The following is a 218980-nucleotide window of genomic DNA, read 5'->3' as shown; positions in this document are numbered from 1 at the left end:
CGCCGGACTCGGCCACGCCGCCGGACGCGGACGCACCGGCGCGACCCGCCACAGCGTCCGCCGCACGGTCCTCCGCCACGACGCCCGTACCCTCGGGCGCCGGCTCCTCCGCACCACCCGGCTCCAGGCCCGTCCCACGAGCCGCGCCGGACTCGGCCACGCCGCCGGACGCGGACGCACCGGCGCGACCCGCCACAGCGTCCGCCGCACGGTCCTCCGCCACGACGCCCGTACCCTCGGACGCCGGCTCCTCCGCACCACCCGGCTCCAGGCCCGTCCCACGAGCCGCGCCGGACTCAGCCACGCCGCCGGACGCGGACGCCCCGGCGCAACCCGCCACAGCGTCCGCCGCACGGTCCTCCGCCACGACGCCCGTACCCTCGGACGCAAACGCGTCCGTGCGAGCGGGTTCCGGCCCGTCGACGGGAGCCGGTGCGGGGTCGTCCTCGCTGCTGGGGCGGCTTACCGGGGCGTCGCCGCCCGCGCGGGCCTCCGCGGGCCCGGAGCCGTTCGTACGGCCCGGTGTGGGCTGCTCGGAGGAAACCGTCTCCGGCTCCTTCCCGGCGTTCGGCGCGGGCGGCTGCGGGCGGCCCGCCGGCGCCTCGCCCGTGAGGGCGTCCGCCTCTCCGGCCACCTGGCCCGCGTGCCCCGGCCCGGGCCACGCCGGAGCCGGCTCCTCGCCGCCCTCCGGGCGGCCGGGCGTGGGCCGCGCGTCGGCCGATTCGCTGCCGCGTACCGCCTTCTCCGCCAGGGTGACCAGCGGGTCGCCCGGCTCCGTGCGACCGTGCAGGACGTTGGAGTTGGCCTCGGCGTCCGCGCCCGGGAGGGAGACGGTGGAGGACGCGCCGGAGACCGACGTGGGGACCGCGGTGGGAGCTGCGGGGGCCAGCATGGGCTCGGGGAGGACGACGACCGCCGCGACACCGCCCTGCTTCTGCTCGCGCAGCCGGACCCGGACACCGTGCCGGTGGGCGAGCCTGGCCACCACGTACAGGCCGAGGCCCAGACCGTCCTCGGCCTCCGCGTCGTACGTGGCCTCCGGGTCGAAGTCGGACAGCCGGGCGTTGAGCCGCTCCAGCCGGTCGCCGGCCATGCCGATGCCCTCGTCCTGGACGGAGAGCATCACCTCGCCGTTCTCCAGCAGCCAGCCGGAGACCTCGACGGGCAGGTCGGGCGGGGAGAACGCCGTGGCGTTCTCCATGAGTTCGGCCAGCAGGTGGGACAGGTCGTCCGCCGCGAATCCGGCGATGTGCGCGTGCGGCGGCAGCGCGGCGATCCTGACCCGGTCGTACCGCTCGATCTCGCTGACCGCGGCCCGTACGACATCGACCAGCGGGACCGGACCCGCCGTGTGCCGGCCGTTCTCGCTGCCGGCGAGGACGAGCAGGTTCTCGCTGTGCCGGCGCATGACGGTGGCGAAGTGGTCGAGCTTGAAGAGGGTGGCGAGCCGGTCGGGGTCGTCCTCGCGTTCCTCCAGGCCCTCGATGACGCCGAGTTGCCGCTCCACCAGGCCGAGCGTGCGCAGCGCCAGGTTGACGAAGGTACCGCCGATGCCGGCCCGCAGCTTCTCCAGCTGGGCCGCGGACTCGGACAGTTCGGTGCGCAACTCCTCGCGGGCGTCCGCCATCTTCTGCCGCTGGGCGACGAGATGCTTGCGGTCGGCCTCCAGGGTGGCGATCCGCTCGGCGAGCTGGGCGGCATGCGCGTGCAGGGCGTTGACGGACCGGACGACCTGCGCGAACTCGTCGTTGCGGCCGGTGAAGGCGACCGGCTCCTGAGCCGCGAGGTCCTCCGCCCCGGCGAGACGGGCGGAGCCCCGGCGCAGCACGGACAGCGGCCGGGTGAGCGTGCGGGCCATCGCCGTGGCGATGCCGACCGCGAGCAGCATCAGGGCGCCGAGGACGGCGACCCGGATCTCCAGCTCGGTGACGTCGTCGTCACGCAGCTGGGCGAGGTCCTTGGCACGCTTCTCGAAGAGCGCCGACTCCACTCCGCGCATCGTCTCGACCCGCGCGGTGAGCGCGGCCCGCAGCTTCTTGGTGCTGGTGTCGAGCTCGGAGTCGGAGAGGGACGGCTTGTCGGTGAGACGTGCGAGGTACTTCTCGGCGGAGTCGACCTCGGGGCCGTTGACCGTGGAGTCGTAGGAGGCGCGGGCGGTCTGGGGCGCGCCGTCGCGGAAGTCGGCGAGGGCCGCGTCGGAACGCAGCCGGGCCTGGAGCGCGGCGGCGGTCAGCGCGTCGCGCTGCTCGGCGTCGGCGTCCGAGGAGGTGGTGGACGTGGTCGGCAGGCCGGTGATCGGGTCGATCACGGTCTCCGTGGTGCTCGGCACGTTCAGCGCGGCGAGCAGCAGTCCACGGGTGGCGGCGGCCTGGTGGACGGCGGAGTCCAGCTCGGCGAGCGCATGCGTGCCGGAGCCGGCCCGGGGCGGGGTCAGCTCCGCCAGCTGCTGCGCGAGCCGGTGCAGCTGGGTGATGGCGGAGGAGTACGCCTGATGCGCTTCGAGAGCACTGATCTTCCCCGTGAGCGCCGCTCTCCGTACGGCCGCGACGGCGTCGAGCTCCTCGCGCAGCATGTCCGAGGTGTCGGTGTCGGCGCGCAGTTCCTCGACCTGCCGGTCGACCCGGGCGCTGTGCTCCTCGGAGGGCGCCTTGGACTTGGGGCGGCCGGCCGCGATGTAGGGGACGACGTCGTCGCGCTCGTCCGCGAGGGAGTGCGCGAGGGCGAGGGAGTCCTGGGTCCGCTCGGCGAGCGTCACCAGGTCCTGCGAGTCGCTGAGCTGCCCGGAGGCGGCGATCACGGACGGTGCCCCGGCGCCCGCTATCGCGGCGGCCACCACGGCCACGGCGACGATGAGCCGGTTGCGCACATGGGTGGGACGGCCCCTGCCGACGGTGGGCGTCCGCTCCGTGTCCCCCGTGGGCGCCGTCTGCTTGCCTTTGCGACGAGGCCGCATCTTCTGCACCGGTGCTCGCATTCCTGACTCGTGTACCCGTGGGCCCGGGTGACGCTCCGTCAACGGGTGCGGGCGTTCACACCGGGCTTCTGACCGCGTTCGGGCAGCAAGGCGCCTCCATCGCTCCCCGACCCTCCCAGTGCCCGTGGACAGTGGATGCGCATCACCTGGCCCGCCACTCGAAGGAGTGAACCCCGGACGTGAGTTGAGGGGCAAGTTCCGCCCCGCCGTGCGACGGCCCCGCCCGGCACGCCGGTTGGACGTCTGCGGCGGGCGGTGGCAGGATTCGCCGCCACGCCTTCCCGGAGCGCCGCAATACATCGCAAACCAGGCGGCTGACCTGGGCTGCAGCGAGGATCCGGCGGTGGTTGCCCGCCTTTTGCGGTCCTTGTGGAGAGCTCGTGCAGACTGGCCGGATGCGTACTGAGCTTGTTTCGGAGCCCGGTGATCCCGCGCGCCCCAATGAGGACTTCGCGAGCGTCGGACTCCCGGCCTCCGGGCGGGGCGGCGCACTCGTGGTACTGGACGGGGTCACCCCGCCGGGTGACGGAGGCGGCTGTCTCCATTCCGTGCCCTGGTTCACCGCCCGGCTGGGCGGCGCACTGACCGAACTGACCGTTTCCCTCCCGGATGTTCCCCTCACCGAACTGCTGTCCCGCGCCCTTGCGCGTACCGCGGCGAGCCATGCGGCAACCTGTGACCTTTCTCACCCCCGTACACCTCAGGCAACGGTCGCGGTGGCCCGCTGGTCCCCGGTCTCGGTGGACTACCTGGTGCTGTCCGACGCGGTCCTGCTCGCCGAGTCCCCCGACGGCACGGTCACCCCGTTCCTGGACGACCGGCTGGACCGGCTGCCCCGCTCGGCTCTGGCCCACCACGCCCGGGTGGACGCCACGCTGCGCAACAAGGAGGGCGGCTTCTTCACCGCGGCGGCGGATCCCTCGGTGGCCTCCCGCGCGGTCACCGGTTCACTCCCGCGCGGCGAGGTGCGCGCCCTGGCCGCACTGACGGACGGTGCGGCCCGCTGGGTGGAGAGGTTCCACGAGGGTGACTGGACGGACTGTGTCACCCTGATCCGCGAGGAGGGCCCACGCTCCCTGGTGGACCGCGTACGGAGCCTGGAGCGCGCGGAGGCGAACCGGGTCCCGCCACTCCGGGGCAAGACGCACGACGACGCAACGGTGATCTACGCGGACCTCTCGACCCGTTAGCGGCACCACGCGACGGCCCGGGAGCGGCCCCCCTGCGGCGCGCCCCGGAAGCGGCATCGCACGACGCACGACGCCTGCGGCCCACCGGCCGTGGCTCGTGGCCCGGTGCCCGGTGCCTGCGGCCCGCCGACCGTGGCCCGTGGCCCGTGACCCCCGGCTCGGGACCCGTAGCCCGTGGCCCAGTGTCCGCCGGCCGGACGCGGGGCTCGGCACCCGGGACTTGGGCCCCGCGGCCCGGTGCCCGCCGGCCCGGCACGGAGCTCGGGGCTCGGCGCCCGCCAACCGGTGCCTGCGGCCCGTGGCCCGTGTCCGCCGGCCGGGCACGGAGCTCGGGGCTCGGCGCCCGGGACTTGGGACCCGCGGCCCGCGGCCCGGTGCCCGCCAGCCGGACGCGGGGCTCGGCGCCCGTGGCTCGGGACCCGCCGCCCGATGCCCGCCGGCCGGGCACAGAGCTCCGGACCCGCCGCCCGAGACTTGGGACCTGCGGCCCGGTGCCCGCCGGCCCGGCACGGAGCTCGGCGCCTGGGATCCGGGACCCGCGGCCCGGTGCCCGCCAGCCGGTGCCCGGGGCCCGGGGCCTGCGGCCGGCCGCCCGAGGCCAGGTGCGCTAGTTCTCCATCCCCCGGTTCAGCTGGCCCAGCAGCCGGGCGAGTTCGGTGACCTCCGTCGGGTCCCAGTCGGCGAGCCGGCCGGCGTACCGCTCGCGGCGGGCCTCGCGGACCCTGCTCACCCGATGCTTCCCCTCCTCGGTGAGGGCGACCAGCCAGGCGCGGCCGTCGGCGGGATCCGGCTCGCGGCCGACGAGCCCGAGCTCCTCCAGCGCGCGCAGCTGACGGGACATCGTCGCCTTGCCGACGCCGATGTAGCCGGCCAGCTCGGTGGCCCGCTGACGGCCGCACTCATCCAGACGGACCAGCAGCCCGTACGCGGACGGCTCCAGGTCGGGGTGGACCGCGCGGGCCATCTCCCCCTGACTGGCCCGGGCACGCCGCAGCAGCACGGTCAACTCCCGTTCCAGCGCGAGGAATCCGGGGTGTTCCCGGTCGGACTCGGGCCCCGGCGCGGCGGGGCGTTCCCCGCCGCCCGTTCCGTCTTCGTGCACGTCTGCCCCTGCCTCGTTCTTCCCGTTCCGAAGGCCTCCCGCCAAGTGGCGGCGCCCCCGCGGCTCCACCAGTATTTCGCAGGCATGGACCAATGACAGCTGGGGGCACCTCCCACGCCCTCCGGGCGGTGGGGGAGGCCGGTCCGCCCGCCGTCGCGGTCCACGCGGGCCATTTCTCTCTCAGGCGATTACGTGACATGCCCACTACGTGCGCTGTGGGCCCCTTCCCGTTTCGCCCCCGCCGACCTTCGGAGATGCGTCATGCCCGTACACAGATCCGCACGATCCGGACTCGCCCGTATACCTGCGCTCACGACCGCCGCGGCGGTCCTGCTCGCGGTCCTCGCCCTCCCCCGCGCGGCCGTCGCGGACGGAGCCGCTCCCACCGTTCCGCCGCGCGGCTCGGCCCACATGGGCATGGGCGTCGTCGCCCACGACGGCCAGGGCGGCCTCCCCACCGCGCGCTCCACCCAGACGGAGGGCGTGGACGTCTCCAGCCACCAGGGCAACGTGGCCTGGCCGACCCTGTGGAACAGCGGGGTCCGGTGGGCCTACGCCAAGGCCACGGAGGGCACCTACTACACCAACCCGTACCACTCCCAGCAGTACAACGGCTCCTACGACGTCGGCATGATCCGCGGCGCTTACCACTTCGCCACCCCCGACACGGCGAGCGGTGCCGCCCAGGCGGACTACTTCGTGGACCGCGGCGGCGCCTGGTCCGCCGACGGGCGCACCCTGCCGGGTGTGCTGGACATCGAGTGGAACCCGTACGGGGACGCCTGCTACGGCAAGTCCCCCACCGCGATGGTGAGCTGGATCCGCGACTTCCTGGACCGGTACCGGGCCCGCACCGGGCGGGACGCCGTCCTCTACACGGCCACCAGCTGGTGGACGCAGTGCACCGGCAACTACGCGGGCTTCGCCCCCACCACGCCGCTGTGGATCGCCCGCTACGCCTCCACCGCGGGTGAACTGCCCGCGGGCTGGAGCGCCTACACGATGTGGCAGTACACCTCGACCGGTCCCACCGTCGGCGACCACGACCGCTTCAACGGCACCCCCGACCTGCTGCGGACCTTCGCGGCCGGCTGACCCGCTCCCGGGCAGGAGGATGCCCGGGTCTGCCCGACCCCGACCCCGACCCTGATCAGGTCCGGTCCGGTCCGGTCCCGGGCAGGAGAAAGCCCGGGTCTCCCTCACGGAACCCGGGCTCCTCTTTCCGGCCGCCTCCGTCACGCGGCGACCGGAACCTCCGGCGCCGCGCCGTTCACGGCCGGCGACAGCGCCAGCTCCAGCACCTGGCGGACGTCGGTGACGGCGTGGACGTCGAGCTTGTCCAGCACCTCCGCCGGGACGTCGTCCAGGTCCGGCTCGTTGCGCTTGGGGATGATCACCGTGGTGATGCCCGCGCGGTGCGCGGCGAGCAACTTCTGCTTCACCCCACCGATCGGCAGCACCCGCCCGGTCAGCGAGACCTCACCGGTCATCGCCACATCGGTGCGGACCAGCCGGCCGGAGAGCAGCGAGGCCAGGGCGGTGGTCATGGTGACGCCCGCGCTCGGACCGTCCTTGGGCACCGCGCCCGCCGGGAAGTGGATGTGCGCGCCCCGGTCCTTCAGGTCGCCCACCGGGAGCTCCAGTTCGGCGCCGTGACTGCGCAGGAAGCTCAGCGCGATCTGCGCGGACTCCTTCATCACGTCACCCAGCTGGCCGGTCAGGGTGAGCCCCGACGCGCCCGTCTCCGGGTCGGCGAGGGACGCCTCCACATAGAGGACGTCTCCGCCCGCGCCGGTGACCGCGAGCCCGGTCGCGACACCGGGGACGGCGGTACGGCGCTCGGCCGGGTCCTGGGCGGACTCGGGCACGTGGTGCGGCCGGCCGATCAGGTCCCGCAGATCTCCCTCGGTGACGGTGAGGGGCAGCTCCCGCTCGCCCAGCTCGTGCCGGGCCGCGATCTTGCGCAGCAGCCGCGCGATGGACCGCTCCAGGGTCCGCACGCCCGCCTCGCGCGTGTACTCGCCGGCCAGCTTGCGCAGCGCGCCCTCGTCGATCGTCACCTCGTCCCGGTCCAGCCCCGCGCGCTCCAGCTGGCGCGGGAGCAGGTGGTCGCGGGCGATGACGACCTTCTCGTCCTCGGTGTAGCCGTCGAGGCGGACCAGCTCCATACGGTCGAGCAGGGCCTCCGGGATGGCTTCGAGGACGTTGGCCGTCGCGAGGAACACGACGTCGGACAGGTCGAGTTCGACCTCCAGGTAGTGGTCCCGGAAGGTGTGGTTCTGCGCCGGGTCGAGGACTTCGAGCAGGGCCGCGGCCGGGTCGCCGCGGAAGTCGGAGCCGACCTTGTCGATCTCGTCGAGCAGGACGACCGGGTTCATCGAACCGGCTTCCTTGACCGCCCGCACGATCCGGCCGGGCAGCGCGCCGACGTAGGTACGGCGGTGGCCGCGGATCTCGGCCTCGTCGCGGACCCCGCCGAGGGCGACGCGGACGAACTTGCGGCCCATCGCGTGGGCGACGGACTCACCGAGGCTGGTCTTGCCGACGCCGGGCGGGCCGACCAGGGCGAGCACGGCGCCTCCGCGCCGGCCGCCGACGACCCCGAGTCCCCGGTCGCTGCGCCGCTTGCGCACCGCCAGGTATTCGGTGATCCGCTCCTTCACGTCCTCCAGGCCCGCGTGCTCGGCGTCCAGGACCGCCTGGGCGCCCCGGATGTCGTACGCGTCCTCGGTGCGCTCGTTCCACGGCATCTCCAGGACCGTGTCGAGCCAGGTGCGGATCCAGGAACCCTCGGGCGACTGGTCGGAGGACCGCTCCAGCTTGTCGACCTCCTTGAGCGCGGCCGCGCGGACGTTCTCCGGCAGGTCGGCGGCCTCCACGCGGGCGCGGTAGTCGTCGGACTCCTCGCCCTCCTGCTCTCCGTTGAGCTCGCGAAGCTCCTTGCGGACGGCCTCCAGCTGGCGGCGCAGCAGGAACTCGCGCTGCTGCTTGTCGACGCCCTCCTGGACGTCCTTGGCGATGGTCTCGGCGACATCCTGCTCGGCGAGGTGATCGCGCAGCTGCTGGGTGGCGAGCTTCAGCCGGGCCACCGGGTCGGTGGTCTCCAGCAGGGCGACCTTCTGCTCGGTGGTCAGGAAAGGCGAGTAGCCCGAGTTGTCGGCGAGCGCGGAGACGTCGTCGATGGCCTGGACCCGGTCGACGACCTGCCAGGCGCCGCGCTTGCGCAGCCAGGCGGTGGCGAGGGCCTTGTACTCCGTGACGAGTTCGGTCACATGTCCCGGAAGCGGCTCGGGCACGCTCTCGTCGGTCCGCGTGCCCTCCACCCACAGCGCCGCGCCCGGCCCGGTGGTCCCGGCGCCGATGCGCACGCGGCCCCGGCCGCGGATCAGGGCGCCCGGGTCACCGTCGGCCAGCCGGCCCACCTGCTCGACCGTGCCGAGCACGCCCGTACCGGCGTAGGTCCCGTCGACGCGCGGCACCAGCAGCACCTTGGGCTTGCCGGGGTCCGTGCGGGCGGCGGCCTGGGCGGCCTCCACCGCGGCGCGCACCTCGGAATCGCTCAGGTCCAGCGGAACCACCATCCCGGGCAGCACGACCTCGTCGTCGAGCGGCAGCACAGGCAGGGCGAGCGGTGTGGACTCAGTAGCCATGATCTCCCCTTCGGCAGTCAAGTTGAGCTATGCCGACTCAATGCAGGGGAAGCGCCGAATGTTCCCGAGGGCGCGTTCGCTCTGAGCGATCGTCACATCGGGGTGCGGAAGCAGTGGCCGCCCCCGGAAACGGAGCTGCCAGGATGAACGCATGTCCACCCCGTACGACATTCCCGAAGTCCCCGAAGTCCTTGAAGTCCCGGAAGTCCTGGACCGCCGCGAGGGTCCGTACGGCGAGGTCGCGCTGCGCAGGCACGGCGGCCTGCTGCAGATCATCGCCAACGGCTGCTTCCTGATGGACACCTCCGACGGCCGTTCGGAACGGCGGCTGGTCGATGCCGCGCTGGCCGCTCTCGACGCGCGCGTCACGGACCCGCGGGTCCTGATCGGCGGTCTCGGGGTGGGCTTCTCGCTCGCACACGCGGCGGGACAGCCCCGGTGGGGGCGGATCACCGTGGTGGAGCGGGAAGCGGCCATCATCGAGTGGCACCGCGCGGGACCGCTGTCCGAGCTCTCCGCGCGGGCTCTCGCCGACCCCCGCACGGAGATCGTCGAGACGGACCTCGTCGCGTACGTCCATGAGACGTCCGACACATTTGACGCGCTGTGCCTCGATATCGACAACGGGCCCGACTGGACCGTCACCGAGGACAACGAGGGGCTGTATTCACCGGCCGGACTGGCGGCCTGCGCAAGGGTGCTGAATCCGCACGGGGTGCTCGCGGTCTGGTCGGCCAAACCGTCCCCGGAATTCGAGGGAACCTTGCGGAATGCCGGATTCCGGCAGGTGCGTACCGAAGAGATCCCCGTTGCCCGGGGCGTTCCGGACGTCGTGCACATCGGCGTCCGCCCTGGATAGCAAAGCCGCGGTGAATCCCCGTACGCTGCTGCCCTGACACGGATCATTCAAGCGTCAATCGCAGTGATGCGCAGACGACGGATCACCCCACGGATTCCGGAAAAAGCACACCTCAGGGGCGGGCGATGGAGCAGACACAGACCTCCCACAACGGCACGGCGGCGACCACACCCGGCGCACAGCGCCGGATCCTGGTGGTCGAGGACGACGCGACGATCGTGGACGCCATCGCGACCCGCCTTCGCGCCGAAGGATTTCTGGTGCAAACGGCGGGCGACGGCCCGTCCGCGGTGGACACGGCAGAGGCATGGCAGCCCGACCTGCTGATCCTCGACATCATGCTGCCCGGCTTCGACGGCCTGGAGGTCTGCCGGCGCGTGCAGGCCCAGCGGCCGGTGCCGGTCATGATGCTCACCGCGCGGGACGACGAGACCGACATGCTGGTCGGACTGGGCGTCGGCGCCGACGACTACATGACGAAGCCGTTCTCCATGCGGGAGCTGGCGGCACGCGTGCATGTGCTGCTGCGCCGCATGGAGCGCGCGGCCCTCGCGGCCACCACGCCGCGCAGCGGCATACTCCGCCTCGGCGAGCTGGAGGTCGACCACGCACAGCGCAGGGTGCGCGTGCGCAGCGAGGACGTCCATCTGACGCCCACCGAGTTCGACCTCCTGGTGTGCCTGGCGAACACACCCCGCGCGGTCCTCTCGCGCGAGCAGCTGCTGGCCGAGGTCTGGGACTGGGCGGACGCCTCCGGCACCCGCACCGTCGACAGCCACATCAAGGCGCTGCGCCGGAAGATCGGCGCCGAGCGGATCCGTACCGTGCACGGTGTGGGCTACGCCCTGGAGACGCCGAACCCATGACCGGCGGGCCGCCCGGCCGCGGGGGCCCCGGGGACTCCCAGCCCTGGGGCGGCCTACGGCCGTTCTCGATCAAGACCAAACTGGGTGCGCTGGTCGTCGCCTCCGTCCTGATCACCACGGGACTGTCGGTGGTCGCCGTGAACACCAAGACGGAGCTGCGCTTCATCACGGTCTTCTCGATGATCGCCACTCTCCTCATCACCCAGTTCGTGGCCCACTCGCTCACCGCGCCGCTCGACGACATGAACGCCGTGGCCCGGTCCATCTCGCACGGTGACTACACCCGCCGGGTGCGCGAGAACCGCCGGGACGAGCTGGGCGACCTGGCCCAGACGATCAACGTCATGGCGGACGAGCTGGAGGCCCAGGACCTCCGGCGCAAGGAGCTGGTGGCCAACGTCTCGCACGAGCTGCGCACCCCCATCGCGGGGCTGCGCGCGGTGCTGGAGAACATCGTCGACGGCGTCACCCGGGCCGACCCCGAGACGATGCGCACGGCCCTGAAGCAGACCGAGCGGCTGGGACGCCTCGTGGAGACGCTCCTGGACCTGTCCCGCCTGGACAACGGGGTCGTCCCGCTGAAGAAGCGCCGCTTCGAGGTCTGGCCGTATCTGTCCGGCGTGCTCAAGGAGGCCAACATGGTCGCCTCCGCCCGCGCGGGCATGGCCTCCGGGTCCGGCAGTCACACCCGTACGGACGTCCATCTGCACCTCGACGTCTCGCCGCCGGAGCTCACCGCGCTCGCCGACCCGGAGCGCATCCATCAGGTCGTCTCCAACCTGATCGACAACGCGGTCAAGCACAGTCCGCCGCACGGCCGGGTGACCGTCCGGGCGCGGCGCGGCGACCGGCCGGACTCCCTGGAGCTCGAGGTGCTGGACGAGGGGCCGGGCATTCCGCGGGCCGAGTGGCACCGGGTCTTCGAGCGGTTCAACCGCGGCAACGTCAACCGGCCGCACGGCCCGGGCAGCGACGGCGGCACCGGTCTCGGCCTCGCGATCGCCCGCTGGGCCGTGGATCTGCACGGAGGCCGGATCGGAGTGGCCGAATCCGAGCGGGGATGCCGGATTCTCATCACTCTTCCGGGAGCGTCATCCGTACCAAGTTGACGTAAAGTTCGAAGCGGAGTCGCACGATCCGTCCGTGTTACCGCTGACGGGCACGTGTGATCAGGCACAGGCCCGCGTGAGCTGCGCGTCGGGTCGTGGCCGGGCGATCCCCGAAGCCGCCGGAAGAACCGGAACCTCGCTTGTTTCCCGCCATTTCCTGCGCCGAAACACCAGCGGGGATGTGACTTACGCGACGATGAACGGGCCCGGCCTGACCTTCCCGCTCTCGGGGGCGTAGCCTTTATTTCCGCTGTCCATCATCTTGCGAAGCGGAAGAGGGCGGTTGACGCCGTGTCGCCACAGTCCCCCAGTAACTCGAGCATCTCGACCGACACCGACCAAGCGGGCAAGAACCCCGCTGCGGCCTTCGGTGCCAACGAATGGCTCGTCGACGAGATCTACCAGCAGTACCTCCAGGACCCGAACTCGGTGGACCGAGCCTGGTGGGACTTCTTCGCCGACTACAAGCCGGGCGCGCCTGCGACCTCGGCTCCGGTAGGTAACGCGGCCGCGGGGGCCGCGGGGACCTCCACCGCTCCGGCCCGCCCGGCCGCTCCGGTCCAGCCCGCCGCGCCCGTCCCGGCGGCCGCGCGGCCCGCCGCCGCCGCCCCGGCACCCGCCGCCGCCCCGGCACCCGCCAGGACCCCGGCCCAGGCCGCCGCTCCGGCGAAGGCCGCCCCCGCCGCGAAGCCGGCGGCGGCCACACCGAAGGCGGCGCCCAAGGCCGAGCCCTCCGGCGAGGCGAAGACCGGCCCCGAGCAGGTGACCCTGCGCGGCCCGTCCGCCGCCGTGGCGAAGAACATGGACGCCTCCCTGGAACTCCCCACGGCCACATCCGTGCGCGCGGTCCCGGTGAAGCTGCTGTTCGACAACCGCATCGTCATCAACAACCACCTCAAGCGGGCCCGGGGCGGGAAGATCTCCTTCACCCACCTCATCGGCTACGCGATGGTGCAGGCCATCAAGGCCATGCCGGCGATGAACCACTCGTTCGCCCGGGTGGACGGCAAGCCGACCCTGGTGAAGCCGGAGCACGTCAACCTCGGTCTGGCCATCGACCTGGTGAAGCCCAACGGCGACCGCCAGCTGGTCGTCGCGGCCATCAAGAAGGCCGAGACGCTGAACTTCTTCGAGTTCTGGCAGGCCTACGAGGACATCGTCCGTCGCGCCCGCGACAACAAGCTGACGATGGACGACTTCACCGGTGTGACGGTCTCCCTGACCAACCCCGGCGGCCTCGGCACCGTCCACTCCGTGCCGCGCCTGATGCCCGGCCAGTCGGTCATCCTGGGCGTCGGCTCCATGGACTACCCGGCGGAGTTCCAGGGCACCAGCCAGGACACGCTGAACAAGCTCGGCATCTCCAAGGTCATGACGCTCACGTCGACCTACGACCACCGGGTGATCCAGGGCGCCGCCTCCGGCGAGTTCCTCCGCTCGGTGGCGAACCTCCTGCTCGGCGAGAACGGCTTCTACGACGAGATCTTCGAGGCGCTGCGCATCCCCTACGAGCCGGTCCGCTGGCTCAGGGACATCGACGCCTCCCACGACGACGACGTCACCAAGGCCGCCCGGGTCTTCGAGCTGATCCACTCCTACCGGGTCCGCGGCCACGTCATGGCCGACACCGACCCGTTGGAGTACCGCCAGCGCAAGCACCCCGACCTGGACATCGTCGAGCACGGCCTCACTCTGTGGGACCTGGAGCGCGAGTTCGCCGTCGGCGGCTTCGCGGGCAAGTCCCTGATGAAGCTGCGCGACATCCTCGGCGTGCTGCGCGACTCGTACTGCCGCACCACCGGTGTCGAGTTCATGCACATCCAGGACCCCAAGCAGCGCAAGTGGATCCAGGACCGCATCGAGCGCTCGCACACCAAGCCCGAGCGCGAGGAGCAGCTGCGCATCCTGCGCCGGCTGAACGCGGCGGAGGCGTTCGAGACCTTCCTGCAGACCAAGTACGTCGGCCAGAAGCGCTTCTCCCTGGAGGGCGGCGAGTCCGTCATCCCGCTGCTCGACGCGGTGCTGGACTCGGCGGCCGAGTCCCGCCTGGACGAGGTCGTCATCGGCATGGCCCACCGCGGCCGGCTGAACGTGCTGGCCAACGTCGTGGGCAAGTCGTACGCGCAGATCTTCCGCGAGTTCGAGGGCAACCTCGACCCGAAGTCGATGCACGGCTCCGGTGACGTGAAGTACCACCTGGGCGCCGAGGGCACCTTCACCGGCCTGGACGGCGAGCAGATCAAGGTCTCCCTGGTCGCCAACCCCTCGCACCTGGAGGCGGTGGACCCGGTCCTGGAGGGCGTCGCCCGCGCCAAGCAGGACATCATCGGCAAGGGCGGCACGGACTTCACCGTCCTGCCGGTGGCGATCCACGGCGACGCGGCCTTCGCGGGCCAGGGCGTGGTGGCCGAGACCCTGAACATGTCGCAGCTGCGCGGCTACCGCACCGGCGGCACGGTCCACGTCGTCATCAACAACCAGGTCGGCTTCACGGCGGCGCCGGAGTCCTCGCGCTCCTCGATGTACGCCACCGACGTGGCCCGCATGATCGAGGCCCCGATCTTCCACGTGAACGGCGACGACCCGGAGGCCGTCGTGCGCGTCGCGCGCCTGGCCTTCGAGTTCCGCCAGGCGTTCAACAAGGACGTGGTGATCGACCTCATCTGCTACCGCCGTCGCGGTCACAACGAGTCGGACAACCCGGCCTTCACCCAGCCGCTGATGTACGACCTGATCGACAAGAAGCGCTCGGTGCGCAAGCTCTACACCGAGTCCCTCATCGGTCGCGGCGACATCACCCTGGAAGAGGCCGAGCAGGCGCTGCAGGACTACCAGGGCCAGCTGGAGAAGGTCTTCACGGAGGTCCGTGAGGCCACGTCGCAGCCGGCCACGGTCGAGACCTCGGAGCCGCAGGCCGAGTTCCCGGTCGCCGTGAACACCGCGGTGACCACGGAGACCGTCAAGCGGATCGCCGAGTCCCAGGTGAACATCCCCGACCACATCACCGTCCACCCGCGTCTGCTGCCCCAGCTGCAGCGCCGGGCGACGATGGTCGAGGACGGCACCATCGACTGGGGCATGGGCGAGACCCTCGCCTTTGGCTCGCTGCTCCTGGAGGGCGTCCCGGTGCGCCTCGCCGGCCAGGACTCCCAGCGCGGCACCTTCGGCCAGCGCCACGCGGTCATCATCGACCGCAGCACGGGCGAGGAGTACACGCCGCTGCAGTACCTCTCCGAGGACCAGGCGCGGCTGAACGTCTACAACTCCCTGCTGTCCGAGTACGCGGCGATGGGCTTCGAGTACGGCTACTCGCTGGCCCGCCCCGACGCGCTCGTGCTGTGGGAGGCGCAGTTCGGTGACTTCGTCAACGGCGCGCAGACGGTCGTGGACGAGTTCATCTCCTCGGCGGAGCAGAAGTGGGCCCAGACCTCCGGTGTGGTCCTGCTCCTCCCGCACGGCTACGAGGGCCAGGGCCCGGACCACTCCTCCGCCCGTCCGGAGCGCTTCCTGCAGCTCTGCGCCCAGAACAACATGACGGTCGCGATGCCGACGTCGCCGTCGAACTACTTCCACCTCCTGCGCTGGCAGGCGCACAACCCGCACCACAAGCCGCTGGTCGTCTTCACACCGAAGTCGATGCTGCGTCTGAAGGCCGCGGCGGCGAAGGCGGAGGAGTTCACCTCGGGCCAGTTCCGCCCGGTCATCGGCGACGCCTCGGTCGATCCGGCCGCGGTCAGGAAGGTCGTCTTCACCGCCGGCAAGGTCTACTACGACCTGGAGGCCGAGCGGCGGAAGCGCGGCGCGACGGACACGGCGATCATCCGTATCGAGCGCCTGTACCCGCTGCCGGGTGCCGAGCTCCAGGCGGAGATCAAGAAGTACCCGAACGCCGAGAAGTACCTGTGGGCCCAGGAGGAGCCGGCGAACCAGGGTGCCTGGCCGTTCATCGCGCTCAACCTGATCGACCACCTCGACCTGGCGGTCGGCGCCGACCTCCCGCACGACGAGCGTCTGCGCCGCATCTCGCGGCCGCACGGCTCGTCGCCCGCGGTCGGCTCCGCCAAGCGCCACCAGGCCGAGCAGGAGCAGCTGGTGCGCGAGGTCTTCGAGGCGTAGCCCTCCGGGACGTCACCGGCAGTCGTAACAGGTGGGCCGCACCCCTCTTCCCGGGGGGTGCGGCCCACCCGTTTTCGCCGCGCATATCCTTGTCCCCATGTACTTCACGGACCGTGGCATCGAGGAACTGGAGAAGCGGCGCGGCGAGGAGGAGGTCACCTTCGAGTGGCTGGCCGAGCATCTGAGGACGTTCGTCGACCTCAACCCCGACTTCGAGGTCCCGGTGGAACGCCTGGCCACCTGGCTGGCCCGCCTGGACGACGAGGACGACGAGTAGCCCTCCGGTGAGGACGTTCGTCGACCTCAACCCCGACTTCGAGGTCGCGGTGGAACGCCTGGACGACGAGTAACCCTCCGGTCCCGGCGCCCGGGGACCCTGGGCACCCCCAACGGCCGGGCCGCCCGGACATGACCACGTCCAAGCCCCCACGTGACGCACCGGGCACCGCCCTCAACGCCCGCACCCGCGCCCCCCACCGCACCCGCGGGCAGTCGGCACCCCGCACCCGCGGGCAGTCGTGCCGCTGGGGCGGCACGGGTGGGCGCGACGGCACCCCGCAAGCGCCGGGCTGCGCAAACACCCCCCGCCCAGCCCCGACCCCGCACCCCGGTCAACCCCGCACAGCCCCGCGCACAGCCGCGCGCAGCCGCGGGCAGTCGTGCCGCTGGGGCGGCACGGGTGGGCGCGACGGCACCCCGCAAACGCCGGGCTGCGCAAACACCCCCCGCCCAGCACCAACACGCACCACCACCGCGCGCACCCCAGCCACCCAGCCCCACCCCGCGCTCCCGACAAGCCCCGGCTCACCCCATCGAGTGCCTTGACTTTCCCCCACCGCGATATATCGTGAATCACGTAAGACGCGATATGCCGCGTCACGCCACCGGGCTTCCCAGGAGGTCGTCACCATGCCCGAGTCGTCCGTAGCGGAGCCCACCAAGCTCACCTTCGACGCCCCCGTGACCGAACTCCACGTACGCATCGTCAACGGCACGGTGAACGTGGTGGGTACCGACGAAGGTTCCGCCCACCTGGAGGTCTCCGAGATCGACGGCCCTCCCCTGATGGTCACCCAGAAGGACGGCACCCTCACGGTGGCCTACGACGACCTGCCCTGGAAGGGCTTCCTCAAGTGGCTCGACCGCAAGGGCTGGCGCCGCAGCGCGGTGGTCTCCCTCGCCGTCCCCGCCCAGACCCGCGTCGAGGTCGGCGTGGTCGGCGCCACCGCCGTCGTCTCCGGCATCCGCGGCCCCGCCGCGGTGAAGGGCGTCGCCGGCGACACCACCCTGGTCGCGCTCTCCGGCCCGGTCCGCGCGGACACGGTGTCGGGCAACGTGGAGGCCCAGTCCGTCACCGGCGACCTCCGCTTCGCCTCCGTCTCCGGCGACCTCACCGTCGTCGAGGGCTCCGGCCCCTCCGTACGGGCGGACACCGTCAGCGGCTCCATGATCGTGGACCTCGATCCCGACGGCCGCCCCACGGACGTGAAACTGACCAGCGTCTCGGGCGAGATCGCCATCCGGCTGCCCGATCCGGCGGACGCCGAGGTCGAGGCCAACACCGCCAGCGGCGCGATCTCCAACGCCTTCGACAGTCTCCGGGTGCAGGGCCAGTGGGGCGCCCACAAGCTCACCGGCCGGCTGGGCGCGGGCAGCGGCAGACTGCGCGCCACCACCGTCTCCGGCTCCATAGCCCTGCTGCGCCGCCCACCCGGGGAGGACGAGCCGGACCGCCCGGGCCGCCCTGGCCAGCCGGACGAGCCGGACCCGCGGGCCGACGCGGGAGACAACGCCGGCCCGACCGACAAGAAGGTGCTCTGACATGCCCCCCGTCTTCGCCCACGGACGCCTCCGCCTCTACCTGCTGAAGCTGCTGGACGAGGCCCCGCGTCACGGCTACGAGGTGATCCGCCTCCTCGAAGAGCGCTTCCAGGGTCTGTACGCACCCTCGGCGGGCACGGTCTACCCGCGCCTGGCCAAGCTGGAGGCGGAAGGCCTGGTCACCCACACCACCGAGGGCGGCCGCAAGGTGTACGCCATCACGGACGCCGGCCGCGCCGAACTGGCCGACCGCAGCGGTGAGCTGGCCGACCTGGAGCTGGAGATCCGGGACTCGGTCGCCGAACTGGCCGCCGAGATCCGGGCCGACGTCAGCGGCGCCGCCGGTGATCTGCGCCGTGAGATGCGGGCGGCGGCCGGCAAGGCCCGCCAGTCCCGCCACTCCCGCGCCCACGACGCATCCGCCGAGGACGAGAGCCTCCTGGGTGACTTCACGGTCTTCGGTGACAAGGACGCTTGGCGCGCCGCCAAGGAGGAGATGCGCCGCGCCAAGCAGGAGTGGAAGGAACAGGCCCGGCGCGCCAAGGACGAGAGCCGCCGCTCCCGCGAGGAGGCCCAGCGTGCCCGCCGCCAGGCCAAGGAGGCCCAGGACAAGGCGCAGGAGGAGGTGCAGCGCATCATGCGGCAGGTTCAGGAGCAGGTCCAGGACCACTTCACCCGGGGCGACTGGCCGACGGGACTGCGTGAGGGTCTCGGCGAACTCGCCAAGGAGATGAGCGAGTTCGGCAAGGACTTCGCGTTCGGCCGCAGCGGCACGGGACCCTCCGGCAAGCCCTCCGAGGCGGAGTACTCCGAGACCCCCGGCGACTTCCCCGCCGACTGCGCTCCGGCCTGGGCCCACGGGGACCCCGCGGACTCCACCGGGGACCCGGCCCGCGACCTGGACCGGCTGCTGGACCGCTTCCGGGACGACATCCGGGACACCGCCCGCGACCATGGAGTCACCGCGGACCAGCTCCGCGACGCCCGCGGCCATCTGTCCACGGCCGCGGCCCGGATCGGGGCGATCCTGCGCACCCCGAAGACCTGAGCCGCCGTCAGCCCCACCGTCATCCCGTCCTCAATCCGCCCTCAATCCGCGTCAGCTCGCCTCGGCCTCGCCACCGCTCCCGTACAGCACCCGGGTCAGGGACTCGTAGGTGACTCCGTGGTCGGCGAGGACCTCGGCGGGAACGCCAGGGCGGGTGGTGAGGGCGAGCAGGATGTGCTGGTCGCCGATGTGCCGGTCCCGCAGGGCGGTGGCGGCGCGCAGGGCCCCGGTCAGGATGTCCTTGGCCCCCTGTTCGAAGGGACGGTGCCCCGACCACCGGCTGCCGCCCCCTCCCTTCCGGCCGCCGGACAGCGCCCCGGCTCCGTGCGCCTCCTCCACCCGGGCCACGATCTCCGGCACATCGATTCCCAGCCCGGCAAGGGCGTCGGTCTCGGCCTGGGTCAGCCCGCCCCGCCGCCACGCGCTCTCCAGCGCCTCCCGTACGGACTCCCGCCGTCCGTCGAGCCCGAGGGCCGCCAGCGCGAAGGAGACCCGGCTGCCCTCCCGGTCGAGCAGGGCCAGCAGCAGATGCTCGGCGCCGACGCTTCGCACGCCCGCCCGCTCCGCGTGGGCGACCGCCCCCTTCACCACATCCCGGGCGTCCTTCGTGAACCGTTCGAACATCAGTGCCTCCCGTACTTCTTGTGCACGGCCTGCCTGCTCACCCCGAGTTCGGCGGCGATCTCCTGCCACGACCAGCCCTGATGGCGCGCGTTGCGCACCTGCACGGCCTCCAGTTGCTCCAGCAGCTTGCGCAGCGCGGCGACGGCCCGCAGGCCGACCCGCGGGTCGCGGTCACCCGCCCGCTCGGCGAGGTCGGTTGCCTCAGTCATGATGTCAACTTACATTGACACCCGCTCACCGTCAACCCCAATTGACAGTTGGCATGCCGACGGCCGGCCCGGAACCCCGGACCGGCCGTCGGCGAAAGCCCCGCTTCTCAGGGAGCGGTGAGGACGATCTTCCCGAACTGCCCCCCGGACTCCATCCGCTCGAATCCCTCCCGCGCCCGGTCCATCGGCAGCACCTCGTCGATGACGGGACGTACACCCGTGACGGCGCAGAAGGAGAGCAGGTCCTCCAACTCGTCCTTGGTCCCCATGGTCGACCCGACGATCTTCAACTCCAGGAAGAAGACCCGGGTCAGCTCGGCGTGCGAGGGCCGGTCGCCACTGGTGGCTCCGGAGATCACCAGCGTGCCGCCGGGGCGCAGCGACTTCACCGAGTGGGACCAGGTGGCGGCCCCCACGGTCTCGATGACGGCGTCGACCCGCTGCGGCAGCCGCGCACCGGGCTCCACCACCTCCACGGCGCCGAGCTCCAGCGCCCGCTTGCGCTTGGCCTCGTCCCGGCTGGTGGCGAAGACCCGCAGCCCGGCGGCCTTGCCCAGCACGATGGCGGCCGTCGCGACACCGCCGCCGGCCCCCTGCACCAGTACGGAGTCACCGGGCCGGACCCCGGCGTTGGTGAACAGCATCCGGTACGCCGTCAGCCAGGCGGTCGGCAGACAGGCGGCCTCCTCGAAGGAGAGCTCCTTCGGCTTGGGCAGGACGTTCCAGGTGGGCACGGCGACCTGCTCGGCGAAGGTGCCCGGGTAGCGCTCGGTCAGGATGGACCGGGGTTCCCTGGGCCCCACTCCGTGACCAGTCTGTCCGATCACCGAGTGCAGGACGACCTCGTTGCCGTCCGCGTCGACGCCCGCGGCGTCGCAGCCGAGGATCATCGGCAGCTTGTCCTCCGCGAGGCCGACGCCGCGCAGGGACCAGAGGTCATGGTGGTTGAGGGAGGCGGCCTTGACGGTGACGGTGCTCCAGCCGGGCCGGGACTCGGGAGCGGGACGCTCCCCGAGCTCCAGACCGTTGAGCGGCTGGTCGCGGTCGATTCGGGCGGCGTAGACAGCGAACATGACCTTGACGATAGGTTCCCCGCCCCGCCGGGGGAACCACGGCCCTCTGTGACACACACCCTCTTGCCACATCGCCCGCGGCCGGACAGCCGCGGCGGTTGCCCCCGCGCGGACCGTCCCGGCGGCAGTGGAACCGGTCCCGGCGCCCATGGATCGGCCCCGTCCGCACCTGGACGGGGCCAACAGGACGGCGTGCGCCTCAGCGGCGGGCGACACCCTCCGCCCGGGCGGCCGCGGCCACGGCGGCCGTCACCGCGGGGGCGACCCGCTCGTCGAAGGGGGACGGGATGACGTAGTCGGCGGCGAGATCGTCACCGACCACCGAGGCCAGCGCCTCGGCCGCCGCCAGCTTCATCCCCTCGGTGATCCGGGAGGCCCGCACCTGGAGCGCGCCCGCGAAGATCCCGGGGAACGCCAGCACGTTGTTGATCTGGTTCGGGAAGTCCGACCGCCCGGTGGCCACGACCGCCGCGTACTTGCGCGCGACCTCCGGGTGCACCTCCGGCTCGGGGTTGGCCATGGCGAAGACGAAGGCGCCCTCGGCCATCGACGCCACCGCCGACTCCGGCACCGTGCCGCCGGAGACCCCGATGAACACGTCCGCTCCGGCCAGCGCCGACTCCAGCGTCCCGGAGAGGCAGGCCTTGTTGGTGAACGACGCCAGCTCCGCCTTGATCGGCGTGAGGTCGTCGCGGTCGCGCGAGACGACACCCTTGCGGTCGGCCACGGCGACATCGCCGATACCGGCCTCGACCAGCATCTTGGCGATCGCGACACCCGCGGCGCCGGCGCCCGAGATCACGGCCCGCAGCTCACCCAGCGTGCGTCCGCTCAGCCGCGCCGCGTTCCGCAGCGCCGCCAGCGACACAATCGCGGTGCCGTGCTGGTCGTCGTGGAAGACCGGGATGTCCAGCCGCTCCTGCAGCCGCCGCTCGATCTCGAAGCACCGGGGTGCCGAGATGTCCTCCAGGTTGATACCGCCGAAGGACGGGGCGAGCCGGACGACGGTCTCGATGATCTCGTCGACGTCGGTGCAGTTCAGGGCGAGCGGGACCGCGTCCACGCCGCCGAACTGCTTGAAGAGGATGGCCTTGCCCTCCATCACCGGGAGGGAGGCCTCAGGTCCGATGTCCCCGAGCCCGAGCACGGCCGTACCGTCGGTCACGACGGCGACGACCTGCGACTTCCATGTGTAGTCGTGGACGAGGTCCGGCTGCTCGGCGATCGCGCTGCACACCTTCGCGACGCCGGGCGTGTACGCCAGGGACAGATCGTCCCGGTCACGGATCGGCACGGTGGCCTGCACAGCCATCTTGCCGCCGCGGTGCAGCGCGAACGCCGGGTCGAAGGAATCGAGGGGCTCTGCCCCGCTCTCCGGGTCCTTATGACCGTTCCGGCTTTCGCTGCGAGGATCTGCAATCTCCGCTGCCACTTTCTTTTACCCCTTAAGTATTTACGGTTGAGGGTTACCACTCCTGGTGAGGAGCGGGCGGGACCGCATAAGGCCCGGGGGGTTGTTGCGTACGGGCCGAACACGACGGGCGCGCCGCACACGCGCCCTTGGGCCCCGGATGAGGGGTGTGGAGAACCTTCTTACCGGACGGACGCCTTCGGCGACGAGTCCATAACGTGAAGGTCACATGCCGACACCCGGAATAATCACCTGATATCAGGACAAGATGCGGACGAACCCTCCAGCAAGCCCACAACTCGGCCATGGGCCACTGGCGTGACTTCCATAACACGAGCCCTACCGGAGATCTTCCCGCCGGAATGGCGAATTCCCACAGACTGTCCCGCCGTGATGTACCGGCCTACCCCGGTTCGAGCGTCACCCGTTATCTGATTTTGACATCGCGAGCCCCCTGATCGGCGTAGTCCGAATGGCAAGATGCGGTAATCAGACGAGGTCGCGGCGCTCGAAGACGTGTGCTCCCGACGACCCATGGCGACGCCACTCAGGCAGTCGCCGGCCCCATCGGCAACTCCACCCATCCGCCGGAGGAACCCACCATGACCGCACGCACCACCCGTCGTACCACCGCCGCGCGCTCCCGTCTTGCGGCGGTCGGCACGATCGCGGTCGCAGGCGCACTGCTTCTCACCGGCTGCGGTGACCAGACCGACGACAGCGGCAGCAAGGACACCAAGGAGAAGGGCAAGGCCAACTCCGCCCCCCTGTTCGACAAGCTGCCCAAGAAGATCCAGGACGCGGGCGTCCTGAAGGCCGGCACCAACGCCGAGTACGCCCCGATGGAGTTCCAGGAGGGCGGCAAGATCGTCGGTGTCGACCCCGACCTCGCCGCCGCGCTGGGCGAGAAGCTGGGCGTCGAGGTCCAGTTCACCTCGGGTTCCTTCGACGGTCTGATCACCTCGCTGAACTCGGGCCGCTACGACATCGCGATGTCGTCCATCACGGACAACAAGCAGCGCCAGGAGGGCCTGGACGACAAGGGCAAGAAGCTCGGCCCGGGTGTCGACTTCGTCGACTACTTCGTCGCCGGCACCGCCGTGTACGTCCAGAAGGGCAACCCGGAGGGGATCAACTCCATCGAGGACCTCTGCGGCCAGAAGGCCGCCGTGCAGCGTGGCACCACCTACGAGAAGGCGCTGCAGGACCAGTCCGCGAAGTGCGCGGACGCGGGCAAGCAGAAGATCACGATCCAGTCGTTCGAGAACGACACCGAGGCCCAGACCCGCGTGAAGTCGGGCGGCGCGGTCGCCGGCGTCAACGACTACCCGGTCGCGGTCGACCTGGTCCGCAAGGCGGACGACGGCAACGCCTTCGAGATCGTCGGTGAGCAGGTGGACGCCGGTCCGTTCGGCATCGCGGTGAACAAGGACAACAAGCAGCTCACCGAGGCCCTGGAAGCGGCCGTCAACGCGATCATCGAGGACGGCACGTACAAGAAGATCCTGGAGAAGTGGGGCGCCGAGACCGGCGCCATCGAGAAGGCCACGATCAACGGCGGCAAGTGACATTCCCGGGCACGTACTGAAGGGCAGTCACAGTGACTGACAAATTCGACAAGGAGACGGCCGACGCCCGACCGGCGGCAGCCGTCTCCAAGGAGGGCGGGGCCGCCGTGCCGCCCTCGGCGATCAAGGCCATCCCGGTCCGCCACTACGGCCGGTGGATCAGCGGAGCCGTCGTGCTGGCGCTGGTGGCTCTGCTCGTCAACGCCTTTGTCACCGCGGAGAAGATCCAGTGGCACGCCGTCGGCGACTACGTCTTCGACGGCACCGTCCTGGCCGGCGCCGGACGCACCCTGATGATCAGCGTCCTGGCGATGATCATGGGCGTTGTCCTCGGTGTGATCCTCGCCGTGATGCGGCTGTCCAAGAACCCGGTGACGAGCTGGGTGGCGTGGATCTACATCTGGTTCTTCCGCGGTACGCCGGTCTACGTGCAGCTTCTGCTGTGGTTCAACCTGGCGCTGATCTTCCAGACGCTGAACCTCGGTCCGCTCTACAAGGACGAGATGGTCGACGTCATGACGCCGTTCATGGCGGCCCTGCTGGGTCTGGGCCTGAACGAGGCGGCGTACATGGCGGAGATCTGCCGCGCCGGTCTGATGGCCGTCGACGAGGGCCAGACCGAGGCCTCGCACGCGCTGGGCATGAGCCACGCCAAGACGCTGCGGCGCATCGTGATCCCGCAGGCGATGCGGGTGATCGTGCCGCCGACCGGCAACGAGTTCATCAACATGCTGAAGACCTCGTCACTGGTGTACGCGGTGACGTACAACGAACTGCTGCGCGCCACCTCGACGATCGGCTCCACGTCGTACGCCGTGATGGAGATGCTGTTCGTGGCGTGCATCTGGTACCTGGTCATCACCAGCGTCTTCAGCGTCGGCCAGTACTACCTGGAGCGCCGCTTCGCTCGCGGCTCCTCCCGGAGCCTGCCGGCGACGCCGTGGCAGAAGATCAAGGTCAATCTGACGGCCCTCAGCCGTGAGAGGAGCAGCACGGTATGACGGCCATGGTGAAGGCCGAGGGCGTCCACAAGTCCTTCGGCGCCGTCCAGGTCCTCAAGGGCATCGACCTGGAGGTGAAGACCGGCGAGGTGTTCTGCCTCATCGGTCCCTCCGGCTCCGGCAAGTCGACCTTCCTCAGGTGCATCAACCATCTGGAGAAGATCAACGCCGGCCGTCTGTACGTCGACGGCGAGCTGGTCGGCTACCGCCAGAAGGGCGACAAGCTGTACGAGCTGAAGGACAGCGAGGTCGCCCTGCAGCGCCGCGACATCGGCATGGTCTTCCAGCGCTTCAACCTGTTCCCGCACATGACGGCCGTCGAGAACGTCATGGAGGCACCGGTCCAGGTCAGGGGCGTGAGCAGGGCGCAGGCCAGGGAGCGCGCGATGCAGCTCCTGGAGCGGGTGGGCCTCGGCGACAAGGCCGGGAACTACCCCTCGCAGCTCTCCGGCGGCCAGCAGCAGCGGGTGGCGATCGCCAGGGCGCTCGCCATGGACCCGAAGCTGATGCTCTTCGACGAGCCGACCTCGGCACTCGACCCGGAGCTGGTCGGCGACGTCCTCGACGTCATGCGTGACCTCGCCGAGTCGGGCATGACGATGGTCGTCGTCACCCACGAGATGGGCTTCGCCCGCGAGGTGGGCGACAGCCTGGTGTTCATGGACGACGGCGTGGTGGTCGAGGCCGGCAACCCGCGCGACGTGCTGACCGACCCGCAGCACGAGCGCACCAAGTCGTTCCTGTCCAAGGTGCTCTGACCGCGGTCCCGCACAGGGTGAAGGGGCGGTACGGATCTTCCGTACCGCCCCTTCACCGTGCGCTACTTCAACGCCAGCAGCAGGGTGTCCGAGGGTGAGCACCACACCGGCCGGGCCTCGGCGAACCCCTTCTCGCGCAGCACGCGCGCGTGCCATGCCGCCGACGGCATGTCGCCGTCGGCGTGTTCGCCGTAGATCTCGAACCGGCGGGCCGTCGGTTCCGCGAGCACCGGGTCCTTCGCGGCGAGCCGCCACCACTCGGCCCAGTCCAGGGCGCCGTCCGACTTCGCCCGGTCCATGCGGGCGTGCCGCCGCGCCCGCTCCGCGGCGTTGATCCGGGGTGTGGTCTCGTCGATCATGTGGTCCGCGTTCATGAAGACCCCGCCGTCGCGGACCAGCCCCGCGATGTGCCCGTAGAGGTCCGCGAGAGGTTCCCGGTGCAGCCAGTGAAGTGCGGTCGCGGTGAGTACGGCGTCGTAGGAGTCGTGCGGCAGCGCCTCCGCCCAGCCGGGGTCCTTGAGGTCGGCGGTGACGAAGCTGACCCGCCGGTCCCCCGCGAAGGTGCCCTCGGCGATGGCGAGCAGCGCCGGGTCCAGGTCGACGCCGGTGCTGGTGGCGTCGGGGAAGCGGGCGAGCAGCCGGGCGGTGATGGTGCCGGTGCCGCAGGCCAGGTCCAGCATGCGGGGGGCGGTGCCGACGAGGGCCTCGACCATGTCGAGCATGATCCGGAACCGCTCCTCGCGGTCGGGCATGTACCACTCCTGCTGCCGGTCCCAGCTCTCCTGCCAGGCCTGCCAGTCGGCGCCGGCCGTGGTGGTGTGCGCGTCCGTCATCGAGCCCCTCCTCGCCTCCGTCACGTAATACCCTTGCAGCACGACCGTCTATTACCCGACCGCACTCATGACCCTAGAGCCCCTGTGTAAGGACTACAAGTGGAACTGGCCTATTACTCAGATTACGCCGTCCGCCTCGTCAACACCGAGGAACCGGCCCGGGGGAAGGACACGCTGACCTCGGTCGAGGCCGTCCGTGACCTGTTCGGCGGGAACCAGTCGGCCGCCCGGCGCGCCACCGACGCCGATGTGACACGGTTCCGCTCGGTCCGGGCCAGGCTCCGCTCGGTCTTCGAGGCGGCGGACGGCGGGGACGAGACCCTCGCCGTCGACCTGCTGAACTCGCTCCTGCTGGAGTTCCCGGTCAGCCCGCAGATCTCCGGGCACGACTTCCGCGACGACGACGGCCGCCCGCTGTGGCACATGCACCTGGCCGACCACCCGTCCAACGCGACCGCCGGCTACGCCGCCATCGCCGCGATGGGCCTCGCCTTCCATCTCACCGAGTACGGCGTGGACCGGCTCGGCCTGTGCGAGGCGGCACCCTGCCGCAACGCCTACCTGGACACCTCGACCAACCGCTCCCGCCGCTACTGCTCCGACCGCTGCGCCACCCGCGCCAACGTGGCCGCCTACCGTGCCCGCAAACGCCTGGAGGCCGACCGGGCGGAGAACACCGGCCGCGCCGACGACAGCACCCAGCCCACCACGGCCAGCGGCGAACGCCGCTCCGGACCGCGCGGCCGGTAACGGAACCGGACCCGGCCCAGCACCAGCTCGTCGGGGACGACGCCGTAGTCGGTGCTGTCACCACCGGCGTACGCGTTGTCCCCGAGCACCCACCAGCCGCCGTCCCGCCGCTCGGTGGCCCGCTTCACGACCAGCAGGTCCTGCTGGAACGGATGCCGCAGCACGATCACGTCACCACGCCTGACCCGGGCCCCGTAGTGCACCAGCAGCCGGTCCCCGTGATGCAGCGTCGGCACCATGGACGGCCCGGTCACCTCGGCCACCCCGAAGGGCAGCGGCGCCCTCGCCCGTTCGGCGTCCTGCGACAGCTCCGGCATCTCCCGGCACCTCCCGGTCATCGCTCCACCAGTCCCAGTGTGACCCCGGACTTTTGCCCTAAGCCCGCGGGGGCACCCGCGAAATGCCGACGGCCACGGAGTAATGTCCACGGTGAGAAGACGATCACGAGGAAGGAAACGCTCCATGCTTTCCCGCCTGTTTGCCCCCAAGGTCAAGGTCAGCGCCCACTGCGACCTGCCCTGCGGCGTGTACGACCCGGCCCAGGCCCGCATCGAGGCGGAGTCGGTGAAGGCCGTCCAGGAGAAGATGGCCGGCAACGACGACCCGCACTTCCAGGCCCGCGCCACGGTGATCAAGGAGCAGCGCGCCGAGCTGGCGAAGCACCACGTCTCCGTGCTGTGGAGCGACTACTTCAAGCCCCCGCACTTCGAGAAGTACCCGGAGCTGCACCAGCTGGTCAACGACGCCCTGAAGGCCCTGTCGGCCGCCAAGGCCTCCACGGACCCGGCCACCGGTCAGAAGGCCCTCGACTACATCGCCCAGATCGACAAGATCTTCTGGGAGACCAAGAAGGCCTGATCCTCGATCATGCTTTCCGACCCGCGATGAGCTGGTCGCAGCGTCTCCCTGCCCGCACCCGGTCCGCGGTCCGCCGTACCAACCACGGCGTCCCTGACGGCCCGGGTGCGGTCTCTTTTTCGCCCGGAGGCCCCGGCCCACCCGCGGATCCCTGCCGGAGAGCCGGGTGCCCGACGTGGGCCGGAGCCGATGTCCTAGGGTGTCCGTATCTCTGAGCACACGCAGTCTCTGAGCACACGCGGGAGCGACGTTGAGGCGAGCGACAGTCCACGGGCCGGCACACGCCGGCCTTCGTGGTGCGCTGGCTCTGCTCATCGCCGTGGTCGCGCTGCTGTGCGTGTTCGGGCATGCGGAGCGTGGCGGGTCGGGCCCGGGCCCGTCGGCCGCGCGGCAGGTGCATGCCCCTGCCGCCGCTGAGGATGCGGACGGGGCGGCGGCGCCGTGCGCCAAGAAGGTGATCGCCGAGCACAGCGCCCATCGGGCAGCGGCTCCGCCGCCGGCTGCCTCGCACCCAGGACCCGCGGCCTGTGACACCGCGCCCGCGTCGCCCCTGTCACAGCACCGCGGAACACCGTCGGGTGGCCCCGCTCCGCCGCCGTCCACCCCGCTTCACTCCGTTCTGCGGATTTAGGCCCGGCCTGTCGGTCGTGTGTCCCTGAATCCTCGGAGAACGGAGCTGTTCAGCATGTCCTCTTCCCCGCGCTCATGGAGTCGGGCGGGCGCAGCACTGCGTGGTTGGCAAACCCGGCAGTGGGCTGTGGCCGGCGCAGGTGCCCTGGCCACGGCGATCCTGGTCGGCGCACCCACCGACGTGGTGCCCAATCCTCTGTTCGGCCGGTCGGTCCCCGTGCAGTGGTGGAACTACCCGGCCCTCGCCGTCACAGCCGTCCTGGCCGGCATCGTCCTGAGCACCTACGTCCGTCCGCCCTCCGCCCCTTCGGAGCCGGACCCCCGCAAGGGCGGCCGTCTGGGAGCGGTCGGCGGCGCGCTGTCCTTCTTCGCCGTCGGCTGCCCGGTCTGCAACAAGCTCGTCCTCGTGCTCCTCGGTGCGTCCGGAGCCATGAGCTACTGGGCTCCCCTGCAGCCGCTGCTGGCTGTCGTATCGGCGGGGCTGCTGGCGGAAGCCGCGCTTCGCCGCCTGTCCTCGCAGACCGTGTGCCCGGTCACGGCGTCCGCCTGACCCGCGCCCCGGTTCTGCTTCCTGTTTCTTCCTCATCGTCTGAGGTGTCCCATGACTCCGTCCCTCCTTTCCTCGTCCCGCCGTACCCGCAGGCGCAACGCGGCCGTCGGGGTCCTCGCCGCCGCCGCGGTGACCGCGACCTTCGCCCTCACCCTGGACGACTCCGCGAACCGCGACGACGCCCCGGACCGGTCCGCGGCGGTCACCGAGTCCGTCGCTCCGGCACCCGCGGACGAGAGCCTGCTCGCCCTTGCCCGCCGCGATCCCTCCGACGCCCTGGCCGTCGGGCGGGCGGACGCCCCGGTGGTGTTGATCGAGTACTCCGACTTCCAGTGCCCGTTCTGCGGCCAGTTCGCCCGGAACACCGAACCCGAGCTGCTGCGCTCGTACGTGGACAAGGGGGTCCTGCGTATCGAATGGCGCAACTTCCCCGTCTTCGGCGAGGAGTCGGAGCAGGCCGCCCTGGCCGGCTGGGCGGCCGGACAGCAGGACAAGTTCTGGGAGTTCCACGACACCGCCTACAGCGAGCCGCGTGAACGCAACGCCGGTAAGTTCAGCGCGGAGAAGCTCACCGCCATGGCCCGTGCGGCCGGAATCCCCGACATCGAGCGGTTCCGGGCGGACATGGCATCCGACGAAGCCCGAAGCGCCGTGGGCCGGGACCAGGAGGAGGGCTTCAACCTCGGCGTGACCAGCACTCCGGCGTTCCTGATCAACGGCCGTCCCATCCTGGGGGCGCAGCCCACGGCCGTCTTCAAGGAAGCCGTCGAGGCGGCGGCGAAGGCGGCCGGACGATGAGCGAGGCCGGTCTGACGGTGGCCTTCCTCGGCGGTCTGCTGGCCCTGCTCAGTCCGTGCAGCGCGTTGTTGCTGCCCGCCTTCTTCGCCTACTCCTTCACCAGCCGCACCCGGCTGGTGGCGCGCACCGGCCTGTTCTACGTCGGATTGTGCACGACGCTCGTGCCGCTCGGGGTGGCCGGCTCGTTCGCCAGCCGGCTCTTCTACGGCCATCGGGACGTCCTGGTGACGGTGGGAGGATGGACGGTCATCATCCTGGGTGTGGCCCAGATCGCCGGGGTGGGCTTCGGTTCGCGGCGGATGGCGCGGGCCGCGGGCGGGCGCCGCTCGGGTTCGGCGCTGTCGGTGTTCGCGCTGGGCGCGGTGTACGGGCTGGCGGGGTTCTGTGCCGGGCCGATCCTCGGCGGCATCCTGACCGTGGCCGCCTTGGACGGCGACCCCTTGCACGGCGGGGTACTGCTTGCCGTCTACGCCCTGGGGATGGCGGTTCCGATGTTCGTGCTGGCGTTGTTGTGGGACCGGTTCGATCTGGGACGCAAGCGCTGGCTGCGGGGCCGGGTCTTCCGGGTGGGTCCGGTGGCCCTGCACAGCACCTCGGCCTTCGGCGGCGTGCTGTTCATCGCGCTCGGGGTGGCCTTCCTCGCCTTCGACGGCACGTCCGCGCTGCCGTCGTTGCTGAGCACCGACGCCGAGTTCGCTCTGGAGGAGCGGTTGTCCGGACTCGGCGCGGCGGTGTCCGACCGGCTGGTGGTGCTGGTCCTGGCCGCTGTGGCGGCGCTGGCCGCACTGCTGGTCCTGTGGAGGCCGGTGAGGAGACGGGATCGGCGGTCGTCGCCGGAAGGCGAGCCGTCCGCGCGATAGCGGGTCCCGGCGGCCGCACGCCGCGTGCGGCCGCCGACGGGGGGAGGGATCCGGCCCGGGTCTCTCCCCTTCTCCCGTGGCTCAGCGGTCGCGGAGGGCGGAAGCCGGATCGGGGGCGGTCCCGGCACGGGCCGCGCCGGGGACCTCGGCGGACCTTCGGGGTGATCCGGATGAGCGGGTAGGGCCGGGACCGGCGGACGAACGCCCCGGCGTCACGAGCCCGGACAGGGCGGGCTCGTTCAGACGATCACGTCGACGAGCATGAGGGCGGCGACCGCCAGCAGGACGCCGGCGAAGATCCTCTGGAGGGTGGTGCCGGAGACCTTCGCGGCGAGCCGTTTGCCGTCCCAGGCGCCGAGGATCGCGGCTCCGGTGAAGGGGCCGATGATCTCCCAGGGGAGCCCGCCACCGGTACCGGCGCGCGCGGCGAGCGCGGCCAGCGAATTGATCGTGATGACGAGCAGGCTGGTGCCCACCGCCCGCCGCATGGCCAGTCCGAGGACGTTCACCAGGGCCGGGACGGCGAGGAATCCCCCGCCGACCCCCAGAAGGCCGGTGACCGCGCCCAGTCCGGCACCTGCGCCCGCCACCTTGCCGGGACGGATCCGGTCCGGAGGTTCGGACACGGACGGCCGCAGCATGCGCAGGGCCGCCACCGCGGCGATGACCGCGAACGCCGCCGTCAGCACCGCTTCGGGCAGGCTCCCGGCGGCGGCGCCGACGAGGAAGGCGGGGACGATGCCCGCCGCGGCGAACAGCATCCCCGTCTTCCATGCCACGTTCCCGTCGCGGGCGTGGACGTACAGGGCGGTGACGGAGGTGGCGGTGACGATGATCAGACTGGCCGTGGTGGCGGTGGCCGGCGTGAGGCCGAGCAGGTAGATCAGCGCCGGTACGGCGATGACGCTGCCACCGCCGCCGAGGGCTCCGAGAGCGAGGCCGACGACGGCCCCGGCGAGGAGGGCGAGAACGAGGACGGTCACGCTGTCCGGCCGCTGTTCCCGCGTCCGTCGACGACCGGGTGCCCGGCGGCGGCCCACGCGTTCATGCCGCCCTTGACGTCCACCGCCTGCGCTCCGCGCTCGAGGAGGAGCTTCGTCGCCTGCTGGGAGCGGTGTCCGCTGCGGCAGATCACCACCAGCGGCCGGCCCTGCGCCTCGGGCGGCAGGGTGCCGCCGGCGACCAGTTTGGTCAGCGGCATGTGGACGGCGCCCGGGGCGTGGCCCGCGGCCCATTCGGGCTTCTCACGGACGTCCAGCAGGACGGCGTCGGGCTGGTCGCCACGGGTACGGCTGCGGGCCTCGTCGGCGGTGACCCGGGGCCCGTTTCGGCGGAAGAGGAACATCGGTGCTTCCTTGCTTGCGAGAGGAACGGCCGGAATTCAGCCGGAGGTCAGGGACAGCCCGGCATCCGCCGCGGCGTCGAAGCCGTCGTCGACGGCGACCACGTCACGGCCGGCGGCGTCGAGCAGGGAGGCGGCGATCGCCGCGCGCATCCCGCCGGCGCAGTGCACCCACACGGTCCCCGGCGGCACGTCGTCGAGGCGGCCGTGCAGATGGTGGATCGGGATGTGGACCGAGCCGTCGATGAAGCCGCCCGCACGCTCCGAGTCCCGGCGCACATCCAGGACGACGACGTCGTCGCCCCGCCGAAGGACATCGGCGAGGTCGGCGAAGCGGGCGCGGGGGAAGGAGGCGAGCCGTTCGCCCGCACGGACCCAGGCGGCCGGTTCGCCGGTGGCGGCGGCGGCCGGGCGGTCGATACCCACCCGGGCCAGCTCCCGCTGCGCGGCGGCGACCTGCTCCGGGGTGTCGGCCAGCAGGGTGACGGGCTTGCCCCACGGGATCAGCCAGGCCAGGTAGGTGGCGAGCTTGCCCTCGCCCTCGAAGTTGAACGAGCCCGCCACATGCCCGTCGGCGAAGGCCGTGCGGCTGCGCAGGTCCACCACCCACTCACCCGCGGCCAGCCGGGAGGCGATCTCCGCGGCGTCCGCGCGCCTCGGCGGGGTGAGGTCGACCGGCGCGGGGCCCGCGGCGTTGGCCGGGCCCATGTGCGCGTAGTAGGCGGGCACGTCGTCCAGCCCGGCGAGTGTCCGGGCGACGAAGCTGTCGACGTCCAGGGTCAGCGCGTCGTTGGTCTCCCGCTCCTTGCCGATCGTGGTCGCGTCCCCCTCGGCCTGGGACGAGGAGCAGAAGCTGCCGAACCCGTGGGTGGGCAGCACCGGCACCTCGTCGGCCAGTTCGTCGGCCAGCCGGCGGGCGGAGGCGTGCTGGGCGCGAGCCAGCTGTTCGGTCAGCCTCGGTTCGACCAGATCGGGGCGGCCCACGGTGCCGATGAGCAGCGACCCGCCGGTGAACGCCGCCACACCGCGCCCGTCCTCGGTCAGGGCGTAGGACGTGTGATGCGGGGTGTGGCCGGGAGTGGCGATCGCGCGCAGCACCAGGCCCTCGTCGACGGTCACGGTGTCGCCGTCGGACACGGGGGTGCGGGCGAACGACACGTTCGCCGCGGCCGGCACCAGGTACCGGGCGCCGGTGACGCGGGCCAGCTCCAGGCCGCCGGTGACGTAGTCGTTGTGCACATGGGTCTCGGCCACGAAGGCGATGCGCACCCCGCGGCGGGCCGCTGCGGCGATGATCCGGTCGATGTCCCGCGGCGGGTCGACGACCACCGCGGCCGTGGATCCGCCGGCCAGGTAACTGCGGTTGCCCAGGCCCTCGAACTCCAGGGTGTCGACGAAGAACACGACCACGACTCCTTTCGGACGGCTTACCCTAGGGGGTATGCAGCACTTATGCTAATGGGTATACCCATGGGGGTATTCCTCGGGCGCGAGCCACTCGTTCGGGGAATCGCCCGGCGTCGTACGGGTAACCCGTCGGGGTATGGAGGAATCAGTTGTTCCGCACCATTCAGGAGTGTCCGTGTCCTACGACCGCACCGTCCGCCTCGCCATCGACTTCGACACCGCCGTCACCGCCGTCCGCAAGGCCCTGGCCGACCAGGGGTTCGGCATCCTCACCGAGATCGACATCAAGGCCACCCTCAAGGCCAAGCTCGACCACGACATGGAGGACTACGTCATCCTCGGCGCGTGCAACCCGCCCCTCGCCCGCCGGGCCCTGGAAACGGACCGCAGCATCGGCCTGCTCCTGCCCTGCAACGTCGTCGTCCGCGGTGACGGTGACACCACGGTCGTCCAGGCCCTCGACCCGGGAACCATGGTCACGCTTACCGGCCTCGACGCCCTCGGGCCCGTCGCGGACGACGCCACCGCCCGTCTGGACGCCGCACTCAGCGCCCTGTCCGCCGGCTGACCCGCCGGCTTCCGGGCCTCCCCGCGACCTGCGGCCGCACGCCGCCGACCGCATCGACGACGGGGCGGAGGGGGTCTTTTCCCGGCGCGCCGGGTGGAGGCGGCGGTGAACGGCTCCGGCATGTCGCGCCGGGCGCGGCTGGCCGCTCATGGCACCGTCTCCGCGGCCCTGGCCCGGTGCGGTGACGGCGCCCTGCGGGCGCTGGTGGACCGGGCCGTGCCGGCCGGATCCGGCATCGGCGGGACATCGGCGCTGATCGAGGTGGCCGGGACCACGGTCTTCGTGAAGCGCGTCCCCCTCACCGGCCTGGAACTGCGGCCGGAGCACGTCCGGTCCACCGCGAACCTGTTCGAGCTTCCGATGTTCTGTCATTACGGCGTCGGCGCCCTCGGCGGGCCGGGCTTCGGGGCCTGGCGGGAGCTCGCCGTGCACACCATGACGACGGACTGGGTGCTCACGGCGGAGCACGAGGGCTTCCCCCTGATGCACCACTGGCGGGTACTGCCCGGCTCGGCACCCCTGCCGGAGGAACTGGCCGATGTCGAACGGGCCGTCGCCTACTGGGGCGGCGGATCGCGGGTGTGCCGCCGGATCCGGGCCCTCGAGGAGTCCCCGGCCTGTGTCGCGCTGTTCCTGGAGTACATCCCGCAAAACCTGCACCAGTGGCTGGGCAGCCGGATCGGGGCAGGCGGTGAGGCCGCCGGCCGGGCCTGCGCCATGGTGGAGCGGGAGCTGCTGGACGGCATCTCCTTCATGAACAGCCGCGGGCTGCTGCACTTCGACGCGCACTTCGAGAACATCCTGACCGACGGCCGACGCCTCTACTTCGCGGACTACGGCCTCGCCGTCTCCTCCGGGTTCGAGCTGTCCGCCGAGGAGTCCGGCTTCTTCGACCGGCATCGGACGTACGACCGCGGCTACACCGCCACGTATCTGGTGAACTGGCTCGTCACCGCGCTGTACGGGCTCCGCAGGGAGGACCGGGAGGGCCGCCGTGCGCTGGTGCGCGCCCTTGCCGGCGGCGAGCGTCCCACGGGCGTTCCGGACGAGGTCGCGGCCATCCTCACCCGGTACGCGCCGGTCGCCGCGGTGGTGTCCGACTTCAACCGCGCGTTCCAGGACCGGAGCAGGCTGACCCCGTACCCGGTGGAGGAGATCCGCCGGCTCGGCGTCACAGCGGGCGGGCCGTGAGGATCCGATGTGCGGGGCGGACTCGCACGGGCGGCCGTACGGGCTGTCACGCACCTGTGGTGATCACGCGGGCCGTGGAATGCTGGGCGGATGGAGCTGGACGATCTGGTGCGACTGCGGCGGGCCCGGGACCGGATGGACCGGGAGTACTCCGAACCGCTCGACATGACGGAGCTGGCGCGGACCGCGCTGATGTCTCCCGGCCACTTCCAGCGCAGTTTCCGCGCGGCGTACGGACAGACTCCGTACGCCTATCTCATGACCCGGCGCATCGAGCGTGCCAAGGCGCTGCTGCGGCGGGGCGATCTCACGGTGACGGAGGTGTGCCTCGCGGTCGGCTGCAGCTCGCTCGGCTCGTTCAGCTCGCGCTTCACCGAACTGGTCGGGGAGACGCCGAGCGCGTACCGGGCCCGGTCCCACGAGGAGGGCGCGGTGATTCCGCCGTGTGTGGCGCGCGTGTACACACGTCCGGTTCGCGGCAGACCCCGGGCCGATCCGGGCCGGACCTTCTAGCGTGGGCGTATGGACACAGGAACGGACGCGAAACTCGCGCAGTGCTTCATCGCCGTCGACGATCACGACAAGGCCCTGGCCTTCTACTGCGACGTGCTGGGCCTCGAGGTCCGCAACGACGTGGGGTTCGAGGGGATGCGGTGGGTGACGGTCGCGTCGCCGGAGCAGGACGTGGAGATCGTGCTGGAGCCGCCCGCCGCGAGCCCGGACGCCTCCCCCGGCGACCGACAGGCCATGGCGGAGCTGCTGGCCAAGGGCATGCTGCGCGGAGTCAACTTCACCACCACCGACTGCGACGCCCTCTTCGAGCGCGTCCAGGCCGCCGGTGCGGATGTGATCCAGGAGCCGGTCGACCAGCCGTACGGGGTGCGTGACTGCGCGTTCCGCGACCCGGCGGGGAACATGCTGCGCTTCATGGAACGCCCCGGACGGTGAGCGTCCGCTGGACGTACGCCTTCCTCGACCGGCCCGCCGCGGTGGCCGACCGGGCCGGCGCGTTCTGGGCGGCCGTCACGGGGGCCCGGCTGTCCGAACCGAGCGGGGACAACGGGGAGTTCATCACCTTGACGGTGGAGGGCGCCGATGCCTGTGCGGGGGTGCAGCGGATCGTCTCGGGAGAGGGCGGTGTGCATCTGGACTTCTCCGTCGAGGACATCGCGGGGTTCGCCGCGGCGGCCCGGCGGCTGGGTGCGGGGACGGTCGCCGAGCACGAGGGGTGGTCCGTACTGCGGTCGCCCGCGGGGCAGTTGTTCTGCGCGATTCCCTGGCACGGGGAGTCGGTGCGGCCGCCGGTGGTGCGCGGCAGCCGGCTGGACCAGGTGTGCCTCGACCTCGCACCCTCCCTCTACGATGCCGAAGTCGCCTTTTGGGGCGGGCTGTTGGCCGACTGGGAGTCCGCTCCCGGTTCGCTGCCGGAGTTTCACGTGGTCAGGCCGCCGGCCGGGCTTCCGGTGCGCGTCCTGCTCCAGCGCCTGGAGCAGGAACGGCCCGTCTCCGCGCATCCCGACCTGGCCTGCGCCGACATCGGGGCGACCAGGGCGCGGCACGAGGAGCTGGGGGCCTCGTTCGTCACCGCGTTCGACCACTGGACGGTGATGCGGGACCCGGCCGGGGGTCTCTACTGCCTCACCGGCCGTGATCCCTGGACGGGCGGGCTTGCCGCCCCGCCGGACGGGTCGCGGGCATAGCGGCGGACGGCGCACCCGCGCCGCCCTGCTGTGCCTTTGGTTCAGCGCTTTCTGCTGTACGTCCGTACCAGTGCGCCGTTGCCGAACGTGCGCACCGACTCCAGCGTGAACTCCGTTACCGAGAAGCGGGAGTTGAACATCGGCATGCCGGAGCCCAGCACGATGGGATAGGTCTTGATGACCAGTTCGTCGATCTCGTCGACCAGCTGACCGGCGAGTTCGGCCCCTCCGCACAGATAGATGTCGTACGCGCCGTCCTCCGCCTTCAGTGCCCGCACCCGGCCGACCAGATCGTCCGCGATGATCTCGACGTTCGGGTCGGGCGACTCCCCCAGCGTGCGGGAGGCGACGTATTCGCGCAGGTGGGCGTAAGGGCTGGTGATGCCCTCCTTCAGGGCCAGGTCGTAGCTGCCGCGGCCCTGGACGACCGTGTCGAACCGCTTGTTCGGCAGGTGGTCCAGGCCGAGCGGCCGACGGCCGTGGGTGGGCAGGGTTTCCGGGTACTCCGTCTTGAGGAACTCGAAGAACTCCTCGTCGACCAGGGCGATCATGGCCGACCCGTCGCCCTCCGGGTCGCCGATGTAGCCGTCGATGGAGCAGGCGATGAAGTACGTGAGCTTTCGCAACGCGGTCTCTTCCCGTGGACGGCACTCGTCGTGAACAACTCCAGTTGTAGTACTCCACTCGTAGTGGTCGCAAGGGATTATCGGGAGCGGGGCAGGAGTGGCGGAAAGGGTTCGTACGGTGCCGCCGGCCGGGCTTGGTGCGGGCCGGTCTCCGCCGGTCGCTACCCCGGGGGCAGTCCGCGGGTGGCGAGCGCGAGGAAGAAGACCCCGGCCATGACCGGGACGACGGCCGCGGTGACCGCCACTCCGCGGGGGCGACGGGTGCCGACGGGCAGGGGTCCGTACGGCAGCTCGGCCCATTGCCGGGCCGTCTCACGCCGCTCGGCGGCACGCCGCACGGCGGCATCGACGCGCAGGGCGGCGGCGGCCGTACCGCCCACGACCGCCACGGCGCAGGGCGCCCACCACGCCGTGGCGACGATCAGCAGCAGGGCGACGACTCCGAGCGTGCCCCAGCCGGTCACGCAGGCGACCGCCGCGGTACGGCGGGAGAGCGGCCGGTCGGCCGCTCCGGCCCGCAGATCGGCCAGGGCCGGCAGGTACCAGACACTGCCGGCGGCCGTCACCGCCGCACATCCGAGGGCGAGAACGGGCTGCGGCACGGCTCACCGCTCCAGTTCAAGCGCGGCGATCTCCGGGTGGTGCAGGTCGAACGCGGGAGACTCGCTGCGGATCCTCGGCAGGCTGAGGAAGTTGTGCCGCGGGGGCGGGCAGGAGGTCGCCCACTCCAGGGAGCGGCTGTAGCCCCAGGGGTCGTCGACGCCGACCGGCTTGCCGTACTTGGCCGTCTTCCAGACGTTGTAGAAGAACGGCAGGATCGACAGGCCGAGCAGGAACGACCCGATCGAGGAGAGGGTGTTGAGGGCGGTGAAGCCGTCGGCCGCGAGGTAGTCGGCGTAGCGGCGCGGCATGCCCTCGACGCCCAGCCAGTGCTGGATGAGGAAGGTCAGGTGGAAACCGGCCGTGAGGGTCCAGAAAGTGATCTTGCCGAGGCGTTCGTCGAGCATCTTGCCGGTGAACTTCGGCCACCAGAAGTGGAATCCGGCGAACATCGCGTACACGACCGTGCCGAAGACGGTGTAGTGGAAGTGGGCGACGACGAAGTACGTGTCGGAGACGTGGAAGTCCAGCGGGGGCGAGGCCAGCAGGACGCCGGTCAGGCCGCCGAACAGGAAGGTGACCAGAAAGCCCACCGTCCACAGCATCGGTGTCTCGAAGGAGAGACTTCCCTTCCACATGGTGCCGATCCAGTTGAAGAACTTCACGCCCGTCGGCACCGCGATCAGCATCGTCATGAAGGAGAAGAACGGCAGCAGCACACCACCGGTGACATACATGTGGTGCGCCCACACCGTCACCGAGAGGCCGGCGATGGCGATCGTCGCGCCGATCAGCCCCATGTAGCCGAACATCGGCTTGCGCGAGAAGACCGGGATCACCTCGGAGACGATGCCGAAGAACGGCAGCGCCAGGATGTACACCTCGGGATGGCCGAAGAACCAGAACAGGTGCTGCCACAGCAGCGCCCCGCCGTTGGCCGAGTCGAAGATGTGGCTGCCGAACTTCCGGTCGCACTCCAGCGCGAACAGCGCCGCCGCCAGCACCGGGAACACGATCAGCACGAGCAGCGCCGTCAGCAGTACGTTCCAGGTGAAGATCGGCATGCGGAACATCGTCATACCGGGTGCCCGCATGCAGATGATCGTGGTGATGAAGTTGACCGCGCCCAGGATCGAACCGAAGCCGGACAGGGCCACGCCCATGATCCACAGGTCGGCGCCGATGCCGGGTGAGTAGACCTCGTTGGACAGCGGGGCGTACAGGAACCAGCCGAAGTCGGCGGCACCTCCCGGGGTGAGGAAACCGGCGGCGGCGATCGTGGAGCCGAACAGGAACAGCCAGAAGGCCAGCATGTTCAGGCGCGGGAAGGCCACGTCGGGCGCGCCGATCTGCAGCGGCATGATCCAGTTCGCGAAGCCGGTGAACAGCGGCATCGCGAACATCAGCAGCATGATCGAGCCGTGCATGGTGAACGCCTGGTTGAACTGCTCGTTCGACATGATCTGCATGCCGGGCCGGGCCAGCTCGGCGCGCATCATCAGCGCCATGACCCCGCCGACGACGAAGAACACGAACGCGCTGACCAGGTACAGCGTGCCGATCTTCTTGTGGTCGGTGGTCGTCAGCCAGTCCACCCACGCCGTCCGGCGGACCGCGGGTGCGCTCACGGCGTTCACCTCGCGGCCCGTCGGGTGCGGCGCCGGACGGGTCCGGTCGTCCTGCGCCACTCTCACATGTTCCGTGCGTATCTCATCCACCGGATGTTCTTCCTCCCCAGCTGTTTCGCGCGCCCATGATCGGCGGCCGAGAGGAAGGCGCGCATGGGGCGAAAGGTCCCTGTGTGGCCCCCGGGCAGGGACCAATGGTCCCTGAGGACGGGTCAGCTCCGGACGCCGGTGGCGGGCACCGCCTCCCGGGCGGCGCCCGCGGGCCATACGATCTCCACGGCGACGCCCCGCGCCCGGGCGTAGGTCACCAGGTGGGCCGTCGCGTCGCGGCCGTTGGACGGGGAGCCGTCCCAGACGGCCAGCAGGAGACCGGCGGCGGCGACGAGGCGCTCGTCCGCGCCGATACAGGAGTCGCGGTCCGTCGGGTCGTAGCTCAGCAGGCGCACCTGGTCGGCGAGGGTGAGCAGTTCACCGGTCGCCATCCGGTCGCGCGGCGGCGGCATGGCCGGCACCCCGGCCTGGGTGGGGATCACCACGGCCAGCGGGTGGCCCGAGGCCCGCGCGGCCCGGCCGGACGCCAGGGGTGCCCCGGCGCCCGTGCGCACCATGGCCGTGCCGCGGGCCGGGTGCCGGGCCAGCCTGGTCCGCAGCGCCGCCTCCACCAGCAGCAGGGTGCCCGGAGTCAGATCGGCGTGCCCCACCACCGTGATGTCCCCACCGGCCGTGATGTCCCCACCCGCCGTGCCGTCGTCGCTCATCGCCGTGCCGTCGTCGTCCCGCGCCGCGCTCATCGTGCCCCCGCCGCTCGTCGTCCGACGCCCGCCGGATCGCTCGGGGTGGCCGACGGACGCTACCCGCGAGCCAGTGAAGTCCGCGCGGGCCCCGGCGGCCAGGGCCGAACGTCCCTCTCCGGGCCGCCGACCCGCCCACATCCCCCGCGCCGCCGTCCTCCCGGACCCAGGAGGACGGCGGGGAGGTCATCCCTCCCCGCCGAACCGCACACCCGTCCGGGGCTCGCGCCACATGGGCCACATGTGCGGACCGTCCGGGAGGGCCAGCGGCGCACCCCCCGCCTCGAAGCCGAGACGTTCGTACAGCAGACGGCTGCGCTCGCTGCTCGCCTCCAGATACGCCGCCCGGCCCTCCCGGTCGCAGCGGTCGAGGACGGAACCGATCAGCGCGGTGCCGAGTCCCTCGCCCTGACGGGCGGGAACCACGCCGATCATCCACAGGTACTCATGGGCCCGCCCCGAGGGGTGGACGTCCGCGGTGAGCCGGCCGATCAGTTCCACCCGCTCGTTGCCGGGGTCGACGGCACGGCGCATCCGCGCGAAACCGTCGTCGTCCTCGTGGCCGGGGTCGTCGGCGGGTACGGACATCCACAGGGCGCAGGCCGAGCCGTCCTCGGTGACGTCGATACGCCCGTCGGCGAGGACGATGTCGGTGAAGGCCGCCATGAGCCTGTGGTGTGTCGCACGGCGGTACTCCCGGCCGGGGAAGACCCAGCCGCTGACCGGGTCGTCCTGGAACGCCTCGTCCAGGAGGCGGACCACCAGCTCCCGGTCGCCCTCCGCAGCCGTCCGGATCCCCACACCCATGTCCCGTCCCTTCGCCCAACCATCTTTGTCCGTACGGACGTTGACCCTATCGGGGGGAGGTCACCGAGAGGGCGGGCCCCGCACATCGTGGGGAAGTGCGGGACCCGCCGGACCGGAGCCGCGGTGCCGTGCGGAGTCAGGAGCCGCAGGGCACCGAGTGGTTCCGGGGCCACGGGAACGGCCGACGGGCCGTCAGGTGCTGCGCCGGGTCACGAACTCGGCCAGGGCCAGCAGCCCGCCGGCGGCCTCCGGGTCCGGCACCGCGCGGGCCACTTCCTGCATCGCCCGGGCCATCCGGTCGGCCGCCTGGCTCTGCGCCCAGTCCCGGCCGCCTGCCCGTTCCACGCTCAGGGCGATGTGTTCCAGGTCCTCCTTCCGGTGCGGGGTCGCGTACAGCGCGGCGAGTTCCGCGGCCGCCGGGGTACCGGAGGTGAGGGCGGCCACCACCGGCAGGGACTTCTTCCGGGCGGCCAGATCCGCACCGGCCGGCTTGCCGGTACGGCGTGGATCGCCCCATATGCCGATCACGTCGTCGATGAGCTGGAAGGCCAGCCCCGCCTCCCGGCCGAACGCGTCCAGTGCCGCCACGTCCGCGTCCCCGGCGCCCGCGTACAGCGCCCCGATCGCGCAGGCACAGCCGAGCAGCGCACCGGTCTTGGCCTCGGCCATGGCGAGTGTCTCGGCGAGGGTGACCTCGCCGGGGGCGCGCCGCTCCAGGTCCGTGTCCGCGTGCTGTCCCGCGCACAGCTCGACCACGCAGTCGGCGAGCCGGACCGACGCGGCACGGGCCACCGGGCGGGGGTCCTCGGCGAGCAGCCGCAGGGCGAGCGCCTGGAGGGCGTCCCCCGCGAGGATCGCGTCGGCGTCCCCGAACAGCGTCCACGCGGTCGGACGGTGACGGCGGGTGGTGTCCCGGTCCATCACGTCGTCGTGCAACAACGTGAAGTTGTGGACCAGTTCCACGGCCGCCGCCGCCCGCACGGCCGCCGCCCGCGCCGTGGGACCGCCCACCGCGGTGGCCGCGGCGAGCACCAGCGCGGGACGGATCGCCTTGCCCGACCCTCCCTGGGCCGGGGTGCCGTCCGCGTTCTCCCAGCCGAAGTGGTAGAGCGCGACCCGGCGCATGGGGGCGGGCAGCGTGCCGAGGGCGGCCCGCAGCACCGGGTCGACCGCGGCCCGCGCCCGCTCCAGCAGCATCGTCGCCTCGTGTCCGTCCGAGGGGCGCTGCGCCGGCACCGTGGCGCTCTCCGTGCTGCGCTCCGTGCTGCGCTCCGCCGTACGCCCCGTCTGCGGCTCCGTGATGGACTCCGTCATCGACTTCCCCCTGGGACCGGCTGGGTGGAGGAGCTGAGGGATGGCGCTTCCGCCCCCGTCGAGCACGTACCCCCGAGGTGTACCCGCCCTGACGGGCGGGGACACGGCATCACGCGCGAGAGCTTGCGGAACGTCACCGCCAGCGGCCGATCTCGACGTTCTCCAGGACGCCCAGCGCGTCCGGTACCAGGACCGCGGCCGAGTAGTAGGCCGTGACCAGGTACTTGATGATGGCCTGTTCGTTGATGCCCATGAACCGCACGGAGAGGCTCGGCTCGATCTCGTCGGGGATGCCGGACGCCCGCAGGCCGATGACGCCCTGGTCCTCCTCGCCGGTGCGCAGGGCGATGATGGATGTGGTGCGGGCCTCGGTCACCGGGATCTTGTTGCACGGGTAGATGGGCACCCCCCGCCAGGTGGGGATGCGGTTGCCGCCCATGTCGATGGTCTCCGGGACGAGCCCCCGCTTGTTGAGTTCACGGCCGAACGCGGCGATCGCGCGCGGATGGGCGAGCAGCAGCCTGGTCCCGCGCCGCCTGCTGAGCAGCTCGTCCAGGTCGTCGGGGGACGGCACCCCGTCGTGCGGCTGGATCCGCTGGTCGTACTCGCAGTTGTGGAGCAGTCCGAAGTCCCGGTTGTTGACCAGTTCGTGCTCCTGGCGCTCCTTCAGCGCCTCGACGGTCAGCCGGATCTGCTGTTCCGTCTGGTTCATGGGCTGGTTGTAGAGGTCGGCCACCCGGGTGTGGATCCGCAGCACGGTCTGGGCGACGCTGAGTTCGTACTCGCGCGGCCTGGCCTCGTAGTCGACGAAGGTGTGCGGGATGTCCGGCTCCCCGCTGTGCCCGGCCGCGAGGTCGATCTCCTTCTCGCCGTACTTGTTGGTGCGCTGCCCGGGGACGGAGAGCCGCCGGCGGAGGTGCTCACGCAGGGTGTCCGACCGCTCGGCGACCTGCTCGACGGCCTCGCGCGGCAGCACCAGCACGGTGCAGGCGGTGAGCGTGCGCGCTGTGTACTCCCAGATGGCGTCCTCGCCCAGCAGGGCCTGATCGCCGAAGTAGGCACCGTCGGCGAGGACCCCGAGGGACTCGTCCTGGCCGTAGGGCCCGGTGCCGACCCGCTCCACCCGGCCGTGCGCCAGCAGATACACCTCGTCGGCCGGACTGCCGAAGGAGGCGATCACCTGACCGGCCTCGATCTCCCGCTGCCGGCAGCGGGAGGCCAGCTCGGTCAGCACCTCCTGGTCGTCGAACGACCGCAGCACCGGCAGTTCGCCCAGCTCCGCCGGGATGATCTCGACACGGTCGCCGGTCTTCACGAACGTCATCCGGCCATCCCCCACGGCGTACGTCAGCCGCCGGTTCACCCGGTACGTCCCGCCCCGCACGTCGACCCAGGGCAGCATGCGCAACAGCCAGCGCGAGCTGATCTCCTGCATCTGCGGCACGGACTTGGTCGTGGTGGCCAGGTTCCGCGCGGCGGCCGTACCGAGACTCTGCTGCCGACCGGCCTGCTCCGTGCGGACCTCTTCGCCTACCGACATAGGAAATTGCCCTCCCCAAATGGTGGTTGACGCCCGGTCGGGCCGGACGTCGCCCTGCGTGATCAAGCCTTCCTCACGCACCGTGTCCGCGCCATTACCCGATCGAGCGGGATTGGATCATGGGAGGGCTGGGCACACATGGGCCGCCCGTTCAACGGCGCGGTAGCGGAACGAGATTGTCCGGATCGGCTCGCACAGGGCCCGAACGAGTAGTTGAACGCACTCCTTTCAGGGAAGAGGCCTTGTCAGGCGGTCGCGACAGGCGGCCGCCGTCCGGCACGAAGGAGGCGGTCATGGCCCCACCCATGTCCGCGAGCGCGTTCCTGCGCGCTCTGAAGGCGGAAGGACTCAGCGTCGTCCAGGTCGGCGACTGGCGCGACCACAACCGCAATCACAAGGGCCCCTGGGGCCCGGTGCACGGCGTGATGATCCACCACACGGTCACCAAGGGCAGCGCCAGGACCGTGGAGCTGTGCCGCAAGGGTTACCCGGGTCTGCCGGGGCCGCTGTGCCACGGCGTCATCACCAAGGACGGCCGGGTCCACCTGGTCGGCTACGGCAGAGCCAACCACGCGGGGCTCGGCGACGACGACGTCCTGCGCGCGGTGATCGCCGAGAAGCGCCTCCCGGCGGACAACGAGGCGAACACCGACGGCAACCGGCACTTCTACGGCTTCGAGTGCGAGAACCTGGGCGACGGCGACGACCCCTGGCCCGCGGCCCAGCTGGAGGCGATCGAGAGGGCCGCGGCCGCGGTGTGCCGCCATCACGGCTGGAACGAGCGGTCCGTCATCGGTCACCTGGAGTGGCAGCCGGGGAAGGTGGACCCGCGCGGATTCACGATGAACGCGATGAGGAAGCGGATCGGCGACCGGCTGAAGTAGGGGCGCACCCGCCACCCCGGCCATCACCATGGTCTCCGCGCTCCGCGACGGTCTCCCCTCCATGCACCACGCGGGCGGCGACGCGGGCGCCACCGGCACCGCTGTGGCGGTGACGGCGCGGGGGCCACCGTCCGGGCTCACCCGCGCGAGCGCACCTGCCGGGTCCGGCCCGCCGCCCCGGTCGAGCCCGCGCACGGCCGCGGCCGTGCGGAGTCCTCCGGGCGACAATGGACCGGTGACCAGCTCCGACGACCCCGCCTCCGGCACCCTCGCCCACCTGCGTCCGCTGCTGCCCTCGCCGCTGCGGGAGGCCGTGGACGGACGGTTCGAGCGGCGCGGGATCCGGCTTCTGCTGAAGCGGGACGATCTGATCCATCCCGAACTCGTCGGCAACAAGTGGCGCAAACTCGCACCGAACCTCGGCGAGGCGGCCGGGCGGACCGTGCTCACCTTCGGCGGCGCGTACTCCAACCATCTGCGGGCCACGGCCGCCGCCGGGCGGCTGCTCGGTCTGCGCACGGTCGGCGTGGTGCGCGGCCAGGAACTCGCGGGCCGCCCGCTCAATCCGTCACTGGCCCGGTGCGCGGCCGACGGGATGCGGCTGCACTTCGTCGACCGCGCGACGTACCGCCGCAAGACCGAGCCGGAGACGCTGGCGGCCGTCCTGCGCGCGGCGGGCGCCGAGGACGCGTACGTCGTACCCGAGGGCGGAAGCAATTCCCCCGCCGTGCGCGGCTGCCGGGCGCTCGGTGAGGAGCTGGCCGGCCGCGCGGACGTGGTCGCGGTGGCCTGTGGCACCGGGGGCACCCTTGCGGGACTGGCCGCCGGGGCCGGGACCGGCGTGCGCGTGCTGGGCGTACCGGTGCTCAAGGGCGGGTTCCTGACCGAGCAGGTACGCGCCCTGCAGACCGGGGCCTTCGGCGGTCCGCGCGGTGACTGGAGTCTCGATGAGCGTTTCCACTTCGGCGGCTACGCGCGTACCACTGCGGAACTCGACGCGTTCGCCGCGGACTTCGAACAACGCCACGAAGTTCCCGTGGAGCGTGTCTATGTCGCCAAGATGCTGTACGCCCTTGTCGCCCTGGCGGAGGAGAGCGCCTTCCCCCGCGGCAGTACGGTCGCCGCGGTGATCACCGGGCATCCCTTCCCCGGGCAGCACGCCTGAACCGGTCCGGCGGATCGGGTCGCCGACGCGTGGTCCGGCACGCTCACCCGCTCACCCGCTCGGGCAGGAGCCGTCGGCGTCCTCCGAGGGGGCGGGCAGTAGCCCCAGCGGCGATGGCTCGGCCTCCTCTGCCCCGCGGAGCGGCCGGTGGCCTCCGGATCGCTTCGCCGGACGGCACGCACCGCTCGCCAGGACGCCTCAGGCCGTCTCCCGGTGGGCCGCCGCCTCCTCCAGGTCCAGCCGGCGCAGCAGGGTCCGCAGCATCTCGTCGTCGATGAAGCGGCCGTCGCGCAGCTTGACGAACACCTCGCGCTCCGTGCTGATCATTTCCCGGGACAGCCGTCGGTAGGTGTCGTCCACCGACTCCCCGGTGACGGGGTTGACCTGCCCGAGCCGTTCCCAGACGGCGTTGCGGCGGCGTTCCAGGACACTGCGCAGCCGCTCGGCGAGCGGTGCCGGCAGGGCGTTGCGCTCGTCGGAGAGAAGTTCGTCGAGGCGCTGCTCGGCGGCCCTGGAGGCCTGTGCCTGGGCGTTGGCCTCCGCCAGGGTCTCGGCCTGCTCGTCGCGCCCGGGGAGCTTCAGCAGGCGGATCAGCGGCGGCAGCGTCAGCCCCTGGACGACCAGGGTGCCGATGACGGTGGTGAAGGTCAGGAAGAGCAGCAGATTGCGGTGCGGGAAGTCCTCGTCCCCGGCGGTGACCGGGATCGAGAAGGCGATGGCCAGGGAGACCACGCCTCTCATTCCCGCCCACGCGACGACGAACGGGCCCTTCCATCCGGGGCTGCCCTCGCGTTCCCGGATCCTCGCCGACAGCTGCGGCAGCCAGGTCGCCGGGTACACCCAGAGGAACCGTACGGCGACCACCACCACGAAGACGACCAGCGCGTACCAGGCGGCGTCGAAGCCCTCGTGCTCGCCGAGCCCTCTGAGGACGACGGGCAGCTGCAGTCCGATGAGGGCGAAGACGGCGGACTCCAGGATGAACGCGACCATCTTCCACACCGCCTCCTCCTGGAGCCGGGTGGCGAAATCGACCTCCCCCGCGCGGTGCCCGAGGTAGAGGGCGACGACCACGACGGCGATGACACCGGAGGCGTGCACCTGCTCGGCGGCGGCATACGCGACGAAGGGGATGAGGAGGGAGAGCGTGTTCTGCAGCAGCGCCTCCTTCACATGGGTGCGCAGCCAGTGCAGCGGAACCATGAGCACCAGGCCGAACGCCACTCCGCCGAAGGCGGCGAGCAGGAACTCGCCGATCCCCCCGGCCCAGGTCGCGCCCTCGCCCACGGCCGCCGCCAGGGCCACCCGGAACGCGGTGATCGCGGTGGCGTCGTTCAGCAGGGACTCGCCCTGGAGGATCGTGGTGATGCGCGAGGGCAGGCCGACCCGGCGGGCCACCGCCGTCGCCGCGACCGCATCCGGCGGAGCCACCACGGCGCCGAACACCAGGGCCGCGGTCAGTGGCAGGGCCGGTACGAGCAGGTACAGGACCCAGCCGACGGCGAAGGTCGCGAACAGCACGTAACCCACCGAGAGCAGCGCCACCGGCCGTAACTGCGCCCGCAGATCGAGGTAGGAGCTTTCGGTGGCCGCCGTGTACAGCAGTGGGGGCAGGATGAGCGGCAGCACGATGTGCGGGTCGAGCGTGTAGGAGGGCACCCCGGGGAGGTAGCTGACCGCCAGACCGGCCGCGACCAGCAGCAGCGGCGCCGGTATCGGGGTCCGCCGGGCGGCCGCGGCGATCGCGGCGCTGCCCGCCACCAGCAACAGCAGGGGCATCACATCCATGTCCGGCCCACCCTCGTTTTTCGGCGCGGTCACCCGCGCGCGCGTCGTAATGTGGCCATCATGAAACAGTGCACGCACGCCGACGCGCTGCCGAATCCGGAACCCGCTCCGCTGGGTGAGACATGTCCGGAGTGCCTGCGGGACGGTACCGATCCGGTTCAGCTGCGTCTCTGCCTCACCTGCGGTCACGTCGGATGCTGCGACTCCTCGCCGCACCGGCACGCCACGGAGCACCACACCAGAACCGGCCACCCGGTGATGCGGAGCCATGAACCCGGTGAGGACTGGCGCTGGTGTTTCGTCGACCATGTACTGCTGTGACCGGATGTGACCACGGCGGCGGACGGTTCGACCGTCTGACGTCTGGGTACGTCAATCCGGCGCGCGCTCTTCCCATTTGGGAGCCGCAGACCCCTAGCCACGGAGCGTATCCGTAGTTTTACTATGAGTGACGGCAACGGGCCGGGGTCCCGGGACAGGAACCCTGAGAGCGCGATAGCGTCACCGCTGAACCACGTAGCGCGTTACCCGGGGGCGATCCGGCCCTTAACGCTTGTACCACCTTGGAGGTGAGGGTGTCCCAGATCGCAGGCGAGCCCGCGACCCAGGACTTCGTGGAAGTCCGGCTGCCGGCCGCGGGTGCCTACCTGTCGGTGCTGCGTACGGCCACGGCCGGCCTCGCGGCCCGTTTGGACTTCACCCTCGACGAGATCGAGGACCTGCGCATCGCGGTCGACGAGGCCTGCGCGATCCTGCTCCAGCAGGCCGTGCCGGGTTCGGTGCTCAGCTGTGTCTTCCGGCTCGTCGACGACTCGCTGGAGGTGACCGTGTCGGCGCCGACCACGGACGGTCACGCCCCTTCGCGGGACACCTTCGCCTGGACCGTGCTGTCCGCGCTCGCGGGCAAGGTGTCCTCGGCCGTGGACGAGGACAAGACCGTGTCGATCAGCCTCTACAAACAGCGCGGCGCGGGACCCGGGCCGGCGTGAGGAGCGAGGACGGGCCGGTGCGGGACGAAGAACGCGGCACACGGGAGCTGCCGGCCGAGCGCGTGCCGGACGGCATCGACGGCATCCCCGAGCAGGCCCGGCCGCATCCGGAGGACGACTCCACGGAGACCGTCTCCCCGGGCGGCGGGCAGGCCGGCGGTGCCGTGCGCGGCACCACCGCGGCCGGGCAGGCCGGGGACGGTGCCGACCGCGCGGACGCCTCCGCGCACGTGAAGCCGGCGACGGGGGACGAGGCGAGCGCTCGGGGAAGGGCGACGGGCCAGGCGATGAGCGAGCACGAGCGACACGCCGAGGGCGAGGCGCCGCGGGCGTCCGGTCCGCAGGGCGCGGGGAACACCCCGGGCACCCACGGCACGCACGCGCACCACGACCCGAGGGACCGCAGCGGGGCGCGCGCCCTGTTCCTGGAGCTGCGCACGCTGCAGGACGGCACTCCCGAGTACGCGGAGCTGCGCAACCGGCTGGTGCGGATGCATCTGCCGCTCGTCGAGCACCTGGCGCGCCGCTTCCGCAACCGCGGGGAGCCGCTGGACGACCTCACCCAGGTCGCCACCATCGGGCTGATCAAGTCCGTCGACCGGTTCGACCCGGACCGGGGCGTGGAGTTCTCGACCTACGCCACCCCGACGGTCGTCGGCGAGATCAAGCGGCACTTCCGCGACAAGGGCTGGGCGGTCCGGGTGCCGCGCCGGCTCCAGGAGCTGCGGCTGGCGCTCACCACCGCCACGGCCGAGCTGTCCCAGCTGCACGGCCGCTCCCCCACGGTGCACGAGCTGGCCGAGAAGCTGGCCATCTCCGAGGAGGAGGTCCTGGAGGGCCTGGAGTCCGCCAACGCGTACTCGACGCTGTCCCTGGACGTCCCCGACACCGACGACGAGTCCCCGGCGGTGGCCGACACCCTCGGCGCCGAGGACGAGGCGCTGGAGGGCGTGGAGTACCGGGAGTCGCTCAAACCGCTGCTGGAGGATCTGCCGCCGCGTGAGAAGCGGATCCTGCTGCTGCGCTTCTTCGGCAACATGACCCAGTCGCAGATCGCGCAGGAGGTCGGCATCTCGCAGATGCACGTCTCCCGGCTGCTGGCCCGCACCCTGGCCCAGCTTCGGGAGAAACTGCTCGTGGAGGAGTGAACCGGCGCGGTCCGCGAGTCCGTCCCTCCGGGATCCGGCCGGTTCCGGGTGACGGTTCCCGGCAGCCGGGCCGACCGGGATCCGGGGCCCCGGGCTCTAGTTCCCGGCGTTCCCGGGCCCCCGGATGCCGAGGGCCCGGGTCGTCGCGGGGTTGATCAGCAGGACGAGCGCGGTGACGGCCACGACGGCGAGCACGATCCCGGCGGGGATGGCCACGCCGTCGGACACCAGCAGGTTGTAGGCCACCGGCAGCGCGATGATCTGCGTGATGACGGCGGGGCCCCGGCTCCAGCTCCGCCGGGCGAGCAGTCCCCGCGCGGCGATCAGCGGGAGCAGTGCGAGCACGATCAGGGTCACCCCGCCGGTGACGGCCTGGGTGCGGTCGTCCGGTTCACCGGTGAGGGCCAGGACCGACATCCACCCGCCGACGGCCACCAGCGCCAGCCCCTCCAGGGCGGCCAGCGCCGCGGCGTACGCGGGACGGCGGGCACCGCTGCCGTCCGGCATGGTGGTCTCGTCCGGGGTGGTGGTGGGGGTCCGCTCGCTGCTCACCCCTGAAGGGTAGCCCTCGCCGTGGTCCCTCCCATGGCGAGGTTCACGCCCGTTCCGCCGCTGTGACCCGGCCTCGGTCTGGGCCCGGTACCACCGAGTAGGTACCCTGCACGTCATGCGTGCACTTCTCGTGGTCAATCCGGCGGCAACCACCACAAGTGCGCGCACGCGCGATGTGCTGATCCATGCCCTCGCCAGCGAGATGAAGCTGGACGCCGTCACCACCGGGTACCGCGGGCACGCACGCGACCTGGGCCGGCAGGCCGCGGAGAGCGACGACATCGACCTGGTGGTCGCGCTCGGCGGGGACGGGACGGTCAACGAGGTCGTCAACGGTCTGCTGCACGCGGGCCCCGACCCGGAGCATCTGCCCGGCCTCGCCGTGGTCCCCGGCGGCTCCACCAATGTCTTCGCCCGCGCCCTGGGGCTGCCCAACCATCCCGTGGAGGCCACCGGCGTCCTGCTGGACGCGCTGCGCGAGGGCCGTGAGCGGACCGTGGGCCTGGGCCTGACCTCGGGCACGCCGGGTTCGGAGGACGAGGCCGTGCCGGCCCGCTGGTTCACCTTCAACGCGGGCCTGGGCTTCGACGCGGGCGTGGTCGGCCGGGTGGAGCAGCAGCGGGAGCGCGGCAGGAAGTCCACTCACGCGCTGTACATGCGCCAGGTCGTCCGTCAGATGTTCGGCGAGCCGCACCGCCGGCGCGGGGTGATCACCCTGGAGCATCCGGGCGACGAGCCGGTCACCGATCTGGCGCTGTCCATAGTCTCGAACACCTCGCCGTGGACGTTTCTCGGCAATCGCCCGATCTACGCGTCGCCTAAGGCCTCGTTCGATACCGGTCTCGATCTCTTCGGTCTGAGCCGCATGTCCACGACCGCGGTTGCCCGGTATGGCACGCAGTTGCTCACTTCGTCCCCGGAGCGCGGGCCCCGTGGCAAGCATGTGGTCTCCCGGCACGATCTGACACGCTTCACCTTGCATTCGAAGGTGCCACTGCCCCTCCAGATGGACGGTGACCATCTGGGGCTGCGAACCAGCGTGACGTTCACAGGCGTACGCCGTGCACTGCGTGTGATTGTGTGAGCGGAAAGGGCGAAAGTCCTTTCACTCGAACGTTTAGGCCAGGGTCCACCCCATGGAAGTACGGCTGTGACCTAGTCGACACCGAAGAATCAAAAAAAACTTTTCGGAAGGGGTTGTATCCGCCGCCGAGGTTTGCGAGTCTCTACGTGGCGATCGGGACGGCCCGCAATACCGGCCTCCACAGATCACCGGAACCCCTCTTCAAACCCAAGGACCACGCCAGGGAACCTGGCGGTCGGCCCTTCACTTGTTGGGGGATTCGTGAAAGCGTTCACATTCACAAGCACATGCAGTTATACCAAGGAGAGGTAGCAGCCATGGACTGGCGTCACAACGCCGTTTGCCGCGAGGAAGACCCCGAGCTCTTCTTCCCCATCGGCAACACCGGTCCCGCGCTGCTGCAGATCGAGGAAGCCAAGGCCGTCTGCCGTCGCTGCCCGGTGATCGAGAGCTGCCTCCAGTGGGCGCTCGAGTCCGGTCAGGACTCCGGCGTCTGGGGTGGTCTCAGCGAGGACGAGCGTCGCGCGATGAAGCGCCGCGCCGCCCGCAACCGGGCCCGTCAGGCATCCGCCTGACACCCCCTGCCGACAGCCTGAGCTTGGCGGCGCGTACACCGCGTACGCATCTCCCGCCCCCGAGCCGCAGCGCGTAGTTCCCCGACCGCCTCGAGCCCGCTCGAGCAGGGGGAACACCGAAGCAACGAGCATCAGCCCCGGACCAGTTACCCGGTCCGGGGCTTTGTGCTGTGCCCGGACACGCCCCGGGCACGGGTGTGTTCGCCTGTTACTTGTCCGACCGCACCGGGATGTCCAGGATCACCCTGGCCCCCCGCCCCGGGGCCGGCACCATGTCGAAGGTGCCGCCCAACTCGCCCTCCACCAGGGTCCGTACGATCTGCAGGCCGAGGTTGCCCGCCGTGTGCGGGTCGAAGCCCTCGGGCAGACCCACTCCGTCGTCCTGGACGGTGACCAGCAGGCGGGTCTCCTTGGAGGTGCCGCCGCGGACCGCGGAGACCTCGACGGTGCCGGTCTCGCCCTCGCCGAAGCCGTGTTCCAGGGCGTTCTGCAGGACCTCGGTCAGCACCATCGACAACGGCGTGGCGACCTCGGCGTCGAGTATCCCGAAGCGGCCCGAGCGCCGGGCGGTGACCTTGCCCGGGGAGATCTCGGCGACCATGGCCAGGACGCGGTCGGCGATCTCGTCGAACTCCACCCGCTCGTCCAGGTTCTGGGACAGCGTCTCGTGGACGATCGCGATGGACCCCACCCGGCGCACGGCCTCCTCCAGCGCCGCGCGGCCGCGCTCGGAACCGATCCGCCGGGCCTGGAGCCGCAACAGCGCCGCCACCGTCTGGAGGTTGTTCTTCACCCGGTGGTGGATCTCCCGGATGGTCGCGTCCTTGGTGATCAATTCGCGTTCGCGGCGGCGAAGCTCGGTGACGTCACGGAGCAGGACCAGCGACCCGATGCGGGTGCCCTTCGGCTTGAGCGGGATCGCCCGGAACTGGATCACCCCGTCGTGCGCCTCGATCTCGAACTCGCGCGGCGCCCAGCCACTGGCGACCTTGGCCAGCGCCTCGTCCACCGGCCCCGTCGTGGGCGCCAGTTCGGCCGTGGTACGGCCGAGGTGATGACCCACCAGGTCGGCGGCGAGACCCATCCGGTGGTAGGCGGACAGCGCGTTCGGGGAGGCGTACTGGACGATGCCGTCGGCGTCCAGCCGGATCAGCCCGTCTCCCACGCGCGGCGAGGCGTCCATCTCCAGCTGCTGGTTCGCGAACGGGAAGGCACCGGCCGCGATCATCTGCGCGAGGTCGGAGGCACTCTGGAGGTAGGTGAGCTCCAGCCGGCTGGGGGTGCGCACGGTGAGCAGGTTGGTGTTGCGGGCGATGACGCCGAGGACGCGCCCCTCCCGCCGCACGGGGATGGACTCGACCCGTACGGGGACCTCCTCACGCCATTCCGGGTCCCCCTCGCGCACGATCCGGCCCTCGTCCAGGGCCGCGTCCAGCATGGGCCGGCGGCCGCGCGGGACGAGGTGCCCCACCATGTCGTCCTGGTACGAGGTCGGCCCGGTGTTGGGCCGCATCTGGGCGACCGAGACATAGCGGGTGCCGTCGCGGGTGGGGACCCACAGCACCAGGTCGGCGAAGGAGAGGTCGGAGAGCAGCTGCCACTCCGAGACCAGCAGATGGAGCCACTCGAGGTCGGTGTCGTCGAGGGCGGTGTGCTGGCGTACGAGTTCGTTCATGGAGGGCACGTCAGCGAGCGTACCCGGGGGTGTGCGCCGGCCCTGAGAACACCCGCGGGCCGCGGCGCCTGGGAGGGACCCTCAGCCCTCCCGGCACCGCAGCCCGGAGCAATACCGGCCGGCGGGGTGTGCGGTCCCGGTCGGCCGTGGATGAGGAGCCGGGGCAGTCAGGGCAGAGAGCTCCGGATCCTCGGTCCGCCTTCCTGTGCGGGGAAGGCAGGCTTAGTGTGTTCTGCTGCACATTGTGGACTAGACCACTGTCCCTGTAAATGCGTCGGACACCGTACCTTGCGGTCAGTGGGTACGTCCGCCCGGAGGCGCACGCATCCGCCATGCAGCCTAACCCGTACAGCCTCATTCGGGGGCCGGACGGCCGGGGCAGTTTCGGCGCGCGGCTCGGGCGCCGGCGGTCCGCCGGGGAGGGCGCGCACCCCTCTGCTAGATTTGAGATTGGTCTAAACCACCTGGTCCCGTCCTCCGGGGCCTGTTCCAGTCGAGTCCTTCTGAAGATCGGCAGGCCCACCGTGGAAGTTGTCATCGTTGCGGACGCCCGGGCGGGCGGCGAGCTCATCGCCGGGGCCGTGGCACAGCTCCTGCGGCGCAAGCCCGACGCCCTGCTGGGCGTCGCCACCGGTTCCACCCCCCTGCCCGTGTACCAGGCACTGGCGCGCGAGGTGGACCACCGGACCGTGGACACCTCCCGGGCCCGGATCGCCCAGCTCGACGAATACGTGGGGCTGCCCGCCGACCACCCCGAGTCCTATCGCTCGGTGGTCCGGCGCGAGGTACTGGAGCCGCTCGGCATCGGCATGGACGCCTTCATGGGCCCCGACGGCACGGCCGAGGACGTCCAGAGGGCGTGCGACGCGTACGACAGGGAGCTGGCCGAGGCCGGCGGCGTGGACCTCCAGCTGCTCGGCATCGGGACGGACGGACACATCGGTTTCAACGAACCGTGCTCCTCACTCGCCTCGCGCACCCGGATCAAGACGCTCACCGAGCAGACCCGGGTGGACAACGCGCGCTTCTTCGACGGCGACATCGACCAGGTCCCGCACCATGTCATCACCCAGGGCATCAGCACCATCCTGGAGGCCCGTCACCTGATACTGCTGGCCACCGGCGAGGGCAAGGCGGACGCGGTCGCCGCGACCGTCGAGGGCCCGGTCGCGGCGGTGTGCCCGGCCTCCGCACTCCAGTTGCACCCGCACGCCACGGTCGTCGTCGACGAGGCCGCCGCCGCCAAGCTGAAACTCGCCGACTACTTCCGCCACGCCTTCGCGAACAAGCCGGACTGGCAGGGCATCTGACCGGCGGCGGTGGTCTGGACCAGCCCCCGCCCCGGGGGTATACAAAGGGGATCACGGAGCACGCGGGGCGCACCCCGCCCCGAGCCGTGCCACGATGTCAGCCGCGGCCGATGGGATGTCGGTCGTTTCGGCACCCGGAGCCGGGAAGGCAAAGCATGAGCACCCACGTCAGCAGTGCGGAGAACGAGAGTGGGACCACAGTCCGTACGGCGCGTGTGCCCAAGTACTACCGGCTGAAGAAACACCTGCTCGACATGACCGAGACGGCACCGCCCGGCACACCGGTCCCGCCCGAGCGCACCCTGGCTGCGGAGTTCGACACCTCGCGCACCACGGTGCGCCAGGCACTCCAGGAACTGGTGGTCGAGGGACGGCTGGAGCGCATCCAGGGCAAGGGCACCTTCGTCGCCAAGCCCAAGGTCTCCCAGGCCCTCCAGCTCACCTCGTACACCGAGGACATGCGGGCCCAGGGCCTGGAGCCCACCTCGCAACTGCTGGACCTGGGCTACATCACCGCCGACGACCGGCTCGCCGGACTGCTCGACATCACGGCCGGCGGGCGGGTGCTGCGCATCGAAAGGCTGCGCATGGCCAACGGCGAGCCGATGGCCATCGAGACCACCCATCTGAGCGCCAAGCGCTTCCCCGCGCTGCGCCGCAGCCTGACCAAGTACACCTCCCTCTACACCGCCCTCGCCGAGGTGTACGACGTCCATCTCGCGGAGGCCGAGGAGACGATCGAGACCTCTCTGGCCACCCCGCGCGAGGCCGGACTGCTCGGTACCGATGTCGGCCTGCCGATGCTGATGCTGTCCCGGCACTCCCGGGACCGGGACGGACAGCCGGTGGAGTGGGTGCGGTCGGTGTACCGGGGAGACCGGTACAAGTTCGTCGCGCGCCTGAAGCGCCCCCAGGAGTGAATTCCCGCTCCCGGGAATTCACTCCGCGCCGCGCCGAAACCCGACGAAACGGGTGGTTGACAAGGTTTGCGTTGCTGTTGCCTCTCGGTTGAGCCGCGCCTGAATACCGCTGTGTTGACTGGGGGTTACGACCGTCCCGCGCCCTCACCTAGATTTCCCTGCGCCTTACCGGTGATCAGTGAGGGGACGGAGCCGTCTGATGTCACAAGCCGCAGAAGAAACCAAGGGAGGGCCGGTGGTGACGCCTGTGCGCGTCGTCATCGCCCTCTGTCTCGTCGCACCATTCGTGGCCATGCTGTGGGTCGGTTCGTACGCGAAGACCGACCCCGTCGTCATCGGCATCCCGTTCTTCTACTGGTACCAGATGCTGTGGGTGCTGATCTCCACCGTGCTGACGATGGTCGCGTACCGGCTCTGGCAGCGTGACCAGCGCGCCCGCTCGGCCTCGAAGGGCGGTGCGTCGCAGTGAACGAGGGCGTCAACGGTGTGGCACTCGCCGTCTTTGTCTTCTTCTTCCTCGTCGTCACGGCGATGGGCTTCCTGGCCGCGCGCTGGCGCAAGGCCGCGAACGAGCACAGCCTCGACGAATGGGGCCTGGGCGGGCGCTCCTTCGGTACCTGGGTCACCTGGTTCCTGCTCGGCGGCGACCTGTACACCGCGTACACCTTCGTCGCCGTACCGGCGGCGATCTACGCGGCGGGCGCGGCCGGCTTCTTCGCGGTGCCGTACACGATCCTGGTGTACCCGCTGATCTTCACGTTCCTGCCCCGGCTGTGGTCGGTGTCGCACAAGCACGGCTATGTGACGACCTCCGACTTCGTGCGCGGCCGGTTCGACTCGAAGGGGCTGTCGCTGGCCGTCGCGGTCACCGGCATCCTGGCGACGATGCCGTACATCGCGCTCCAGCTGGTCGGCATCCAGGCGGTGCTGGACGTGATGGGCGTCGGCGGCGGCCAGGACACCAACTGGTTCGTCAAGGACCTGCCGCTGCTGATCGCCTTCGGCGTGCTCGCGGCGTACACGTACTCGTCGGGCCTGCGGGCTCCCGCGCTGATCGCGTTCGTCAAGGACGCGCTGATCTACATCGTGATCGTGGTGGCGATCATCTACATCCCGGTCAAGCTCGGCGGCTTCGACGAGATCTTCGCCTCGGCCAGGGAGGCGTACAGCGAGACCAACCCGGCCACGGGCAAGCCGCGCGGTGCGCTGGTACCGGGTGAGGCGGGCCAGTGGACGTACGCCACGCTGGCGTTCGGCTCGGCGCTCGCGCTGTTCATGTACCCGCACTCGATCACGGCGACGCTGTCCTCGCGCAGTCGTGAGGTGATCCGCCGCAACACCACGATCCTGCCGTTGTACTCGCTGATGCTGGGCCTGCTGGCGCTGCTCGGCTTCATGGCGATCGCGGCGGGTGTGAAGGTGCAGAACGGCCAGCTGGCGATCCCGCAGTTGTTCGAGAACATGTTCCCCGCGTGGTTCGCGGGAGTGGCCTTCGCGGCGATCGGCATCGGCGCACTGGTGCCGGCGGCGATCATGTCGATCGCGGCGGCGAACCTGTTCACCCGCAACATCTACAAGGACTTCATCAAGCCGGACGCGACGCCGAGGCAGGAGACCAAGGTCTCCAAGATCGTGTCCCTGCTGGTGAAGGTGGGTGCGCTGGCCTTCGTCCTGACCATGGACAAGACGGTCGCCATCAACTTCCAGCTGCTCGGCGGCATCTGGATCCTGCAGACCTTCCCCGCGCTGGTGGGTGGCCTGTTCACCCGCTGGTTCCACCGCTGGGCGCTGATCGGCGGCTGGGCGGTCGGCATGATCTACGGCACGGTCGCCGCGTACGGGGTGGCCTCGCCGACGCAGAAGCACTTCGGCGGGTCCGCGAAGGAGATTCCGGGCATCGGCGAGATCGGCTACATCGGCCTCACGGCCTTCGTGCTCAACGTGCTGGTGACGGTCGTGCTGACCTTCGTCCTGCGGGCCCTGAAGGCGCCCGAGGGCATCGACCGGACCAGGCCGGAGGACTACACGGCGGACGCGGGCGAACCCGGCGTCCGGACGGAGCTCCCGGCCGCCACGGCGGGCAGCGCCCACTGACGCCGCGGGCACACCGAGTGACGGGCCGCCGGGAGAACCGGCGGCCCGTTGCCGTACCCGTCCGGCACACTCGCGGCATGGACATCGTCATTCGGCCGGTGGAGCCCGGCGAGTACGGGGAACTCGGCGAGATCACCGCACAGGCCTATCTGCTGGACGGTCTGCTGGACTTCAAAGAGAGCGACGGGTACCTCGGTGAGCTCCGGGACGTGGCGAAGCGGGCCGCGGCCGCCGAGGTGCTGGTGGCCACGGAGCACGGGGCGGTGCTCGGCGGGGTGACCTTCGTCCCGGGCCCCGGTCCGATGGCCGACCTGGCGGGGCCGGGCGAGACGGAGATCCGGATGCTCGCGGTGGCCCGCGCCGGCCGGGGCCGCGGCGCCGGGGAGGCCCTGGTGCGCGCCTGTGTCGACCGGGCGCGGGCGACCGGGGGGTGCCGGCGGATCGTGCTGTCGACGCAGCGCACCATGCGCTCCGCCCACCGCATCTACGAACGGCTCGGTTTCACCCGCACCCCCGAGCGGGACTGGAACCCGCTGCCCGACCTGGACGACATCATGCTCCTCACCTATGAGTTGACGCTCTGACACCGGCGCGACACAACATATGGGGCTGCTGGCGGCACCCGGCACAAGATGTATGCTCATGCTCGCTGTCGCCGCAGGGGAATCCGGTGTGAATCCGGAACTGTCCCGCAACGGTGTCCCCACGCCTGCGCCCGCCGAGGTGCGCAGGGGGAGTCAGTCCGAGGACCTGCCGACAGTGCGCCCGGCCGTCCGGTCCGGGTGCTCCGACGTCCGGGCCTCGCGGAATGGGCCGGTGGACGCGACGCCGCGTGCGCTCGTGTGCTGCCCCCTGCGCTCTTCGAGGCCCTGTGCCGAGCGAGGGAGAGCCCCACGTGACCATCGCGCCAGCCGATCCGGCCTCAGCGATCGACGCGCCCCAGGAGAGCGACCGCCCGGGGACCGCGCTGCTGCGGACCCTGACCGAGCTGACCGCCGACCTGCGGGGCGCCGACCCCGGACGGGTCGCCGCCGCCGCCCTGCGCGGCCGGTCCGCGGCCGCCGACGAGGCGCAGCTGCGGGAACTGGCCACGGAGACGGCGGCCGGGCTGATCTCCGAGGACCCCGCCTACTCCCGGCTCGCCGCCCGGCTGCTGACCATCGGCATCCGCGCCGAGGCCGCCTCGCAGGGCGTCACCTCCTTCACCGGCTCCGTCGCGGCCGGGCACCGCGAGGGGCTGATCGCCGACCGGACCGCCGCGTTCGTCCGGCGGCACGCGGACCGGCTCGACGCGCTGGTCGACCCCCGTGCCGACGACCGGTTCGGCTACTTCGGTCTGCGTACCCTGCACAGCCGTTACCTGCTGCGGCACCCGGTCACCCGCAAGGTCGTCGAGACACCCCAGCACTTCCTGCTGCGGGTCGCCGCGGGTCTCGCCGAGGACGACAGCGCCCGCTCGGTGGACGAGGTCGCCGCGCTCTACACGCTGATGAGCCGCCTGGACTACCTGCCCTCCTCCCCCACGCTGTTCAACTCCGGCACCCGGCACCCCCAGATGTCGTCCTGCTACCTCCTCGACTCCCCCAAGGACGAGCTGGACTCGATCTACGACCGCTACCACCAGGTCGCCCGCCTCTCGAAGCACGCCGGCGGCATCGGTCTGTCCTACTCCCGCATCCGCGCGCGGGGTTCCCTGATCCGCGGCACCAACGGGCACTCCAACGGCATCGTGCCGTTCCTGAAGACGCTGGACTCCTCGGTCGCCGCCGTGAACCAGGGCGGGCGGCGCAAGGGCGCGGCGGCGGTCTACCTGGAGACCTGGCACCTGGACATCGAGGAGTTCCTGGAACTGCGCGACAACACCGGGGAGGACGCCCGCCGTACGCACCATCTGAACCTCGCGCACTGGGTGCCGGACGAGTTCATGCGGCGGGTGGAGGCCGACGGGCGGTGGTCGCTGTTCTCCCCGGTGGACGTGCCGGAGCTGGTCGATCTGTGGGGCGAGGAGTTCGACGCGGCGTACCGGGCGGCGGAGGCGAAGGGCCTGGCGAGGAAGTCCCTCCCGGCGCGCGAGCTGTACGGCCGGATGATGCGCACCCTCGCGCAGACCGGCAACGGCTGGATGACCTTCAAGGACACGGCCAACCGCACCGCCAACCAGACCGCCGAGCCGGGCCACGTCATCCACTCCTCGAACCTGTGCACGGAGATCCTCGAGGTCACCGACGACGGGGAGACGGCGGTCTGCAACCTGGGGTCGGTCAACCTCGGGGCGTTCGTGGAGCACGGGGACATCGACTGGGAGCGCCTCGACGAGACCGTGCGCACGGCCGTGACCTTCCTCGACCGGGTCGTCGACATCAACTTCTACCCGACCGAGCAGGCGGGCCGCTCCAACGCCCGGTGGCGCCCCGTCGGTCTCGGCGCCATGGGACTGCAGGACGTCTTCTTCAAGCTGCGGCTGCCCTTCGACTCCCCCGAGGCGAAGGCCCTGTCCACGAAGATCGCCGAGCGGATCATGCTCGCCGCGTACGAGACCTCCGCGGGCCTGGCCGAGCGCAACGGACCGCTGCCCGCCTGGGAGAAGACCCGTACCGCCCGGGGTGTACTGCACCCCGACCACTACGGTGTCACCCTCACCTGGCCGGAGCGCTGGGCGGCGCTGCGGACCCGGATCGCGGCCACCGGGATGCGCAACTCGCTGCTGCTGGCGATCGCGCCCACCGCCACCATCGCGTCGATCGCGGGCGTGTACGAGTGCGTCGAGCCGCAGGTGTCCAACCTGTTCAAGCGCGAGACACTGTCCGGGGAGTTCCTCCAGGTCAACTCGTATCTGGTGGACGACCTCAAGCGGCTCGGCGTATGGGACGCGCGCACCCGTGAGGCGCTGCGCGAGGCCGGCGGCTCGGTGCAGGGCTTCGCGTGGATCCCCGAGGAGGTGCGCCGGCTGTACCGCACGGCGTGGGAGATCCCGCAGCGCGGTCTGATCGACATGGCCGCCGCCCGTACCCCGTTCCTGGACCAGGCCCAGTCGCTCAACCTGTTCCTGGAGACCCCGACCATCGGCAAGCTCTCCTCGATGTACGCCCATGCCTGGAAGCAGGGTCTGAAGACCACGTACTACCTGCGGTCCCGCCCGGCGACCCGGATCGCCCGCGCCGCGGCCCGCACCACCGTCCCCGTACCGCAGGCGGCGGACCCCGAGGCGGTCGCCTGCTCCCTGGAAAACCCCGAGTCCTGCGAGGCCTGCCAGTGATGACACCGAAGAACCTGCTCGACCCCGGCTTCGAGCTGACGCTGCGCCCCATGCGCTACCCCGACTTCTACGAGCGCTACCGGGACGCCATCAAGAACACCTGGCACGTCGAGGAGGTGGACCTGCACTCGGACGTCGCGGACCTGGCGAGGCTCACCCCCGAGGAGCAGCACCTCATCGGCCGGCTGGTGGCCTTCTTCGCCACCGGTGACTCCATCGTGGCGAACAACCTGGTGCTGACCCTCTACAAGCACATCAACTCCCCTGAGGCGCGGCTGTATCTGTCGCGGCAGCTGTTCGAGGAGGCGGTGCACGTCCAGTTCTATCTGACGCTGCTGGACACCTATCTGCCCGACCCGGACGACCGTGCGGCCGCCTTCGCGGCCGTGGAGAACATTCCGTCCATCCGGGAGAAGGCCGAGTTCTGCTTCCGGTGGATGGACTCGGTGGAGAAGATCGACCGTCTGGAGACGCGGTCGGACCGCCGGCGCTTCCTGCTGAACCTGATCTGCTTCGCCGCGTGCATCGAGGGCCTGTTCTTCTACGGGGCCTTCGCCTACGTCTACTGGTTCCGCGGCCGGGGGCTGCTGCACGGTCTGGCGACCGGCACCAACTGGGTGTTCCGCGACGAGACGATGCACATGTCCTTCGCCTTCGACGTGGTCGACACCGTGCGCAAGGAGGAGCCGGAGCTGTTCGACGAGGAGCTCGGGCAGCAGGTCACCGACATGCTGCGCGAGGCGGTCGAGGCGGAGCTGCAGTTCGCGCGTGACCTGTGCGGGGACGGGCTGCCGGGCATGAACACCGAGTCGATGCGGCAGTATCTGGAGTGCGTGGCGGACCAGCGGCTGGTGCGGCTGGGCTTCGCGCCGGTGTACGGCTCGGAGAACCCGTTCTCCTTCATGGAGCTCCAGGGCGTCCAGGAGCTGACGAACTTCTTCGAGCGGCGCCCGTCCGCGTACCAGGTCGCCGTGGAGGGCACGGTCGACCTGGATGAGGACTTCTAGGGCGGCCTGGGGACCGGCGCGGCGCGATACCGCCCCGATACCGCCCCGGTACCGCGCCGTACCGCGCCGCTCGTGCGGCGCTCGTGCGGCGCTCGTGCGGCGCTCGTGCGGCGCGGTACGAGGCGATTTCCGGCCCGTTCGGTCCGGGCCGGAGGCCGGCCGCTCAGCGGGGCAGTGCCCGCAGCTTCAGCCCTCGTGGCCGGAGCGTGATCCCGATCCGTGGCCGGGTGTCGGAACCGGACACGTGCTCGAACCGGTAGGCGGAGGCGACCACCGCGGTGATGAGCGTGAGCTCGGCCATCGAGAAGTGGTCGCTCGGACACTTCCGGTTGCCCACGCTGAACGGGCTCATCGCATACTTGGGCACGTCCTTGGACCGCTCCGGAAGCCACCGGTCGGGGTCGAACTCCTCGTTCCGCTCGTACGACCGCGGGTCGCGCTGGACGGCGTACGGGCTGTAAATGAGGTCCGCCCCCCGGGGAATGCGGTATCCGCCGAGTTCCGTCTCGGTCACCGCGCGGCGCGTCAATATCCAGACGGCCGGATACAGTCGCAGGGTCTCCGTGACGACATTCGCGGTGTACGTCAGCTTGCGGACGTCCTCGAATGCGACCGGGCGGTCACCGACGACGGCTTGCACCTCCTCACGGATCTTGTCGCCGAGTTCCGGGTGTTCGGTGAGAACCAGGAGGAGCGACATGACCGTGGCCCCGACGGTTTCACTGCCGGGGGTGAGTATCGCGATGACCTGATCGTGGATCTCCTGTTCCCCGATGGGCTCGCCATTGTCGTCCTTCGCTTCCAGCAAAGCCGTCAGCAAATCGTCCGGTTTTTGACCGCTTGCCCGTCGGTCGGCGACGATCTCGTCGACCAGGACGTGCAAATCGGCCAGGGCCCGGTTGAATTCCCGATTGGCCGGGAGCGGAAGCCTGTAGAGCGGTCCGAGCGGTACCACCATGCGCTGGTACATGCCGCTGAACAGCGTGGCGAGGTCACCGCAGATGCGGTCCGCCCGGGCGTCCATGGAGCCGCGCATCAGACAGCGGGCGGTGACCCGGACGGCCACGCGGAAGGCCTCCTCCGTGACGTCCAGTTCCTCGCCGGAGCGCCAGCGCTCCACGAGCGCGTACGACTCCTCCGCCATGATCGGCCCGTACGCCGGGATCGCGTCGAGCTTGAAGGCGGGCTGGATGGTACGGCGCTGACGCCGGTGCAGCGGGCCGTTGGCGGTGGCCACGCCCTCCTCGCCGAGCAGGTCCTGGAGGGACTCCCACAGCGGTCCGGCGATGATGTAGTCGGGGCTGAGGGCCACCGCTCCGGTGAGGGCGGGGGTGGTGACGGCGTACACCGTCTTCGGTCCGAGCTTGAGGCGCACCACGTCGCCGTGGTCGCGCAGCCCGGACATGAAGGCCAGCGGATCGCGCGCCAGCTTCCAGCCGTGACCGAGGACGGGGAGTCCTCCGCCGGCCAGAGGCGGCTCGCGCAGTGCTGATGTCCCGGACCTCTGGGGGTTCACCGACTCGACGGTCATTTCTCACCTGCCGCTTCGTTGTTGACGTACGGGGGCGTGGACCGGTCGTCCCAGCTGTCCACCCGGTACCGACCGGACTCGTGGTGGAACCAGTAGACGGAGCTGAACCAGTTCCGCATATTGCCGACGCAGATGCGCACGGCAGCGCTCGTTTCCTTTCCGCCCACCGTGCCGTCGTCGAGCACGTCGGCGAACCGTAAGGCCTGCTGCTCGGCTTCCTGGAATTCGCGGATGCATTCCTCCACTCGATGCCTCACATCGGCGATCGCTTCCTCGAGTGTCAGGCCTTCATGGGTGACGAGACTGATACCGAGATTGTGCACCTCACTGCCCGCTATTTCCTTGGGCAGCGAGCACAGGTCGTTGTACCAGGCGGCGAATTCCTGACTGAGCAGTGCCGCCTTCCGGTACGCCGGGTTCTTCCGTACCGGATCCGGGAGTTCACTGCCCGCGCTCGGTTCCAGCAGATCGGTCCAGATCCAGTGCGCGAAGGTGAGCCTGCGCAATTCCAGGTATTCCGCTACGGTGGGGACGATCCCCTCCGTGCGGTTGTGGAATTCCCGGTCGTACGCCTCGATCACCGTGTGGAAGTGCCGGGCGAACCGGGCGTTCCAGCTGTCCGGCAGAAACGCGTACAGCCGACGCACGCTGTCCGCGAGACCCGCGACCACGGGATCCTCGTGACGCAGGTGGTCCCCGGGGCTGTCGAGGGCTGTGTGCAGCCGCTCCTTCAGCCGCCGCCAGGCGGTGGGGCGGCCGTGCACGATGTCGCGGTCGTGCCGGTCGTCCCAGACGAAGAACCACGCGCTGAAGTCCGCTATCGCCTGCAGGACCTCATCGGGGGAGCCTAAGTAGTACCCCGCCATAAGGTCGGTGTAGCACAGGCCGTCGGCATATTCCTCCACCTTCCCCGCCGGCATGAGCCGCTTTTCGAGCAGCCACGCCCTGGTCGTCTCCTGCAGCTTCGGCCAATACGGGTGGAGTTGCCGTGGAAACGCTGCCTCGATCACCGGAAGAGACAGCGCCGGTGGAACCGCGATGGTGGTCGGTGTCGATGTGGTGCCGTGTGACAAAGCATGCACGAACAATCCCCTCTCAGCCGCCGGTCGATGCGCGCCCGCCCCCCGAGCCGAGCGCACGCCGTGCGTATCACCGCACCTCCATTCAGCACCACAACTGACCGTTATGGGAACGGATTTGCTTCTTTCACTACTTCCGCTCACGCGGAGACGAACGAACGCCCGACCGGACAGCGGGTCCGGCCGGGCGTTGCGGGAGGCGGTGGAGGGTTCCCGCCGCCGGTCAGTCGTTGGCGACCACGGGGTAGCGCGGCTCGTTCTCGGCCATCTGCCGCAGCGCGTCCTTCCGCTCCCGCTTGGACAGCCGGTCGATGTAGAGATAGCCGTAGAGGTGGTCGGTCTCGTGCTGCAAACACCGTGCGAAGTAGCCGGTGCCACGTACCCGGACCGGGTTGCCCTTCTCGTCCTGCCCGGTCACTTCGGCGTAGTCAGGACGGGCCAGCGACGCGTACGCGGTGGGCACCGACAGACAGCCCTCGCTGCTGTCGTCCAGCCGGCGCCGCTCGGCGGGCAGTTCGACCAGCTTCGGATTGCAGATCACACCGGTGTGGCGCGCGCCCTCGTCGTCCGGGCAGTCGTAGACGAAGACCTTCAGGTCGACGCCGATCTGGTTGGCGGCCAGGCCGACGCCCTCGGCGGTGCGCTGGCTGGCGAACATGTCGGCGACCAGTTGCTGGAACTCGTCGCCGAAGTCCGTGACGTCCTTGCACTCCTTGTGCAGCACCGGGTTTCCGACCACCGTGATCGGGCGCGAGGTCCCGCGCTCCCGCCAGGCCGCCTCGCGCTCCTCGCAGTCCTCCGTGTCGATGACGTACCCCTCGTCGTCGACGGGGAGCACGCCCGCGTGCTGCTGATCGGTGTCCTGCTGAGCCATGACCGACGTACGCCTTCCTGAGGAATTCCGGGGTTGTGATCTGACAAGGGTACGGTGAAGCGCCCCTTCAGGGGCGCGGGACCGCGTCGATGTGCGGCTCCGCCGCGGGGCGCGCACCACCACGACGCAACCGCACGCGGTCAACGGCCTCAGCAGACCTCTTCAAGATCCCGCCAGTCCCTCGAGTCCGGGCTGTCCGCGACCCACCCGTCCAGCAGCCCCCGGACCAGTGACGCCGGCGCGGCCAGCCCGCATTCGCGTTCCGGCACCCACAACTGCCCGTCCGTGACGTGCCCCAGCGGTCCCGGGTGGCCCGGCTCGCTGTGGTCGTGCGGGTCGAGGTGCTCGCCGTCGCCCTCGTCGGACGGCATCCGTGACTCCGAGCACATCCGGCACAGCAAGCGCACCGAGGACGACCAGTCCTCGGCGGCGAAACCGGCGTCGGATGCCAGTTGTTCCAGCGCGTCCCGGTCGGACTCGGAGGCGGCCTCCAGCAGCACCACCCAGGTCGGCACCGGCGAGGGCGCCCACAGCTCGATCTCGTCGAACACCGGATAGGTGTGCCCGGCGGCGGTGCTGCGCTCGCCGTGCGGCACACCGTCGTGCAGGACGACCTCGCCCCAGCGGCGGCCGGAGGACGGCAGCGGAATGGACAGCACCTCGATCCGGGCGGGGTCGAGACGCCTGCCCCACACGACCTCCGCCTCCCCCTCCGGGGACAGCCGTACGGCAGCGCTGCCCAGGTCCATACCGAGGGGCTCGCCGGAGTCGGTGGCCGGGCCGGGCACCTTGAGTCCGTAGGCCTGCCAGGCCCGCCGGGCCAGCGGCCAGTCCTGCAGCGCGGTGGCGGCGATGCCGACGTTCCACCAGTCGGGAGCGCCGGCGTCGCGGTCGAGCAGCGCCACGGCCCGCAGGCCGGCGGTGCGCGCCTGCTCCCAGTCGTGCCGGAACTTGTGCAGCAGCGCGAGATTGAACCAGGACTCCGACAGCCAGGGTTCCAGATCGGCGGCCCGTGTCAGCAGCGCGCCCGCGTCCTCGTACCGGCCGTCGCCGATGAGCGTGAACGCACGGTCCGTGGCCTGCCGCCAGGAGGCGGAGGGCCGGTGCCGTCCCTTGCCGAAGATCCTCACGATTCCCGCCTGCCAGTTCCGTTCGGTGGGCCGGCTGTTCCGCACCGCGCCCCCGGACACCCTCTCCTTCGCATCCAACCACGTACGGCCACGAGGACGCTCATTACCCATGGGTTACCCAGCCTCGTACGGGGTCAGACAGTCCTGTTCGCGGCTTTCACCACGAGCGTTCTCCGTGCTCACGCGCCCCCTCCGTGTTCCGTGACAGGACCTGGGCCAGTGCCTCGACGACCTCCGGCGCGTACTCCCCGGCGGTGGCGAGCCGCAGTTCCTCCAGGGCGGTCAGCGGCCCGCCGGGACCTCCTTCTCGGGACTTCTCCTCGTACGCGTTGACCACCCGGACGATGCGCGCGGCGAGCGGCTGCTGCCGGTGCGGGTCGGCCTGCCGTTCGACGATGCCGGCCACCCGGGGGTCGACCCCGGTCTGGCGCACCACGGCGCCGCCGAGCAGCGCGATCCGTCGCTGTTCGGTGACCGGCAGGACGGCGGTGGCGCCCGCGGGGACCGGGTCGACGAGGCTGAGCTGGCCGATGTCGTGCATCAGCGCGGCGTACTCCAGCACGGTGAGTTCGGGCTCGGTCAGCCCGAGGTCCCGGCCCACCGCCTGGCTGAGCCGGGCGACCCGGCGGGCGTGCCCGGCGGGGGTGTACCCGGCGATCTCGGTGGCCCGCGCGAGGGAGGCGATGGTCTGCCGGTAGGTCGCGCGCACGGCGGCGTACCGCCGGTAGGAGAGCTGTGCGAGCAGCAGGGGCACCGAGAAGACGGGCAACGCCCACAACCCCACGACCGCGACCCCCAGCGCCATCACGGCACCCGTGGCGATGACGGCGGCCCCAATGCCGGGGACGGACCGCAGCTCGTCGCGCACCATCGGCAGGAAGGGCCAGCCGGTGCGGGAGTGGGCCAGCGCCGCGGCGAGCACGGCGTCGCACAGCACGGTGAGGGACAGCAGGGCGAGCAGCAGCAGCGCCTGCGCGGGCCCGCCCCAGTCGTCGAAGGCCCCCTGGCGGTACAAGGGCTGGAAGCACACGGCGACGCATCCGACGGTCAGCACCCGGCGGGCCGGCGGGTCGAGGGCGGGGCCGTCACCACGCCCGACGTGCGGCACGCTGCCGAGCAGGGACGCGGCGAGGACCACGGTGACGACCTGCGCGGCCCCGTGCTGGGCCGGCCGCCCGGAGATCTCCCCGAGCAGCGCGTACGCGAGCGATCCGGCGGTGGCGAGCGGAGCGGCCTCCCGGATCCGGGTCCCGCCCCGCCGGATGAGTTCACCGACGGTGACGAGCATGCCGAAGGCCAGGGCGACTCCGCGTTCCTCGATGCCGTGGTGGAGGGTGGCGGCCAGGCAAGCCGCGGCGAGGACGGCCGCACACACATGCACGACGGTGTGCAGCCGCGGCCTCACCGGCACACCCCGGACCGACCGGCGCCCGATGCGACAGGCCCGGACCCGCGGACGACCCCCACGACGAGGCCGGCCCGCCCGGCGACCGACCCGAGCGGGCCACGCCTGCCGATGCCCGGGGCGACAGGGCGAGACCCACCCGCGACCGGCGCCCCCCGCCCCGGCACGGCAGTGCCACGAAGCCGACCGCCGGCCACCACCCCGCCCGGCCGGCAGGCCGGGGAAGGGCTCATCGGGGTGCTCCGGACCGGCCGGTGACCGGTGCGGCGGGGCCGGTGCGGCCGGTGACCGGGGTGGCGAGTCCCACGGCGGTGGTGCGGGCCTCGTCGGCGGTCACCGCCGGATGCCATCCCGCCCGGCCGATCGCCCGTACCAGCGCGCCCACCATCCGCGGGTCGAAGTGGGTCCCCGCGCACCGGCGGAGTTCCTCCAGCGCCACCGGCACGGGCCGCGCCCTGCTGTAGGAGCGGTTGGAGGTCATCGCGTCGAACGCGTCGGCGACCGCGACCACCCGGGCGGACTCGGGGATCTGGGCGCCCGCCAGCCCGTAGGGGTAGCCGGAGCCGTCCAGCCGCTCGTGATGGTGCAGCACCGCCGCGCGGGCCTCGCCGAGGAAGGAGATCCCCCGCACCATCTCGTGCCCGTACTCGGGGTGCAGTTCGATCACCCGGCGTTCCTCGGGGGTCAGCGGACCGTCCTTGGTGAGCAGCCGGGTCGGCACGCCGAGCTTGCCGACGTCGTGCAGGATGCCGGCGAAGCGCAGCACCTCGACGCGCGCGTCGTCCAGGCCGAGTTCCCGCGCGATCATCATGGACGCCCGTCCGACCCGCTCGCTGTGCCCCCGCGTGTAGCCGTCCTTGATGTCCACGGCCTGGACGAGCGCGCGGATCGTGGCCTGATGGGCGGCCCGCTCGCGGTGGTACTGGGCGAAGGCCCACCAGGAGACACCCATCGGCAGCAGGACGAACAGGGCCGCCACGGGGCCGTACGTACTGCGCCACAGCAACGCCATCATGAGCCCGGCGAGACCGTGCACACCGAGCGGTGCCAGAGACCTCAGGAAATGCCGCCACCGGGCGGCCGGGCCCGCCGTCCGTCTCCCGCGCGGGAGCGCGCCGGACGCCGGCGCCGGGACGCCGCCGTCGAGCAGGGTGAGGACCAGGCAGAACGCGACCACCGCGGCACCGGCCGCGACGAGCGCACGCGGTACGTCGCAGTCCGCCACGGCGGCCCGGCCCCCGGCCGCCAGATGGGCCAGGCTCGCGGCCCACACCGCGAGCACCAGCCGACCGGCCCGCCAGAGCCCGCGCACCGCGTACGGCCGTTGTCCCACGGGAAGCAGCAGCGCCCCGGGCAACGCGACCAGCGCCGCGGCGTACGGCGGCAGCAGGAAGGCCGCGGCGAGCAGGACGGGATGGAAGGTGCCGCCCGGATGCGGGCCGGTGACGAGGCGCGAGGCGGCGAGGCGCTCGCAGCCCGCGTACAGCGCGGCGAGCAGGACGACCGGCCACCAGGGGACGTGGTCGTCCGCTGGGATCCCCGGCAGCGGGACTCCCAGCAGGGGAAGCAGACAGAGCAGGGCCGACAGGGTGACACCGGTGACCCGTGCCTGGGCCGGTAACGCCTCCATGAGCCCCTCCCCCGACCGAGCCCGCCGCACTCGGCCTGCCGTCCGCCAGGTTCTGGAGCCTAGGACGGCGGAGGGTGCCTCCACGGGCCGATAACCCGCGGATTAGCACGTACGAGTGACAAGGAAGGGGAGGCCGGGGAGCGGCAGGACGTCAGGACTCCTGCGGGGTGGCCGTGACGTCCTGCTCGGGGACCGCCTGGCCGGAACGGATCAGGTCGAGCCGGCCCATGACCTTGGAACGCAGGTCGCCCGGCACGTCGTCCTGCCCGCAACAGCGCTTGACCAGCTTCTTCACGGCCTGCTCGAGCCCGTACTTCTCCAGGCAGGGCGAGCATTCCTCGAAGTGGTGCTCGAACTTCACACAGTCGGAATCCGGCATCTCACGGTCGAGGAACTCGTAGAGATGATCGAGGATTTCGCTGCAATCCGTCTCGTGCGGCTCTCCGCAGCTCATGACCCCGAGCCTTTCGCTTCGTTCGACTCTCCGGCACCGGCCGGGACCAGCCCGCGCTCGCGCGCGTAGTCCTCGAGCATGCCGCGCAGCTGACGGCGGCCCCGGTGCAGCCGGGACATCACCGTACCGATGGGTGTCCCCATGATGTCGGCGATCTCCTTGTAGGCAAAGCCCTCGACATCGGCGAGATACACCGCGATGCGGAACTCCTCGGGGATCGCCTGGAGCGCTTCCTTGACGTCCGAGTCCGGCAGGTGGTCCAGCGCCTGCGACTCCGCGGAACGCAGCCCCGTCGACATGTGCGACTCGGCGCGCGCGAGCTGCCAGTCCTCGATCTCCTCGGCCCCGCTGCGCTGCGGTTCACGCTGCTTCTTGCGGTAGGAGTTGATGAAGGTGTTGGTGAGGATCCGGTACAGCCACGCCTTGAGGTTGGTGCCTTCGCGGAACTGGTGGAAGGACGCGTACGCCTTGGCGTACGTCTCCTGGACCAGGTCCTCCGCGTCGGCCGGGTTGCGCGTCATCCGCAGGGCGGCCGAGTACATCTGGTCGAGGAACTCGAGCGCGTCCCGCTCGAAGCGCGCGCTGCGCTCCCCGGCCGACTCCGCGCCCTTGCCGCCCTGGCCCTCGGGCTGATCCGCCTGGCCGTGTTCGGTCCCTGCGTCGGTACCGGGAACCGGACCCACCTCCTCCAGTGTTGTCGTGAGACCGGGAACGGCCTCACCAGAATCGGAGGATAGACGACGATCCGGCCCGCCCGCCGCCCGAACAGGGGCGGTCCTGGCCGCGTGCAGCACCGTCCAGTCCAGATCGGCGCGGGCACTGCGGCTCGGGCAGAACGTGGAACCCATGCGGCGGACTTCCTCTCCTACGACGGTGGTGCCGTCGACCGGCACATACCTCCGTCCCAACGGTGGGAGCCCTCCGGACATTCCCGCGCCTCAGCCCAGGGCGGCGGTCCAGCTCACGACGGCGTCGGTCACGACAGCCACGGCCTCCTCCGCGGTGAGGTCCGCCCGCTTGGGCACGGCGAAGCCGTGATCGCCGTGCGGAACCTCGACCAGCTCGTAGGCGCCCTCCGGGAACTCCCCCGGCCTGCCGAACGGGTCGTTGCCGCCCTGGACGACGAGCGTGGGCACGCCCGCGCCCAGCAGTTCGGCGGCGCGGGACTTCTCGGGCCTGCCCGGCGGGTGCAGGGGGAAGCTCAGGGCGAGCACCGCGTGGGCGCCGAGTTCGGTGGCGGTGCGGCAGGCGACGCGGGCACCGGCGCTGCGTCCGCCCGAGATCACCGGCAGGCCCGGCTTCACCAGCGCGGGCCAGATGCCGCGCCAGCCGGTGTCCAGGGTCTTCGGGGCGGGGGCGACCTTCTTGCCGGCCACGCGCCAGGGCTGTTCGACGAGGGCGACGGTCACACCGTGCGCGGGGAGTGCGGCGGCGAGCGCCTTGAGGTCCCGGGCCTCGATGCCGCCGCCGGCACCGTGGCTCACCGCGAGCACCAGGCGGGCACGGCGCCGGGCGCGGTGCCAGGTGATGCGGGCGGTACCCGCGTCGGTCTCGACGGTCTCGACGGTCTTGGTCGCATCGGCCGTGTCAGGGGTGTCGGGCGTGTCTGGGGCGTCCGGTGGGTGCGGCGTGTCTGCCGTGTCGGGGGTCACGTCAGAAGAGTGTGCCCTCTTCCGGCGCCTCCAGCTCCTTCAGCAGCTCCGGTCCGTTGTTGCGGACGTTGCTGACCGCCGTGGCGACCGGGTAGGCGCGCATCAGGCCGGCCGGCGGCGGGGCGAGCAGCTCGCGCAGTTCGTCGGTGTCGGTGCGGGCCGGGTCCAGCCAGGCGTCCCAGCGGTCCGGCGTCAGCATCAGCGGCATGCGGGGATGGATCTCGGCGAGGGCGTGCGGACCGTCCGCCGGGGACACGGCCAGCGGGCTGCTCTCCGCCTCGGTGGTGATGACGGAGCAGGTCACCCACCAGGCCCGGGGGTGGTCGTCGGGCAGGGTCCGGTCCCGCCAGAACTCGTACAGCCCGGCCATGGCGAACACCGAGCCGTCGGCCGGTGTGACGAAGTAGGGCTGCTTGCGGGGCCGCTTCTTCCTGCCCTCGACCTCCAGGTCCCGCTCCTGCTTGCCGGTGACCCACTCGTAGTAGCCGTCGGCGGGAAGGATGCAGCGCCTGGAGGAGAAGGCGCGGCGGTAGGACGGCTTCTCGTGGACGGTCTCCGCGCGGGCGTTGATCATCCGGGCCCCGCCCTCGGGGGTCTTGGACCAGGAGGGCACCAGTCCCCACGTCATCTTCCGCAGCTGCCGAACCGGACGCGGGTCGGTCACGTCTTTGAGTGCACGGTCGAGGACGGCGTAGACCTCCTTGGTCGGCGCCACGTTGAAGTCGGGCTCCAGGGTCTCCTCCGGCTCCCACTTCTCGATCTCGAAGATTCCCGCCAGATCCTCGGGCCTGCGACTCGCTGCATACCGTCCGCACATACGTGCAACACTGCCAGACTCCGTACGATCAGAGGGAGCGATCCGAAACACATGGAAAGCATGGTCAGCACCGCGTCCGCGTCGCTCGGCTCCCTCTGGGACGAGGTGTCCGGCACCCAGCCCGACCCCGATGTGTGGGTGGTCGTCGCCACGCTGGTCGCCGCGGCCGCCGTCGTCGTACCGCACGGGCTGTGGCGGCTGTCCCGCAACGCCATCACCATCGCCCACGAGGGCGGGCACGGACTGGTGGCGCTGCTCACCGGCCGCACGCTGACGGGCATACGGCTGCACTCGGACACCAGCGGCCTGACCGTCAGCCGCGGCAAGCCGACCGGCCTCGGCATGATCCTCACCGCCGCCGCCGGCTACACCGCTCCCCCGCTGCTCGGTCTGGGCGGCGCCGCGCTGCTCGGCGCCGGGCGCATCACGCTGCTGCTGTGGCTGGCCACGGCGCTGCTGGTGGCGATGCTGGTGATGATCCGCAATGCCTACGGGGCGGTGTCGGTCCTCGTCACGGGCGCCACGTTCGTCCTGGTGTCCTGGCTGGCCGGTCCTCAGGTGCAGGCCGCCTTCGCCTACGCCGTGGTGTGGTTCCTGCTGCTCGGCGGGGTGCGCCCGGCATTCGAACTCCAGGCCAAGCGGTCCCACGGTGGCGCGGGCGACTCGGACGCGGACCAGTTGTCCCGGCTGACCCACGTACCCGCGGGACTGTGGCTGTTCCTGTTCCACGCGGTGTCACTCTGCTCGTTGCTGGGCGGGGGCAGGTGGCTGCTCGGCCTGTGATCCGGCGGCGCCCCCGGGCGGGTCGGCGACGTCGGACGCGCGAGGGCGCCCGGCCTCGCGCAGGTGGCGGAGGTGCACGCGCAGGTGGTGAAGGGCCTCGCCATCCCCCTCCTTATAGAGTGGCCCCATGGCCCCGAACCCCACGCACACCGCCCTCTGGCCCGCCCCGTACGCAAGCGGAGCCGTCGACGCGACGGTCCACGTGCCCGGGTCCAAGTCGGTCACCAACCGTGCCCTCGTACTCGCCGCCCTCGCCTCCGAGCCGGGCTGGCTGCGCCGCCCGCTGCGGTCCCGCGACACGCTGCTGATGGCGGGTGGCCTGCGCGCCATGGGGATCGAGATCGAGGAAACGGTGTCGTCCAGCTCCTCCGTCGCGGGGGGCCCCGACGGCACCGGTGAGGCCTGGCGGGTGCTGCCCACGGGCCTGCACGGCCCGGCCACCGTCGACGTCGGCAACGCCGGCACCGTGATGCGGTTCCTGCCCCCGGTGGCCACGCTGGCCGACGGTCCCGTCCGCTTCGACGGCGACCCGCGTTCCTACGAGCGTCCCCTGAACGGCGTCATCGACGCGCTGCGCGGGCTGGGCGCCCGGATCGACGACGACGACCGCGGCGCGCTGCCGATGACCGTGCACGGCGGCGGTGCCCTGGACGGCGGGACCGTGGAGGTCGACGCGTCCTCGTCCTCCCAGTTCGTCAGCGCCCTGCTGCTGTCCGCACCGCGTTTCAACCAGGGCGTGGAGGTCCGGCACACCGGCGCGACGCTGCCGTCCCTGCCGCACATCCGGATGACGGTCGACATGCTCCGCGCGGTGGGCGCCCAGGTGGACACCCCCGAGTCCGGCGGCGAGCCCAATGTGTGGCGGGTCGCCCCGGGGGCGCTGCTCGGCCGCGACCTGACCATCGAGCCGGACCTGTCCAACGCCCAGCCGTTCCTGGCGGCGGCCCTGGTGACCGGTGGCAGGGTGGTCGTCCCGGACTGGCCGGCGCGTACCACCCAGCCCGGTGACCGGCTGCGGGAGATCTTCACCGAGATGGGCGGCTCCTGCGAGCTGACCGAGTACGGACTGGTGTTCACCGGCTCCGGGTCGATCCACGGCATCGACGTGGACCTCGGCGAGGTCGGTGAGCTGACGCCGGGTATCGCGGCGGTCGCGGCCCTCGCGGACTCCCCGTCCACCCTGCGGGGCGTGTCCCATCTGCGGCTGCACGAGACGGACCGGCTGGCCGCGCTCACCAAGGAGATCAACGAACTGGGCGGCGACGTCACCGAGACCGCCGACGGGCTGCACATCCGCCCGCGCCGACTGCACGGCGGGGTCTTCCACACCTACGAGGACCACCGCATGGCGACCGCCGGCGCGGTCCTCGGCCTCGTGGTCGACGACGTGCAGATCGAGAACGTGGCGACGACGGCGAAGACCCTGCCGGACTTCCCCGACCTGTGGACCGGGATGCTCGGGGCGTAGGGGTCCGTCATGCGCCGCTACGGCAAGCACACCGACGAGGACGACATCCGCTCACGCCCTCACCGCAAGGGCAACCGGCCGCGCACCCACATCCGGCCCAAGCACGAGGACGCCGCCGAGGGGCTGGTCCTCACCGTCGACCGGGGCCGGCTGACCTGTCTGGTCGACGACCGGGTCGTGATGGCGATGAAGGCCCGTGAGCTGGGCCGCAAGGCGGCGGTGGTCGGCGACCGGGTGGCGATCGTCGGCGACCTGTCCGGGAAGAAGGACACCCTCGCGCGGATCGTGCGGATCGAGGAACGCACATCGGTCCTGCGCCGTACCGCCGACGACGACGACCCCTACGAGCGGGTGGTCGTGGCCAACGCCGACCAGCTCGCCGTCGTCACCGCGCTCGCCGACCCGGAGCCCCGCCCGCGGTTGATCGACCGGTGCCTGGTCGCGGCGTACGACGGCGGGCTCGAACCGCTGCTGGTCCTGACCAAGTCGGACCTCGCGCCGGCCGACAAGCTGCTCGAGCTGTACGGCGATCTGGACATCCCGTACGTCGTCACCAGCCGTGCGGAACTGGAGAGCGGCGAGGCGGTGGCCCGGGTACGGGAGCAACTGGACGGCCGGATCACGGCATTCGTGGGGCACTCCGGGGTCGGCAAGACGACGCTGGTGAACGCGCTGGTCCCCCAGGAGCGGCGGCGCAGCACCGGGCTGGTCAACGCGGTGACGGGGCGGGGACGGCACACGACGACCTCCGCGCTGGCGCTGCCGCTCTCGGGCGCGGAGGGCTGGGTGATCGACACCCCGGGTGTGCGGTCCTTCGGGCTCGCCCATGTCGACCCGTCCCGGGTCATCCACGCCTTCCCGGATCTGGAGCGGGGTACCGAGGGCTGTCCTCGGGCGTGCAGTCACGACGAGCCGGACTGCGCGCTGGACGCGTGGGTGGCCGAGGGGCACGCGGATCCGGCGCGGCTGTACTCGCTGCGGCGGCTGCTGGCGACACGGGACCGGACCGAAGGCGACTGACCGTCGCGTGTTTGCCGTGGCCCCCGGACGGTAAGTGCATAATCGCACCGAGCCGGACCCGAACCCGCCGAACCCGGCGAAGCGGTCACCGTACGTGGGCGATGCGGGAGGACGAGACATGGCGTGGCTGCTGGTCATCGTGGCCGGGTTGCTCGAGACCGGTTTCGCCGTGTGTCTGAAGCTGTCGCACGGTTTCACCCGGCTGTGGCCGACCGTCGCGTTCTGCGCGTTCGCGCTGGGCAGCTTCGGGCTGCTGACCCTGGCGCTGAAGAAGCTGGACGTGGGTCCCGCGTACGCGGTGTGGACGGGTATCGGGGCGGCCGGGACGGCCATTTACGGAATGGTGTTCCTCGGGGATCTGGTGTCGACGCTGAAGATCGTGTCGATCACGCTGGTGATCGTCGGGGTGATCGGCCTGCAGCTCTCGGGGTCCGCACACTGAGCTCCGCCCACAACCCGGGGTCGCCGGCAACGGTCCGATGGACTCGGACCGGGCTGTCCCGGGTGCGCCGCGGCGCCCGCCCACCGAGCCCCACCCGCAACTCCGCGCCCCGCGCACCGAGCACCGCGCACCGAGCTACGCGACTGCCACGGCATCGGCTGCCGGTCCACGGCGCCCACCACCGGTCTCATGCGCCGGCCGCCGGTCTATGGCACCGGCTGCCGGTGCAGTGCGCCGCGCACCAGGTCGGCTACACCGTGGTCGGCCGGCGGCGCGGCGACGCAGGACAGGGCCAGGCGGATCACCAGCTCACAGGTGCGGGCCAGATCGGCGGTGTCGCCCCTGGGCACGCCGGGGCCGGCCAGAAGAGCGACGGCGCGGTCGCGGACGAGGGCGACGAGGTCGGCGGGTGAGGGCAGCGGCCCGTCGGCGCGGCGCTGGGCGGGCACGGTGGAGGCGGACGGCACGGCCGGCAGGGCCGGTGCGGGCAGGCGTTCGCTCCAGCATCCGGTGAGCATGGCGCGGACCAGGGCGTTGCCGCGGGCGCTCGCGGTGGTCCACTCGGCGACGGCGGTCAGCCGGTCGCGCGGGTCGGCGTGGCCGGTGAGGGCGCGGTCGATGCCGGCGAGGTAGCCGTCCGCCTCCCTGCGCACGAGCGCCCTGGCGAGACCGTCCTTGCTGCCGAACTCGTTGTACAGCGTCTGCCGGGAGACTCCGGCCGCGGCGGCCACGTCCACCATCCGCACGGCGGACCACGGGCGACGTGCCAGTGCCGCGCAAGCGGCGTCCAGCAGAGATTCCCGCGCTGCAGGCATCTTCGCCTCCCTCGGGGCGAGCGGCCGGTCCTGCGGTTCAGATTTGACGCGCCGTCGGACACTGTCAAGGGTCCGCGCGCCCCGCCCCCGGTGGCCCCGCACCGACCTCGGCGGATACCGTTCGTCGCATGCCCGACTACCTTGACGACCTGCGTCTCGCCCATGTCCTCGCGGACGCCGCCGACGCCGCGACGATGGACCGGTTCAAGGCTCTCGACCTCAAGGTGGAGACCAAACCGGACATGACGCCGGTGAGTGAGGCGGACAAGGCCGCCGAGGAACTCATCCGCAATCACCTCAAGCGCGCCCGCCCGAGGGACGCGATCCTGGGCGAGGAGTACGGGGTGGAGGGCACGGGGCCGCGACGCTGGGTGATCGACCCGATCGACGGCACCAAGAACTACGTGCGCGGGGTCCCCGTCTGGGCCACGCTGATCTCCTTGATGGAGGCCGGTGAGGGAGGCTTCCAGCCGGTCGTGGGCCTGGTGTCCGCCCCGGCGCTGGGCCGCCGCTGGTGGGCCGCGCAGGGGCACGGCGCCTTCGCCGGCCGCAGCCTGTCCTCGGCCTCCCGGCTGCACGTCTCCCGCGTCTCCAGGCTCTCCGACGCCTCCTTCGCCTACTCCTCACTGAGCGGATGGGAGGAGCAGGGACGGCTGGACGGTTTCCTCGACCTCACCCGCGAGGTGTGGCGCACGCGCGCGTACGGCGACTTCTGGCCGTACATGATGGTCGCCGAGGGGTCCGTGGACCTGTGCGCCGAGCCGGAGCTGTCGCTCTGGGACATGGCGGCCACCGCGATCGTGGTGACGGAGGCCGGCGGCTCGTTCACGGGCCTCGACGGCCGCCCGGGCCCGCACAGCGGCAACGCGGCGGCGTCGAACGGGCTGCTGCACGACGAGCTGCTGGGCTATCTCAACCAGCGCTACTGAGCGAGCGGGAGGTCCGCGTGCGCCCCGAAACCGCGGCGCACGCCCTCTTGTTGACTCCCGCTTTGCCTGCCACTCTGAGAGTCCCCCCACTTGTGAACTTGTGAAATCGCGAACGAGCGGGCCTCTACGCCCGTGACCTCACGTTTTCCAGTAGGAGGTGGCTCCATCCATGCTCGTCCGTGACGCCATGAGCACCCTGGTCCTCACCATCGGCCCCGCCCACACACTCCGACAGGCCGCCGCCCTGATGTCCGCCCGCCGGGTGGGCGCGGCCGTGGTCCTCGATCCCGACGGCACCGGCATCGGCATTCTCACCGAGCGCGACGTGCTCAACTCCCTCGGCCTCGGCCAGGATCCCGACACCGAGCACGCCTACGCCCACACCACCACCGACGTCGTCTTCGCCACCCCGGCCTGGACCCTGGAGGAGGCCGCTGTCGCCATGACCGACGGCGGGTTCCGTCATCTGATCGTTCTCGACCGGGGCGAGCCCACCGGCATCGTCTCGGTCCGCGACATCATCCGCTGCTGGGCACCCCAGCGAGCGCGGGCCGAGCACGTGTCGGCGTAAGTGCGACGAGAAACGGGCCGGACCCCCGAAGGGAGTCCGGCCCGTCGATCGGCAAGCGGTCCAGCGCTGGAATCAGCCGCGCAGGGCCTGGACCGCGGCCTCCAGCCGCTTGCCGAAGTCCTCGTCCGCCTGACGGAAGTTGTTGATCGCGCGGTCGGCGATGTCGTCGCGCGTGACCCCGGAGATGGCGTTCGCCAGGTTGTTCACCAGGCGCTCCTTCTCGTCCTCCGCCATCAGCCGGTAGAGGTTGCCCGCCTGCACGAAGTCGTTGTCCTCGGCGTGGACCGGGGTGACCGTCTCACCGGTGACACCGGTGACCTGGACGGGCTGCCACAGCGGACGGTCCGTCTGGAACGGGCCGCCGAAGCTGTTCGGCTCGTAGTTCTTCGCGCCCTTGTGACGGCCGTCGTACAGGTGGCCGTCACGGGAGTGGGTGCGCGCCTCGGTGGCGTGCGGACGGTTCACCGGCAGCTGGTCGGCGTTGATGCCGACGCGGTAGCGGTGGGCGTCGCCGTACCCGAAGAGGCGGCCCTGGAGCATCTTGTCCGGGGAAGGACCGATGCCCGGCACGAAGTGGGCGGGGCTGAAGACGGACTGCTCGACCTCGGCGAAGATGTTCTCCGGGTTGCGGTTGAGCTCCAGCTTGCCGAACTCGATCAGCGGGTAGTCCGCGTGCGGCCAGACCTTGGTCAGATCGAACGGGTTGAAGCGGTACGTGGCCGCCTCGGCCGCCGGCATCACCTGGACGTAGACGGTCCAGGACGGGAAGTCGCCGCGCTCGATGGCCTCGCGCAGGTCCCGCTGGTGGGAGTCGGGGTCCTTGCCCGCGAGGACCTCGGCCTCCTCGGCGGTCAGGTTCTTGATGCCCTGGTCCGTCTTGAAGTGGTACTTGACCCAGAAGACCTCGCCGGCCTCGTTGTTCCACTGGAACGTGTGCGAGCCGAACCCGTCCATGTGGCGGTACGACGCCGGGATGCCGCGGTCACCGAACAGCCAGGTCACCTGATGGGTGGACTCGGGCGACAGGCCCCAGAAGTCGAAGACGTTGTCCGCCTCCTGCGAACCCGTGTACGGGTCGCGCTTCTGGGTGTGGATGAAGTCGGGGAACTTGATGGCGTCCCGGATGAAGAACACCGGGGTGTTGTTGCCGACGAGGTCGTAGTTGCCCTCCTCGGTGTAGAACTTCAGCGCGAAACCGCGCGGGTCACGCACGGCGTCCGGGGCACCCAGGTTGCCGGCCACCGTCGAGAAGCGCAGGAAGGTCTCCGTCTCCTTGCCGACCTCGGAGAGGAACTTGGCCCGCGTGTACTGCGTGACATCGGCGGTCACCGTGAACGTCCCGTAGGCGCCGGCGCCGCGGGCGTGCACCACACGCTCCGGGATGCGCTCACGGTTGAAGTGGGCCAGCTTCTCCAGGAGCAGCTGGTCCTGGACGAGGACCGGGCCACCGACGCCCGCGGTCTCGCTGTTCTGGTTGTCGGCTACCGGGGCACCGGCCTCCGTAGTAAGCGGTCCCTGCGTCACGTACGCCTCCTGCGTCATTTAATGACCAACCTGTCCCTTGGCTAAAACCGATCTCGATCCTACAATGGACAATGTCTAAGTCAAGTGAGGCTCCAAAGTCACACCCATTCGGGACGCCGTCCCCCTGCTGTTAGGCTGGTGCCTATGAGTGACCTTCTGGAACGGCTCCGTGGACGTGGATGGCGGATGACCGCGCAGCGCCGTGTCGTGGCCGAGGTCCTCGACGGCGAACACGTCCACCTGACGGCCGACGAGGTGCACTCCAGGGCCGTCGCCAAGCTGCCCGAGATCTCCCGGGCGACCGTCTACAACACCCTGGGCGAACTGGTCTCGCTCGGTGAGGTGCTGGAGGTCGCCACGGACAAGCGGGCCAAGCGCTACGACCCCAACGCCCACCGCCCGCACCATCACCTGGTGTGCGCACAGTGCGGGGCGATCCGCGACGTCCACCCGACGGGCAACCCGCTGGCCGACCTCCCCACCACGGAGCGTTTCGGTTTCACGGTGTCCGACGTGGAAGTGACCTACCGCGGCATCTGCCCGAACTGCGCGTCGGCGTAGGCGCGGGTCCCCGGACGAAGCCCGGACGAAGAGAAAGCCCCGGCACTGACCAGTGCCGGGGCTTTTCCACGACCGAGGGCCGGGACCCTTTCGGATCCCGGCCCTCGGCCTTCAGTAGCGGGGACAGGATTTGAACCTGCGACCTCTGGGTTATGAGCCCAGCGAGCTACCGAGCTGCTCCACCCCGCGGCGATGAGTTGAACACTACGTCAAGAGTCAGAGCAGAAGCAAATCCCCCTCCCGCCCAGCCACGACCACTCACCCCACCCAGCCACAGCCACTCGCCCACCCAGCCGCGGGCAGTCGCCCCACCCAGCCACGGCCACTCGCCCGCCCAGTCGCGGGCAGTCGCCCCACCCAGCCACGGCCACTCGCCCGCCCAGTCGCGGGCAGTCGTGCCGCAGGGCGGCACGGGTGGGCGCGACGGCACCCCGCAACGCCGGGCCACGAAACCCACCCCCGCCCAGCTCCCGCACCCCGCACCCCGCACCCCGCACCACCGTCACACCGCCCAGCACAGCGTCATGCCGCCCAACGCAGCGTCACGCCGACAGCTCCTCCCGCAACGCGTCCCGCAACCGCGTAGCCCGCTCGGCAACCGCCGGAGGCCCCAGCGCCGTCGCCCGGTCCGCCCACTTCTGCCCCTCCGCCAGCTCCCCCCGCCGCGCACAGACCAGCGCGAGCCGCAACGCCGCACGCCCGTGCCCCGCGTCCGCCGCACGCGTCCACCACACCGCCGCCTCGGGCTCGCTTCCCTCCCGCGCCAGCAGCAGCCCCAGATTGAAGGCCCCGTTCCGCGACCCCGCCTCCGCGGCCTCCCGGTACCACCGCGCCGCCTCGACCACGTCCCCGCGGGCCGCGGCGAGCATGCCGACCCGTACCTGCGCCCGCCGGTGCCCCTGGGTGGCCGCCCGCTCGTACCATTCCTCGCACTCGCTGCGCCGGTGCACCGGCTCCCCCAGCTCGTGCGCCGGCTCCGGCGGCCTGCGCGCGTCCAGCACCGTCGCCAGCCGGTACGCGGCCTCCGCGCTCCCCCCGCCCGCCGCGCACCGCAGGAACCGCTCCGCCTCGCCCTCCTCGCCGTCCCGCAGTCGCGCCATGCCGACCTGGAGCGCCGCCTCCGTGTGCCCGGCGGCCGCCGCCCGCTCGTACCAGCGCAGCGCCGCCTGCTCCTCACCCCGGCCTGCGTGCAGGATGCCCAGGTTGAAGGCGGCGTCCACGCTGCCGGCCTCCGCGGCCTTGGAGAACCACGGCTCCGCACCGGTCTCGTCCCCGGCCCGCAGCAGCAGGATCGCCAGCGCGTTCGCCGCCTCGCGGTGACCGGCGTAGGCGGCCCGGCGGTACCACTGCTCGGCCGGACCCGTGCGGCCCTGGTCGGCGCAGAGCAGCCCGAGGTTGTAGGCGCCGTTGATGTCGCCGGCGTCCATCGCGGCCCGGTACCAGCGCTCGGCGGTCTGTGTCTCACCCCGCTCGGCGTGCAGCGCGCCCAGCGCGTTGGCGGCGTTGCCGTCGCCGTCCTGCGCGGCCCGCAGCCACCACACGGCGGCGTTCTCGGTGTCCCCGGCGTCGCGCAGCAGGAAGCCGAGCGCGCAGGCGGCCCGGGCCTCACCGTCCTTGGCGGAGGTCAGATACCAGCGGCCGGCCTCCTTGAGTTCGCCACGCTTCTCCAGGATCGCCCCCAGGTGCAGCGCGGCCCGGCGGTGTCCGCGCGCGGCGGCCTGGCGGTACCACTGCTCGGCCTCCTCGGCCGGCGCCGCCCCGTCCTCGTCGGAGTCCCGCGCGGCCCTGCGGTCCAGCGCGCGGGCCAGCCGGTACGCCCCTTCCCGGTGCCCACGCTCGGCCGCGGCCCGGAGCCAGCGCTCGGCCCGGTCCGTGTCCCCGCGATGTTCCAGCAGGTCGGCCAGGGCGTAGGCGCCGAGTGCATGGCCCTGCTCGGCGGACTGGCGCAGCCAGTACTCGGCGGCGGGCTCGTCACCCCGCTCCCGGTGGTGGCGACCGAGCGCGTGCGCCGCCGCGGTGGAGCCGGCGACTGCGGCGATCCGCCACCATCCGGCGGCCTCGTCGGGGTAGCCCCGCTGGTGCAGCAGGACGCCGAGGTTGTTGGCGGCGGCGCGGTCGCCCGCCGCGGTGGCGGCACGCAGATGGGGTTCGGCTCCGTCGAGATCACCACGGCGCAGCAGCATGGCGCCGAGGACACTCATCGCCTCGACGTCGCCGGCCTCGGCGGCGAGCCGCCGGCGCAGCTCTTCCGCCGCCTCGTCGGCGGCCTCGCCGTCGTGAGACTCCTCCCGAGGGGAGGACTGCACAAAACGCCCTGTCTCGAACAGAGTTGCCCTGTCCCCCATACCATCCATCGTCGCACCACCTGCAACCTGGGTACACCTGGTATACCGCAGTCAGTGAGGTCACTACAGCGTTTTGTCGACATGCCCACAGAGAGACAAGTCAAACACAGATCACCCAACTCCCATCGGCGGCACGGCCGTCGCGCGCCCAGGTACATGCGTTCGCACATCACAAAGGCCCGGACTCCTTGAGGAGTCCGGGCCTTTGCTGTCGCCAACCGCGCGACTTCAGTAGCGGGGACAGGATTTGAACCTGCGACCTCTGGGTTATGAGCCCAGCGAGCTACCGAGCTGCTCCACCCCGCGCCGTTGTGCTGCAACCGTAGCACGGCGCGGGTGGGGCCTTTGACCAGTCCGCTCGCTAACTGGTCGGACTGGCGTCGGGACGCGGTGTGCTCTGCCCGCCTCCGGTGCCGCCACCCCCTTCGGCCGACTGGGCCTCCTCGGCCTTGCGGAGCGCCTCCTCCAGGTCCTTCTGCGCCTGGCCGTAGGCCTCCCAGTCATTCTTCTTCAGGGCTTCCTGGCCGGCGTCGAAGGCCTTCTGGGCGTCGTTCAGAGCCTCCTGGACCGTGGGGTTCCCGGACGTGGGCGGTGGCGGGGTGCCCTCGTCCTCGCCTGTCCCCTCGTCCTCGCCCGGTGGTGGCTCGACGGGTGTGCCCTCGCCGCCGAAGACCTTGTCCAGAGCCTGCTCGAGGGTGTCCTCGAACGCGGTCTGGCCGCCGTAGGTCACCAGCACCTTGCGCAGCAGCGGGTACTTCAGTCCGCCACCGCGCACGTAGACCGGCTCCACGTAGAGCAGTCCTCCGTCGAGCGGCACGGTCAGGAGGTTTCCGTACTCGACCTCCGAGTCGCCGCCTCTCAGCAGCCTGATCGTCTCGGCGATGTCCTGCTGGGAGTTGAACTGGCTCTGGACCTGTTTCGGTCCGGAGACCGTCGTACTGGTCGGCAGCTTCAGAACTCTGATCTTCCCGTAGTCCTCGGTGCCGGGGTCGGCGTTCACCGCCACGAAGGCACTGAGGTTGTCACGTCCGTTCGGAGTGAGGGTCGTGGTGAGCGAGAAGACCTGTTCCTGCTGGTCCGGCATCTTCATGCTCAGGTAGTACGGAGGCACCGCGTCGCCCGTCTTGTTCGTCGGGTCGTCCGGGACCTGCCACACCTCGCTGCCGCTCAGGAACGTGTTGGCGTCCTTGACGTGGTAGCGGGTCAGCAGTTCGCGCTGCACCTTGAACAGGTCCTGCGGGTAGCGCAGATGGGCCATCAGGTCCCCGGAGATCTCGCTCCTCGGCTCCACCGTGTCCGGGAACGCCTTCATCCACGTCTTGAGGACGGGGTCCTGGGTGTCCCACTGGTAGAGCTTGACGTCGCCGCTGTACGCGTCGACGGTCGCCTTCACCGAGTTGCGGATGTAGTTGACCTGGTTCTGCTGAGCCACCACCGCACGCTGGTCGTTGGTCGCCGTCAGCGAGTCGGCCGTGGTGTCACCGAGGGTCGTCCGCGACGCGTACGGATAGCCGTTGGTCGTCGTGTAGGCGTCGACGATCCACTGGATCCGGCCGTCGACGACCGCCGGGTAGGCGTCGCCGTCGATGGTCAGCCAGGGGGCGATCGCCTCGACGCGCTCCTTGGGCGTGCGGTTGTACAGGATGCGCGAGCCCTCGCCGATGGCTCCCGAGTACAGGATCTGCGGCTCGCTGAACGCGACCGCGTAGGCGGCCCGGTTGACCGGACTGGCGAGGTTCACCCCGCTGTCGCCCTGGTAGCTGTACGTCTTCTCGCCGCTGTCGTCGGAGTAGTCGATCTCCTTTTGGGGACCGCCGACGATGGAGTACGTCGTCGTCCGCTCTCCGTAGTAGACGCGCTGCTCGTACGAGCCCAGCTCGCCCTGCGACGGCAGGTCGGACTCGGTGAACGCCGGACGGCCGCCCGAGTCGGCGGTGGTGCCCTCAGCGGCGACGACGCCGTATCCGTGGGTGTAGCGGAAGTGGTCGTTGATCCAGTTCCGCTTCGGGATGCCGTCGTAGTTCAGCTCGCGCAGACCGATGACCGTGTCCTGCTCCTTGCCGTCGATCAGGTACCGGTCGACGTCGAGGTTGGTCGGGAACGCGTAGTAGTTCCTGATCTGCTGGAGTTGCTGGAACGTCGGCGAGACGATGTTCGGATCCATGATCCGGATGCTCGCCGCGCCTGCGACGTCGTCCCGCAGCTTGGTCGCGTCGCCGGTCTGGGCCGTGCCCGGGTACTCCGTGACCTGCGAGTCGTTGATCCCGTAGGCCTCGCGCGTGGCCTTGAGGTTCTTCTCGACGTACGGCGCTTCCTTGGCCTGCTCGTTCGGCTGGACCTGGAACTTCTGCACGATCGCCGGGTACAGGCCGCCGATGAGGATCGCCGACAGCACCATCAGACCGAAGCCGATCACGGGCAGCTGCCAGGTGCGCCGCCACAGGGTGGCGAAGAACAGCAGCGCGCAGATCACGGCGATGCAGAACAGGATCGTCTTGGCGGGCAGATAGGCGTTCGCGTCGACGTACCTCAGGCCCGTCCAGCTGTCGGTCGCCTTGAAGTCGCTGGACTTCACCGCCAGGCCGTACCGGTCGAGCCAGTACGCGACCGCCTTCAGGGCGACGAAGAGGCCGATGAGCACCGACAGGTGCCCGGTGGCCGCGGCCGTGGCGCGCGCGCCCGGGCTGGTGATCCGCAGCCCGCCGTACAGGTAGTGGGTGAGCGCGGCGGCGATCAGCGACAGGATCGCGGCGGCGAAACCGAAGCCGAGCAGGAACCGGTACCAGGGCAGGTCGAAGGCGTAGAAGGAGACATCGAGCTGGAACTGCGGGTCCTTCTCGCCGAACGGCACGCCGTTGACCCACATCAGCCAGGTCCGCCACTGGCTCGACGCCGAGGCGCCGGCGATCAGACCGACCAGCGCGGTGATGCCGAGCAGCAGCCACTTCTTGTACGGGGCGATGCCCATCCGGTACCGGTCGAGGTTCTGCTGCTCCATCGACATGGCGCTGAGCGGCGGCCGCATGCGGTGTGCCAGCCAGATGTTGAAACCGACCGCGAGGGCCATCAGCAGACCGAAGACGAAGAACAGCCCGATCTTGGTCGACAGGGTCGTCGTGAAGACGGACGAGTAGTTGACCGAGCGGTACCACAGCCAGTCGGTCCAGAAGCCCGCGAACATGGTGAACACCATGCCGAGGACGGCCAGGACGCCCAGTGTCATCAGAAGGGTCCGGGCCCGCCGGGACGGGCGGCCGACTCTGATCCGTGGCCCCGTCGGGCCTCCGCCGCGGTCCGGCATCTGGAAAGCCAAGGTAGGCACCTCGAAGTTCGCTGTCGATTCGTCAGGCCCGCGTCTTCACGGACCGTGTGTGGGCCCCCGTGACGCGGGCCCACACCTATGCAACTTACTCACCCTTTACTCGGTTCCCGATTCCGGGCGGCAACGAGAGAAGATTGTGACCATGTCCAACACACCCATGGCCGCGAACCCGCTCACCCGGGCCGTGCTCGAGATCGACGAGTACGCCTCCGGACTCGGCTGGGACCAGCCCGCCCGACTGTTCGCCCTCGTAGACACCGCCCGGCTGCGGGCCGAGCAGCCCTCACTCGCGGGCCGGCTCGGTCCGGACGCAGGGCAGGAGACGACCGCCTTCACCCCGATCGAGCAGGACAGCATTCCCACGGGCAAGCCGCTGGACGAGTTCCTGGGCACCATCGCCTGGCCCGACGCGGTGGCGGGCTGCGCCCTGACCGTGGAGCGGCTGATGCTGCCACCGTCTGTGGAGGCGCAGGTCCCGCAGGATCTGGACGAGGCCGCGCTGACCAAGTGGGTGGCGGAGCATCCGGAGCGCCAGGAGGTCCGTATGACGGTCGCGGTGCTGCGCGACGGCTCCCGCGAGTCCGCGCTGCGGCTGCGCGAGAAGGACTCCCCGACGTCGGTCCTCACCGGTTCCGACCTGGTACCGGGGCTGGCGGAGGCCTTGACGGCGACGTTCGCGGAGTAGCCCTTCCGGTCAGGACACCGTGCACCGCGGCAGGTCGGCGGTGTCGCCCGAGCGGATGTCCGCCAGCGCGCCCAGGGCGTCGTCGATGGTCTTCACCTTCACCAGGGTGAGGCCCTCGGGGGTGTCCTTGGCGGCGGCCGCGCAGTTGTCGGCGGGCGTGAGGAAGTACTCGGCGCCCTTGCCGCGCGCGCCGACCGTCTTCATCTCGATCCCGCCGATCGGTCCGACCTCGCCGTTGTCGTCGATCGTGCCGGTCCCGGCGACGAAGGTGCCGCCGGTCAGGCTGCCCGGGGTGAGCTTGTCGTAGATGCCGAGGGCGAACATCAGGCCGGCGCTCGGTCCGCCCACGTCGGCGAGCTTGATGTCGATGTCGAACGGGAAGGTGTGATCGGTCCCGGCGGAGATCCCGACGACGGCGCGCTTCTCGCCGGCGTCGTCGGAGCTCGTGGTGGTGATCGTGACCTTCTCGGTCTTCGCCGGCGTCCGCTTCTCCTTCTCGGCGGCGGCCTGCTCCGTGGCGGGCACGATCGTGAAGACGACGTCCTCGCCGGGCTTGTGCTCGGTCACCAGTTCGGCGACGTCGGCCGGCTCCTTCACCGCCTTGCCGTCGACAGCCCTGATCACGTCGCCCGCGTGCAGCTTGCCCTCGGACGGAGCCCCCTTGACGACCGTGGAGACGATGACCCAGGACTTCACCGGCACGTCCAGCTCCTTCAGGGCCGCGACCTTGGCGCTCTCCTGGGACTGGCTGAACTCCTCGGCGTTCTCCTGGGTGGACTGCTCCTCCGTCTTGCCGTCGGGGTAGAGGGTCTCGTGCGGCACGACCTTGTTGTCGTGCGCGAGCCAGCCGTAGACGGCCTCCACGAGGTTCATCCGGTAATCGGCACCCGTGACCCGCACCGTGGTCATGTTGAGGTGTCCGTCCGCCGGGTAGGTTGTGCGGCCGGAGATCTGCAGCACCGGCTCGCCGTCGTGCTCGCCCAGCGTGTTCACCGTCGGCCCCGGCGACATCTCCGAGTACGGCACGGGGATGAAGACTCCCGCGCACAGGAGCGCGATCAGCATCAGGGTGGAGGCGAGCATCGTCGCGGTGCGGCGTGGCATGCCTCGACAGTACGGGACAGGCCTGTCGGGGCACCGTCAGGGCCGCCCGGACGAGCGGCCCCGATCGCGTCGTGCTCCGTGACCCGCGGACTCGGCGCCCTCAACGGTCCGAGCGCGGCTTCTCCATGGCCTCCCGGAACCGGGCGTAACCGATGAGTTCGGGGCCGTCGCCCCGTACCTTGCGGGTCCTGTTGGCCCAACTGCCCCAGAGCCCCGCTCCGATCGCGGCCACGAGCGGAATCAGCAACCAGGCAAGCGCCGCCATGCCGACCTCCCAACCCCATGAGCGTCCGCAACTGTGATCAGCAGATTAACCATCCGCAGTGACAACGCTCACCTCGGGGGTACCGTTCCGCAACCCGGATCCGGCCTGCTGCGCTACGCGCCGACCCGCCCTCCCGTCACCCCCGAACGACAGCGCTACGCGCCGACCCGCCCTCCCGTCGCCCGACCACCACCCCTCCAACGACGGCGCTACGCGCCGACCCATTCCTCGGTTCCGTCGGAGAACCTCTGGTGCTTCCAGATGGGTACCTCGTGCTTGAGGTCGTCGATCAGCTTCCGGCAGGCCTCGAAGGCCTCCCCCCGGTGCGGACACGACACGCCGACGACCACGGCGAGGTCGCCGATCTGGAGATCCCCCACGCGGTGGACCGCGGCGAGCGCCCGTACCGGGTATTCGGCGGCGACCTTCTCGGCGATCCGACGCATCTCGTCCTCGGCGCTCGGGTGACACGAATAGCCCAGTCCGTCGACGTCGGTACCGGCGTCGTGATTGCGCACGGTTCCCACGAACAGCGCCGTCCCGCCGGCCGCGTCGTCCCCCACCGCCCGGAGGACCTCGTCCACCGACAGCGGCGTGTCGCGAATCGCCATCAGCCTGATCGGTTCCTGTGCGGCCTGCTCACCCGGGTGATCGTGCGTGGATGCCATGTCCCCATCGTGCCCCACCATCGCGACATCGCGGAACAGAGCCGCCGCCCGGTACGCGCTTGGTGGCTCCAGAGCCTCCCCGCGGGAGACACGGGACACGCCCGGCCCGTGGGTCAGATCCGCCGCCGCGCCTTCCTGGCCCGCCGCACCACCGCCGCCGCACCCAGCAGAGCCACCGTCGCACCCGCCGCGCCCGCCGCCGTCGCGTCCTTGCGGCCGAGCCGCCGTCCGGCGACCGTGTGCCTGCCGGACACCTCCTCCAGCAGCTCCGCGAGCACCTCCTCGTTGGTGTGCGCGGGCCGCCATCCGGCGTCGTGCAGCCGGCTCCCGCTGACCACCCAGGGGTACATCGTGTAGGCCAGGTCCCCGGCCGGGGACGGGGTGAGCCCGATCCGGTGCAGCCGGGCCGCCGCGCCGAGCGCGACCGCCGACGGCAGCTCCATCCGGCGGATCCCGCTGAGCTCCTCGACCTCCTCCTGCTCCAGCCAGCCGTCGCAGCCGACGGCCAGTTCGCCGTCGACCTTCTCCAGCACGGCGTACTCCAGGGCACTGCACAGGTCGTCGACGTGGCAGAACTGCCACGCGGGCCGCGATCCGGCCACCACGAGCAGCCGGGGTGACTCGAAATACCTGGTCAGAGCGGTGTCGGTGTTGCCCACCAGGACGGCGGGGCGTACGACGGTGACATTGAGGCCGGGGTGCGCGCGCGGTCCCCGGCGGGCCAGCCGCTCGATCTCCAGAAGATCACCGACGCCCGTGGCCTCCGCCGTGGCGCGCAGTTCCGCGTCCTCGGACAGCGGCAGCTCGTTGTCCGGCAGCGCCCCGTAGACCATCGTCGAGGTGCACAGCACCACCCGGTGCACCCCGGCGGCCGCCGCGGCCGTCAGCACGGTCTGGGTGCCCCGGACGTTGTAGGCGGTCCGTGCGGCGGCGTCGGTCTCCAGATCGAGGTCGAGTGCCAGATGGACCACCACGTCGGCGCCGCGCAGCTTGTCCGCGATGGCCGGATCCCGTACGTCCAGGATGTGCCAGAGCGCCTCGTCGCATGCGCCGCGCCGCTCGTCGATGCCGATGACCTGCTTGATCTCCTCGGATGCGGCGAGCCGCGCGGTGAGCAGCGCGCCGACGCCGGACGCGGCTCCGGTGACCGCGACGACGGGGCCTCGGGGCACGGGCGCCCTTCCGGCGCGCGGCGCCTCCGCCGAGGGTCGGTGGTCGGGTGACGGGTCGGTCGACTCGTTTCGCGCTGCGCGAACCTGTGGATCTGGGGAACTCACCGGGCGTCTCCAGCGGTTGTCTTCAGTACGGGCGCAAGCGACGCGTACGTACCAGGTGGCATCCATCCTGCCGCAGGCGTTCTGTCGGCGAAGCACCGAGGCCCGATCCGCTTCAGGTGTCTACGCTGGGTGGTGTTGTCGGGCAGCCGTGCCGCCGGAAAGAACCGGTGGCCCTACCAGCCGAGGAAACCCGTGAGTGACACCCCATTCGGATTCGGCCTTCCGCCGGAGGAGCCGGACGACGGCGACGAGGGCAAGAAGAAGGACCCGCAGAGCGGCGGTGGTCAGGGCCCGGCCGGGCCGTTCGGTTTCGGTGTGCCCGGAGCCGGAGGCTTTGGCGGTCCGGGCGCGGACAATCCGTTCGCCGCGATGTTCGGGTCGCTCAACCCCAACGACCTGGGCGCCGCGTTCCAGCAGCTCGGCCAGATGCTCTCCTACGAGGGCGGTCCGGTGAACTGGGACATGGCCAAGCAGATCGCCCGGCAGACGGTCTCCCAGGGGACCGCGGAGGGCTCGAAGGACGCGAGTGTCGGCCCCGCGGACCGCAAGGCGGTCGAGGACGCCGTCCGTCTGGCCGACCTGTGGCTGGACGACGCCACCTCACTGCCGTCGGGCGCCAACTCCGCCGTTGCCTGGAGCCGCGCGGAGTGGGTCGAGGCCACCCTGCCGGCCTGGCGGGAGCTGGTCGACCCGGTCGCCGAGCGCGTCGGGAACGCGATGGGCGACGTCCTGCCGGAGGAGATGCAGGCCATGGCCGGCCCGCTGATCGGCATGATGCGCTCCATGGGCGGCGCCATGTTCGGCACGCAGATCGGGCAGGCCGTCGGCGTGCTCGCCGGCGAGGTCGTCGGTTCGTCCGACATCGGCCTGCCGCTGGGGCTCGCCCGCCGCGCCGCGCTGCTGCCGCTGAACATCGAGACCTTCGGCAAGGACCTGGGTGTCCCCCAGGAGGAGGTGCGGTTGTATCTCGCCCTGCGCGAGGCCGCCCACCAGCGTCTGTTCGCGCATGTTCCCTGGCTGCGTTCGCATCTTTTCGGCGCGGTCGACGGCTATGCGCGCGGGATCAAGGTCGACACCGGCAAGCTGGAGGACGTCGTCGGCCAGTTCGACCCGCAGAATCCCGAGCAGCTGCAGGAGGCCCTTCAGCAGGGCATGTTCCAGCCGGAGGACACGCCGGAGCAGAAGGCCGCCCTGGCCCGCCTGGAGACGGCGCTGGCGCTCGTCGAGGGCTGGGTCGACGCGGTGGTCCACGCCGCCGCCAAACCCAGGCTGTCGTCGGCCGACGCACTGCGCGAGACGCTGCGCCGCCGCCGTGCCTCGGGTGGTCCCGCCGAGCAGACGTTCGCCACGCTCATCGGTCTCGAGCTGCGTCCGCGTCGGCTGCGCGACGCCTCACGTCTGTGGGCCTCGCTCACCGACGCGCGCGGAGTCGACGGCAGGGACGCCCTGTGGGCGCACCCGGACATGCTGCCGACGGCCACCGACCTCGACGATCCGGACGGTTTCGTCCACCGCGAGCAGATCGACTTCTCCGAGCTGGACAAGATGCTCGGCGAGGCCGCCGACCAGCCCGGCCTCAGGAAGAAGGACGAGGAGGGCCCCGGCGAGGGCGGGAACAAGGGCGACGACACCGAGTGAGCCTGTACGACGACGCCGTCCTCGTGCTCAAGGGGTACGAGGACCAGGCGGAGCTGCGTCAGTCCTATCTCGACCACCTCGCCGCGCATCCCGACGGCATGTGGAAGTCCTGTCACGCGGGTCACGTCACCGCGAGCGCTCTGGTGATCGACCCCGAGCGCGGCCGGATCCTGCTCACTCTGCACAAGAAGCTGCGGATGTGGCTCCAGATGGGCGGCCACTGCGAGCCGGGGGACGTCTCGCTCGCGGCGGCGGCCCTGCGCGAGGCGACGGAGGAGTCCGGCATCCCGGACCTGACGCTGCTGGGCGGCGGGCCCGTGCGGCTGGACCGGCATCCGATCCCGCCGCCCTGCCACTGGCACTTCGACGTCCAGTACGCGGCGGTGGCCGGGCCGGACGCGGCACATGCGATCAGCGACGAGTCCCTCGACCTCCGCTGGTTCTCCTACGACGAGATCGCGGACGTGGCCGACGCGTCGGTCCTCCGTCTGGCCGAGGCGACCCGGGCGAGACTGGGCGTCTGACGTACGGGCGGGGAGCGACGTCTGCCCGGGGGCGACACATGGGTAAGGGGCGAGCACCCTTGGTGGTCGCCCCTTACCGGTTGTCTCCGCGCGGGTCAGCTCCAGGCGTTGCCCTGGTTCTGCCCGCGGACACCCTGCTGCCCCATGCCGTACTGCGCGGCGAGTCCCGAGCCGATCTGGGCGTTCTGCGGCGGCAGCAGCTCGCTGGGCTGGACGAGCGCGAAGCCGCTGCCCATGAAGCTGAGCTCCCAGCCCTCCCCGGTACTGCCCCGGCGCCGCCACACCCCCGAGGAGTGGGTCTGGGCCTGCATCTGCACACGCAGCGAGGTGGACCAGGCGACGATGGCGTCGGCGTCGCAGTTGACGTACTTGTCCGGCGTGACCTGCATCAGCAGCGGCATGCCGGAGGTCATCAGGGCGACCTTGCCGTTGCCGGTGATGTTGAGCTGGTACTTCCCGGAGCCGGAGATGCCGTACAGGCTGTCGACGGCGATGACCTCGTGATGCAGCGAGGAGTCCATCGCGAGCACATAACTGCTGTCGACCGTCAGCCCGTCGTGGTCCACGTCCATGATGTGAATACGCTGGGCGAGGTTGGCGAGGTAGACCGTGCCCTGCCCGTGGCAGCGCATCAGATCGAGACCCTCACCGGTGCGCGCACGCGCGCGTGACGCGCTGTTGCTCTGGTACTCGGCGTCGAACTCCATGAGCCCTTGGTAGGCGACCATGCTGCCCTTGCGGGCGAGAATGTCGTCGTGGCCTCCCAGGGCGACGCGGAGCATCTGCTGGTTCTGCAGACTCCAGCGCTCCTGGCTCTGCTGGTCGTTGAAGGCGAAAAGCGGGCTTTGCATGATGTGGTTGCTCCCCCTCAGCCCCGGACCCGGAGACGGTCGGTGCTGTCCTCACTGGGCTGGACGACGACGATGCCCTGTCCGGAGAAGGCCATCTGGTAGGCCTCGCCGCTGCCGCGGCCGATCAGCGACTGGGCGCGGAAACTGCGCTTGCCCTTCACCTTGAGGTTCGGGGACCAGGCGACCAGGGCGTCCGGGTCGACGTACGTCTCGTCGTCACCACCACCGCAGTCGACGACGATCGGCTTCCCTCGCGAGGTCAGCGCGACCCAGCCCTGTCCGGAGATCTTGGTGTTCCACAGGCCCTGTCCGGCGAACTTCGCCAGGCCCTTGACCCGCTCCACGCCCCAGGTGAGGTGGGCGTCGAAGGCGAGCAGATTGGTGGCGTTGACGGAGATGCCGTCGCCGTTGAGGTTGATCACCACGACGTTGGCGCCGTAGTCGGCGAGGTACAGCAGACCGTCGCCGGAGCACTTCATCAGGGGCGCGCCCTCGCCGGTCAGCCAGTCCTTGGCGATCTGGCGGACGGCCGGGGGGTTGGGCTCGTACTGGACGAATCCTTCGTAGGCGACCATCGATCCCACGCGCGCGAGAAGGTCGTTCCCGGTCTGCATGGCGACCTTCAGCATGTGGTTGCCGTGGTTCTCCATGCGGGCGGTGACGGGGGCGGGGGCAAAGCCCGCGAGTAGCTGGTTCATGACGGGCTCCCCTTAGATCTCGTACGGCTGGACGACGATGAAGTTGCCGGGTGCGCCCCGGAACTGGAGGTTGACGCTCTCCCCGGTGTCGCCCGGGTAGGAGTTGCGCCGCATCCGCACCTGGCTGGAGACGACCACCTGGGCAGCCGCCGACCAGGCGACCACGGCGTTGCAGTCGGCGAAGGTGGTGGGCGTGACCGGCAGCACCACGGGCGTGCCGTGGGTCTTCACGACGATCGTGCCGGTGCCCTGGAACTGCATCGTGAACAGCGCGCCACCGGGGATGCCGTGGCCCTCGATGCGGCGGACCTCGTACTGAAGGGTCTCGTCGAAAGCGAGGACGTTCTCGGCGGAGACGCACACGGCGTCTCCCTGGAGCTCGATCGGGTGCAGCATCGTGGAGTCCTCGGCGAAGAACACCTGGCCCTGGCCGGTGCAGCGCATCAGCTGCATCTCCTGGCCGGTGGCGTTGCCCACGATGCGGCCGGAGAAGCCGGCGCCCTTGTAGCTGAAGTCGACCTTGCCCTGGTAGAGCACCATGCTGCCCTGCCGGGCCAGCACGGGCTGTCCCCCGATGCCGAGGTCGGCGCGGACGAGCTTCTTGTTCTGCTGGGTCCAGCGCTGCCCGGTGGGCGTCTCCTTGAACTGCTGGAGCGCGCCGAGGACTCCGGGGCTCTGCGGTGCGCCCTGGGGCGCGCCGTGCGGAGCGCCGTACGGGGCCTGCTGGTGGGGCACCGGTCCGGGCGGGGTCTGCTGCCCGTAGCCCGGAGGAGGTGTGGGCCCGCCGTATCCGGGCGGCGGGGCGGGTGCCTGCGGTGCCTGCGGCTGGCCGTAGCCCGGGGGCGGCGGTGCGGTCTGGCCGTACGGCGGCGGTTGCTGGCCGGGCGCACCGTAGGGTGCGGGCGCCGGAGCGGGGGGCGGTACCGGGGAGCCGGCGGGCGGGGTGTTCAGGGGCGCGACGATGGTCGGCGCGGAGTGCACCGGCGGCGCGGGAGGCGGCGGCGGGGTGGCGCCCGGAGGCGGCGCGAAGCCCTGTGTCGCAGGTTGAGGGGCGGGGGCCGGGGCGGGGGCCGGGGCCGGGGCCGGGGCGGGCGCGACGCCGCCGCCGGGGACGCCGAACGCGGGCGGCGCGGCGGACTGGGCGGGCGGCGCGAAGCCGGGCGTCGCCCCGCCGGCCCCCGGCTGCTGCTGCGGGACGGCCGGCTCCTCTTCGGCCACCTCACCGCCGAAGTTCTTCAGCAGCGCGTCGAGCCCGCCGTCGAAGCCCTGTCCGACGGCGGCGAACCGCCATACGTCCTTGAAGTAGAAGTCACCGAGCATCACGGCCCGCTCGGTGGAGAATTCCGAGCCGCTGAACGGATACCGGGCCACTTCCTCGCCACCCGCGACGATACGGATGTACCCGGGCCCCACCTGCGACATCTGCCCGGCGCCATCGAGCGTCGCCGTGAAGGACAGCTTCCTGATCTGCTGCGGGATCCGGTCCAGCGTCACACGGAAGGACTCCGTGTCACCCGCCTGGGCGCCCAGGAGCTGAATGGACTCCTCGGGGGACTTCGGCTGATTGAAGAAGACGAAGTAGCGGTCGTCCGACAGCCGCTCCTCGGCGTCGAGACCGAAGCAGCTGATGTCGAAGGTCAGCCCCGGGCCGGAGATCTGCACACCGATGTACAGATCCGTGCCCGCGGTGAGGTCACTGATCCTGGCCTTGTGGCCGCGTTGGAATTCCCTGGCCATACGTACGACCGTCCCCCATCCCGAATGTGAGTGCGTCGCGTCAGGCTAACGGCAAACACCGACAGCGGATGGAGTCGGTACAGACCCGGTACACAACGCGTGCACGGGCCTACGGTGCGCTCACCTCGGGCGGTGCTCACGCATCACGCGCCCCCGGAAGGTGCGGCAGCCGCTCGGCCGCGACCACGCCCTCGAGGTAGCCGCGGGCCCGCTCGGTCCTGGGATACGCCTCCAGCAGCCGCCAGAACCGGGGACCGTGGCCGGGCACCAGCAGATGCGCCAGCTCATGGCAGAGAACGTAGTCGACGACGTACTCGGGCATGCCCTGCAGCCGGTGGGACAGGCGGATGCTGCCCTCGGACGGGGTGCACGAGCCCCAGCGCGTGTTCTGGTTGGTCACCCAGCGTACGGAGGCGGGCCTGGCCCGCCCGTCGAAGTACTGGTCCGACAGCCGCCGGGCCCGCTCGGCGAGCTCCGTGTCGCCGAGCGTCCGCCGGCTCTCCTGGGCGGCCAGCTTGTCGAGCATGACGGTCACCCAGCGCTGCTCCTCCGCCTCGGACATCCGGGCGGGGATGAGCACGACGGTGCGATCGCCCTCGCGGTACGCGGAGACCGTTCTGCGCCGACGGGCGCTCCTGCGGACCTCGATCGCGCTCGCCCTCGAGCCGTTCGACGGCTGGCTCGTCGTGCTGTGCTGTGGCTTTCCGGTGCTGTGCAGTGGGTCGGCGGGCACGCCCCGACGTTACCCGCTGCACACGGGGAAGTCTTGACTCCGGGCCGGTTCCCTGTCGATCCCCTCACCGTGCGCCGGATTTGTGCGATGAATTCCGGTGTCTGTGGACAACTTTCGGCGGCCGCCGGCCCGTCCCGGCATGCTGGCGTGCGTGACCTGGACCACACACGGACTCGGCCACACAGGAACGATCCAGGACATACGGGGGCCTGACATGCATCCGATGGTCAAGCCCGCGCTCAGGCGCGGCTGGCGCGATCTCAACACCGTGCAGTTCGGGATGACCCCGGCGCACGCGCTGACGGTGGGTCCGGTGGACACGGCGACGGGCAGCTTCCTCGACCTGCTCGACGGCACCCGCGGTGTGGAGCTCCTGCGTGAGGAGGGACGGCGCATGGATCTGCCCGACGGTCATGTCGACCGGCTGGTGCGCCGGCTGTCGCGGGCCGGGCTCCTGGACGACTCCCGCGGCGGCGGACCGGCCGGCGGGGCGCTGCGCGGGAAACCGGAGATGCTCGAGCGGCTCCGCCCGGACCTGGCCTCCCTCGCCCTGACCACCTCCGAACCGGGCGATCCGCTCCGCCGGCTGGCGGCGCGTCGCAGCACCCGGGTGCAGGTGAGAGGCGCGGGCCGGGTGGGGGCGACCGTCGCGGCACTGCTGTCGGGGGCCGGGGTGGGCGAGGTGGAGGTGCGTGATGTCGGGCGGGTCGAGCCGTGGGACGTCACACCGGGCGGACTGCCCGCCGAGGCCGTCGGGGACCGCCGCGAGGAGGCGGCCCGCCGCGCGGTGCGCCGGGCCGCACCGGACCGGCCGCCGCGCCGGACCGCCCGGTCGCCGCTCGACGAGGACGACCCGGGGTTCTCCCTGGTGGTCCTCGCCCCGAGGGACGACGTCGCCGTGTACGCGCCCGACCCGTCGGCCGCCGAGACCCTCTTCTCCTCGGGCACCCCTCATCTCTACGCCGGCGTGGTGGAGGGAACCGGTGTGGCCGGCCCTCTGGTGCTGCCCGGCGAGACGAGCTGTGCGGGCTGTCTCCAGCAGGACCGAGTCGACCGGGACGCTGCCTGGCCCCGGCTGGTCGCCCAGTGGCGCTCCGGCCGGCAGCGCCGGGTCGGCGCCTGCGATCTGGCACTGGCCACGACCGTGGCGGGACTGGCGGCCGCGCACGCGCTGGCCTTCCTGGACGGCCGGGTCCCGTCCACGGCCGGCGCGCGCTGGGAGGTGTCCCTTCCCGGCCTCACCTGGCATGCTCGGCCGGTGTGGCCCCACCCCGGCTGTCCCTGCGGGGCGGCCGGGAAGGACCCGGAGGCCGAGCCGCGAGGAGACCCGGAAGAGGGTAAGGCAGAACACACCGGGAGCGAGGGGTCGCACGAGACAATGGCCGAGCAGGGGCCGTCGGACAAGTGGCGCCGTCAGGCGGACGCGAAGCGGCCGGCAGGTACTTGGAGGGCGCATGTCTGATCTTCCCCGGAAGGCGGTCACCCGGACCGCCAAGCTGGCCGCGCTCCCGCTCGGCTTCGCCGGGCGGGCGACGTGGGGGCTCGGCAAGCGGATCGTGGGTGAATCCGCGGAGCTTGTCGGCCGCGAACTGCAGCAGCGCACCGCCGAGCAACTGTTCAAGGTGCTCGGCGAGCTCAAGGGCGGCGCCATGAAGTTCGGCCAGGCTCTGTCGGTCTTCGAATCGGCCCTGCCCGAGGAGGTCGCCGGTCCCTATCGCGCGGCGCTGACCAAGCTCCAGGACGCAGCCCCGCCGATGCCGACCCGTACGGTTCACGCGGTGCTGGAGGAGCGGCTGGGCGAAGGCTGGCGGGAACTGTTCCTGGAGTTCGAGGACAAACCCTCCGCGGCGGCCTCGATCGGCCAGGTGCACCGGGGTGTGTGGCACGACGGCCGCGAGGTGGCGGTCAAGGTGCAGTACCCGGGAGCCGGCGAAGCCCTGCTGTCCGACCTGAACCAGCTGAGCCGATTCGCCCGTCTGCTCGGCCCGCTCATTCCCGGTATGGACGTCAAGCCACTGATCACGGAGCTCAGGGACCGTGTGTCGGAGGAACTGGACTACGGCCTCGAGGCTCAGGCCCAGCGGGCCCACGCCGAGGAGTTCGACGGCGATACCGATGTCGTCGTACCGGACGTGGTCCATCAGTGCGAGCAGGTCCTGGTCACCGAATGGATAAACGGCATCCCGCTGTCGGAGATCATCTCGGCCGGCTCCGAGGCACAACGCGACCGGGCCGGCCAACTCCTGGCCCGCTTCCTGTTCTCCGGACCCGCCCGCACCGGTCTGCTGCACGCCGACCCGCATCCGGGCAACTTCCGTCTGCTGCCGGGAGGTTCGGACAACGAGAACGAATGGCGCCTGGGTGTACTGGACTTCGGCACCGTCGACCGGCTCCCGGGCGGGCTGCCCTCACCCATCGGCGAGGCCCTGCGCATGACGCTGGACGGCGACGCGGAAGCGGTGTACGACATGCTCTGCGCGGAGGGCTTCGTCAAGGACTCGATAGAGCTGGACCCCGACGCCGTGCTCGACTACCTGCAGCCGATCATCGAGCCGGCCCGGGCCGACGAGTTCACCTTCACCCGCGGCTGGATGCGGAGTCAGGCGGCCCGGATCGCCGACCCCCGCTCCCCCGCCTCCCAGTTGGCCAAGCAGCTGAACCTTCCCCCCGCCTACCTTCTGATCCACCGGGTGACCCTGAGCACGATCGGCGTGCTCTGCCAGCTGGGGGCGACGGTGCGACTGCGGGACGAACTGGAGGAATGGCTGCCGACGTTCGCCCCGGAAGAGCCCGAGGTGGAGGAACCGGCCGCGGAGGCATGACCGGCCCGGCCGGCACAACGCACCGCGGGGGCCGGTCCGTTCACACGGACCGGCCCCCGCGGGAGCAACGGGCCTCCGCCTGGGGAGGCCACCGCTTCAGGTGGGATCGGTTACTGCATGACCGCCATGGCGAGCGCACGGCGGGCACGCCGGGAGGCGCGCTCGGCACGGCGCTGCATCCGGCGCGCGGTCACCAGGCGCAGGGCCTGGCGCTCCTGTTGCGCCTCCTGCAGTCGCTCGTGCATTCGTGCACGAGCCATGGCTTCTGGGATGAGTTGCATCTCTCGGGTCCTGTTCTGGCGCGAGTCGTTCGCACCACTGGTGGTGAAGTCTTCGGTCGCGGAGCCTGCGGGCTCGTGAGTGGACGGCATCATCGGGGCCTGCTTCTGCGGGTCGTGCGTGAGGGGGCGGTCGATCGTTCCCAGGGTGTTCATGCCGTGACCGGGTTCTTGCGCGGGCGGCCACGCGGCCGCTTCCGGGCGACGACCACTCCCTGGACGAACAGCTCGCCACCCCAGACGCCCCAGGGCTCGCGCCGCTCCTTGGCGCCGGCGAGGCAGGCCTCCATCAGCGGGCAGGTGCGGCAGAGGGACTTGGCGTACTCGACGTCCGCGGGCGACTCGGCGAAGAAGACCTCCGGGTCGTAGGAGCGGCACGGGACGGGCACGCCGAGGTTCTCGATGGCGTCGTCGAGCGCGGTGAGCGCGGTGAGCGGAGTCAAGGTCGGGTCCTCCGTGGAGCCGTACTTGGGGATCGTGTCGGAAGGCGGTACGGACGGGGCGTGCGCTTCGAGTTGCACGGTTCGTCTTCCTCGTCTGGTCGTTTCCGGCCCTGTTGGGCCGGGTGGCGGCGTGGTACCGGGTTCTCTTGCTGTCCCGAGGCGCTTCGCTCCGCCTCCCCGTTCAGGGAAAACAAAGGGGCCGCGGATCCCGGGTGGGGTTCCGCGGCCCTGAAGGCGCCGACCTGATCACATCAGGCTGGATCACTCCAGGGTTCAGGCCCACGGAAGGCCCACATCAGGTGGTGCTGCGTCATCTGCTTCCGGAATCCGGCACCGGCCGCCGCAAAGGCATAGGCCTGCGCCTGTGCCACTACCGCTTCCAGTGCCTTGGTCGGTCGCTCATCGCGCTCACGGACGGCAGGAGCCGCGGGAGCGAGAGAGGACACCAGGCGTGCGGCACGGATGCCGGACAGACCGGTGCCCTGGTTCGAGGCGCCGAGAATGCACAGGGAGACGGCCGAGCGATCGGTCAGTTTGACGCTGGTGTTGGTGCTGGTGTTGATGCTGATCACTGGACTCGCCTCCTCTCGGCGTCTTGGGGACCGGGTCGAACCGGTCCGCGGATATGTAAGTAGAGCACGGATTCGGGGCCCTGGAGAAGGCCGCCGTTCCCGTGCCTAAGAACCTATGGGGATTGCTGGGGCATGCGCAAACTATTTTCTCGACGAGTTCGTATCAGTCCGGATCACGCCCCCCGGCGATGTCACGGCCTGCGCAGATGGCCAGAACATCGGCTCCGTAGCGGCCCAGCTTGCGCATCCCCACACCCGGGATGCGGGCGAGCCCGTGCTCGTCATCGGGCACCGTCTCCGCGATGGCGATCAGCGTCTTGTCGGTGAAGACGCAGAAGGCCGGCTGTCCGCTGCGCAGCGCCTGCTCGGCACGCCACTCACGCAGCCGCTCGTACAGGCCCTCGTCCATGTCGGAAGGGCAGTCCTCGCAGCGCATCAGCTTCATCTCGCCCGCGTCGGTCAGCGTGCGGCCGCAGACCCGGCAACGGGCGGGGCTGCGCTGTCCCCGCCTCCGGGCCGGTACGACCGGGCCGGGCGCCGCACCGGAGGAACCGCGCTCCACACCTCCCGGACCGCCGGCGGCACCGCTGAGGCTCGCGGCCGTGATCGACCCGGGACGCAGTCCGGCGAGGAAGCGGCTGGCACGGCGGTTCGGCCGGCCGCCCGGGGAGCGGGAGAGGGCCCAGGAGAGATGCAGGCGCTCCCGGGCCCGGGTGACACCGACATAGAGGAGGCGGCGTTCCTCCTCTATCTGCTCGTCCGTCTTTGCGTAGGTGATCGGCATCATTCCCTCGGCCACACCGACCAGGAAGACGACGTCCCACTCCAGCCCCTTGGCCGAGTGCAGCGAGGCGAGAGTGACGCCCTGCACGGTGGGGGCGTGCTGGGCACCCGCCCGTTCGTCGAGTTCGGCGACCAGGCCGGCGAGCGTGGCGTCCGCTCCGACGGCGGCGAAGTCCTGGGCCAGGTGCACCAGGGCGGCCAGCGACTCCCAGCGTTCCCGGACCGCGCCGGAGCCCGCCGGCGGCCGCGTCGTCCAGCCCTCGCCGGAGAGCACGGCGCGCACCTGGGAGGGGAGGTCGGCGACATCGTCGAGGAGCGCGTCGTTGCGGCCGAAGCGGGCCGCGGCGCGCAGAGCGACGATCGCCCTGCGCACCTCGGGGCGGTCGAAGAACCGCTCGGCGCCGCGCAGCTGGTAGGGCACCCCGGCATCGGCGAGGGCCTGCTCATAGGTCTCGGACTGGGAGTTCGTACGGAACAGGACGGCGATCTCGCTCGCCGGTACGCCGGCGTCGATCAGCTCACGGATGCGGCGCGCGGCCCCCTCGGCCTCCGCGGGCTCGTCCGGGTACTCGGTGAAGACCGGCTCGCTCCCCGCGGCGCGCTGCGAGACGAGCTCCAGCCGGTGGTCGGCGGCGCGGCCGCGGGCCTGGGCGAGCAGTCCGTTCGCCAGACGGACGACCTGGGGGGTCGAGCGGTAGTCGCGGACGAGCTTGACGACCGTGGCGCCGGGGTGGCGCGTGCGGAAGTCGAGCAGATGGTCGGGGGTTGCTCCCGTGAACGAATAGATCGTCTGGCTGGCGTCACCGACCACGCACAGGTTCTCCCGGTCGCCGAGCCACAGCTCCAGCAGGCGCTGCTGGAGCGGGCTGACGTCCTGGTACTCGTCGACGACGAAGTGCTGGTACTGGGCTCGGACCTGCTCGGCGATGTCGTGCCGGTCCTGCAGGACGGCGACGGTCAGCAGCAGCACGTCCTCGAAGTCGATGACGGCGCGCTCGCGCTTGAGGTCCTCGTAGGCGGAGTAGAGCTGGGCGATCTCCGCGGGGTCCCTGGGTGCCTCCCGGCCGGTCTTCGCGGCGGCGGCCGCGTAGTCCGCCGGGACGGTCTGGGTGACCTTGCACCATTCGATCTCGGCGGTGACGTCCCGCAGCTCGCCCCGGTCGAGCCGGATCCGGCATGCGGCGGCCGCGTCGGCGACCAGCTGCCCCTTGCGGTCGACCAGCCGGGGCAGGGAACCACCGACCGCTTTCGGCCAGAAGTACTGGAGCTGGCGCAGCGCCGCGGAGTGGAAGGTGCGGGCCTGGACACCGACGGCACCGAGCTGGCGCAGCCGGCCGCGCATCTCCCCGGCGGCCCGGTTGGTGAAGGTGACGGCGAGCACGCTGGAGGGCTGGAGGATCCCGGCGCGCACTCCGTAGGCGATCCGGTGGGTGATCGCCCGGGTCTTGCCGGTACCCGCTCCCGCCAGCACGCACACCGGGCCGTGCAGGGCGGTGGCCACGGCCCGCTGCTCGGGGTCGAGCCCTTCGAGCACCGCGTCGGCCGAGTCCGGTACCTGCGGGAAGAGGGTGGAGTGCGTTGCTGCTGTCACACAGCCATGCTGCCAGGTCGCCGGAGACAGGTGAGGCGGTTGTCCACAGGGAAGGCCGCGTAGTCGTACCAATGCGACCGGCGTCACGGGGGAATGCATGCGCTTTCAAGTACGTTGCCCCCACCACGAGGACTTCCCCGAGCCGCCGAAGGAGCGCGAGGCATGCAGGGCACTGTGACGATGTACAGCACCACTTGGTGCGGTTACTGCCGCCGGCTGAAGAGCCAGCTGGACCGTGAGGGCATCGCGTACACCGAGATCAACATCGAGCACGACCCTGACTCCGCGGCGTTCGTGGAGAAGGCGAACGGCGGAAACCAGACGGTTCCGACGGTTCAGGTAATTCCCTCCAACGATGGGGCTGAGGTCGTTATGACGAACCCCAGCCTTGCGCAGGTGAAGCAGGCGCTCGGCGCCTGACCCCCACTACACGTAACCCCTGATCGGCCGGCGCTGATCGGGGGTTTTGTGTGCTCCGGGCGCTACCCCGGCAGGGCAAGACCCGCCGGGGCATCGAGTGGGCGGCTTTCCCGTTCTGGAAAGCCGGAGATCTTGACCCTGCTGCCCACGAGCCAGAAGCATCGAACGCGACATGGACTGTCGACGTGAGCGGGAAGCCGTGGGCGCACCACTGCGGAAGCTGTCGGGAGACCCGGACTGCAAGAACGGTACGTGCCCGACGCTGTGGGGTACGAACGACGGCAAGGACTACGTAGTGCAGGGCTACGTGATCACAGACCCCGAACGCCTGGCACAGCTCGACCTCCCCGAGGGGGAGACAGCCGTTGCGATTCCGGCCGCAGTGCTTGAGGAGTACTTCAGACTCAGTGGCAACGAAGAACTCCTGTCAATTCTGCGACCCCAAGGAGACCCACCACCGTGCCCCGCCCGGTACCCACCCGCCGAGAACGCCGCACCCCCCGAGCCGCCACCGCCCACTTCACCCCCCTGGCCTACGCCCTCGCCGTCCTGATACCCGCCCGCCACATCACCTCCCCCATCCGCCGCTCCTGGCACACAGTCCACTCCAATCAGTTCGGCCACCGCATCGCTTGGCTCCTTATCTGGGCCTTGCTCGGCGTGACGACCTTGGTGCCCCTCGCCGCCTACGCCGAGGGACATCCCATGCCCCAGAGTTACCGTGAGCAACGTAACTTCCTCGTCTTCGTCTGTTTCGCACTCCTCTTTGGCTTCCGCCGCTCGTGGCAGGATCTGCGCGCCCATCGGGCCCCGGCCTTCCTCACTGACACCGTCATCCTGTGCGCCACCGCACGCCACGCTCAAGGCGAGGAGCGCTCAGCCGCCTTGGAGAAGATCAGTAAGAGGATGCGGCCTGTCGAGCGGATCGTCCGTAACGCTCGCCGGGTGCGAATGCTGTCCCTGCCCCGCTCCCGCCGCCGGGAGGCAGCCAAGCACGCCCACATGGTCGTCCGACGCCTTCGCAACACCTATCCGAAGATCCACGAGGACGACGGGAATCAGGCGCTGGCCGAGCTGGCCTCCCTGCTGATGGAGATCGCCGACCGTTACGCACAAGGGAGGGTGAGCGCGCTGCTGCCCGCCAGCGAGCTAACCGGATTGGAGCCGGTGAAGGACTACGACACCATCAAGCTCGCCGCCGCCGTCCTCACCTTCATCGCCACCGGCGTGAGCACCTATCCTCGGGGGCCTGGAGGAAATCGCTCTGCCCCTCGCGGCCGCTTCCGGCGCGCTGGTCGTACTACTGCTGTTTGGTGAGCGCTCGCAGCAACTGATGGATCGCTTCATAGGCATGATTACGCCCGGCCTTTAGCAGCTTCACCAGGCCCCTTGAAGCTGATCGGCTTTCAACCCCGCCCGTCTCTGGGTCGCGTCCCGCGAGGTGGTGTAAGCGATCACGCGCTTCGCCCTCCGGTACCCCCTCCCTGTCAGACTCTCGTGAGACATGAGGACAATCGAGTCTTCTGTTGTTAGTGGGGCGAGAACAGGATCTTTCGAAAGTGACGCTGAGCAGTGCTGACCTTGAGGCCGGTGTGGCCGATGATGAGGTCGTGGGCAGGAAGAAGCGCGGTCCCCGCGCGGGCGGGCCGAAGCGTCGGTCCTTCACTCCGGAGTACAAGCTGCGGATCGTGGAGGAGTACGAGCGGCTGACCGAGCCCGGGGCGAAGGGCGCGCTGCTGCGCCGGGAGGGGCTGTACCACTCGCACATCATCGACTGGCGGACCGCCCGGGATGCCGGCGCGTTGGATGCGCTGGCCGCCAGGCCCTCTGGGCCGACGGGCAAGAGCGCGGCCGAGAAGGAGGCCGAGCGGCGGCGACGGCGATGGGAGTAGCAAGCAGGTAGGCGATGAGCGGCCCCCGACAGGGGGCCGACAGAGCGAAGTCGCAGAGCGCAAGCAGCCGGCGAAGGCGGGCCGCGTGAGCGGCCCCCAGCAGGAAGACGAAGGCGCTGACTCCCGTGGGGGGCCTTCGGCCCCCACCTTGTCCTTCGTAGACCTGGCGACGGTCAAGCAAGAGGAGCGCCGCCGGAAGTGGTTCGGCGAGTCGTACACAGCTCCCATGCCAGCCGACTTCGACTACGACAACTCGGCTCATCGGCTCCGCGAGGCAGAACACGAGCCGCCGCCCTTCTGACTCGGAACGACAGAGGACCCCCAAGTCGGGGGCCTTCCTCGCTTGCTCATCCTGCATCAGGCGGACGCCGGAACCACCGTGGCTTCCCCTGCTCCCTGGGCTTCCTCCTGGCCCTTCGCCCGCTGTGCTGTCCGCTCCGCTTCGAAGTCCTCCCAGCGGCTGACGATCTCCCACTCCACACCCGTAAGCGGCTTTGGCTTCTCGTACGGCTTTCCGTGCAACGAGATCGGCGTGATCGGTGAGAGCACCTGAGAAGACTTGGAGGGCAGGTCCCAGTACGAGATGCCCTGTTGCTTGATGTTCTCGATCAGGTCGCCGGGATCGACGGCCAGGACATCATGTCCGAAGTACGCCTTGACCTTGTGCTTCTTCAGCCATTCACGCCGTTCGTCGACACTCGACCGCTCCCACCACTCCGCGTAGCTCTCGCCCGCACCCGTCCACACGGTCACCGGCTTCGGCCCCTCCTGGTTGGTGATCTTCTCTCGGTCCTGGGCAAGGCTGGCGACTTGCGAGGCGTACGCGACGGCGCTGAGCTCGTCCTGCTGGAGTTCCTTCAGGAGCTGGTTCATCTTGCCGTCGATCACGGCGAGCTTCGCCGCACGGCTGTCGTCGATGGTCGTCTTCGACTCCATCCGTTCCAAGTGGCCGATTTCGCCCAACAGGGTCGACTCCAGCCAGGGGTACAGGTCTTCGGCCCAGAACCTCTGCTTCGGGCATGCCTGGATGCCCTTGCTCTTGTTGCCGTGACAGCGGTACCGCTCGCGCTTGCCCTTGGCCGGGTCGCCCTTCACGAAGTAGAGGGCGCTTCCGCACAACAGGCAGAACGTCACGCCCACTGTCGGCGACGTAGAGCCCTTCTGCTTCTTGTACTTGACCGAGGCGACGGCTTCCGACAGCTTCGTCCACTCCTCCTCGTTCAGTACCGGCTCAGAGCGCATGACAGGTGTGCCGTCGTCGTTGCGGGCTACGGCACCACTGGCGCGTACGTACTCCCCGAGCAGGGAGCGGCTGATCAGTACAGCTTGCACTGTGGTCGGCGTCCACCTGGCTCCCCGAGGCTTCGGGTCGGCCAGCCGGGTTGTGCTCTCGCCTGCCGCCGCGCGGATGCGAGCGATGTCCTGAGCCGTGGGTACGCCTTGCTCGTTCAACCAGTCGGCGACGGCCGAGAAGCTCGGCTTCTCGATGAAGCACCGGATCATCTCGATCAGCGTCGGGCCGTACTCGGGGTCGAGTTCCAGAGTGAAGCCTGCGTCGCCCTTCACTGCTCTACGTCCGAACGGGACAAGGCCACCCGGCCAGCGGCCGGTCTTCCGCATGGTCTCCCGGGAAGCCTTGTTGCGGGCCTTGATGGCGTCCAGCTCGGCCTCTGCGACCACAGCCAGGATCTTGGCGATGGTCTTGCCCCACGGCTTCGAGAGGTCGAATCCCTCCTCGCAGGAGATGAGGCCCTTTCCGTTCGCCTCGCACCACTCGATGATGTCCGAGAGGTGGCGGACCGACCGCGCGATGCGGTCGATCTTCAGGATGATGATGTGGTCGAACTGGTCCTTCTTGTTGTTGAGCCAGTCGCCCAGGGACGGGCGTACCCACGGCGAGATAGACGCCGACACGTCGATGTCGACGGCGAAGTCGACCAACTCCATTTCCTCCGCGTCCGCACGCTTGCTGATGCGGGTGCGTTGCGTCTCCTCCCCCGTCTGGTTCTCGTTGCCGACGGACAGACGGACCACGCCAAGAGCCCTGGGCTTCTCGCTCACGCTCTTCCCTCCCCCACAAGGGGCGGCCCTCCCTGGCCGCCCTCACGTAGCGGGAAGTCTACAGACTGTGCCGACCGTGCTTTTCGCCGACGCTCGACGCTCACTAACCCGTCGTTGGCGCAGGTGAAGCAGAAGGTCGGCGTCTGAGCGGTTCGCACGAAGCGGGGTGGCCTCCTCGACGAGGGGAGGCCACCCCGCTTTCCCGTGTGCCGGTTCAGAAGGCGCTGCGGGTCGGCAGGTCCTTGCCGTACCAGCGCTCGATCAGACGGGCCGCGATCGAGATGCCGTACGGCGGGAGCACCTCGCCGGACTCGAAGGCGGCGCCGAGTTCGTCGCGGGAGAACCAGCGGGCCTCGTGGATCTCGTCACCGTCCACGTCGATCTCCGTCGTGGTGGCGCGGGCGGTGAAGCCCAGCATGAGGCTGGAGGGGAAGGGCCAGGGCTGGCTGGCGATGTACTCGACCGCGCCGACGTCGATGCCGACCTCCTCGTGGACCTCGCGGCGCACCGACTGCTCGATGGACTCGCCGGGCTCGACGAATCCGGCGAGCGTGGAGAAGCGGCCCTCGGGCCAGTGCACCTGGCGGCCGAGCAGGATGCGGTCCTGGTCGTCGACGACGGCCATGATCACCGCGGGGTCCGTGCGGGGGTAGTGCTCGGCGCCGCAGGCCGGGCAGCGGCGGATGTGGCCGGCGGCGGCGATGACGGTGCGCTCGCCGCAGCGGGAGCAGAAGCGGTGCAGTCGCTGCCAGTTCTCCAGGGCGACGGCGTGCACCATCAGGCCCGCCTCGCGCGGTTCCAGGAGCAGGCCCGCCTCGCGCAGGCCCGCCGGGCGGGCGGAGTCGTCCATGCGGCCGGGCAGGGAGTCCTTCTGGAGGGCAAAGTAGCTGACGCCGTCCTGGTCGGTGCCCAGGAAGTAGCGGTGCGCCTCGGTGAGCGGGGCCTCGAAGGACGGGGTCATGACGAGTTCGGTACGGCCGTCCGCCGTCTCGTCGATGAGGACCTGGCCGCCGGAGACCACGAAGCAGCGGGTCGAGGGGTGGCTCCAGGCCGCCGCGAGCCATGCCTCGTCGAGCCGGTGGTGGGCGGCGCGGTCGATGCCGCTGGGGGCGGTGAGCGAGACGGGCCGGTCGGCGGTGTGGTCGGTCCAGGTGGTCACGGGTGCTTCCAACTCCCCCAGGGGAACGGATCGGGTCGGCGGGTGGTTCGGCGGGAGGGGCCGGGTCCGGCGCCCCACGAGGGCGGCGGGCCGTTCCCGGGTGCCCGCGCGTGCGTCGGGTGCGGACGGCGTGCGGCGGTCAGGGCGCGTGCCGCCAGTGCTCGGCCAGGTCGCCCCACAGGTACGCGCTGGTCTCGGCGCCCTTGAGCAGCAGGTCCAGCTCGACCTTCTCGTTCGGGGCGTGCCAGCCGTCGGACGGGACGGAGATGCCGAGGAAGAGCACCGGTGCGCCGAGCACCTCCTGGAGGTCGGCGGCCGGTCCTGACCCTCCCTCGCGCGTGAACAGGATGGGCTTGCCGAAGGCGCGGCCCATCGCGCGGACCACGCAGCGCAGGGCGGGGTGGTCCAGCGGGGTCAGGCAGGGGCGGGTCGCGGGGCTGAAGGAGATCTCGTGGCGGATGCCGTCGGGGAGTTGCCCGGGCACCCAGTCGCGGACGGCGTTCACCACGTGCTCCGGGTCCTGTCCGGCGACGAGCCGGAAGGAGAGCTTCACCATGGCCGAGGACGGGATGACCGTTTTGCTGCCGGGTCCCTGGTAGCCGCCGCCGATGCCGTTGACCTCGGCGGTGGGGCGCGCCCAGACCCGCTCCAGGGTGCTGTATCCGGTTTCGCCCCGGGTGCCGTGCGACGCGGCGGTGCGCAGCCACTGCTCCTCGTCGAAGGGCAGCGCGGCGAAGAGGTCGCGTTCGCGGTCGGTGAGGTCGACGACGCCGTCGTAGAAGCCGGGGATCGCCACGCGCGCGTGCTCGTCGTGCAGGGCTGCCACCAGGCGGGCGACGGCGGTGGCCGGGTTGGGGACCGCGCCGCCGAAGGAGCCGGAGTGGATGTCCTGGTCTGGGCCGTACAGCCGGATCTCGCACTCGGCGAGGCCGCGCATGCCGGTGCACACCGTCGGGGTGTTCTCGGACCACATGCCGGTGTCGGAGACGATCACGGTGTCGGCGGTGAGCCGGTCGGTGTGCTGTTCGACGAGTTCCCGGAAGTGCGGGGACCCGGATTCCTCCTCGCCCTCGATCAGCAGCTTCAGGTGGACGGCCGGGGTGGTGCGGCCGGTGGCGGCGAGGTGGGCGCGAACGCCGAGGGTGTGGAAGAGGACCTGGCCCTTGTCGTCGGCGGCACCGCGCGCGTAGAGGCGGTTGTCGCGGACGACGGGTTCGAAGGGCTCGCTGTTCCAGCCGTCCTCGCGGGCGGCGGGCTGTACGTCGTGGTGGCCGTAGACCAGCACGGTGGGTGCCTCGGGGTCGGCGGAGGGCCACTCGGCGAAGACCGCCGGGGCGCCGGGGGTGTGCCAGACCTCGGCGGTGGGGAAGCCGGTCTCCTTGAGCTTGGCGACCAGCCAGTCGGCGCTGCGGCGCACGTCGGGCGCGTGGTCGGGCTGGGCGGAGACGGACGGGATGCGCAGCCACTCCGCGAGGTCGTCGAGGAAGGCGACGCGGTACTGCTCGATGTGGGTACGGACGGCGCTGACGGCACTGTCAACGGGCTGGCTCATACTCTTGAGCCTATCGGCCCGCGGGGGTGTCCCCGGAGTGCGGTATGTCACCGGTCGGCTCCTCGGTCAGCAGCCGCTCCAGCTCCGGGCGGCCGGGCAGGGCGCCGGGCCGCACGATCTCGCCGGTCCGTACGTACAGGAACGCGGCGGTGACGTTCTCCACCTCGATGTTCTGCTGCTCGGCCCAGGCGAGCCGGTAGACGGCGAGCTGAAGGGGGTCGGCGGTGCGGTCGCGGCCGGTCTTCCAGTCGACGATCTCGTACGTCGTCCCGTTCTCACCGTCCTCCTTGTAGACGGCGTCGATGCGGCCGCGGACGACGCGGCCGGCGAGCGTCAGCTGGAAGGGCGCCTCCACGCGGTGGGGCGTCCGATGGGCGTACTCGGTGCGTTCGAAGGCTTCCTTGAGGGCCTCCAGGTCTCGCTCGTCGTCGATCTCGGCGTCGCTGCCGGGCAGTTCCTCCGGGTCGAGCATGGGCAGCGTCAGTGCCTCGAAGCGCGCCTCGACCCAGGCGTGGAAGCGGGTGCCGCGGCGGGCCGCGGGCTGCGGCGGGCGGGGCATGGGGCGGGCCAGTTCCCGTGCGAAGCCGTCGGGATCCTCGGCCAGGCGGAGCAGTTGGGACGCGGTCAGCGTGGCGGGCAGGGGAACCTCGGTGACGCCTGTACGGGTGCGCAGCAGTTCTCCGGTGAGGGCGTCGAGGTCGCGGTCCCAGGATGCGAGCGTGCGGGCCTCCTCCGGGGTGAGGGGAGGTTCCTGCAGTGTCCGGGCGGGCCTGTGGCGCTGCGCGCGGGGGCGTCCGGCGGCTTCGGGGGCGGTCGCCTGGTGCGGGACGGTGGGGCGGTCGGCGGTCCAGGAGTCCCAGTCGTCCGGGTCGGCGTCCGTGAACGGGTCCTCCTCGGGGAAGGAGTCCTCCTCGGGGAAAGGATCCCCGTCGTCCGGTGGGGGCGGCCAGTCCGGTTCGTCGTAGGTGTCCGGGTCGTGCACGGCGGTGGTGGGGCCGTCCGGGAGGGCGGCGAGGGCGTCCAGGTGGGCGAGGACCGTATCGGCGGCCGCACGCCGGCGGGCGAGGGCGTCGTCGTCCAGGGGCAGCGGCCACAACTGGTCGTCGCCGGCCCGGCGCAGGGCGGGGTTCTCCTCGTCCTCGGCGGGCTCCTCCGCCCACGCCTCGATCTCGCCGTATCCGGCGGCGCAGTGCTCGTGGAGGGACTGGAGGAAGTCGGAGGGGCCGCGCGGCTTCTTCTGGCTGGGGCCCCACCAGTGGCCGGAGCCGAGCAGCAGGGAACGGGGGCGGGTGAAGGTGACGTAGCCGAGGCGGAGCTCCTCGGTGTGCTGGTGGTCGTTCATGTCCTCGTGGAATGCCTTCAGGCCCCGGGAGTCCCAGGAGGGGACGTCGGGCAGGGTGTCGGCGTCGCCGCGCAGTGCGTGCGGCAGCACCTTGCCCTGCGCGGTCCACTTCTCTCGGCCCCGGCTGCTGGGGAAGGTTCCGGTGACCAGTCCGGGGACGGCCACGACGTCCCATTCGAGGCCCTTGGACTTGTGGGCGGTGAGCACCTTGACGGTGTTCTCGCCGCCGGGCAGCGCGTTGTCGAGGCCCTTCTCGTACTGGGCGGCGGTGCGCAGGAAGCCGAGGAAGGCGAGCAGGGTGGCCTCGCCGTCACCGGCGGCGAAGGAGGCGGCGATGTCGAGGAAGTTGGAGAGGGTTTCGCGGCGGCGGGCGGCCAGGGCGTGGGGGGACGCCGACAGTTCGACCTCCAGGCCGGTGACGGCGAGGACGCGGTGCAGGACGTCCATGAGGGGGTCGGCGAGGGAGCGGCGCAGGTCGCGCAGTTCGGCGGCCAGGCGGGCGAAGCGCACGCGGGCTTCGGTCGAGAAGGGCAGCCGGTCGTCGTCGCCGTGGCCGTCGAGTGGTGTCTCCAGGAAGGTGTCGAGGGCGTCGGCGAGGGAGATCACCTCGGCCGGGTCGACACCCTCGACGGCTTCGGCGAGCCGCCGGTCGGGGTCGTCGTCGCCTTCCACCCTCGCGTGGGAGACGAGCAGCCGGGCGCGGCGCCCCAGCAGGGCGAGGTCGCGGGGGCCGATGCGCCAGCGGGGGCCGGTCAGCAGGCGTACGAGGGAGGCGTTGGCGCCGGGGTCCTGGAGGACTTCGCAGACGGAGACGAGATCGGCGATCTCGGGCAGGTGCAGCAGCCCGGAGAGGCCGACCACCTCGACGGGGACGTCCCGGGCGACCAGGGCGCCCTGGATCTCGGCGAAGTCCGTCGCGGTGCGGCACAGTACGGCGATCTCGCCAGGTGCCTTGCCGGTGTTCACCAGGTGGGCGAGGGAGTCGGCGAGCCAGTCGATCTCCTCCGCGTGGGTGGGCAGCAGGGCGCAGCGGACGGTGCCGTCGCGTTCGGCTCCCGGGGCCGGGCGCAGGGCCTCCACGCCCGCGTGCATGGCGCGCAGGGGCTCGGCGAGACCGTTGGCGAGGTCCAGCAGGCGGCCGCCGCTGCGGCGGTTCTCGCTGAGCGACTGACGGGTGGCGGGGCGGCCGTCGGCGTGGGCGAAGTGTTCGGGGAAGTCGTCGAGGTTGGCGACGGAGGCGCCGCGCCAGCCGTAGATGGCCTGGCAGGGGTCGCCGACCGCGGTCACCGGGTGACCGGTGCCGTCGCCGAACAGTCCGGCGAGCAGGACGCGCTGGGCGACCGAGGTGTCCTGGTACTCGTCGAGGAGGACCACGCGGAACTCGTCGCGCAGGAGGCGGCCCACCTCGGGGAGGGTGGCGAGCCGCGCGGAGAGGGCGATCTGGTCGCCGAAGTCGAGCAGGTCGCGTTCGCGTTTGGCGGCCCGGTAGCGCAGGACGAGCTCGGCCAGTTCGCGCCGTGCGGCGGCCGCCTCGGGCACCTTGCGCAGGTCGGCGTTGGTGAGTTTGGTGTTCTCCAGGGTGCGCAGCAGCTCGGTGTCGTGGGCGCGCAGGTCCTCGGGCCGCACGAGGTGTTCGGCGAGCTCACCGTCGAGGGTGAGGAGGTCCCCGACCAGGTCGGGGAAGGAGCGGGTGAGTGCGGGGTAGGGGCCGGGGGCCTCGCGCAGGACGCGCGCGGCGAGCTGGTAGCGGGTGGCGTCGGCGAGCAGCCGGGAGGTCGGTTCGAGGCCGATACGCAGTCCGTGGTCGGTCAGCAGACGGCCGGCGAATGCGTGGTATGTGGAGATGACGGGTTCGCCGGGGGGTTCGTCCGGGTCGATGACGTCCGGATCGGTGACGCCGGCCTTGATCAGTGCCTTGCGGACGCGTTCGGCGAGTTCACCGGCGGCCTTGTTGGTGAAGGTGAGGCCGAGCACCTGTTCGGGGGTGACCTGGCCGGTGCCGACCAGCCACACCACGCGGGCCGCCATCACCGTCGTCTTGCCCGATCCGGCTCCGGCCACGATCACCTGCGGGGCGGGCGGCGCGGTGATGCAGGCCGTCTGCTCCGGGGTGAACGGGATACCGAGGAGCTCCTTGAGCTGATCGGGATCGGTGATCGGGTGGGGCACACAGAGAATCTAGCGGCGGGCACCGACACCGGATGCCGGGCGAGCCGTCGGCAGGCAAGGATCCGCAGGTCGGAGGGGGTGGTGCGATGCATCACGCCGGAAGGGGGCGGTGCGATGCGTCACGCCCGTCACTCGACGACGTGCCGGCCCTCGGGCCGGGCGCTGCACGCGGCACGGAACGCGCAGTGGGCGCAGTGCTGGCCGGTGGTCGGGGTGAACCGTTCGTCGAGGACCTTTCCCGCGGCCGTGGCCAGCAGATCGCCGACCCACTCGCCCTCCGGCGGCTGCTGGGCCTGCACCTTGGGCAGGGTCTCGCCGCCGTCCCGTTTGGCCGCTCCCTGGCGCAGCTGGACGAGCTCGGCTCCGCCCGGTGCGGGACGCACTCCGTCGAAGACCTCGTCGAGGGCGCCCTCACCGACGGCGAGCTGGTAGACGGCGAGCTGGGGGTGGCGCTCCACCTCCTTGGCGCTGGGCGCCCCCTTGCCGGTCTTGAAGTCGACGACGTACGCGCGTCCCTCGGCGTCGGCTTCGACGCGGTCCATCTGGCCGCGGATGCGCACCTCGTAGTCACCGGCTTCGAGCGTGACGTCGAAGTCGTGTTCGCTGGCCACCGGGGTGCGTCCGGCGCGGTCCATGACGTGCCACTTCAGGAAGCGTTCGAGCGCCACGCGCGCGTTCTCCTTCTCCTGCGCCGACTTCCACGGCGCGTCGAAGGCGAGCGCGTTCCACACGGAGTCGAGGCGCTCCATGAGGACGGCGAGATCGGCGGGGGTGTGGCCGGAGGCCACCTCGTCCGCCAGTACGTGCACCACGTTGCCGAAGCCCTGTGCGGCGGTCGCGGGTGCGTCGGCCTTCACCTCGCGGCCCAGGAACCACTGCAGGGCGCAGGTGTTGGCCAACTGGTCGAGGGCGCTGCCCGAGAGGACGACGGGCTGGTCGCGGCTGCGCAGCGGAACCTTGCTCTCCGTCGGGTCGAACATGCCCCACCAGCGGTACGGGTGCGCGGACGGCACCAGCGGCCGCCCGTCGTCGTCGGCGAGCGCGGCGAGCCGGGCCAGCCGCCGGGCGGCGGCCTGACGGAGGGTGTCCGACACCCGGGGGTCGACCGTCGTGGCGCGCAGTTCCGCGACGAGCGCGGCGACGGACAGGGGGCGGCGGGGCCGTCCGGTGACGTCCTTGGGCTCGACGCCGAGTTCGGTCAGGAAGCGGCTGGGCTGGTCGCCGTCGTCGGCGGGGGCCTTCACGGCCGTCACGACCAGACGCTCACGCGCGCGCGTGGCGGCCACGTAGAACAGACGGCGTTCCTCGGCGAGCAGCGCGCCGGGGGTGAGGGGTTCGGCCAGGCCGTCGCGGCCGATGCGGTCGGCCTCCAGCAGGGAGCCGCGGCGGCGCAGGTCCGGCCACAGCCCTTCCTGGACACCGGCCACGACGACCACGCGCCACTCCAGTCCCTTGGAACGGTGCGCGGTCATCAGGCGCACGGCGTCGGGGCGGGCGGCACGCCGCGTGAGGGTGTCGGCGGCGATGTCCTGGGCATCGATCTCCTCCAGGAAGTTCAGGGCGCCCCTGCCGCCGATGCGTTCCTCCGCGCGGGCGGCGGTCGCGAACAGGGCGCACACGGCGTCGAGGTCCCGGTCGGCGTTGCGGCCGGCCGCGCCGCCGCGCCGGGCGGAGCGTTCCAGTCGCTGGGGCCACGGTGTGCCGTCCCACAGGTCCCAGAGGGCCTCCTCGGCCGTGCCTCCGGCCGCCAGGTGCCGGCGGGCCCCGCGCAGCAGGGAGCCGAGCCGCTGGGCACCCCGCGCGTGGACGGGATCGTGCACGGCGAGCCGCTCCGGCTCGGCCAGCGCGCGCGCGAGCAGTTCGTCCGAGGGCGGTGGCAGCGGGTTGCCGCCGGCCCGTTCCTCCTCGCGCAGGGCCCGGCCGAGGCGGCGCAGGTCGGCGGCGTCCATGCCCGCGAGGGGGGAGGTGAGCAGGGTGAGGGCGGTCTCGGTGTCGAGCCAGCACGCCTCGGTGCCGGCGCCGTCCGGGGTGTCGGTTCCGGTGTCCTCCCCCGTGCCCGCCTCCGCGGTCGCCACCGCGCGCAGGGCCGTCAGCAGGGGGGCCACCGCGGGTTCGTGGCGCAGCGGGAGGTCGTTTCCGTCGACGTCCACGGGGACGCCCGCGGAGGTGAGCGCGCGGCGGACGGTGGGCAGGGTGCGGGAGCCCGCACGTACCAGGACGGCCATCTCGCTCCAGGGGACCCCGTCCTCCAGGTGCGCCCGGCGCAGGATGTCGGCGATGTTGTCCAGTTCCGTGCCGGACGTCGGATACGTGTACACCTCGGCCCGGCCGCCGTCCCGTACCGCGGTCAGCTCCCGGTGGGCGCGGACCTTCTCGGCGGGGAGCCGGGGCAGCGGCATGCGCCGGGTCACCCGCCGGGTGGCATCGAGGAGGGCCGCGCCGGAGCGCCGGGAGGTGGTCAGCACCTCGACCGGGGCCGGACGGCCGTCCGCGCGGGGGAACGCGTGGGGGAAGTCCAGGATGCCGCCGACGTCCGCGCCCCGGAAGGCGTAGATCGACTGGTCGGGGTCGCCGAAGGCGACGAGGGTCCGTCCGCCGGCCAGGGCGTGCAGCAGCCGCACCTGGGCGGGGTCGGTGTCCTGGTACTCGTCGACGTAGACGGCGTCGTACCGCGCGGCGAGCTGCCCGGCGATCTCCGGGCGGCGGGCGAGGAGCACCGCGCGGTGGACGAGTTCGGCGTAGTCGAGGACGCCCTGGAGATCGAGGACGTCGAGGTATTCGGCGAGGAAGGCGGAGGCGGCGCGCCAGTCGGGGCGCCCGATGCGGCGGGCGAAGGCGTTCAGCGCGTCGGGGCCGAGGCCCAGTTCGCGGCTGCGGGCGAGCACCGCGCGGACCTCGTCGGCGAAGCCGCGGGTGGTCAGGCAGGCGCGCAGTTCGTCCGGCCAGCGCACATGGGCCAGCCCGAGCCGCTCCAGGTCCACCTGGCCGGCGAGCAGCTCGCGGACGGTGACGTCCTGCTCGGGGCCCGACAGCAGCCGCAGCGGCTCCACGAAGAGTTCGTTGTCCTGATGGGCGCGGATCAGGGCGTAGCAGAAGGAGTGGAAGGTGGTCGCCTGCGGGGCGTGTGCGGCCCCGATGCGCAGGGCCATGCGGTCGCGCAGCTCGACGGCCGCCTTGCGGCTGAAGGTCAGCACCAGGATCCGCCCGGGGTCCTGGCCGCGGGCGGTGCGCGCGGCCACGGACTCGACCAGCGTGGTGGTCTTCCCGGTGCCCGGACCTGCGAGAACGAGCAGTGGGCCGGTCGTGTGCTCAACCACGGAGCGCTGCGCGGCGTCCAGTACAGGGGGATTCACGCGGGCCGGCGGGGTACGCACCAGTCGATGGGCGCCGCGGTTCCCCCGTCGCACCGGGGGGTGCGACAGGCCGCTGGTGGAGGAAGAGGAGCTCACGTGGTTCGCCGGTCCTGGTGGGTGTGCTGTGGGGTCGTTCGCCGCGCGTGCGGGGCGGTGTGCGGGTGAGGAGGGGGACACGCGCTGCCGACGCTACGCCGGTGACATCCACGGAAGCAGACCTTCCGCTTCCTCCCTCCGGCCCCTCACGGCGCACATGTCCCTCGCCTCACGAACGTACGTCATGCCCCGGATGTGCCCTGTTTCCCCGTGGCAGGTCATGGGTCACACAGCGGCGTGCGGGATGGCGGAAGCTGTCAGGTATGGCCCCCGGTGCCCCCGCCGTCCCATCGCGCGCGTCTCATGTCGAGCCGCGGCACATGGTCCTGGGCGGCCCGGCTCGCGTCCTTCAGTGGCGTGCTCTCCGCGCGGTAGTGGCCGAGGGCCCTCAGCTCGTGGCCCGGCAGCAGCACGCCGTCCGCGCGGACGACACGCCACCACGGCACGGCTCCCCCGTACAGGGCCATCACGCGTCCGACCTGCCGGGGGCCACCCTCCCCCAGCCACTCGGCCACGTCCCCGTACGTCATGACGCGCCCCGGCGGGATCAGCTCGGCCACCTCGAGGACCCGCTCGGCGTACTCGGGCAGGCCGTCGGCGTGCTCGGGCAGGCCATCGCCGTCCTGCGGGCCGCCGTGGGACGGAAGGCTCTCCTGGCTCATCCGGCCCATCCTGCCCCACCCCACCGACAACACGGCGCGCTCGCGCGCGTGCGCACGACTCGCCCCGGGGCAGCGCTTCGGGCAGACTGTGCCGCCCCGCTTTTCGACCCTGATGCCCCCTTGTGCCGATACGGCATGCCACCATCGTGCGGGCGGTGACCGGTGATACGAGATCGAGAAGAGACGATGAAGCAGCAGGGTGCGCACCCCGGGGACACGGAGGGCACCCCTGACGCCTCGTCGCGCCCGGACACCGCGGCCCCCGGCACCCCGGACCCCGACACGGCGCACATCGACGAGGTGGAGGGCGACGAACCGCTGCTTCCCGCGCGGGTGCACCGCCCCTCCGATCTCATGCGGCTGCTGGGCGGCGTACTCGCCATCGTCGTGCTGCTGGCCATCGCCGCGTTCGCCCACGGCACCACCTCGGGGCTGGAACAGGACATCACCAAGGGCACCGGACAGGCGCCCGACCTGCTCATCAAGATCGCGGGCCTGGCCTCCAGCATCGCGATCCTCCTCGTGCCGGTCGCCTTCGCCATCGAACGGCTGATCAAGCGGGACGGGCTGCGGATCGCCGACGGTGTGCTCGCCGCCGTCCTCGCGCACGGTGTGACACTCGCCACCGACCTGTGGGTGGCACGTGCCGCTCCGGACTCGATCCAGGAGGCGCTCACCCAGCCCTCGCCCGGTGACATCCACGCCCTCACCGACCCGGTGCACGGCTATCTGGCACCGGTCATCGCGTACATGACGGCTGTCGGCATGTCCCGCAGACCCCGGTGGCGCGCGGTGCTGTGGGTCGTGCTGCTCCTTGACGCCTTCTCGATGCTGGTCACCGGGTACACCACCCCGTTCTCGATCATCCTCACGGTGCTGATCGGCTGGACCGTCGCCTACGGCACCCTCTACGCGGTGGGCTCACCCAATGTGCGCCCCACCGGACGCACCCTGATGGCCGGCCTGCGCACCGTCGGCTTCCGCCCCGTGACCGCCTCGCGCGAGGAGGCGGCGGACGCCGCCGAGAGCGGCGACCGCGGACGCCGGTACTTCGTCACCCTGGAGGACGGTCCGCCGCTGGACGTCACGGTGGTCGACCGTGAGCAGCAGGCGCAGGGATTCTTCTACCGCGCGTGGCGCAATCTGGCCCTGCGCGGCTTCGCCACCCGCCGCAGCCTGCAGTCACTGCGCCAGGCACTGGAGCAGGAGGCGCTGCTCGCCTACGCGGCCATCGCGGCCGGGGCCAACGCGCCCAAGCTGATCGCGACCTCCGAACTCGGCCCCGACGCGGTGATGCTCGTCTACGAGCACAGCGGCGGCCGCACTCTCGATTCACTGCCGGACGAGGAGATCACCGACGACCTGCTGCGCGACACCTGGCACCAGGTGCGGGCCCTGCAGTCCCGCCGTATCGCGCACCGCAGGCTGGTGGGCGACGCCATCCTGGTGGATCGTTCCGGCACGGTGATCCTCACCGATCTGCGCGGCGGTGAGATCGCGGCCGGTGATCTGCTGCTGCGCATGGACATCTCCCAGCTGCTGGTGACGCTGGGCCTCAGGGTGGGCGCCGAACGCGCGGTGGCCTCCGCACTGAGCGTCCTCGGCCCCGACACCGTGGCGGGCTGTCTGCCGATGCTCCAGCCCATCGCGCTGAGCCGCTCCACGCGCGGGACACTGCGCAAGCTGGCGCGGGAACGGGCCGAACGCGAACGCGAGGCGGTCCTCGAAGCCTCCCGGCAGGCCAGGCCGGCCCCCGCGGAGCACGACGGTGCCCACGACGTCGAGCGGGTGACGCTCGACAAGCCCGGCAAGAAGACCGTACGCGCGGAACAGCGGGCCGAGAAGCGGGCCATCGACGTGGCGCTGGAAGAGGCACGCGAGGAGGATCTGCTCACCCAGATCCGGCACGAGGTGCTGCGCATCCGTCCGCAGGCCCCGGTCGAGCCGGCCCGTCTGGAACGGGTGCGTCCGCGGACGCTGATCAGTCTCATCGCCGGCGCGATCGGCGCGTACTTCCTGCTCAGTCAGCTCACCCACATCGAGTTCGGCCCGCTGGTGTCGAACGCCGAGTGGGGCTGGGTGGCCGCGGCCGTGCTGTTCTCGGCGGCCAGCTACTTCGCGGCGGCCATGGCCCTGCTCGGGTTCGTGCCGGAGCGGGTGCCCTTCCTGCGGACCGTCGCGGCGCAGGTCGCCGGCTCGTTCGTGAAGATCGTCGCCCCGCCGGCGGTGGGCGGGGTCGCCCTGAACACCCGGTTCCTCCAGCGTGCCGGGGTGCGGCCCGGGCTCGCGGTGGCGAGCGTCGGCGCGTCCCAGCTCTTCGGGCTCGGCTCCCACATCCTGTTGCTGATGGCCTTCGGCTACCTGACCGGTACCGAGAAGACCCCCTCCCTCTCGCCGTCCCGCACGGTGATCGGCGGTCTTCTCACGGTCGCGGTGCTGGTGCTCGTGGTGACCTCGGTGCCGTTCCTGCGCAAATTCGTCGTCACGCGCGTGCGGTCGCTCTTCGCGGGAGTCGTGCCGCGCATGCTCGATGTGCTGCAGAAGCCGCAGAAGCTGGTCACCGGCATCGGCGGCATGCTGCTGCTGACGGCGTGCTTCGTCATGTGTCTGGACGCCTCGATCCGGGCGTTCGGCGACGAGACGACGTCGGTCAGCCTCGCGAGCGTGGCGGTCGTGTTCCTGGCCGGCAACGCGCTCGGGTCGGCGGCGCCGACACCGGGCGGTATCGGCGCGGTCGAGGCGACCCTGACCGTCGGTCTGATCGCCGTCGGGCTCCCCAAGGAGGTCGCCGCGCCGGCGGTGCTGCTCTTCCGGCTGCTGACGCTGTGGCTGCCGGTACTGCCCGGGTGGCTCGCCTTCAACCACCTCACCCGCAAAGCGGCCCTGTAGGCATCCTTCCGGGGCGTGGGGCCCCTACCTCGTACGGCCCGTGTCCCGCGCGTCCCGTCCCCGGCGACCGCACGATGGGAGCATGCCCCACCCCTTCCGCCTGCGGGCCGCCGCCCTGACCGCCTCCGCCGTACTGCTGCCCGCACTGCTGGCGGGCTGCGGCGGGGACGGCCGGGACGAGGACCTGACGCGGCAGGAGCTCGACTGGAAGGACTGCCCGGCCCCGTCCGGGGCGCAGGGCGCGGGCCCGCCCCCGTCCCCTCTGCCCGGTGCCCGGGGCGAGTGGCGCTGCACCACCATGAAGGTGCCGCTGAACTGGGACGACCCCGAGGGCAACACCATCGGCCTCGCGCTGATCCGGGTCAGGTCGAGCGGCGCGGAGAGCGAGCGCATCGGCTCGCTGATCTTCAACTTCGGCGGCCCCGGCGGCTCCGGCGTCACCACGCTGCCCGCGTTCGGGGAGGACTACGCGATGCTGCGCACCCGCTACGACCTGGTGAGTTTCGATCCCCGCGGGGTCGGCCGCAGCGCGCCCGTGATCTGTCAGAACGACCAGCAGCTCGACGCCCGCTTCCAGCAGGACGCCACACCCGACGACGGGGCGGAGCGCAGGGAACTCCTGGACAGCACCAAGGAGTTCAACGCGGACTGCGAGGAGAACTCCAAGGAGATCCTGCCGCGTGTGCGCACCACGGACGCCGCCCGTGACCTCGACCTGATGCGCCAGGTCCTCGGCGACGAACGGCTGCACTACTTCGGCATCTCCTACGGCACCGAACTCGGCGGCGTCTACGCCCACCTGTTCCCCCGGAAGGTGGGCCGCGCCGTGTTCGACGCGGTCGTCGACCCGACACAGACCGCGGAACAGGGCGCGCTCGGACAGGCCCGCGGATTCCAGCGCGCGCTCGACAACTACGCCGAGGACTGTGTCTCGAAGGCCGGGGAATGCCCCGTCGGAGACAGCCCGCAGGATGTGAAGGACCGTATCGCGCGGCTCCTGAAAGACCTCGACAGCAGGCCGGTCCCAGGGATCTTCCCCCGTGAACTGACCCAGACCGCGGCGACCAACGGAATCGCGCAGGCACTCTACTCGCGGGACTTCTGGGAGTTCCTCACCGATGGTCTGGAGCAGGCCTACGACGGTGACGGCACGATCCTGATGCTGCTGTCCGACTCGATGAACGGGCGCGGTGAGAACGGCGAGTACAGCAACCTCGTCGCGGCCAACACCTCCATCAACTGCGCCGACGACAAACCCCGCTACACCCCGCAGGACGTGGAACGCAGCCTGCCCGGGTTCCGGGCCGCGTCCGGGGTGTTCGGCGACTATCTGGCGTGGGGCCTGATCGGCTGCACCGACTGGGCGGTCCCGGGTGCCGCCGACCATCCGGACGTGAGCGCACCGGGCTCCGCACCGATCCTCGTGATCGGCAACACCGGCGACCCGGCCACGCCGTACGAGGGGGCACGCAGAATGGTCCAGGCACTCGGCGAGGGTGTCGGCGTGGAGCTGACGTACCGGGGGCAGGGGCACGGCGCCTACAACAGCAAGGACAGGTGCGTGCAGCGGGCGGTGCACGGCTATCTGCTGGACGGAAAAGTGCCGACACCTGGGACGACGTGTCCCTGACTGGAGCATCGGATCCCATCGAATCCCATCGGACCCCATCGGATTTCCTATACCGGCAGGTCAGAGCGTTATCCACAGGGTTCCCCCGCGGGCGGCGAATCCGCCTACCATGGCACGACCGCCATCCGTGGCACGGTACGGACGGCCAGCGAGGGGGGAATCGGCACATGACCCGTTTCACACGGTGGACGGCCCTGACGGTCGCCGCCGCGCTACTGACGGCCGGCTGCAGCGGCGGCGGCTCGTCGGACGACGGCTCCGGTGACGACGACAAGGGCCGCGACGACCGCAGGAGCGGCGGGACGGCAGCGCTCGACTGGGGACGCTGCGAAGCCACCGGGAACGAGCCGGCACCGGGCGGAGACTGGCAGTGCGCCACACTCCAGGTGCCGCTGGACTGGTCGAAGCCGGACGGCTCGACGATCGGGCTGGCCCTCATCCGGGCCAAGGCCACGGGCGACGACCGCCTGGGCTCCCTGCTGTTCAACTTCGGCGGCCCCGGCGGCTCGGGCGTCTCCATGATGCCGTCCTACGCCCCGGTGGTCTCCGCGCTGCACGAGCGGTACGACCTGGTCAGCTGGGACCCGCGGGGAGTGGCCGCCAGCGAGGGCATCCGCTGCCGCGGCGACAAGGACATCGCGGCCGCCGAGTCGTCGGTGGACGGTACTCCGGACACCACGGCCGAGGAGCGGACGTACTTCCAGGACGCCTCCGACTTCGGCAAGGGCTGCCAGAAGGACGCCGGGAAACTGATGGCCCATGTGTCGACCACCGACACCGCTCGCGACATGGACCGCATCCGGCAGTCCCTCGGCGACGACAGACTGAATTATTTCGGCATCTCCTACGGCACCGAGCTCGGCGGCGTCTACGCACGCCTCTTCCCCCGGAAGGTGGGCCGGCTGACACTCGACGCCGTGGTCGACCCGACCGCCGACACCGTGGGACACGCCAAGAACCAGGCACGCGGGTTCCAGACGGCTCTCAACAACTACCTGAAGTCCACCGGCCGGGACCCCGAGCAGGGATCGCGGGAGATCGCGGACCTGCTGGACCGGATCGACGCCGAGCCGCTCCCGACGTCCTCGTCCGGGCGTGAGCTGACCCAGTCGCTGGCCCTGACGGGGATCGTCCTGCCGCTGTACAGCAAGACCAGCTGGCCGGCGCTGACCAGCGCGCTGAAGGCGGCGGAAGAGGGGGACGGCTCCGAACTGCTGGCCCTGGCCGACGGCTACAACGAACGCGACGCCGAGGGGCGCTACGGCACCACCACCCACTCACAGCGGGTCATATCGTGCCTGGACGACAAGCAGCGGCCGACCATGGAGGAGACGAAGAAGCTACTGCCCGAGTTCGAGGAGATCTCGCCCGTGTTCGGCTCCTTCCTCGGCTGGGACACGGCCGGCTGGTGCCACGACTGGCCGGTGCCCGGTCAGTTCGACACCCCGGAGGTGAGCGCGCCCGGCGCGGCGCCGATCCTGGTCGTGGGCAACACGGGCGACCCGGCCACACCGTACGAGGGTGCCCAGAAGATGGCGGACGAGCTGGGCAAGGATGTCGGCGTGATGCTCACCTGGAAGGGCGAGGGCCACGGCGCGTACGGCAGCGGCAGCGACTGCGTCGACTCCACGGTGAACGCGTACCTGCTCAGCGGCACGGTGCCGGAGGACGGCAAGGTCTGCTCATGACGACGGCGGGGGCTCCGCACACCCAAGGTGCCCCGGAGCCCCCGACCTCGACCTCAGGACCGGCCGCGTCCGGGGCACAAGCTGGCGCAGGCCCCGCCGGACCCAACCTCGTACAGCCTGTGCGAGCATGCTGGAATGAGCATCGAAAGTCCGGCGCACTCCAACTATTGCCATGTGGCACTCCGGGCCGGCACTGCCAGCTCGGGCAGGCCAGTGTTCGAGACGCTTCCTGCCAGGAAGGTCGGTCCCGGCACCTATGAACTGATGGGTAGCCCTGGCATGGTCGAGGGCTGCGCGGCCGGAGACTTGCTGAAAATCGATGCCGACGGCCTGTTCCAGGTTGAGCTGCGAGGCCCGAATCTCTGCATCCAAACATTCAGCGAGCTGCCCTTTTCTGCTGAGTCGCTGGAATCCCTGACCAGTTCCTTCGCCCCCCTGGGTGGCCTGGTGGAGGCGCCTGCCGACCGGCGGTTCATCGTGGTGACGGTGCCGGCCGCTGCCGGGTTCCCTGCCGTCGAGGCCGTGATGGAAACTTGGGCCGCAGGCGTGAACGCGCTGCTCGAGTGGGGCTTCAGCAACGTGTTCGGACCGGACGGAGAGCCGCTGAACTGGTGGCACGAAGCTCAGGCGTGACCGGCGCGCCCCGTGTGTGCTCGTTCGGTCGGATAGCCACGGGGAGCGCCGGCGGGCTGGAACCGCCCCGCCCGTAGTTCGCATCGAGGCGGTCAGTGCCCCTGGATGCGATGTCCCGGCTGAAAGTTTCGGGGCCGTCTGCGGGCCGTTCGAGGTCAGCCGATGCCGACCGGCGACGACCGAAGCCCACGGCGTCTGAGCTGGTCAGAGCCGTGGGCTTCGTCAGGTCCGCTGGTCGGCGGAAGCGGTGATCAGTAGATCGGCTTGTGCGGCTCGATCTGGTTGACCCAGCCGACCACGCCGCCGCCCACGTGGACGGCGTCGGAGAAGCCCGCGGACTTCAGGACCGCGAGGACTTCCGCACTGCGGACACCCGTCTTGCAGTTCAAGACAATCTTCTTGTCCTGCGGCAGGCCCTCCAGGGCGTTGCCCATGAGGAACTCGTTCTTCGGGATCAGACGGGCGCCCGGGATGGACACGATCTCAAACTCGTTCGGCTCGCGCACGTCGATGAGCTCGATGCTCTCGCCGTCGTCCATCCACTCCTTGAGCTGCTTGGGAGTGATCGTGGAGTCGGCCGCCGCCGCCTGGGCCTCCTCGGAGACGACGCCGCAGAAGGCCTCGTAGTCGATGAGCTCGGTGACGGTCGGGTTGTCGCCGCAGATCGCGCAGTCGGGGTCCTTGCGGACCTTGACCTGGCGGTACTGCATCTCCAGGGCGTCGTAGATCATCAGGCGGCCGACGAGGGGCTCACCGATACCGGCGAGCAGCTTGATGGCCTCATTGGCCTGGATCGAGCCGATGGACGCGCACAGCACGCCCAGGACGCCACCCTCGGCGCAGGAGGGGACCATGCCGGGGGGCGGGGGCTCCGGGTAGAGGCAGCGGTAGCAGGGCCCGTGCTCGGACCAGAAGACGGACGCCTGACCGTCGAAGCGGTAGATCGAGCCCCACACGTACGGCTTGTTCAGCAGTACACAGGCGTCGTTGACCAGGTAGCGGGTCGCGAAGTTGTCCGTGCCGTCCACGATCAGGTCGTACTGGCTGAAGATGCCCATCACGTTGTCGGCCTCGAGCCGCTCCTCGTGAAGGACCACGTTCACGTACGGGTTGATGCCCTTGATCGTGTCCCGCGCGGACTCGGCCTTGGGGCGGCCGATGTCGGACTGGCTGTGGATGACCTGGCGCTGCAGGTTCGACTCGTCCACCTCGTCGAACTCCACGATGCCGAGCGTGCCCACGCCCGCCGCGGCCATGTACATCAGCCCGGGGGAACCCAGGCCGCCGGCGCCCACAAAGAGCACCTTGGCGTTCTTCAGCCGCTTCTGCCCGTCCATCCCCACATCGGGGATGATCAGGTGGCGGGAGTACCGGCGGACCTCGTCTACGGTGAGCTCGGGGGCCGGCTCGACCAGGGGTGGCAGCGACACGGGGACTCCGTTGGTCGGTCAATCAGTACGGTTGTTCTGCGCTTAACAGTGCCATGCCCTTTTTCATTCCGAGACACCCGTTCCGATACGCGAGACGATGTCGTCCCAGTAGCCGGGCATCGGCTCCCAGGGGCCGCTGTGGGGGCTGGGGGTGTGATCGGTGAAGTAGATCGTCGCGGCGCCCTGCCAGCGGGCGATGCGCAACGCCTCGTCGAGGTGCGGCCCCGGCACGCCGTGCACGAAGTGGCAGAAGCGTTCGGGCGGGTGGTCGGCGGTCCACTCGGCCACCTGCGACCAGCGGTAGTCGCTCCAGCCGCCGGAGAAGGTGACCAGCTGGTCGGCGTGCTCCATGTACTCCGGGCAGGGGTGCGTGCCGTGCCCCAGGACGATGTGGGCGTCCTCGTGCATCACCCGGAGCGTGCCGGTGGTGCGCCGTACCTCGGGAAAGGCGACACGGTCGGCGGGGCAGCGGTCCAGGAGGAAGCCGTCGACCTGGTACCAGTCGAGGAAGCGGTGCGCGTCGGAGATCACCTCGCCGAAGGAACGGAGACCGTAGGCGATGTCGAGGTGACCTAGGACACGGATCCCGGCATTGCGCAGGCGGCCTGCCGCTTCCAGACAGTGCGGGTCGGGCTGGACGCCGGGGCCGTCGGCGACATTGAGCACCACCCAGTGCAGAGGGGTGCCGGGGCGGGTGAGTCCGTTCCACTCGGTGGGGGCGAGGAGGGGGTGCGCCAAGCCGGGAATGCCGACTCCGGTGCGGACGTCCGTGCACGCGGTACCCGGTCTGGTGCTGGTCAGATACGGCATGCCGCCTCCATCCAGATGTCGGCCAGGGACTCCTCGAGGTTGATGCGGGGGCGCCAGCCGAGGCGGTCCCGGGCGGTGCGTACGTCCGCCTGCTGCCAGGTTCCGCAGCCGTCGGGGTACGGGAAGGCGGCGGGGTTGGTGCCCCCGGCGTTGGGGTGGTGGTGGTCGGGGTCGGGGCGGGGGTGGCCGATGGTGGCCCTCGGATGAGGGGTGCTCGGCGCGTGGGCCTGGGCCAGGTGGGGGGTGGGGGCGTGGTGCGGGCCGGCCGGGTTGTCCAGCTCGTTGAGGACCCCGCCGTAGCCGGCCACCCGGGCGAGGATTCCGGCGGCGTCGCGGAGGCGGACGGCCCGGCCCGAACCGATGTTGATGACGCCCTGCGCGGCGGAGAGGGAGGCGGCGTGGACGGCGCGGGCGACGTCGCGGACGTCGACGAAATCCCGCTGGGCGCCGAGGCCGCCGAGCTTCAGCTCGGCGTCACCGGACTGCATGGCGCGGCGCATGGCCTCGGCGAGGCGGCCGAGGGGGGAGCCGGCGGGGGTGCCGGGGCCCACCGGTGAGAAGACCCGCAGGACCACGGCGTCCAGGCCGGAGCCGAGGACGAGTTCGGTGGCGGCGAGCTTGCTGACACCGTACGGGCCGCCGGGGCGGGGGACGGCGTCCTCCGCGGTGGAGGAGCCGGGCTGGCTGGGTCCGTACTCCGAGCCGCAGCCGATCTGTACGAGTCTCGCGCCGCAGCCGCTGCGGCGGAGGGCCTCGCAGACGGTGGCGACGGCGACGGTGTTGTGGCGGGTGAGTTCGCGGGCGCCGCCTCGTGTGGCGCCGGCGCAGTTGACGACTACGCCGGGGTGGACGGCGTCGAGGAAGCGGGTCAGGGCGCCGGGGCTGCCGGTGGCGAGGTCGAAGCGGACGTCCGCGTCGTCGCCACGGCCGAGGGCAGTGAGCTGGACGGCGGGGTCGGCGAGGAGGCGGTCGGCGACGAAGCGGCCGATGTAGCCGTTGGCTCCGATCAGCAGGACTCTCATCGGGGGGCTCCTTCGGTGTGCGGAGCTGTGGGGCGGGGGGTGGGGGTCATGTGGGGTTCTCCTTCGGGTGAGGGGGGTGAGGGTTGTACTGGTGTCCCCCGTACCGTCCTCGCCGCGTCCGCCACACCCGCGGGCGTTCGAGGTGGCTGGGGGAGCGCCCGGTCATCGGGGGCGCTCCGGCGGGATGTGCGCGGAGGCGCGGGGGAGTCTGCGGGAGGCGTGGATGAGGAGGGTCAGGGCCGCTGCACCGCAGGTGAGGGTGGGGACGGCCGCGGGGTTCCAGGCGGTCAGGGTTTCCACCGGTGTGGACAGCGCCGCGCACCCGGGGAGGCGGGCGGCGAGGACCGTCGCCAGGGCGGTGGCCTGGGTGGTGGCGGTGAGCGTGATGATCACCTTGGGCGCGTGGGTGAAGCCGTGGATCGTGAGAAGACGGGCCAGGAAGAGCAGCGCCCCCAGGGTCAGGGTCTCCGGGAGCGCGAACGGCTCGTCGAGGAGTGCGGACGTCACGGCCAGCAGGGCTGTCAGCGCGAGCACGAAGAGAACGAACACGCCCAGGAGCACGGGGCGTACCGAGGCCGAGAAGTCCTCCAGGCCGCGGCTGGATGCGAGCCTGCGGCGGGCGCGTGTGGTGAACAGCTGGGCGGTCCAGGCGGCGGGCGCGCAGGCCAGGGTGAGCGCCAGGACCGGTGCCACGGTGAGGGGCCAGTGCCCCTCGGGCGTGCCGTCGGGCAGGCCGTCGGGACCGCCGGTGATCGCGGTGTGCAGCAGACCGTCGCCCAGTAGGGCGTAGCCGATGAGCCAGCAGGTCCAGGACGCGGTGGACGAGCGCGGCGGGTGGCCGGGGCTGCTCAGCGGGCCCCGGCGCAGTGCCGCCCGCAGGGCGAGGGTGACGGCGAGGATGCCGGTGGCGGCCGCGAGGAGACGGAGCTCGCCGTGGGTGTGGCGCAGGGCGATCACCGATGCCGCGCACAGGACACCGGGGAGGAGCGGGAGGAGAAGGGCCGGAGCTGTCCGGTGGGTGGGTTCCGTGCCGGGTGAGGTGGGGCGGGGGGAGTCGGCGTCGCGGGGGACCCTGGCGTAGAGCTCCTCCGCCAGGGAGAAGACGTCGCGGTGGCGGAAGCGGGCGGCGGTCCGGTCGGTGATGCCGTGGGCCTCGAGGCCCGCCGCGATCTCCAAGGGGTCCACGGCCCGGAGACACAGGTCGTGGTGGCGGTGCAGAAGGGCCTTGACCGGGTCGCCCGCACCGGGGGGCGTACCGCGGTTCAGCTCACCGAGGTCACTCATCGGGCTGTCTCCGTCGCGGATACCGGCGCGTCCGTCGCCCATGTGGGGACGGCGCGGAGGGTGGGGTCGGTCCAGTGGCCGGGGATGTGGGCCTCGGCGGGGGCCGCGAAGGGCTGCGGGGCTCCGGTGTCGTCGAGGCCGGGACGGCGGACCGGGGTCCGCGCGACGATGTCCAGGTAGAGGCCGTGGAAGGCCGCGATGTTCTGGTCGACGGTGAAGAGTTCCAGTGCGCGGGCGCGTGCGGCGGCGCCGAGGCGCGCGCGCCGCTCGGGGTCGCGCAGCAGCGAGACGCAGGCCTCGGCGAGCGCCCGTGGATTGCGCGGTGGTACGACGAGACCGGTCCCGCCGACGGCTTCCACGACCGCGCCGACGTCCGTGCAGACGGTCGCGCGTCCGCAGAGCATCGCCTCGATCAGGCCCACGGGGAATCCCTCGACCACGCTGGACAGGACGGTGACGGCCCCGCCGGCGTGGACGTCGGCCGGGGTGCTGAGGCCGGGGCCGCCGGGTTCCTCGAAGGACACGGGGTTGTCGCCGACCGCGTGCGGGCCCTCGGCCTCGTCCGGGAAGAGCTGTGCGGCCAGCGCCCTGCAGTGGCCGAGGTACGCGGCGCCCTCGGGCCCGGACGGGCCGCCGATGATCCGCAGGCGGGTCTTCGGCTCCTGCGCGCGGATCTCCGCGAAGGCGTGCAGCAGGGAGACCAGGTCCTTGGCGGGCTCCACCCGGCCGGCCCAGACGAGGGTGTGCGGGTCGGCGCTCTGCGGGGACTCCCCCACCTCGGCGAAGGGCACGGCGTCCAGGCCCGGATACACCGTGCGCAGCTTCGCCCGGTCGGCGCCGCAGCGCTCCTGCCAGCGGCGGGCGTGTGTGTTGCCCGGCGTGATGAGCGCGGCGTCGCGGTAGACCGCTGCGGCGAGCCTGCCGTGGAAGGAGGCGAGCAGCGAGCGGACCGCGGGGGGCGCGTCCGGGCGGGTGAGGTAGTGGGTTCGCAGCCGTATGCCGTACTCGGTGACCAGGAGGGGGATGCCGAAGAAGTGGTGCGCGAGCAGGCCCGGGAGGGCCGTGACTCCCCCGGCGGCGGCGTGGCACAGGTCCACCGCGCCGAGTCCGTCCTTCTCGTACCAGTCCAGCGAGAGGGGGCGCAGGGCGCGCTCCAGGTGTGCGGCGACGGCCAGCAGGTCCTGGACGCGCACCTCGCGCGCGGTGCGCCGGGCGCCGGGCGCGCGACAGGCGCGCTCCAGGGCCCGTACGGCCGTCTCGGAGCGGAGCGCGGCCACCAGGCCGCCTTCGTCGCGGGCGAGTTCGGCGAGGCCGTGGAGCGCGGCGGTGAAACGGTCCGCCTCGGGGGTCGTGGGGTCCGCCGCGGCGCAGAGGGCGGCGGCCAGTTCACCGTAGTGCTCCGAGAAGCGCCGGCGTACGCGGCGGCCGTACACCACTCCGTCGTCCTCGGCCGCCCACAGGGGTGCGGTGCGCACCCTGCGGACCTGGGGCGGCAGCGGAACCCAGCCCGCGTCCTCCTGGGCTTCGCCGCTGCTGAACGCGTAGACGTCGAACTCGTGTTGGCCGAGCCCGCGCACCAGGCGGTCGCACCAGAGCCCGCCCTCACCGTTCACATACGGATAGCCACCCTCCGTCAGCAGTCCGATGCGCACGTGTGCACCCCCGATCTCCCGTGTGGGGAGCCGCCGTTGGACGGGCGGCTCGCAGCGGGACGAACGTATGCGGAACACATGGTGGCGTGATGGACGGTTGTCCATCACGCCACCAAAAGGGGTGAACGGGCGTAACTTTCCCGTGCGGGGCGCGTTTCGGAGCGCTAAGTGATCAGTGTGCGATCAGGTGATGATCAGGCGTTGGGGTAGGCCCATGGGTTCGGGCGGCAGCTGATTCCGTCGTGGTCGAGGAACTTGGTCTGCTGCTGCATCACCGGGGCCAGGTCGCCGTCCTTGTCACATGTGACGTGGCCGAAGCCCAGGCGATGGCCGATCTCGTGGTTGATCAGCATCTGCCGGTAGGCGTGGATCTCGTCGCCGTAGGTCTCGGAACCCTGCGCCCACCGGTACGCGTTGATCATCACGCGTTCGGTGGCCGCGGAGTCGCAGGAGACGTTGTCCTCGGTGGTGTCCAGGCCGGACTTGGCGCACCATTCCGCGGTCGTCCTGGATCCGGCGAGGGTGATCACCCAGTCGACCCGGCCGGAGTGGACGCGCTCGAAGGTGCGGGCACCGTTGTGCGCCCAGCTGCGGTCGTCGTTGAGCGTCCTGTGCACGGCCTCGGCGAAGAGCTCGCCGTCGAGGCCGAGCCCCTGCTCCACGTCCACCCGGTAGGTGAACTTCTGCCCCTTGCCGGGCGCCTTGTCGATGCCGGGGACCGCGTAGAACTTCCCGCTGCCCGCCCGCGTCGAGGCGAGCGGGTACTTCCTGTCCATCTTCTGCTCGTACGTCAGCGGCTCGGCGGCGGGCACGGTGGGCGTCTCCCGCTGGTCGCCGCGCGAGGCGGGGTCCCGGACGTCCCGGGCCTGCCCGCCGGCCGACTGCGCCCGTACGCCGCCGGTGCCGTCCTGCTCCTCGGCGACCTGGCCGGTCACGACGACGGCCAGCACCGTGGTGACCGCGACGGCCGCGATGCCGGTGAACGTACGCCCCTTGCCGCCTCTGTTCTCCGCGGGCTCCCCGGTCGGCGGCTCGTTGTCGTCGTCGGCGTGGGGGCGGACGCCGGTGGCCGGGGCACTGTTCCAGTCGGTGACCGCGGTGTAGGGGCCGGCGGGACGCGCGACGTCCGGCGGGCGCGGGGTGAGGGGGGCCGCGCCCTCGGTGAAGGCATCGAGGTAGTCCTGGCGCGGCGCTCCGCGGGGCGCCTGCCGCTGTCGCGGGAGGGGCACACCCTGCCCGGTCGCCGGTCCGCCGTACCCGGCCCCCGACGTCGTCGGGCCGTTCAACGTGCCCCAGCCGCCGCCGGGTTCACGCTGTTCGGGGTGGCCACCGCGGGCCTGGGGAACGCCGCGCGCGGGAGTGCCGTCGGGCAGCCGGGGAACACCGTGGGCCGGCGTCCCGTCCGGCAGCCGGGGAAAGCCGTACGGGGGCGTCCCCTGCGCATGCCATCCGTCCGGAAGCCGTGGCACACCGTGTGCGGGCGTCCCGGGCGATCTCCCGTACGGGGCCCCGTACCCCTGAACCCCGTCCGCGGGGGGCCGCCCCGGCGCCGGCTGCCGGACCGTCCCCTGGGGGGCCTCGGGTGTCGGGCGCGGGCCCGGCAGGTCCTCCCTGCGGCCGGCCCGGCGGCCTTCGCGACCGTCCCGGCCCTTGCGTTCCGCGGCGGTGTCCGCGGCCTTGCCCTTGGGGGCGGGTCCACGTCGGCTGTGGCGTCCCACGTCGCGCCTCAGCCCCTCATGTCGTCGGCGGTGGTTCCGTCACCGGTGTCGGTGACGGGCGAACCCGGAGCGCCCTGCGCGTCCGGTTCCCCAGTATCCCCCTCATCGGCCGAATCCGTTGTATCCCTGAGTAGTTCACGGAAAGCGTGGGCCACGGTCCCGGGGTATTCCATCATCGCCACGTGCCCCGCGTCGGGGAGGGTCACCAGCCGGGAGCCCCGGAAGGCACGCGCCGAGCGCTGGGCCATGCGGAAGCCGACGAGTTGGTCCCGGCCGCCGTAGACGAGCAGGGTCGGCGCGAGCACCCGCTCGGCCTGGCGCCACAGTCCCTGCTGGCCACCCAGGGTGTACGCGTTGACGAGCCCTCGCGCGGAGCGTGCCATCGCGTCCCAGAAGTACGGCAGCCGCAGCCGCCGCTCCATCTCCTGCACGGCGTTGCGGAACCCTTCCGACGACACCCGCCCGGGGTCCCCGTAACAGAGCTTCAGCACGCCGCGGACCCGCTGTTCCGCCGTCCACTCCCGGGTGATGCGGGTGAACAGCGGTGCGACCCCGGGCACCGCCAGGAGTCCCGTGGGAACGGCGCTGCGCTGCACCCGCAGTTCCGGCAGGGCCGGCGACACGAGCGTGAGGGTGCGGACGAGGTCGGGGCGTACGGCGGCGACACGGGTCGCGATCGCGCCGCCGAGCGAGTTGCCGAAGAGATGCACCGGGCCGCGGCCGGAGACGTCGAGATAGCGGATCACCGCGCGCGCGTGCGCGGTGACGGAGTAGTCGCCGTCGTCCGGCGGGGGTGAGTCGCCGAAGCCCGGCAGGTCCACCGCCTCACTGTCCACGACGTCGTGCAGCAACGGCATGAGAGCCGACCAGTTCAGTGAGGAACCGCCGAGTCCGTGGACGAAGAGGGCCGACGGCAGCCCCTCCCGCGCGGGTGGCCTCGACCGGATGGAGAGGGTGACACCGGGCAGTTCCACCGACCTGAGGCGCTCGCCCTCCGCGACCCTGACGGCGGCCGCCTCGGGCAGCACGCTTGCGGGCGGCACGGACGGCAGATCGGTCGAAGACATGCGGCAATGTTACGAGACGATCACGTAGTGGTTCATGTGTTCGGCATCACAGAAGCGCCCGACCGGGCGCGCGACGGGCGCACACCCCCCGCACCGGCGTGCGCGCCCTGTCACATCCCGGTCGCGGATCGCATGGCGTTCGGATCGGGTGTCTCCTAGGCTCGTACAGAGGGCACCCGCATGTGGCCCCTGCACCTTCAGGGACGTTCGTAGGAAGGGAGCCCACCATGACCGTAGACCCGAGCGACCCCGAGACGTTCGCGGAGGACGAGGACCGGCCCGAGGGCCAGGAGTACGACGTCGAGGCCCCCCGGGCCGACACGGCCGAGCAGCAGACGGAGGTGACCCCGGACCACGACGACCCGCTGACCGACGTCGGACGCGACCGCGACCGCGCCAACGAGGCGGATCTGGTGGAACAGGCCCGGGTCGTCTCCCTCGACGAGGACGACTACCGGTGAGACAGCGCGCCGTCCAGGGCGCCGTCGCACAGGAAGCCGGGCAATGAGGGAAAAGGTCTTGCCCGCTCTGACAGCTTTTGAAACCGTCCGTACGGCTTTCTCCGCCGTCCGGTCCGTGAAATTCTGCGCTCTCACCGCGCACACCACGGTTACCGAAAAGTACGATGGCGGCGCGGCTCACACCGCACATGGACGACATTGGGAGGCGGCGTGACAGCCATCGAGCAGACGGACGCGGTACGCCCGAGGGGTACACGCCTGCCGCGCCGTGCCCGACGGAACCAGTTGCTGGGCGCCGCCCAGGAAGTCTTCGTCGCGCAGGGCTACCACGCGGCGGCGATGGACGACATCGCCGAGCGCGCCGGCGTCAGCAAGCCGGTGCTGTACCAGCACTTCCCGGGCAAACTCGATCTCTACCTCGCGCTGCTGGACCAGCACTGCGAGGCCCTGATCCAGTCGGTGCGGCACGCGCTGGCGTCGACGACGGACAACAAGCAGCGCGTCCGCGCGACCATGGACGCCTACTTCGCCTACGTCGAGGACGACGGCGGCGCGTTCCGCCTGGTGTTCGAGTCGGACCTGACGAACGAGCCGGCCGTGCGCGAGCGCGTCGACAAGGTCACCAATGAGTGCGCGGAGGCGATCTGCGACGTCATCGCCGAGGACACCGGGCTGTCCCGGGCCGAGTCGATGCTGCTCGCCTCGGGGCTCGGCGGTCTCGCCCAGGTGGTGGCGCGGTCCTGGCTGCACAGCGACCGCAGTGTGCCGCGCGACCAGGCGGTCCAGTTGCTGGCCTCGCTGGCCTGGCGTGGCATCGCCGGATTCCCGTTGCACGGCATCGACCAGCAGCACTGAGGCGGCGGGCCGTCCGTTCCCGTCGGCTGTTCGCTCCTGGCGTTGCCGGGCACAGCGTGTACGTCCCCTCACCGGGCTAATGTGTGACGGTACGGCGCGGAAGGTCGCGCACTTCACTGACCGTCGGAGGGACATAGCCGTGGAGGTCAAGATCGGCGTGCAGCACGCGCCCCGCGAGATCGTTCTGGAGAGCGGTCAGAGCGCGGAGGAGGTCGAGCGTGTGGTGGCCGAGGCGCTGGCCGGGAAGTCGCAACTGCTGAGCCTCGTGGACGAGCACGGCCGCAAGGTCCTGGTGCCGGCCGACCGTCTCGCGTACATCGAGATCGGCGAGCCGGCCCCGCGCAAGGTGGGCTTCGGCGCGCTGTAGGCGACGACCGCACAGTCGTGTGAAGGGCCCGGCGGTTCCGTACCGCCGGGCCCTTCCGCGTGCGTCCTCCGGGACCCTCCGGCGATCTCCGGTGCCCCCGCGCACCGGCACCAGACCGCGCGCCTCGTCGGCACACCGCGCGACGCGCCCCCGCACCCGCACCCGCCCTCGCCGGCGCACTCCGCGCGGCCCCCGGAAGCACCGCGCGACACGCCCTCGCGTCCTCGCGGAGGGAGCACGGGTCCTCCGCAAGGGTGGATTGGGTTCCGCAGGTCAGGGGTATGACGGGCTACGACCGAATGCAGGCCGGCCATGTGGGAGGGACCCCAGCATGCTCTTCGAAGCGCTCAGCTCCGCGATGCTCGGCCTGGCTCTGGCGTGGGCGGCGTATCACCGTATGCCGCACCGGCTTCCCGCCCGCACCCTGGTCCTGCCGACCGGAGTGGCCGGAGCGCTGTCCGGCGCCTTCGTCATGAACACCGCGCTGGACGCCGGAAACCTGCTGACGATACTGCTGGGCGCGGTGATCGTGTCCGTGGCGTCGCTGTCCCTGTTGCTGCGCCCCGCGGGAAGACTGCGCCGCCGGTCGGCGACCGCCTGACCGGCCGCCGACGGTGACTGCGGGGACGACCCCGGCCTGAACCGGGCCCGAGCGGCCCGGAGCGTCCCTCAGGCCGCCAGGCCCAGCGCCGCCATCCGCTTGGTGTGCGCCTCGGTGATCCGGGAGAACATCTTGCCGACCTCGGCGAGATCGAACCCGTCCGCGACGCCGCCCACGAGCATCGTCGACAGCGCGTCCCGGTCGGCGACCACCCGCTGGGACTGCGACAGCGCCTCACCCATCAGCCGCCGTGCCCACAGCGCGAGCCGCCCGCCCACGCGCGGGTCCGCGTCGATCGCCGCGCGCACCTTCTCCACGGCGAAGCCGCCGTGCCCCGTGTCGTCGAGCACGGCCAGCACCAGGGCGCGGCTGTCGGAGTCCAGCCGGGCCGCGACCTCACGGTAGAAGTCACTGGCGATGGAGTCGCCGACGTAGGCCTTGACCAGGCCCTCCAGCCAGTCGGAGGGCGCCGTCTGCTTGTGGAATCCGTCGTAGGCGGCGACGAACGGTTCCATCGCGAGCGTCGGCTCCTCCCCGATCTCGGCGAGCCGGTCGCGCAGCCGCTCGAAGTGGTGGAACTCGGCCGAGGCCATCTTCGCCAGCTCCGCCTTGTCGGCCAGGGTGGGCGCCAGTTTGGCGTCCTCCGCGAGCCGCTCGAACGCCGCAAGCTCGCCGTACGCGAGCGCGCCGAGCAGATCCACGACGGCGGCACGGTACTGAGGGTCCGCGGAGGCGGCCGCCCATTCCATGGCGGCGACGCCGGTGTGTCCTGCGGAGGTCTCGGGGGTGTCCTCGGCGTTCTCAGGCTTGTCAGAGCTCGTCATGCAGCGCACAATAGCCCGCCCGTCCCGTGCCGGATGGCCCTGGTCAATCAGTGTGACGACGACTACGTGACCAAATCGGCCATGGCGTGTGCGCGAATCCGGGGTATGGTGGTAATGCGCCTGCTGAGGACTCTGACGTACTCAACGGGCTGCACATGTATGAGGATGCCCGGTCGGTGGCCCGATCGGCTCCGACCCGACAGCCCTCTGAAGCCGTACGCCCCCGTGCGTACGGAATCCGGAGGGACACCTCAGCGGTACGAACGCTCGAGCGTCGGCAGTGGTCCCGCGCCCTTCGGCCCCGCCCGTAAGGCAGCCGACGTCCCCGGCACGGTCCCTACACGACCCCCGCGCTCGCCTCGCACCGCGCACACAGAAGAGGCAGCACCCTGACTACGACGTTCCGAGAGCTCGGAATCCTCCCCGAGACCGCCGAGGCCCTGGAGGCCGTCGGCATCACCACTCCGTTCCCCATCCAGGAGATGACGCTCCCCGTGGCCCTCACGGGCACGGACGTCATCGGCCAGGCCAAGACCGGCACCGGAAAGACGCTGGGCTTCGGTCTTCCCCTCCTTGAGCGCGTCACCGTCCCCGCGGACGTCGAGGCCGGCCGCGCGCGGCCCGAGGACCTCACCGACGCCCCGCAGGCGCTGGTCGTCGTTCCGACCCGCGAACTGTGCACGCAGGTCACCAATGACCTGCTCACCGCTGGCAAGGTGCGCAATGTGCGCGTCACCGCCATCTACGGCGGCCGGGCCTACGAACCTCAGGTCGAGGCCCTGAGGAAGGGCGTCGACGTGGTCGTCGGCACCCCGGGCCGGCTGCTCGACCTCGCCGGCCAGAAGAAGCTCGACCTGAAGCATGTCAGGGCGCTCGTCCTCGACGAGGCCGACGAGATGCTCGACCTGGGCTTCCTGCCCGACGTCGAGAAGATCATCAACATGCTCCCGGTCAAGCGCCAGACCATGCTGTTCTCGGCCACCATGCCGGGCGCGGTGATCGGTCTGGCCCGGCGCTACATGTCGCAGCCGACGCACATCCGCGCCACGGCCCCGGACGACGAGGGTGCCACGGTCGCGAACACCACGCAGTTCGTCTACCGCGCGCACAACATGGACAAGCCCGAGCTGGTCGCGCGGATACTGCAGGCCGACGGCCGGGGCCTGGTCATGGTCTTCTGCCGCACCAAGCGCACCGCCGCCGACCTCGCCGACCAGCTCAAGCAGCGCGGCTTCGCCTCCGGCGCGGTCCACGGCGACCTCGGCCAGGGCGCCCGTGAGCAGGCACTGCGGGCGTTCCGCAACGGCAAGGTGGATGTGCTCGTCTGCACCGACGTCGCCGCCCGCGGCATCGACGTCGAGGGCGTCACGCACGTCATCAACTACCAGTCCCCCGAGGAAGAGAAGACGTATCTGCACCGCATCGGCCGTACCGGCCGCGCGGGTGCGAAGGGTACGGCGATCACGCTGGTCGACTGGGACGACATCCCGCGCTGGCAGCTGATCAACAAGGCGCTGAACCTGGGCTTCAGCGACCCGCCGGAGACGTACTCCACCTCGTCGCACCTGTTCACGGATCTGGGAATCCCCGAGGGCACCAAGGGCATCCTGCCGCGCTCGGAGCGGACCCGGGCCGGGCTGGATGCCGAGGAGCTGGAGGACCTGGGCGAGCCGGGCGGCCGTGGTGGGCCGCGCGGGCGCGGTGGCCGGGGCGGGCGCGGTGACTCCCGTGCCGAGGAGCGGGAGAACTCGGCCCGTACGCCGCGTCGCCGCCGCCGCACGCGCAGCGGTGCGCCGATGGACGAGGCCGCGCAGCAGCCGGCGGGCCCGGCCGAGGGAAGCTCCGAGGGGGCGGAGACCGGTACCGCCGTACGCACCCCGCGCCGTCGCCGTCGCACGCGGGGCGGTGCCCCCGCGGGAACAGCGTCGGCGCAGACGGTGAACTCCGTGGAGCCCGTGGAGGCGGCGGAGTCCGCCGTCGACACCGCCGAGGGCACGGCTGTGGACGCCCCCGAGGCGCCCGCTAAGCCGCGCCGGCGCCGTACCCGCAGGTCCGCGGAGACGGCGGTGGTGGACACGGTGTCCGCCGACACCGTGTCGCCGGTCGAGGAGACCGTGGTCGCCGCGGCAGCCCCCGTACTCTCCGAGGCCGAGGCCGAGGCTCCGGCCGCTGAGCCGCGCCGCCGCCGCACGCGCAAGGCCACGAAGTCCGCCGAGGCCGCCGAGATCACGGTCGAGACGGCCGAGGCCAGCGCCCAGCCGGCCGAGGTGGCCGAGGTGGCCGAGACCAGGCCGCGCCGCACCCGCAAGACCGCCGCGAAGGCGGAGACGGCGCTCGACACGGCCGAGGCGGGCACCGCACCGGTCGAGTCGGCGGAGACCAGGCCCCGGCGTACACGGAAGACGGCGGCGCGGGCCGAGACCGCGGTCGAGCAGACCGAGGCGACGGAGACCAAGCCGCGCCGGACGCGGAAGACCGCCGCCAAGAAGGCCGAGGCCGCCCTCGACACCGCCGAGGTGGCCGAGACCAAGCCCCGGCGCACCCGCAAGACCGCAGCAACCGCCGAGATCCCCGCGCAGACCGCCCCGGAGGCGGAGGCCGCGGAGAGCACGCCGCGCCGGACGCGGAAGACCGCCGCCAAGAAGGCCGAGGCCGCCCTCGACACCGCCGAGGCGGCCGAGACCAAGCCCCGGCGCACCCGCAAGACCGCAGCGGCCACCGAGACCGCGGTCGAGCAGGCCGAGGCGACGGAGACCAAGCCACGCCGCACCCGCAAGACCGCGGCCACCGCCGAGATCCCCGCGCAGACCGCCCCGGAGGCGGAGGCCGCGGGCGAGGCGAAGCCCCGGGCCCGCCGTGCCCGGAAGGTCACGGCCGCCGCGGAGCCCGCGGAAGGCTGATGTACGACGCCGACGGCCCGGTCCCCACCCGTGGGACCGGGCCGTCGGTCTGTCCGCACCCGCTACCCTCACCCACGTGATCAGCGACTCCGCCTCCGCCCTGCCCTCCGGCGCCCACGCCCGTCGGCTCCGTACCACTCGCGGTGAGTTCGCCGTCGTGGACGTGCCACCGGCCGCCGGAGTCACGGCGCGGGGAACCGTGCTGCTGCTGCCGGGGTACACCGGCAGCAAGGAGGACTTCGCGCCGGTGCACGCACCGCTTGCCGCGCGCGGGTACCGCACGGTCGCCGTGGACGGGCGGGGTCAGTACCAGTCGGACGGACCCGCGGACGACGAATCCGCCTACGCCCAGGAGGAGTTGGCGTGGGACGTACTGGCGCAGGCGGACGCGCTCGGTTCGCCGGTGCATCTGGTCGGCCACTCGCTGGGCGGCCAGATCGCCCGCGCCGCCGTCCTTGTCGACCACTCCCCCTTCCGCTCGCTCACGCTCGTCTCCTCCGGGCCCGCGCGGATCTCCGTCTCCCAGGAACAGCGGGTGAGGCTGCTGCGGGACGCGCTCGCGGTGATGTCGATGGCGGAGTGCTGGGAGGCGATCCTGGCCATGGGACCGCCGGAGGAGGTGGGCGGACCGGCCCGCGGCCCCGGCGGCCAGGAGTGGCTGCGGAGCCGCTGGCTGGGCACCAGCCCCGCGCAACTTCTGGCTACCGGACGTCAGTTGTGTGCCGAACCGGACCGTGTCGCCGAACTGGCCGCCGTGCCACTGCCGTTCCACGTCCTGTCGGGCGAGCGCGACGACACCTGGCCGGTCCCGGACCTCGACGAGATGGCCCGGCGGCTGGGGGCGCACCGCACCGTCGTGGACGGGGCCGAGCACTCACCCGCCGTCGACCGCCCCGCACCGACCGCCGACGCCCTCGCCCGTTTCTGGGACGCCGCGCACTCCTAGTACTGCGCCTGAAGGTGGTCCCAGAAACCGTCGCGCAGGGCGCGGCGCAGGTCCGCCTGGCCACGCAGGGAGTACTGGAGCAGCCCCTCCGCCTCCACCAGCAGGTCCTGGTCGACGGATCCGGGCAGATAGGGGTGGCCGGGGAGCAGTTCCACCATGGTTTCCCGGCCGCGGGCGACCAGCCACTTCGCGGCGATCTGCGCGCCGACGAAACGGACGTCCTCACGGGTGGGCCGCCCGGTGGTGCCCTCGTACGCGAGTGCCGTGCGGCGGGAGACGTACGGCTTGAAGAAGTCCAGGTCGAGCGTGCGCTGGCTGTCGACCTCCCAGAGCAGCGGCTCGGCCTGGTTGCGGCCCTCAGGGGCCTCGATGCCCCAGAGGTGGACCCGCGCGCCGTACCCCTGTGCCGCCTCGACCGCCGAGACGAGGTCCTCGTCGCCGCCGAGCAGGGCCGCGTCGCTGATGGCGCGGTGCCGGGCCAGTGACTCCAGATCGGTGCGGATCAGGGAGTCGACGCCCTTCTGCTGGTTGTTGGCGTTGAGGTTGCCGAGACGGACCTTGACGTCGGGGAGTTCGGCGATGGTCTGCTGCTCGGCGGTGTGGATGCGGCGCCGGGCCCCGTCGTACCAGTAGACGCGGAGCAGTCTGCTGTCGGCGAAGATGGTGCGGGCCCGGTCGATGAGCGCGTCGATGAGCCCCTCGGCGTCGAGGTCGAAGGCCCGGCGGTCCTCCGTGCCGGTCACGAGCCGCCCCGCGGCGGCGTACAGATACCCGGCGTCGACGAAGATCGCATGGGTCGAGGGCGTCTTCGCCACCTCGGCGAGCATGCGCTGAAGCAGTTCGTTCGTGCGGTCGATACGGGCGTGCAGGGCCGCGAGGTCTTCGTTCATCACGTCCATTGTCCCGGTGGTCACGCTTCGAACACAACTGGTCCCGGTCGGTCCACTTCGAAACCGTCGACCGCTCAGTACTTAGCCATTCGAAAATTTTCCTTAGCGTAGGGAATGTTTACACCGCTCACCCCGTTGAACCCTTCAGGAAACATGGGCCCGGAAACATGGGCCCGAGTGGCCCGTAGGCCGCCCACCCAGTAGTTCTCCTTCAGGAGGATGACCAGACGAAGGGAGAAGCCTTTGCGCTTCGAGATCATGCGACTCGACGACATCGACGGCACACCTGTGGACTCGACCGTCGTGGACGCCGCCTCCGTCAACCGCATCGTGCAGCAGGCCGCCGCCATCGGACAGCGTCTGTGGATCCGCCCGGCCGACTCACCGGCCTCATAACACCCGTCCCGCCTGGACACCGGCCACCCCGGCCGGACCCGGTGCCCCCCATGCCGTGGAGCCCCCGTACCGCCTCGGTACGGGGGCTCCACGCGTCCGCGAGGGTCCGGTCAGCCGCCCCGGATCACCTGGGTGACGCCGTTGATGATCTGCTGCACGGCGATCGCGGAGAGCATCATGCCGGCCAGACGCGTCACCAGGACCACCCCGCCGTCCCTGATCACCCGGATGATCAGCAGCGAGTAGCGCATCACCAGCCACAGCACCACATGGATGGCGAGGATCGCCGACCACACCGAGACCTGCCCGGGCACACCGTCGGCCTTCTGCACGGCCAGGATGACCGAGACGATCGCGCCCGGCCCCGCCAGCAGCGGCATCCCCAGCGGGACCAGCGCGACGTTGACGTCCTTGGTCTGCTGGGGTTCGTCGGTCTTGCCGGTGAGCAGGTCGAGCGCGATCAGCAGCAGAAGCAGCCCACCCGCGATCATCAGCGCGGGCACCGACACATGCAGGTAGGCGAGGATCTGATGGCCGAGCAGGCCGAAGATGGTGATCACGCCACCGGCCACGCAGACGGCCTGGAAGGCCATCCGCTTCTGCACCTTGGCGGGCCGGCCCGCGGTCAGCGCGAGGAAGATCGGGGTGATCCCGGGGGGATCCATGATGACGAACAGGGTCAGGAAGAGAGAGCCGAAGACGGCGACGTCGAACATGACTGCCTTGCTGAAGAACCGATGAGGGCGTGCGGGCACACGCGGAACGCACGGGGCGGACCCGCGATGCCGTACGAGGAGGTACGCGGCGGCACACGCGCGTACACGGGGAAGAGACGGGCGTACGCACCGCGGAGCGGGCGTACGGAAGGTGTCCGGCCTGGAGGGCGGGTCTCAGACCCCGCCGGCCCCCGGCACCGGGAACGCCCCGGTCGCGCGGCGCGTGATCTCGCCGTACACCTCGGGATCCGTCGTGAACTCGCCGAGGACGCAGGTCTTGCGGCTGCCGTGGTAGTCGCTGGACCCGGTGACCAGGAGTCCCAGTTCCTTCGCCAGGCCGCGCAGTCGCGCCCGGGTGTCCGGTTCGTGGTCCATGTGGTCGACCTCGATGCCGTCGAGTCCGGCCTCGGCCAGCGCGGCGATCGCGGACTGGGGTACGGTCCGGCCGCGCTTGCTCGCGGCGGGGTGCGCGAGGACCGCGACGCCGCCCGCGCCCTTGACCAGCCGCAGGGCCTCGAAGGGGTCGGTCTCGTGCTTCTCCACGTACGCCCGTCCGCCATCGGCGAGCCATTCCTGGGTGAAGGCGTCGCCCACCGTCGGCACCACGCCCAGTTCGACGAGCGCGGAGGCCACGTGCGGGCGCCCCACCGAGCCGTCGCCGGCGATCCGCGCCACCTGTTCCCAGGTGACCGGGACGCCCAGCGCGTTCAGCTTGGCGATCATGCCCTTGGCCCGGGGCACCCGGTCGTCCCGGACCAGCTCGCGCTCGGCGAGCAGCGCGGGCTCCTCGGGGTCGAAGAGATAGGCCAGCAGGTGCATGCCGGTGCCGTCGAGCCGGCAGGAGAGCTCGGCGCCGGTGACCAGGGTGAGACCCGCCGGCAGCGCGGACAGCGCCTCGGCGTGCCCGCGGGTGGTGTCGTGGTCGGTCAGCGCGACGACGTCGAGACCGGCGGCGGCGGCCTTGCGCACCAGCTCGGCCGGAGTGTCCGTACCGTCGGACGCGGTGGAGTGGGTGTGCAGATCGATACGCACGACGCGGTACTCCAAGCGCTGACGGACGGACGGGGACGCTCCAGGATAACCGGATCTCCACCGTCCTCTGTCACACCCGAAACGGCAGTGCACCCCCTACTGGACCACCCGGCGCCTTCTACGCGCCTCAAGCCTCCTATGCCTCCAGCAGTCGCGGCGAGAGCGCCCCGCACGGCACCAGCTCCACCTCGGCCCCGGCGTCCCGCAGGTCGGTGAGGACCAGCTCGTCGTACATCAGCAGCCCGGACTGCTCCGGCCACACCACCGCCCACAGCCACATGCCGAGCGCCTCGCCCGCGAACACGGCACGGTCGCCGGGTGTCCCGGAGACGTGCCAGAGCGGGGTCGGACGGCCGGCGGCCAGCACCTTGGCCTCGGGCGGCTTCTCCACGTTCATGTAAGGCCCCGGGTCGGGTCCGTCGGTGCCCGCGTACCGCGCGCCGAGGCCGACGCCGAGCTCCTCGGCGACCAGGATCAGCTCACCCATACCGCCGAGCGGTCCGGGGCCGGTGCACGCGACGGCGGTCGCCCGGCCCCCGCTGCGGTCGTCGCCCGCGGAGGCCACCCCGGTGAACAGCCAGCCCACCGGGAGCGGCCACGGCATCCACACCGGCACCTTCGTCCGGTGGACGACGACGTCGAGGGCCTCGACACTCGGCGGTATCACGGGCTGCATCGGGTGCACGGTGCCGTGCGCGTCGCACTGCCAGGCATCCGAGAAGAGGCCGGGAGCCCTGACCCGGCCACCGCACTTCGGGCAACTGGGTTCGCCCCTCATAGACCCCCACGGTCCTAGCTCTGCCGCGCCACGTCAAGGACGATCACCCGTCCGGACCGAACGGGCCGCGGGAGAAGCGCGTGGACGGACGACGCATCGCCCGCCCTGCCGGCCTGCCGTGCACACATCACCACCGAGGAGCCCGGGCCTCGGCACGCCGTCCGGAACGAGGTGGGCTCCACCGCCAAGTGACGTGCGTCCGGCGGATGTTGGTGACCTTGCTCACTCCAGCGGCACGGATGCACGGGACGGGTCCCGCAGATCCGTGCCCTGGTTCAGCCAGCGCTCCTGGAGGGCCTGGGCGCCGTGCACCCGCTTCCACGCCGCCTCGTTCGGAGTCATCGGCAGCAGCGGCAGGAACCGTACGGGGTCCAGGGGCTCGTCGAGCTCCAGGTCCTCCACCAGACCGCCGGGCTCCGCGACCAGCACCGAGGTGAACGGAGCGCCGGGCCACAGCGGTTCGCCCACGTCGAGCGAGGCGCCGGGGGCCACGACCACCCCCTCGACCTGCGGGGACGCGGCCAGCACGGCGAGCGGGCGGAGCACCTTGCCGGTGTCCGCGGCGCCGGCCCGCACGGACAGCACCAGCTCGGCACGCGGCCCCTTCACCGGGTCCGCGAGCGCCGCCGTGGGGTCGGTCATGGGCCGCGCGGACATGCCGAGGGTGGCGTAGCGCACGATGTCGCCCTCGTGGAAGCGGAGCACCTCGATGCGGTCCGTGCCGAGGAACGTGACCGCCGCGCGGGCGTCCGGTTCGCCGAGCGCCGTACGCAGCCGGGCCTCGACCAGAGGAAGAACATCAGCCATGCGGCGAGCATAGAACTCGTCAGCACCGGGCAAAGCAGAGCCTTGACACGACGGCCGGCTGATACGCTGAGCCGGTGGTTTCGGGCAGCACGCTGAAGCGTCCCGATCAAGTCCCGAACGCCTGTACGACTCTCCCCACTCGCGGGGAAATCCCCCAGGGGATCGTGGATCGTCCCTCACGAGGGACCGGCCGGAGGAGGTGGGGCTGGCATGGACCGAAGTCGACCGTGCAGTATCACCCGCTCTTCCGCCCGTTGATGTAGCTGTTCCCTGTCCGGCTGCCTTTCGCCCTCGCGCGTCTTCATCGGAAGAGCACGTCGTTTCGTTCTGTCTGATCTGCCCCAGTAGCTGAATCAGCGACGAATCCCGCCACCGCGACGGTGCGGTGCTCCCCGCTTTGTGGACGTGCCAAACACGCGCAGTCCAGGACGTCCTCATTCCGGGTTGTTCCACCCGTCGTTCCGGCGCCTTTCGTTGCCTGCCCGCGAAGGAGCCCGCCATGTCGATGATCCGCGACCTGCGCGCCGTGGTCCGTCCCTCGTCCCGCATCTCGCTGCGCAAGGAGGGCGGCCCGTACGACCCCACCCGTGACCCCGCGACGACCACCGCCGTCGTCGACTGCGCCGTCTACCGTGACGGCCGCCGCCTGGAGACCGGGGGCGACCAGCTCACACCCCAGGAGGCGATGCGGCTGGTGCGTCGCGACGGGGGCTTCGTGTGGATCGGGATGCATGAGCCGACCGAAGCCGAATTCTCAGGTATCGCCCGGGAGTTCGGGCTGCACCCACTGGCCGTGGAGGACGCCGTCCAGGCCCACCAGCGGCCCAAGCTGGAGCGCTACGACGATTCGCTCTTCACGGTCTTCAAGACCGTCCACTACCTCGACCACGAGCGGCTCTCCGGCAGCAGTGAGGTCGTCGAGACCGGTGAGGTGATGTGCTTCACCGGCCGGGACTTCTTCATCACCGTCCGGCACGGCGGACAGGGCTCCCTGCGGGCCCTGCGGCACCGTCTGCAGGACGACCCCGAACTGCTGGCCAAGGGTCCCTCGGCCGTGCTGCACGCCATCGCCGACCACGTGGTGGACGGCTACATCGCGGTCGCCGACGCGATGCAGGACGACATCGACGAGGTCGAGACCAAGGTGTTCTCGCCGGGCCGCAAGGGCACCCCACGCGGCACGGACGCCGGGGAGATCTACCAACTCAAGCGCGAGGTCCTGGAGTTCAAGCGCGCCGTGGCACCCCTGCTGCGGCCGATGCTGCTGCTGAGCGAGCGTCCGATGCGGCTGGTCGACCCGGAGATCCAGAAGTACTTCCGGGATGTCGCCGACCATGTGGCGCGCGTGCAGGAGCAGGTCACCGGCTTCGACGAACTACTGAACTCCATTCTCCAGGCCAACCTCGCCCAGGCCTCCGTGGCGCAGAACGAGGACATGCGGAAGATCACCTCGTGGGCCGCGATCATCGCCGTGCCGACGATGGTGTGCGGGGTGTACGGGATGAACTTCGACTACATGCCGGAGACCCACTGGAAGTACGGCTATCCGGTGATCCTCAGTGTCACGGTGGCCATCTGTCTGGGCATCCACCGGACGCTGAAGCGCAACGGCTGGCTCTGAACGCGTGAGGGCCCGCGGAGCCCCTGGATAGGCTGGCCCCATGACAAGCGAGCTGCTCGAGCGGGCCCTCATCGAGGAGGCCACGAAGAAGTCCGGCCTCATCTGGGTCAAGGGGTCCGGCGGGCCGGCCCGCGCGCTGTGGCATGTGTGGCACGAGGGTGCCGCGTGCGTGGTCGGCGACGGGCCCGGGGAACAGCCGCTGCCGGGACTCGCCGACGGCGGCCCGGCCGAGGTGACGGTGCGCAGCAAGGACAAGGGCGGCCGGCTGGTCTCCTGGAGCGCGACGGTCGTGGAAGCGGCGCCGGGCTCCCAGGTGTGGACGGCGACGGTCGCCGAGCTCAAGGGCAAGCGGCTCAACGCGCCCGACGGCGAGGTGATGCCCGAGCGCTGGGCCCGCGAGTGCCGGGTGCTGCGGCTGGAGCCGACGGGGGCGACCTCGCCCCTCCCCGGGGGTTCCCTGGCCGAAGCGCCCCTGCCCACCCCCGCGACCACCCGGCAGCCGGCCCCGGCGGGGCTCCCCAGGCTGCTGCTGGGAAGGAAGCGGCGCTAGGGCCTGTCCGGCGGAGCGAGCCGGAGCAGACCGGCGGTGCCGTGCCCGGGAGCCCGGGTGATCGGGGTCTGGCGCCGCTGTCCGCAAGGCGGAGGAGGGCGGCGACGCGCGAGGGGGGTGCCCGCTCGGCCGAAGCCGGGAGCCGGGGAGTCGGCAACCGACGACAGCGCCTAGGACGTCGGGAGCTTCTTGCCGTAGTCCAGGGTGTCGTCCTTGGCGGGCTGCTGCAGGGGGAAGTCGGTGCCCCAGGCCGAGAAGGTGAGGGTGCCCGCCCGGCCGGCCCGCACCATGCGCAGGGGGTACGGCTTACCCTCGAGCGAGACGTCCAGGGTGCCGCCGGAACCCTCGTCGCCGGTGACGCGGATGGTGCGTACACCGGCCTGCTCGTGGTGGCCGTCGGTGGCCAGCTCGCCGTGCAGGGTCAGCAGACCACTGAGCAGCACACCCTTATCGGTGAAGCCGATGAACTTCTTGTACGACGGATCGCCCTGCGGCACCTTCACATACTTCGAGGCGAGCTTGTCGGCCGCCGCCGCGTCCGTCGTGCCGTCGCCCTTGCCGTCGTCCCCTCCGTCCCCCTGGCCCTCGTCCTCGTCCGGCCCCTGTCCCCAGAACCCCGCGTCGGCCTTCAGGTAGAGCTCGTCGTCGACCCGCAGCAGACGAAAGGTCACCCCGTCGGTCGTGACCGAGCCGATGCCGCCCTTCTCCTTCAACCGCATGTCGAGCGTGTACGTGCGTCCGCTGGTGACCACGGTCCCGTGCAGCCGCACCGCGCCGACCGACGCCGCGGCCTTCTGCGCTCTGCTCTGGATCTGGTCGGCGGGCAGCCGGCCGACACCGTTGGTGCCCTCGTTCGGATCCTCGGAACATCCCGTGAGCACCGTCCCCGAGACAAGCAGTGCGCACACGGCGCCGGCCAGCGTGGCCCTGCGGGAACGGCCCTGGGAGATCGACATCACAGGCGGGCTGCCTCTCTTACGGGGGACCTGAACGGCGTACCGCAGGGTACCGGGGCCGTGAGGGCCGGGCGGAGCCAGTCCGTCCGGACCGGCCCTGAGCGCACGGCCGAACGGGACGGGCTAGCCTGAAGCCCACCCGAGCGGGCCATCCGGACCACGGACGCAGGCAGCACACAGCAACGAAAGACCCCGCACGCAAAGGAGCCGCCGCCATGGCAGCGGGTGCCCCCCGGTTCTTCGTCTCACATGTCTCCGGTGTCGCGGTCTTCGACCCGGCCGGCGACCAGGTGGGGCGTGTGCGCGATCTGGTCGTCATCCTGCGGCCCGGCCGGCGCCCGCCGAGACTGCTCGGCCTGGTGGTCGAACTCTCCACCCGCCGCCGCATCTTCCTGCCCATGACCCGGGTGACGGCCGTGCAGTCCGGCCAGGTCATCACCACCGGCGTGCTCAACGTACGGCGCTTCGAGCAGCGGCCCACCGAGCGGCTGGTCTTCGGGGAACTCCTCGACCGGCGGGTGACGCTGGTGGAGACCGACGAGGAGGTCACCGTCCTCGATCTGTCGGTGCATCAGCTGCCGGCCCGGCGCGAGTGGGAGATCGACCGGGTCTTCGTCCGCAAGGGGAAGAAGGGCGGCGCGTTCCGCCGCAGCAAGGGCGAGGCGCTGACCGTGGAGTGGTCCGCGGTGACCGGCTTCTCCCTGGAGGAGCAGGGGCAGGGCGCCGAGAACCTGCTCGCCACCTTCGAGCAGCTGCGCCCCGCCGACCTCGCCAACGTCCTGCACCACCTCTCCCCCAAACGGCGGGCGGAGGTCGCCGCCGCCCTCGACGTCGACCGGCTCGCGGACGTCCTGGAGGAGCTGCCCGAGGACGACCAGATCGAGATCCTCGGCAAGCTGAAGGAGGAGCGCGCCGCCGACGTCCTGGAGGCCATGGACCCCGATGACGCGGCCGACCTGCTCGCCGAGCTGCCGGAGGAGGACCAAGAGCGGCTGCTGGGCCTGATGAAGCCGTCCGACGCGGCCGACATGCGGCGCCTGATGTCGTACGAGGAGCACACGGCGGGCGGTCTGATGACGACCGAGCCGATCGTGCTGCGGCCCGACGCCACCGTCGCGGACGCCCTCGCCCGCATCCGTGAACCCGACCTCTCCCCCGCGCACGCCGCGCAGATCTACGTCTGCCGCCCGCCCGAGGAGACGCCCACCGGCAAGTACCTGGGCACGGTGCACTTCCAGCGGCTGCTGCGCGATCCCCCGTACACGCTGGTCGGCTCGATGCTGGACGAGGATCTGCAGACCCTGGACCCGGACGCGGCGCTGCCCGTGGTCGCCGGGTTCTTCGCCACGTACGACATGGTGGCGGCGCCCGTGGTCGACGAGGCGGGCTCGCTGCTGGGCGCGGTGACGGTGGACGACGTACTGGACCACATGCTGCCCGAGGACTGGCGGGAGACCGAGTTCCACCTGGACGAGGAGGTGGCGTCCGATGGCGGCTGAGCGCGACGGCGTGCGCGAGCGGCTGCCGGCGGGTGCCACGGCGGCGGGGCGGCCGCGCACGCCCCGTCTGGACCAGCCGCGCCCGCCCCGGCGCCGGCTCCTGCCCGAGTGGGACCCGGAGGCCTTCGGGCGGCTGTCGGAGAGCGTGGCGCGGTTCCTGGGCACCGGGCGGTTCATCGTCTGGATGACGTTCGTCATCATCCTGTGGGTGCTGTGGAACGTGTTCGCGCCGAAGGAGCTGCGCTTCGACGAGTACCCGTTCATCTTCCTGACCCTGATGCTGTCCCTCCAGGCCTCCTACGCGGCCCCGCTGATCCTGCTCGCGCAGAACAGGCAGGACGACCGCGACCGGGTCAACCTGGAGCAGGACCGCAAACAGAACGAGCGGTCGATCGCGGACACCGAGTATCTGACCCGGGAGATCGCCGCCCTGCGGATCGGGCTCGGCGAGGTGGCCACCCGGGACTGGATCCGCTCGGAGCTCCAGGACATGGTCAAGGACCTGGAGATCCGGCAGAACGGACACAAGGAGCACCACGGCCCCTATCCGGCCATGCGGGCGGAAGGGCCACCGGGACGTGACGCAGAAGACCGCTGACGCCCTTACCGGCGGGTGCACCCGGCGCCGTACCATCGTCCTATGGCTACGGAAGACGCGGTGCGTGAAGCACTGGCGACGGTGAACGACCCCGAGATCAACCGGCCCATCACCGAACTCGGCATGGTCAAATCGGTGGAGATCGGTGCGGACGGGGCGGTCGCCGTCACCGTGTACCTGACGGTCTCCGGCTGCCCCATGCGGGACACCATCACTCAGCGCGTGACGGACGCGGTCTCGGGGGTCGACGGTGTCACCCGGGTCGAGGTGACGCTGGACGTCATGAGCGACGAGCAGCGCAAGGAGCTGGCTAACGCCCTGCGCGGCGGCCAGGCCGAGCGCGAGGTGCCGTTCGCGAAGCCGGGCAGTCTGACCCGGGTGTACGCGGTCGCGTCCGGCAAGGGCGGCGTCGGCAAGTCGTCGGTGACGGTGAACCTGGCGGCGGCGATGGCGGCCGACGGGCTGAAGGTCGGTGTCGTGGACGCCGACATCTACGGCCACTCCGTGCCGCGCATGCTGGGGGCCGACGGGCGTCCCACCCAGGTCGAGAACATGATCATGCCGCCGTCGGCGCACGGCGTGAAGGTCATCTCCATCGGCATGTTCACCCCGGGCAACGCGCCCGTGGTGTGGCGCGGCCCGATGCTGCACCGCGCGCTCCAGCAGTTCCTCGCGGACGTGTACTGGGGCGACCTGGACGTGCTGCTGCTCGACCTGCCGCCCGGCACCGGTGACATCGCGATCTCCGTGGCCCAGCTGGTGCCGAACGCCGAGATCCTGGTCGTCACCACGCCCCAGCAGGCGGCGGCGGAGGTGGCCGAGCGGGCCGGTTCCATCGCCGTGCAGACGCATCAGAAGATCGTCGGGGTGGTGGAGAACATGTCGGGCCTGCCGTGTCCGCACTGCGACGAGATGGTCGACGTCTTCGGCACGGGCGGCGGCCAGTCGGTCGCCGACGGTCTGACCCGGACCACCGGTACGACCGTTCCGGTACTCGGCGCGATCCCGATCGACGTCCGGCTGCGCGAGGGCGGCGACGAGGGCATGCCCGTGGTGCTGTCCGACCCGGACTCCCCCGCCGGCTCGGCGCTCCGCTCGATCGCCGGCAAGCTGGGCGGCCGGCAGCGGGGCCTGTCGGGCATGTCCCTGGGGATCACCCCGCGCAACAAGTTCTGAGTGCTGAGGCGGTGCACGCCGAGGTTCTGAGGCAGAGCGCGCGAGAAGGGCGCCGTCCGCGAGGACGGCGCCCTTCTCGCGTACGCGCCCGGATCACCGTGTACGGCCCGGCCGACGGTCGGCACAGGCGTCGTACGCGTCACTCTCGTACGCGCCAGCCGTCGTAGACGCCAGCCCGCGTAGGCGTCAGCCGGCGTAGACGTCAGCCGTCGTAGACGTCAGCCGTCGTACGCGTCACTCTCGTACGCGCCAGCCGTCGTAGGCGTCAGCCGGCGTAGGCATCAGCCGGCGTAGGCATCAGCCGGCGTAGGCGTCAGCCGTCGTACGCGGCGATGTCCTTGACCACGGCGAAGCCGAGACCGTACGCGCTCATCCCTCTGCCGTACGCTCCCACGTGCACGCCCGCCTGTGTGGAACCGGCGAGCACCCAGCCGAACTCGGACTCCCGGTAGTGGAACGGCGTGGGCACCCCGTCCACGGGCAGGGACAGCGTCGACCAGTCCTCGCCCTCCAGATCGTCGGCCAGGGCCCAGGCCGTCTCCGTCTGCTGTTCCAGCCAGTCGTCGCGCAGGGAGTGGTCCATCTGGCCGGGCCAGGTGAAGGACAGCAGCCCCACTCCGGCGAGCCAGGCGGCGGAGGAGACCGAGGTGGCCTCCAGCAGACCGGTGCCGTCGGCGCTGCGACGGACCGGGTTGGCGGCCACGGTCACCACCACCGCGAACTTCTCCTTGGCCTCCTGGTCACCGCCGGAGGCGACCTCGCTGCGCACCGAGGGCTCGTCACCGTGCCCGACCGATCCGTGCTCGACGGCGCCGTCGGCCGCCAGTCCGACCTGCATCAGCCAGCGCCGGCCCGTGAAGGCCTCGTCGAGGCCGTACCAGGGGAAGGGCGCACGCAGGTAGTCGTCGACCGTACGCCGGGCGGAGGGGACGTATTGTCCGTCCTCCGCGGCCGGCGCCTGCGCGACTGCCGAACTCGTCGTCTCCATGTGCCCGGACGCCTCCTCGCTCTCGTCGGACCGGCGGCCCGCCCCCCTTCGGGCGTACTCTCCGCTCCGCACAACAACTTCGGCAGCATAGCCACCCCACGGCCATGGGCCGGGAAACCGCCCGGCGCATGGGCCGCACGAAGGGCCGGATCGGGCCGTGCACAGCCCGGGTGGAGTATGAGACGCGTCACGTGCGCGGGGCGTGCGCCCTTCGTGCCACCCCGCTCAGGTGGCGTCCATGTCGAAGGGCGGACGGTCGTCGGCCGCCGGACGCTCCGGCTTCTTGCTCATGTCCACGCGGCCACCGGAGGAGCCGGACGAGGAGGGCGTGGCGGCGTCCGTGTCGCGGCCGTGGACGGCGTCCGTGACCTCGGCCATCTCCTTCTTCAGGTCGAAGCCGTTACGGATCTCCTTCAGCCCCAGGTCCTCGTTGTCCAGCTGCTTGCGGATGAACGTCTTGGGGTTGAGGTCCTCGAACTCGAAGTCCTTGAACTCGGGGCCGAGCTCCTGCCGGATGTCCTGCTTGGCGCTGTCCGAGAAGTCCCGGATCTTCCGGATCGTACGGGTCACGTCCTGGATGACCTTGGGGAGCTTGTCCGGACCGAAGACAAGCACGGCGAGGACGATGAGCGTCACCAGCTCGAGCGGTCCTATGTCATTGAACACCTGAAGCTCCTCGCGATGCCTTCGGTCCTCGGCCCTCGGTGCCGGCCGCCTGTGGTCCTCCGTGGTCCGGGCCGGATCCACGGTACCCGGCCATCCCCCGCGGCCGGTACCGTCCCGGACGTCGATGTGCCGCTCAGCCGCCGTCCGAGGAGCCGAGCACCAGCGACACCTTCCGCTCCTCGCCGTCGCGTTCCAGGGTGAGCTCCAGCCGGTCGCCCGGGCGGTGGGCACGGGTCTTGACGATGAGTTCCTCCCCCGAGTGGACGCGTCGGCCGTCGACCTCCGTGATGACGTCACCGGCCTTGATGCCGGCCCTGGCTCCGGGGCCGCCGGTGCTGACGGGGGGTCCGCCGTCGTGGCCCTTGGCTGCCACGCGGGCGCCGTCGCCGCCGTAGTCCATGTCGAGGGTGATGCCGATCACGGGGTGGGTCGCCTTCCCCGTGTTGATCAGCTCCTCGGCTACGCGCTTGCCCTGGTTGACCGGGATGGCGAAGCCGAGCCCTATGGAACCGGCCTGACCACCGTCCGGGTCGGCGCCACCGGCGGAGCGAATGGCCGAGTTGATGCCGATCACCCTGCCCTGGGCGTCGAGGAGGGGGCCGCCGGAGTTGCCGGGGTTGATCGGCGCGTCGGTCTGCAGAGCGTCGACGTACGACACGTCGGTCCCGTCGCCGTTCTCGCCGCCGGCGGTGATGGGCCGCTCCCGGGCGCTGATGATGCCGGCGGTGACCGTGCCGGCCAGGTCGAAGGGGGCGCCGATGGCGACGACGGGGTCGCCGACGCGCACGTTGTCGGAGTTCCCGAGGGGCAGCGGGGCGAGGCCGCGGACGCCCTTGACCTTCACGACGGCGAGGTCATAGCCGCTGTCCCGGCCCACGACGGTGGCCTCGGCGGTGTCGCCGCTGTGGAAGGTGACGGTGATCTCGCCGTCGTCCCCGGCGGGCCCGACGACGTGGTCGTTGGTGAGGATGTGGCCGCGCTCGTCGAGCACGAAGCCGGTGCCGGTGCCGGCCGCTCCGCCGCCGCTGACGTGCAGGGTGACGACGCTGGGCAGTGCCTGTGCGGCGATTCCGGCGATGCTGTCCGGGTCGCGGGCGGCGTCCTCCTCGGCGGCCTGCGGCAGTTCCACGGTTCCCAGGCCGCCGTTGCGCTCCAGATAACCGCCGACGATCCCACCGACACCGCCGGAGACGAGCGCGAGCAACAGCGCGCCCCCGACGATCGCCCGCCGGGCACGCCTGCGGCGCTGCTCACGGTCCATCAGGACGGGCTCGGCCCGCTGCAACGGCGCACCCGCCGCTGCCGCCGCCCAGGGGTCGTAGCGGCCCCAGGGATCGGCGGGCGGGGACTGCGTCGTCGGGCCCGGGTGCCCCTGGGCGGGGACGGCCGGGGCGGTGTCCGCGACCGGGGGCGACGCGGGGCTCTCCGCCGCCCCGTGCCCCGGCGCATCCGCCGGATGCCCCGCCCCGGCCGGTGCGGGCACGGCAGCCATCACACCGTGCGCCGGAGTACCCGCCGGGTGCTGCACGGGCGGCGCGGGGGCCCAGGGCCCCGGCTCACCGTACGGCGGAGTGCTGTACGGGTCGGGGTCGTGCAACGGCCGCGCCCACCCGGAACCGGCTTCGTCACCCTGCCCGGCGACCTCACCGGCCCCGGCGACACCCGGTCGGCGTTGCTCGCCGACGGCTGGGGCCGCGGCGACAGGAGCACCGGGCACGATCCCCTCAGCGGCCGGGCCACCGGGGTCGTGAACCCCGGTCGCGGAAGCGACAGGCGCCGCAGGCCCCCCGGACCCGGCCCCGCCCGACACCACGACGGACGATCCGACCGAGCCCTCGGCCTCAGAACCAGCGGGCACGACGACAGGGGCCGCCGCCGCAGGCCCCTCGGGGCGGCCCGGGGCAGGTACCGGAACGCGGCCCCCGGGCGCGGAGGCGGCCGGTTCCGCGGGCCCCCCGGACCCCGCCCCGCCCGACACCACGGCGGACGAACCGCCCGAACCACCGGCCTCAGAACCAGCGAACTCGGCGACAGGGGCCGCCGCCGCAGGCCCCTCGGGGTTGCCCGGGGCGGGCCCGGTGGCGGGCATGGCCGACCGGGGCGCCGCGTCCACGGGTGTGTCCGTCCCCTTGTCCGAGGACGCGGGAGCGGCAGGGGCACCGCGCCGCTCGGGGGGCGCCGGCGCCTCAGGAACCGGGGCCGTAGCCGGGCGCCCCGGCGGGGTGCTCCCGGTGTTCAGGGGCCGGTCGAGTTCGTAGTCGCCGTCGTGGGTGCCGGTGGTGGCAGGCGCCCCGGTCGGGCGGGCCAGTTCGAAGTCCCCGTCGGGTGTCTCCGGAGGCCCGGTCGGCTCATTCCCCGAAGGGTCCGGCTTCCCCTTGTTCATGCTCTCCCCACAGCTGGACACTGGCTCGGCGCCCGGCCGCGAGGGCCTGGGCGCGCCACCAGGAATTCAACCAGGTTCGCGCGCCCCTGCGCAGTGGACGGTCAGCGGGCCGTGCGGGAGGTGAGGGTGGGCGTGGGGGTCGGTGTCGCACCGGCGGTGACGGCTCCGGGGGCCCTGAGCCCTGCGGACACCGCGGCCCAGGCGGCCGGTGTGAGCGGCGGCGTGCCGCCCGGCGGGCGTATCAGCGGGGACACCGCCGTCGCACCGCCTTGAGCGGCTTGCGGAATGCCGGGCAGCAGCGGCGCCGAGGCCACGGTCGGGGCCACGGAGGTGCCCCCCGGCGCGCCCTGGCCCGTCATGTGGCCCAGCAGTGGCCCGACGCCCCTGCGACGCGTCTCGGACGGCGTCGTGGCCGCGCCCGCGCCCTGCGTCCGCACCGGCGTCACATTGCTGCCCTTGCCCGAGCCGCGCGCCGCCGTGTCGACGGGCCCGCTCGCGGTGACCCCGCCCAGCGCGATCGCCGCCAGCGACACCGCCCCGGCGGCGACGAAGGCGAACCGCAGTCCGCGCGAGGAGGGCCGGTCGATCTCGTGGCGGCCGGAAGCGTGCGGGCCGAGGAGCTGGCCGCCCGCCGCCGGTTCGTGCCGCCGGACGGGCGTGTAGGCGAACTCGAAGCGCTCGCCGCGCCTGGGCCCGAAGGCCCCGGAGGAGCCGAACCGCCCGGACGCGCCGCCCGGCAGCCCGCCGCCACCCAGCGGCGACCCGCCGTCGCCGAGGTCGCCTCCGGCCGGTAGCCCCTGGAGGCGGGCCAGGAAGCTCTCGGAGGGCGGCGGCGGGGCCACCTCCGCGAAGACGTTCTTCAGACGGCGCTGCGCGTCCACCTCCGCCTTGCACTTCGCGCAGGTCGCGACATGCGCCAGTACGCGCTCACGCGCGTCATGACCGAGCTCACCGTCCACCAGGGCGGAGAGTCGGTCTCCCAGATGCTCCTCTGCGAGGTGTCCCTCGAAGGACTTCGGCTGTGAACCGCTCACGCGCTCGCGCCCCCTCCTCCCAGTGCGGGAACACGCTGCACCAAGGGACGACGCTCCGCTCGCGCCTTGGGCGAGCGGTGCGCGAGGGCCTTGCGCAGCTGGGAACGGCCGCGGTGGATCCGCGAGCGGACGGTGCCGAGCTTGACGCCCAGGGTGGCCGCGATCTCCTCGTACGACAGCCCTTCGATGTCGCACAGCACGACGGCGGCGCGGAACTCGGGGGCGAGGGTGTCGAGGGCCTGCTGGACGTCCGCGTCGAAGTGGGCGTCGTTGAACACCTGCTGGGGCGTGGGCTCCTTGCTGGGCAGTCGCTCGGCCGCGTCGTCGCCGAGCGCGTCGAAGCGGATCCGCTGCTTGCGGCGGACCATGTCCAGGAAGAGGTTGGTGGTGATGCGGTGCAGCCAGCCCTCGAAGGTGCCGGGCGTGTACGTCGACAGGGAGCGGAAGACGCGGACGAAGACCTCCTGGGTGAGGTCCTCGGCGTCGTGCTGGTTGCCGGTGAGGCGGTAGGCGAGCCGGTAGACCCGGCCGCTGTGCATGCTGACGATCTCCTCCCAGCTGGGCGGAGTCCACGCCTGCCCGTCCGCGTCGCCGGAGAAGGTCGCGGTCTGGGCCGGGTCGCCGGCGCGGTGATGGTCAGCAGCGGTGTCGTTCACGGATTTCGGCCTGCCCGCCGATCCGAGGATGCGCCGCAGCACTCCTCCGCGATCCACAGGTGCAGCCGCACCTCCCCTGTCGGCTCTGGTGGTGTCCAGTGGAGCCCCTACCATAGCCACCTCGCCCGTTAGCTCCGGATAAGCGGTTTTACGAGAATTTGATCTGAGCTGCCACGGCTCGTACGGCTGCGTCAGCACTTGCTCGGCGTCCCCGTCCACTCCCTACCCCCCGGTCACGGCACACACCACCTGCTCACCCTCTTTAAACGACCGGTCCCATCAGCAGGTTCCCGACGCCAACGGATACAGTCACGCCCAGGCAACCACGGGGACAGGAGAGGGTCATTACCGCCAACCGGCAGACGAGCTGGGCGTTCGCCGACGCCTATGTCGCCGAGGAGGAGGCGCTGCACTGGGCCCGCGACCGGGCCCGCCAGGCAGGCCTGCGCTCGGTGTCACCCGGCACGGGCGCGGCCCTGCGGTTGCTCGCCGCCACCGTGGACGCCAAAGCGGTCGCGGAGATCGGCACCGGCTGCGGAGTCTCCGGGATCCATCTGCTGCACGGTATGCGGCCGGACGGGGTCCTGACCACGGTCGACCAGGAGCCGGAGCACCAGCAGTCCGCCCGCCAGGCGTTCCGCGACGCCGGTTTCGCCGGGAACCGGGCCCGCTTCATCCCGGGCCGCGCGCTGGACGTGCTGCCCCGGCTCGCGGACGCCGGGTACGACCTCGTGTTCTGCGACGGCGACCGCGTCGAATACCAGGACTATCTCGCTGAATCGTTGCGCCTGCTGCGCCCCGGAGGCCTGGTCGCCTTCGAAGGTGTCTTCGCGAACGGACGCACGGTCGACTCCGGTCCGCAGCCCTCGGAAGTGCTGCGGCTGCGCGAGCTGGTGCGGGCCGTCCGGGAGAGCCAGGAGCTGGTGTCGTCGCTGCTGCCGGTGGGAGACGGGCTGCTCTGCGTCGTGAAACGGTGACCCGGCGACCGTGACCGTCACCGGGAGCGGGACCAGGAACGGGAACGGGAACGGGGGACCGGAGAACAGGACCGGCCACTTCCCGTAGCACCGCGCCCCGCGCCGGTGGACACCCTTCGCTCGTACGCAAACAGCCGCCCCGGCACCGTGTGCGGCACCGGGGCGGCTGAAAGGGTATGGTCGCTTGCGCGTCAGCCGACGACCTTCTTGAGTGCGTCGCCGAGCGCGTCGGCCTCATCCGGAGTCAGCTCGACGACGAGCCGACCGCCGCCTTCGAGCGGAACGCGCATGACGATGCCCCGCCCCTCCTTGGTCACCTCGAGCGGGCCATCACCCGTCCGCGGCTTCATGGCCGCCATGCTCGTTCCCCTTCCTGAAACCCAGCTAAACCGTCTGAGCCGACGGCCCACTGAAGGGCACCTGCGGTCCTTGAAGCAGGACACACGCCACCGGCATCGAACACATTGCTTCCAGGCCATTATCCCGCATCGCAGCACCCTATGACCAACATCAGTCGGCATCGCTTGGGCAACGCGCGCGAGCAAAACCACTCAATTCGGCGATGTGACTGCGATACTGCGCCACCGCACACAGTTCCGGCGTCCGGAAACGGACGGGAACGGTTTGACGCAGGTCACACGGAGGGCCCGCTCCCATGCCGGTGATCTCCGTCATGCTGTCCTGCAGACGAGGACGTACTCACCGGTACGTCCCGAGCCGCACACGGAGGGACACACCATGGCCGACACCGTGCTCTACGAGGTGAGCGACGGACTCGCGACGATCACGCTGAACCGCCCCGAGGCGATGAACGCGCTCAACGTCGCGGCGAAGGTCGCCCTCCGGGACGCGGTCCGGTCCGCCGCGGAGGACCACGCCGTACGGGCCGTGCTGCTCACGGCGGCCGGTGACCGGGCGTTCTGCGTCGGGCAGGACCTCAAGGAGCACATCGGACTGCTGATCGAGGACCGGGAGACCGGGTCGGGGCAGACCATGAGCACCGTGCGCGAGCACTACAACCCGATCGTGAAGGCGATCGCCGGGGCCGCGAAGCCCGTGGTCGCGGCGGTGAACGGGGTCGCGGCGGGCGCAGGCTTCGGTTTCGCGCTGGCCGCGGACTACCGGATCGTCGCGGACACGGCGGCGTTCAACACCTCGTTCGCCGGGGTCGCGCTGACCGCGGACTCCGGGATCTCCTGGACGCTGCCGCGCGTGGTCGGCCCCGGGCGCGCCACCGACCTGCTGCTCTTCCCGCGCAACATCTCCGCACAGGAGGCGTACGAACTGGGCATCGCGAACCGGCTGGTGCCGGCGGCGGAGCTCCGGGCGGAGGCGGAGAAGGTGGCCCGCGCGCTGGCCGACGGGCCGACGGTGGCGTACGCGGCGCTGAAGGAGTCCGTGGCGTACGGGCTGAGCCACTCGCTGGAGGAGGCCCTGGAGAAGGAGGACGAGCTCCAGACCCGGGCGGGCTCCTCGGAGGACCACGCGATCGCGGTGCGGGCGTTCGTCAACAAGGAGAAGCCGACGTACCTGGGCCGCTGAGCCCCGGGTCGCGGCGCCGTCCGAGGCTGCGGGCCGGTTGTGGCCGGGCGCGCAGTTCCCCGCGCCCCTCGGACCGCGCTGAGCCCTCCGGGACCGGGGGCCGACGGGAACTGCGGGTGCGTCGTGGCCGGGCGCGCAGTTCCCCGCGCCCCTCGGACCGCGCTGAGCCCCCCGGGACCGGGGGCCGACGGGAACCGCGGGTGCGTCGTGGCCGGGCGCGCGCGCAGTTCCCCGCGCCCCTTAAGGGGTGCTTCTCATCGCGCAGGTTTCCAGGTGGTCGTCGACCAGTCCGCACGCCTGCATCAGGGCGTACGCCGTGGTCGGGCCGACGAAGCGCACGCCGCGCTTCTTCAGTTCCTTGGACAGGGCCGTCGACTCGGGCGTCACCGCCGGGACATCGCTGAGGGACCTCGGTGCCGGGCGGCCGTCCGGGTCGGGAGCGTGGGACCAGATCAGGGTGTCCAGGTCACCGGGCTCCCACGTGGCCAGCAGGCGCGCGTTGGCGAGCGTCGCGTCGATCTTGGCGCGGTTGCGGATGATGCCCGCGTCGGCCAGCAGGCGCTCGCGGTCGGTGTCGGTGAACTCCGCGACCTTGGCGATCTCGAAGTCGGCGAAGGCGGCGCGGAAGCCGGGGCGGCGGCGCAGGATGGTGAGCCAGGACAGGCCGGACTGGAAAGCCTCCAGGCTGAGCCGCTCGAAGAGGGCGTCGTCCCCGTGGACCGGCCGGCCCCACTCCTCGTCGTGGTACGTCACATAGTCCGGTGTGGACAGCGCCCAGGGGCAGCGCGGGAGGCCGTCCTCGCCCGTGGGGGCGGCTGCCGCGCCGGTCACGGCCGCTCGTCCTCGCGGTGCGGCACGGGCTTGTCCATGGACAGGTGCGCCGCGGCGGCGCGGGCACCGGCCAGCGCGGACTCCAGGTCGGCGATCCGGGCGTCGCGCTCGGCGAGTTCGGCTCCCAGACGGCCGAGGGCGTCGTCCACGTCGGCCATGCGGTAGCCGCGGGCGGCGAGCGGGAAGCGCAAACCGTCCACGTCCGCGCGGCTGACCGGGCGGTCCGGCGGGAGATGGTCCACCAGGCGCTCGGGCCCGGCCTCGGGCAGCGGGCCCTTGTCGCCGCCGCCCACCACGGCCAGGGTCACCGCGGCCACCACGACGGCGAGCGCGACGACCAGGAACAGGAACATAACCATCGCCGGGGCCCCCACGGTCGGATGAGTCGGAGTGAGTCGAGGAGTAGGAGTGGGTCGAGGAGTCGGAGTGCGTGCATCGCATGCGGGTCGGAGTCGGATGTGTGGCTCCGATCGTGCCATGCGAGTCTGACACCCGGGGCCGCCGGGCGGACGGAGACGGCCCGGACGGACGGAAGAGGAGAGGTCACAGGGGATGCTCAGGCTGGGCAGGCGGGAATTCGCACCGCACGAGCGGGTGATCATGGCGATCGTGAACCGGACCCCGGACTCCTTCTACGACCAGGGCGCCACGTTCCACGACGAGCCGGCGCTCACGCGGGTGGAGCAGGCCGTGGCCGAGGGCGCGGCGATCATCGACATCGGCGGGGTGAAGGCCGGTCCGGGCGAGGAGGTCACCGCCGAGGAGGAGGTACGGCGGACGGTCGGCTTCGTCGCCGAGGTGCGGCGGCGCTTCCCGGACGTGGTGATCAGCGTGGACACATGGCGCCACGAGGTCGGCGAGGCCGCGTGCGAGGCCGGCGCGGACGTACTGAACGACGCGTGGGGCGGGGTCGATCCGCGGCTCGCGGAGGTCGCCGCGCGGTACGGGGCGGGGCTGGTGTGCACCCACGCGGGCGGCTCGCAGCCGCGCACCCGGCCGCACCGGGTGTCGTACGACGACGTCATGGCCGACATCCTCGACGTGACCGTGGGGCTGGCGGAGCGGGCGGTGTCCCTGGGGGTGCCGCGGGAGTCGGTGATGATCGATCCGGGGCACGACTTCGGGAAGAACACGCGGCACAGTCTTGAGGCGACGCGGCGGCTGGGCGAGATGGTGGCCACGGGGTGGCCGGTGCTGGTGTCGCTGTCCAACAAGGACTTCGTGGGGGAGACGTTGGACCGGCCGGTCAAGGAGCGGGTCGTGGGGACGCTCGCCACGACGGCGGTGTCGGCGTGGTTGGGGGCGCGGGTGTACCGGGTGCATGAGGTCGCCGAGACCCGGCAGGTGCTGGACATGGTGTCGGCGATCGCCGGGGAGCGGGAGCCGGCTGTGGGGCGGCGGGGGCTGGCGTAGCAGGCCGGGGCGCGTCCGCTGGGGGCAAGGTCTTGGGTGGGGGTGGGGGTGGGGGTGTGGGTGGGTGTGGGGCGGGTGGGGGGTTGGGTTTGTTTCGCCCCCGCCGCCCCTTCCCGTCCCGTCCCGGGGGCGCTGCCCCCGGGCCCCCGGGCCTTTGCCCACCCGCCGCCCGGCTCGGGGGTGGGGAAGGCACCGTATGGGGGGGGTGGGGCAGGCGCCGTGCAAAAGGCTCTGGAGCCTTTAGCGGCCCGCTTCCTTCGAGACCAGGGCCACTGCTTCCTCCACGTCGTCCGTGACGTGGAAGAGCATGAGGTCCTTCTCCGCCGCCTTGCCCTGGGCGATGACCGAATTGCGGAGCCAGTCGACCAGGCCGCCCCAGTAGTCCGTGCCGAACAGGACGATGGGGAACTGGGTGACCTTCTGGGTCTGGACGAGGGTCAGGGCCTCGAAGAGCTCGTCGAGCGTGCCGAGACCGCCGGGCAGGGCCACGAAGCCCTGCGCGTACTTCACGAACATCAGCTTGCGGACGAAGAAGTAGCGGAAGTTCAGGCCGATGTCGACGTAGCGGTTCAGCCCTTGCTCAAAGGGCAGTTCGATGCCGAGGCCGATCGACATGCCGTCCGCCTCGAGCGCGCCCTTGTTCGCCGCCTCCATGGCCCCGGGGCCACCGCCGGTGATCACCGCGAAGCCCGCTTTGACCAGGCCCCGGCCGAGCCGCACCCCGGCGTCGTACTCCGGCGAGTCCACCGGTGTGCGTGCCGAGCCGAAGACACTGATGGCGGGCGGGAGTTCGGCCAGCGTACCGAAGCCCTCGATGAACTCCGCCTGGATGCGCAGCACCCGCCACGGGTCCGTATGGACCCAGTCGGAGGGGGCGCGCCCGTCCAGCAGCCGCTGGTCGGTGGTGCTCGCCTGCACCTGTCCCCTCCGTCGGAGGACCGGACCCAGTCTCCGCTCGTCCGGTGGCTGCTGCTTACCCTCCGGGTTGCCGGTAGCCATGTGCGCTCCCTCCATGTGCCAGGTCGTACCGCCTCAGCGTAGATCTCCGCGGGTTACGTACGGGGGACGTCAGCATGTCCACGCGAGAGCGTTCCAAACGCCTCGGCGCCCGTGGCCGCTCACGCGGTCAGCCAGGACCGCAGGCGCTCCTCCGCCACGAGGATCTTCGCGGTGTCCACGCGCTCGTCCCGCTTGTGGGCCAGGTGCGGGTTCCCGGGGCCGTAGTTGACCGCCGGGATGCCCAGCGAGGAGAAGCGGGAGACGTCGGTCCAGCCGTATTTGGGCTGCGGGGTGCCGCCCACCGCCTCGATGAAGGCCGCCGCGGCCGGGTGGGAGAGGCCGGGACGTGCCGCGCCGCTGTGGTCGTCGACGACGAACTCCGCCACACCGCAGTCCGCGAAGACCTCACGGACATGGGCCAGCGCCTCGTCCTCCGTACGGTCCGGGGCATAACGGAAGTTCACGGTGACGACGCACTCGTCGGGGATGACGTTGCCGGCCACCCCGCCGGAGATGCCGACCGCGTTCAGCCCCTCGCGGTACTCCAGGCCGTCGATCAGCGGGTAGCGCGGCTCGTAGGCGGCCAGGCGGGCGAGGATCGGGGCGGCGGAGTGGATCGCGTTGGAGCCCATCCAGCCGCGCGCGGAGTGGGCGCGCTCGCCGGTGGTCTTCAGCAGCACGCGCAGCGTGCCCTGGCAGCCGCCCTCCACCTGGCCGTCGGAGGGCTCCAGCAGCACCGCGAAGTCGCCCTCCAGCCACTCGGGACGCGCCTCGGCCACATGCTTCAGGCCGTTGAGGTCGGCGGCGACCTCCTCGTTGTCGTAGAACACGTAGGTCAGATCGCGGTTCGGGGCGGGGACGGTGGCCGCGAGCCGCAGCTGGACGGCCACGCCCGCCTTCATGTCGCAGGTGCCGCAGCCCCACAGGGTGCCGTCGGCGTCGAGCCGGGAAGGGACGTTGTCCGCGATCGGGACCGTGTCGATGTGGCCGGCGAGGATCACCCGCTCCGCGCGCCCCAGCCGGGTGCGGGCCACGACGTTGTTGCCGTACCGGTCGACCGTGAGGTGCGGCAGGGCGCGCAGCGCGGACTCGATCGCGTCCGCGAGCGGCTTCTCGGTGCCGCTCTCGGAGGGGAAGTCGACGAGCTGCGCGGTCAGGCGCGCGGCGTCCAGCGTGAGGTCAAGCGGGGTGTCGGCCATGGCGTCGACCCTAACGCCCCGGAACGTCGCCCACTGTTCACACCCGGGTCCCACGGAACCGTACTCTCCAGTACCTTGTACCGCGTGTCAGAGCCGTCACTTCCCTCACAGCGCACGCGCCGCGGCCGTCTGTTCCGCTGGAGTGCGGGTTTCGTGGTGCTGTCCGCGGTCGCCGGATACATCGTGGTGCAGTACGACACCGGGGGCTCCGTGGGCCCCGGATGCAAGGTCGTGTCCGACAAGGGCGACGGCGCGACCTACGAGTTCACGCCCGAGCAGGCGGTGAACGCGGCGACGATCACCGCCGTGGGCACCGCGCGGAACCTGCCCGAGCGGGCCGTGACGATCGCGCTGGCGACCGCTCTGCAGGAGTCGACGCTGCGCAACATCGACTACGGCGACCGTGACTCGCTCGGTCTGTTCCAGCAGCGCCCCTCGCAGGGGTGGGGCACTCCGGAGGAGATCATGGATCCGTCGTACGCGGCGGACAAGTTCTACGAGCATCTCGAGGAGGTGCCGGGCTACACCCGGCTGCCGCTCACCGTCGCCGCGCAGCGGGTGCAGCGCAGCGGTTTCCCGCAGGCGTACGCCAAGCACGAGCCGGACGCCGCGCTGCTGGCCGCCGCCCTCACCGGACGCTCGGCGGCGACGCTGACCTGCGAGGGCCGCCCCGGGACGACCCGGGCCTCGGGCGCGGACGCGGTACGGGCCGCGCTGGCCCGGGACTTCGGGCGGGACGTGCTGACGCCGGCCGGTGCCGAGGTGGGCGGCCCGGACACGTCCTCGCCGTCCGCGGGCGCCGCCGGTGGTGGCGAGGGAGGTCCCGGCAGCGGGTCCGACGGCGACTCCCTCGGCGGTTCCGACGGACGGACCGTCACGCTTCCGGTCGGCGAAGGAGACGGTGCCGAGGCCGGGCGGAGCGCGGGGGCGCGGGGCTGGCAGCTGGCGCACTGGGCCGTGGCCAACGCCTCCGAGCTGCGTATAAAGCGGGTGTCGTACGCGGGGCGGGAGTGGACCGCCGGGCACAGCGACAGCCAGTGGCGGCCGGACGACGGCAAGGGGTCCGTGGACGCGGGGGACGGCGGCGCGGAAGCGGTGCGGATCACGACCGTGCAGTAGTGCGGGCGATCACCCGCAGGTGTTGAAGGAGGGCGGTCCTGCGGCGCATTGCCAACTCTTTGCGATGTCGCACCGCAACCTTCCCGGCGGTCGAGCGGTAGTCACTGCGTCCGAGCCCGACGGCGGCGGTCGACGGCCAGTGGAGCGTCGATCGTCCGCCGGGCGGCCGGGCCACTCATCGTCGTCTGCCGTCGAAGGAGCACCATGTCCCTCCCCCTGACCCGTCGGATCGCCCGTGCCGCGCTGATCGTCGCTGCGGGAGCGGCTGCCGGGGTCGGTGCGGCCGGTTCCGCGAGTGCGGCTCCGCAGCTGCCGGCCGCCCCGAACCTCGGGCTGAACGCCCTGGACGGGGCCACCGGCAACACCGTGGACAACGTGACGAAGGGTGTCGGCAAGACCGCGCCCCGCACGGACGAGGTGACGCCGGCCGCCGGTACGACCGTGAAGAAGGCGGCGCCGGTGGTCAAGCAGCTGCCGACGGACTCGCTGGCGAAGGGCGGCGTGCCGGCGGCGAAGAACCTGCCGGTCCAGGGGCTGCCGATCGGCTAGGCGCCTGGCCTGTGCGGCGACCAGGGTGACGGGGTCCGGGGTGTTCCCCCGGGCCCCGTCACCTTTTTTTGGCGTGCCTGCGCCGGTGCAGGGGCCGTCGCTCGAGACGGTGCCCTGTCCCGGTGGCTGTGCCCACCCTCCCCCATTGCCCAAAGGGCATGGGAGGTATCCCCATCGCCCTGCGGAACGACTGCCCACAGCCGGCCGGGGCGTGCACGTGCGATTGCAGCCGTCGCCCCACCGCGCCCGACAACGCCAGGCTGCGAGGGCGGGGCCGGAATCATGCCCGCCCCACCGCGTGCAGTCGTGCCTCCCCCAGTGCCTTAAGGGCCTGGGAGGTACCCCCAGGGCGATGGGGGTCCCCCCGCTCGAGCGAAGCCGAGAGTGGGGGAGGGTGGGCGCGGCGGCACCCCGTCAGCGCCGGGTTGCGCAACACGCCCCGCCCAGCCCGATCACGGGTCCGGCGTCAGCCGGTCAGGCGGTCGGCCGCTGCCCGGACCCGGGCGTCCGTGGCGGTGAGGGCCACCCGGACGAAGTTCGCGCCCGCGGGGCCGTAGAAGTCGCCGGGGGCCACCAGGATGCCCAGGCCGGCCAGGTGGGCGACCGTGTCCCAGCAGGACTCGTCCCTCGTGGCCCACAGGTAGAGGCTGGCCTCGCTGTGCTCGATGCGGAAGCCGTGGGCGACCAGAGCGTCGCGCAGGACGGCGCGGCGGGCCGCGTAGCGCTCGCGCTGGACGCGGACGTGCTCCTCGTCGCCCAGGGCCGCCACCACGGCCGCCTGCGTCGGCGCGGGGGTCATCATCCCGCCGTGCTTGCGGATCTGCAGCAGCGGACCCAGCACCGCCGGATCACCGGCCAGGAAGGCGGCGCGGTAGCCGGCCAGGTTGGACCGCTTGGACAGGGAGTGGACCGAGACGATGCCGTCGAGGGAGCCGCCGTTGACGTCGGGGTGCAGCACCGAGACCGGGTCGGCCTCCCAGCCCAGCTCGATGTAGCACTCGTCGGAGAAGACGAGGACGCCGTGCTCACGGGCCCAGGCGACGATCCGGGTCAGCTCCTCCTTGGACAGCACCCGGCCGGTCGGGTTGGACGGGGAGTTCAGCCACAGGAGCTTCAGGCCGGCCGGGTCCAGCTCGGTGGGATCGTCGTAGGCCTCGTACTCCGCGCGGGCGAGGCGGGCGCCGACCTCGTACGTCGGGTAGGCCAGGCGCGGGAAGGCGACCCTGTCGCCGGGGCCGAGTCCGAGCTGGGTGGGCAGCCAGGCGACCAGTTCCTTGGAGCCGACGACCGGCAGGACGTGCCGGTGGGTGATCCCGCGGGCCCCCAGCCGGTGCTCCGTCCAGCGGGTGAGGGCGTCACGCAGTTCCGTGGTGCCCCAGACCGTGGGATAGCCCGGGGAGTCCGCCGCGGCGGTCAGGGCCTTCTGGATCAACTCGGGCACCGGGTCGACGGGTGTGCCGACCGAGAGGTCGACGATGCCGTCGGGGTGCCCGGCGGCCGTCTTCTTGTACGGCTCCAGCTTGTCCCAGGGGAAGGTGGGCAACCGGTCGGAGACTGCGGACACGGGCGAGGGCTCACTTTCTGGTACGGCGAACGCCTCGGCCCCGTACGGCGACCGGGACGATCAGGCCGTACGGGACCGGGGCGGCACGTCGGTGCGGGGCCGCTTGCGGGACGGCTACGCCTGCGGCGGCAGCGCGGCGATGAACGGGTGGTCCCGCTCGATCAGACCGAGCTTGCTGGCGCCGCCGGGCGAGCCGAGATCGTCGAAGAACTCGACGTTCGCCTTGTAGTAGTCCTTCCACTCCTCGGGAGTGTCGTCCTCGTAGAAGATGGCCTCGACCGGGCAGACCGGTTCACAGGCGCCGCAGTCGACGCATTCGTCCGGGTGGATGTACAAGGACCGCTGGCCCTCGTAGATGCAGTCGACCGGGCACTCCTCGATGCACGCCTTGTCCTTCACGTCGACACAAGGCTGCGCGATGACGTAGGTCACGCTGTCGTTCCTCCTCGATAGGGCGCTGGCGGGCCTCCTCAGGCTCCGCCGCCTGGCGCGCGGGAGCGCGGCGTCGTCGATGCCCGCCCCTAGTATCTCCGTTCCTGGGCATGATCCGAACAGGAGGGGTGAACTGACCTGTGGAAATCTCTGCCGCCGGGCGCCTCGAGGTCCGTATCACCACTGCTGACGTGGGAAAACGGGTCTCCGTACGGAGCTTGATCGAACATGGTCTATTGGGTGAGAAGTTCACCGACACGGTCGGCGTTCTCACATCATGGGACAACGGTGTGCTGCGGATCACAAAGAAGAGTGGCGACAGTGTCCGCGTCGCGGAATCCGCGCTGGTCGCGGGCAAGGTCGTCCCTTCCGCACCGGCGCGTCGCCGCGGTCCCGCCGCCTCGTACGAGGAGCTGGCGCGGGTCACCGCGCGGGCTTGGCGGCCCGTGGAGAGCGAGCGGATCGGCGACTGGGAGCTGCGGGCGGCGGACGGGTTCACCCGGCGGGCCAACTCCGTGCTGCCGCTCGGCGACCCGGGCATGCCTCTGGACGACGCGCTGACGGCCGTACGCGGCTGGTACGCGGCCCGGGGGCTGCCCGCCTACGTCCAGACCGCGACCGGCGCGGAGGGCACCCAGGAGCTGCTGTGCGCGGAGCTGGAGCGGCGCGGCTGGGTGCGTGAGGTGACCGCCGAGCTGTGGGTGGGCCCGCTGGCTCCGGTCGCCGACCTGGGCGGGGAGCCGTCCGGAGTCGTGCTGGCGCGGCAGGCCGACGAGGCGTGGCTGGCGCGATACCAGCGCAAGGGGGTGAGCGAGGTGGCCCTGCGGGTGCTGGGGAGCGGTCCTTCGGTGTGGTTCGCCACGGTGCCGGACGGCACGGGTGCGCCGGGCGGCACGAATGCGGCACCCGCCGCCATCGGGCGGTGTGTCGTGGACGGGCGGTGGGCCGGGTTCGCGGCGGTCGAGGTGGATCCGGCGCGGCGGCGGCAGGGCCTGGCGACCGCCGTGATGGCCGCGCTGGCCCGTCGGGCGCTGGACGAGGGGGCCTCGGCGGCATGGCTGCAGGTGGAGGACGACAACGCGGGGGCGCGTGCGTTGTACGAGCGCATGGGGTTCGCCGCGCATCACGCGTACCACCACTATCGCGCTCCGGAAGGTGAGGGAGCGCCGTGAGCGGGCACCAACCTGGTATGCGCCCCCCGTATCCCCCGCCGGCCGGGCGCTCCGCGGAGCTGCGTCGGCGGTTCGCCGAGGAGGCCCGCTGCGAGCGGCCCGACCTGTCCACGCTGTGTCTGCTGATCGGCGCGGTGGCGGACGGCACGCTGGACGACGCGGGCATGGACGCCGTGCAGGTGGAGCTGGACCGGCTGGCCGGTGAGCTCCCCTACCGGCCGGGTTCGCCGCAGGCGTGGGCCCTGGCACTGCGGGAGCTGCTGGGCGGGCGGTACGGCTTCCACGGGGTCTCGGACGACTATCAGCGGCTGGAGTCGTCGCTGCTGCACGAGGTGCTGCGGCGGAGGCGCGGGCTGCCGATCCTGGTGTCGGTGGTGTGGATGGAGGTGGCCCGGCGGGCCGGGGCGCCGGTGTACGGGGTCGCCCTGCCGGGGCATTTCGTGGTCGGGTTCGGGGAGGCGGGCGTGGGCCCGGGGCAGGTGCTGGCCGATCCGTTCGACGAGGGGCGGGTGCTGAGCGGGGCGGACGCGGAGCTGCTGGTCGCGGGGGCGACGGGGGCGGCGCTGGACGCGTCGATGCTGACACCGGCGGGGACGCTGGATGTGGTGCTGCGGATTCTGAACAACGTACGGGCGTGGGCGATGGCACGTCCGGAACGCTCGGACGTGGCGTTGTGGGCGGTGGATCTCGCCCTGCTGCTGCCTTCGCACGCGGCCCGGTTGCGGTACGAGCGGGCACTGTTGCTGGTGCAGCGGGGGGAGTTCTCGGCGGGGGCCGGGGAGCTGGAGGCGTACGCGGACGTGGTGGGGGCGGTGGACGAGGGAGCGGCCGCGCGGGTGCGGGGGGAGGCGTTCGCGGCTCGGGCGATGCTGAACTGAACCGTTGGCGGGGCGGACCGTGGGTGGCCTGCGCTGTCCGCGTCGCCAAATCCCGCCCGCGTCCGGCAACGGGAGAGCGGCGCCGTACGGGTCCCTTCAGGACCCGACGACGCCGCTCTCCCGTGTGCGCTGCCCGTCGACCCCGTCAGCTGGGGTCGGTGTCGATGACGGCGACCCGGTCGGTCTTGCTCTTCAGCGCCTGGCGGAGGGCGCCGTAGACGTCCTGCGGGGTGACGGCCGTCTTGTTGCCATTACCCCGGACGATGAGGACACCGTCGAACGTCTGCCCGTACAGCTCCTTCAGGGCCTTCAGGTCGGGCTTGTCGACGAGCTTGTCGCCCACGGCCTCGATCCTGAGGAACTTCCACAGCGACTTCTCGGGGCTCATCGGGATCGAGTGCGCCGGATCGGTCTGCACGGTCACGATGTCCGACATCGCCGGCTCGGCGAACTCCTTCATGATCCGGTCGACCTCGGCCTTGGAGACCTTGGGCTGCCGGTCCGTCGTCGGGACCTTCACCGCGGCGGCGGAGCCGGTCTCCACCTGGGTGCGGTACGCCTCCGTCACCACGGCCGACGCCTTGGCCACGTCGATGCCCTGACCGGCCTCGGGATACACGGGGACGGCCTTGCCGGACTGGAACTTCACCCCGCCCTCGGTGACCGAGCCGGAGCCGCCCGCGGCGTTCTCCAGGGCGGCCTGCAGCTTCTCCTCGTCCACGGGCATCACCGGCTCGACGACGCGCTGCTGGCCGAAGAGGGAGCCGATCACGTTGACGGGGTTGTAGTCGCTGGTGGCGGCCGCGCCGACGGTGGCGCCGGTGTCGAACTGCAGGCCCGCGTTGTCCGGCTGCAACTCGACGGTCTTCCCGTCGACCGACAGCTTCAGCGGCTTGTTCAGCCGGTCGGCGAGGGCCGCGTCGAGCTTCTTCACGCCGTCGTCCCGCGTGCCGCCGCCGATGTCGATGCCGAGCACGGTGGTGCCCTTGGGCACGTCGGAGCTGTTCATCAGCAGGCCGGCGCCGTAGGCGATACCGAGGACGACGACCACACCGGTGCCGAGCAGGACGAGCTTGTTGCGCCCCTTCTTCTTCGGTGCCTTCGAGGAGCTCGCCGGAGGCGGGGAGACCGGCTCGGGCAGCTTGGGCGGCGTGTGCGGGCGGGGGCCGTCCATGCCGGGGTCGGGCGCGTCGAAGGACGCGCTCGCGGGGATGACCGGGATGCCGCTGGTGACGGTGTTCCCGGAGACGTTGTCGTGGCGGGTGCCGTAGCCGGGGGCGCCCTGTCCGGCGGGGTACTGGGGGGTGAGGACCGCGGTGTCGTCACTGAAAGCGGCACCAGGGGCGCCGGGGGCACCGGGGTGGCCCTGCTGCGGACCGGCGCCGAGGGCGCGCTGGGGGCCACCGGGACCGCCAGGACCGCCGGGCGCTCCGCCGGGTACTCCGCCGGCCGGCGGGGCCATCGGGCCCTGACCGGTGACCGGGCCGCCGGTCGGACCGGCGGGGCCCTGCGGCCCGCCCGGCCGCCCCTGACCGCCGTACCCGGGCTGACCGCCGGGACCGGCCGGGCCACGCTGCCCCGGGGGGACCCCGAGGCCGTCCCCCGTGAAGAACGGCAGATCGTCATGGCGCGGTTCGCCACCGGGGCCGAGAGCCGGACGCGTGCCGCCACCCGCGGGCCCGCCGGCCAGCGCCTCGGTCACGTCGAAGGAACCGGTGCCGCCACCGTGCCCGGGAGCGACCGGCCCGCCGGTCGCACCGGTGGCTCCGGTCGGGCCGGAACCCGGCGCGCCCATGGAGCCCACCACACCACCCGGCCGCCCGGCGCCCGGCCGCGCACCGCCGGGTGCGGTGGGACCCGTCGGCGCGCCACCGGCCGCGCCGGGGCCCGAACCCGAACCCGTCGGGTCGACGGCCCCGTTGGCGGAACTGCCTCCCTGGGTGCCCTTGCCCGCACCGGACTTGCGCGGCGCGAACCAGTCACTGGCCGGCTTGTCCCCGGCCGCCGGCTTGCCGGCCTGAGAGGCCTGCGAGGCCTGCGAAGCCTGAGAGGCCTGCGAAGCCTGAGAGGCCTGGGGAGACCGCGTGGGCAGGGCGGGCTGAGCGGGAGGATCGAGCGCGGGCGGGCCCGGGGTGGGAGAGGGCGCGGGGGCCGACGCCGCGGCATCCGTGGCGCCCTTGCTCTCCGCGTCCGTGACGGGCTTGCGCACGACGACCGGCGGAATGGGCCGCGATCCAGGGATGTTGATCCGGATCCGGGTCGTCAGCGTGGTCTCGGTCTTGCGCTCCTCCGGCCGCGCGGCCGAACGGCCCGCGTCCGTACTCCCGTCCGGAATCGCCGGAATCCCGTAGGGCGGCGTGCCCGACGGATAGGCGGCTCCACCGCGCCCGTTGGGCCCGGAGGACGGAGTGTCAGTTTCACGACTCAAGGCAGGTTCTCCCGGTTGGCTCCGCCGCCCGTCACGACCTCACGGTGGGGATCCCCCCTGCTCGGGCGAAGCCGAGGGTTCGAGGGAGGCTCGGCGGTGCGCACCACCTTACTGGCCACATCCGGCCGGTACCCCAGTACCGCTGACGAAACCCACACCGGACCCGCACCCCCGAGAAACGGCGAAGTGGTACGTCACTTGCCAAGTCGGGCAGGGCCGCCGTCCGGTTGCCTCCCCCCGCCAAGGGTGGCGCACATCACAGCGACGGCGATACCGCCGAGCAGGAAGAGATACGAACCGGCTCCCGCGGCGAAAAGGAAGTCACCCTCCGGGCGGCTGGCCGTGAGCAGGACGACGACCACGATCCACCCGGCGGCGACCGCCGCGCCACCGCCGCGCCCGCGCATCACCCGCGTCCCCCCGAGGACGAGACCGGCCTCGCCGGCGAGCGCCAGCAGCAGCCCGCCCGGGAACCACGCGGGCTGCACGAGCGCCCCGGCCACCCCGGCCACGGCACCGAGCACCAGCAGCCCGGCATAGGCAGCGGCCCGCCCGGCGGAGGGCGCCCGCAGCGGCTGCGCCAGCACGGGCGCCCTTTCCCCGCTCACAGCGCCTCCCCGGACCCGACTCCGGCGAACAGGTCGCTTTCCTGCCCTTCGGGACGTTCTCCGCGTACCAACTCGTAGTACTCGGTGGTGAAGAGGGGCTGCGCGAGCTCGTTGGACAGCACGAAGTACGGCTCGGCCACGGTGATCTGGGTGGCGTGCGCACGCATGGCGGCGGCCTTGGCGGAGGCGTACGCGGTGCCGTCGACGGCGGCGGTGATCCGCTCGTCGTCGACCACACCGGGTACGTCGTCCAGGACGCCCGCCTTGTCGAAGGGCAGCCCGTCCAGCTCGCCGTTCAGCTGGGCGAAGGCCTCCTCGCCCACGGACCGGGGCACCCGGTTCCAGTACACCTTGGGCACGTCCCACCCGGCCTCGGCGGCGAGCTCGACGGCACGCATGGCGACACGGTGCGCCTGGATGTGATCGGGGTGCCCGTATCCCCCGTTCTCGTCGTACGTGACGAGGACCTGCGGCCGCACCTCCAGGATCACCTCGGCGAGCAGCCCCGCCGCCTGGTCCACGTCGGCCTGCCAGAAGCAGCCGGGATCGTCGTTGTCGGGCAGCCCCATCATCCCGGAGTCGCAGTACCGCCCGGCCCCGCCGAGCAGCCGGAAGTCGGTGACCCCGAGGGCCTGCATGGCGTCCTTGAGCTCACCGAGCCGGTGCCCGCCGAGGGCGGGACCGCCCAGATGCCGCAGCTCGGGCGGAATGACCTCACCCCGCTCACCGAGGGTGCAGGTGACCAGTGTCACATGGGCGCCCTCCGCGGCGTACCGGGCCATGGTCGCGCCGTTGTTGATCGACTCGTCGTCCGGGTGGGCGTGCACCAGCATCAGACGCCGGGAGCGCATTTCCGTCATGGGATCACCTTATGAGGTCCCCGACCGCCCCTCACCGCACACCGGACCGTCTCGCTTTCCGGATCACACCCCTGACGAACCGGCCTTTTCCGCTCCGTCACCCCGGTAGAGCGGGAGACCCCTCGTGGAGATGGTCCACTCCCCGATGGTGACGTCCTCGCCGTAGACGAAGTCCTTGCGGACCGCGTAGCGAGGGCCCTCCGGGGTTGCGTGGATATCGGTGAGAACGGCGCCGGTGCCGGTGCGGGGATCGAAGATCGCGTAAACCGGCACACCCATCAGGGGATAGTCGCTCATCTTTCCCACCCAGTCGTTCTCCGGGTTGGACCGGGAGACGACCTCGATCGCGGCGATGAGCGCCCGGGGATCGAAGCTCTCCGGCACCTCCATGTCCGCCCATGCGATGACCATCACGTCAGGACGTCGCATGATGCCCTCGTATGCGTCTTCGACGTCGGGCTCCCCCGTGTGAGCGACGACCTCCTCCGGCATCACCTTCTCAAGGCGTTTGCGCAGGTGCAGAGTGGTCAGCTCGTGCGGACCGATGGGCGCCATCATGTCGTGGACGATCCCCTTCTTGGTGATCTCGAACTTGCCTGGGACCGTGTCGGCGTCGTCCAGGGACTGAACGACGTCCCTCATGGACCGGTAGACGTGAGAGGCGCCCCGCCGCGCGTCGTCGGGTGCGATGGTCATGGCGCTCGCTCCTCGTCGTCTGTGCCCAGGGGCAAGGATCGTCACGTTCATGCTAGGCGGCCTCCTTGCGGTCGGAGCGGCAACCGCGGCAGAGGCCGGGCTCCGGGGCGTGGAAGCCGCGGTCGCAGCCGTCGCAGTTCTGCATGCGGAGCCGGGGCCGTGCGGGCGGCGGCGGAGCGGCCGGCTCGCGGTACGGGGCCGGAGGCGGGAGCTGGGCGGCCAGCCGGTGCGCCAGGAAGGCGGCGGGGCGGCGTACGCCCTCGGGCGGCAGGTCGGCGATCAGCCCACGGCGTACGGCCGCGGGGGTGACGTCGCGCTCCAGCCAGGCGGCGACACCGGGGGTCAGGTGGGCGGCGTCGGCGGTGGAGAGGAGCATGTGGGGGCTGTGGCGGCGAAGGTCCGCGAGGAGGTCTGCGGCGGCCCGGAACAGTGCGGGGACGCTGCACTCGGGGCGCGGTACGGCGGGGAGGGGTTTGCGGGCGCGCGGTTTCTCGCAGGCGTCCTGGCCGCCCCGGGGCTCGGGCCTTTCGGTGGGCCCCGGTGCTGTTGAGGGCTCCGGGCGGTCGGCGGGCTGGGGAGCGGGCTCGGGGTGGGTGCGGGCCCCCGCCGGCTGGTTGCAGGAGACCGTACGGCTGACGATGCGGCCGGTGGGCGTGCGGTGTCGTTCACGGCGCAGGTAGCCGTGGCACTCCAGCTCGCGCAGGGCGGCGGCGATACGGGTGGCTCCCTCGGGGAACCGGGCGGTGAGGCTCTTGATGTCGGCCGGCGCGCCCTGCGGCAGCGACTGGAGGTGTGTGCCGAGCCCGATCGCGAGGAGCGAGAGCTCCCGGTGTTGTGCGAGGTGGTTGCCGATCACCGTGAAGCGGGTGGTGTGGCGGGTGTTGTCGTGCTGGAGCCCGCCGGTGGTGCGGGGGGATTGGTTCGGGTGGTTGTTGCCCGCTTCGCGGGCCTGGGCGCGCGGGGGCGCGCTAGGGTTCCGGGTACCCATCGGGAAGCTCTCTTCTTCCTCGGTGGTCAGGCCCTCGCATTTGGGATTGCACTCCCGGCGGGGGCCGTCTCATGTTTGCGGTTGCGGGGGTGGTGCGTTGGGCTGAGCGTCGGGCCTCGGAGGTCCGAAAATCCAGCCGAACCGGAGATGTTCACCCGCCCGAGTGAGTACGGCCACGGGCGGGAGGGTCGGGTTTGGTGGAGGTGCTTTCCCCCGGGTTCTTTGTCTTTCAGTCGTCGACGACACCGGAGCGCGAGGACGCGGGTTCCGGTGGTGAAAAGGCCAGTTCGGCCCAGACCGTCTTACGGGGGAACCACCCCTCGGTCACTCCCCAGCGGTCGGCCAGCGCCTCCACCAACAGCAGGCCCCGCCCCGACTCGGCCCCTGGGTCCGGCACTTGTGGCATGGGCATCTCGTCACCGCGCGTGTCCGTGACCTCGATACGGAGCGTCGTGCCGACCACGTAGAGCGTGAGCCGGAAGCTGCGGCCGGAAAGGCGGCCGTGGGTCGCCGCGTTGGCCGCCAGTTCCGCAATGACGTGGCTCGCCCGCTCATGCGGGAGCCCCCAGCTCCGGAGCGTGTCCACGGCGAGCAGGCGGGCCAGGCGGGCGCCTCGCGGGGTGGACGACAGCAGCATGGTGAAGTTCCGGACGGTGGCCTCGGGTTCGGGTCGTGTCCCCTGCTCGGCGATTCCTTGAGTTTGCTGATTCACATCACCGAGCGTGACTGACCGGACATACTGAGATGCGTAATTGAGCTGTTACGTAGAGCTACAGTCCAAGGTTCAACGGGCCCTGTCCCTGCTGTCCAAGTAGCTCCTGCGAACAGGTCGGAACAGTACGTCGCAGCACAACGGAGGGGCAGCCATGTCGCTGAGCAGTGAGGCGGTGCGGGCCGGGACCGAGACGGACCAGACGGACGAGCCGGGGTGGGAGGTCGACCCGGACGACGACTGGGCGCTGGCCGTTGTGGCCACGGTGGGAAGGCAGTTGAGGCTCCGCCGGGAAGCGGCGGGGATGCGGGTCAGCGACTTCGCGGCGGCTGCCGGATACGGCGCGGATCTCGTGTACAAGATCGAGACGGGGAAGCGGATCCCCCGGCCCGAGTACTTGGACACGGCGGACGAGGTGCTGAACGCCGGTGGGCTCATCGCGGCGATGCAGGAGGACGTGAAGAAGGTCCGGTATCCGAAGAAGGTGCGGGATCTCGCACAGCTGGAGGGGCGAGCGGTCGAGATCGGTCTCTATGTCTGCCACAGCATCAGCGGGCTTCTCCAGACGGCGGATCATGCAAGGGCAGCGTTCGAGTCACGGCAACCCGCTTACAGCCAGGACGAAATCGAGCGGATGGTGGCTGCCCGCACGGATCGCCAGACCATCTTCCGGAAGGATCCCGCGCCCACGCTCAGTTTCGTCCTGGAAGAGGCCCCTCTACGGCGTCCCCTCGGAGGCACAATGGTGTGGCGCGGACAACTGGAGCATCTGCTTGAAGTGGGCAGGCTGCGTTGTGTGACGCTTCAAGTGATGCCGACGCACTGCGAGGCTCACCCCGGGCTGGACGGGAAGATCGAGTTGCTGAAGTTCGAGGACGGTTCAGCAGTGGCACGCTGCGAGGGAGCGTTCAACGGCCGCCCGGTCTCGGACGTCCGGCAGCTCCGCATCGCCGAACTACGATATGGCAGCATCCGCGCGCAGGCCCTCCCACCTCGGGAGTCGCTGGCATTCATCGAGGAACTGCTGGGGGAAACATGATCCGCAAGGTCTCCGACCACGGCACTTCCGGCCTCGCGTGGTTCAAGAGCAGCTACAGCGACGGCAACGAAGGCGACTCGTGCGTCGAAGTTGCAGGAGCCTGGTTCAAGAGCAGCTACAGCAGCGGCGCGGAGACTGACTCCTGCGTCGAGATCGCCACCGCCCCCGCCACCGTCCACGTCCGCGACTCGAAGAACCTCGACGGCCCCCGGCTCGCCTTCGCCCCCGCCGCGTGGGCAGGTTTCCTGCCGTACGCGGTCGAGGGCTGATCCAGGAGGGCGCTCCTACTCGACCTCGGCCTCCGGTACGTCCACGTCGCCGCCCAGGGAGCGGGCAATGGCGGTGACCTCGTTCGGGGCGAACTGGAGGTCGCGGACGTTTCTCCTCGGCATCACCTCGGGCGGAAGTCCACTGTCGACGTCGTCGAAGGCGGGGTCGTTCATCAACCGCTCCGTAAGCGGCGGCAACGCCACCAGCATCCGTCGAGCACCTCCTGCGACAGGTTGCGCATGGCGTCCTCGCGGTTCCGCCCGTGGGGCCGGCCCATGAAACGTCGGCCGGTCCGCGGCCCCGGCTGCTGCACCACACTCCGTTTGACTTGATGACACAATCACAGTGTCGTTGCTCCGTGTTGTACGCGACTCCCCGCCTGGACGCCGACGACCACCGGGCTCTCGACGAGATCGAGGCCATGCGTCGCGCCCTGCGCCACATGCTCCGGGCCGCTCCTCGCTGGATCCACCAGTTGCGCCGTAACCTGACCGCTCGCGCGATCGCCGGATCGAACACCATCGAGGGATACGCCGCGACGGTCGACGACGTGGAAGCCCTCATGTCCGGCGAGGAACCGCTGGAGACCGGGCAGAAGACACGCGCCGAGCTGGAGGGCTATCAGCGCGGCATGACCTACATCCAGGCCCTCGCCGACGCCGGAGACGACTTCCGCTACGACGCCGGCCTGCTCAACGGCCTGCACTTCATGCTCCAGGGCCACCACCTCGACAAGCGCCCAGGCCGCTGGCGCGACGGGCCCGTCTACGTCACCAGCCCCGACGACCCCCTGGTCCCCGCCTACACCGCACCGGACCAGGCAGAGGTCCCCGCTCTGATGTCGGAGTTCATCGACTGGCTCAACGAGGGCGACCTCGACGCCCCCGTCCACATCCGCGCCTCGATGGCGCACCTCAACCTCGTCAAGATCCACCCCTGGAAGGACGGCAACGGACGCATGTCCCGCGCCCTGTCCACCCTTGTGTTCTCCCGGGAAGCCCTGATGCCGCCCGAGTTCTCGTCCATCGAGGAGTGGCTGGGCCGAGGCCAGAACACGTACGCCTACTACCAGGTCCTGGAGGATGTCGGTGGCCCGCACTGGAGTCCGGGGCGGGACACCCGGCCCTGGATCCGGTTCTGCCTGACCGCCCACCACCGCCAGGCCCAGCAGGCCCAGCGACGCTTCGATGTGATATCGCGGGCCTGGACCCGCCTGGTCGAGAACGTCGAAGCAGCCGGCCTGGACGAGCGGGTCGTCTACGCCCTGCTGCCCGCGTTCTCGGACGCGAAGGTCCGCCGTACCGTCTACCAGCAGGACGCCGACCTCAGCGACCAGCAGGCCATCCGGGACATCCGGGAGCTCGTCGCCCGCGGCTGGCTCGTCCCGCACGGCAAGGCCCGGGCCCGCTACTACGCCCCGGGCCCTCTCATGGACCCGGTCCGGGAAGAGGTCCGCCAGTCCATGCAGCCGTACACGAATCCCTACCGGCCCCGGCACTGAGCCGCCCGGCAGTGTGTGTCCGCCGGGTCCGAACGAAGTCGCGCTGAGCGCCGCCGTTTCGACGAGGCGGGAGGGGCGGGCCGGGCTGGAGACGCGTGTGGTCATAATGCGCGGGTGTCCAGACATCCCGTGCCGTTGCCCGCCGAGCACATACCGCCCGGCACCGCCGAGTGGCGGACTCCCGACGCCCGGCGATGGCTCGCCGCCGTGCCTGCCCGGTGGGCTCATCCTCTGTGGGCAGTCCTCGCGTTGGTCGTCTCGATGGTGTGGGAGCTGGAGGCGGGGCCCGTCCCCGCCTGCACGTCCGCGGAGCCCTGCGGCACCGACTGGCTGGGCCTCGGTGCGGCCGTCGTGCTGCTGCTGACCCCGTACTGGGTGTGGCGGCAGCCGCGCCCCGCGCTCGTGGGGCTCGCGGCCGGGCTGACGGCTCTCGTCGTGGAGGAGGGCTTCACCGCGTTCGAACGGCCGTCCGCGCTCGCGTACCTCGCGGCCGTCGCGTTCAGCGCCGCCGGACTCGTCCACCGGCTGGCCGCCGCCGGACGGCAGGGGTCGCTGGCCCTGGAGGCGGCCGGGCCGGTCGCCCAGCCGCTGCCCGACGCCGCTCGGACGTTCCGCCGGGGCCGGCTCTCCTTCGTCCTGGCCGCGCTGTTGCTGGCCGTCGCCGGGTTCGGCTACTGGCAGGCCCAGCAGGTCGCCGACGCGTACGAGGAGCGGGCCGCGAGCGCCACGCACCTGTCCGGGCGGGTCACGGCCCTGGACCGGAGCGACGAGGACGTCGACGTCCTCACGGTGACGGCCGAGGGGCGCACCCATCGCTTCGAGACGGCCTTCCCCGAGGACTTCCCCGTCGGCACCCGCGTCGACATCGTCGTGGACGGCGACTGGAAGGCACTGGTCGCGGAGCCGTACGACATCTTCGGCTGGGAGCTGATGGTGCTGGGCGGCTCCGTCGTGGGCCTCGCGTCCTTCGTGAACGGCGCGGCCGGGCGGGCCCGTTCGCGGCGGCTGCGGCGCGGGCCGCTGCCGGTGCTGCACGTGCTGGTGCGCGAGGGCGAGGAGGACGGCCGCACCTGGGTGTTCGCGGCCGACGACCGGGAGGGCTCTCGGCCGATCCTGCACTTCCACTCGCTGTACGCCTTCGAGGACGAGGACGACCCGGACGAGTTCGACACGGACGAGGACGGCCTCGGCGCGGACGACGACTCCGCGGCCGCCGTCGAACTCGGCAGGCTCACGGAGATCCTCCGGGGTGAGGGCCCCACCCCGCCGCTGCGGGAGGCCGTCCTGTACGGCGTCCCCTACGCCGGCGCCGAAGTCGCCTTCGTCGCGCGTGACGACGCGGATGCCCCCGAGGTGGAGGTGGAGTGCAGTGTCAGCGCGGTGAGACCGGCCGTTCCGGGGTTGCTGGAGCCCGGGCCGCGGCGCCGCGAGCGGAAGGGCCCGCGGCGGTCCGTCGACGAGGTCGCCGCCGGCCTGACCGTCACGGCGGGCCCCCGGACGTGGCGGGCGCACGGCTTCTCGCGGGCGGTCGGCCTCGGACTCCTGCTGGTGCAGGGCGGCGGCATCTGGGCCGTGCTCGACGAAGGGCCGTCATGGACCTGGCTGTTCCTGGTCGCGGGTGTGCCATGGCTGGTGACGGTCGTGGCGACGGCGCTCACCTGGCGGATCACCGCCGACCATGAAGGGCTGTGGGTGACCGGGGCGTGGCGTGTGCGGCGGGTTCCGTGGGACGTGATCACGTCCGTACGGCAGTCCGACGACGGCATCAGCATCGGCAGGGCGAAGGACTCCGCCGTGGAGATGGCCCCCATGGGCTGGGCGTGGGTGGAGCGCCGCCTGGGGCACGAGCCGGGTGTGGAGCGCGTCGTGGAGGAGGTGCGGGCGCTGCTGCTCCGCCCGGAGCTGCGGCCGCTGGAGGAGGCACCGGCGGGGCGGCAGGGCATGCCGGTCGGGCCTCCGCTGGTGGCCCTGGCGGTGCTGTGGGGTGCGGCGGTGCTGCTCCTGATGTGACGGACGGCGGGGCGGTGCTGGGCACCCGTCATCGGTCCTGGATGCGCCGGAACGGCTGGTCCGCCTCCAGTTCGAAGGCCAGTTCCAGGAGCTTGCGTTCCGCGCCGGGGCGGCCGGAGATCATCACGCCGATCGGGAGGCCGTCCGCCGTCGCGGTCGCGGCCGGGAGGGAGATCGACGGGGTGCCGACCACGTTGTTGACCGGGGTGAACGCCACGTAGGCCAGGATGCGTTCGACCAGGGTCGCGTACGGGACGGACGGGTTGAGGTGGCCGAGGGGTGGAGTGGTGTGGGCCAGGACGGGGGAGAGGATCACGTCGAGGCCCCGGAAGCCGGCCGCGTACGCCTCGCGCGTGCGCTTCAGCCGACGCAGGACGCCGGGAGTCGTCCTCCAGTTGCCCACGTACATCTCGCGCAGGCCCCTGCTCAGGCTGTCCATGCGGCGGCGGTCGAAGTCGGTGCCGAGTGTCCTGCCGGTGACGCCGATCAGGAACGACAGCAGGCCCCAGTAGGTGAGGAAGTCGTCGGTGAAGTGCGGGTCGATGGCGAGTTCCACCGGTTCGACGGTGTGGCCGAGGCGTTCCAGGCGATGGGCCGTCTCGGTCACCGCCGCCCGAGTGTCCGCGTCGGAGGCGACGCCGTTCGGGGAGTCCACCAGGAGGCCGACGCGCAGGCGGCGGTCCGAGGGGCCCTCGACCAGGCCCACGGGCGGGAGCTTCGGGTTCCGCCAGTGCTGTTCCGCCGCCGCGAGGAAGGCCGCGCTGTCGCGCACGGAGCGGCTCACCACGCCGTCGGTGACGAGGTCGATGGGGAGTTGGCGGCCCTGTGCGTTCGCCACCACCCGGCCGCGGGTCGGCTTCAGGCCGACGAGTCCGCAGCAGGCGGCCGGGATGCGGATCGAGCCGCCGCCGTCGTTGGCGTGCGCGATCGGTACCGCTCCGGCAGCGACCAGGGCGGCGCTGCCGCCGGAGGAGCCGCCCGCCGAGTGGCCGGTGTGCCACGGGTTGCGGACCGGCTCGGCCTCCTCGTACTCGGTGGTGGGACTGAAACCGAACTCGGGCAGCCGGGTCTTGCCGAGGACCGTGACGCCAGTGCTCAGCAGCTGGCGGGTGAACGGGGCGTGCCGGCGGGCGGGGCGGGGCGCGAAGGCGGCGCTGCCGTGGCCGGTGGGCAGGCCCTGGTAGTCGGTGTTGTCCTTGACGAAGGTCGGCACCCCGGCGAGGGCACCGGCGGGCGCGGAGTCGTGGGCCGGGTGGTCGAGGTGGACCTGGACGGCGTTCAGCCGGGCCTCTACGGCGTGGACGCGTGCCGAGGCGTCGCGGGCGGCCTCGGCGGCGCTCACCTCGCCCCGGCGGATCGCCGCCGCGAGGCCCACCGCGTCGTGGTCGCCGAGGGCGTCGTCCCGGAAGACGTGCACCCTCGACCGCGCCTCGCCGCGTTCCTGGCTCTGTTCCTCGAAAGTCGTCACCGTCGGCTCCGCCCTGCGCGCGTGGATGATGGCCCCGCCATCATTCCTTACCGGTGGGTAACACGCGAGGGCCCAGTGAGCACGAGTCGGGAGGATCACCCGCCGTGCCCGCTCCGGTTGCCGTCGGTGGCCAGCTCCCAGTCGATCTCCCACACCCGCACGACCCCGGCCGAGTCGCCGCAGACGACATGACGGCCGTCGGGGGTCGGCACGGCCGCCAGCAGGCCGTCCCCCTTCGCGTCGGGCAGGGGGGAGCACCGCCCCGTGCCGACGTTCCACACCTCGATGCCTCCGGAACCGTCGCACACCGCGAAGCGGCCGTCCGCCGTGAGGCGGGCGCCGGAGGAGGAGTAGCCGTCGAAAGTCTGCAGGCACTCGCCGGTCCTCGTGTCCCAGAGGCGCCGGGCGCGTTCATGGTGGTCGCCGCCCGAGAGGGCGTACCGGCCGTCCGGGCTGAGCCACACCGACATCACGGCGCGGGTGTGTCCTGTCATGACGCGCAGGCACCGGCCGCTGTCGAGGTCCCACAGGCGGACGGCCCTGTCGTCGCCCCCCGTGACGGCGAGCCGGCCGTCGTCGGCGGTCCACACGGCGTTGACGGAGAGTTCCAGGCCGTCGAACGCGCGCACCTGCCGGTCGTTCTCGACGTCCCACAGCCGCAGCTTCCGGCCGCTGCCGCCGATGAGCGCGTGGCGGCCGTCGGGGAGCAACCGGACCGACGAGCCGTACGCCTCCTCGTCCAGCACGCGCACACACGTCCCGGTGGTCACGTCCCACAGCCGGGCGCTCCGGTCCCGTCCGAGCGACAGCAGGCGGCTCGCGTCGGGGCTGAGGGCGACCTCCTCCACCAGGTGCGTATGGCCCGTCAGCACGCCGACGCACCGCCCGCCGGCGATGTCCCAGAGCCTGATGGTGCGGTCGCTGCTCGCCGACGCGGCGAGCCGGCCGTCCGCGGAGACGTCGATCCGGGTGACGTACCCGGTGTGGCCGGTGAGTCGGTGGGTCGGCCAGCCCGTGCGCAGGCCCACGCGCACGGTGCGGTCCTCCAGCCGCCGCCAGTGGGCGAGGAGGCGCGGCGCCCGTTCGTGGCCGGGCACGGAACGGGCACGGGTGAGCCGGTCGAGTGCGCGCGCCGTGTCGCCGTCGGCCAGGGCCCGTTCCGCCTCGGCGACGAGAGCGTCGACCCGCTCGCCCCGGCCGGACAGTTCGACCGGGGTGCGGGGACGGCTGAGGTGCGGCGGGGCGGTGTACCCACCGGGCAGCGTCCACCACCGCAGTGTGTTGTCCTGGGCGGCGGACACCCCGTACCGGGCGTCGGAGGAGAACCGCACGGCGTTCACCGGACCGCGGTGCCCCGTGAACGTGCGCAGGCACCGGCCCGTGTCCAGGTCCCAGTAACGCACTCTGTGGTCGTCCCCGCCGGAGAGCGCGAAGCGGCCGTCCGCGCTCATCGCCAAGGACATGACGGCGTGCCGGGGCCCGTGGAGCGTCCGCAGCAGCCGGCCCGAGTCGACGTCCCACAGGTGGATCGTGCCGGTGCCGTGCCCGCTCAGCGCGCGGCGGCCGCCCGCGCCGAAGCACACCGACCACACGAACGACGGGTCGCCGCCGTGCAGGAGGCGTACCGAGGCGTCGGTCATCGAGACGAGTTGCAGTGTGCCGCCGGTGCCGCCGGCCAGCGCCCAGCGACCGTCCGGGGCGACCTCCAGCGCGTGCACCGGTTCGTCGGTCCCGCCCGACCGGTTGACGGAGCGCAGCGTGCCGCCGCCGAGGTTGACCCCGATGACCGTGCCCTGGTGCGTCCCGAACAGGACCGCCCGTCCGGCCGGGGTCAGCCGCACCGGCGCCACCGTGAACCCGCCCTGCGCGGGCGGGGGGAAATCGGCCTCGTACAGGCACCGCCCGTCGGTCAGGTCCCAGAACCGGATGTCGCGGTCCACGCCGACGGACACGGCGATGCGCCCGTCGGGGCTCACGTCCACGGACCCGACCGGCTTGTCATGGGCCCGGATGACGCGCAGGCACGCACCGTCCCGTACGGACCACAGCCGCACGGTGCCGTCCCAGCTCCCGGTCAGCACTGTCCCCGCCCGCGGGGCGAGCCGGATCCGGATCTCCTTCGCGAGACGGTCCCGGTCGGTCATCCGTTCACGCGGGTACGACTGCCAGGGCACCGGTGTCGCCTCGACACAGCGCGCGTCTTCCACCCGTCCCGACTCGATCGCCCGGAGCGCGTCGGCCGTGTCCGGGTCGTCGGGCCGCTGCTCCAGCAGCGCGCGGGCGGCGGGCAGATGGCCGCGTTCCAGGTTGACCTGGGCCAGCAGACGGCCTGCCACGGCGAGGGCGGGCACCGCGTCGGGGGCGTCCGCGGCAACGACACCGGCGGCGGTCCAGGCGGCCTCCATGGTGGCGACCAGGTGCTCGTCCGTGATGTCGCCCCGCCGCCAGCTCAGCAGACCGGCGTTGTAGTGGGCGGCCGGGTGGTGCGGATCGGCGGCCGTCGCCCGTGCGAACGCCTCCTCCGCCTCGTCCGGGCGTCCGAGGTCCAGCAACGACAGCGCACGGTTGTTCAGTTCGTCGGCGCGCAGTTCCGCGGGGACGGGCGCGGGGCGGGGGTACGGGCGTCCGGTCAGCCGCTCGTACGACGCCACCAGTGCGTCGGCGACCTCGGCCATCGAACCGGGGCGGGCGGCCGGATCCATCGACAGGCACCGGGCGAGCAGGGCCGCGACGTCCTCGGGCATGGGCACCGCGCATCTGCCCGACACCCGCAGGCCGGCCAGGCTCTCCCCGGCGACCGGACCCGCGAACCACGTGACGCCGCCGACGAACATCTCCAGGACCGACACGGCAAAGCTGTAGAGGTCGCTGCCCAGCCCTACCCGGTTCCCCAGGACCTGTTCGGGGGACGCGTAGGCCGGTGTCATGCCGAGACGGGTGACGAGCAGGCTCGCGGGAGGCACCCTGCCGGTCCCGGCCTCCCCCGCCGGCCGTTCTCCCTCGCCCGCCCCCGTCTCCCACTCCGCGGGCACTCCCCGGTCCGCGTCCTGACCGGCGGCCGGCCGCCTGCCGCGATGCGATCGTGCCAGCCCGAAGTCCGTCACCTTCGCGACGCCGTCCTCGACGAGGATGTTCGCCGGTTTGACGTCCTGGTGCACCAGACCCCTGCGGTGCGCGTGCTCCAGGCCTCGCGCGCATTGCACGGCCAGATCGAGGACACGGGCCGACGCCTCGCGCGGTGCTCCCTCGTACAGGGAACGGTCGGCGATCAGGTCCCGCAGGCTGCCGCCGGACACGTACTCGGCGAACACCCGCGGCACCCCGTCCAGCGTGCGCACGTAGTAGCAGGCGCAGACGTTCGGATGCAGGCCCAGCGCGACCCACTCCTCGGACTCGGTGACGAACCGCGCCCGTCCGGCCGCGTCCCGGTACACCTCCGGTCGGGGGCTCTTCACGGCGAGGTCGATGTTCCACCCCAGGTGCCGCACCCGGTGGACGAGCCCCATGGCACCCTGCCCGTGGACCCGCGTGACCTCGTACCGCCCGTCCACGACGTCGCCGACGCGCCACTCCCCCACTGCCTCACCCTCCCGTCACGGCCCGCTCCCCGAGCCGCCGGTGTCCCGGCGTCCGGCCACCCGGCGGAGAGCGGGACGGAGCGGACGCGCGCTCGTCCCGTCCGGCGTCGCCGGTCCGGAGCCTATGAGGCCGACGCGGGGAGCGGGAGGGGAGGACGGACGGGACGGGACGTGGACTCCGGCCGGGTCCCGGGACGGGCCACGGGCCCCGGCCGGAAGACGGTGCTCAGAAGTTGATGCTGCCGATCATCCCCGCGATGTTCGTCGTGAGCTCGCTGATCGTGGGCGCCATCGTCGACGAGGCCATGTAGAAGCCGAGCAGCATGCACACCACGGCGTGCCCTGCCTTGAGACCCGACTTCTTGATGAGCAGGAAGACGATGATCGCCAGCAGCACCACCGCCGAAATCGAGAGTGCCACGGCGGTTCACCTCCAAGGATCCCAGGGCGCGGGGGTAGGAATATGGGGGCAGACAAGTCCACACAGCAGCCAGCAGGTTCATACCCACTATGCGCTAACGATCATAACTATCCGTACGTGCGCATCGGTCGGCGCACGGCCGCACAAGGGGGCGCATGGCCAATATGGTCAGGGCATGACGACCGAGGCTGACTCCTTCCCCCGACGGCACGCCCGCACCCTGCGCTTCACGCTCGGCGCGCCGCGTTCGTTCAGCGTGGCTCCCGACGGTTCGCGTGTCGTGTTCCTGCGCTCGGGTTCCGGTACGGACCGGGCCAATTCACTCTGGATCCTCGACACGGAGGAGGGCGGGGAGCGCGTGGCGGCCGACCCGCGCGCCCTCCTCGGCGGGGCCTCCGAGAACCTCTCCGCCGAGGAACGCGCGCGCCGTGAACGCAGTCGTGAGGGCGGCGCCGGCATCGTCGGCTATGCCACCGACGCGGCGGTCGAGCTGGCGACTTTCGCCTTGTCAGGGCGGCTCTTCACGGCCGAGCTGCGGGCCGGAACGGCGCGTGAACTGACCGTGCCGGGGCCGGTGATCGACCCTCGGCCGTCGCCCGACGGACGGCATGTCGCCTACGTGGCCCGGGGGGCGCTGCGGGTGACCGGGGCCGAGGGGGCGGACGACCGCGCGCTGGCGACCCCCGAGTCGGAGGACGTCACCTACGGTCTGGCGGAGTTCGTCGCGGCCGAGGAGATGGGGCGTTCGCGGGGCTTCTGGTGGGCTCCGGAGTCGGACCGGCTGCTGGTGGCGCGGGTGGACGACACGCCGGTGCGGCGGTGGTGGATCTCCGACCCCGCCCATCCGGGACGTGAGCCGCGCCACGTCCGCTACCCGGCGGCGGGCACCCCGAACGCGGACGTACGGCTGTTCGTGATCGACCTCGACGGGACGCGCACGGAGGTCTCCTGGGACCGGGCCCGCTATCCCTATCTGGCGCATGTGCACTGGTCAGCCGCGGGTGCCCCGCTGCTCCTGGTGCAGGCGCGCGACCAGCAGGCCCAGCTGATCCTGGCCGTGGATCCGGACTCCGGGGCGACCCGGATGGTGCACGCCGACGAAGATCCAACTTGGCTTGAACTTTTCCCCGGGGTGCCCTGCTGGAGTCCTTCCGGGCAGCTGGTGCGGATCGCGGACGAGGGGGGTGCGCGACGCCTCGCGGTCGGTGAACGACCGCTCACCGGGGGCCAGTTGCACATCCGGGCGGTACTGGACGTCTCCGACGACGATGTGCTGGTCTCGGCGTCGGCGGGCGAGGAGGCGGCCGATCCGGAGATCGGCGAGGTGCACGTGTACCGGGTGAACGAACTCGGCGTGGAGCGCGTCTCGCAGGAGCCCGGTGTGCACTCCGCGGTACGCGCCGGGGGCGTGACCGTGCTCGTCTCCGCCACCCCGGACCGGCCAGGTTCCCGGGCGGTGGTGCTGCGTGACGGGAAACCGACGGCGACTGTCCCCTCGTACGCCGAAGACCCCGGTATGTCCCCCCGCGTGACCCTGACTCAGGGGGGCGCACGCCGAATCCCGTGCGCCGTGCTTATGCCTCGGGACTACGCCGGTGACACCCTGCTGCCGGTCCTCATGGACCCCTACGGTGGCCCGCACGGTCAGCGGGTCGCGGCCGCCCACAACCCGCATCTGACCTCGCAGTGGTTCGCCGACCAGGGCTTCGCGGTGGTCGTCGCGGACGGGCGCGGCACCCCGGGCCGCTCGCCCGCCTGGGAGAAGTCCGTCAAGGACGACATCGCCGCGATCGTCGTACAGGACCAGGTCGACGCGCTCCAGGCGCTCGCCGGTGACTTCCCGCTCGACCTGGACCGGGTCGCGATCCGGGGCTGGTCCTTCGGCGGCTATCTGGCGGCCCTCGCGGCGCTGCGCCGCCCCGACGTCTTCCACGCGGCGGTGGTGGGCGCCCCGGTCACCGACCTCCGCCTCTACGACACGCACTACCAGGAACGCTACGTCGGCCACCCGGACGAACAGCCCGACGTCTACCGCCGCAACTCGGTGATCGACGACGCGGGCCTGGTCGACGCCGCAGGACCGCACCGGCCGATGATGATCATCCACGGCCTTGCGGACGACAACGTGGTGGTCGCGCACTCCCTGCGCCTCTCCTCGGCACTGCTCGCGGCCGGCCGCCCGCACGAGGTGCTGCCGCTGTCCGGCGTCACCCACATGACCCCGCAGGAAGAGGTCGCCGAGAACCTGCTCCGCCTCCAACTCGACTTCCTCCGGCGCTCGCTCGGCCTGACAAACGGGGAGGAACCGCGTTAACACACAGGAAACCTCGCGGAAGCGGTTCCGATATACGGACACGGAACGCTGAACACCGTACGGCCGTGCGGGTGCCGTAAAACGGGCCGGGGTGCGCCATGCCACCCCGGCCCGTCGCCGTGCCCCCCTCGCCTCGTCCGGGCGGCCGGCCGGCCGGTCAAGCGAGTCGGCTCAGCACCTGTCCTTCCATTCGATGACGAGCGGGACGGTCTGCCGCTCGGATCCGTCCGTCGCCCAGAGCGTGGCCCGGTGCGTGGTGCCGGCCGGTGCCGCCGGGAGGTTCAGGCCCCGGGGCGCTCCTCCGGCGGCACCACGTGCTTCTCCTCCGCGAAGTGGCAGGCCGAGTCGTGGGCTGCCGGGCCGCCGGACTTCTCGAACCACTCCGGGACCGCCAGGGCCGGGACCTCGAGCGCGCAGCGCTCCCGCGCCTTCCAGCAGCGGGTGCGGAAGCGGCAGCCGGAGGGGATGTTCGTCGGGGACGGGACGTCACCGGTGAGGATGATCCGCTCCCGGTGCTCCCGGGCCTCCGGGTCCGGCACCGGGACGGCGGAGAGCAGCGCCTGGGTGTAGGGGTGCGTGGGATGGTCGTAGATCTCGGTGTCCCGGCCGGTCTCCACGATCCGGCCGAGGTACATCACCGCGACCCGGTCCGAGATGTGCCGGACGATCGACAGGTCGTGCGCGATGAAGACGTAGGCGAGGTCGAACTCGCTCTGCAGCCGGTCCATCAGGTTGATGACCTGCGCCTGCACCGACACGTCCAGCGCGGAGACCGGTTCGTCGGCGACGATGATCTCCGGGCGGAGCGCCAACCCGCGTGCGATGCCGATGCGTTGACGCTGGCCGCCGGAGAACTGGTGCGGATAGCGGTTGATGTACTCCGGGTTGAGGCCGACCACGTCCAGCAGGTCCTGCACCTTCCGGCGCCGGTCGCCCTTCGGCGCCACCTCGGGATGGATGTCGTACGGCTCCCCGATGATGTCCCCCACCGTCATGCGGGGGTTGAGGGAGGTGTACGGGTCCTGGAACACCATCTGGATGTTGCGGCGTACGGCCTTGAGGGCCTTGCCCGACAGCCGGGTGATGTCCTCGCCCTTGTAGCGGATCGAACCGGCCGTCGGGCGCTCCAGGTTGACCAGCGTCTTCGCGACCGTCGACTTGCCGCAGCCGGACTCGCCGACGATGCCCAGCGTCTCGCCCCGGCCCAGCCGGAAGTCCACGCCGTCGACCGCGCGCACGGCGCCGACCTGCTTGCGGAAGACGATGCCCCGCGTCAGCGGGTAGTGCTTGACCAGGCCGACGACCTCCAGGATCGGCTCCTTCGGCTTCGGCGAGGCATCAGTCATCCAGGCACTCCCTCCAGAAGTGGCAGGCACTCCCCCGCGTCGGCGACACCTCGTACAGCGGCGGCTCGTCGGTGCGGCAGACGTCCCGGGCCAGGGGGCAGCGGGGGTGGAAGGCGCAGCCCGGCGGGATGTTCATGAGGTTGGGCGGCAGACCCTTGATGGCGTAGAGCTCCTGGCCCTTCTGGTCCAGGCGGGGGATGGAGTCCAGCAGGCCGCGGGTGTACGGGTGGGCGGGGGCCTTGTAGATGTCGTGGACCGGTGCCGACTCGACGATCCGGCCCGCGTACATCACGGCGATGCGGTCGGCGACGTCGGCGACCACGCCCAGGTCGTGGGTGATGAGGATGAGGCCCATCCGGTACTCGCGCTGGAGTTCCGCGAGCAGCTCCATGACCTGGGCCTGGACGGTGACGTCGAGGGCGGTGGTCGGTTCGTCGGCGATGATCAGGGCGGGTTCCAGGGCCAGCGCCATCGCGATCATGATGCGCTGGCGCATGCCGCCGGAGAACTGGTGCGGGTACTGCCTGACCCGCTCCCGGGCGGCGGGGATGCGCACCCGGTCCATCAGTTCGACCGCCCTGGCCCGCGCGTCCTTGCGGGACATGCCCCGGTGCACGGTGAACATCTCGCCCAGCTGGTCGCCGACGGTGAGCACGGGGTTGAGGGACGACAGCGCGTCCTGGAAGATCATCGCCATCTCGGCACCCCGGATCCGCCGGCGTTCGTCCTCCTTGAGCTTCAGCAGGTCCCGCCCCTGGAAGACGACCTCACCGCCGGTGATCCGGCCGGGCGGGATGTCGAGGATGCCCATGATCGCCTGTGCGGTCACGGACTTGCCGGAACCCGACTCGCCGAGCACGGCCAGGGTCTCCCCCGCGTCCACGCCGTAGCTGACCCCGTTGACGGCCTTGGCGACCCCGTCCCGGGTGTGGAACTCCACGTGCAGGTCCCGCACTTCGAGCAGCACGGCCGCTCACCTCAGCTTCGGGTCGAGGGCGTCGCGCACCGCGTCGCCGAGCATGATGAACGCCAGGACGGTGATCGCGAGGGCCCCGGAGGGCCACAGCAGCGCGTGCGGGGCGTTGCGGATGTACGGGGAGGCGGCGGAGATGTCGATGCCCCACGAGACGCTGGGCGGCTTCAGGCCGACGCCGAGGTAGGACAGGGTGGCCTCCAGCGAGATGTAGGTGCCGAGCGCGATGGTCGCGACGACGATGACGGGCGCGACGGCGTTCGGCGCGATGTGCCGGAGCACCAGGCGGGAGTGGGAGGCGCCGAGGGCCCGCGCGGCCTGGACGTAGTCGTTCTGCTTGGCGGTGATGACGGCACCGCGGGCGATGCGGGAGAGCTGCGGCCAGCCGAGCAGCACGATGAAGCCGATGACCGGCCAGATGGTGTTGCTGGTGATGACGGAGAGCAGCACAAGGCCGCCGAGGACGACGGGGATGGCGAAGAAGACGTCGGTGATCCGGGACAGGACCGAGTCCCAGACGCCGCCGAAGTACCCGGCGAGGGCGCCCAGGACACTGCCGAGGACGGCGACGCCGAGGGTGGCGAGGATACCGACCGCGACGGACGTACGGGCGCCGTAGACGGTGCGGGTGTAGACGTCGCAGCCCTGGCCGTCGAAGCCGAAGGGGTGGCCGGACTGGGAGCCCTGCTGGGCCTTGGACAGGTCGCACTTCAGGGGGCTGCCGGAGGCGATCGCCGAGGGCCACAGGGAGATGAGGACCAGGAAGAGGATGACCAGGGCGGAGACGAGGAAGACGGGGTTGCGGCGCAGGTCGCGCCAGGCGTCGGACCACAGGGAGCGCGGCCGTTCCTCCGGCCCGGTGCCGTCCGGGCCCGGACGCTTCTCCAGCGTCTCGGCCTCCTCGACGCCCAGGTCCATGGGGCCGCCCATCCCGGTGCCGGCGATGGCCTGTTCGGGTTCGTGGCGTCCGTCAGGCATAGCGGATCCTCGGGTCGAGTACGGCGTACAGGAGGTCGACGATCAGGTTGGCGACCAGGAACACCAGCACCAGCACGGTGACGAAGCCGACGACGGTCTGCGTGTTCTGCCGGAGGATGCCCTGGTAGAGCTGGTAGCCGACACCGTGGATGTTGAAGATCCGCTCGGTGACGATGGCGCCGCCCATGAGGAAGCCGATGTCGGCCCCGATGAAGGTGATCACGGGGATGAGGGAGTTGCGCAGCAGGTGCCGGACGACCACCCGGTGGCGGGGCAGGCCCTTGGCGACGGCGGTGCGGACGTAGTCGGAGCGCCGGTTCTCGGCGATGGAGGTGCGGGTCAGCCGGGTGACGTAGGCGAGGGAGACGGAGGCCAGGACGAGTCCGGGCAGGATCAGTTCGTCGAAGGGCGCCTCGGAGGAGACCGAGGGCCGGATCCAGCCCCACTTCACGCCGAGCAGCAGCTGGAGCAGCAGGCCGGTGACGAAGGTGGGGACGGAGATGACGACGAGGGTGAGCAGCAGCACGCCGGTGTCGACGGGGCGGCCCCGGCGCAGTCCGGTGACCACGCCGAGGGTGACGCCGATGACGACCTCGAAGAGGATCGCGATCAGGGTGAGCCGGATGGTGACGGGGAACGCCGTCGCCATCAGCTCGGTGACCTCCTGACCGTTGAACGCCGTGCCGAAGTCGCCGGTGAAGAGGTTCCCCATGTAGGTCGCGTACTGCTGCCAGACGGGCTTGTCGAGGCCGAACTCCTGCTCGAGGCGGGCGGCGGTCGCCGGGTCGCACTGGCGTTCACCGCACAGTCCGGCGATGGGGTCGCCCATCACGTTGACCATGAGGAAGATCAGCAGCGTGGCCCCGATGAACACCGGGATCATCTGGAGCAGCCGTCGGACGACATAGCGCCCCATCGCGGATCAGCTCACCTTGATCTGTTCGTACACGGGGACGCTGAAGGGGTTGAGCTTGACGTCGGAGAGCCGGTCGGACCACCCGGCGCTGCCGTTCTGGTACCAGAGCGGGATGGCCGCCATGTTGTCGCGGACGACCTCCTCGGCCTGCTGGAACAGGTCGATGGCCTTGGCGGTGTCGGTCTCCCGGTTGGCCTGGTCGACGAGGTCGTCGAACCGCTCGTTGGACCATTCGCCGTCGTTGGACGAGGCGCCCGTGTAGTAGAGCGGCTGGAGGAAGTTCTGGATGAGCGGGTAGTCCATCTGCCAGCCGGAGCGGAACGGGCCCGGCATCTTGCGGTCGGTGATCTCGTTGCGGAAGTCGGCGAAGGTGCCCACCGGGGCGGCGGTGCAGGCACGCTCGTCGTCCAGCGCGTTGTTGATGGAGTTGCAGACGGCGTTGACCCACTCGCGGTGGGAGCCGGTGTCCGCGTTGAAGGTGATCGTCACCTTGCCGCCGGGCAGCCCGCCGCCCTCCTCGATGAGCTTCTTGGCCTCGTCGGGCTTGTACTCGCAGGCGTCCCCGCACAGGCCCGCCTGGTAGCCGCCGTCCTCGCCGAGGACGGGTGAGGTCCAGTCGGTGGCGGGGGTGCGGGTCTTGTGGAAGATCGTGTCGGTGATCTGCTTCCGGTCGATCGCCATGGACAGGCCCTTGCGGACCTTCTCCGAGCCCGCCTTGTTCCAGTCCGGGTCGTAGAACGGGAAGGCGAGGGTCTGGATGATGCCGGCGGGGGTGTTGAGGTAGCGGTCACCGAGGTCGTTCCGCACGTTCTTCAGCTGGGCTGCGGGAACGTCGTCGACCAGGTCGAGGTTGCCGGCGATGAGGTCGGTGTAGGCGGTGTTGGCGTCGGTGTAGACCTTGAGGTCGACGCCGCCGTTCTGCGCCTTGTCGTCGCCGGGGTAGTCGTCCCACCTGCGCAGGGCCATCTGCGAGCCGCGCGTGTAGGAGTCGACCAGGTAGGGGCCGTTGCCGATGGGCTTCTTCACCCAGGCGTCGTGGTCGTCGAAGAACGCGCGGGGCAGCGGGACGAAGGCGTTGTAGCCGAGGGTGTCGGGGAAGGTCGAGAACTTCTGGGTGAGCTCGACGGTGAAGGTGCGGTCGCCGGTGACCTTCAGTCCTGACATGGTGTCGGCGGTCTGCTCGCCCTCCTCCGGGTGGACCTGGTCGTAGCCCTCGATGTAGCCGAAGAAGTACGAGTTGCGCTGGTTGTTCCTCAGGCTCGCGCCGTAGTTCCAGGCGTCGACGAAGGACTGGGCGGTGACCTTCTCACCGTTGCTGAAGGTCCAGCCGTCCTCGACGGTGACGGTGAAGTTCTGGGAGTCGGAGGTCTCGATCTTCTCGGCGAGCATGTCCTTGGCCTCGCCGGTCTCCGGGTCGTACCGCTTCAGCCCCCGGAAGATCATGTCGAGGACCTTGCCGCCCTGCACCTCGTTGGTGTTCGACGGCTCCAGCGGGTTCTGCGGATCGCCCCAGGAGGCGCTCAGCACGGCCCCGGAGTCGCTCCCGCCACCGTCTCCGTCGCCTCCACAGCCCGTCGCCGCGAGGGCGACCGCCATCGCGCAGGCGGCCCATTTGGCGTGCATGGCTCCGCGCATGTGGTGCCTCCTCGTACGTGCGCCGATCATGTACGTCAATATCGACGCAAAGCACCCGGCACGCATGCGCACGGCACCTGTACGGGGGTGACCCCGGCCATCTGCACGTACGGGAGGTCCCCGAACGAGCGACGGCGGCCCCGTCCGCCTCCCGAACGCGCGACGGCTGCCGCCCGCCTCCTGCGAGGCGAACGGCAGCCGTGGCGGTCCGACGAGGTGTCAGTCCTTCTCGACCGACTCCTCCAGGGCCTTCAGCGCCGGGTCCAGGACGACGTCCTCGCCGCGGGACTCCGTGGTCGGGTCCTCCGGGAAGTGACAGGCCGTCAGGTGGCCGTCGCGGTTGCCGGAGAGCTGCACGAGCGGCGGCTCCTCCGTCGCGCACTTGTCCTGGGCCTTCCAGCACCGGGTGCGGAAGCGGCAGCCGGACGGAGGGGAGATCGGCGAGGGCACGTCGCCGTAGAGGCGGATGCGCTCCCGGTTCTCCGTCTCGTCGTCCATGGCCACCTCGGGCACGGCCGACAGAAGGGCGTGGGTGTAGGGGTGCCGGGGACGGTTGTAGATGGAGTCCCGGTCCCCGACCTCGACCACCTTGCCGAGGTACATCACGGCGACGCGGTGCGAGAAGTGCCGGACCACCGCCAGGTCGTGCGCGATGAAGAGGAAGGCGATGCCCAGTTCGTCCTGGACCTTCTTCAGCAGGTTGACGACCTGCGCCTGGATCGACACGTCCAGCGCGGACACCGGCTCGTCCGCCACGATCAGCTTCGGGTTGAGCGCGAGGGCACGGGCGACGCCGATGCGCTGGCGCTGGCCGCCGGAGAACTCGTGCGGGAAGCGGTTGTAGTGCTCGGGGTTGAGGCCGACGAGCTCGAGCAGCTCGCGCACCTTCTTCTCCCGGCCGCCCGTGGGATTGATCCCGTTGACCTCCATCGGTGACTTGATGATGGTGCCGACGGTCTGCCGCGGGTTCAGCGACGAGTACGGGTCCTGGAAGATCATCTGGATCTCGGACCGCACGGGTGCCAGCTGCCTGCGCTTGGCGTGCGTGATGTCCTGGCCGGCGTACTCGATCCTGCCGCCGGTCGGCTCCAGCAGCCGGGTGATGAGCCGGCCGGTGGTCGACTTGCCGCAGCCCGACTCACCCACCAGGCCGACGCTCTCGCCGACGCCGACGGTCAGGTCGACGTTGTCGACCGCCTGGACGGCACCGACCTTCCGCTTGATCGGGAAGCCGCCGTAGATCGGGAAGTGCTTGGTCAGGCCCTCCACCTTGAGCAGCGCCTCGGTGGACGCGCCGGTGGAGCCCTGCTGTGCGGGGAGGGTGAGGTTGTCGCTCATGTCTCGGATCTCTCCCTAGCGCAGCCGGGGCTGGATCGTGTCGATGAATATGGATTGCTTCTGCTCCGCCGTCAGGTGGCAGGCAGCGGCGCGGCCCTCGCCGAGCGGTGGGCGCTCGGTGCTGCACCGGTTGCCCGGCACCTCACCGGTGAAGGCGCAGCGCGGGTGGAAGGGGCAGCCGGAGGGCGGGTTCAGCAGGCTGGGCGGCGATCCGGGGATCGGGTTGAGCGCCTGCGAGGTGTCGCCGCCGAGGCGGGGCATCGAGCTGAGCAGGCCCCAGGTGTAGGGGTGCTTGGGCTCGCGCAGCACCTCGCGGACGCTGCCGCGCTCCACGGCCCGGCCCGCGTACATCACCAGCAGGTCGTCGGCCATGTCGGAGATGACGCCGAGGTCGTGGGTGATGAAAATGATCGCCGTGCCGAACTCCTGCTGGAGGTCCTTGAGCAGGTCGAGGATCTGCGCCTGGACCGTCACGTCCAGGGCCGTGGTCGGCTCGTCCGCGATCAGCAGGTCGGGGTCGCAGACCAGCGCCATGGCGATCATGGCGCGCTGACGCATACCCCCGGAGAACTGGTGCGGGTAGTCGTCCACCCGGGTCTTGGGCTGCGGGATGCCGACCTTGGTCAGCATCTCGATCGCCCGCTGCCGGGCCTCCTTCTTGGAGGCACCGGTGTGCTTCATGTACGGCTCGGCGATCTGCCGGCCCACCGTGTAGTACGGCGAGAGCGCCGTCAGCGGGTCCTGGAAGATCATCGCGACCTTGTTGCCGCGGAGCTTCTCCATCTCCTTCTCGGAGGCGGTGACCAGGTCCTGCCCCTCGAGGATGATCTCGCCCTCGACGGTGGTGCTCTGGGGATTGTGCAGGCCGAGCACCGTCAGGTTGGTGACGGACTTGCCGGAGCCCGACTCGCCCACGATGCCGAGGGTCCTACCGCGCTCGACGTCGAAGGACAGCCCGTCGACCGCCTTGACGATGCCGTCCTCGGTGGAGAACCGCACCCGCAGGTCGCGGACCGAGAGGAAGGAGCCAGGCCCGGTCGGGGCCTTGTCGCCTTCGGTCTTGGTCAGTGTGGTCACGGTGTTTCTCCTAGCTGAGCCGCACGCGCGGGTCGATGTACGCGTAGACGAGGTCCACGAGGATGTTCAGGAGCAGGATGAAGAACGCCCCGAACAGCATGACGCCCATGGTCACCGGCAGGTCCTTCGTGAGCGAAGAATCCACCGCGAGACGGCCGATTCCGGCCAGGTCGAACGTGAACTCCGTGACCACCGCGCCGGACAGCAGTGCGCTGAGGTCGATACCCAGGATGGTGACGATCGGGATGAGCGAACCGCGCCAGGCGTAACGGAAGAAGACGTAGCTCTGCTTCATGCCCTTGGCACGCGCGGTACGGACGTGCTCCTCCTGGAGCTGCTCGATCATCGTCGAGCGCGCCATACGGGTGTACTGCGCGGTGAAGATGGTGGCCATCACCGCCCACGGGATCAGCAACCCGGCGGCCCAGGTGAGCGGGTTCTCGGTGAAGGGAGAGTACTTGGGGTTCTCCATCCAGCCCGTCTGGTAGACCACGAGGCCCAGGACGATCGGGCCGAGGAAGTAGATCTGGAAGGAGCTCAGCACGATGGACGCACCGCTGACCGCTCTGTCGGCCACCGTGCCGCGCTTCCACGCGGCCAGCATGCCGGCGCCGAGGCCCACGATGAGGAAGATGACCAGACCGCCGACGGTCAGCGACAGCGTCAGCGGGAAACGGTCCATGATCGAGTCCCAGACGAACTGCCCCGTCTCGAAGGACTGACCGAGGCAGGGGGCGGCGCAGTGGCCGGTCGCGAAGTCCCGCCCGGTGACGATGCCCGACATGAACTCCCAGAACTGGGTGGTGATGGGCTTGTCCAGGCCGAGGTTCTCGCGGATCACGGCGAGGTTCTCGGGCGAGCAGTTCTTGCCGCAGGACAACGCAGCGAAGTCCTGAGGAACCGTATAGAACAGGAAGAACGTGAAGGCGCCGATCAGGAACATGATGACGACGGCGCCGATCAGCCTGCGGATGAGGAACTGAAGCATGGCGGGTGGATGCTCTCTTCGAAACGCGGCGGCAGGGAGGGGGAACCGTCCGCGGGGGTGCGCTCCGCCTGGCGCACACCCCCGCGGTCAGCCGAGCTGACGGGTTACGGCTGCTTCAGGTACACGTCGTTGATGTCGATGTAGCTCGACCGAGTGCTGTACCGGGCGCCACCGATGTTCGAACCGTAGAGCTGGATCTGCTTCGAGTAGTAGACCGGGGCAGCCGGGTTGATCTCCTCCACGATGCGGTGGTGAGCCTGCTCCCAGGTCTTGGCGGCCTCCTCCGGCTCCTGTTCCAGGGCCTTCTGGATCAGCTCGTTGACCTGCTTGTCGTTGATGTGCGAGTAGTTGGACGCACCGTCGGCGATCAGCTCACCGTCGTAGACCGGGGTGATGACGGTGGACGGCGACGGCCAGTCCTGGCCCCAGCCGGTCATGTAGATGTCGTACGGGTTGTCCAGCTTGCCGACCTGCTCGTAGAAGCTGGCCCGGTCGATCTCCTTGGCCTGGACGTCGAAGCCGATCTTGGCCAGGGCGCCCTTGATGATGACCTGCTGGGCCTGGCCGCGCGGGGTGTTGGAGTAGGCGTAGCTGAGCTTCGTACCCTCCTTGACGCCCGCCTCCTTCAGCAGTTCCTTGGCCTTCTCGATGTCGCCGTTGGGCTTCTTCAGCTTGCCGAACGGGTCGTACTCGGGGTCGAAGTTCGGCAGGGTCGGGGCGAGCAGACCGCCGGCCACCTCACCGCCGTAACGGCCACCGTCCGCCTGGACCATGGACTGGTTCGGGAGCGCGTAGGTGATCGCGTCACGGACCTTCTTGTCCTTGACCCGGTCCAGGTTGAAGTTCAGCTGCCACACGTAGGGCTGGTAGCCCTGGATGGTGCGCTTCTTGGCGTTGGCGTCACCGATGACCGTGGACATCTGCGCCGGGTCCACCGAGTCGGTGAACTGGATGGCGTTCTTGGCCTCGCCCTGGTCGGCGATCAGACGCTTGGTCTGGCTGGCCTGGTCGATGGTGGCGCTGAAGTTGTAGCCGTCGACGTACTGGTGACGCACCGCGTCCGTCTTCGGGTCCCACTGGTCGTTCTTGACCAGCTTCATCGACTTGCCCGGCTTGTACTCGGCGATCTTGTAGGGGCCGAGCGCCTTCGGGGCGTCGTCGTACTTCTCCTTCGTGTCCGCCTTCTCGGGGACGATGGCGTAGCCGGCCATGGCCAGGGCCTGCGGGAGGTCCGGGCGCGGCTTGTCGAAGTGGAAGACGACCGTCTTGGCGTCCGGGGTCTCCAGCACGGTGTCCGGCAGGTGCTTGCCCTTGTAGGGGCCGTCCGGCAGCGCCTTGCGGTAGTCGTTGCCCGAGAGCCAGGACTGGATGAAGGTCGGGCCGTCGAAGATGACCTTCGAGTACAGACGCTCGATGGAGTGGCGGACGTCGGCCGAGGTGATGGCGTTGCCGTCCTCGTCCTTCACGCCGTCCTTCAGCGTGTACGTCCAGGTCTTGCCGCCGTCGGAGGACGTGCCCGAGTCGGTGGCGATGTCACCGACGACGGTCAGGTTGCCCTTCTCGTCCTCCTCGTAGTTCGTCAGGCCGCGGTGGACCAGGTTGGCGAACTGGCCGGCATCGCTGACGTAGATCTGACCCGGGTCCATGTGGGTCAGGTCCGACTGCATGTAGACGTTGATGAAGCCGCCGGGCTTGGCTCCGGGGACCTCCGCGGCCGGGCCGGTGGAGGCGGCCGCGTCACCGTAGGCGACAGGATCCTGCTGCTCGGCAGCGTCCTTCTGGGACTTGGAGTCGTCCTTGCCCTTGCTGCCACCGTCGCTGTTGCCGGAGCAGCCGGTCAGGGCCATGGAACCGGCCACGATGGCGACGGCGATGGCGCGCGCGGTACGCGTTCTGATGGGCTTCATGATGCCGATGCACCTACCTGTCATTAGTTGTCCACGAGTGCTGCCTGACGGTCCGGTCACCCGGCACGGGGGCGGCAGCTCCCCCACCACCAATGGACGGTTAGCGTCCGGTCTTGGGGTCGAATGCGTCCCGGACGGAGTCGCCGAGAAGGTTGAAGCAGAGAACGAACACCACCAGCGCCACGCCCGGGAAGAACATGAACATCGGGTCCTGCTCGTACACACGGGCGGCGAGGGCGAACATCCGGCCCCAGTCGGGGGTCGGCTCGACGAAGCCGACGCCGATGTACGAGAGGAAGGCGATGGAGAGGATCGTTCCCGGGAGGATGTAGGTGGCCTGCACCAGGATCGGGGTCACGATGTTCGGCAGGATCTCCTTGCGCACGATGCGCCACGGAGAGGCACCGGACACCTTGGCCGCCTCGACGAACTCCCTCTCGGCGAGCGAGAGCACGGAGCTACGCACCAGACGGGCCAGGCCCATCCAGCCGAGGAACCACATGACCAGGGTGATCGCTATGGCCCGCAGGTAGGTGGGGGTCTCGTCCTGCGGGTCGACGAACATCGCCACCACGACGGGCATGAAGGCGATGAAGAACAACTGCTGCGGGAAGGCCAGGAAGAAGTCGGTGACCCGCCCGAGCCAGTAGTCCACCCGGCCACCGAAGTAGCCCATGACCAGGCCGATGACCACGCCCGTGATCACACAGAGCGTCGTGACGACCACAGCCATGTACAGCGAGGTACGGATGCCGTACAGCAGCATCGTGAACACGTCACGGCCCAGCTTCGGCTCCACGCCGAACCAGAACTCGCCCGACATACCGCCGAAGGAGCCGGTCGGCATGGCGAAGTCGTCCAGGAGGAACGGGTACTCCGGCTCCTGCGCGTACAGGGTGTAGGGGTCCTTCCCGTACAGCTTCGCGATGAGCGGGGCACACGCGGAGACGACGAAGAAGAAAATCACTACGCACGCGGACACGACCCCGGTACGGTCGCGCTTGAAGCGCTGCCACATCAACTGGCCGGGGGAACGACCCTCGGACTGCTTCTCGCCCTCGACGACCGCGTTTTCGGCGGTCGCTGCGAGCTCAGGGTCCAAGACAGCCGCGGACCCGGAGTCCTCGGCCTTGATTGGACTGGTCATGTCTGTTCGTCCCCCGGGGGGTTGGAGAGTTGAGCGCAGCACAGATACCGGCAGGTTCTGTGGTTTGGGGGAACTTTCGCCAAGACGGTCAACGCGCGTCAAGGGCGGAAGACATAGGGATCTCCCTACCGTCCATATTTTGAGCAAAAATTGCAAAGATCGACACCTACGCGCGCTTGACACCCCTCAACACAAAGAGGCATTCCGGACATTTGGACGCTCCTTTTTGTTTACATGTCCGAAACGTGTTTGAGTGCTCTCCGATATCCGAACGGGACTTCCCGACTCCCGGCGCCCCGAGCGGGCTCCCCGGGAGCACTCCACGCGCAAGGGCCGGACCCCATCGGGATCCGGCCCTCACGGTGCCGTCGGCGGACGCCGCCCCCGAAGGGCGGCGTCACCTCAGCAGTAGGCCTTGGCCGCCCGCTTGGCCGTGCCCTTCTTGGGCTTCTCGGTGCACTTCACCGCACCTTCGGCCTGGACGCTCCAACTGCGGGCCTTGCCATAGCCCTTGTGACCGAAGCCAGTGCCGTTGGCGTTGCAGGTCTTGGCCGTGTAGTAGCCGGACGCCTTCTTGACGCCGCTGAACACCACGTACACACCCGGCTTGTTGAAGTTGAACGTGACCGACTCGCTTCTCTCCTTGGTCTTCTCCCCCGCCTTGGACAGCGTCCCGGAGACATGGGCGTCCATGCTGGAGATGACCCAGTTCGCCGAGTAGCTCGCACCCCCGGTCACCTCACGGCCCGAGCTGACCGTCTTGCGGTAGGTCGCCGACTTCGTATAGCTGCCGGTGCCGTGCTTGGGGATGTTGATCTGCTTGGCGTGCGTGATCACCCAGCCCTTGCTCAGATTGTTCCAGGACGCTGATTTGTGTCCGGGCTCACAGATCACCGGTGCGGCGCCGGCCGTGCCCGCCGGGCCGAGCGCCACGAGGGAGACGGCGGCCACACCGGTGGCCACGACCGTCGACAGGAATCGCTTGCTCATACTGCTGTTCCCCGCTTTTCTTGTGCGGCCTTGGACCTCAGCCGCAGGTCACTGCCCCGTCATAGCTTGACGACGCCCCGTCAAGCTATGACGGGGACACGGGAGGGCTCAGTGACTTGAGGGAGACTTGAGCAACAGGAATCCGAAGGAATCGCTCCTTTCCTCCCCCCGCACGTACGGAACAGCGGCTCCCTCCGCAGGCCCGTACCATGGAGAGAGGCCGTGGCGTGTGTCAGCCCGGCAGGGCCCGCACACCACAGATGCTCGTGCAGGGCATTCCTCAGCACTCCGGGAGTACGCCTTTTATGGCCACGCGCCACGACATCCGCAACGTCGCCATCGTCGCCCACGTCGACCACGGCAAGACCACCATCGTCGACGGCATGCTCAAGCAGGCCGGCTCCTTCGCCGCCCACCAGCTCGACCAGGTCGACGACCGCATGATGGACTCGAACGACCTGGAGCGTGAGAAGGGCATCACGATCCTCGCCAAGAACACGGCGGTGAAGTACCACCCCAAGGACGGCGGGGAGCCCATCACGATCAACATCATCGACACCCCCGGCCACGCCGACTTCGGCGGTGAGGTCGAGCGCGGCCTGTCGATGGTCGACGGTGTGGTGCTGCTGGTGGACGCCTCCGAGGGCCCGCTGCCGCAGACCCGCTTCGTGCTGCGCAAGGCGCTGCAGCAGCGGCTGCCCATCATCCTGTGCATCAACAAGACGGACCGCCCGGACGCCCGTATCGACGAGGTCGTCAACGAGACCTACGACCTCTTCCTCGACCTGGACGCCGACGAGGAGCAGATCGAGTTCCCGATCGTCTACGCCTGCGGGCGGGACGGCGTCGCCTCCCTGACCAAGCCGCAGGACGGCACGGTCCCGTCCGACTCCACCAGCCTGGAACCGTTCTTCTCGACGATCCTGGACTACATCCCGGCGCCGACCTACGACGCGGACGCCCCGCTCCAGGCCCACGTCACCAACCTCGACGCCGACAACTTCCTCGGCCGTATCGCCCTGCTGCGCGTTCACCAGGGTGAGCTGAAGAAGGGCCAGACGGTCGCCTGGATGAAGCGGGACGGCTCCGTCACCAACGTGCGCATCTCCGAGCTGATGATGACCGAGGCGCTCACCCGCAAGCCCGCGGAGAAGGCCGCCCCCGGTGACATCTGTGCCGTCGCCGGCATTCCGGACATCATGATCGGCGAGACCCTGGCCGACCCGGAGAACCCCGTCCCGCTGCCGCTGATCACGGTCGACGAGCCGGCGATCTCCATGACCATCGGCACCAACACCTCCCCGCTGGTCGGCCGCGGCGGCACCGGCAAGGGCGCCGACAACAAGGCGGCCGTCAAGGACCGCAAGGTCACCGCCCGCCAGGTCAAGGACCGTCTGGACCGCGAGCTGATCGGCAACGTGTCGCTGCGCGTCCTGGACACCGACCGCCCCGACGCCTGGGAGGTACAGGGCCGCGGCGAGCTGGCGCTGGCCATCCTGGTCGAGCAGATGCGCCGTGAGGGCTTCGAGCTCACCATCGGCAAGCCTCAGGTGGTCACCAAGGAGGTCGACGGCAAGGTCCACGAGCCGGTCGAGCGCATGACCGTCGACGTCCCCGAGGAGCACATGGGCGCGGTCACGCAGCTCATGGGCGTCCGCAAGGGCCGGATGGACAACATGTCCAACCACGGCTCCGGCTGGGTGCGCATGGAGTTCGTGGTGCCCTCGCGCGGTCTGATCGGCTTCCGTACGGAGTTCCTGACCCAGACCCGCGGCACGGGCATCGGCCACTCCATCCACGAGGGCCACGAGCCCTGGTTCGGCACGCTGACCACCCGCAACAACGGCTCCCTGGTCGCCGACCGCGCGGGCGCGGTCACCGCGTTCGCGATGACCAACCTCCAGGAGCGCGGCGTGCTGTTCGTCGAGCCCGGCACCGAGGTGTACGAGGGCATGATCGTCGGCGAGAACTCGCGCTCCGACGACATGGACGTCAACATCACCAAGGAGAAGAAGCTCACCAACATGCGGTCGTCCACGGCCGACGTGGCCGAGTCGATCGTCCCGCCGCGCAAGCTGTCGCTGGAGCAGTCCCTGGAGTTCTGCCGCGACGACGAGTGCGTGGAGGTCACCCCGGAGGCCATCCGCATCCGCAAGGTGAACCTGGACGCCCGCGAGCGCGCCCGCGCCGCGAGCCGCGCCAAGCACGGCTGACCGGCCGGATCCCCGGGCGCGGCCGGACCGACGCGGCGCCGGGCACGGCTGACCGGGCGGGTATCCGAGCACGGCCGGACCGATGCGGCGCCGGACACCACCCCACCGGCAGGGCGCCCGCCACGGGACCGGGCCGCGACCCGGACACCGCCGGGCGTCCGGGCACACCGACGCATGCGGGCGGGCCGACGCCGCGCCGGTCCCGGCCGGACCAGGCCGGGCCCGCCGCCGAGCACGCACGGCACGGGATCGGGTGGGTGCCCGGACACCGTCGGCCGCCCGGGCACACCGACGCATACGGCCGGACCGGCCGGGACCGGGTAAGGACCCTGGGCCTACGGAAGCGGGGGGGCCCCCCCCGGGGGGGGGGGGGGGGGGGGGGGGGGGGGGGGGGGGGGGCGGCCGCCCCGCCGCGCGCCCCCCCCCCCCCCCCCCGCCCCGGCCGGGAGGGGGTAGGCCCGCGGGGCCTCCCCCGCCCCCCCCCCCGGGGGGGGGGGGCCCGCTTCCGTGTGGTCCGGAGCCGTCAGTCCCCGGACGACGGCTCGGGGCTCCTCGCCTCCGGCGAGCCCTCCGAGCCGGGTCCGGCCGGCGAGCCGGACGGGCCCTGAGCGGACTTCTTCAGGAAGCCCATGTCCTCGAAGACCGGCGTGCGGAAGCCGAAGGCGCCCGCGTTGGCCAGGTTCTCGCGGGCCGCGGTGAGCTGGGGACGCTGGAAGAGGGGGATCGAGCCGGCTGCCGCCCAGATGCGGGAGTCGGCCTTGCGGAGCAGGGCGTGGCGCTCGGCGTCGTCGAGGGTGCCGATGGCCTGGTCGAAGAGCTGGTCCACCCGGTCGGTACCGACGCGGGTGTAGTTCTGCTCCACGTTCAGGGAGCCGTCGGCGGCCGCGACCGGCTTGGAGTAGACGGGGCGGGCGTCGGTGGCGGGGAAGGCGGTCGCGGGCCACGAGTACAGGGCGAGGTCGTACTCGCCCGAGGCGATGTGGTCCTTGAAGTAGCTCTCGTTGTCGACCTTGGAGATGTCGGTGCGGATGCCGATCTTCTCCAGCATCGCGCTGATCCGGGCGGCCACGGTGGCCGACGTGTCCGAGCCGGGCCCCGAGGGCAGGACAAAACGGAGGGTGAGCGCCTTGCCGTCCTTGGCGACGGGGGCGTTCTCGGCGCGGGCCGGGGCGGCCGTGCCCTTGGGGGCGTAGGCGCCGGGTGCACCGCCCTGGTTCAGCTGCTGGGTGCCGGTGCCCGAGTCGCGGGGGGCCTTGCTGTCACCGTCGCTCCCGCTGCCGTCGCCTTTGTCGGCCTTGTCGCCCTTTTCATTATTCTCGTCCTTGTCGTCCTCGCCGACGATGTACGTGCCGTCGTCGCCCCCGGATGCGCCGTCGGAGCCCTTGTCGCTGCCGGAGTCCTCGTCGCTCTCGGACCCGGCCGCCTTCTCCTCCTCGTCCTTCTTCTCCTCCTCGACCGGGCCCCCGCGCACCCAGCCGGCGTCCGCGAGCAGTGCCCGGGCCTCCTTGGCGTCCTGCTCACCGAGGGCTCCGCTGCCGTCGGCGTAGGCGGACTGGCCGGAGAGTGCGAGGTGGCTGCCGACGGGCCGGGCGGGCAGGCCCAGCGGCTTCAGGACGGCCTCGGCGATGGCCGTGCGGTCCAGGGCACGGGCCACGGCCCGGCGGACCCGCTCGTCGGCCAGGGGGCCCTCGGCGCCGTTGAGGGCCAGCTGGGTGTAGGCGGGCTCCAGGGACTTGCGGACCTCGAAGCCGCCGAGGGCCTTCTGCTGACGGGCGTACTTCGCGGCCTTCTTGCGGAGCTTCTCGCGGGCGGTGATCTCCTCGTCGGCGGCGTCCTCGTCGGAGCCGTTGGCGACCGCCCAGGAGCGCAGCGCGTCCGCGGCGGACCGGTCCGCGCCGGGGCCCGCGAGGGGGGCGCCCCCGCTCTCGTCCGGCGGAAGCGCGGCGGCGGTGATCCGGCCGGCGGCGGTGGGATCGATCTCGGCCAGGTCGAGGGTGCCGGCGCTGAGCGCGGAGATCCGCTTGTCGTGGGCGACGGAGCGCAGCACGATCTCCGAGAGCTTCGCCGGTTCGCCCCACCAGCGCGGGTTGCGGGTGAGGGTGACCTCGTCCTCCACGGTGTCGACCTTCTTCACCGTGAAGGGCCCCGCGGTGACCTTCAGCTTCTTGCGCGCCCCGTCGTTGAAGGAGTCCGGGGTGCCCATGACCTCCTTGGGGTACAGCGGGGTGAACAGCGACTTCCAGTCGGCGTAGGGGCGGCTGAAGGTGACCTTGACCTCGAGGTCGTTCTTGCCCCGCTCGACCTTCCCGATGCGGTCGTAGCCGGCGTTGCGGGCGGTCCAGTAGGCGGTGTCCTTGCCGGACAGGGCGCGCCACTGGGCGGCGAAGTCGGCGGCGCCGATCTCGCGGCCGTCGCTCCAGACCGCCTGCTGGTTGAGCTTGTAGAGGACCACCTGCTGGGGCTCGGTGTCGACGACCTCGGCGGACTCCAGATAGTCCGGGTTGCGCACGGCCCGGCCCCGGCCGTCCATCCGGTACAGGGAGGGCAGGACGGCCTGGGCGACCCGGCTGGTGGTGGTGTCGGCGTCCGCCTGGAAGGTGTTCAGGGTCGCCGGGACGGAGTCCACGGCCCAGCGCAGGGTGCCCCCGTCGGCGATCCTCGCCCGGTCGGCGCGCGCGATGTCCGCTCCGGCGAGCGGCCTGCCCGCGGGGTCGTCGTCGGAGCCGCATCCGGCCAGCGCGGGCACCGCGAGGATTCCCGCGGTGAGGAAGGCGACCGAGCGCTGAGCGGCGCGTGGTCCGACGCCGTCGTGGGACATCTCTGGGTACCTCCGGGAAGCCGCGGGCGTTACGATCACTTTTGGTGGTATTTGGAGCTCATCCGATGTATGCGGCCCACTGAAGAGGAAAGGGTTCGGCAACTCAGGGCGACACGGCGGCCACGGGTGTCAAGCCCACCCGTGCGGCGCAACGCACCGAGAAGGTGCACCCATACGCCTCAGCCAATCGATGCACATCCCTTCACAGCGCAAGGTGTGACGCGCAACACTCGCAGGCGCATGAACGTTGCCGCCTTGGGCCAGAAGGACCCGTGGAAGTGAGGGCAAGTCATGTCCGTGCACGACGAACTGACATCCGTCCAGCGCTGTCTCGACGACCTGATCCGGTCGGTGGGGCGCCTGGAGAAGCAGATGGGCAGCGGCGGCCTGGAGATGCGCCGCGTCCGGTCCGACACCAATCACCTGCGCGAGAGCGTCGCGCTGCTGCGGGAGACGACCGCCGCCACCGCGGCCCCCCAGAAGCGCACCGACCTCGTGACCATCTCCGACACTCCCTACGACCGCTCACTGTGGGTGGACACGGACGACGAGGGTCTCGGCGCCCGCGGCCGTCACGCTCCCTGACCCCCGCTGCCGACACGCCCCCCTGACCCCTACCGGAGTGGACAAGTGGCCACTGGCACGGAACCTCCTGCCACAGAACCCCATCCCCGACGCGGCGGCGTGAGAACCGGTACCCGCGCCGCGATCGCCGCCCCGCACCTGCGGACCGACCGCTGGTGGCTGGCCCCGGCCGCCACCGCGGCCGGGCTGCTCGCCTTCGTCGTCTACTCGACCTGGCGGGCCCTCGCGAACGCCGACTACTACGCGGCACCGTATGTCTCGCCGTTCTACTCGCCCTGTCTCGCGGAGAACTGCGAGCCGATGAAGGCCGGACCCAACTGGGAGCTGTTCGGCAGCTGGTGGGGCCTCTCGCCGGCGATCATCATCCTGATCTTCCCGCTCGGCTTCCGGCTGACCTGCTACTACTACCGCAAGGCCTACTACCGGGGCTTCTGGGCGTCCCCGCCGGCCTGCGCCGTCGCCGAACCGCACGCCACGTACACCGGGGAGACCCGCTTCCCCCTCATCCTGCAGAACATCCACCGGTACTTCTTCTACGCGGCGCTGCTGGTCGCCTGCATCCTGACCTACGACACCGTGCTCGCCTTCCGCGACGAGGACTACCGGTGGGGCCACATGGGTCTCGGCACCCTGGTCTTCCTGGTCAACATCGCGCTGATCTGGGCGTACACGATCTCCTGCCACTCCTGCCGGCACATCGTCGGCGGAAAGCTCAAGCACTTCTCCCGGCATCCGGTGCGCTACCGGATGTGGCAGTGGGTGGGCCGGCTCAACGCCCGGCACATGCAGCTCGCCTGGGCGTCGCTGCTGAGTGTGGCGCTCGCCGACCTCTACGTGTACCTCGTCGCGACCGGTGTCTTCGACGATCCGCGCTTCTTCTAGCTGGGGGCTTTGACTGATGTCCGTGGTCGACCGACAGGAGTGGGACGTCGTCGTGGTCGGAGCCGGTGGCGCGGGCCTGCGCGCCGCCGTCGAGGCACGCGAGCGGGGCGCCCGTACGGCCGTGATCTGCAAGTCGCTGTTCGGCAAGGCCCACACCGTGATGGCCGAGGGCGGCATCGCGGCGGCGATGGGCAATGTCAACTCCGGCGACAACTGGCAGACGCACTTCCGCGACACCATGCGCGGCGGGAAGTTCCTCAACCAGTGGCGGATGGCCGAGCTGCACGCACAGGAGGCACCGCAGCGCGTGTGGGAGCTGGAGACCTGGGGCGCGCTGTTCGACCGGACGAAGGACGGCCGGATCTCGCAGCGCAACTTCGGCGGTCACGAGTACCCGCGACTGGCCCATGTGGGCGACCGTACGGGTCTTGAGCTGATCCGCACCCTCCAGCAGAAGATCGTCGCGCTCCAGCAGGAGGACTTCCGGGAGACCGGGGACTACGAGTCCCGGCTGAAGGTCTTCCAGGAGTGCACCGTCACCCGGGTGCTGAAGGACGGGTCCCGGGTATCGGGGGTCTTCGGCTACGAGCGGGAGACCGGGCGCTTCTTCGTCCTCGAAGCGCCCGCCGTGGTGATCGCGACCGGCGGGATCGGCAAGTCGTTCAAGGTGACCTCGAACTCGTGGGAGTACACCGGCGACGGGCACGCGCTGGCACTGCTGGCCGGGGCCCCGCTGCTCAACATGGAGTTCGTGCAGTTCCACCCGACCGGGATGGTCTGGCCGCCGTCGGTGAAGGGCATCCTCGTCACCGAGTCGGTGCGCGGGGACGGCGGGGTGCTGCGCAACTCCGAGGGCAAGCGGTTCATGTTCGACTACGTCCCGGACGTCTTCAAGGAGAAGTACGCCGAGTCCGAGGAGGAGGGCGACCGCTGGTACGAGGACCCGGACCACAACCGCCGCCCGCCCGAACTGCTCCCGCGCGACGAGGTGGCCCGCGCGATCAACGCCGAGGTGAAGGCGGGCCGCGGCTCCCCGCACGGCGGGGTCTTCCTGGACGTGTCCACGCGGATGCCGGCCGAGGTGATCAAACGGCGGCTGCCGTCGATGTACCACCAGTTCAAGGAGCTGGCGGACGTCGACATCACGGCGGAGCCGATGGAGGTCGGGCCGACCTGCCACTACGTGATGGGCGGCATCGCCGTCGACTCCGACTCGGCGGCGGCACGCGGGGTGCCCGGGCTGTTCGCGGCCGGCGAGGTGGCCGGCGGCATGCACGGCTCCAACCGGCTCGGCGGCAACTCCCTGTCCGACCTGCTGGTGTTCGGGCGCCGGGCCGGCTGGCACGCGGCCGAGTACGCGAGCTCCACGGCGGGGGACGCGCGGCCCCGGGTGGACGGCGGACAGGTCGACACGGCCGCCGCGGAGGCGCTGCGCCCGTTCTCCGCGGAGGGCGGGGAACCGGCCGAGGGTCCGCCGGAGAACCCGTACACGGTCCACCAGGAGCTCCAGCAGACGATGAACGACCTGGTGGGCATCATCCGTCGCGAGCACGAGATGGAGCAGGCCCTGACCAAGCTCGCCGAGCTGCGGGTACGGGCCCGCCGCGCCGGGGTCGAGGGGCACCGGCAGTTCAACCCGGGCTGGCACCTCGCCCTCGACCTCAGGAACATGCTGCTGGTCAGCGAGTGCGTGGCCCGCGCGGCGCTGGAGCGCACCGAGTCGCGCGGCGGGCACACCCGCGAGGACCACTCCGGCATGGACCGCGCCTGGCGCAACGTCAACCTGCTGTGCGCGCTCGCCGGCGCCCCGGACGATCCCGCGGCGCCGGGCGACCGGATCGCCCTCACCCGCGAGAGAACCGAACCCATCCGCCCCGACCTGCTCGCCCTCTTCGAGAAGGAGGAGCTGGTCAAGTACCTCGCCGAAGAGGAGCTGTACGAGTGAGCAGCTATGAGGCCCGCTTCAAGGTGTGGCGGGGGGACGTCGAGGGTGGCGGCCTGGAGGACTTCGAGGTCGAGGTGAACGACGGCGAGGTGGTGCTCGACATCATCCACCGCCTCCAGGCCACCCAGGCCCCCGACCTCGCCGTGCGCTGGAACTGCAAGGCCGGCAAGTGCGGTTCGTGCTCGGCGGAGATCAACGGGCGCCCCCGGCTGCTGTGCATGACCCGCATGTCGGTCTTCGAGCCGGACGAGACGATCACCGTGACCCCGCTGCGGGCCTTCCCCGTGGTCCGCGACCTGGTGACCGACGTCGGCTTCAACTACACCAAGGCCCGGCAGATCCCGGCGTTCGTGCCGCCGGAGGGGGTCGGTGCGGGCGAGTACCGGATGATGCAGGAGGACGTCGACCGGTCGCAGGAGTTCCGCAAGTGCATCGAGTGCTTCCTGTGCCAGGACGTCTGCCACGTGGTCCGCGACCACGAGGAGAACAAGCCGGCGTTCGCCGGGCCGCGCTTCCTGATGCGGGTGGCGGAGCTCGACATGCATCCGCTGGACGCCGCCGAGGACGCCGGCCTGGACCGGGCGCGCACGGCCCAGGAGGAACACGGCCTCGGCTACTGCAACATCACCAAGTGCTGTACGGAGGTCTGCCCCGAGGGCATCAGGATCACGGACAACGCGCTGATCCCGATGAAGGAACGGGTGGCGGACCGCAAGTACGACCCGCTGGTGTGGCTGGGCTCGAAGATCAGGAGGCGTTAGGACGCAGCCAGCCCTCCCGGTACTCGTCCCAGTTGGTCTCCGTCGCCGCGAAGTCGATGTACGGGGCGACACCGAAGAGTTCCCGGTCGGGGTCCGTCCGGGAGAGGCCGAGGCGGGCACCGCGCACGGCGGCGGCGACGGTCTCGGCGTGACCCCAGTGGCTGGGATTGCTCTCGTAGTAGAAGGGCAGGCCCATCAGCAGATGGGTGGTGGGCGGGGTGACCTCCAGGGCGAGGGAGGTCTGCTGGGCCACGTAGCCGCCGTAGGTGCTCTCCAGCGGCCGCGCGGTGTCGTACGACATCACGGCGATCTGGTCGACGCGCCGGGCCACCTGGCCGAAGAACTTCTGCGACCACCACTTGGGATGGTCGGCGACGAGACCGGCGACCGAGTGGAGTCCCGGGAGCGGGTCGATCTGGTGGGCGGCGACCGACAGCCGGGCGTCCTCGGCGCGGGTGACGGCGCGCAGGTCGTCCAGGAGGGAGAGGTAGTCCCGGTCGCCGGAGTGCAGGGGCTCCAGGTCGAGGTGGACACCGTCGTAGCCGGTGTCCAGGACCTGACCGGCGCTGCGCACGATCTCCGCGCGGGTGGCGGCGCGGTCCAGGTGCAGGCCGTCGTTGCCCTCGTTGGCGAGGACGTCCCCGAGGAAGGCCTGGACCCGGACGCCCGGCAGTTCCCGGTGCACGGAGTCGATGAACCAGCGGGCGCGCGGGTACTTCGATTCCGGCAGGGTGCCGTCGTGCTCCAGGGGACCGGAGTGGACGTAGAGGTCCCGGATGCCGGTGCCCTTCAGGCGGCGGGCCAGCGCGCTGACGTCGGCGTCCTTCTTCCGCCCGTCGACCCACGCGTGCCCGAGCCACATGGCGTCCCGGTCACGGGTGTACGTGCCGTCCGCCGGGTCGCCCATGTAGTTGACCCGCAGGGCGGTCTCCACGGCGAGGAGCGGCACGATCAGCAGCAGGACGAGGGCGAGCGCGGTGCGCCTGACCCGGCGCCCCCAGGGCCCGCGCCGCTTGCCGGCCCGCCCTTCGGGGGGTGCGGCCGCCTCGTGGCCGGTCGGCTCCCCGTCGGCCGCCTCCCCGTCGCTCGACTCCCCACCGCTCGACTCCCCGTCGGCCTGCTCTCCCGGGCAGGCCTCGTCACGGGTGGCCTCCGCCCCGGCAGACCCTGGCGGGGACGCCCCGGCCGCCTCCGCCACAGAGGCCTCGCCCTCCGCACCGTCCGGGGCACCCGCCTCCGCCCGCTCCGCCGGAAACGCATCGGCCACCGACTCCGCACCCGACCTCGGCGCACCGAGCCGCGCACCGCCCTCTGCCGGCTCCCCGGACGAAGCCCCACGGCCCACCCCACCCACCCCGGCCGGCTCCGGCGAAGACTCCTCCCCCGACACGACCTCCGTCTCCGCACGCGTCGGCGCGCCGGACGGGGAATCGCCGTCGGCCGCGTCGGGCGGAGCATCCTCGCCGCCCTTGTCGCTCCCCCCGGTGTGCGCCGAGGGGGAGGATGCCTTGCCCGCCCGGTCCGCCGGGTCCGCCGAGTCCGCCGGATCCGTGTGCCCCCGGGTGGGAGGTGCCGGGTCCGGGGATGTCTCCTCCCCCGACGTGGCCGGTTCCTGCGGCTCGGTGCGTTCCATACCGGCTCTCCCTCACCCGCCGACTCCCGTCGGCAACCGTGTGGTTGACGTTGAGGGAGAGGACGAGGGGAACGGGTGTTCCGGTTGCGATCATGCGGCGAGGGGCGCCTGCCGTTGGTGCAGGTGACCGTCCAGGGGGAAGGCGGGCGGGGCGGCGGGGAGCACACCGGACAGGACGAAACCGCTCTTCTCCGCGACCCGGCAGGAGGCCGTGTTGTCGACCTGGTGCAACAACTCCAGGCGGACCAGGCCCTCCTGGGCGAAGGCCGTGAACGCCCAGTCGGCCAGGGCCGCCAGGGCACGCGGCGCCACTCCCCTGCCCCGTGCGTGGGCCGCGGTCCAGTAGCCGACCTCGGCCGAGGAGGACGACATGGCCGGGCGTTTGAGGACCACGTTGCCCGCGGGCCGGGCGTCGGGCGACCGCGTCTCCGTCACGGCGAACGCGAGGCGTTCGCCGGTCTCCCAGCCGCGCTGCTGCTCGGCCACCCAGCGCGCCGCGCCCGGCTCGTCGTGCACGGGCGCGCTCGCCCAGCGGCGCAGGGCCTCGTCCTGGTACAGCTCGGCGAGGAAGGCCGCGTCCTCAAAAGCCCACGGGCGCAGGGTGAGGGTGCCGGCCGTCAGACGCACCGGGGTGACCGGGGTGAGGTGCATGACGCGAGCGTACGCACCTCACCGGCGTACCGTCAGAACAGGCTCAGCAGGGCCTCCGCCGGGTCGGTGAGGACGGTGTCGGTGCCGGGGAGGGGGAGTTCGAACCAGACCGTCTTGCCCCGGGGCGTACGGCGTGAGCCCCAGGCCGCGCTGAGCAGGCCGACGAGCTGGAGGCCGCGGCCGCCCTCGTCGGTGTCCCGGGCGCGCCGTCGGCGGGGCTGGACCAGGCCGGAGTCCCAGACCTCGCAGACCAGCGTCCGGTCGAGGAGCAGACGGAGTCTGATCTCGCCCTCGCCGTACCGCAGGGCGTTGGTGACCAGTTCGCTGACCAGGAGTTCCGTGGTGTCGACCAGGGGCTCCATGTCCCAGGAGAGCAGTTGTGCGCGGGCGTACTCGCGGGCGCGGCCCACGCTGCGGGGCTCGCGGGGCAGGGTCCAGTCGCCGACGGAGTCGGCGGGCAGTCCCTGGACGCGGGCCATCAGCAGGGCGATGTCGTCCTCGCCGTGGTGGGTGTCGAGGGTGTTGAGCACGTGGTCGCAGACGTCCTCCAGTGGGGCGGAGGGGTCCGTCAGGGCGCTCACGAACGCCTGGAGGCCTTCGTCGAGGGGGTGATCGCGGCTTTCGACCAGTCCATCCGTGTAGAGCGCGAGCAGGGCGCCTTCGGGCAGTTCGACCTCCACCTCCTCGAAGGGTTCCCCGCCGACGCCGAGCGGCATGCCGGGCGGCACGTCCAGCATCAGCGCGGGCTCGCCCGGTTCGACCAGGACGGGCGGCAGATGGCCCGCGTTGGCGAAGGTGCACCTCCTGGTCACCGAGTCGTAGACGGCGTAGACGCAGGTCGCCAGGTAGACCTCGGAGAGATCCGCCTCGCGGGGGCGGCGGGCGGCTCTGGTTGCCTGCTGGACGCCTCCCGCGAAGGCCGGGGCGCCCAGGCCCCGGGCGATCTCGTCCAACTGGGAGAGGACCTCGGCGGGTTCCAGGTCGAGCTGGGCCAGGGTGCGTACGGCTGTGCGCAGTTCACCCATCGCCACGGCGGCGCGCAGGCCGCGTCCCATGACGTCGCCGACGACCAGCGCGGTGCGGTGGCCGGGCAGTTCGATGACGTCGAACCAGTCGCCGCCGACCTCGCTGGGCCGGCCCGTCGCCACGTTGCCGGGCAGATAGCGGCAGGCGATGTCGAGGCCGGAGGCCTCCGGGTCGCCGGGCGGGAGCAGGGACCGCTGGAGTATCAGCGCGCGTTCGTGCTCGCGCCGGTACAGCCGGGCGTTGTCGATGCAGACGGCGGTCCGCGCGGCCAGTTCGACCGCGAGGTCGCGGTCGCGGTCGCCGAACGGCTCGCTGCCCTTGGTGCGGGCGAACTGTACGAGGCCCACCACGGTGTCGTGGGCGACCATCGGCACGGCGAGCGTGGACTGCACCAGACCGCCGTCCTCACCGGGGACCCTCTGCGGGCGGGCGGTGCGCAGGGCGTCCGCGCAGGGCGAGTTGAAGGGGTAGTGGTGGACGGCGCCCAGCTTGACCCGTTCCCCGGCGCCCGTGAACGGCGTGTCGGAGACGGCGCTGGCGAAGGCGACCCGGCGCACCTCCGCGCTGCCGTCGGCGAGTCCCGGCGGGGTCTCGTCACCGGCCAGCAGGCCCTGGTACAGGTCGACGGTGGCCAGGTCGCAGAAGCCGGGGACGACGACGTCGAGGAGTTCGCGGGCGGTCGTCTCCAGGTCCAGCGAGTTGCCGATCCGGGCGCCCGCATCGTTGAGGAGGGCGAGATTGCGCCGTGCGGCGGCGGCCTCGCGGGCGGCGGCGCGGCGGGAGGTGATGTCGGTGCCGAGCCAGGCGATGCCGATGGGCCGTCCGCTGCCGCTGTGCACGCGGTAGAGGTTGACGGACCAGTGGCGGCGCTCGTCGGAGCCCGGCACATGGCCCGTGACGTGCATGTCCGTGATGGAGTTGCCGGACTCCAGGACCCGGCGCAGGGTCGCCGCGACCCGTTCGGCCTCCCCGCGCGGCAGATAGTCGTGCACTCCCTTGCCGCGGTGGTCGTCGGGGGTGCCGCCGAAGATGGAGGCGAACCGCTGGTTGGCGCGCCGTACCCGCAGGTCGGGGTCGATCAGCAGGAAGCCGAACGGGGATTGGCCGAATATGGCCTGCGAGGCGGCGAGATCGGTTTCGATACGGCGCAGGGTGCGGACGTCGACGACGATGCAGACGGCGGCCCTTTCCCCCTCCTCGGTCCGCGTCGGCATGACGTAGACCTCGGCGAGGCCCTCCCGGTCGCGCTCGTCCGCGGCCAGTCCGTCCGGCAGCCGGAAGGGCACCACTCCGGTCCACTCCCGGCCGTCGAGGATCTCGGCCATCTTGCGCTGGCCGCGCTCCCGCCGGACGGGCTCGACGAACGCCTCGATGGGGTCCATGCCGAGGGCACGGTCCGCGGGAATGCCGAAGATCTGCTCGGCGCGCACGCTCCACTGGTCGACGAGTCCGTCCGGGCCGATGGAGAACGAGGCGACCTTGATGTAGTCGTACATGGAGCCGGGCGGACTGCTCTGCCACATCCCGTCACCGGACGGAACGCCGCCGGACGGAGCATCGCCTGAGAAGAGGCCGTCGACGGCCCCGCTCCTCGCGCCGCCCGACGAGTCCTCGGACTCCGTGGCCTTCGCTGGTATCTCGCTCACGCGAACCGTCCCCTCCAGCTCACCGCGTCCGGCACCGGTACCGGGGGCGGCTGCCCGCAGTATCCAGCACTACGGCGCCGCACAACACGGTGTTCACGATCACAGCACGGTCCCGATGCTTTTCGGTCCGTGCCGTGAGAACACTCCCAGTCTTCTAACCAGCGGACACGTCGTCGAACCCCCCTCTTCGACTCCGTCCACGGGCCGGAACCGGTCACTCGACGGAAGGCGCGGTCGCGTACACCGGTGAACGGCCGTGCGAGGCCTCAGTCCGGGACCGTGAGTTCGAACCACACGGTCTTGCCGGCGGCGCCGGGGCGGGTGCCCCAGCGGCGGGAGGCGGAGTCCAGGAGCCGCAGTCCGCGTCCGCCCTCGTCGTCCGGCCGGGCGGGGGAAGGGCGCGGGGGGTCGGGGAGGGGGTCGGAGACCTCCACGAGGAGGACCCCGGCGAGGCCGCGGGGGCGTACCAGCCGGACGTCGATGGGGCCGGTGGCGTGCCGCAGGGCGTTGGTGACCAGCTCGCTGACCAGCAGGGCCGTGAGATCGCCGACACGGTCGAGGTCCCAGAGGCGCAGTTGGTCGCGGACGGCGCGGCGGGCGACGCGGACGGCTCCGGGGTCCGCGGCGAAGGTCCATGCGGCCCGGTCGCCGTCGGTGTCGGTCACGCGGATCACTTCCCCGCCGAGGGGGCGGAGGGAACTCGCCTCCCCCGGTCCGATGTCACGGTGTCTCGGGTGTTTCGGGTGTCTCGGGTGTCAATGGCCCCATACCCGATATACCGGACGGAGTACCGCGTTCGGCAGCACATCGTGGTGCGAACGGCGCGGAGCGGCGCCCACGCTCCGTCACTCCCGTGTCCGGGCGCCGGAGTCGTGCTTCACCCGCCCTCCCGCCGGGGCGAGAGGCCGAGATGGGCGAGGGTGTCGCGGACGGCGGGCACATCGTGGTCGAGCCAGTCGACGTCCCAGATCCGGTCGGGGGTGAGCCAGCGCAGCTCGTCGTGGTCCTCGAGGGGCCGGGGCTCGGCGGATCCGGGGCGCAGCCGGGCGGTCCACACCTGCAGCACGTACGGCGTCCGCAGCGGCCACTGACCCGGGACGCGCTCTTCCGCCTCGGCGTCGACACCGAGTTCCTCGCGCAACTCCCGTACCACCGCCGCGTCCGGGCTCTCCCCCGGCTCGACCTTGCCGCCGGGCAGTTCCCAGCGCCCGGCCAGTTCGGCGGGCGCGCTCCTGCGCGCGGCGAGCAGCCGCTCCTCGTGCCACAGGGCCGCACCGACCACCACGATCCGCTCGCTCATGCGCCGGAGCCTACGGGAGGAGGTCAGTCGGAGGACGTCGCGCTCCGGCTGATCCGCTCGACCCAGTAGAGCTGCTTGTGGCCGCGCCCGTCGAGGCTGTCCGCGATCCTCTCCGCCTCGGCGCGGGTCGCGTACCGGCCCACCCGGTAGCGATTGCCGTTGTCGTCCTGGCGCACGACGAGCCAGGGGAGAGTCACCGTGCCGTCGCTCATCGCTCCCCTCCACTTCCCGCCCGCGGCGTGTGCCGCGCCCCGCCCGATAAGGAAACCCCAGTCCGCATATGCCCGAGCCTACGCCTTGCCTTCACTGAGCGAATACGCCTTTTCACAAAGAGGCACGCAACCAGCCAGCACGCAGGGGGCGCGTGGCGGCGGATGCGCCGTGCGCGAGCCCCGACGTATCCGGTCAGCGGCATACCGCCGCGCACCCCTCGCTCCGGCCGCGACCTGGGAGAACGGCCGGATTGCCACGGTGACGGGGCCCCGGCGCCCCACGCGGCGCGCCGGAGCGGACGCGGCGCCGGGGCGCGGAAAGGAGCGCGAGGGGGTGATGGGGCGGAAGTGCGAGGCGGCCGAGGCGGACGCGGAGCGGCGCGTGGAGCGACCGAGGGAGGCGAGGAGCGGCGCGTGGAGCGGGCGCGGGGCGGCAAGGAGCGGCGCGTGGAGCGGCCGAAGGAGGCGAGGAGCGGCGCATGGAGCGGGCGCGGGGCGGCAAGGAGCGGCGCGTGGAGCGGCCGAAGGAGGCGAGGAGCGGCGCATGGAGCGGGCGCGGGGCGGCAAGGAGCGGCG

At 71.3% G+C, this 218980-nt stretch carries 193 protein-coding genes, 2 tRNA genes and 1 riboswitch; of the genes, 84 read left to right on the top strand and 111 right to left on the bottom strand.

The window, feature by feature from the left end:
* On the bottom strand, positions 1–2962 hold a 2962-nt coding region (locus ACIF9R_RS03965), incomplete at its 3' end, for a nitrate- and nitrite sensing domain-containing protein (RefSeq protein ID WP_399973881.1).
* Between the two features lie 407 nt (positions 2963–3369).
* Between ACIF9R_RS03965 and ACIF9R_RS03960 the strand changes: the two genes are divergently transcribed.
* Entirely contained in the window at positions 3370–4164 is a 795-nt protein-coding gene (locus ACIF9R_RS03960) for a hypothetical protein (protein ID WP_399973878.1), read from the top strand.
* A gap of 607 nt (positions 4165–4771) precedes the next feature.
* On the opposite strand, the gene ACIF9R_RS03955 is transcribed toward ACIF9R_RS03960, so the two are convergent.
* Entirely contained in the window at positions 4772–5266 is a 495-nt protein-coding gene (locus ACIF9R_RS03955) for a MarR family winged helix-turn-helix transcriptional regulator (RefSeq protein WP_399973875.1), read from the bottom strand.
* Between the two features lie 261 nt (positions 5267–5527).
* Here ACIF9R_RS03955 and ACIF9R_RS03950 point away from each other — a divergent pair, with 261 nt between their 5' ends.
* Positions 5528–6361, top strand: a complete 834-nt coding sequence (locus ACIF9R_RS03950; protein WP_399973872.1) for a lysozyme — start codon at positions 5528–5530, stop codon at positions 6359–6361.
* 140 nt (positions 6362–6501) lie between these two features.
* Here the strand turns inward: ACIF9R_RS03950 and lon are convergent, their stop codons facing one another.
* Positions 6502–8916, bottom strand: a complete 2415-nt coding sequence (lon, locus tag ACIF9R_RS03945) for an endopeptidase La (protein ID WP_399973870.1) — start codon at positions 8914–8916, stop codon at positions 6502–6504.
* A 151-nt stretch (positions 8917–9067) separates the two neighbouring features.
* On the opposite strand from lon, the gene ACIF9R_RS03940 reads away from it, so the two are divergent.
* The 7 genes from ACIF9R_RS03940 (at position 9068) to ACIF9R_RS03910 (ending at position 18735) form a co-directional block, all read left to right on the top strand.
* Positions 9068–9775 carry a spermidine synthase gene (locus ACIF9R_RS03940; RefSeq protein WP_399973867.1) on the top strand — a complete coding sequence of 236 codons (708 nt, stop codon included), beginning with the start codon at positions 9068–9070 and terminating at the stop codon, positions 9773–9775.
* A 125-nt stretch (positions 9776–9900) separates the two neighbouring features.
* Positions 9901–10641, top strand: a complete 741-nt coding sequence (locus ACIF9R_RS03935; RefSeq protein ID WP_399973864.1) for a response regulator transcription factor — start codon at positions 9901–9903, stop codon at positions 10639–10641.
* Positions 10638–11750 (top strand): sensor histidine kinase, encoded by a 1113-nt coding sequence (locus tag ACIF9R_RS03930; protein WP_399973861.1) that lies wholly within the window; start codon positions 10638–10640, stop codon positions 11748–11750. Before ACIF9R_RS03935 ends, ACIF9R_RS03930 begins: the two co-directional genes overlap by 4 nt.
* Positions 11751–12041: 291 nt before the next feature.
* Positions 12042–15866, top strand: coding sequence for a multifunctional oxoglutarate decarboxylase/oxoglutarate dehydrogenase thiamine pyrophosphate-binding subunit/dihydrolipoyllysine-residue succinyltransferase subunit (locus ACIF9R_RS03925; RefSeq protein WP_399973859.1), 3825 nt, complete (start codon positions 12042–12044; stop codon positions 15864–15866).
* A gap of 97 nt (positions 15867–15963) precedes the next feature.
* Complete coding sequence (locus tag ACIF9R_RS03920; protein WP_125504255.1) at positions 15964–16143, top strand: DUF6104 family protein; 180 nt, start codon at positions 15964–15966, stop codon at positions 16141–16143.
* Positions 16144–16775: 632 nt separating this feature from the next.
* Positions 16776–17687 carry a DUF4097 family beta strand repeat-containing protein gene (locus ACIF9R_RS03915; RefSeq protein ID WP_399973856.1) on the top strand — a complete coding sequence of 304 codons (912 nt, stop codon included), beginning with the start codon at positions 16776–16778 and terminating at the stop codon, positions 17685–17687.
* Position 17688: 1 nt separating this feature from the next.
* Positions 17689–18735: a helix-turn-helix transcriptional regulator gene (locus tag ACIF9R_RS03910; protein WP_399973853.1), complete on the top strand. Its 1047-nt coding sequence runs from the start codon at positions 17689–17691 to the stop codon at positions 18733–18735.
* Between the two features lie 51 nt (positions 18736–18786).
* On the opposite strand, the gene ACIF9R_RS03905 is transcribed toward ACIF9R_RS03910, so the two are convergent.
* The 4 genes from ACIF9R_RS03905 to ACIF9R_RS03890 form a co-directional block, all read right to left on the bottom strand.
* The gene (locus ACIF9R_RS03905) at positions 18787–19359 is read right to left on the bottom strand and encodes a Clp protease N-terminal domain-containing protein (protein WP_399973851.1); all 573 of its coding nucleotides are present in this window, start codon (positions 19357–19359) and stop codon (positions 18787–18789) included.
* Positions 19359–19568, bottom strand: coding sequence for a helix-turn-helix domain-containing protein (locus tag ACIF9R_RS03900; RefSeq protein WP_399973848.1), 210 nt, complete (start codon positions 19566–19568; stop codon positions 19359–19361). The genes ACIF9R_RS03905 and ACIF9R_RS03900 overlap by 1 nt, the downstream gene beginning before the upstream one ends.
* A 107-nt stretch (positions 19569–19675) precedes the next feature.
* Positions 19676–20641: a zinc-binding dehydrogenase gene (locus tag ACIF9R_RS03895; protein ID WP_399973847.1), complete on the bottom strand. Its 966-nt coding sequence runs from the start codon at positions 20639–20641 to the stop codon at positions 19676–19678.
* Positions 20642–20840: 199 nt separating this feature from the next.
* Entirely contained in the window at positions 20841–22073 is a 1233-nt protein-coding gene (locus tag ACIF9R_RS03890) for an NADP-dependent malic enzyme (RefSeq protein ID WP_399973844.1), read from the bottom strand.
* Positions 22074–22654: 581 nt separating this feature from the next.
* On the opposite strand from ACIF9R_RS03890, the gene ACIF9R_RS03885 reads away from it, so the two are divergent.
* From ACIF9R_RS03885 to ACIF9R_RS03875, 3 genes are read left to right on the top strand one after another with little or no spacing between them, the layout of a single operon-like run.
* Entirely contained in the window at positions 22655–23620 is a 966-nt protein-coding gene (locus ACIF9R_RS03885; RefSeq protein ID WP_399973841.1) for an ABC transporter substrate-binding protein, read from the top strand.
* Positions 23621–23652: 32 nt separating this feature from the next.
* The gene (locus tag ACIF9R_RS03880) at positions 23653–24621 is read left to right on the top strand and encodes an amino acid ABC transporter permease (RefSeq protein ID WP_399973838.1); all 969 of its coding nucleotides are present in this window, start codon (positions 23653–23655) and stop codon (positions 24619–24621) included.
* Positions 24618–25379, top strand: coding sequence for an amino acid ABC transporter ATP-binding protein (locus tag ACIF9R_RS03875; protein ID WP_399973835.1), 762 nt, complete (start codon positions 24618–24620; stop codon positions 25377–25379). The genes ACIF9R_RS03880 and ACIF9R_RS03875 overlap by 4 nt, the downstream gene beginning before the upstream one ends.
* 62 nt (positions 25380–25441) lie before the next feature.
* Here ACIF9R_RS03875 and ACIF9R_RS03870 read toward each other — a convergent pair whose 3' ends face one another.
* On the bottom strand, positions 25442–26212 hold the full coding sequence (locus ACIF9R_RS03870; RefSeq protein WP_399973833.1) for a class I SAM-dependent methyltransferase: 771 nt from the start codon (positions 26210–26212) through the stop codon (positions 25442–25444).
* 99 nt (positions 26213–26311) lie between these two features.
* Between ACIF9R_RS03870 and ACIF9R_RS03865 the strand changes: the two genes are divergently transcribed.
* Positions 26312–26962 (top strand): CGNR zinc finger domain-containing protein, encoded by a 651-nt coding sequence (locus ACIF9R_RS03865; RefSeq protein ID WP_399973831.1) that lies wholly within the window; start codon positions 26312–26314, stop codon positions 26960–26962.
* On the opposite strand, the gene sodX is transcribed toward ACIF9R_RS03865, so the two are convergent.
* Complete coding sequence (sodX, locus tag ACIF9R_RS03860) at positions 26845–27279, bottom strand: nickel-type superoxide dismutase maturation protease (protein ID WP_399973829.1); 435 nt, start codon at positions 27277–27279, stop codon at positions 26845–26847. The genes ACIF9R_RS03865 and sodX overlap by 118 nt on opposite strands.
* Before the next feature lie 145 nt (positions 27280–27424).
* Here sodX and sodN point away from each other — a divergent pair, with 145 nt between their 5' ends.
* The 4 genes from sodN (at position 27425) to ACIF9R_RS03840 (ending at position 30658) form a co-directional block, all read left to right on the top strand.
* On the top strand, positions 27425–27820 hold the full coding sequence (gene sodN, locus ACIF9R_RS03855; protein WP_023546844.1) for a superoxide dismutase, Ni: 396 nt from the start codon (positions 27425–27427) through the stop codon (positions 27818–27820).
* A gap of 685 nt (positions 27821–28505) precedes the next feature.
* Positions 28506–29000, top strand: coding sequence for a hypothetical protein (locus ACIF9R_RS03850; protein WP_399973827.1), 495 nt, complete (start codon positions 28506–28508; stop codon positions 28998–29000).
* 51 nt (positions 29001–29051) lie between these two features.
* On the top strand, positions 29052–29798 hold the full coding sequence (locus ACIF9R_RS03845; protein WP_399973825.1) for a DsbA family protein: 747 nt from the start codon (positions 29052–29054) through the stop codon (positions 29796–29798).
* Complete coding sequence (locus ACIF9R_RS03840; protein ID WP_399973822.1) at positions 29795–30658, top strand: cytochrome c biogenesis CcdA family protein; 864 nt, start codon at positions 29795–29797, stop codon at positions 30656–30658. The genes ACIF9R_RS03845 and ACIF9R_RS03840 overlap by 4 nt, the downstream gene beginning before the upstream one ends.
* Before the next feature lie 239 nt (positions 30659–30897).
* On the opposite strand, the gene ACIF9R_RS03835 is transcribed toward ACIF9R_RS03840, so the two are convergent.
* Genes ACIF9R_RS03835 through ACIF9R_RS03825 form a run of 3 tightly spaced genes read right to left on the bottom strand, consistent with a single transcriptional unit; the run spans position 30898 to position 33404 of the window.
* Positions 30898–31641 (bottom strand): sulfite exporter TauE/SafE family protein, encoded by a 744-nt coding sequence (locus ACIF9R_RS03835; protein WP_399973820.1) that lies wholly within the window; start codon positions 31639–31641, stop codon positions 30898–30900.
* Positions 31638–32003 (bottom strand): rhodanese-like domain-containing protein, encoded by a 366-nt coding sequence (locus ACIF9R_RS03830; RefSeq protein ID WP_399973818.1) that lies wholly within the window; start codon positions 32001–32003, stop codon positions 31638–31640. The genes ACIF9R_RS03835 and ACIF9R_RS03830 overlap by 4 nt, the downstream gene beginning before the upstream one ends.
* Before the next feature lie 36 nt (positions 32004–32039).
* Positions 32040–33404: a rhodanese-like domain-containing protein gene (locus tag ACIF9R_RS03825; protein WP_399973815.1), complete on the bottom strand. Its 1365-nt coding sequence runs from the start codon at positions 33402–33404 to the stop codon at positions 32040–32042.
* Between the two features lie 178 nt (positions 33405–33582).
* Here ACIF9R_RS03825 and ACIF9R_RS03820 point away from each other — a divergent pair, with 178 nt between their 5' ends.
* From ACIF9R_RS03820 to ACIF9R_RS03800, 5 genes are all read left to right on the top strand, one after another.
* Positions 33583–33975 (top strand): DUF302 domain-containing protein, encoded by a 393-nt coding sequence (locus ACIF9R_RS03820; protein ID WP_399973812.1) that lies wholly within the window; start codon positions 33583–33585, stop codon positions 33973–33975.
* A gap of 120 nt (positions 33976–34095) precedes the next feature.
* On the top strand, positions 34096–35166 hold the full coding sequence (locus ACIF9R_RS03815) for a protein kinase family protein (protein ID WP_399974005.1): 1071 nt from the start codon (positions 34096–34098) through the stop codon (positions 35164–35166).
* Between the two features lie 90 nt (positions 35167–35256).
* Positions 35257–35679, top strand: a complete 423-nt coding sequence (locus ACIF9R_RS03810; protein WP_399973809.1) for a helix-turn-helix transcriptional regulator — start codon at positions 35257–35259, stop codon at positions 35677–35679.
* A gap of 9 nt (positions 35680–35688) precedes the next feature.
* A complete protein-coding gene (locus ACIF9R_RS03805) occupies positions 35689–36114 on the top strand; it encodes a VOC family protein (protein WP_399973807.1) in 426 nt (141 codons plus the stop codon).
* On the top strand, positions 36111–36866 hold the full coding sequence (locus tag ACIF9R_RS03800) for a VOC family protein (RefSeq protein ID WP_399973804.1): 756 nt from the start codon (positions 36111–36113) through the stop codon (positions 36864–36866). The genes ACIF9R_RS03805 and ACIF9R_RS03800 overlap by 4 nt, the downstream gene beginning before the upstream one ends.
* A 41-nt stretch (positions 36867–36907) precedes the next feature.
* On the opposite strand, the gene ACIF9R_RS03795 is transcribed toward ACIF9R_RS03800, so the two are convergent.
* The 7 genes from ACIF9R_RS03795 to ACIF9R_RS03765 all read right to left on the bottom strand — a co-directional run bounded on the left by ACIF9R_RS03795 (position 36908) and on the right by ACIF9R_RS03765 (position 44172).
* Positions 36908–37492 (bottom strand): dihydrofolate reductase family protein, encoded by a 585-nt coding sequence (locus ACIF9R_RS03795; protein WP_399973801.1) that lies wholly within the window; start codon positions 37490–37492, stop codon positions 36908–36910.
* Positions 37493–37653: 161 nt separating this feature from the next.
* Positions 37654–38094: a hypothetical protein gene (locus tag ACIF9R_RS03790; RefSeq protein WP_399973798.1), complete on the bottom strand. Its 441-nt coding sequence runs from the start codon at positions 38092–38094 to the stop codon at positions 37654–37656.
* Between the two features lie 3 nt (positions 38095–38097).
* Positions 38098–39720: a cytochrome c oxidase subunit I gene (gene ctaD / locus ACIF9R_RS03785; RefSeq protein WP_399973795.1), complete on the bottom strand. Its 1623-nt coding sequence runs from the start codon at positions 39718–39720 to the stop codon at positions 38098–38100.
* A gap of 212 nt (positions 39721–39932) precedes the next feature.
* Entirely contained in the window at positions 39933–40478 is a 546-nt protein-coding gene (locus ACIF9R_RS03780; RefSeq protein ID WP_399974002.1) for a hypothetical protein, read from the bottom strand.
* A 219-nt stretch (positions 40479–40697) separates the two neighbouring features.
* Positions 40698–41318 carry a GNAT family N-acetyltransferase gene (locus ACIF9R_RS03775; protein ID WP_399973793.1) on the bottom strand — a complete coding sequence of 207 codons (621 nt, stop codon included), beginning with the start codon at positions 41316–41318 and terminating at the stop codon, positions 40698–40700.
* Positions 41319–41510: 192 nt separating this feature from the next.
* On the bottom strand, positions 41511–42632 hold the full coding sequence (locus ACIF9R_RS03770) for a family 2 encapsulin nanocompartment cargo protein polyprenyl transferase (protein WP_399973790.1): 1122 nt from the start codon (positions 42630–42632) through the stop codon (positions 41511–41513).
* A gap of 133 nt (positions 42633–42765) precedes the next feature.
* Complete coding sequence (locus tag ACIF9R_RS03765; protein WP_399973787.1) at positions 42766–44172, bottom strand: family 2B encapsulin nanocompartment shell protein; 1407 nt, start codon at positions 44170–44172, stop codon at positions 42766–42768.
* 293 nt (positions 44173–44465) lie between these two features.
* Between ACIF9R_RS03765 and ACIF9R_RS03760 the strand changes: the two genes are divergently transcribed.
* Positions 44466–45056: an N-acetylmuramoyl-L-alanine amidase gene (locus tag ACIF9R_RS03760; protein WP_399973784.1), complete on the top strand. Its 591-nt coding sequence runs from the start codon at positions 44466–44468 to the stop codon at positions 45054–45056.
* A 235-nt stretch (positions 45057–45291) separates the two neighbouring features.
* Positions 45292–46221, top strand: coding sequence for a 1-aminocyclopropane-1-carboxylate deaminase/D-cysteine desulfhydrase (locus tag ACIF9R_RS03755; RefSeq protein ID WP_399973782.1), 930 nt, complete (start codon positions 45292–45294; stop codon positions 46219–46221).
* A 198-nt stretch (positions 46222–46419) separates the two neighbouring features.
* Here the strand turns inward: ACIF9R_RS03755 and ACIF9R_RS03750 are convergent, their stop codons facing one another.
* Complete coding sequence (locus tag ACIF9R_RS03750) at positions 46420–48009, bottom strand: Na+/H+ antiporter (RefSeq protein ID WP_399973779.1); 1590 nt, start codon at positions 48007–48009, stop codon at positions 46420–46422.
* A gap of 60 nt (positions 48010–48069) precedes the next feature.
* Here ACIF9R_RS03750 and ACIF9R_RS03745 point away from each other — a divergent pair, with 60 nt between their 5' ends.
* The 3 genes from ACIF9R_RS03745 to ACIF9R_RS03735 all read left to right on the top strand — a co-directional run bounded on the left by ACIF9R_RS03745 (position 48070) and on the right by ACIF9R_RS03735 (position 50146).
* The gene (locus ACIF9R_RS03745; RefSeq protein ID WP_399973777.1) at positions 48070–48330 is read left to right on the top strand and encodes a UBP-type zinc finger domain-containing protein; all 261 of its coding nucleotides are present in this window, start codon (positions 48070–48072) and stop codon (positions 48328–48330) included.
* A 254-nt stretch (positions 48331–48584) separates the two neighbouring features.
* The gene (locus tag ACIF9R_RS03740; RefSeq protein ID WP_004925829.1) at positions 48585–48998 is read left to right on the top strand and encodes an anti-sigma regulatory factor; all 414 of its coding nucleotides are present in this window, start codon (positions 48585–48587) and stop codon (positions 48996–48998) included.
* A gap of 17 nt (positions 48999–49015) precedes the next feature.
* Positions 49016–50146: an RNA polymerase sigma factor SigF gene (locus ACIF9R_RS03735; RefSeq protein WP_399973774.1), complete on the top strand. Its 1131-nt coding sequence runs from the start codon at positions 49016–49018 to the stop codon at positions 50144–50146.
* A 96-nt stretch (positions 50147–50242) separates the two neighbouring features.
* On the opposite strand, the gene ACIF9R_RS03730 is transcribed toward ACIF9R_RS03735, so the two are convergent.
* On the bottom strand, positions 50243–50698 hold the full coding sequence (locus tag ACIF9R_RS03730) for a hypothetical protein (RefSeq protein ID WP_399973771.1): 456 nt from the start codon (positions 50696–50698) through the stop codon (positions 50243–50245).
* Positions 50699–50813: 115 nt separating this feature from the next.
* Here ACIF9R_RS03730 and ACIF9R_RS03725 point away from each other — a divergent pair, with 115 nt between their 5' ends.
* Both ACIF9R_RS03725 and ACIF9R_RS03720 read left to right on the top strand, forming a co-directional pair.
* Positions 50814–51782 (top strand): diacylglycerol/lipid kinase family protein, encoded by a 969-nt coding sequence (locus ACIF9R_RS03725; protein ID WP_399973768.1) that lies wholly within the window; start codon positions 50814–50816, stop codon positions 51780–51782.
* Positions 51783–52099: 317 nt separating this feature from the next.
* On the top strand, positions 52100–52357 hold the full coding sequence (locus ACIF9R_RS03720) for a WhiB family transcriptional regulator (protein WP_030219886.1): 258 nt from the start codon (positions 52100–52102) through the stop codon (positions 52355–52357).
* Between the two features lie 208 nt (positions 52358–52565).
* Here the strand turns inward: ACIF9R_RS03720 and ACIF9R_RS03715 are convergent, their stop codons facing one another.
* Positions 52566–54041: a sensor histidine kinase gene (locus tag ACIF9R_RS03715; RefSeq protein WP_399973766.1), complete on the bottom strand. Its 1476-nt coding sequence runs from the start codon at positions 54039–54041 to the stop codon at positions 52566–52568.
* Between the two features lie 515 nt (positions 54042–54556).
* Between ACIF9R_RS03715 and nagB the strand changes: the two genes are divergently transcribed.
* From nagB to ACIF9R_RS03680, 7 genes are all read left to right on the top strand, one after another.
* Entirely contained in the window at positions 54557–55342 is a 786-nt protein-coding gene (gene nagB / locus ACIF9R_RS03710; protein WP_399973763.1) for a glucosamine-6-phosphate deaminase, read from the top strand.
* A gap of 155 nt (positions 55343–55497) precedes the next feature.
* Positions 55498–56262, top strand: a complete 765-nt coding sequence (locus tag ACIF9R_RS03705; protein WP_399973760.1) for a GntR family transcriptional regulator — start codon at positions 55498–55500, stop codon at positions 56260–56262.
* 199 nt (positions 56263–56461) lie between these two features.
* Positions 56462–56731: a DUF3311 domain-containing protein gene (locus tag ACIF9R_RS03700; RefSeq protein WP_399973758.1), complete on the top strand. Its 270-nt coding sequence runs from the start codon at positions 56462–56464 to the stop codon at positions 56729–56731.
* Entirely contained in the window at positions 56728–58356 is a 1629-nt protein-coding gene (gene mctP / locus ACIF9R_RS03695) for a monocarboxylate uptake permease MctP (protein WP_399973755.1), read from the top strand. Before ACIF9R_RS03700 ends, mctP begins: the two co-directional genes overlap by 4 nt.
* A 77-nt stretch (positions 58357–58433) precedes the next feature.
* On the top strand, positions 58434–58940 hold the full coding sequence (locus ACIF9R_RS03690; protein ID WP_399973753.1) for a GNAT family N-acetyltransferase: 507 nt from the start codon (positions 58434–58436) through the stop codon (positions 58938–58940).
* A 12-nt stretch (positions 58941–58952) separates the two neighbouring features.
* A riboswitch (cobalamin riboswitch) is annotated at positions 58953–59129 on the top strand.
* Between the two features lie 122 nt (positions 59130–59251).
* Entirely contained in the window at positions 59252–61612 is a 2361-nt protein-coding gene (locus tag ACIF9R_RS03685; RefSeq protein ID WP_399973751.1) for a ribonucleoside-diphosphate reductase subunit alpha, read from the top strand.
* Entirely contained in the window at positions 61612–62619 is a 1008-nt protein-coding gene (locus tag ACIF9R_RS03680) for a ribonucleotide-diphosphate reductase subunit beta (protein WP_399973748.1), read from the top strand. Before ACIF9R_RS03685 ends, ACIF9R_RS03680 begins: the two co-directional genes overlap by 1 nt.
* 163 nt (positions 62620–62782) lie before the next feature.
* Here ACIF9R_RS03680 and ACIF9R_RS03675 read toward each other — a convergent pair whose 3' ends face one another.
* From ACIF9R_RS03675 to ACIF9R_RS03630, 10 genes are all read right to left on the bottom strand, one after another.
* The gene (locus ACIF9R_RS03675; RefSeq protein WP_399973746.1) at positions 62783–64150 is read right to left on the bottom strand and encodes a cytochrome P450; all 1368 of its coding nucleotides are present in this window, start codon (positions 64148–64150) and stop codon (positions 62783–62785) included.
* Positions 64147–65232, bottom strand: coding sequence for an epi-isozizaene synthase (gene cyc1 / locus ACIF9R_RS03670; protein ID WP_399974000.1), 1086 nt, complete (start codon positions 65230–65232; stop codon positions 64147–64149). The genes ACIF9R_RS03675 and cyc1 overlap by 4 nt, the downstream gene beginning before the upstream one ends.
* A 220-nt stretch (positions 65233–65452) precedes the next feature.
* Entirely contained in the window at positions 65453–66103 is a 651-nt protein-coding gene (def, locus tag ACIF9R_RS03665) for a peptide deformylase (protein ID WP_399973743.1), read from the bottom strand.
* 149 nt (positions 66104–66252) lie between these two features.
* Entirely contained in the window at positions 66253–67233 is a 981-nt protein-coding gene (locus tag ACIF9R_RS03660; protein ID WP_399973998.1) for a tetratricopeptide repeat protein, read from the bottom strand.
* A gap of 157 nt (positions 67234–67390) precedes the next feature.
* Positions 67391–68638 (bottom strand): HD-GYP domain-containing protein, encoded by a 1248-nt coding sequence (locus tag ACIF9R_RS03655; RefSeq protein WP_399973741.1) that lies wholly within the window; start codon positions 68636–68638, stop codon positions 67391–67393.
* Between the two features lie 229 nt (positions 68639–68867).
* Positions 68868–70268 (bottom strand): HD-GYP domain-containing protein, encoded by a 1401-nt coding sequence (locus ACIF9R_RS03650; RefSeq protein ID WP_399973738.1) that lies wholly within the window; start codon positions 70266–70268, stop codon positions 68868–68870.
* Positions 70269–70419: 151 nt separating this feature from the next.
* The gene (rsrA, locus tag ACIF9R_RS03645) at positions 70420–70722 is read right to left on the bottom strand and encodes a mycothiol system anti-sigma-R factor (RefSeq protein WP_399973734.1); all 303 of its coding nucleotides are present in this window, start codon (positions 70720–70722) and stop codon (positions 70420–70422) included.
* Positions 70719–71405 (bottom strand): RNA polymerase sigma factor SigR, encoded by a 687-nt coding sequence (gene sigR / locus ACIF9R_RS03640; RefSeq protein ID WP_399973995.1) that lies wholly within the window; start codon positions 71403–71405, stop codon positions 70719–70721. Before sigR ends, rsrA begins: the two co-directional genes overlap by 4 nt.
* Before the next feature lie 255 nt (positions 71406–71660).
* Positions 71661–72374, bottom strand: a complete 714-nt coding sequence (locus ACIF9R_RS03635) for an alpha/beta family hydrolase (RefSeq protein WP_399973733.1) — start codon at positions 72372–72374, stop codon at positions 71661–71663.
* 1 nt (position 72375) lies between these two features.
* Positions 72376–73191, bottom strand: a complete 816-nt coding sequence (locus tag ACIF9R_RS03630) for an SOS response-associated peptidase (RefSeq protein WP_399973731.1) — start codon at positions 73189–73191, stop codon at positions 72376–72378.
* 60 nt (positions 73192–73251) lie between these two features.
* Between ACIF9R_RS03630 and ACIF9R_RS03625 the strand changes: the two genes are divergently transcribed.
* From ACIF9R_RS03625 to ACIF9R_RS03610, 4 genes are all read left to right on the top strand, one after another.
* Complete coding sequence (locus tag ACIF9R_RS03625) at positions 73252–73974, top strand: M50 family metallopeptidase (protein WP_399973992.1); 723 nt, start codon at positions 73252–73254, stop codon at positions 73972–73974.
* Positions 73975–74101: 127 nt separating this feature from the next.
* The gene (gene aroA, locus ACIF9R_RS03620; RefSeq protein WP_399973728.1) at positions 74102–75442 is read left to right on the top strand and encodes a 3-phosphoshikimate 1-carboxyvinyltransferase; all 1341 of its coding nucleotides are present in this window, start codon (positions 74102–74104) and stop codon (positions 75440–75442) included.
* Positions 75443–75451: 9 nt separating this feature from the next.
* Positions 75452–76462 carry a ribosome small subunit-dependent GTPase A gene (rsgA, locus tag ACIF9R_RS03615; RefSeq protein WP_399973725.1) on the top strand — a complete coding sequence of 337 codons (1011 nt, stop codon included), beginning with the start codon at positions 75452–75454 and terminating at the stop codon, positions 76460–76462.
* Between the two features lie 118 nt (positions 76463–76580).
* Complete coding sequence (locus ACIF9R_RS03610; protein WP_125504317.1) at positions 76581–76904, top strand: multidrug efflux SMR transporter; 324 nt, start codon at positions 76581–76583, stop codon at positions 76902–76904.
* A gap of 206 nt (positions 76905–77110) precedes the next feature.
* On the opposite strand, the gene ACIF9R_RS03605 is transcribed toward ACIF9R_RS03610, so the two are convergent.
* Positions 77111–77719, bottom strand: a complete 609-nt coding sequence (locus ACIF9R_RS03605; protein WP_399973722.1) for a TetR/AcrR family transcriptional regulator — start codon at positions 77717–77719, stop codon at positions 77111–77113.
* Positions 77720–77847: 128 nt separating this feature from the next.
* Here ACIF9R_RS03605 and hisN point away from each other — a divergent pair, with 128 nt between their 5' ends.
* Together hisN and ACIF9R_RS03595 are read left to right on the top strand one after the other, a co-directional pair.
* A complete protein-coding gene (gene hisN / locus ACIF9R_RS03600; protein WP_399973719.1) occupies positions 77848–78648 on the top strand; it encodes a histidinol-phosphatase in 801 nt (266 codons plus the stop codon).
* 169 nt (positions 78649–78817) lie between these two features.
* The gene (locus ACIF9R_RS03595) at positions 78818–79219 is read left to right on the top strand and encodes a cyclic nucleotide-binding/CBS domain-containing protein (protein ID WP_399973717.1); all 402 of its coding nucleotides are present in this window, start codon (positions 78818–78820) and stop codon (positions 79217–79219) included.
* 72 nt (positions 79220–79291) lie between these two features.
* Here ACIF9R_RS03595 and ACIF9R_RS03590 read toward each other — a convergent pair whose 3' ends face one another.
* A complete protein-coding gene (locus tag ACIF9R_RS03590) occupies positions 79292–80743 on the bottom strand; it encodes a catalase (RefSeq protein ID WP_399973714.1) in 1452 nt (483 codons plus the stop codon).
* 144 nt (positions 80744–80887) lie between these two features.
* Here ACIF9R_RS03590 and ACIF9R_RS03585 point away from each other — a divergent pair, with 144 nt between their 5' ends.
* The gene (locus ACIF9R_RS03585) at positions 80888–81304 is read left to right on the top strand and encodes a Fur family transcriptional regulator (RefSeq protein ID WP_399973711.1); all 417 of its coding nucleotides are present in this window, start codon (positions 80888–80890) and stop codon (positions 81302–81304) included.
* A 115-nt stretch (positions 81305–81419) separates the two neighbouring features.
* Here the strand turns inward: ACIF9R_RS03585 and ACIF9R_RS03580 are convergent.
* The 4 genes from ACIF9R_RS03580 to ACIF9R_RS03565 all read right to left on the bottom strand — a co-directional run bounded on the left by ACIF9R_RS03580 (position 81420) and on the right by ACIF9R_RS03565 (position 86950).
* Positions 81420–81493: transfer RNA gene (locus ACIF9R_RS03580), tRNA-Met, on the bottom strand.
* A 353-nt stretch (positions 81494–81846) separates the two neighbouring features.
* Complete coding sequence (locus ACIF9R_RS03575; RefSeq protein ID WP_399973709.1) at positions 81847–83658, bottom strand: tetratricopeptide repeat protein; 1812 nt, start codon at positions 83656–83658, stop codon at positions 81847–81849.
* 223 nt (positions 83659–83881) lie between these two features.
* Positions 83882–83955 (bottom strand) — tRNA-Met (locus ACIF9R_RS03570).
* Positions 83956–84010: 55 nt separating this feature from the next.
* On the bottom strand, positions 84011–86950 hold the full coding sequence (locus ACIF9R_RS03565) for a UPF0182 family protein (protein WP_399973990.1): 2940 nt from the start codon (positions 86948–86950) through the stop codon (positions 84011–84013).
* A 163-nt stretch (positions 86951–87113) separates the two neighbouring features.
* On the opposite strand from ACIF9R_RS03565, the gene ACIF9R_RS03560 reads away from it, so the two are divergent.
* Entirely contained in the window at positions 87114–87656 is a 543-nt protein-coding gene (locus tag ACIF9R_RS03560) for a PPA1309 family protein (RefSeq protein WP_399973707.1), read from the top strand.
* Between the two features lie 9 nt (positions 87657–87665).
* Here the strand turns inward: ACIF9R_RS03560 and ACIF9R_RS03555 are convergent, their stop codons facing one another.
* The 4 genes from ACIF9R_RS03555 to ACIF9R_RS03540 form a co-directional block, all read right to left on the bottom strand.
* Entirely contained in the window at positions 87666–88760 is a 1095-nt protein-coding gene (locus ACIF9R_RS03555; RefSeq protein ID WP_399973704.1) for a PDZ domain-containing protein, read from the bottom strand.
* Positions 88761–88860: 100 nt separating this feature from the next.
* A complete protein-coding gene (locus ACIF9R_RS03550) occupies positions 88861–89025 on the bottom strand; it encodes a hypothetical protein (RefSeq protein ID WP_215205495.1) in 165 nt (54 codons plus the stop codon).
* A gap of 209 nt (positions 89026–89234) precedes the next feature.
* Entirely contained in the window at positions 89235–89693 is a 459-nt protein-coding gene (locus ACIF9R_RS03545) for a molybdenum cofactor biosynthesis protein MoaE (RefSeq protein WP_399973701.1), read from the bottom strand.
* Positions 89694–89806: 113 nt separating this feature from the next.
* Positions 89807–90970: an SDR family oxidoreductase gene (locus ACIF9R_RS03540; RefSeq protein WP_399973699.1), complete on the bottom strand. Its 1164-nt coding sequence runs from the start codon at positions 90968–90970 to the stop codon at positions 89807–89809.
* 192 nt (positions 90971–91162) lie between these two features.
* On the opposite strand from ACIF9R_RS03540, the gene ACIF9R_RS03535 reads away from it, so the two are divergent.
* Together ACIF9R_RS03535 and ACIF9R_RS03530 are read left to right on the top strand one after the other, a co-directional pair.
* Positions 91163–92608 (top strand): zinc-dependent metalloprotease, encoded by a 1446-nt coding sequence (locus tag ACIF9R_RS03535; RefSeq protein ID WP_399973696.1) that lies wholly within the window; start codon positions 91163–91165, stop codon positions 92606–92608.
* Positions 92605–93132 (top strand): NUDIX hydrolase, encoded by a 528-nt coding sequence (locus ACIF9R_RS03530; RefSeq protein ID WP_399973693.1) that lies wholly within the window; start codon positions 92605–92607, stop codon positions 93130–93132. Before ACIF9R_RS03535 ends, ACIF9R_RS03530 begins: the two co-directional genes overlap by 4 nt.
* Positions 93133–93227: 95 nt before the next feature.
* Here ACIF9R_RS03530 and ACIF9R_RS03525 read toward each other — a convergent pair whose 3' ends face one another.
* From ACIF9R_RS03525 to ACIF9R_RS03510, 4 genes are all read right to left on the bottom strand, one after another.
* Positions 93228–93983, bottom strand: coding sequence for an AIM24 family protein (locus ACIF9R_RS03525; RefSeq protein WP_399973690.1), 756 nt, complete (start codon positions 93981–93983; stop codon positions 93228–93230).
* Between the two features lie 17 nt (positions 93984–94000).
* A complete protein-coding gene (locus tag ACIF9R_RS03520) occupies positions 94001–94681 on the bottom strand; it encodes an AIM24 family protein (protein ID WP_399973687.1) in 681 nt (226 codons plus the stop codon).
* Between the two features lie 12 nt (positions 94682–94693).
* Entirely contained in the window at positions 94694–96418 is a 1725-nt protein-coding gene (locus tag ACIF9R_RS03515) for a TerD family protein (RefSeq protein ID WP_399973684.1), read from the bottom strand.
* Between the two features lie 136 nt (positions 96419–96554).
* A complete protein-coding gene (locus ACIF9R_RS03510) occupies positions 96555–97151 on the bottom strand; it encodes a M48 family metallopeptidase (protein WP_399973682.1) in 597 nt (198 codons plus the stop codon).
* Between the two features lie 214 nt (positions 97152–97365).
* Here ACIF9R_RS03510 and ACIF9R_RS03505 point away from each other — a divergent pair, with 214 nt between their 5' ends.
* Both ACIF9R_RS03505 and ACIF9R_RS03500 read left to right on the top strand, forming a co-directional pair.
* On the top strand, positions 97366–98613 hold the full coding sequence (locus tag ACIF9R_RS03505) for a TOMM precursor leader peptide-binding protein (RefSeq protein WP_399973987.1): 1248 nt from the start codon (positions 97366–97368) through the stop codon (positions 98611–98613).
* Positions 98606–99973: an ABC1 kinase family protein gene (locus ACIF9R_RS03500; protein ID WP_399973679.1), complete on the top strand. Its 1368-nt coding sequence runs from the start codon at positions 98606–98608 to the stop codon at positions 99971–99973. Before ACIF9R_RS03505 ends, ACIF9R_RS03500 begins: the two co-directional genes overlap by 8 nt.
* Positions 99974–100083: 110 nt before the next feature.
* Here ACIF9R_RS03500 and ACIF9R_RS03495 read toward each other — a convergent pair whose 3' ends face one another.
* From ACIF9R_RS03495 to ACIF9R_RS03480, 4 genes are all read right to left on the bottom strand, one after another.
* Positions 100084–100407: a hypothetical protein gene (locus ACIF9R_RS03495; RefSeq protein WP_399973677.1), complete on the bottom strand. Its 324-nt coding sequence runs from the start codon at positions 100405–100407 to the stop codon at positions 100084–100086.
* Positions 100404–100772, bottom strand: a complete 369-nt coding sequence (locus ACIF9R_RS03490) for a WhiB family transcriptional regulator (RefSeq protein WP_399973674.1) — start codon at positions 100770–100772, stop codon at positions 100404–100406. The genes ACIF9R_RS03495 and ACIF9R_RS03490 overlap by 4 nt, the downstream gene beginning before the upstream one ends.
* Before the next feature lie 173 nt (positions 100773–100945).
* A complete protein-coding gene (locus ACIF9R_RS03485) occupies positions 100946–101266 on the bottom strand; it encodes a hypothetical protein (protein WP_399973671.1) in 321 nt (106 codons plus the stop codon).
* 163 nt (positions 101267–101429) lie between these two features.
* The gene (locus ACIF9R_RS03480) at positions 101430–103739 is read right to left on the bottom strand and encodes an ATP-dependent DNA helicase UvrD2 (protein WP_399973668.1); all 2310 of its coding nucleotides are present in this window, start codon (positions 103737–103739) and stop codon (positions 101430–101432) included.
* Positions 103740–103802: 63 nt separating this feature from the next.
* Between ACIF9R_RS03480 and ACIF9R_RS03475 the strand changes: the two genes are divergently transcribed.
* The 3 genes from ACIF9R_RS03475 (at position 103803) to ACIF9R_RS03465 (ending at position 105952) form a co-directional block, all read left to right on the top strand.
* Positions 103803–104060: a mycoredoxin gene (locus ACIF9R_RS03475; RefSeq protein WP_399973665.1), complete on the top strand. Its 258-nt coding sequence runs from the start codon at positions 103803–103805 to the stop codon at positions 104058–104060.
* A 459-nt stretch (positions 104061–104519) separates the two neighbouring features.
* A complete protein-coding gene (locus tag ACIF9R_RS03470; RefSeq protein WP_399973663.1) occupies positions 104520–105377 on the top strand; it encodes a hypothetical protein in 858 nt (285 codons plus the stop codon).
* A gap of 242 nt (positions 105378–105619) precedes the next feature.
* Positions 105620–105952 carry a hypothetical protein gene (locus tag ACIF9R_RS03465; RefSeq protein ID WP_399973660.1) on the top strand — a complete coding sequence of 111 codons (333 nt, stop codon included), beginning with the start codon at positions 105620–105622 and terminating at the stop codon, positions 105950–105952.
* A gap of 357 nt (positions 105953–106309) precedes the next feature.
* On the opposite strand, the gene ACIF9R_RS03460 is transcribed toward ACIF9R_RS03465, so the two are convergent.
* The 6 genes from ACIF9R_RS03460 to ACIF9R_RS03435 all read right to left on the bottom strand — a co-directional run bounded on the left by ACIF9R_RS03460 (position 106310) and on the right by ACIF9R_RS03435 (position 118346).
* Positions 106310–108013, bottom strand: coding sequence for a recombinase family protein (locus tag ACIF9R_RS03460; protein WP_399973658.1), 1704 nt, complete (start codon positions 108011–108013; stop codon positions 106310–106312).
* Positions 108014–108227: 214 nt separating this feature from the next.
* Positions 108228–109172 (bottom strand): NAD(+) diphosphatase, encoded by a 945-nt coding sequence (gene nudC, locus ACIF9R_RS03455; protein ID WP_399973655.1) that lies wholly within the window; start codon positions 109170–109172, stop codon positions 108228–108230.
* A 139-nt stretch (positions 109173–109311) separates the two neighbouring features.
* Positions 109312–110724: a dipeptidase gene (locus ACIF9R_RS03450; protein ID WP_399973654.1), complete on the bottom strand. Its 1413-nt coding sequence runs from the start codon at positions 110722–110724 to the stop codon at positions 109312–109314.
* Positions 110725–110734: 10 nt separating this feature from the next.
* The gene (locus ACIF9R_RS03445; RefSeq protein WP_399973652.1) at positions 110735–114235 is read right to left on the bottom strand and encodes a UvrD-helicase domain-containing protein; all 3501 of its coding nucleotides are present in this window, start codon (positions 114233–114235) and stop codon (positions 110735–110737) included.
* A 128-nt stretch (positions 114236–114363) separates the two neighbouring features.
* Positions 114364–117684, bottom strand: a complete 3321-nt coding sequence (locus ACIF9R_RS03440; protein WP_399973649.1) for an ATP-dependent helicase — start codon at positions 117682–117684, stop codon at positions 114364–114366.
* A gap of 257 nt (positions 117685–117941) precedes the next feature.
* A complete protein-coding gene (locus ACIF9R_RS03435; RefSeq protein WP_399973647.1) occupies positions 117942–118346 on the bottom strand; it encodes an MGMT family protein in 405 nt (134 codons plus the stop codon).
* Between the two features lie 186 nt (positions 118347–118532).
* Between ACIF9R_RS03435 and ACIF9R_RS03430 the strand changes: the two genes are divergently transcribed.
* The 4 genes from ACIF9R_RS03430 (at position 118533) to ACIF9R_RS03415 (ending at position 125186) form a co-directional block, all read left to right on the top strand.
* Complete coding sequence (locus ACIF9R_RS03430) at positions 118533–121235, top strand: YbhN family protein (protein WP_399973645.1); 2703 nt, start codon at positions 118533–118535, stop codon at positions 121233–121235.
* A gap of 82 nt (positions 121236–121317) precedes the next feature.
* Positions 121318–122865, top strand: coding sequence for an alpha/beta hydrolase (locus ACIF9R_RS03425; RefSeq protein ID WP_399973642.1), 1548 nt, complete (start codon positions 121318–121320; stop codon positions 122863–122865).
* Positions 122866–123032: 167 nt separating this feature from the next.
* Positions 123033–124553, top strand: a complete 1521-nt coding sequence (locus ACIF9R_RS03420; RefSeq protein WP_399973639.1) for an alpha/beta hydrolase — start codon at positions 123033–123035, stop codon at positions 124551–124553.
* 135 nt (positions 124554–124688) lie between these two features.
* Positions 124689–125186: a DUF4265 domain-containing protein gene (locus tag ACIF9R_RS03415; RefSeq protein WP_399973636.1), complete on the top strand. Its 498-nt coding sequence runs from the start codon at positions 124689–124691 to the stop codon at positions 125184–125186.
* A gap of 251 nt (positions 125187–125437) precedes the next feature.
* Here ACIF9R_RS03415 and moeZ read toward each other — a convergent pair whose 3' ends face one another.
* The 7 genes from moeZ to ACIF9R_RS03380 form a co-directional block, all read right to left on the bottom strand.
* Entirely contained in the window at positions 125438–126616 is a 1179-nt protein-coding gene (gene moeZ, locus ACIF9R_RS03410; RefSeq protein ID WP_399973633.1) for an adenylyltransferase/sulfurtransferase MoeZ, read from the bottom strand.
* A 63-nt stretch (positions 126617–126679) separates the two neighbouring features.
* Entirely contained in the window at positions 126680–127426 is a 747-nt protein-coding gene (locus ACIF9R_RS03405) for a spherulation-specific family 4 protein (RefSeq protein ID WP_399973630.1), read from the bottom strand.
* Entirely contained in the window at positions 127414–128448 is a 1035-nt protein-coding gene (locus ACIF9R_RS03400) for an NAD-dependent epimerase/dehydratase (protein ID WP_399973628.1), read from the bottom strand. The genes ACIF9R_RS03405 and ACIF9R_RS03400 overlap by 13 nt, the downstream gene beginning before the upstream one ends.
* Before the next feature lie 162 nt (positions 128449–128610).
* Positions 128611–129732 (bottom strand): hypothetical protein, encoded by a 1122-nt coding sequence (locus tag ACIF9R_RS03395; RefSeq protein ID WP_399973625.1) that lies wholly within the window; start codon positions 129730–129732, stop codon positions 128611–128613.
* The gene (locus ACIF9R_RS03390) at positions 129729–131384 is read right to left on the bottom strand and encodes a DUF3492 domain-containing protein (protein ID WP_399973623.1); all 1656 of its coding nucleotides are present in this window, start codon (positions 131382–131384) and stop codon (positions 129729–129731) included. The genes ACIF9R_RS03395 and ACIF9R_RS03390 overlap by 4 nt, the downstream gene beginning before the upstream one ends.
* A gap of 194 nt (positions 131385–131578) precedes the next feature.
* Positions 131579–133102, bottom strand: coding sequence for a DUF3152 domain-containing protein (locus ACIF9R_RS03385; protein ID WP_399973620.1), 1524 nt, complete (start codon positions 133100–133102; stop codon positions 131579–131581).
* Positions 133103–133110: 8 nt separating this feature from the next.
* Positions 133111–134169 (bottom strand): alpha/beta fold hydrolase, encoded by a 1059-nt coding sequence (locus ACIF9R_RS03380; protein WP_399973617.1) that lies wholly within the window; start codon positions 134167–134169, stop codon positions 133111–133113.
* A 227-nt stretch (positions 134170–134396) separates the two neighbouring features.
* Here ACIF9R_RS03380 and ACIF9R_RS03375 point away from each other — a divergent pair, with 227 nt between their 5' ends.
* The 4 genes from ACIF9R_RS03375 (at position 134397) to ACIF9R_RS03360 (ending at position 136453) form a co-directional block, all read left to right on the top strand.
* Positions 134397–134630, top strand: coding sequence for a hypothetical protein (locus ACIF9R_RS03375; protein WP_399973614.1), 234 nt, complete (start codon positions 134397–134399; stop codon positions 134628–134630).
* Between the two features lie 210 nt (positions 134631–134840).
* Positions 134841–135485 (top strand): TetR/AcrR family transcriptional regulator, encoded by a 645-nt coding sequence (locus tag ACIF9R_RS03370; RefSeq protein ID WP_399973612.1) that lies wholly within the window; start codon positions 134841–134843, stop codon positions 135483–135485.
* Between the two features lie 139 nt (positions 135486–135624).
* Positions 135625–135852 carry a DUF3107 domain-containing protein gene (locus ACIF9R_RS03365; RefSeq protein ID WP_399797883.1) on the top strand — a complete coding sequence of 76 codons (228 nt, stop codon included), beginning with the start codon at positions 135625–135627 and terminating at the stop codon, positions 135850–135852.
* A gap of 331 nt (positions 135853–136183) precedes the next feature.
* A complete protein-coding gene (locus tag ACIF9R_RS03360) occupies positions 136184–136453 on the top strand; it encodes a hypothetical protein (protein ID WP_399973610.1) in 270 nt (89 codons plus the stop codon).
* 68 nt (positions 136454–136521) lie between these two features.
* On the opposite strand, the gene ACIF9R_RS03355 is transcribed toward ACIF9R_RS03360, so the two are convergent.
* Entirely contained in the window at positions 136522–137277 is a 756-nt protein-coding gene (locus ACIF9R_RS03355) for a ferritin-like domain-containing protein (RefSeq protein ID WP_399973608.1), read from the bottom strand.
* A 482-nt stretch (positions 137278–137759) separates the two neighbouring features.
* On the opposite strand from ACIF9R_RS03355, the gene ACIF9R_RS03350 reads away from it, so the two are divergent.
* Complete coding sequence (locus ACIF9R_RS03350) at positions 137760–140177, top strand: DEAD/DEAH box helicase (protein WP_399973606.1); 2418 nt, start codon at positions 137760–137762, stop codon at positions 140175–140177.
* Positions 140178–140253: 76 nt separating this feature from the next.
* Positions 140254–141123 (top strand): alpha/beta fold hydrolase, encoded by an 870-nt coding sequence (locus ACIF9R_RS03345; protein ID WP_399973604.1) that lies wholly within the window; start codon positions 140254–140256, stop codon positions 141121–141123.
* Here the strand turns inward: ACIF9R_RS03345 and ACIF9R_RS03340 are convergent.
* Positions 141120–142013, bottom strand: coding sequence for an NYN domain-containing protein (locus ACIF9R_RS03340; protein WP_399973602.1), 894 nt, complete (start codon positions 142011–142013; stop codon positions 141120–141122). The two genes, ACIF9R_RS03345 and ACIF9R_RS03340, sit on opposite strands and share 4 nt — an antisense overlap.
* Positions 142014–142232: 219 nt before the next feature.
* On the opposite strand from ACIF9R_RS03340, the gene ACIF9R_RS03335 reads away from it, so the two are divergent.
* On the top strand, positions 142233–142409 hold the full coding sequence (locus ACIF9R_RS03335; RefSeq protein WP_399974010.1) for a hypothetical protein: 177 nt from the start codon (positions 142233–142235) through the stop codon (positions 142407–142409).
* A gap of 110 nt (positions 142410–142519) precedes the next feature.
* Here ACIF9R_RS03335 and ACIF9R_RS03330 read toward each other — a convergent pair whose 3' ends face one another.
* The 4 genes from ACIF9R_RS03330 to ACIF9R_RS03315 form a co-directional block, all read right to left on the bottom strand.
* Positions 142520–143125: a MarC family protein gene (locus ACIF9R_RS03330; RefSeq protein ID WP_399973599.1), complete on the bottom strand. Its 606-nt coding sequence runs from the start codon at positions 143123–143125 to the stop codon at positions 142520–142522.
* A gap of 174 nt (positions 143126–143299) precedes the next feature.
* Complete coding sequence (locus ACIF9R_RS03325) at positions 143300–144157, bottom strand: PHP domain-containing protein (protein ID WP_399973597.1); 858 nt, start codon at positions 144155–144157, stop codon at positions 143300–143302.
* A gap of 136 nt (positions 144158–144293) precedes the next feature.
* Positions 144294–144935, bottom strand: coding sequence for a DUF6758 family protein (locus ACIF9R_RS03320; protein WP_399973596.1), 642 nt, complete (start codon positions 144933–144935; stop codon positions 144294–144296).
* A 222-nt stretch (positions 144936–145157) separates the two neighbouring features.
* Positions 145158–145742 (bottom strand): suppressor of fused domain protein, encoded by a 585-nt coding sequence (locus ACIF9R_RS03315; RefSeq protein WP_399973593.1) that lies wholly within the window; start codon positions 145740–145742, stop codon positions 145158–145160.
* A 499-nt stretch (positions 145743–146241) separates the two neighbouring features.
* Between ACIF9R_RS03315 and ACIF9R_RS03310 the strand changes: the two genes are divergently transcribed.
* Both ACIF9R_RS03310 and ACIF9R_RS03305 read left to right on the top strand, forming a co-directional pair.
* Positions 146242–147363 carry a magnesium and cobalt transport protein CorA gene (locus ACIF9R_RS03310; RefSeq protein ID WP_399973591.1) on the top strand — a complete coding sequence of 374 codons (1122 nt, stop codon included), beginning with the start codon at positions 146242–146244 and terminating at the stop codon, positions 147361–147363.
* A gap of 40 nt (positions 147364–147403) precedes the next feature.
* Positions 147404–147913 (top strand): hypothetical protein, encoded by a 510-nt coding sequence (locus tag ACIF9R_RS03305; protein WP_399973588.1) that lies wholly within the window; start codon positions 147404–147406, stop codon positions 147911–147913.
* Positions 147914–148083: 170 nt separating this feature from the next.
* Here the strand turns inward: ACIF9R_RS03305 and ACIF9R_RS03300 are convergent, their stop codons facing one another.
* Positions 148084–148872, bottom strand: coding sequence for a hypothetical protein (locus ACIF9R_RS03300; RefSeq protein ID WP_399973586.1), 789 nt, complete (start codon positions 148870–148872; stop codon positions 148084–148086).
* Between the two features lie 212 nt (positions 148873–149084).
* Between ACIF9R_RS03300 and ACIF9R_RS03295 the strand changes: the two genes are divergently transcribed.
* Genes ACIF9R_RS03295 through ACIF9R_RS03285 form a run of 3 tightly spaced genes read left to right on the top strand, consistent with a single transcriptional unit; the run spans position 149085 to position 152142 of the window.
* On the top strand, positions 149085–150368 hold the full coding sequence (locus tag ACIF9R_RS03295; RefSeq protein WP_399973584.1) for a magnesium transporter MgtE N-terminal domain-containing protein: 1284 nt from the start codon (positions 149085–149087) through the stop codon (positions 150366–150368).
* Complete coding sequence (locus ACIF9R_RS03290) at positions 150358–150966, top strand: DUF1003 domain-containing protein (RefSeq protein WP_399973582.1); 609 nt, start codon at positions 150358–150360, stop codon at positions 150964–150966. Before ACIF9R_RS03295 ends, ACIF9R_RS03290 begins: the two co-directional genes overlap by 11 nt.
* Before the next feature lie 42 nt (positions 150967–151008).
* Positions 151009–152142, top strand: coding sequence for an Mrp/NBP35 family ATP-binding protein (locus ACIF9R_RS03285; protein WP_399973579.1), 1134 nt, complete (start codon positions 151009–151011; stop codon positions 152140–152142).
* 313 nt (positions 152143–152455) lie between these two features.
* Here the strand turns inward: ACIF9R_RS03285 and ACIF9R_RS03280 are convergent, their stop codons facing one another.
* The 5 genes from ACIF9R_RS03280 to sigE form a co-directional block, all read right to left on the bottom strand.
* Positions 152456–153130: a hypothetical protein gene (locus tag ACIF9R_RS03280; protein WP_399973578.1), complete on the bottom strand. Its 675-nt coding sequence runs from the start codon at positions 153128–153130 to the stop codon at positions 152456–152458.
* A 225-nt stretch (positions 153131–153355) separates the two neighbouring features.
* Positions 153356–153796 (bottom strand): sec-independent translocase, encoded by a 441-nt coding sequence (locus ACIF9R_RS03275; RefSeq protein WP_399973576.1) that lies wholly within the window; start codon positions 153794–153796, stop codon positions 153356–153358.
* Between the two features lie 133 nt (positions 153797–153929).
* Positions 153930–155885: a trypsin-like peptidase domain-containing protein gene (locus tag ACIF9R_RS03270; protein ID WP_399973984.1), complete on the bottom strand. Its 1956-nt coding sequence runs from the start codon at positions 155883–155885 to the stop codon at positions 153930–153932.
* Between the two features lie 395 nt (positions 155886–156280).
* Positions 156281–157213: an anti-sigma factor family protein gene (locus tag ACIF9R_RS03265; protein ID WP_399973573.1), complete on the bottom strand. Its 933-nt coding sequence runs from the start codon at positions 157211–157213 to the stop codon at positions 156281–156283.
* Positions 157210–157869 carry an RNA polymerase sigma factor SigE gene (gene sigE / locus ACIF9R_RS03260; protein ID WP_399973981.1) on the bottom strand — a complete coding sequence of 220 codons (660 nt, stop codon included), beginning with the start codon at positions 157867–157869 and terminating at the stop codon, positions 157210–157212. The genes ACIF9R_RS03265 and sigE overlap by 4 nt, the downstream gene beginning before the upstream one ends.
* Positions 157870–158147: 278 nt before the next feature.
* Here sigE and ACIF9R_RS03255 point away from each other — a divergent pair, with 278 nt between their 5' ends.
* Complete coding sequence (locus ACIF9R_RS03255; protein ID WP_399973979.1) at positions 158148–158846, top strand: O-methyltransferase; 699 nt, start codon at positions 158148–158150, stop codon at positions 158844–158846.
* A gap of 191 nt (positions 158847–159037) precedes the next feature.
* Here the strand turns inward: ACIF9R_RS03255 and ACIF9R_RS03250 are convergent, their stop codons facing one another.
* On the bottom strand, positions 159038–159205 hold the full coding sequence (locus ACIF9R_RS03250) for a DUF3117 domain-containing protein (RefSeq protein WP_003966491.1): 168 nt from the start codon (positions 159203–159205) through the stop codon (positions 159038–159040).
* A gap of 379 nt (positions 159206–159584) precedes the next feature.
* Here ACIF9R_RS03250 and ACIF9R_RS03245 point away from each other — a divergent pair, with 379 nt between their 5' ends.
* On the top strand, positions 159585–160388 hold the full coding sequence (locus ACIF9R_RS03245; RefSeq protein WP_399973570.1) for an enoyl-CoA hydratase/isomerase family protein: 804 nt from the start codon (positions 159585–159587) through the stop codon (positions 160386–160388).
* Between the two features lie 240 nt (positions 160389–160628).
* Here ACIF9R_RS03245 and ACIF9R_RS03240 read toward each other — a convergent pair whose 3' ends face one another.
* The gene (locus ACIF9R_RS03240) at positions 160629–161219 is read right to left on the bottom strand and encodes a DNA-3-methyladenine glycosylase I (protein WP_399973567.1); all 591 of its coding nucleotides are present in this window, start codon (positions 161217–161219) and stop codon (positions 160629–160631) included.
* On the bottom strand, positions 161216–161578 hold the full coding sequence (locus ACIF9R_RS03235; RefSeq protein ID WP_399973565.1) for a DivIVA domain-containing protein: 363 nt from the start codon (positions 161576–161578) through the stop codon (positions 161216–161218). The genes ACIF9R_RS03240 and ACIF9R_RS03235 overlap by 4 nt, the downstream gene beginning before the upstream one ends.
* 193 nt (positions 161579–161771) lie before the next feature.
* Between ACIF9R_RS03235 and folP the strand changes: the two genes are divergently transcribed.
* Positions 161772–162632, top strand: coding sequence for a dihydropteroate synthase (gene folP, locus ACIF9R_RS03230; RefSeq protein WP_399973562.1), 861 nt, complete (start codon positions 161772–161774; stop codon positions 162630–162632).
* A gap of 240 nt (positions 162633–162872) precedes the next feature.
* Here the strand turns inward: folP and ACIF9R_RS03225 are convergent, their stop codons facing one another.
* Together ACIF9R_RS03225 and dapE are read right to left on the bottom strand one after the other, a co-directional pair.
* Positions 162873–163631: a TIGR00730 family Rossman fold protein gene (locus ACIF9R_RS03225; RefSeq protein WP_399973559.1), complete on the bottom strand. Its 759-nt coding sequence runs from the start codon at positions 163629–163631 to the stop codon at positions 162873–162875.
* 119 nt (positions 163632–163750) lie between these two features.
* Positions 163751–164830 (bottom strand): succinyl-diaminopimelate desuccinylase, encoded by a 1080-nt coding sequence (gene dapE / locus ACIF9R_RS03220; protein WP_399973556.1) that lies wholly within the window; start codon positions 164828–164830, stop codon positions 163751–163753.
* An 84-nt stretch (positions 164831–164914) separates the two neighbouring features.
* Between dapE and ACIF9R_RS03215 the strand changes: the two genes are divergently transcribed.
* Positions 164915–165949 (top strand): heavy metal transporter, encoded by a 1035-nt coding sequence (locus ACIF9R_RS03215; protein ID WP_399973554.1) that lies wholly within the window; start codon positions 164915–164917, stop codon positions 165947–165949.
* Between the two features lie 204 nt (positions 165950–166153).
* Complete coding sequence (locus ACIF9R_RS03210) at positions 166154–166498, top strand: ATP-binding protein (protein ID WP_399973551.1); 345 nt, start codon at positions 166154–166156, stop codon at positions 166496–166498.
* A gap of 466 nt (positions 166499–166964) precedes the next feature.
* Here ACIF9R_RS03210 and ACIF9R_RS03205 read toward each other — a convergent pair whose 3' ends face one another.
* Both ACIF9R_RS03205 and fdxA read right to left on the bottom strand, forming a co-directional pair.
* On the bottom strand, positions 166965–168062 hold the full coding sequence (locus tag ACIF9R_RS03205) for a bifunctional succinyldiaminopimelate transaminase/glutamate-prephenate aminotransferase (protein ID WP_399973549.1): 1098 nt from the start codon (positions 168060–168062) through the stop codon (positions 166965–166967).
* A gap of 114 nt (positions 168063–168176) precedes the next feature.
* Positions 168177–168494 (bottom strand): ferredoxin, encoded by a 318-nt coding sequence (gene fdxA / locus ACIF9R_RS03200; RefSeq protein WP_055572727.1) that lies wholly within the window; start codon positions 168492–168494, stop codon positions 168177–168179.
* Between the two features lie 140 nt (positions 168495–168634).
* Between fdxA and ACIF9R_RS03195 the strand changes: the two genes are divergently transcribed.
* Positions 168635–169666, top strand: a complete 1032-nt coding sequence (locus ACIF9R_RS03195; protein ID WP_399973546.1) for a GNAT family N-acetyltransferase — start codon at positions 168635–168637, stop codon at positions 169664–169666.
* Between the two features lie 17 nt (positions 169667–169683).
* Positions 169684–170544, top strand: a complete 861-nt coding sequence (locus ACIF9R_RS03190; RefSeq protein WP_399973544.1) for a tetratricopeptide repeat protein — start codon at positions 169684–169686, stop codon at positions 170542–170544.
* 145 nt (positions 170545–170689) lie between these two features.
* On the opposite strand, the gene ACIF9R_RS03185 is transcribed toward ACIF9R_RS03190, so the two are convergent.
* From ACIF9R_RS03185 to ACIF9R_RS03160, 6 genes are all read right to left on the bottom strand, one after another.
* A complete protein-coding gene (locus ACIF9R_RS03185) occupies positions 170690–172972 on the bottom strand; it encodes a hypothetical protein (RefSeq protein ID WP_399973541.1) in 2283 nt (760 codons plus the stop codon).
* A 194-nt stretch (positions 172973–173166) separates the two neighbouring features.
* A complete protein-coding gene (locus ACIF9R_RS03180; protein ID WP_399973538.1) occupies positions 173167–173580 on the bottom strand; it encodes a DUF6113 family protein in 414 nt (137 codons plus the stop codon).
* Complete coding sequence (gene mshB / locus ACIF9R_RS03175; RefSeq protein ID WP_399973535.1) at positions 173577–174440, bottom strand: N-acetyl-1-D-myo-inositol-2-amino-2-deoxy-alpha-D-glucopyranoside deacetylase; 864 nt, start codon at positions 174438–174440, stop codon at positions 173577–173579. Before mshB ends, ACIF9R_RS03180 begins: the two co-directional genes overlap by 4 nt.
* A 63-nt stretch (positions 174441–174503) precedes the next feature.
* Entirely contained in the window at positions 174504–175136 is a 633-nt protein-coding gene (locus ACIF9R_RS03170) for a Uma2 family endonuclease (RefSeq protein WP_399973532.1), read from the bottom strand.
* A gap of 52 nt (positions 175137–175188) precedes the next feature.
* The gene (locus ACIF9R_RS03165; protein ID WP_399973529.1) at positions 175189–176124 is read right to left on the bottom strand and encodes a helix-turn-helix domain-containing protein; all 936 of its coding nucleotides are present in this window, start codon (positions 176122–176124) and stop codon (positions 175189–175191) included.
* A gap of 229 nt (positions 176125–176353) precedes the next feature.
* The gene (locus ACIF9R_RS03160) at positions 176354–176836 is read right to left on the bottom strand and encodes an ATP-binding protein (RefSeq protein ID WP_399973527.1); all 483 of its coding nucleotides are present in this window, start codon (positions 176834–176836) and stop codon (positions 176354–176356) included.
* A gap of 154 nt (positions 176837–176990) precedes the next feature.
* Between ACIF9R_RS03160 and ACIF9R_RS03155 the strand changes: the two genes are divergently transcribed.
* Complete coding sequence (locus tag ACIF9R_RS03155) at positions 176991–177875, top strand: helix-turn-helix domain-containing protein (protein ID WP_399973524.1); 885 nt, start codon at positions 176991–176993, stop codon at positions 177873–177875.
* Positions 177872–178144 (top strand): DUF397 domain-containing protein, encoded by a 273-nt coding sequence (locus tag ACIF9R_RS03150; RefSeq protein WP_399973522.1) that lies wholly within the window; start codon positions 177872–177874, stop codon positions 178142–178144. Before ACIF9R_RS03155 ends, ACIF9R_RS03150 begins: the two co-directional genes overlap by 4 nt.
* A 15-nt stretch (positions 178145–178159) precedes the next feature.
* Here ACIF9R_RS03150 and ACIF9R_RS03145 read toward each other — a convergent pair whose 3' ends face one another.
* The gene (locus tag ACIF9R_RS03145) at positions 178160–178318 is read right to left on the bottom strand and encodes a hypothetical protein (protein WP_399973519.1); all 159 of its coding nucleotides are present in this window, start codon (positions 178316–178318) and stop codon (positions 178160–178162) included.
* A gap of 185 nt (positions 178319–178503) precedes the next feature.
* On the opposite strand from ACIF9R_RS03145, the gene ACIF9R_RS03140 reads away from it, so the two are divergent.
* Both ACIF9R_RS03140 and ACIF9R_RS03135 read left to right on the top strand, forming a co-directional pair.
* On the top strand, positions 178504–179646 hold the full coding sequence (locus ACIF9R_RS03140) for a Fic family protein (RefSeq protein WP_399973516.1): 1143 nt from the start codon (positions 178504–178506) through the stop codon (positions 179644–179646).
* Between the two features lie 261 nt (positions 179647–179907).
* A complete protein-coding gene (locus tag ACIF9R_RS03135; RefSeq protein ID WP_399973976.1) occupies positions 179908–181656 on the top strand; it encodes a hypothetical protein in 1749 nt (582 codons plus the stop codon).
* 28 nt (positions 181657–181684) lie between these two features.
* Here ACIF9R_RS03135 and ACIF9R_RS03130 read toward each other — a convergent pair whose 3' ends face one another.
* The 3 genes from ACIF9R_RS03130 to ACIF9R_RS03120 all read right to left on the bottom strand — a co-directional run bounded on the left by ACIF9R_RS03130 (position 181685) and on the right by ACIF9R_RS03120 (position 187123).
* Positions 181685–183124: an amidase gene (locus ACIF9R_RS03130; protein WP_399973513.1), complete on the bottom strand. Its 1440-nt coding sequence runs from the start codon at positions 183122–183124 to the stop codon at positions 181685–181687.
* Positions 183125–183219: 95 nt separating this feature from the next.
* Positions 183220–186702 (bottom strand): protein kinase, encoded by a 3483-nt coding sequence (locus ACIF9R_RS03125; RefSeq protein ID WP_399973511.1) that lies wholly within the window; start codon positions 186700–186702, stop codon positions 183220–183222.
* 226 nt (positions 186703–186928) lie between these two features.
* Positions 186929–187123 carry a hypothetical protein gene (locus ACIF9R_RS03120; RefSeq protein ID WP_103541817.1) on the bottom strand — a complete coding sequence of 65 codons (195 nt, stop codon included), beginning with the start codon at positions 187121–187123 and terminating at the stop codon, positions 186929–186931.
* 175 nt (positions 187124–187298) lie between these two features.
* On the opposite strand from ACIF9R_RS03120, the gene ACIF9R_RS03115 reads away from it, so the two are divergent.
* Entirely contained in the window at positions 187299–189437 is a 2139-nt protein-coding gene (locus ACIF9R_RS03115; protein ID WP_399973508.1) for a prolyl oligopeptidase family serine peptidase, read from the top strand.
* Between the two features lie 171 nt (positions 189438–189608).
* Here the strand turns inward: ACIF9R_RS03115 and ACIF9R_RS03110 are convergent, their stop codons facing one another.
* The 12 genes from ACIF9R_RS03110 to ACIF9R_RS03055 form a co-directional block, all read right to left on the bottom strand.
* Positions 189609–189818 (bottom strand): DUF5980 family protein, encoded by a 210-nt coding sequence (locus ACIF9R_RS03110; RefSeq protein ID WP_399973506.1) that lies wholly within the window; start codon positions 189816–189818, stop codon positions 189609–189611.
* The gene (locus ACIF9R_RS03105; RefSeq protein WP_399973504.1) at positions 189719–190783 is read right to left on the bottom strand and encodes an ABC transporter ATP-binding protein; all 1065 of its coding nucleotides are present in this window, start codon (positions 190781–190783) and stop codon (positions 189719–189721) included. The genes ACIF9R_RS03110 and ACIF9R_RS03105 overlap by 100 nt, the downstream gene beginning before the upstream one ends.
* Positions 190776–191750, bottom strand: coding sequence for an ABC transporter ATP-binding protein (locus tag ACIF9R_RS03100; protein ID WP_399973502.1), 975 nt, complete (start codon positions 191748–191750; stop codon positions 190776–190778). Before ACIF9R_RS03100 ends, ACIF9R_RS03105 begins: the two co-directional genes overlap by 8 nt.
* Before the next feature lie 6 nt (positions 191751–191756).
* The gene (locus ACIF9R_RS03095; protein WP_399973500.1) at positions 191757–192734 is read right to left on the bottom strand and encodes an ABC transporter permease; all 978 of its coding nucleotides are present in this window, start codon (positions 192732–192734) and stop codon (positions 191757–191759) included.
* Complete coding sequence (locus tag ACIF9R_RS03090) at positions 192727–193650, bottom strand: ABC transporter permease (protein WP_399973498.1); 924 nt, start codon at positions 193648–193650, stop codon at positions 192727–192729. Before ACIF9R_RS03090 ends, ACIF9R_RS03095 begins: the two co-directional genes overlap by 8 nt.
* A 6-nt stretch (positions 193651–193656) precedes the next feature.
* Positions 193657–195285: an ABC transporter substrate-binding protein gene (locus tag ACIF9R_RS03085; RefSeq protein WP_399973495.1), complete on the bottom strand. Its 1629-nt coding sequence runs from the start codon at positions 195283–195285 to the stop codon at positions 193657–193659.
* A 219-nt stretch (positions 195286–195504) separates the two neighbouring features.
* Positions 195505–196623: an ABC transporter ATP-binding protein gene (locus tag ACIF9R_RS03080; protein WP_399973493.1), complete on the bottom strand. Its 1119-nt coding sequence runs from the start codon at positions 196621–196623 to the stop codon at positions 195505–195507.
* 15 nt (positions 196624–196638) lie between these two features.
* Positions 196639–197700, bottom strand: coding sequence for an ABC transporter ATP-binding protein (locus ACIF9R_RS03075; RefSeq protein ID WP_399973490.1), 1062 nt, complete (start codon positions 197698–197700; stop codon positions 196639–196641).
* A gap of 10 nt (positions 197701–197710) precedes the next feature.
* On the bottom strand, positions 197711–198688 hold the full coding sequence (locus ACIF9R_RS03070; protein ID WP_399973487.1) for an ABC transporter permease: 978 nt from the start codon (positions 198686–198688) through the stop codon (positions 197711–197713).
* Positions 198689–198792: 104 nt separating this feature from the next.
* Positions 198793–200595: an ABC transporter substrate-binding protein gene (locus ACIF9R_RS03065; RefSeq protein WP_399973484.1), complete on the bottom strand. Its 1803-nt coding sequence runs from the start codon at positions 200593–200595 to the stop codon at positions 198793–198795.
* 100 nt (positions 200596–200695) lie between these two features.
* Entirely contained in the window at positions 200696–201742 is a 1047-nt protein-coding gene (locus tag ACIF9R_RS03060) for an ABC transporter permease (protein WP_399973481.1), read from the bottom strand.
* A gap of 402 nt (positions 201743–202144) precedes the next feature.
* A complete protein-coding gene (locus tag ACIF9R_RS03055; RefSeq protein ID WP_399973479.1) occupies positions 202145–202732 on the bottom strand; it encodes a hypothetical protein in 588 nt (195 codons plus the stop codon).
* Between the two features lie 305 nt (positions 202733–203037).
* Here ACIF9R_RS03055 and typA point away from each other — a divergent pair, with 305 nt between their 5' ends.
* The gene (typA, locus tag ACIF9R_RS03050) at positions 203038–204945 is read left to right on the top strand and encodes a translational GTPase TypA (protein ID WP_399973476.1); all 1908 of its coding nucleotides are present in this window, start codon (positions 203038–203040) and stop codon (positions 204943–204945) included.
* Positions 204946–205468: 523 nt separating this feature from the next.
* On the opposite strand, the gene ACIF9R_RS03045 is transcribed toward typA, so the two are convergent.
* Positions 205469–207763 (bottom strand): ABC transporter family substrate-binding protein, encoded by a 2295-nt coding sequence (locus tag ACIF9R_RS03045; protein ID WP_399973474.1) that lies wholly within the window; start codon positions 207761–207763, stop codon positions 205469–205471.
* 291 nt (positions 207764–208054) lie between these two features.
* Here ACIF9R_RS03045 and ACIF9R_RS03040 point away from each other — a divergent pair, with 291 nt between their 5' ends.
* From ACIF9R_RS03040 to ACIF9R_RS03025, 4 genes are read left to right on the top strand one after another with little or no spacing between them, the layout of a single operon-like run.
* Positions 208055–208348: a hypothetical protein gene (locus ACIF9R_RS03040; RefSeq protein ID WP_399973472.1), complete on the top strand. Its 294-nt coding sequence runs from the start codon at positions 208055–208057 to the stop codon at positions 208346–208348.
* 45 nt (positions 208349–208393) lie between these two features.
* Positions 208394–209230 (top strand): hypothetical protein, encoded by an 837-nt coding sequence (locus ACIF9R_RS03035; RefSeq protein WP_399973469.1) that lies wholly within the window; start codon positions 208394–208396, stop codon positions 209228–209230.
* Positions 209231–209246: 16 nt separating this feature from the next.
* Positions 209247–211175, top strand: coding sequence for a fumarate reductase/succinate dehydrogenase flavoprotein subunit (locus ACIF9R_RS03030; RefSeq protein ID WP_399973467.1), 1929 nt, complete (start codon positions 209247–209249; stop codon positions 211173–211175).
* Complete coding sequence (locus ACIF9R_RS03025; protein WP_399973464.1) at positions 211172–211936, top strand: succinate dehydrogenase/fumarate reductase iron-sulfur subunit; 765 nt, start codon at positions 211172–211174, stop codon at positions 211934–211936. Before ACIF9R_RS03030 ends, ACIF9R_RS03025 begins: the two co-directional genes overlap by 4 nt.
* Here ACIF9R_RS03025 and ACIF9R_RS03020 read toward each other — a convergent pair.
* The 6 genes from ACIF9R_RS03020 to ACIF9R_RS02995 all read right to left on the bottom strand — a co-directional run bounded on the left by ACIF9R_RS03020 (position 211923) and on the right by ACIF9R_RS02995 (position 218404).
* On the bottom strand, positions 211923–213134 hold the full coding sequence (locus ACIF9R_RS03020) for a hypothetical protein (RefSeq protein WP_399973973.1): 1212 nt from the start codon (positions 213132–213134) through the stop codon (positions 211923–211925). The two genes, ACIF9R_RS03025 and ACIF9R_RS03020, sit on opposite strands and share 14 nt — an antisense overlap.
* Before the next feature lie 525 nt (positions 213135–213659).
* Complete coding sequence (locus tag ACIF9R_RS03015) at positions 213660–214220, bottom strand: GNAT family N-acetyltransferase (RefSeq protein WP_399973461.1); 561 nt, start codon at positions 214218–214220, stop codon at positions 213660–213662.
* A 32-nt stretch (positions 214221–214252) separates the two neighbouring features.
* Positions 214253–216892: a SpoIIE family protein phosphatase gene (locus ACIF9R_RS03010; protein ID WP_399973458.1), complete on the bottom strand. Its 2640-nt coding sequence runs from the start codon at positions 216890–216892 to the stop codon at positions 214253–214255.
* 266 nt (positions 216893–217158) lie between these two features.
* The gene (locus ACIF9R_RS03005; protein WP_399973456.1) at positions 217159–217566 is read right to left on the bottom strand and encodes an ATP-binding protein; all 408 of its coding nucleotides are present in this window, start codon (positions 217564–217566) and stop codon (positions 217159–217161) included.
* A 203-nt stretch (positions 217567–217769) separates the two neighbouring features.
* Positions 217770–218192 (bottom strand): (deoxy)nucleoside triphosphate pyrophosphohydrolase, encoded by a 423-nt coding sequence (locus ACIF9R_RS03000; RefSeq protein ID WP_399973455.1) that lies wholly within the window; start codon positions 218190–218192, stop codon positions 217770–217772.
* A gap of 23 nt (positions 218193–218215) precedes the next feature.
* Positions 218216–218404 (bottom strand): SPOR domain-containing protein, encoded by a 189-nt coding sequence (locus ACIF9R_RS02995; RefSeq protein ID WP_399973452.1) that lies wholly within the window; start codon positions 218402–218404, stop codon positions 218216–218218.
* Positions 218405–218980 lie beyond the last annotated feature (576 nt).

It is taken from the genome of Streptomyces sp. NPDC086080, assembly GCF_044540255.1.
Lineage (GTDB): Bacteria > Actinomycetota > Actinomycetes > Streptomycetales > Streptomycetaceae > Streptomyces.
The sequence above is the reverse complement of the archived record's forward strand: the minus strand, read 5'-3'. Positions and strand labels throughout refer to the sequence as shown.

Bases quoted from the DNA above. Each gene is read 5' to 3' on its own strand.
- ACIF9R_RS03960 (WP_399973878.1), top strand. From the start codon at position 3,370: ATGCGTACTGAGCTTGTTTCGGAGCCCGGTGATCCCGCGCGCCCCAAT.
- ACIF9R_RS03950 (WP_399973872.1), top strand. From the start codon at position 5,528: ATGCCCGTACACAGATCCGCACGATCCGGACTCGCCCGTATACCTGCG.
- lon (WP_399973870.1), bottom strand. From the start codon at position 8,916: ATGGCTACTGAGTCCACACCGCTCGCCCTGCCTGTGCTGCCGCTCGAC.
- ACIF9R_RS03940 (WP_399973867.1), top strand. From the start codon at position 9,068: ATGTCCACCCCGTACGACATTCCCGAAGTCCCCGAAGTCCTTGAAGTC.
- ACIF9R_RS03935 (WP_399973864.1), top strand. From the start codon at position 9,901: ATGGAGCAGACACAGACCTCCCACAACGGCACGGCGGCGACCACACCC.
- ACIF9R_RS03930 (WP_399973861.1), top strand. From the start codon at position 10,638: ATGACCGGCGGGCCGCCCGGCCGCGGGGGCCCCGGGGACTCCCAGCCC.
- ACIF9R_RS03920 (WP_125504255.1), top strand. From the start codon at position 15,964: ATGTACTTCACGGACCGTGGCATCGAGGAACTGGAGAAGCGGCGCGGC.
- ACIF9R_RS03915 (WP_399973856.1), top strand. From the start codon at position 16,776: ATGCCCGAGTCGTCCGTAGCGGAGCCCACCAAGCTCACCTTCGACGCC.
- ACIF9R_RS03910 (WP_399973853.1), top strand. From the start codon at position 17,689: ATGCCCCCCGTCTTCGCCCACGGACGCCTCCGCCTCTACCTGCTGAAG.
- ACIF9R_RS03905 (WP_399973851.1), bottom strand. From the start codon at position 19,359: ATGTTCGAACGGTTCACGAAGGACGCCCGGGATGTGGTGAAGGGGGCG.
- ACIF9R_RS03900 (WP_399973848.1), bottom strand. From the start codon at position 19,568: ATGACTGAGGCAACCGACCTCGCCGAGCGGGCGGGTGACCGCGACCCG.
- ACIF9R_RS03895 (WP_399973847.1), bottom strand. From the start codon at position 20,641: ATGTTCGCTGTCTACGCCGCCCGAATCGACCGCGACCAGCCGCTCAAC.
- ACIF9R_RS03885 (WP_399973841.1), top strand. From the start codon at position 22,655: ATGACCGCACGCACCACCCGTCGTACCACCGCCGCGCGCTCCCGTCTT.
- ACIF9R_RS03875 (WP_399973835.1), top strand. From the start codon at position 24,618: ATGACGGCCATGGTGAAGGCCGAGGGCGTCCACAAGTCCTTCGGCGCC.
- ACIF9R_RS03870 (WP_399973833.1), bottom strand. From the start codon at position 26,212: ATGACGGACGCGCACACCACCACGGCCGGCGCCGACTGGCAGGCCTGG.
- sodX (WP_399973829.1), bottom strand. From the start codon at position 27,279: ATGCCGGAGCTGTCGCAGGACGCCGAACGGGCGAGGGCGCCGCTGCCC.
- sodN (WP_023546844.1), top strand. From the start codon at position 27,425: ATGCTTTCCCGCCTGTTTGCCCCCAAGGTCAAGGTCAGCGCCCACTGC.
- ACIF9R_RS03850 (WP_399973827.1), top strand. From the start codon at position 28,506: ATGTCCTCTTCCCCGCGCTCATGGAGTCGGGCGGGCGCAGCACTGCGT.
- ACIF9R_RS03845 (WP_399973825.1), top strand. From the start codon at position 29,052: ATGACTCCGTCCCTCCTTTCCTCGTCCCGCCGTACCCGCAGGCGCAAC.
- ACIF9R_RS03840 (WP_399973822.1), top strand. From the start codon at position 29,795: ATGAGCGAGGCCGGTCTGACGGTGGCCTTCCTCGGCGGTCTGCTGGCC.
- ACIF9R_RS03830 (WP_399973818.1), bottom strand. From the start codon at position 32,003: ATGTTCCTCTTCCGCCGAAACGGGCCCCGGGTCACCGCCGACGAGGCC.
- ACIF9R_RS03815 (WP_399974005.1), top strand. From the start codon at position 34,096: ATGTCGCGCCGGGCGCGGCTGGCCGCTCATGGCACCGTCTCCGCGGCC.
- ACIF9R_RS03810 (WP_399973809.1), top strand. From the start codon at position 35,257: ATGGAGCTGGACGATCTGGTGCGACTGCGGCGGGCCCGGGACCGGATG.
- ACIF9R_RS03805 (WP_399973807.1), top strand. From the start codon at position 35,689: ATGGACACAGGAACGGACGCGAAACTCGCGCAGTGCTTCATCGCCGTC.
- ACIF9R_RS03780 (WP_399974002.1), bottom strand. From the start codon at position 40,478: ATGAGCGACGACGGCACGGCGGGTGGGGACATCACGGCCGGTGGGGAC.
- ACIF9R_RS03775 (WP_399973793.1), bottom strand. From the start codon at position 41,318: ATGGGTGTGGGGATCCGGACGGCTGCGGAGGGCGACCGGGAGCTGGTG.
- ACIF9R_RS03770 (WP_399973790.1), bottom strand. From the start codon at position 42,632: ATGACGGAGTCCATCACGGAGCCGCAGACGGGGCGTACGGCGGAGCGC.
- ACIF9R_RS03765 (WP_399973787.1), bottom strand. From the start codon at position 44,172: ATGTCGGTAGGCGAAGAGGTCCGCACGGAGCAGGCCGGTCGGCAGCAG.
- ACIF9R_RS03760 (WP_399973784.1), top strand. From the start codon at position 44,466: ATGGCCCCACCCATGTCCGCGAGCGCGTTCCTGCGCGCTCTGAAGGCG.
- ACIF9R_RS03750 (WP_399973779.1), bottom strand. From the start codon at position 48,009: ATGGATGTGATGCCCCTGCTGTTGCTGGTGGCGGGCAGCGCCGCGATC.
- ACIF9R_RS03745 (WP_399973777.1), top strand. From the start codon at position 48,070: ATGAAACAGTGCACGCACGCCGACGCGCTGCCGAATCCGGAACCCGCT.
- ACIF9R_RS03725 (WP_399973768.1), top strand. From the start codon at position 50,814: ATGCGTGCACTTCTCGTGGTCAATCCGGCGGCAACCACCACAAGTGCG.
- ACIF9R_RS03720 (WP_030219886.1), top strand. From the start codon at position 52,100: ATGGACTGGCGTCACAACGCCGTTTGCCGCGAGGAAGACCCCGAGCTC.
- ACIF9R_RS03705 (WP_399973760.1), top strand. From the start codon at position 55,498: ATGAGCACCCACGTCAGCAGTGCGGAGAACGAGAGTGGGACCACAGTC.
- ACIF9R_RS03700 (WP_399973758.1), top strand. From the start codon at position 56,462: ATGTCACAAGCCGCAGAAGAAACCAAGGGAGGGCCGGTGGTGACGCCT.
- ACIF9R_RS03690 (WP_399973753.1), top strand. From the start codon at position 58,434: ATGGACATCGTCATTCGGCCGGTGGAGCCCGGCGAGTACGGGGAACTC.
- ACIF9R_RS03680 (WP_399973748.1), top strand. From the start codon at position 61,612: ATGACACCGAAGAACCTGCTCGACCCCGGCTTCGAGCTGACGCTGCGC.
- ACIF9R_RS03675 (WP_399973746.1), bottom strand. From the start codon at position 64,150: ATGACCGTCGAGTCGGTGAACCCCCAGAGGTCCGGGACATCAGCACTG.
- def (WP_399973743.1), bottom strand. From the start codon at position 66,103: ATGGCTCAGCAGGACACCGATCAGCAGCACGCGGGCGTGCTCCCCGTC.
- ACIF9R_RS03650 (WP_399973738.1), bottom strand. From the start codon at position 70,268: ATGGAGGCGTTACCGGCCCAGGCACGGGTCACCGGTGTCACCCTGTCG.
- rsrA (WP_399973734.1), bottom strand. From the start codon at position 70,722: ATGAGCTGCGGAGAGCCGCACGAGACGGATTGCAGCGAAATCCTCGAT.
- ACIF9R_RS03630 (WP_399973731.1), bottom strand. From the start codon at position 73,191: ATGTGCGGACGGTATGCAGCGAGTCGCAGGCCCGAGGATCTGGCGGGA.
- ACIF9R_RS03625 (WP_399973992.1), top strand. From the start codon at position 73,252: ATGGTCAGCACCGCGTCCGCGTCGCTCGGCTCCCTCTGGGACGAGGTG.
- aroA (WP_399973728.1), top strand. From the start codon at position 74,102: ATGGCCCCGAACCCCACGCACACCGCCCTCTGGCCCGCCCCGTACGCA.
- rsgA (WP_399973725.1), top strand. From the start codon at position 75,452: ATGCGCCGCTACGGCAAGCACACCGACGAGGACGACATCCGCTCACGC.
- ACIF9R_RS03610 (WP_125504317.1), top strand. From the start codon at position 76,581: ATGGCGTGGCTGCTGGTCATCGTGGCCGGGTTGCTCGAGACCGGTTTC.
- ACIF9R_RS03605 (WP_399973722.1), bottom strand. From the start codon at position 77,719: ATGCCTGCAGCGCGGGAATCTCTGCTGGACGCCGCTTGCGCGGCACTG.
- hisN (WP_399973719.1), top strand. From the start codon at position 77,848: ATGCCCGACTACCTTGACGACCTGCGTCTCGCCCATGTCCTCGCGGAC.
- ACIF9R_RS03595 (WP_399973717.1), top strand. From the start codon at position 78,818: ATGCTCGTCCGTGACGCCATGAGCACCCTGGTCCTCACCATCGGCCCC.
- ACIF9R_RS03585 (WP_399973711.1), top strand. From the start codon at position 80,888: ATGAGTGACCTTCTGGAACGGCTCCGTGGACGTGGATGGCGGATGACC.
- ACIF9R_RS03575 (WP_399973709.1), bottom strand. From the start codon at position 83,658: ATGGATGGTATGGGGGACAGGGCAACTCTGTTCGAGACAGGGCGTTTT.
- ACIF9R_RS03565 (WP_399973990.1), bottom strand. From the start codon at position 86,950: ATGCCGGACCGCGGCGGAGGCCCGACGGGGCCACGGATCAGAGTCGGC.
- ACIF9R_RS03560 (WP_399973707.1), top strand. From the start codon at position 87,114: ATGTCCAACACACCCATGGCCGCGAACCCGCTCACCCGGGCCGTGCTC.
- ACIF9R_RS03555 (WP_399973704.1), bottom strand. From the start codon at position 88,760: ATGCCACGCCGCACCGCGACGATGCTCGCCTCCACCCTGATGCTGATC.
- ACIF9R_RS03550 (WP_215205495.1), bottom strand. From the start codon at position 89,025: ATGGCGGCGCTTGCCTGGTTGCTGATTCCGCTCGTGGCCGCGATCGGA.
- ACIF9R_RS03545 (WP_399973701.1), bottom strand. From the start codon at position 89,693: ATGGCATCCACGCACGATCACCCGGGTGAGCAGGCCGCACAGGAACCG.
- ACIF9R_RS03525 (WP_399973690.1), bottom strand. From the start codon at position 93,983: ATGCAAAGCCCGCTTTTCGCCTTCAACGACCAGCAGAGCCAGGAGCGC.
- ACIF9R_RS03520 (WP_399973687.1), bottom strand. From the start codon at position 94,681: ATGAACCAGCTACTCGCGGGCTTTGCCCCCGCCCCCGTCACCGCCCGC.
- ACIF9R_RS03515 (WP_399973684.1), bottom strand. From the start codon at position 96,418: ATGGCCAGGGAATTCCAACGCGGCCACAAGGCCAGGATCAGTGACCTC.
- ACIF9R_RS03505 (WP_399973987.1), top strand. From the start codon at position 97,366: ATGCATCCGATGGTCAAGCCCGCGCTCAGGCGCGGCTGGCGCGATCTC.
- ACIF9R_RS03500 (WP_399973679.1), top strand. From the start codon at position 98,606: ATGTCTGATCTTCCCCGGAAGGCGGTCACCCGGACCGCCAAGCTGGCC.
- ACIF9R_RS03495 (WP_399973677.1), bottom strand. From the start codon at position 100,407: ATGAACACCCTGGGAACGATCGACCGCCCCCTCACGCACGACCCGCAG.
- ACIF9R_RS03480 (WP_399973668.1), bottom strand. From the start codon at position 103,739: ATGCATTCCCCCGTGACGCCGGTCGCATTGGTACGACTACGCGGCCTT.
- ACIF9R_RS03475 (WP_399973665.1), top strand. From the start codon at position 103,803: ATGCAGGGCACTGTGACGATGTACAGCACCACTTGGTGCGGTTACTGC.
- ACIF9R_RS03450 (WP_399973654.1), bottom strand. From the start codon at position 110,724: ATGAGCCAGCCCGTTGACAGTGCCGTCAGCGCCGTCCGTACCCACATC.
- ACIF9R_RS03435 (WP_399973647.1), bottom strand. From the start codon at position 118,346: ATGAGCCAGGAGAGCCTTCCGTCCCACGGCGGCCCGCAGGACGGCGAT.
- ACIF9R_RS03430 (WP_399973645.1), top strand. From the start codon at position 118,533: ATGAAGCAGCAGGGTGCGCACCCCGGGGACACGGAGGGCACCCCTGAC.
- ACIF9R_RS03425 (WP_399973642.1), top strand. From the start codon at position 121,318: ATGCCCCACCCCTTCCGCCTGCGGGCCGCCGCCCTGACCGCCTCCGCC.
- ACIF9R_RS03420 (WP_399973639.1), top strand. From the start codon at position 123,033: ATGACCCGTTTCACACGGTGGACGGCCCTGACGGTCGCCGCCGCGCTA.
- ACIF9R_RS03415 (WP_399973636.1), top strand. From the start codon at position 124,689: ATGAGCATCGAAAGTCCGGCGCACTCCAACTATTGCCATGTGGCACTC.
- ACIF9R_RS03405 (WP_399973630.1), bottom strand. From the start codon at position 127,426: ATGCCGTATCTGACCAGCACCAGACCGGGTACCGCGTGCACGGACGTC.
- ACIF9R_RS03400 (WP_399973628.1), bottom strand. From the start codon at position 128,448: ATGAGAGTCCTGCTGATCGGAGCCAACGGCTACATCGGCCGCTTCGTC.
- ACIF9R_RS03395 (WP_399973625.1), bottom strand. From the start codon at position 129,732: ATGAGTGACCTCGGTGAGCTGAACCGCGGTACGCCCCCCGGTGCGGGC.
- ACIF9R_RS03380 (WP_399973617.1), bottom strand. From the start codon at position 134,169: ATGTCTTCGACCGATCTGCCGTCCGTGCCGCCCGCAAGCGTGCTGCCC.
- ACIF9R_RS03375 (WP_399973614.1), top strand. From the start codon at position 134,397: ATGACCGTAGACCCGAGCGACCCCGAGACGTTCGCGGAGGACGAGGAC.
- ACIF9R_RS03360 (WP_399973610.1), top strand. From the start codon at position 136,184: ATGCTCTTCGAAGCGCTCAGCTCCGCGATGCTCGGCCTGGCTCTGGCG.
- ACIF9R_RS03355 (WP_399973608.1), bottom strand. From the start codon at position 137,277: ATGACGAGCTCTGACAAGCCTGAGAACGCCGAGGACACCCCCGAGACC.
- ACIF9R_RS03350 (WP_399973606.1), top strand. From the start codon at position 137,760: ATGACGCTCCCCGTGGCCCTCACGGGCACGGACGTCATCGGCCAGGCC.
- ACIF9R_RS03340 (WP_399973602.1), bottom strand. From the start codon at position 142,013: ATGAACGAAGACCTCGCGGCCCTGCACGCCCGTATCGACCGCACGAAC.
- ACIF9R_RS03335 (WP_399974010.1), top strand. From the start codon at position 142,233: ATGACCAGACGAAGGGAGAAGCCTTTGCGCTTCGAGATCATGCGACTC.
- ACIF9R_RS03330 (WP_399973599.1), bottom strand. From the start codon at position 143,125: ATGTTCGACGTCGCCGTCTTCGGCTCTCTCTTCCTGACCCTGTTCGTC.
- ACIF9R_RS03320 (WP_399973596.1), bottom strand. From the start codon at position 144,935: ATGAGGGGCGAACCCAGTTGCCCGAAGTGCGGTGGCCGGGTCAGGGCT.
- ACIF9R_RS03315 (WP_399973593.1), bottom strand. From the start codon at position 145,742: ATGGCTGATGTTCTTCCTCTGGTCGAGGCCCGGCTGCGTACGGCGCTC.
- ACIF9R_RS03310 (WP_399973591.1), top strand. From the start codon at position 146,242: ATGTCGATGATCCGCGACCTGCGCGCCGTGGTCCGTCCCTCGTCCCGC.
- ACIF9R_RS03305 (WP_399973588.1), top strand. From the start codon at position 147,404: ATGACAAGCGAGCTGCTCGAGCGGGCCCTCATCGAGGAGGCCACGAAG.
- ACIF9R_RS03295 (WP_399973584.1), top strand. From the start codon at position 149,085: ATGGCAGCGGGTGCCCCCCGGTTCTTCGTCTCACATGTCTCCGGTGTC.
- ACIF9R_RS03290 (WP_399973582.1), top strand. From the start codon at position 150,358: ATGGCGGCTGAGCGCGACGGCGTGCGCGAGCGGCTGCCGGCGGGTGCC.
- ACIF9R_RS03285 (WP_399973579.1), top strand. From the start codon at position 151,009: ATGGCTACGGAAGACGCGGTGCGTGAAGCACTGGCGACGGTGAACGAC.
- ACIF9R_RS03280 (WP_399973578.1), bottom strand. From the start codon at position 153,130: ATGGAGACGACGAGTTCGGCAGTCGCGCAGGCGCCGGCCGCGGAGGAC.
- ACIF9R_RS03270 (WP_399973984.1), bottom strand. From the start codon at position 155,885: ATGCCCGCCACCGGGCCCGCCCCGGGCAACCCCGAGGGGCCTGCGGCG.
- ACIF9R_RS03250 (WP_003966491.1), bottom strand. From the start codon at position 159,205: ATGGCGGCCATGAAGCCGCGGACGGGTGATGGCCCGCTCGAGGTGACC.
- ACIF9R_RS03245 (WP_399973570.1), top strand. From the start codon at position 159,585: ATGGCCGACACCGTGCTCTACGAGGTGAGCGACGGACTCGCGACGATC.
- ACIF9R_RS03235 (WP_399973565.1), bottom strand. From the start codon at position 161,578: ATGGTTATGTTCCTGTTCCTGGTCGTCGCGCTCGCCGTCGTGGTGGCC.
- folP (WP_399973562.1), top strand. From the start codon at position 161,772: ATGCTCAGGCTGGGCAGGCGGGAATTCGCACCGCACGAGCGGGTGATC.
- ACIF9R_RS03225 (WP_399973559.1), bottom strand. From the start codon at position 163,631: ATGGCTACCGGCAACCCGGAGGGTAAGCAGCAGCCACCGGACGAGCGG.
- dapE (WP_399973556.1), bottom strand. From the start codon at position 164,830: ATGGCCGACACCCCGCTTGACCTCACGCTGGACGCCGCGCGCCTGACC.
- ACIF9R_RS03210 (WP_399973551.1), top strand. From the start codon at position 166,154: ATGTCCCTCCCCCTGACCCGTCGGATCGCCCGTGCCGCGCTGATCGTC.
- ACIF9R_RS03190 (WP_399973544.1), top strand. From the start codon at position 169,684: ATGCGCCCCCCGTATCCCCCGCCGGCCGGGCGCTCCGCGGAGCTGCGT.
- mshB (WP_399973535.1), bottom strand. From the start codon at position 174,440: ATGACGGAAATGCGCTCCCGGCGTCTGATGCTGGTGCACGCCCACCCG.
- ACIF9R_RS03170 (WP_399973532.1), bottom strand. From the start codon at position 175,136: ATGACCATCGCACCCGACGACGCGCGGCGGGGCGCCTCTCACGTCTAC.
- ACIF9R_RS03165 (WP_399973529.1), bottom strand. From the start codon at position 176,124: ATGGGTACCCGGAACCCTAGCGCGCCCCCGCGCGCCCAGGCCCGCGAA.
- ACIF9R_RS03155 (WP_399973524.1), top strand. From the start codon at position 176,991: ATGTCGCTGAGCAGTGAGGCGGTGCGGGCCGGGACCGAGACGGACCAG.
- ACIF9R_RS03150 (WP_399973522.1), top strand. From the start codon at position 177,872: ATGATCCGCAAGGTCTCCGACCACGGCACTTCCGGCCTCGCGTGGTTC.
- ACIF9R_RS03145 (WP_399973519.1), bottom strand. From the start codon at position 178,318: ATGAACGACCCCGCCTTCGACGACGTCGACAGTGGACTTCCGCCCGAG.
- ACIF9R_RS03135 (WP_399973976.1), top strand. From the start codon at position 179,908: ATGGTGTGGGAGCTGGAGGCGGGGCCCGTCCCCGCCTGCACGTCCGCG.
- ACIF9R_RS03115 (WP_399973508.1), top strand. From the start codon at position 187,299: ATGACGACCGAGGCTGACTCCTTCCCCCGACGGCACGCCCGCACCCTG.
- ACIF9R_RS03105 (WP_399973504.1), bottom strand. From the start codon at position 190,783: ATGACTGATGCCTCGCCGAAGCCGAAGGAGCCGATCCTGGAGGTCGTC.
- ACIF9R_RS03095 (WP_399973500.1), bottom strand. From the start codon at position 192,734: ATGCCTGACGGACGCCACGAACCCGAACAGGCCATCGCCGGCACCGGG.
- ACIF9R_RS03090 (WP_399973498.1), bottom strand. From the start codon at position 193,650: ATGGGGCGCTATGTCGTCCGACGGCTGCTCCAGATGATCCCGGTGTTC.
- ACIF9R_RS03085 (WP_399973495.1), bottom strand. From the start codon at position 195,285: ATGCGCGGAGCCATGCACGCCAAATGGGCCGCCTGCGCGATGGCGGTC.
- ACIF9R_RS03080 (WP_399973493.1), bottom strand. From the start codon at position 196,623: ATGAGCGACAACCTCACCCTCCCCGCACAGCAGGGCTCCACCGGCGCG.
- ACIF9R_RS03070 (WP_399973487.1), bottom strand. From the start codon at position 198,688: ATGCTTCAGTTCCTCATCCGCAGGCTGATCGGCGCCGTCGTCATCATG.
- ACIF9R_RS03065 (WP_399973484.1), bottom strand. From the start codon at position 200,595: ATGAAGCCCATCAGAACGCGTACCGCGCGCGCCATCGCCGTCGCCATC.
- ACIF9R_RS03060 (WP_399973481.1), bottom strand. From the start codon at position 201,742: ATGACCAGTCCAATCAAGGCCGAGGACTCCGGGTCCGCGGCTGTCTTG.
- ACIF9R_RS03055 (WP_399973479.1), bottom strand. From the start codon at position 202,732: ATGAGCAAGCGATTCCTGTCGACGGTCGTGGCCACCGGTGTGGCCGCC.
- typA (WP_399973476.1), top strand. From the start codon at position 203,038: ATGGCCACGCGCCACGACATCCGCAACGTCGCCATCGTCGCCCACGTC.
- ACIF9R_RS03045 (WP_399973474.1), bottom strand. From the start codon at position 207,763: ATGTCCCACGACGGCGTCGGACCACGCGCCGCTCAGCGCTCGGTCGCC.
- ACIF9R_RS03040 (WP_399973472.1), top strand. From the start codon at position 208,055: ATGTCCGTGCACGACGAACTGACATCCGTCCAGCGCTGTCTCGACGAC.
- ACIF9R_RS03030 (WP_399973467.1), top strand. From the start codon at position 209,247: ATGTCCGTGGTCGACCGACAGGAGTGGGACGTCGTCGTGGTCGGAGCC.
- ACIF9R_RS03015 (WP_399973461.1), bottom strand. From the start codon at position 214,220: ATGCACCTCACCCCGGTCACCCCGGTGCGTCTGACGGCCGGCACCCTC.
- ACIF9R_RS03000 (WP_399973455.1), bottom strand. From the start codon at position 218,192: ATGAGCGAGCGGATCGTGGTGGTCGGTGCGGCCCTGTGGCACGAGGAG.
- ACIF9R_RS02995 (WP_399973452.1), bottom strand. From the start codon at position 218,404: ATGAGCGACGGCACGGTGACTCTCCCCTGGCTCGTCGTGCGCCAGGAC.